Origin of the sequence: Polynucleobacter paludilacus (assembly GCF_018687595.1) — a bacterium.
GTDB lineage: Bacteria > Pseudomonadota > Gammaproteobacteria > Burkholderiales > Burkholderiaceae > Polynucleobacter > Polynucleobacter paludilacus.
Window position 1 is genome coordinate 1,196,635 of the sequence record NZ_CP061298.1, and the last position, 230,686, is coordinate 1,427,320.

Annotated in this window: 229 protein-coding genes, 1 tRNA gene, 1 other RNA gene and 1 pseudogene (1 of these 232 cut by a window edge); 94 read left to right on the plus strand and 138 right to left on the minus strand. The window is 47.0% G+C overall.

Features of this window, described 5'->3' with window-relative positions; all coding sequences use genetic code 11:
* Positions 1-130: 130 nt before the first annotated feature.
* The 9 genes from AOC06_RS06315 to AOC06_RS06355 form a co-directional block, all read right to left on the minus strand.
* Complete coding sequence (locus tag AOC06_RS06315) at positions 131-1,585, minus strand: DegQ family serine endoprotease (RefSeq protein WP_215379546.1); 1,455 nt, start codon at positions 1,583-1,585, stop codon at positions 131-133.
* Positions 1,586-1,634: 49 nt separating this feature from the next.
* Complete coding sequence (gene fabF, locus AOC06_RS06320; protein WP_215379547.1) at positions 1,635-2,882, minus strand: beta-ketoacyl-ACP synthase II; 1,248 nt, start codon at positions 2,880-2,882, stop codon at positions 1,635-1,637.
* Positions 2,883-2,903: 21 nt separating this feature from the next.
* Positions 2,904-3,143 (minus strand): acyl carrier protein, encoded by a 240-nt coding sequence (acpP, locus tag AOC06_RS06325; protein ID WP_028819177.1) that lies wholly within the window; start codon positions 3,141-3,143, stop codon positions 2,904-2,906.
* Positions 3,144-3,248: 105 nt separating this feature from the next.
* Positions 3,249-3,992, minus strand: coding sequence for a 3-oxoacyl-ACP reductase FabG (fabG, locus tag AOC06_RS06330; RefSeq protein ID WP_215379549.1), 744 nt, complete (start codon positions 3,990-3,992; stop codon positions 3,249-3,251).
* A gap of 38 nt (positions 3,993-4,030) precedes the next feature.
* Positions 4,031-4,966 (minus strand): ACP S-malonyltransferase, encoded by a 936-nt coding sequence (fabD, locus tag AOC06_RS06335; RefSeq protein WP_215379550.1) that lies wholly within the window; start codon positions 4,964-4,966, stop codon positions 4,031-4,033.
* Positions 4,967-4,989: 23 nt separating this feature from the next.
* On the minus strand, positions 4,990-5,976 hold the full coding sequence (locus AOC06_RS06340) for a beta-ketoacyl-ACP synthase III (protein WP_305120667.1): 987 nt from the start codon (positions 5,974-5,976) through the stop codon (positions 4,990-4,992).
* Entirely contained in the window at positions 5,973-6,986 is a 1,014-nt protein-coding gene (gene plsX, locus AOC06_RS06345) for a phosphate acyltransferase PlsX (protein ID WP_215379551.1), read from the minus strand. Before plsX ends, AOC06_RS06340 begins: the two co-directional genes overlap by 4 nt.
* 84 nt (positions 6,987-7,070) lie before the next feature.
* The gene (gene rpmF, locus AOC06_RS06350) at positions 7,071-7,250 is read right to left on the minus strand and encodes a 50S ribosomal protein L32 (RefSeq protein ID WP_112204698.1); all 180 of its coding nucleotides are present in this window, start codon (positions 7,248-7,250) and stop codon (positions 7,071-7,073) included.
* Positions 7,251-7,352: 102 nt separating this feature from the next.
* A complete protein-coding gene (locus AOC06_RS06355) occupies positions 7,353-7,934 on the minus strand; it encodes a YceD family protein (protein ID WP_215379553.1) in 582 nt (193 codons plus the stop codon).
* 31 nt (positions 7,935-7,965) lie between these two features.
* Between AOC06_RS06355 and AOC06_RS06360 the strand changes: the two genes are divergently transcribed.
* Complete coding sequence (locus AOC06_RS06360; protein ID WP_215379554.1) at positions 7,966-8,574, plus strand: Maf family nucleotide pyrophosphatase; 609 nt, start codon at positions 7,966-7,968, stop codon at positions 8,572-8,574.
* A complete protein-coding gene (locus AOC06_RS06365; protein ID WP_215379555.1) occupies positions 8,571-9,344 on the plus strand; it encodes an SAM-dependent methyltransferase in 774 nt (257 codons plus the stop codon). The genes AOC06_RS06360 and AOC06_RS06365 overlap by 4 nt, the downstream gene beginning before the upstream one ends.
* Here AOC06_RS06365 and sppA read toward each other — a convergent pair.
* Genes sppA through AOC06_RS06380 form a run of 3 tightly spaced genes read right to left on the minus strand, consistent with a single transcriptional unit; the run spans position 9,341 to position 12,040 of the window.
* Positions 9,341-10,294: a signal peptide peptidase SppA gene (gene sppA / locus AOC06_RS06370; RefSeq protein WP_215379558.1), complete on the minus strand. Its 954-nt coding sequence runs from the start codon at positions 10,292-10,294 to the stop codon at positions 9,341-9,343. The two genes, AOC06_RS06365 and sppA, sit on opposite strands and share 4 nt — an antisense overlap.
* 17 nt (positions 10,295-10,311) lie before the next feature.
* Positions 10,312-10,995 (minus strand): HAD-IA family hydrolase, encoded by a 684-nt coding sequence (locus AOC06_RS06375; protein WP_215379560.1) that lies wholly within the window; start codon positions 10,993-10,995, stop codon positions 10,312-10,314.
* Position 10,996: 1 nt separating this feature from the next.
* Positions 10,997-12,040 (minus strand): RluA family pseudouridine synthase, encoded by a 1,044-nt coding sequence (locus AOC06_RS06380; RefSeq protein WP_215379562.1) that lies wholly within the window; start codon positions 12,038-12,040, stop codon positions 10,997-10,999.
* A gap of 447 nt (positions 12,041-12,487) precedes the next feature.
* Here AOC06_RS06380 and AOC06_RS06385 point away from each other — a divergent pair, with 447 nt between their 5' ends.
* From AOC06_RS06385 to AOC06_RS06405, 5 genes are all read left to right on the plus strand, one after another.
* Positions 12,488-15,091 carry an Rne/Rng family ribonuclease gene (locus AOC06_RS06385; RefSeq protein ID WP_215379565.1) on the plus strand — a complete coding sequence of 868 codons (2,604 nt, stop codon included), beginning with the start codon at positions 12,488-12,490 and terminating at the stop codon, positions 15,089-15,091.
* Between the two features lie 84 nt (positions 15,092-15,175).
* On the plus strand, positions 15,176-16,291 hold the full coding sequence (gene moaA, locus AOC06_RS06390; RefSeq protein WP_215379568.1) for a GTP 3',8-cyclase MoaA: 1,116 nt from the start codon (positions 15,176-15,178) through the stop codon (positions 16,289-16,291).
* Positions 16,291-16,896, plus strand: coding sequence for a molybdenum cofactor guanylyltransferase MobA (gene mobA, locus AOC06_RS06395; RefSeq protein ID WP_215379571.1), 606 nt, complete (start codon positions 16,291-16,293; stop codon positions 16,894-16,896). The genes moaA and mobA overlap by 1 nt, the downstream gene beginning before the upstream one ends.
* Positions 16,893-18,191: a molybdopterin molybdotransferase MoeA gene (gene moeA / locus AOC06_RS06400; RefSeq protein ID WP_215379573.1), complete on the plus strand. Its 1,299-nt coding sequence runs from the start codon at positions 16,893-16,895 to the stop codon at positions 18,189-18,191. The genes mobA and moeA overlap by 4 nt, the downstream gene beginning before the upstream one ends.
* A gap of 12 nt (positions 18,192-18,203) precedes the next feature.
* Positions 18,204-18,497, plus strand: a complete 294-nt coding sequence (locus AOC06_RS06405) for a hypothetical protein (RefSeq protein WP_215335937.1) — start codon at positions 18,204-18,206, stop codon at positions 18,495-18,497.
* A gap of 39 nt (positions 18,498-18,536) precedes the next feature.
* On the opposite strand, the gene AOC06_RS06410 is transcribed toward AOC06_RS06405, so the two are convergent.
* The gene (locus AOC06_RS06410) at positions 18,537-19,538 is read right to left on the minus strand and encodes a 2-hydroxyacid dehydrogenase (protein WP_215379574.1); all 1,002 of its coding nucleotides are present in this window, start codon (positions 19,536-19,538) and stop codon (positions 18,537-18,539) included.
* Positions 19,539-19,675: 137 nt separating this feature from the next.
* On the opposite strand from AOC06_RS06410, the gene fdxA reads away from it, so the two are divergent.
* The 4 genes from fdxA to AOC06_RS06430 are packed head-to-tail and all read left to right on the plus strand — an operon-like array spanning position 19,676 to position 22,382.
* Positions 19,676-19,999 carry a ferredoxin FdxA gene (gene fdxA, locus AOC06_RS06415; RefSeq protein WP_215379576.1) on the plus strand — a complete coding sequence of 108 codons (324 nt, stop codon included), beginning with the start codon at positions 19,676-19,678 and terminating at the stop codon, positions 19,997-19,999.
* A 31-nt stretch (positions 20,000-20,030) separates the two neighbouring features.
* A complete protein-coding gene (locus AOC06_RS06420) occupies positions 20,031-21,068 on the plus strand; it encodes an NAD(P)/FAD-dependent oxidoreductase (RefSeq protein ID WP_215379578.1) in 1,038 nt (345 codons plus the stop codon).
* Between the two features lie 28 nt (positions 21,069-21,096).
* Positions 21,097-21,891 carry a thymidylate synthase gene (locus AOC06_RS06425; RefSeq protein WP_215379579.1) on the plus strand — a complete coding sequence of 265 codons (795 nt, stop codon included), beginning with the start codon at positions 21,097-21,099 and terminating at the stop codon, positions 21,889-21,891.
* Between the two features lie 2 nt (positions 21,892-21,893).
* Complete coding sequence (locus tag AOC06_RS06430) at positions 21,894-22,382, plus strand: dihydrofolate reductase (RefSeq protein WP_215308092.1); 489 nt, start codon at positions 21,894-21,896, stop codon at positions 22,380-22,382.
* A 3-nt stretch (positions 22,383-22,385) separates the two neighbouring features.
* On the opposite strand, the gene pmbA is transcribed toward AOC06_RS06430, so the two are convergent.
* Complete coding sequence (gene pmbA, locus AOC06_RS06435; RefSeq protein ID WP_215379582.1) at positions 22,386-23,732, minus strand: metalloprotease PmbA; 1,347 nt, start codon at positions 23,730-23,732, stop codon at positions 22,386-22,388.
* 26 nt (positions 23,733-23,758) lie between these two features.
* Here pmbA and mog point away from each other — a divergent pair, with 26 nt between their 5' ends.
* Positions 23,759-24,370: a molybdopterin adenylyltransferase gene (mog, locus tag AOC06_RS06440; protein ID WP_215379585.1), complete on the plus strand. Its 612-nt coding sequence runs from the start codon at positions 23,759-23,761 to the stop codon at positions 24,368-24,370.
* An 8-nt stretch (positions 24,371-24,378) separates the two neighbouring features.
* Here mog and orn read toward each other — a convergent pair whose 3' ends face one another.
* Positions 24,379-24,978: an oligoribonuclease gene (gene orn, locus AOC06_RS06445; protein WP_215379586.1), complete on the minus strand. Its 600-nt coding sequence runs from the start codon at positions 24,976-24,978 to the stop codon at positions 24,379-24,381.
* Between the two features lie 15 nt (positions 24,979-24,993).
* On the opposite strand from orn, the gene AOC06_RS06450 reads away from it, so the two are divergent.
* Entirely contained in the window at positions 24,994-26,250 is a 1,257-nt protein-coding gene (locus tag AOC06_RS06450; RefSeq protein ID WP_215379588.1) for a M48 family metallopeptidase, read from the plus strand.
* Positions 26,250-27,263 (plus strand): ribosome small subunit-dependent GTPase A, encoded by a 1,014-nt coding sequence (rsgA, locus tag AOC06_RS06455; protein ID WP_215379589.1) that lies wholly within the window; start codon positions 26,250-26,252, stop codon positions 27,261-27,263. Before AOC06_RS06450 ends, rsgA begins: the two co-directional genes overlap by 1 nt.
* On the opposite strand, the gene AOC06_RS06460 is transcribed toward rsgA, so the two are convergent.
* The 6 genes from AOC06_RS06460 to rpsP form a co-directional block, all read right to left on the minus strand.
* Positions 27,208-28,167, minus strand: a complete 960-nt coding sequence (locus tag AOC06_RS06460; RefSeq protein ID WP_215379591.1) for a CobD/CbiB family protein — start codon at positions 28,165-28,167, stop codon at positions 27,208-27,210. The genes rsgA and AOC06_RS06460 overlap by 56 nt on opposite strands.
* A complete protein-coding gene (locus tag AOC06_RS06465) occupies positions 28,164-28,817 on the minus strand; it encodes a CoA pyrophosphatase (RefSeq protein WP_439650700.1) in 654 nt (217 codons plus the stop codon). The genes AOC06_RS06460 and AOC06_RS06465 overlap by 4 nt, the downstream gene beginning before the upstream one ends.
* Before the next feature lie 159 nt (positions 28,818-28,976).
* On the minus strand, positions 28,977-29,372 hold the full coding sequence (gene rplS / locus AOC06_RS06470; protein ID WP_215335950.1) for a 50S ribosomal protein L19: 396 nt from the start codon (positions 29,370-29,372) through the stop codon (positions 28,977-28,979).
* Between the two features lie 76 nt (positions 29,373-29,448).
* The gene (gene trmD / locus AOC06_RS06475) at positions 29,449-30,201 is read right to left on the minus strand and encodes a tRNA (guanosine(37)-N1)-methyltransferase TrmD (protein ID WP_215379594.1); all 753 of its coding nucleotides are present in this window, start codon (positions 30,199-30,201) and stop codon (positions 29,449-29,451) included.
* Positions 30,202-30,212: 11 nt separating this feature from the next.
* Positions 30,213-30,773: a ribosome maturation factor RimM gene (gene rimM / locus AOC06_RS06480; RefSeq protein WP_215379596.1), complete on the minus strand. Its 561-nt coding sequence runs from the start codon at positions 30,771-30,773 to the stop codon at positions 30,213-30,215.
* Positions 30,774-30,853: 80 nt separating this feature from the next.
* The gene (rpsP, locus tag AOC06_RS06485; protein WP_215335953.1) at positions 30,854-31,099 is read right to left on the minus strand and encodes a 30S ribosomal protein S16; all 246 of its coding nucleotides are present in this window, start codon (positions 31,097-31,099) and stop codon (positions 30,854-30,856) included.
* Positions 31,100-31,335: 236 nt separating this feature from the next.
* Here rpsP and AOC06_RS06490 point away from each other — a divergent pair, with 236 nt between their 5' ends.
* Both AOC06_RS06490 and AOC06_RS06495 read left to right on the plus strand, forming a co-directional pair.
* Complete coding sequence (locus AOC06_RS06490; RefSeq protein WP_215379599.1) at positions 31,336-31,881, plus strand: META domain-containing protein; 546 nt, start codon at positions 31,336-31,338, stop codon at positions 31,879-31,881.
* The gene (locus AOC06_RS06495; RefSeq protein ID WP_215335955.1) at positions 31,878-32,324 is read left to right on the plus strand and encodes a hypothetical protein; all 447 of its coding nucleotides are present in this window, start codon (positions 31,878-31,880) and stop codon (positions 32,322-32,324) included. The genes AOC06_RS06490 and AOC06_RS06495 overlap by 4 nt, the downstream gene beginning before the upstream one ends.
* A 12-nt stretch (positions 32,325-32,336) precedes the next feature.
* On the opposite strand, the gene AOC06_RS06500 is transcribed toward AOC06_RS06495, so the two are convergent.
* The 3 genes from AOC06_RS06500 to AOC06_RS06510 all read right to left on the minus strand — a co-directional run bounded on the left by AOC06_RS06500 (position 32,337) and on the right by AOC06_RS06510 (position 35,028).
* Positions 32,337-33,272: an electron transfer flavoprotein subunit alpha/FixB family protein gene (locus AOC06_RS06500; protein ID WP_215379600.1), complete on the minus strand. Its 936-nt coding sequence runs from the start codon at positions 33,270-33,272 to the stop codon at positions 32,337-32,339.
* Entirely contained in the window at positions 33,273-34,022 is a 750-nt protein-coding gene (locus AOC06_RS06505; RefSeq protein ID WP_215379602.1) for an electron transfer flavoprotein subunit beta/FixA family protein, read from the minus strand.
* Positions 34,023-34,107: 85 nt separating this feature from the next.
* Complete coding sequence (locus tag AOC06_RS06510) at positions 34,108-35,028, minus strand: histone deacetylase family protein (protein ID WP_215379604.1); 921 nt, start codon at positions 35,026-35,028, stop codon at positions 34,108-34,110.
* A 170-nt stretch (positions 35,029-35,198) separates the two neighbouring features.
* On the opposite strand from AOC06_RS06510, the gene AOC06_RS06515 reads away from it, so the two are divergent.
* Positions 35,199-36,374, plus strand: coding sequence for a lytic murein transglycosylase (locus AOC06_RS06515; protein ID WP_255879910.1), 1,176 nt, complete (start codon positions 35,199-35,201; stop codon positions 36,372-36,374).
* On the opposite strand, the gene cysM is transcribed toward AOC06_RS06515, so the two are convergent.
* The 15 genes and pseudogenes from cysM to gyrA form a co-directional block, all read right to left on the minus strand.
* Entirely contained in the window at positions 36,371-37,282 is a 912-nt protein-coding gene (gene cysM, locus AOC06_RS06520; RefSeq protein ID WP_215379606.1) for a cysteine synthase CysM, read from the minus strand. The genes AOC06_RS06515 and cysM overlap by 4 nt on opposite strands.
* A 41-nt stretch (positions 37,283-37,323) precedes the next feature.
* Positions 37,324-37,752 (minus strand): ComEA family DNA-binding protein, encoded by a 429-nt coding sequence (locus tag AOC06_RS06525; protein ID WP_215379608.1) that lies wholly within the window; start codon positions 37,750-37,752, stop codon positions 37,324-37,326.
* Between the two features lie 117 nt (positions 37,753-37,869).
* Positions 37,870-38,889, minus strand: coding sequence for an ADP-glyceromanno-heptose 6-epimerase (gene rfaD, locus AOC06_RS06530; RefSeq protein ID WP_215379609.1), 1,020 nt, complete (start codon positions 38,887-38,889; stop codon positions 37,870-37,872).
* Entirely contained in the window at positions 38,886-39,815 is a 930-nt protein-coding gene (gene rfaE1 / locus AOC06_RS06535; protein WP_215379612.1) for a D-glycero-beta-D-manno-heptose-7-phosphate kinase, read from the minus strand. Before rfaE1 ends, rfaD begins: the two co-directional genes overlap by 4 nt.
* A gap of 35 nt (positions 39,816-39,850) precedes the next feature.
* Entirely contained in the window at positions 39,851-41,215 is a 1,365-nt protein-coding gene (locus AOC06_RS06540; RefSeq protein WP_215379615.1) for a UDP-glucose dehydrogenase family protein, read from the minus strand.
* A gap of 82 nt (positions 41,216-41,297) precedes the next feature.
* Positions 41,298-42,509 (minus strand): lipopolysaccharide assembly protein LapB, encoded by a 1,212-nt coding sequence (gene lapB / locus AOC06_RS06545; RefSeq protein ID WP_215379617.1) that lies wholly within the window; start codon positions 42,507-42,509, stop codon positions 41,298-41,300.
* A 66-nt stretch (positions 42,510-42,575) separates the two neighbouring features.
* Positions 42,576-42,914: pseudogene (locus AOC06_RS06550) on the minus strand (integration host factor subunit beta); the annotation flags it as partial.
* Between the two features lie 52 nt (positions 42,915-42,966).
* Positions 42,967-44,640 (minus strand): 30S ribosomal protein S1, encoded by a 1,674-nt coding sequence (gene rpsA, locus AOC06_RS06555; protein WP_112204783.1) that lies wholly within the window; start codon positions 44,638-44,640, stop codon positions 42,967-42,969.
* Positions 44,641-44,766: 126 nt separating this feature from the next.
* Entirely contained in the window at positions 44,767-45,429 is a 663-nt protein-coding gene (cmk, locus tag AOC06_RS06560) for a (d)CMP kinase (RefSeq protein ID WP_215379618.1), read from the minus strand.
* 6 nt (positions 45,430-45,435) lie between these two features.
* A complete protein-coding gene (gene aroA / locus AOC06_RS06565) occupies positions 45,436-46,764 on the minus strand; it encodes a 3-phosphoshikimate 1-carboxyvinyltransferase (protein ID WP_215379620.1) in 1,329 nt (442 codons plus the stop codon).
* Positions 46,761-47,633 carry a prephenate dehydrogenase gene (locus AOC06_RS06570; protein ID WP_215379622.1) on the minus strand — a complete coding sequence of 291 codons (873 nt, stop codon included), beginning with the start codon at positions 47,631-47,633 and terminating at the stop codon, positions 46,761-46,763. The genes aroA and AOC06_RS06570 overlap by 4 nt, the downstream gene beginning before the upstream one ends.
* A gap of 3 nt (positions 47,634-47,636) precedes the next feature.
* Positions 47,637-48,755 carry a histidinol-phosphate transaminase gene (hisC, locus tag AOC06_RS06575; protein ID WP_215381872.1) on the minus strand — a complete coding sequence of 373 codons (1,119 nt, stop codon included), beginning with the start codon at positions 48,753-48,755 and terminating at the stop codon, positions 47,637-47,639.
* Positions 48,755-49,837 (minus strand): prephenate dehydratase, encoded by a 1,083-nt coding sequence (gene pheA / locus AOC06_RS06580; RefSeq protein ID WP_215379625.1) that lies wholly within the window; start codon positions 49,835-49,837, stop codon positions 48,755-48,757. The genes hisC and pheA overlap by 1 nt, the downstream gene beginning before the upstream one ends.
* Positions 49,837-50,934, minus strand: coding sequence for a 3-phosphoserine/phosphohydroxythreonine transaminase (serC, locus tag AOC06_RS06585; protein WP_215379628.1), 1,098 nt, complete (start codon positions 50,932-50,934; stop codon positions 49,837-49,839). The genes pheA and serC overlap by 1 nt, the downstream gene beginning before the upstream one ends.
* Before the next feature lie 33 nt (positions 50,935-50,967).
* The gene (gene gyrA, locus AOC06_RS06590; RefSeq protein WP_215379631.1) at positions 50,968-53,676 is read right to left on the minus strand and encodes a DNA gyrase subunit A; all 2,709 of its coding nucleotides are present in this window, start codon (positions 53,674-53,676) and stop codon (positions 50,968-50,970) included.
* 160 nt (positions 53,677-53,836) lie between these two features.
* Here gyrA and ompA point away from each other — a divergent pair, with 160 nt between their 5' ends.
* From ompA to ssrA, 4 genes are all read left to right on the plus strand, one after another.
* Positions 53,837-54,406, plus strand: a complete 570-nt coding sequence (ompA, locus tag AOC06_RS06595) for an outer membrane protein OmpA (RefSeq protein ID WP_215285482.1) — start codon at positions 53,837-53,839, stop codon at positions 54,404-54,406.
* A 63-nt stretch (positions 54,407-54,469) separates the two neighbouring features.
* The gene (gene ubiG, locus AOC06_RS06600) at positions 54,470-55,165 is read left to right on the plus strand and encodes a bifunctional 2-polyprenyl-6-hydroxyphenol methylase/3-demethylubiquinol 3-O-methyltransferase UbiG (RefSeq protein WP_215379634.1); all 696 of its coding nucleotides are present in this window, start codon (positions 54,470-54,472) and stop codon (positions 55,163-55,165) included.
* Entirely contained in the window at positions 55,165-55,836 is a 672-nt protein-coding gene (locus tag AOC06_RS06605) for an HAD family hydrolase (RefSeq protein WP_439650701.1), read from the plus strand. The genes ubiG and AOC06_RS06605 overlap by 1 nt, the downstream gene beginning before the upstream one ends.
* A gap of 70 nt (positions 55,837-55,906) precedes the next feature.
* Positions 55,907-56,265, plus strand: a transfer-messenger RNA (tmRNA) gene (gene ssrA, locus AOC06_RS06610).
* Between the two features lie 67 nt (positions 56,266-56,332).
* Here ssrA and AOC06_RS06615 read toward each other — a convergent pair.
* Genes AOC06_RS06615 through AOC06_RS06625 form a run of 3 tightly spaced genes read right to left on the minus strand, consistent with a single transcriptional unit; the run spans position 56,333 to position 59,082 of the window.
* On the minus strand, positions 56,333-57,499 hold the full coding sequence (locus tag AOC06_RS06615) for a 50S ribosomal protein L11 methyltransferase (protein ID WP_215285485.1): 1,167 nt from the start codon (positions 57,497-57,499) through the stop codon (positions 56,333-56,335).
* Between the two features lie 8 nt (positions 57,500-57,507).
* Positions 57,508-58,062 (minus strand): carboxymuconolactone decarboxylase family protein, encoded by a 555-nt coding sequence (locus AOC06_RS06620; RefSeq protein WP_215285486.1) that lies wholly within the window; start codon positions 58,060-58,062, stop codon positions 57,508-57,510.
* A 21-nt stretch (positions 58,063-58,083) separates the two neighbouring features.
* Positions 58,084-59,082, minus strand: coding sequence for a tripartite tricarboxylate transporter substrate binding protein (locus AOC06_RS06625; protein ID WP_215335974.1), 999 nt, complete (start codon positions 59,080-59,082; stop codon positions 58,084-58,086).
* An 86-nt stretch (positions 59,083-59,168) separates the two neighbouring features.
* Between AOC06_RS06625 and AOC06_RS06630 the strand changes: the two genes are divergently transcribed.
* Positions 59,169-59,939 carry a sulfurtransferase gene (locus AOC06_RS06630; RefSeq protein ID WP_215379639.1) on the plus strand — a complete coding sequence of 257 codons (771 nt, stop codon included), beginning with the start codon at positions 59,169-59,171 and terminating at the stop codon, positions 59,937-59,939.
* A gap of 12 nt (positions 59,940-59,951) precedes the next feature.
* Here the strand turns inward: AOC06_RS06630 and AOC06_RS06635 are convergent, their stop codons facing one another.
* Positions 59,952-60,254, minus strand: a complete 303-nt coding sequence (locus AOC06_RS06635) for an antibiotic biosynthesis monooxygenase family protein (protein ID WP_215379642.1) — start codon at positions 60,252-60,254, stop codon at positions 59,952-59,954.
* A gap of 81 nt (positions 60,255-60,335) precedes the next feature.
* Here AOC06_RS06635 and AOC06_RS06640 point away from each other — a divergent pair, with 81 nt between their 5' ends.
* Genes AOC06_RS06640 through AOC06_RS06660 form a run of 5 tightly spaced genes read left to right on the plus strand, consistent with a single transcriptional unit; the run spans position 60,336 to position 64,794 of the window.
* Positions 60,336-61,331 carry a Bug family tripartite tricarboxylate transporter substrate binding protein gene (locus AOC06_RS06640; RefSeq protein WP_215379645.1) on the plus strand — a complete coding sequence of 332 codons (996 nt, stop codon included), beginning with the start codon at positions 60,336-60,338 and terminating at the stop codon, positions 61,329-61,331.
* Between the two features lie 31 nt (positions 61,332-61,362).
* A complete protein-coding gene (locus AOC06_RS06645; protein WP_215379647.1) occupies positions 61,363-62,736 on the plus strand; it encodes an MmgE/PrpD family protein in 1,374 nt (457 codons plus the stop codon).
* A gap of 4 nt (positions 62,737-62,740) precedes the next feature.
* The gene (locus AOC06_RS06650; protein WP_215379648.1) at positions 62,741-63,724 is read left to right on the plus strand and encodes a D-2-hydroxyacid dehydrogenase family protein; all 984 of its coding nucleotides are present in this window, start codon (positions 62,741-62,743) and stop codon (positions 63,722-63,724) included.
* A gap of 12 nt (positions 63,725-63,736) precedes the next feature.
* On the plus strand, positions 63,737-64,273 hold the full coding sequence (locus AOC06_RS06655) for a chromate transporter (protein WP_215379650.1): 537 nt from the start codon (positions 63,737-63,739) through the stop codon (positions 64,271-64,273).
* A complete protein-coding gene (locus tag AOC06_RS06660; RefSeq protein ID WP_215379652.1) occupies positions 64,273-64,794 on the plus strand; it encodes a chromate transporter in 522 nt (173 codons plus the stop codon). Before AOC06_RS06655 ends, AOC06_RS06660 begins: the two co-directional genes overlap by 1 nt.
* On the opposite strand, the gene crcB is transcribed toward AOC06_RS06660, so the two are convergent.
* From crcB to AOC06_RS06680, 4 genes are read right to left on the minus strand one after another with little or no spacing between them, the layout of a single operon-like run.
* On the minus strand, positions 64,787-65,170 hold the full coding sequence (gene crcB, locus AOC06_RS06665; RefSeq protein WP_215379653.1) for a fluoride efflux transporter CrcB: 384 nt from the start codon (positions 65,168-65,170) through the stop codon (positions 64,787-64,789). The two genes, AOC06_RS06660 and crcB, sit on opposite strands and share 8 nt — an antisense overlap.
* Positions 65,171-65,177: 7 nt before the next feature.
* The gene (ygiD, locus tag AOC06_RS06670) at positions 65,178-65,954 is read right to left on the minus strand and encodes a 4,5-DOPA-extradiol-dioxygenase (RefSeq protein WP_215379655.1); all 777 of its coding nucleotides are present in this window, start codon (positions 65,952-65,954) and stop codon (positions 65,178-65,180) included.
* Positions 65,955-65,976: 22 nt separating this feature from the next.
* The gene (locus AOC06_RS06675; protein ID WP_215335991.1) at positions 65,977-66,114 is read right to left on the minus strand and encodes a hypothetical protein; all 138 of its coding nucleotides are present in this window, start codon (positions 66,112-66,114) and stop codon (positions 65,977-65,979) included.
* A gap of 43 nt (positions 66,115-66,157) precedes the next feature.
* Positions 66,158-66,328: a hypothetical protein gene (locus AOC06_RS06680; protein WP_215379657.1), complete on the minus strand. Its 171-nt coding sequence runs from the start codon at positions 66,326-66,328 to the stop codon at positions 66,158-66,160.
* A 28-nt stretch (positions 66,329-66,356) separates the two neighbouring features.
* Between AOC06_RS06680 and AOC06_RS06685 the strand changes: the two genes are divergently transcribed.
* From AOC06_RS06685 to AOC06_RS06700, 4 genes are all read left to right on the plus strand, one after another.
* A complete protein-coding gene (locus tag AOC06_RS06685) occupies positions 66,357-67,019 on the plus strand; it encodes a site-2 protease family protein (protein WP_215337929.1) in 663 nt (220 codons plus the stop codon).
* 9 nt (positions 67,020-67,028) lie between these two features.
* A complete protein-coding gene (locus AOC06_RS06690; RefSeq protein ID WP_215379660.1) occupies positions 67,029-68,234 on the plus strand; it encodes an MFS transporter in 1,206 nt (401 codons plus the stop codon).
* A gap of 72 nt (positions 68,235-68,306) precedes the next feature.
* The gene (locus AOC06_RS06695; protein WP_215379663.1) at positions 68,307-69,233 is read left to right on the plus strand and encodes a dihydrodipicolinate synthase family protein; all 927 of its coding nucleotides are present in this window, start codon (positions 68,307-68,309) and stop codon (positions 69,231-69,233) included.
* 53 nt (positions 69,234-69,286) lie between these two features.
* Positions 69,287-70,756 carry a M23 family metallopeptidase gene (locus AOC06_RS06700; protein ID WP_255879912.1) on the plus strand — a complete coding sequence of 490 codons (1,470 nt, stop codon included), beginning with the start codon at positions 69,287-69,289 and terminating at the stop codon, positions 70,754-70,756.
* A gap of 10 nt (positions 70,757-70,766) precedes the next feature.
* Here AOC06_RS06700 and AOC06_RS06705 read toward each other — a convergent pair whose 3' ends face one another.
* Positions 70,767-71,207: a universal stress protein gene (locus AOC06_RS06705; protein WP_215337923.1), complete on the minus strand. Its 441-nt coding sequence runs from the start codon at positions 71,205-71,207 to the stop codon at positions 70,767-70,769.
* A 97-nt stretch (positions 71,208-71,304) separates the two neighbouring features.
* Here AOC06_RS06705 and AOC06_RS06710 point away from each other — a divergent pair, with 97 nt between their 5' ends.
* On the plus strand, positions 71,305-71,706 hold the full coding sequence (locus tag AOC06_RS06710) for a DUF2177 family protein (protein WP_215379666.1): 402 nt from the start codon (positions 71,305-71,307) through the stop codon (positions 71,704-71,706).
* Between the two features lie 15 nt (positions 71,707-71,721).
* Here AOC06_RS06710 and AOC06_RS06715 read toward each other — a convergent pair whose 3' ends face one another.
* Entirely contained in the window at positions 71,722-72,921 is a 1,200-nt protein-coding gene (locus AOC06_RS06715; RefSeq protein WP_255879914.1) for an MFS transporter, read from the minus strand.
* 48 nt (positions 72,922-72,969) lie between these two features.
* Positions 72,970-73,716, minus strand: a complete 747-nt coding sequence (locus AOC06_RS06720) for a 2OG-Fe dioxygenase family protein (protein ID WP_215379670.1) — start codon at positions 73,714-73,716, stop codon at positions 72,970-72,972.
* 65 nt (positions 73,717-73,781) lie between these two features.
* Here AOC06_RS06720 and AOC06_RS06725 point away from each other — a divergent pair, with 65 nt between their 5' ends.
* Both AOC06_RS06725 and AOC06_RS06730 read left to right on the plus strand, forming a co-directional pair.
* Positions 73,782-74,891 carry an AbrB family transcriptional regulator gene (locus AOC06_RS06725; RefSeq protein ID WP_215379672.1) on the plus strand — a complete coding sequence of 370 codons (1,110 nt, stop codon included), beginning with the start codon at positions 73,782-73,784 and terminating at the stop codon, positions 74,889-74,891.
* Between the two features lie 35 nt (positions 74,892-74,926).
* Positions 74,927-75,688 (plus strand): SDR family oxidoreductase, encoded by a 762-nt coding sequence (locus AOC06_RS06730; RefSeq protein WP_215379674.1) that lies wholly within the window; start codon positions 74,927-74,929, stop codon positions 75,686-75,688.
* 8 nt (positions 75,689-75,696) lie between these two features.
* On the opposite strand, the gene ccmI is transcribed toward AOC06_RS06730, so the two are convergent.
* The 16 genes from ccmI to AOC06_RS06810 all read right to left on the minus strand — a co-directional run bounded on the left by ccmI (position 75,697) and on the right by AOC06_RS06810 (position 87,337).
* On the minus strand, positions 75,697-76,881 hold the full coding sequence (gene ccmI, locus AOC06_RS06735; protein WP_215379677.1) for a c-type cytochrome biogenesis protein CcmI: 1,185 nt from the start codon (positions 76,879-76,881) through the stop codon (positions 75,697-75,699).
* Positions 76,878-77,363 carry a cytochrome c-type biogenesis protein gene (locus AOC06_RS06740; protein ID WP_215337908.1) on the minus strand — a complete coding sequence of 162 codons (486 nt, stop codon included), beginning with the start codon at positions 77,361-77,363 and terminating at the stop codon, positions 76,878-76,880. The genes ccmI and AOC06_RS06740 overlap by 4 nt, the downstream gene beginning before the upstream one ends.
* A complete protein-coding gene (locus AOC06_RS06745) occupies positions 77,360-77,890 on the minus strand; it encodes a DsbE family thiol:disulfide interchange protein (protein ID WP_215379680.1) in 531 nt (176 codons plus the stop codon). The genes AOC06_RS06740 and AOC06_RS06745 overlap by 4 nt, the downstream gene beginning before the upstream one ends.
* A complete protein-coding gene (locus tag AOC06_RS06750; RefSeq protein ID WP_215379682.1) occupies positions 77,880-79,802 on the minus strand; it encodes a heme lyase CcmF/NrfE family subunit in 1,923 nt (640 codons plus the stop codon). Before AOC06_RS06750 ends, AOC06_RS06745 begins: the two co-directional genes overlap by 11 nt.
* Positions 79,799-80,233, minus strand: coding sequence for a cytochrome c maturation protein CcmE (gene ccmE, locus AOC06_RS06755; RefSeq protein ID WP_215379684.1), 435 nt, complete (start codon positions 80,231-80,233; stop codon positions 79,799-79,801). The genes AOC06_RS06750 and ccmE overlap by 4 nt, the downstream gene beginning before the upstream one ends.
* 14 nt (positions 80,234-80,247) lie before the next feature.
* Complete coding sequence (gene ccmD / locus AOC06_RS06760; protein WP_215271762.1) at positions 80,248-80,436, minus strand: heme exporter protein CcmD; 189 nt, start codon at positions 80,434-80,436, stop codon at positions 80,248-80,250.
* Positions 80,436-81,197 (minus strand): heme ABC transporter permease CcmC, encoded by a 762-nt coding sequence (gene ccmC, locus AOC06_RS06765; protein ID WP_215379686.1) that lies wholly within the window; start codon positions 81,195-81,197, stop codon positions 80,436-80,438. The genes ccmD and ccmC overlap by 1 nt, the downstream gene beginning before the upstream one ends.
* A gap of 5 nt (positions 81,198-81,202) precedes the next feature.
* On the minus strand, positions 81,203-81,868 hold the full coding sequence (ccmB, locus tag AOC06_RS06770; RefSeq protein WP_215379688.1) for a heme exporter protein CcmB: 666 nt from the start codon (positions 81,866-81,868) through the stop codon (positions 81,203-81,205).
* Entirely contained in the window at positions 81,865-82,509 is a 645-nt protein-coding gene (ccmA, locus tag AOC06_RS06775) for a cytochrome c biogenesis heme-transporting ATPase CcmA (protein ID WP_215379689.1), read from the minus strand. Before ccmA ends, ccmB begins: the two co-directional genes overlap by 4 nt.
* A 128-nt stretch (positions 82,510-82,637) precedes the next feature.
* Entirely contained in the window at positions 82,638-83,213 is a 576-nt protein-coding gene (locus AOC06_RS06780; RefSeq protein ID WP_112314137.1) for a YceI family protein, read from the minus strand.
* A gap of 27 nt (positions 83,214-83,240) precedes the next feature.
* Positions 83,241-83,816: a YceI family protein gene (locus AOC06_RS06785; RefSeq protein ID WP_215379691.1), complete on the minus strand. Its 576-nt coding sequence runs from the start codon at positions 83,814-83,816 to the stop codon at positions 83,241-83,243.
* A complete protein-coding gene (locus tag AOC06_RS06790; protein WP_215379693.1) occupies positions 83,813-84,370 on the minus strand; it encodes a cytochrome b in 558 nt (185 codons plus the stop codon). The genes AOC06_RS06785 and AOC06_RS06790 overlap by 4 nt, the downstream gene beginning before the upstream one ends.
* A 6-nt stretch (positions 84,371-84,376) precedes the next feature.
* The gene (locus AOC06_RS06795; protein WP_255879921.1) at positions 84,377-85,018 is read right to left on the minus strand and encodes a lipid-binding SYLF domain-containing protein; all 642 of its coding nucleotides are present in this window, start codon (positions 85,016-85,018) and stop codon (positions 84,377-84,379) included.
* 24 nt (positions 85,019-85,042) lie between these two features.
* A complete protein-coding gene (locus AOC06_RS06800; protein ID WP_215379699.1) occupies positions 85,043-85,525 on the minus strand; it encodes a methyltransferase family protein in 483 nt (160 codons plus the stop codon).
* 75 nt (positions 85,526-85,600) lie between these two features.
* On the minus strand, positions 85,601-86,581 hold the full coding sequence (locus AOC06_RS06805) for a quinone oxidoreductase family protein (protein ID WP_255879924.1): 981 nt from the start codon (positions 86,579-86,581) through the stop codon (positions 85,601-85,603).
* Positions 86,582-86,635: 54 nt separating this feature from the next.
* Positions 86,636-87,337, minus strand: coding sequence for a pirin family protein (locus tag AOC06_RS06810; protein ID WP_215379701.1), 702 nt, complete (start codon positions 87,335-87,337; stop codon positions 86,636-86,638).
* 183 nt (positions 87,338-87,520) lie between these two features.
* On the opposite strand from AOC06_RS06810, the gene AOC06_RS06815 reads away from it, so the two are divergent.
* On the plus strand, positions 87,521-87,943 hold the full coding sequence (locus tag AOC06_RS06815) for a hypothetical protein (RefSeq protein ID WP_215379703.1): 423 nt from the start codon (positions 87,521-87,523) through the stop codon (positions 87,941-87,943).
* An 82-nt stretch (positions 87,944-88,025) separates the two neighbouring features.
* Positions 88,026-89,636: an FMN-binding glutamate synthase family protein gene (locus AOC06_RS06820; protein WP_215379704.1), complete on the plus strand. Its 1,611-nt coding sequence runs from the start codon at positions 88,026-88,028 to the stop codon at positions 89,634-89,636.
* A gap of 5 nt (positions 89,637-89,641) precedes the next feature.
* Here AOC06_RS06820 and AOC06_RS06825 read toward each other — a convergent pair whose 3' ends face one another.
* From AOC06_RS06825 to AOC06_RS06840, 4 genes are read right to left on the minus strand one after another with little or no spacing between them, the layout of a single operon-like run.
* Positions 89,642-90,184, minus strand: a complete 543-nt coding sequence (locus AOC06_RS06825; RefSeq protein ID WP_215379706.1) for a DUF3833 domain-containing protein — start codon at positions 90,182-90,184, stop codon at positions 89,642-89,644.
* Positions 90,181-90,738 carry a chalcone isomerase family protein gene (locus AOC06_RS06830; RefSeq protein ID WP_215379708.1) on the minus strand — a complete coding sequence of 186 codons (558 nt, stop codon included), beginning with the start codon at positions 90,736-90,738 and terminating at the stop codon, positions 90,181-90,183. Before AOC06_RS06830 ends, AOC06_RS06825 begins: the two co-directional genes overlap by 4 nt.
* Before the next feature lie 45 nt (positions 90,739-90,783).
* Positions 90,784-91,467, minus strand: coding sequence for a haloacid dehalogenase type II (locus AOC06_RS06835; RefSeq protein ID WP_215379711.1), 684 nt, complete (start codon positions 91,465-91,467; stop codon positions 90,784-90,786).
* A 31-nt stretch (positions 91,468-91,498) separates the two neighbouring features.
* Positions 91,499-92,767, minus strand: coding sequence for an MFS transporter (locus AOC06_RS06840; RefSeq protein WP_215379713.1), 1,269 nt, complete (start codon positions 92,765-92,767; stop codon positions 91,499-91,501).
* A gap of 191 nt (positions 92,768-92,958) precedes the next feature.
* Here AOC06_RS06840 and AOC06_RS06845 point away from each other — a divergent pair, with 191 nt between their 5' ends.
* Positions 92,959-93,576, plus strand: a complete 618-nt coding sequence (locus AOC06_RS06845) for a cysteine dioxygenase family protein (RefSeq protein ID WP_215379715.1) — start codon at positions 92,959-92,961, stop codon at positions 93,574-93,576.
* Positions 93,577-93,694: 118 nt separating this feature from the next.
* Positions 93,695-93,856: a hypothetical protein gene (locus tag AOC06_RS06850; protein WP_158526018.1), complete on the plus strand. Its 162-nt coding sequence runs from the start codon at positions 93,695-93,697 to the stop codon at positions 93,854-93,856.
* Between the two features lie 195 nt (positions 93,857-94,051).
* Here AOC06_RS06850 and AOC06_RS06855 read toward each other — a convergent pair whose 3' ends face one another.
* The 16 genes from AOC06_RS06855 to AOC06_RS06930 all read right to left on the minus strand — a co-directional run bounded on the left by AOC06_RS06855 (position 94,052) and on the right by AOC06_RS06930 (position 109,002).
* A complete protein-coding gene (locus AOC06_RS06855) occupies positions 94,052-95,065 on the minus strand; it encodes a cytochrome d ubiquinol oxidase subunit II (RefSeq protein ID WP_215379717.1) in 1,014 nt (337 codons plus the stop codon).
* Positions 95,066-95,073: 8 nt separating this feature from the next.
* Positions 95,074-96,426 (minus strand): cytochrome ubiquinol oxidase subunit I, encoded by a 1,353-nt coding sequence (locus tag AOC06_RS06860; protein WP_215379719.1) that lies wholly within the window; start codon positions 96,424-96,426, stop codon positions 95,074-95,076.
* Between the two features lie 112 nt (positions 96,427-96,538).
* Positions 96,539-97,984, minus strand: coding sequence for an amino acid permease (locus tag AOC06_RS06865; RefSeq protein WP_215379721.1), 1,446 nt, complete (start codon positions 97,982-97,984; stop codon positions 96,539-96,541).
* Positions 97,985-98,061: 77 nt separating this feature from the next.
* Complete coding sequence (locus tag AOC06_RS06870) at positions 98,062-98,715, minus strand: cupin domain-containing protein (RefSeq protein ID WP_215379724.1); 654 nt, start codon at positions 98,713-98,715, stop codon at positions 98,062-98,064.
* A 451-nt stretch (positions 98,716-99,166) separates the two neighbouring features.
* Positions 99,167-99,655: a DUF6803 family protein gene (locus tag AOC06_RS08825; protein ID WP_255879927.1), complete on the minus strand. Its 489-nt coding sequence runs from the start codon at positions 99,653-99,655 to the stop codon at positions 99,167-99,169.
* A gap of 20 nt (positions 99,656-99,675) precedes the next feature.
* Positions 99,676-99,993, minus strand: coding sequence for a hypothetical protein (locus tag AOC06_RS06880; RefSeq protein WP_215326928.1), 318 nt, complete (start codon positions 99,991-99,993; stop codon positions 99,676-99,678).
* 59 nt (positions 99,994-100,052) lie between these two features.
* Positions 100,053-101,009 (minus strand): MBL fold metallo-hydrolase, encoded by a 957-nt coding sequence (locus tag AOC06_RS06885; RefSeq protein WP_215379728.1) that lies wholly within the window; start codon positions 101,007-101,009, stop codon positions 100,053-100,055.
* Positions 101,010-101,021: 12 nt separating this feature from the next.
* Positions 101,022-101,459, minus strand: a complete 438-nt coding sequence (locus tag AOC06_RS06890) for a DsrE family protein (protein ID WP_011902651.1) — start codon at positions 101,457-101,459, stop codon at positions 101,022-101,024.
* 24 nt (positions 101,460-101,483) lie between these two features.
* Positions 101,484-103,214: a thiosulfohydrolase SoxB gene (soxB, locus tag AOC06_RS06895; RefSeq protein ID WP_215379731.1), complete on the minus strand. Its 1,731-nt coding sequence runs from the start codon at positions 103,212-103,214 to the stop codon at positions 101,484-101,486.
* Positions 103,215-103,261: 47 nt separating this feature from the next.
* Positions 103,262-103,900 (minus strand): sulfur oxidation c-type cytochrome SoxX, encoded by a 639-nt coding sequence (soxX, locus tag AOC06_RS06900; protein WP_011902649.1) that lies wholly within the window; start codon positions 103,898-103,900, stop codon positions 103,262-103,264.
* Positions 103,901-103,919: 19 nt separating this feature from the next.
* Positions 103,920-104,732 carry a sulfur oxidation c-type cytochrome SoxA gene (soxA, locus tag AOC06_RS06905; RefSeq protein WP_215379732.1) on the minus strand — a complete coding sequence of 271 codons (813 nt, stop codon included), beginning with the start codon at positions 104,730-104,732 and terminating at the stop codon, positions 103,920-103,922.
* 44 nt (positions 104,733-104,776) lie between these two features.
* Entirely contained in the window at positions 104,777-105,085 is a 309-nt protein-coding gene (gene soxZ / locus AOC06_RS06910) for a thiosulfate oxidation carrier complex protein SoxZ (RefSeq protein WP_112205036.1), read from the minus strand.
* 54 nt (positions 105,086-105,139) lie between these two features.
* Positions 105,140-105,592 carry a thiosulfate oxidation carrier protein SoxY gene (gene soxY / locus AOC06_RS06915; protein ID WP_112205038.1) on the minus strand — a complete coding sequence of 151 codons (453 nt, stop codon included), beginning with the start codon at positions 105,590-105,592 and terminating at the stop codon, positions 105,140-105,142.
* Between the two features lie 77 nt (positions 105,593-105,669).
* Positions 105,670-106,752, minus strand: a complete 1,083-nt coding sequence (locus AOC06_RS06920) for a c-type cytochrome (protein WP_215379734.1) — start codon at positions 106,750-106,752, stop codon at positions 105,670-105,672.
* A complete protein-coding gene (gene soxC / locus AOC06_RS06925) occupies positions 106,736-108,091 on the minus strand; it encodes a sulfite dehydrogenase (protein WP_215379735.1) in 1,356 nt (451 codons plus the stop codon). The genes AOC06_RS06920 and soxC overlap by 17 nt, the downstream gene beginning before the upstream one ends.
* A 50-nt stretch (positions 108,092-108,141) precedes the next feature.
* Positions 108,142-109,002, minus strand: a complete 861-nt coding sequence (locus AOC06_RS06930) for an MBL fold metallo-hydrolase (RefSeq protein ID WP_215379737.1) — start codon at positions 109,000-109,002, stop codon at positions 108,142-108,144.
* A 146-nt stretch (positions 109,003-109,148) separates the two neighbouring features.
* Here AOC06_RS06930 and AOC06_RS06935 point away from each other — a divergent pair, with 146 nt between their 5' ends.
* From AOC06_RS06935 to AOC06_RS06945, 3 genes are read left to right on the plus strand one after another with little or no spacing between them, the layout of a single operon-like run.
* Entirely contained in the window at positions 109,149-110,390 is a 1,242-nt protein-coding gene (locus AOC06_RS06935) for an NAD(P)/FAD-dependent oxidoreductase (RefSeq protein WP_215346930.1), read from the plus strand.
* 3 nt (positions 110,391-110,393) lie between these two features.
* Positions 110,394-111,203 (plus strand): sulfite exporter TauE/SafE family protein, encoded by an 810-nt coding sequence (locus AOC06_RS06940; protein WP_215379738.1) that lies wholly within the window; start codon positions 110,394-110,396, stop codon positions 111,201-111,203.
* Positions 111,204-111,216: 13 nt separating this feature from the next.
* A complete protein-coding gene (locus AOC06_RS06945) occupies positions 111,217-111,525 on the plus strand; it encodes a high-potential iron-sulfur protein (RefSeq protein ID WP_215379740.1) in 309 nt (102 codons plus the stop codon).
* Positions 111,526-112,141: 616 nt separating this feature from the next.
* Here AOC06_RS06945 and AOC06_RS06950 read toward each other — a convergent pair.
* The 11 genes from AOC06_RS06950 to rpsU all read right to left on the minus strand — a co-directional run bounded on the left by AOC06_RS06950 (position 112,142) and on the right by rpsU (position 122,845).
* Positions 112,142-112,708, minus strand: coding sequence for a hypothetical protein (locus AOC06_RS06950; protein ID WP_215379743.1), 567 nt, complete (start codon positions 112,706-112,708; stop codon positions 112,142-112,144).
* A gap of 1 nt (position 112,709) precedes the next feature.
* Positions 112,710-113,360 (minus strand): SCO family protein, encoded by a 651-nt coding sequence (locus AOC06_RS06955; RefSeq protein WP_076024300.1) that lies wholly within the window; start codon positions 113,358-113,360, stop codon positions 112,710-112,712.
* Positions 113,332-113,937 (minus strand): c-type cytochrome, encoded by a 606-nt coding sequence (locus tag AOC06_RS06960; protein WP_076024299.1) that lies wholly within the window; start codon positions 113,935-113,937, stop codon positions 113,332-113,334. The genes AOC06_RS06955 and AOC06_RS06960 overlap by 29 nt, the downstream gene beginning before the upstream one ends.
* Positions 113,938-113,951: 14 nt before the next feature.
* A complete protein-coding gene (locus AOC06_RS06965; RefSeq protein ID WP_083657567.1) occupies positions 113,952-114,584 on the minus strand; it encodes a cbb3-type cytochrome c oxidase subunit II in 633 nt (210 codons plus the stop codon).
* The gene (locus tag AOC06_RS06970; RefSeq protein ID WP_215379744.1) at positions 114,577-116,244 is read right to left on the minus strand and encodes a cbb3-type cytochrome c oxidase subunit I; all 1,668 of its coding nucleotides are present in this window, start codon (positions 116,242-116,244) and stop codon (positions 114,577-114,579) included. The genes AOC06_RS06965 and AOC06_RS06970 overlap by 8 nt, the downstream gene beginning before the upstream one ends.
* A gap of 92 nt (positions 116,245-116,336) precedes the next feature.
* The gene (locus AOC06_RS06975) at positions 116,337-117,053 is read right to left on the minus strand and encodes a Crp/Fnr family transcriptional regulator (RefSeq protein WP_215379746.1); all 717 of its coding nucleotides are present in this window, start codon (positions 117,051-117,053) and stop codon (positions 116,337-116,339) included.
* 296 nt (positions 117,054-117,349) lie between these two features.
* Positions 117,350-117,426: transfer RNA gene (locus AOC06_RS06980), tRNA-Ile, on the minus strand.
* A 13-nt stretch (positions 117,427-117,439) separates the two neighbouring features.
* Positions 117,440-119,890 carry an RNA polymerase sigma factor RpoD gene (gene rpoD / locus AOC06_RS06985; RefSeq protein WP_215379748.1) on the minus strand — a complete coding sequence of 817 codons (2,451 nt, stop codon included), beginning with the start codon at positions 119,888-119,890 and terminating at the stop codon, positions 117,440-117,442.
* Between the two features lie 224 nt (positions 119,891-120,114).
* A complete protein-coding gene (dnaG, locus tag AOC06_RS06990; protein ID WP_215379750.1) occupies positions 120,115-122,046 on the minus strand; it encodes a DNA primase in 1,932 nt (643 codons plus the stop codon).
* Positions 122,047-122,051: 5 nt separating this feature from the next.
* Positions 122,052-122,498: a GatB/YqeY domain-containing protein gene (locus AOC06_RS06995; protein ID WP_215379751.1), complete on the minus strand. Its 447-nt coding sequence runs from the start codon at positions 122,496-122,498 to the stop codon at positions 122,052-122,054.
* A 134-nt stretch (positions 122,499-122,632) separates the two neighbouring features.
* Complete coding sequence (gene rpsU / locus AOC06_RS07000) at positions 122,633-122,845, minus strand: 30S ribosomal protein S21 (protein WP_011903537.1); 213 nt, start codon at positions 122,843-122,845, stop codon at positions 122,633-122,635.
* A 76-nt stretch (positions 122,846-122,921) separates the two neighbouring features.
* Here rpsU and tsaD point away from each other — a divergent pair, with 76 nt between their 5' ends.
* Complete coding sequence (tsaD, locus tag AOC06_RS07005) at positions 122,922-123,986, plus strand: tRNA (adenosine(37)-N6)-threonylcarbamoyltransferase complex transferase subunit TsaD (RefSeq protein WP_215379753.1); 1,065 nt, start codon at positions 122,922-122,924, stop codon at positions 123,984-123,986.
* 4 nt (positions 123,987-123,990) lie between these two features.
* Here tsaD and folE2 read toward each other — a convergent pair whose 3' ends face one another.
* From folE2 to xseB, 4 genes are read right to left on the minus strand one after another with little or no spacing between them, the layout of a single operon-like run.
* Entirely contained in the window at positions 123,991-124,818 is an 828-nt protein-coding gene (gene folE2 / locus AOC06_RS07010) for a GTP cyclohydrolase FolE2 (protein ID WP_215379755.1), read from the minus strand.
* 25 nt (positions 124,819-124,843) lie between these two features.
* The gene (dxs, locus tag AOC06_RS07015; RefSeq protein ID WP_439650658.1) at positions 124,844-126,748 is read right to left on the minus strand and encodes a 1-deoxy-D-xylulose-5-phosphate synthase; all 1,905 of its coding nucleotides are present in this window, start codon (positions 126,746-126,748) and stop codon (positions 124,844-124,846) included.
* 25 nt (positions 126,749-126,773) lie between these two features.
* Positions 126,774-127,664 carry a polyprenyl synthetase family protein gene (locus AOC06_RS07020; protein WP_215379758.1) on the minus strand — a complete coding sequence of 297 codons (891 nt, stop codon included), beginning with the start codon at positions 127,662-127,664 and terminating at the stop codon, positions 126,774-126,776.
* 22 nt (positions 127,665-127,686) lie between these two features.
* Positions 127,687-127,920: an exodeoxyribonuclease VII small subunit gene (gene xseB, locus AOC06_RS07025; protein WP_215336115.1), complete on the minus strand. Its 234-nt coding sequence runs from the start codon at positions 127,918-127,920 to the stop codon at positions 127,687-127,689.
* A gap of 161 nt (positions 127,921-128,081) precedes the next feature.
* Here xseB and AOC06_RS07030 point away from each other — a divergent pair, with 161 nt between their 5' ends.
* Together AOC06_RS07030 and AOC06_RS07035 are read left to right on the plus strand one after the other, a co-directional pair.
* Positions 128,082-129,188 carry an aromatic ring-hydroxylating oxygenase subunit alpha gene (locus tag AOC06_RS07030; protein WP_215379761.1) on the plus strand — a complete coding sequence of 369 codons (1,107 nt, stop codon included), beginning with the start codon at positions 128,082-128,084 and terminating at the stop codon, positions 129,186-129,188.
* A 43-nt stretch (positions 129,189-129,231) separates the two neighbouring features.
* On the plus strand, positions 129,232-130,062 hold the full coding sequence (locus AOC06_RS07035; RefSeq protein WP_215379764.1) for a sulfurtransferase: 831 nt from the start codon (positions 129,232-129,234) through the stop codon (positions 130,060-130,062).
* Between the two features lie 8 nt (positions 130,063-130,070).
* On the opposite strand, the gene AOC06_RS07040 is transcribed toward AOC06_RS07035, so the two are convergent.
* Genes AOC06_RS07040 through polA form a run of 3 tightly spaced genes read right to left on the minus strand, consistent with a single transcriptional unit; the run spans position 130,071 to position 134,473 of the window.
* The gene (locus tag AOC06_RS07040) at positions 130,071-130,844 is read right to left on the minus strand and encodes a ZIP family metal transporter (protein WP_215379766.1); all 774 of its coding nucleotides are present in this window, start codon (positions 130,842-130,844) and stop codon (positions 130,071-130,073) included.
* 3 nt (positions 130,845-130,847) lie between these two features.
* Positions 130,848-131,723 carry a dienelactone hydrolase family protein gene (locus AOC06_RS07045; RefSeq protein ID WP_215379768.1) on the minus strand — a complete coding sequence of 292 codons (876 nt, stop codon included), beginning with the start codon at positions 131,721-131,723 and terminating at the stop codon, positions 130,848-130,850.
* Entirely contained in the window at positions 131,723-134,473 is a 2,751-nt protein-coding gene (gene polA, locus AOC06_RS07050; protein WP_215379770.1) for a DNA polymerase I, read from the minus strand. The genes AOC06_RS07045 and polA overlap by 1 nt, the downstream gene beginning before the upstream one ends.
* 83 nt (positions 134,474-134,556) lie before the next feature.
* Between polA and AOC06_RS07055 the strand changes: the two genes are divergently transcribed.
* Genes AOC06_RS07055 through AOC06_RS07065 form a run of 3 tightly spaced genes read left to right on the plus strand, consistent with a single transcriptional unit; the run spans position 134,557 to position 136,721 of the window.
* Positions 134,557-134,967: a hypothetical protein gene (locus AOC06_RS07055; protein ID WP_215288503.1), complete on the plus strand. Its 411-nt coding sequence runs from the start codon at positions 134,557-134,559 to the stop codon at positions 134,965-134,967.
* A gap of 3 nt (positions 134,968-134,970) precedes the next feature.
* Positions 134,971-135,942 (plus strand): homoserine kinase, encoded by a 972-nt coding sequence (locus tag AOC06_RS07060; RefSeq protein WP_215379772.1) that lies wholly within the window; start codon positions 134,971-134,973, stop codon positions 135,940-135,942.
* Positions 135,939-136,721, plus strand: coding sequence for a BPSS1780 family membrane protein (locus tag AOC06_RS07065; RefSeq protein ID WP_215379775.1), 783 nt, complete (start codon positions 135,939-135,941; stop codon positions 136,719-136,721). The genes AOC06_RS07060 and AOC06_RS07065 overlap by 4 nt, the downstream gene beginning before the upstream one ends.
* On the opposite strand, the gene AOC06_RS07070 is transcribed toward AOC06_RS07065, so the two are convergent.
* Positions 136,718-139,066 (minus strand): UvrD-helicase domain-containing protein, encoded by a 2,349-nt coding sequence (locus AOC06_RS07070; protein ID WP_215379778.1) that lies wholly within the window; start codon positions 139,064-139,066, stop codon positions 136,718-136,720. The two genes, AOC06_RS07065 and AOC06_RS07070, sit on opposite strands and share 4 nt — an antisense overlap.
* A gap of 24 nt (positions 139,067-139,090) precedes the next feature.
* Here AOC06_RS07070 and AOC06_RS07075 point away from each other — a divergent pair, with 24 nt between their 5' ends.
* Positions 139,091-142,000 (plus strand): valine--tRNA ligase, encoded by a 2,910-nt coding sequence (locus tag AOC06_RS07075; RefSeq protein ID WP_215379781.1) that lies wholly within the window; start codon positions 139,091-139,093, stop codon positions 141,998-142,000.
* 24 nt (positions 142,001-142,024) lie between these two features.
* Positions 142,025-142,909: a UTP--glucose-1-phosphate uridylyltransferase GalU gene (galU, locus tag AOC06_RS07080; RefSeq protein WP_215379783.1), complete on the plus strand. Its 885-nt coding sequence runs from the start codon at positions 142,025-142,027 to the stop codon at positions 142,907-142,909.
* 12 nt (positions 142,910-142,921) lie between these two features.
* On the opposite strand, the gene AOC06_RS07085 is transcribed toward galU, so the two are convergent.
* Both AOC06_RS07085 and alaS read right to left on the minus strand, forming a co-directional pair.
* The gene (locus AOC06_RS07085; RefSeq protein ID WP_215336970.1) at positions 142,922-143,149 is read right to left on the minus strand and encodes a sulfurtransferase TusA family protein; all 228 of its coding nucleotides are present in this window, start codon (positions 143,147-143,149) and stop codon (positions 142,922-142,924) included.
* Between the two features lie 14 nt (positions 143,150-143,163).
* On the minus strand, positions 143,164-145,788 hold the full coding sequence (alaS, locus tag AOC06_RS07090) for an alanine--tRNA ligase (RefSeq protein WP_215379785.1): 2,625 nt from the start codon (positions 145,786-145,788) through the stop codon (positions 143,164-143,166).
* A gap of 126 nt (positions 145,789-145,914) precedes the next feature.
* Here alaS and AOC06_RS07095 point away from each other — a divergent pair, with 126 nt between their 5' ends.
* From AOC06_RS07095 to AOC06_RS07105, 3 genes are all read left to right on the plus strand, one after another.
* A complete protein-coding gene (locus AOC06_RS07095; protein WP_215282046.1) occupies positions 145,915-146,373 on the plus strand; it encodes a tripartite tricarboxylate transporter TctB family protein in 459 nt (152 codons plus the stop codon).
* Between the two features lie 18 nt (positions 146,374-146,391).
* Positions 146,392-147,894, plus strand: a complete 1,503-nt coding sequence (locus AOC06_RS07100) for a tripartite tricarboxylate transporter permease (protein ID WP_215282047.1) — start codon at positions 146,392-146,394, stop codon at positions 147,892-147,894.
* A gap of 79 nt (positions 147,895-147,973) precedes the next feature.
* Positions 147,974-149,746 (plus strand): glutamine--tRNA ligase/YqeY domain fusion protein, encoded by a 1,773-nt coding sequence (locus AOC06_RS07105; protein ID WP_215379786.1) that lies wholly within the window; start codon positions 147,974-147,976, stop codon positions 149,744-149,746.
* Here the strand turns inward: AOC06_RS07105 and AOC06_RS07110 are convergent.
* The gene (locus tag AOC06_RS07110; RefSeq protein WP_255879928.1) at positions 149,727-150,623 is read right to left on the minus strand and encodes an SDR family oxidoreductase; all 897 of its coding nucleotides are present in this window, start codon (positions 150,621-150,623) and stop codon (positions 149,727-149,729) included. The genes AOC06_RS07105 and AOC06_RS07110 overlap by 20 nt on opposite strands.
* Before the next feature lie 26 nt (positions 150,624-150,649).
* Between AOC06_RS07110 and AOC06_RS07115 the strand changes: the two genes are divergently transcribed.
* Together AOC06_RS07115 and AOC06_RS07120 are read left to right on the plus strand one after the other, a co-directional pair.
* Positions 150,650-151,690: a CDP-6-deoxy-delta-3,4-glucoseen reductase gene (locus tag AOC06_RS07115; protein WP_215379788.1), complete on the plus strand. Its 1,041-nt coding sequence runs from the start codon at positions 150,650-150,652 to the stop codon at positions 151,688-151,690.
* 39 nt (positions 151,691-151,729) lie between these two features.
* Positions 151,730-152,920, plus strand: coding sequence for an acetylornithine transaminase (locus AOC06_RS07120; RefSeq protein ID WP_215379790.1), 1,191 nt, complete (start codon positions 151,730-151,732; stop codon positions 152,918-152,920).
* A 22-nt stretch (positions 152,921-152,942) separates the two neighbouring features.
* On the opposite strand, the gene ispH is transcribed toward AOC06_RS07120, so the two are convergent.
* Positions 152,943-153,884 (minus strand): 4-hydroxy-3-methylbut-2-enyl diphosphate reductase, encoded by a 942-nt coding sequence (gene ispH, locus AOC06_RS07125; RefSeq protein ID WP_215379793.1) that lies wholly within the window; start codon positions 153,882-153,884, stop codon positions 152,943-152,945.
* Between the two features lie 9 nt (positions 153,885-153,893).
* Positions 153,894-154,340 (minus strand): FKBP-type peptidyl-prolyl cis-trans isomerase, encoded by a 447-nt coding sequence (locus tag AOC06_RS07130; RefSeq protein WP_215351795.1) that lies wholly within the window; start codon positions 154,338-154,340, stop codon positions 153,894-153,896.
* 42 nt (positions 154,341-154,382) lie between these two features.
* On the opposite strand from AOC06_RS07130, the gene radC reads away from it, so the two are divergent.
* From radC to rpmG, 3 genes are all read left to right on the plus strand, one after another.
* Positions 154,383-155,066 (plus strand): RadC family protein, encoded by a 684-nt coding sequence (gene radC / locus AOC06_RS07135; protein ID WP_369411336.1) that lies wholly within the window; start codon positions 154,383-154,385, stop codon positions 155,064-155,066.
* 142 nt (positions 155,067-155,208) lie between these two features.
* A complete protein-coding gene (gene rpmB / locus AOC06_RS07140) occupies positions 155,209-155,442 on the plus strand; it encodes a 50S ribosomal protein L28 (RefSeq protein WP_076023792.1) in 234 nt (77 codons plus the stop codon).
* An 11-nt stretch (positions 155,443-155,453) separates the two neighbouring features.
* Positions 155,454-155,621: a 50S ribosomal protein L33 gene (gene rpmG, locus AOC06_RS07145; protein WP_088526346.1), complete on the plus strand. Its 168-nt coding sequence runs from the start codon at positions 155,454-155,456 to the stop codon at positions 155,619-155,621.
* 66 nt (positions 155,622-155,687) lie between these two features.
* On the opposite strand, the gene AOC06_RS07150 is transcribed toward rpmG, so the two are convergent.
* From AOC06_RS07150 to purN, 3 genes are read right to left on the minus strand one after another with little or no spacing between them, the layout of a single operon-like run.
* The gene (locus tag AOC06_RS07150) at positions 155,688-156,881 is read right to left on the minus strand and encodes a DesA family fatty acid desaturase (RefSeq protein WP_215379796.1); all 1,194 of its coding nucleotides are present in this window, start codon (positions 156,879-156,881) and stop codon (positions 155,688-155,690) included.
* A gap of 59 nt (positions 156,882-156,940) precedes the next feature.
* The gene (locus AOC06_RS07155; RefSeq protein WP_215379798.1) at positions 156,941-158,473 is read right to left on the minus strand and encodes an RsmB/NOP family class I SAM-dependent RNA methyltransferase; all 1,533 of its coding nucleotides are present in this window, start codon (positions 158,471-158,473) and stop codon (positions 156,941-156,943) included.
* Positions 158,466-159,098: a phosphoribosylglycinamide formyltransferase gene (gene purN, locus AOC06_RS07160; RefSeq protein ID WP_215379800.1), complete on the minus strand. Its 633-nt coding sequence runs from the start codon at positions 159,096-159,098 to the stop codon at positions 158,466-158,468. Before purN ends, AOC06_RS07155 begins: the two co-directional genes overlap by 8 nt.
* Positions 159,099-159,136: 38 nt before the next feature.
* Here purN and AOC06_RS07165 point away from each other — a divergent pair, with 38 nt between their 5' ends.
* From AOC06_RS07165 to dut, 5 genes are read left to right on the plus strand one after another with little or no spacing between them, the layout of a single operon-like run.
* The gene (locus AOC06_RS07165) at positions 159,137-160,087 is read left to right on the plus strand and encodes a bifunctional riboflavin kinase/FAD synthetase (protein ID WP_215379802.1); all 951 of its coding nucleotides are present in this window, start codon (positions 159,137-159,139) and stop codon (positions 160,085-160,087) included.
* Positions 160,080-162,941, plus strand: a complete 2,862-nt coding sequence (gene ileS / locus AOC06_RS07170) for an isoleucine--tRNA ligase (protein WP_215379805.1) — start codon at positions 160,080-160,082, stop codon at positions 162,939-162,941. Before AOC06_RS07165 ends, ileS begins: the two co-directional genes overlap by 8 nt.
* 17 nt (positions 162,942-162,958) lie before the next feature.
* A complete protein-coding gene (gene lspA / locus AOC06_RS07175) occupies positions 162,959-163,441 on the plus strand; it encodes a signal peptidase II (protein WP_215345275.1) in 483 nt (160 codons plus the stop codon).
* A 9-nt stretch (positions 163,442-163,450) separates the two neighbouring features.
* Complete coding sequence (gene coaBC, locus AOC06_RS07180; protein ID WP_215379806.1) at positions 163,451-164,662, plus strand: bifunctional phosphopantothenoylcysteine decarboxylase/phosphopantothenate--cysteine ligase CoaBC; 1,212 nt, start codon at positions 163,451-163,453, stop codon at positions 164,660-164,662.
* Between the two features lie 27 nt (positions 164,663-164,689).
* On the plus strand, positions 164,690-165,139 hold the full coding sequence (dut, locus tag AOC06_RS07185) for a dUTP diphosphatase (protein ID WP_215345273.1): 450 nt from the start codon (positions 164,690-164,692) through the stop codon (positions 165,137-165,139).
* Positions 165,140-165,195: 56 nt separating this feature from the next.
* On the opposite strand, the gene AOC06_RS07190 is transcribed toward dut, so the two are convergent.
* From AOC06_RS07190 to clpS, 3 genes are read right to left on the minus strand one after another with little or no spacing between them, the layout of a single operon-like run.
* Positions 165,196-165,429, minus strand: a complete 234-nt coding sequence (locus AOC06_RS07190) for an Hc1-related histone H1-like protein (RefSeq protein WP_215345272.1) — start codon at positions 165,427-165,429, stop codon at positions 165,196-165,198.
* Between the two features lie 25 nt (positions 165,430-165,454).
* Positions 165,455-167,761 carry an ATP-dependent Clp protease ATP-binding subunit ClpA gene (gene clpA / locus AOC06_RS07195; RefSeq protein WP_215379808.1) on the minus strand — a complete coding sequence of 769 codons (2,307 nt, stop codon included), beginning with the start codon at positions 167,759-167,761 and terminating at the stop codon, positions 165,455-165,457.
* Positions 167,758-168,114 carry an ATP-dependent Clp protease adapter ClpS gene (gene clpS / locus AOC06_RS07200; RefSeq protein ID WP_215345356.1) on the minus strand — a complete coding sequence of 119 codons (357 nt, stop codon included), beginning with the start codon at positions 168,112-168,114 and terminating at the stop codon, positions 167,758-167,760. Before clpS ends, clpA begins: the two co-directional genes overlap by 4 nt.
* 277 nt (positions 168,115-168,391) lie before the next feature.
* Between clpS and AOC06_RS07205 the strand changes: the two genes are divergently transcribed.
* Positions 168,392-168,595: a cold-shock protein gene (locus AOC06_RS07205; RefSeq protein ID WP_112205123.1), complete on the plus strand. Its 204-nt coding sequence runs from the start codon at positions 168,392-168,394 to the stop codon at positions 168,593-168,595.
* A 105-nt stretch (positions 168,596-168,700) separates the two neighbouring features.
* Positions 168,701-169,159 (plus strand): DUF192 domain-containing protein, encoded by a 459-nt coding sequence (locus AOC06_RS07210; protein WP_215345270.1) that lies wholly within the window; start codon positions 168,701-168,703, stop codon positions 169,157-169,159.
* A gap of 63 nt (positions 169,160-169,222) precedes the next feature.
* Here the strand turns inward: AOC06_RS07210 and ppnP are convergent, their stop codons facing one another.
* The 3 genes from ppnP to argF are packed head-to-tail and all read right to left on the minus strand — an operon-like array spanning position 169,223 to position 171,798.
* On the minus strand, positions 169,223-169,528 hold the full coding sequence (ppnP, locus tag AOC06_RS07215) for a pyrimidine/purine nucleoside phosphorylase (RefSeq protein ID WP_215345269.1): 306 nt from the start codon (positions 169,526-169,528) through the stop codon (positions 169,223-169,225).
* A gap of 32 nt (positions 169,529-169,560) precedes the next feature.
* Positions 169,561-170,793 carry an argininosuccinate synthase gene (locus tag AOC06_RS07220; protein ID WP_215379810.1) on the minus strand — a complete coding sequence of 411 codons (1,233 nt, stop codon included), beginning with the start codon at positions 170,791-170,793 and terminating at the stop codon, positions 169,561-169,563.
* Between the two features lie 24 nt (positions 170,794-170,817).
* Positions 170,818-171,798 (minus strand): ornithine carbamoyltransferase, encoded by a 981-nt coding sequence (argF, locus tag AOC06_RS07225; protein WP_215345267.1) that lies wholly within the window; start codon positions 171,796-171,798, stop codon positions 170,818-170,820.
* A 119-nt stretch (positions 171,799-171,917) separates the two neighbouring features.
* On the opposite strand from argF, the gene AOC06_RS07230 reads away from it, so the two are divergent.
* Positions 171,918-172,226, plus strand: a complete 309-nt coding sequence (locus AOC06_RS07230) for a DUF3579 domain-containing protein (RefSeq protein WP_215345266.1) — start codon at positions 171,918-171,920, stop codon at positions 172,224-172,226.
* Between the two features lie 80 nt (positions 172,227-172,306).
* On the opposite strand, the gene rpsT is transcribed toward AOC06_RS07230, so the two are convergent.
* Positions 172,307-172,573 (minus strand): 30S ribosomal protein S20, encoded by a 267-nt coding sequence (gene rpsT / locus AOC06_RS07235; RefSeq protein WP_112205133.1) that lies wholly within the window; start codon positions 172,571-172,573, stop codon positions 172,307-172,309.
* 165 nt (positions 172,574-172,738) lie between these two features.
* Here rpsT and murJ point away from each other — a divergent pair, with 165 nt between their 5' ends.
* Positions 172,739-174,292 (plus strand): murein biosynthesis integral membrane protein MurJ, encoded by a 1,554-nt coding sequence (gene murJ / locus AOC06_RS07240; protein WP_215379812.1) that lies wholly within the window; start codon positions 172,739-172,741, stop codon positions 174,290-174,292.
* A 5-nt stretch (positions 174,293-174,297) separates the two neighbouring features.
* Positions 174,298-175,140 carry a SirB1 family protein gene (locus AOC06_RS07245; RefSeq protein ID WP_215336173.1) on the plus strand — a complete coding sequence of 281 codons (843 nt, stop codon included), beginning with the start codon at positions 174,298-174,300 and terminating at the stop codon, positions 175,138-175,140.
* A 6-nt stretch (positions 175,141-175,146) separates the two neighbouring features.
* Here the strand turns inward: AOC06_RS07245 and AOC06_RS07250 are convergent, their stop codons facing one another.
* A complete protein-coding gene (locus AOC06_RS07250; RefSeq protein WP_215381884.1) occupies positions 175,147-175,776 on the minus strand; it encodes a VTT domain-containing protein in 630 nt (209 codons plus the stop codon).
* Between the two features lie 89 nt (positions 175,777-175,865).
* On the opposite strand from AOC06_RS07250, the gene miaA reads away from it, so the two are divergent.
* A complete protein-coding gene (miaA, locus tag AOC06_RS07255; protein ID WP_215379814.1) occupies positions 175,866-176,858 on the plus strand; it encodes a tRNA (adenosine(37)-N6)-dimethylallyltransferase MiaA in 993 nt (330 codons plus the stop codon).
* On the opposite strand, the gene purM is transcribed toward miaA, so the two are convergent.
* Positions 176,855-177,907: a phosphoribosylformylglycinamidine cyclo-ligase gene (purM, locus tag AOC06_RS07260; protein WP_215379816.1), complete on the minus strand. Its 1,053-nt coding sequence runs from the start codon at positions 177,905-177,907 to the stop codon at positions 176,855-176,857. The two genes, miaA and purM, sit on opposite strands and share 4 nt — an antisense overlap.
* Before the next feature lie 72 nt (positions 177,908-177,979).
* Here purM and AOC06_RS07265 point away from each other — a divergent pair, with 72 nt between their 5' ends.
* From AOC06_RS07265 to panB, 6 genes are read left to right on the plus strand one after another with little or no spacing between them, the layout of a single operon-like run.
* Positions 177,980-178,969, plus strand: coding sequence for an AI-2E family transporter (locus AOC06_RS07265; RefSeq protein WP_215379819.1), 990 nt, complete (start codon positions 177,980-177,982; stop codon positions 178,967-178,969).
* Between the two features lie 9 nt (positions 178,970-178,978).
* Complete coding sequence (gene hda / locus AOC06_RS07270) at positions 178,979-179,746, plus strand: DnaA regulatory inactivator Hda (protein ID WP_215379822.1); 768 nt, start codon at positions 178,979-178,981, stop codon at positions 179,744-179,746.
* Positions 179,743-180,429 (plus strand): histidinol-phosphatase, encoded by a 687-nt coding sequence (locus AOC06_RS07275; protein WP_215345259.1) that lies wholly within the window; start codon positions 179,743-179,745, stop codon positions 180,427-180,429. The genes hda and AOC06_RS07275 overlap by 4 nt, the downstream gene beginning before the upstream one ends.
* 4 nt (positions 180,430-180,433) lie before the next feature.
* The gene (pcnB, locus tag AOC06_RS07280) at positions 180,434-181,855 is read left to right on the plus strand and encodes a polynucleotide adenylyltransferase PcnB (RefSeq protein ID WP_215381886.1); all 1,422 of its coding nucleotides are present in this window, start codon (positions 180,434-180,436) and stop codon (positions 181,853-181,855) included.
* Between the two features lie 41 nt (positions 181,856-181,896).
* Positions 181,897-182,424, plus strand: a complete 528-nt coding sequence (gene folK, locus AOC06_RS07285) for a 2-amino-4-hydroxy-6-hydroxymethyldihydropteridine diphosphokinase (protein ID WP_215345258.1) — start codon at positions 181,897-181,899, stop codon at positions 182,422-182,424.
* A gap of 17 nt (positions 182,425-182,441) precedes the next feature.
* Positions 182,442-183,260 carry a 3-methyl-2-oxobutanoate hydroxymethyltransferase gene (gene panB, locus AOC06_RS07290; RefSeq protein ID WP_215379824.1) on the plus strand — a complete coding sequence of 273 codons (819 nt, stop codon included), beginning with the start codon at positions 182,442-182,444 and terminating at the stop codon, positions 183,258-183,260.
* A 6-nt stretch (positions 183,261-183,266) separates the two neighbouring features.
* Here panB and dnaJ read toward each other — a convergent pair whose 3' ends face one another.
* The 5 genes from dnaJ to hrcA form a co-directional block, all read right to left on the minus strand.
* Positions 183,267-184,397: a molecular chaperone DnaJ gene (gene dnaJ / locus AOC06_RS07295; RefSeq protein WP_215379827.1), complete on the minus strand. Its 1,131-nt coding sequence runs from the start codon at positions 184,395-184,397 to the stop codon at positions 183,267-183,269.
* A gap of 90 nt (positions 184,398-184,487) precedes the next feature.
* Complete coding sequence (gene dnaK, locus AOC06_RS07300; RefSeq protein WP_215379829.1) at positions 184,488-186,419, minus strand: molecular chaperone DnaK; 1,932 nt, start codon at positions 186,417-186,419, stop codon at positions 184,488-184,490.
* A gap of 157 nt (positions 186,420-186,576) precedes the next feature.
* Entirely contained in the window at positions 186,577-187,113 is a 537-nt protein-coding gene (gene grpE, locus AOC06_RS07305; protein ID WP_215379831.1) for a nucleotide exchange factor GrpE, read from the minus strand.
* A gap of 70 nt (positions 187,114-187,183) precedes the next feature.
* On the minus strand, positions 187,184-188,278 hold the full coding sequence (gene hemH, locus AOC06_RS07310) for a ferrochelatase (protein WP_215379833.1): 1,095 nt from the start codon (positions 188,276-188,278) through the stop codon (positions 187,184-187,186).
* 27 nt (positions 188,279-188,305) lie between these two features.
* A complete protein-coding gene (gene hrcA, locus AOC06_RS07315) occupies positions 188,306-189,316 on the minus strand; it encodes a heat-inducible transcriptional repressor HrcA (protein WP_112205160.1) in 1,011 nt (336 codons plus the stop codon).
* Between the two features lie 37 nt (positions 189,317-189,353).
* Between hrcA and AOC06_RS07320 the strand changes: the two genes are divergently transcribed.
* Complete coding sequence (locus AOC06_RS07320) at positions 189,354-190,259, plus strand: NAD kinase (RefSeq protein ID WP_215379834.1); 906 nt, start codon at positions 189,354-189,356, stop codon at positions 190,257-190,259.
* A gap of 26 nt (positions 190,260-190,285) precedes the next feature.
* Complete coding sequence (recN, locus tag AOC06_RS07325) at positions 190,286-191,956, plus strand: DNA repair protein RecN (protein ID WP_215379836.1); 1,671 nt, start codon at positions 190,286-190,288, stop codon at positions 191,954-191,956.
* Here recN and glnE read toward each other — a convergent pair.
* The gene (glnE, locus tag AOC06_RS07330; protein ID WP_215379837.1) at positions 191,942-194,758 is read right to left on the minus strand and encodes a bifunctional [glutamate--ammonia ligase]-adenylyl-L-tyrosine phosphorylase/[glutamate--ammonia-ligase] adenylyltransferase; all 2,817 of its coding nucleotides are present in this window, start codon (positions 194,756-194,758) and stop codon (positions 191,942-191,944) included. The two genes, recN and glnE, sit on opposite strands and share 15 nt — an antisense overlap.
* Positions 194,759-194,836: 78 nt before the next feature.
* Here glnE and AOC06_RS07335 point away from each other — a divergent pair, with 78 nt between their 5' ends.
* The 4 genes from AOC06_RS07335 to AOC06_RS07350 are packed head-to-tail and all read left to right on the plus strand — an operon-like array spanning position 194,837 to position 202,447.
* A complete protein-coding gene (locus AOC06_RS07335; protein WP_255879931.1) occupies positions 194,837-198,970 on the plus strand; it encodes a YhdP family protein in 4,134 nt (1,377 codons plus the stop codon).
* Positions 198,971-198,986: 16 nt separating this feature from the next.
* Entirely contained in the window at positions 198,987-199,811 is an 825-nt protein-coding gene (locus tag AOC06_RS07340; protein ID WP_215379839.1) for a carbon-nitrogen hydrolase family protein, read from the plus strand.
* Position 199,812: 1 nt separating this feature from the next.
* Positions 199,813-201,303, plus strand: coding sequence for a metalloprotease TldD (gene tldD / locus AOC06_RS07345; protein ID WP_215379841.1), 1,491 nt, complete (start codon positions 199,813-199,815; stop codon positions 201,301-201,303).
* 19 nt (positions 201,304-201,322) lie between these two features.
* Positions 201,323-202,447, plus strand: a complete 1,125-nt coding sequence (locus tag AOC06_RS07350; protein ID WP_215379843.1) for a 3-deoxy-7-phosphoheptulonate synthase — start codon at positions 201,323-201,325, stop codon at positions 202,445-202,447.
* 31 nt (positions 202,448-202,478) lie between these two features.
* Here the strand turns inward: AOC06_RS07350 and AOC06_RS07355 are convergent, their stop codons facing one another.
* Positions 202,479-203,048, minus strand: a complete 570-nt coding sequence (locus AOC06_RS07355; RefSeq protein ID WP_215379844.1) for a cob(I)yrinic acid a,c-diamide adenosyltransferase — start codon at positions 203,046-203,048, stop codon at positions 202,479-202,481.
* 41 nt (positions 203,049-203,089) lie between these two features.
* On the opposite strand from AOC06_RS07355, the gene AOC06_RS07360 reads away from it, so the two are divergent.
* Genes AOC06_RS07360 through proC form a run of 5 tightly spaced genes read left to right on the plus strand, consistent with a single transcriptional unit; the run spans position 203,090 to position 208,598 of the window.
* Complete coding sequence (locus tag AOC06_RS07360; RefSeq protein ID WP_215381890.1) at positions 203,090-204,580, plus strand: FAD-linked oxidase C-terminal domain-containing protein; 1,491 nt, start codon at positions 203,090-203,092, stop codon at positions 204,578-204,580.
* Entirely contained in the window at positions 204,580-205,734 is a 1,155-nt protein-coding gene (glcE, locus tag AOC06_RS07365) for a glycolate oxidase subunit GlcE (protein WP_215379846.1), read from the plus strand. The genes AOC06_RS07360 and glcE overlap by 1 nt, the downstream gene beginning before the upstream one ends.
* A gap of 7 nt (positions 205,735-205,741) precedes the next feature.
* Positions 205,742-207,019: a glycolate oxidase subunit GlcF gene (glcF, locus tag AOC06_RS07370; RefSeq protein WP_215379848.1), complete on the plus strand. Its 1,278-nt coding sequence runs from the start codon at positions 205,742-205,744 to the stop codon at positions 207,017-207,019.
* Positions 207,016-207,741: a YggS family pyridoxal phosphate-dependent enzyme gene (locus AOC06_RS07375; protein ID WP_215379850.1), complete on the plus strand. Its 726-nt coding sequence runs from the start codon at positions 207,016-207,018 to the stop codon at positions 207,739-207,741. The genes glcF and AOC06_RS07375 overlap by 4 nt, the downstream gene beginning before the upstream one ends.
* The gene (gene proC / locus AOC06_RS07380) at positions 207,738-208,598 is read left to right on the plus strand and encodes a pyrroline-5-carboxylate reductase (RefSeq protein WP_215379852.1); all 861 of its coding nucleotides are present in this window, start codon (positions 207,738-207,740) and stop codon (positions 208,596-208,598) included. The genes AOC06_RS07375 and proC overlap by 4 nt, the downstream gene beginning before the upstream one ends.
* Here proC and ubiA read toward each other — a convergent pair.
* The 3 genes from ubiA to recG are packed head-to-tail and all read right to left on the minus strand — an operon-like array spanning position 208,584 to position 212,449.
* Entirely contained in the window at positions 208,584-209,441 is an 858-nt protein-coding gene (gene ubiA / locus AOC06_RS07385; protein ID WP_215379854.1) for a 4-hydroxybenzoate octaprenyltransferase, read from the minus strand. The genes proC and ubiA overlap by 15 nt on opposite strands.
* Positions 209,434-210,366, minus strand: a complete 933-nt coding sequence (locus AOC06_RS07390; protein ID WP_215379855.1) for a LysR substrate-binding domain-containing protein — start codon at positions 210,364-210,366, stop codon at positions 209,434-209,436. The genes ubiA and AOC06_RS07390 overlap by 8 nt, the downstream gene beginning before the upstream one ends.
* 10 nt (positions 210,367-210,376) lie before the next feature.
* Positions 210,377-212,449 carry an ATP-dependent DNA helicase RecG gene (gene recG, locus AOC06_RS07395; RefSeq protein WP_215379857.1) on the minus strand — a complete coding sequence of 691 codons (2,073 nt, stop codon included), beginning with the start codon at positions 212,447-212,449 and terminating at the stop codon, positions 210,377-210,379.
* Between the two features lie 33 nt (positions 212,450-212,482).
* Here recG and queA point away from each other — a divergent pair, with 33 nt between their 5' ends.
* The 5 genes from queA to secF all read left to right on the plus strand — a co-directional run bounded on the left by queA (position 212,483) and on the right by secF (position 217,989).
* On the plus strand, positions 212,483-213,499 hold the full coding sequence (queA, locus tag AOC06_RS07400; protein WP_215379858.1) for a tRNA preQ1(34) S-adenosylmethionine ribosyltransferase-isomerase QueA: 1,017 nt from the start codon (positions 212,483-212,485) through the stop codon (positions 213,497-213,499).
* Between the two features lie 12 nt (positions 213,500-213,511).
* On the plus strand, positions 213,512-214,669 hold the full coding sequence (gene tgt, locus AOC06_RS07405; RefSeq protein WP_215379860.1) for a tRNA guanosine(34) transglycosylase Tgt: 1,158 nt from the start codon (positions 213,512-213,514) through the stop codon (positions 214,667-214,669).
* Between the two features lie 143 nt (positions 214,670-214,812).
* The gene (gene yajC, locus AOC06_RS07410) at positions 214,813-215,139 is read left to right on the plus strand and encodes a preprotein translocase subunit YajC (protein WP_215336221.1); all 327 of its coding nucleotides are present in this window, start codon (positions 214,813-214,815) and stop codon (positions 215,137-215,139) included.
* A 12-nt stretch (positions 215,140-215,151) separates the two neighbouring features.
* A complete protein-coding gene (secD, locus tag AOC06_RS07415; protein ID WP_215379862.1) occupies positions 215,152-217,011 on the plus strand; it encodes a protein translocase subunit SecD in 1,860 nt (619 codons plus the stop codon).
* A gap of 3 nt (positions 217,012-217,014) precedes the next feature.
* Complete coding sequence (gene secF / locus AOC06_RS07420; protein WP_215379864.1) at positions 217,015-217,989, plus strand: protein translocase subunit SecF; 975 nt, start codon at positions 217,015-217,017, stop codon at positions 217,987-217,989.
* Here secF and AOC06_RS07425 read toward each other — a convergent pair.
* Both AOC06_RS07425 and purB read right to left on the minus strand, forming a co-directional pair.
* On the minus strand, positions 217,986-219,335 hold the full coding sequence (locus tag AOC06_RS07425) for a 3-deoxy-D-manno-octulosonic acid transferase (protein ID WP_215379866.1): 1,350 nt from the start codon (positions 219,333-219,335) through the stop codon (positions 217,986-217,988). The genes secF and AOC06_RS07425 overlap by 4 nt on opposite strands.
* Positions 219,332-220,711 (minus strand): adenylosuccinate lyase, encoded by a 1,380-nt coding sequence (purB, locus tag AOC06_RS07430; RefSeq protein ID WP_215379867.1) that lies wholly within the window; start codon positions 220,709-220,711, stop codon positions 219,332-219,334. The genes AOC06_RS07425 and purB overlap by 4 nt, the downstream gene beginning before the upstream one ends.
* Positions 220,712-220,806: 95 nt before the next feature.
* Between purB and AOC06_RS07435 the strand changes: the two genes are divergently transcribed.
* Positions 220,807-221,421, plus strand: coding sequence for a glutathione S-transferase N-terminal domain-containing protein (locus AOC06_RS07435; RefSeq protein WP_215379869.1), 615 nt, complete (start codon positions 220,807-220,809; stop codon positions 221,419-221,421).
* 25 nt (positions 221,422-221,446) lie between these two features.
* Here AOC06_RS07435 and mnmA read toward each other — a convergent pair whose 3' ends face one another.
* On the minus strand, positions 221,447-222,583 hold the full coding sequence (gene mnmA / locus AOC06_RS07440; protein ID WP_215379870.1) for a tRNA 2-thiouridine(34) synthase MnmA: 1,137 nt from the start codon (positions 222,581-222,583) through the stop codon (positions 221,447-221,449).
* Positions 222,584-222,757: 174 nt separating this feature from the next.
* Here mnmA and AOC06_RS07445 point away from each other — a divergent pair, with 174 nt between their 5' ends.
* The 3 genes from AOC06_RS07445 to AOC06_RS07455 are packed head-to-tail and all read left to right on the plus strand — an operon-like array spanning position 222,758 to position 225,656.
* Positions 222,758-223,891, plus strand: coding sequence for a Re/Si-specific NAD(P)(+) transhydrogenase subunit alpha (locus AOC06_RS07445; RefSeq protein WP_215379873.1), 1,134 nt, complete (start codon positions 222,758-222,760; stop codon positions 223,889-223,891).
* Positions 223,892-223,916: 25 nt separating this feature from the next.
* Positions 223,917-224,255, plus strand: coding sequence for a proton-translocating transhydrogenase family protein (locus AOC06_RS07450; RefSeq protein ID WP_215336601.1), 339 nt, complete (start codon positions 223,917-223,919; stop codon positions 224,253-224,255).
* Positions 224,256-224,288: 33 nt separating this feature from the next.
* Positions 224,289-225,656 (plus strand): NAD(P)(+) transhydrogenase (Re/Si-specific) subunit beta, encoded by a 1,368-nt coding sequence (locus tag AOC06_RS07455; protein WP_215379877.1) that lies wholly within the window; start codon positions 224,289-224,291, stop codon positions 225,654-225,656.
* A gap of 64 nt (positions 225,657-225,720) precedes the next feature.
* Here AOC06_RS07455 and AOC06_RS07460 read toward each other — a convergent pair whose 3' ends face one another.
* The 3 genes from AOC06_RS07460 to groL all read right to left on the minus strand — a co-directional run.
* The gene (locus AOC06_RS07460; protein ID WP_215282717.1) at positions 225,721-227,907 is read right to left on the minus strand and encodes a tetratricopeptide repeat protein; all 2,187 of its coding nucleotides are present in this window, start codon (positions 227,905-227,907) and stop codon (positions 225,721-225,723) included.
* Between the two features lie 93 nt (positions 227,908-228,000).
* The gene (gene oxlT, locus AOC06_RS07465) at positions 228,001-229,257 is read right to left on the minus strand and encodes an oxalate/formate MFS antiporter (RefSeq protein WP_215379878.1); all 1,257 of its coding nucleotides are present in this window, start codon (positions 229,255-229,257) and stop codon (positions 228,001-228,003) included.
* A gap of 182 nt (positions 229,258-229,439) precedes the next feature.
* On the minus strand, positions 229,440-230,686 hold the 3' portion of the coding sequence (gene groL / locus AOC06_RS07470; RefSeq protein WP_112205210.1) for a chaperonin GroEL. 406 nt of this gene lie beyond the right edge of the window; 1,247 of the gene's 1,653 nt are visible here — the last part of the coding sequence; its start codon lies beyond the right edge, outside the window — the gene reads right to left on this strand; the stop codon is at positions 229,440-229,442.

Here is a 230,686-nt window from a genome sequence, read left to right on the forward strand (position 1 = left end):
TGTTAGCTCAATCAAAAAACGCCTTGTCAGAACGCACCACAATGATGCGCTGCAAAAAGCCGTCTTATGGAGAATTGTAATGGGTGAACCTAAACCCAGCCTGAAGCTGGATTTAGAGGTCAAAAAGGGCCTATTTTGGCCTTACAGGAATCACTAGGGTGCTATCACCTCGGCGGACAAAAACTGGCACAGCCCTATTGGAATCAAGCCCTTTGACCAGAGACTCAAACTGCTTGACTCCGGTAATGTCGCTATCGGCAACCCTCACAATAATGTCCCCAGTCCTAATACCCGCACGTGCCAAGGGGCCATCCACCAAACTAGTTACTTCAACCCCAGATTTGAGGCCCATATCCTTTTTCTTAGCATCTGACAATTCGGTCACTGCAACCCCAAAGCCATTATTGGTCGCCCCAGAGTTATTGCTAGAGCTTTCTGATTTCTTCAGGGGGCCTGAATTATTTTCAGTGTCTGACACTGTAATACTCAATTCACGGGAAGCTCCTTTACGCCACACCTGAACGCTAGCTACAGTACCAGGACGTGTGTCCCCTACCACTCTGGGTAAATCGCTGGCTTTATTGATGTCACGTCCATTGAAGCTCAAAATGACATCGCCCGCCTCCATACCACCAATTGCTGCAGGACCACCAGCTTCTACATTACGTACAAATGCACCACGGGGCTTACCCAGACCCAAACTCTCGGCCACTTCTTTAGTCATATCACCTAAAGCCACACCAATTCGACCTCGAACTAATTTGCCATTGGTTCGCAGCTGATCGGCAACACGCATCGCTTCATCAATCGGAATCGCAAAAGAGATTCCCATATAACCACCAGAGCGACTAAAGATTTGTGAATTAATACCAATGACTTGACCTGCGGTATTGAGCAAAGGTCCGCCTGAGTTTCCGGGATTGACTGCTACGTCAGTTTGAATAAATGGCAAGTAATCACCAGTATCTCGACTCTTTGCCGAGACAATGCCAGCAGTAACGGTGTTCTCCAAACCAAAGGGTGAGCCAATCGCCAAGACCCACTCGCCTACACGGACTTTAGAAGAGTCGCCCAATGGAAGTCGGGGCAAATCATGGGCATCGATTCGAACCACAGCAACATCAGTACGTTTATCCATTCCCAATAATTTGGCTTTGAATTCGCGCTTGTCTGTGAGGGTCACGTAAATAGTTGTGGCGCCTTCTACGACGTGGGCATTCGTCAAAATCAAACCGTTTGAATCAATGACAAATCCCGATCCTACGCCACGCTCAGCCTCTTGTGGCTTTCCCGAGTTAGGTTGCTGGGGTTTTGGGGTATTTGGAATTCCTGGGATGGGCACCCCAAAGAAGCGGCGAAAGAATTCAGCTTGATCTTCAGGCATGCCTGGAATACCACCTTGTGCTTGTTGCACTACGACATTTTCAGTTGTCCGAATATTCACTACTGCAGGACTGGCGCGCTCAACCAAATCAGCAAAGTCAGGAATAGTGACGCGGGGATTCTGCGCCAAGGCGCTAGGAGAGAAAAATGCCTGTCCCAAGACAAGCGCAGCTAAAAATGCGATTGAAAACTTTTTCATCATGCCCTAAACCTACTGAGTTAATGCCAATGCAGCCAATATCAATTGAATATTAGTTTACTTTGCCAAAAACCAGTGAGCCATTAGTACCCCCAAAGCCAAAATTGTTTTTCAGGGCGTAATCTATCTTCATATCCCGCGCTGTGTTGGCACAGTAGTCCAAATCACATTCAGGATCTTGATTAAAGATATTAATGGTGGGGGGAGATTTTTGATGATGCAAAGCGAGGATAGTAAATACAGACTCTAAGCCGCCAGCACCACCCAAAAGATGGCCCGTCATCGACTTGGTAGAGTTAATCACCGCTTTCTTGGCGTGATCGCCCAGAGCTGCTTTGATCGCTTCAGTCTCATTCTTGTCACCAAGAGGCGTTGAAGTACCGTGGGCATTGAGATATTGAATCTGATCGGCATTTAAACCTGCGTCACGAATCGCATTGACCATGCAGCGACGGGGGCCATCCATATTGGGTGCAGTCATGTGATAAGCGTCGCCACTCATGCCGAAGCCAACGAGCTCACAGTAAATCTTGGCGCCACGTGCTTTTGCGTGTTCGTATTCCTCAAGGACAACAACGCCAGCACCCTCTCCCAATACAAAACCATCGCGGTCTTTATCCCATGGACGCGAAGCAGTCGCAGGATCATCATTCCGGGTTGAAAGTGCACGAGCAGCAGCAAAACCGCCAACACCTAATGGTGAAATCGTTGACTCTGCTCCCCCGGCAACCATGACATCGGCATCGCCGTACTGAATTAAGCGTGCCGCTAAGCCAATACTATGAAGGCCGGTTGTACAGGCAGTCACTGCGGCAACGTTAGGGCCTTTGAGGCCAAACAAGATACTCAAGTGGCCAGAGATCATATTAATGATCGAGCCGGGCACAAAGAAAGGTGAGATACGACGGGGTCCGCGAGACAAATACTCTGCATCCGTCTCTTCAATTAACGGTAGACCGCCAATACCAGAGCCGACCATCACGCCTACTCTCTCGGCATTAGCATCATTAATCTCTAAACCACTGTCGCGAATGGCTTGTGTGCCAGCAGCAATGCCGTAATGGATAAAGGTATCCATATGGCGCGCCTCTTTGGCAGAGACGTACTCTTCTACATTGAAGTCTTTGACCTCGCCAGCAAAATGCACGCCCAGCGCTGCGTGATCAAATTTCGTGATGGTAGCAATGCCCGACTTGCCTGCAAGCAAGTTAGACCAAGCTACATCGACTGAATTACCGACAGGTGAAATAAGACCTAAGCCGGTAATTACAACCCGGCGTCGGCCATTTGATGCTGACACGAAAATACCTGAGCTCGGGAATTAACCCTGAGCTTTAGATTTAGCGAAGTCGATCGCGAGCTGAACGGTGGTGATTTTTTCGGCTTCCTCATCAGGAATTTCAATACCGAATTCATCTTCCAAAGCCATTACTAACTCAACAGTGTCAAGAGAGTCAGCGCCCAGGTCATTCACAAAAGAAGATTCATTCTTGATATCTCCTTCAGCGACGCCCAATTGCTCAGCGACGATTTTCTTAACGCGTTGTTCGATGTTATCCATTAAGTCCCCCAAGGGTTGTAAAAAAACGATTTGAGGATTTTATCAGCTTGTTGGACTAAATCAGCAAATCCGCTAAAACCCAATAAAATCCATAGCTTAGCGAGATCAGGCTAAATAGAGCCCGCCATTGACATGAAGCGTATTTCCAGTGATGTAATCAGCAGCTGGTGAAGCCAAGAATACGACTGCTTGCGCGACATCCTCTGGAGTCCCCAAACGGGCCAATGGAATATTCGCTTTCAGTGCATTTTGTTGCTCTTCGCTTAGAGCGCGAGTCATATCCGTATCAATAAAGCCAGGCGCAACACAATTCACCGTAATGTTACGGCTGCCAATTTCTCTAGCAAGAGCGCGCGTCATTCCAGAGACCCCTGCCTTAGCAGCAGCATAGTTCGCCTGTCCTGGGTTGCCCATATGCCCCACGATTGAGGTGATATTGATAATTCGGCCAGCACGCGCTTTCATCATCGGACGCAAAACCGCCTGCGACAATCTGAAAACCGCGCTCAGATTGGTATCAATCACATCTGTCCATTCCTCGGACTTCATGCGCATCGCTAATTGGTCTTTGGTAATGCCAGCGTTGTTAACCAATATATCGATCCCACCAAATTCTTTAACAATCAAATCGATAATCTCTTCACAAGCCTTTGAATCAGTCACATTCAGAGCCATGCCCTTACCACCATTCGACTTCAGACGGGCATCAATCGCTTGAGCTCCCGCCTCAGTCGTGGCCGTACCGATCACTTTGGCACCAGACTGCATTAAGGCATCCGCAATCGCTTGGCCAATTCCACGCGATGCTCCAGTTACTAAGGCAATTTTTCCGTTGAGATCGAGATTCATATTCTTTTATATTCCGTAATCAATAGTCCACTGCTGGTTTATTTCACACTCTTAAATACTTCTTGCAAACTGGCTTCATCAAACATCGGCAGGCCTGTAACCTGATCATTAATCCGTTTGGCCAAACCAGCCAATACTTTTCCAGGGCCACATTCAATCACTTGGGTGACGCCCTGATTGGCCATCAGATTGATGGTTTCATGCCAGCGAACCGGTCTGGCCGCTTGCCGCACTAAGGCATCTTTAATGGCGGCAGGATCGCTTAAGACTTGAACATCTACGTTATTCACAACAGAGATGCTTGGGGTATTGAAAACAACACCGCTCAAATAGGTCTGTAATTTTTCGGAGGCAGGTTGCAGTAGTGAAGAATGAAATGGGGCAGAAACAGGTAATGGCAAGGCACGTTTAGCACCAGCCGCCTTCAAGAGTTCACAAGCCTTCGCTACAGCGTCGCTTGAACCCGCAATCACCACTTGCCCAGGGGCATTGAAATTTACAGCCTCGACTATCTGGCCAGAGGCTTTACTAGCTTCAGCACAAACCTGCTTTACGATCTCATCATCCAGACCCAAAATTGCCGCCATACCACCGGTACCCACTGGTACCGCAGTCTGCATTGCTTCGGCACGGAAGCGCACTAAAGGTACTGCATCCTTGAATGCGATGACACCAGCAGCAACTAAGGCAGAGTACTCACCCAGGCTGTGGCCCGCCATCATAGTGGGCGCAGGAGCGCCCTCTGCTAACCAAGCACGATAAAAAGCGACTCCAGCCGTCAACATGACGGGCTGGGTATTGGTAGTTAAAGACAAGGTCTCAGCAGGGCCCTCAGCAATCAGTTGAGCCACATCCTCACCTAAAGCATCTGAAGCCTCTTGCAAAACGGCCTTCACTTCAGTGCGATGCGCAATGGTATTCAACATACCTACCGATTGAGAGCCTTGGCCAGGGAAGATGAATGCAAAAGTCATTTGATCAATAGTTGTATTGAAATTTAGTATTTAAGAACCACTGCGCCCCAAGCGAAACCGCCGCCAACACCCTCTAATAATAGATGTTGGCCTCGCTGTATTTGACCAGAACGTACACCTGCATCTAGTGCAAGCGGTATGGAGGCAGCAGATGTATTGCCATGCTCATGTACTGTCACAATCACTTTGTCCATCGACATACCCATCTTGCGGGCCGTACCTTCCATGATCCGAATATTGGCTTGATGTGGCACCAACCAGTCGATTTGCTCTGGCTTGAGTCCTGCTTTGTCGATAGCCTCGATGGCAACTTGCTCAAGCACCTTAACGGCCAATTTGAACACCGCCTGGCCATCCATGGTCATAAAGGCTGAACCTTCAACTCCACCACGAACCGCTCTGCCCGGTACGCACAGAATGTCACGTTGACTGCCATCTGCATGTAAAGCGCTCGATAGAATTCCTGGCTCTGGAGAAGCTTCAAGCACTACCGCACCAGCACCATCACCAAAGAGCACGCAAGTCGTGCGATCTTTAAAATCCAAAATGCGAGAGAAGGTCTCTGCACCGATGACTAACACTTTTTTGTAAGTGCCCGTCCTAATAAAAGCATCAGCTATCGCCAATGCATAAGAAAAGCCTGCGCAAACCGCTTGCACATCGAAGGCAGCACATTGGTTGTGTGCACCTAGCTTATCCTGAACCACGCAAGCAGTACTTGGGAAACCACCCAGATGATCGGGGGTAGATGTAGCCAAAATAATGAGATCAATTTCTTGAGCGGAGCTCTTGGCACTGGCTAAAGCAGCCTGAGCTGCTTTGACTGCAAGATCGCTAGTGAGCTCATTTTCAGCAGCGAAGTGACGTGCAGAAATTCCACTGCGGGTAAAAATCCATTCATCACTCGTTTCTACTCCGCTCTTTGCTAAGCGCTCAACCAGATCTTGATTTGTCAGGCGCTGCTCTGGCAGATAACTGCCGGTTCCTGCCACCCGAGAATACATACTCATGCTTTAGTCTCCGCCACAAAGTCCTGTGCGATTCGTTCTACCATCTTATTCTTAGCTGCCTCATATGCACGATCTAAAGCAAAACCAAAGGCAAACCGGTCGGCTGAGCCATGACTTTTGATCACGCAACCCCGCAAACCCAACAATACAGCACCGTTATACCGGCGATGGTCTACTCGCTTACGCACTCTCAACAAGGGGACCATGGCGCAGATCGCCATGATTTTGGTCATCAGTGAGCGATTAAACTCCTCCCGAATCAAGCCGCTCATCATCTTAGCCAATCCTTCACTCGCCTTCAGAACCACATTACCAACAAAGCCATCACATACCACGATGTCGGTTGTGCCTTTAAAGATGTCGTTACCTTCAACATTGCCATAAAAATTCAGTTTGCTTGCACGCAAAAGTTCTGCAGTTTGCTTAACTACTTCATTACCTTTAATGACTTCTTCGCCAATATTCAGCAGTCCAATGGAAGGGCGATCTTTACCATCGACTACTTGAACCATTACGCTCGCCATTTGAGCAAACTGCAATAAATGCATAGGCTCACAGTCAGCGTTCGCACCTAAATCCAGCATCGTCGTACCGCGCCCCAACTCATTAGGAATTGCAGTGGCGATAGCAGGACGGTCAACTCCATCAAGCGTTTTAAGCACATAACGAGAGATTGCCATCAAAGCGCCAGTGTTTCCAGATGAAATCACAGCGTCGGCCAAACCTTCCTTCACTTGCTCGATAGCAACACGCATTGATGAGTCTTTTTTACGGCGCAAGGCAATCTCGATTGGATCGTCCATCAAAACAACCTCGCTTGCAGGAACAATTTGAATTTGCTCTAAAAGCGTTTTGGAATAGGGTTTTAAGGCGAGCTTCAGTTGCTCAGGGTCTCCAACCAAGGAGATTCTGACATCAGGGTGTTTTTCAAGGAAGTCGCAGCAAGCGGGAATAGTGACTACGACCCCATGGTCTCCGCCCATGGCATCAATAGCGAGAGTGACACTCATAAGCTGATTGAATACTGCAATTGGGTATGTTCAAGAAAAAAGCGGCTTTAAAGAGAGCCGCTTCGATCTTTTTAGACTAAAAAATTAGTCGTTTTTAGTTTTAACAACCTTACGACCACGGTAGTAGCCGTTTGGCGAAATGTGGTGACGTAAATGCGCCTCACCTGTAGTGGCTTCTACAGCCGTAGCAGGTGCGGACAAGAAATCGTGCGCACGGTGCATGCCACGTTTGGAAGGTGATTTTTTATTCTGTTGGACGGCCATATTGAACTCCTAAGCAAGGCAATATTCTAGCATAGAAAACCCCCTAAATGCTTGATTTATTGGCAATTTGCCTTGCTAACACCCTTCACTCCAGAGCCCTGCTTAGGAGCTTTTCTTCATATTTTTCAATATGTTAAAGGGATTTTCTCGCTTTTCAGCAGGGCTTCCTTCTGTCTCATTGGCGTCACCAGAAGACAAATGAGCCTGGCAAACTCCTTCGGGATGCTTTGGAATTAAAGGCAAGGAAAGTAGGATTTCATCCTCAATGGTTTCGAGTAAGTCAAAGTGCTGGGAGGCTACCAAGGGCTCTAGCTCATCATCCTCAATCGGATAGGCATCCGCGTCTGCCTCGCTTGCTAGCAGCAGAAATTGACGCTTTTCAGCCAACTCAACAGCAAAAGGCCTTAGACAACGTTGACAGATCAAATGCAGCTTCCCATTCAGGCTTAAATCCAAAATCGGATTAGGCTCACTTCCGGGTGAATGTGTAAAGCGACTCTGAACTGACCAGGCAAAACCGCCCCCTTCAGCGACCTGAGAAACCTCCTTAGCCACTCGGGTTAGGGCTTTAATAGGCAAAAATCCTGACCCTTGATAGGTCTGAGGGGCACAAAAATCGATCTTGCGCAAAGCATTGGGTTCGCCAGATAAGACCACTTGAGGTAAAACTTGATTACGATTCATGACATCAGTCTAAATGAAGGTAAGTTTTAGTATGGGCAATTCTACAAACCCCAAGTTGATCCTGGCATCGACTTCGGTGTATCGCAAAGAGCTTTTGAACCGTCTCGGCATTCCCTTTGAGGTGATATCACCCAAAGTGGATGAAACGCCTCTTTCAGGAGAAAGCACGCTGACCCTCGCCCTACGTCTTGCAAAGGCCAAAGCAGCAGCGGTTGCCAAAATCCATCCTGAAGCTTGGGTGATTGGCTCTGACCAAGTAGCTGATCTATGTGGCGCAGCTATTGGCAAGCCGGGAAACTTTGAACGTGCGTTTGCACAACTTCAACTCATGCGTGGGTCAATCGTTACTTTTTATACAGCCCTGTGCTTAATGAATGGCGCAAATGAAACGAGCCTTTGTATTCCAACTGAAGTGAAATTCCGCAATCTCAAAGATGATGTACTTGAGGCTTATTTGCATGCCGAAGAACCCTATGATTGTGCCGGCAGCGCTAAGTCCGAAGGCATGGGTATTAGCCTTTTGGAATACATGCGTAGCGATGACCCAACTGCATTGATTGGTTTACCTTTGATTGCACTCAGCGGTTTATTGCGCGATGCCGGCTTCTCCATTCCATCCACGAAGAGCAGCTCTCAATGAAGGCCGCCTTAGGAACTTTGTATCTCGTTCCCAATACTTTGGGTGATCACGCTCGTCAAGAACAATTAGCATCAGTGCTGCCATCTGAAACGATTAGTCAAGCGGCCAAACTTCAATATTGGATTGTGGAAGAAGCCAAAACTGCTCGCGCCTTACTGAAAGCGATAGAAACTGTGACGCCTTTGGTTTGCCCGATTCAAGAAATGCAAATGAGTGAATGGCGTGGTGCAGCTCGCAATGCCAAATATGGTGCAGACATTAAGGCAGCCGATCTACTGAAGCCATTAATTGCAGGCAAAGACATGGGGTTAATGTCGGAAGCGGGTGTGCCTGGTGTTGCTGACCCTGGCGCCGAATTGGTATTAGCCGCACATCAGCTGGGGGCCAAAGTGAAACCACTGGTTGGCCCAAGCTCTCTCTTGTTGGGCTTGATGGCGAGCGGTCTAAATGGGCAACGTTTTGCATTTCAAGGTTATTTACCGCACGACAATCAAGAGCGCAGTAGCAAACTGAAGCAACTCGAGCTAGAGTCCAGAAAATTACAGCAAACCCAATTGTGGATTGAAACGCCCTATCGCAATGCTGCAATGGTTTTGGCCTGCTTGAGCAACTTATTACCGCAGACAAAGCTGTGTATTGGGGTTGATCTCACTTTGCCTACAGAATCTATTAGTACTCTGAGCGTTTCTGAATGGCGCAAGCGCTACCCAAATGAGGCAGCTTGCGCATCACTACAAAACCGACCAGCCGTCTTTTTACTTTTGGCCTAGTGAAGGTCTGAAGCCTTCACGATTGCTTTACCAGCAGCCGTTCCTGCCTCTGCACCAAAACGCTTTGCAACTCGCTCGGCAAAGTTTTCTTTTACGGTGTAATCCAAAATATCTGGCGCCTTGAAGGTGTCGCGTGCCACAGAATTCACAGTGCCATAGCCATCAGCTAAGCCAAGCTTGACTGCTTGTTCGCCATTCCAGACACGACCTGAAAAAAGATCTGGCGCATCTTTTAGGCGATCGCCACGCCCCTCTTTCACCACGTTAATAAACTGTTGGTGAATCTCATTAATCATGGTTTGAACCATCTCAACTTGTTTAGGATTTTCCTTGGTAAACGGATCCATCATGCCCTTGTTAGAGCCAGAAGTAATCATGCGACGAGTTACGCCTAACTTATCCATCAGGCCCGTAAAACCAAAGCCCTCCATGATGACGCCGATTGAGCCAACCAAGCTGGCTTTATCAACCAAGATCTGATCACCCGCGACTGCGACGTAATAACCACCTGAGGCACAAATATCCTCTACGACGACTACCAAAGGCTTATTGGGGTAGAGCTTACGCAAGCGGTGAATCTCATCATTCATCATCCCTGCCTGAACGGGCGAACCGCCTGGACTATTAATCCGCAGAATGACACCGGCACTGTGCTCATTCTCAAAGGCTGCATCCAATGATGCATTGATATCTTCAGCATTTGCCATTGAGTGAGCAGAAATCTCACCTTCTAAAGAGACTAAGGCAGTGTGTTTCTCAACGCCCATACCATGACCTGGCAACTGAAAATCAAATAAAGATACGGCGATGCCAATCAAGATCAGTAATGTAACGATCCGAAAGGCAACACGCCAGCGACGGCCTCTGCGACTCTCTTTGAGATTTTCTAAGAGCAAATGCTCGAGCGCTTGACGCTCCCAGTTAGCGTTTGGATTCGGATTGTTTTCCATGAGTACTTTCTCAGACTTTATTGTTCTATTAAATTCAGTTTCAGCCACTGTGATAGTTGGGAAACATTATCCACATGACTCAGAGACTTTGCTTCTCGCAAGGTGTCTGGAGGATGCGCCCCATAAGTGACTGCAACGGCATCAACCCCTGCATTATTGGCCATATCCAAATCATGCGTAGTATCGCCAATCATTAGCATGCGACGAGTGGGTACTTGCATTACATCGGAAAGTTCTAAGAGCATACCGGGGTGGGGTTTGGAAAAAGATTCGTCTGCGGTACGCGTCTCGTGAAACACATGACCCAATTGATGAAACTCTAAAGAGCGATCCAATCCCGCGCGTGACTTTCCAGTAGCAACGCCTAACAAGTAACCCTCATTGCGTAAATCCTCGAGTAGCTCGCGGATACCCTCGAACAAATGAAGTTCATGATCTTTGGCTAAATAGTGAAAACGAAAACGATCTGTGAGCTTAGGAAAATGCATTGGCTCAATCCAGGGTACGGCACGTCGCAGCGAATCCTGAATTCCCAAACCAATCACTGAGCTTGCCAAAGTATCGTCTGGTTCCTTGAATCCCAAGTCACGACAAGCTTGCTGAATACAGTTCACAATCGTGGGGGTAGAGTCCATGATCGTACCGTCCCAATCCCAAACAATCAGATCGTAGCGTCGTTTAGATTGCGCAGATTTGGTCATGCTATTGCTCAAAGCTTTGCATCATGGCTGCAAACTCAGCAGGCAGTGGGGATTCAATCCGCATTTTTTCTCCGGTACGAGGATGGGTAAATCCTGCTAAATGAGCATGCAAATAGAGTCGCTTGGATCGAATCCGCTTATCCACATCCTCGAAGCCATACTTATCATCACCCAAAATCGCATGCCCTAATTTTTGTAAATGCACCCGAATTTGGTGAGTGCGACCTGTCTTTAATTGCGCTTCAGCCAAACTGATTGCAACATCTCCTTGTTGCAACTTTTTGACAACCCTGAGCGCGGTATGGCTCGGCAATCCATCAGGATCGACTTTGACCCTACGCTCACCATTTGGGAGGAGGTATTTATGTAAGGGGAACTTGAGCTGCATCGTTCCTGGACCGGCATCAATAGCGCCATGCGCCAAGAGGTAATACCGTTTATCAGTGTGACCTTCTCGAATTTGGCGATGCATCTCCACTAGGGCGCTACGCTTTTTTGCCAGCATCAAAACGCCCGAGGTATCTCGATCTAAGCGATGCACTAATTCCAGAAAGTTCAACTCGGGTCTTGTAATCCGAAGAGTCTCGATCACACCTAGCGCAATTCCCGAACCACCATGAACCGCAAGACCAGCTGGCTTATCGACAATCAGCAAAGCCTCATCTTCAAATAAGATGGGCATTTTGTCGGAAAAGCCTTGGGCGCGGGATTTGGTTTGAGCAGAATTTGCAGCCGCAATTTGGGCGGGTTCCGCAATTCTGACGGGGGGCACCCTAATCACATCGCCCTCAACTAAACGGGTTGTAGGCTCTGCTCTTTTTTTATTGACCCGCACTTCGCCAGAACGAATAATCCGATAAACGTGACTTTTAGGGACCCCTTTAGCCCAGCGCAAGAGATAGTTATCTAGGCGCTGTCCAGCCTCCTCTGGCCCGATTGTCTCCAAACGCACCGCCGGAGCGACTGGGACTTTGGTCTTAGCAGCCTTGATCTTGGGCTGGCTGAGAGGCTTGGCTGAGGGCTTGGGAAAGGGGTTCGATTTCATACTGTTATCTCTCGCCAGACTGGCAAGGGACTCAACAATACCCCATTCTCATTCAACTTGTGCCGTATAATCAATGCTCTAGCCAATTTATTGGCCCGAGACCGGTCTGAGTTAGACTGGAATTGTGGAGCTTGGAGTCGCCCTTAAAGACTCCCAGGGTTGCCCCTCCCCTGTTTAATGAGGCGCAGGGTTGGTGTGCCGTATGCCGCGACCCGCGATTAGAAGACAGTTTTCAGGCGCGCGCCTGCATTGATGACCTAAAGGAGGTCTCTGCGGCGATCGTCAGGTGTGGCACTGAATCACAGAACAGTGAATTCAGTGAGCCAAGTGAAATTCACTGGCAATAGTTTGATCCACACTTTTACGCCAATGGGCTTTGCCCGCACTTGGTACAAATCTGTCCCCTAACGCAGCGCGCAACGTCGCCCTCCCCCTAAGGAGAGTGTTATGAAACGCATGTTGTTTAATGCAACTCAACAAGAAGAGTTGCGAGTTGCCATCGTCGATGGTCAAAAACTCATTGATATTGATATTGAAGCTGCCGGTCGTGAACAACGCAAAGGCAATATTTACAAAGGGGTTATCACCCGCATTGAACCTTCCCTCGAAGCTTGCTTCGTCAATTATGGGGAAGAACGACATGGCTTCCTGCCATTTAAGGAAGTAGCTCGCACCTATTTCAAAGAAGGTATCGACGTTCGCAACGCCTCGATTAAAGATGCTTTGCGCGAAGGCCAAGAAATCATTGTTCAGGTTGAAAAAGAGGAGCGGGGCCAAAAAGGCGCCGCCCTAACCTCTTTTATCTCTCTGGCAGGTCGTTACTTGGTATTGATGCCTAATAATCCTCGTGGAGGTGGTGTATCTCGTCGGATTGAGGGTGAAGATCGCCAAGAACTCCGTGATGCCATGTCCCAATTGGATATTCCGGATGGGATGAGCATCATTGCACGTACCGCCGGTATTGGCCGTGATGCTACTGAATTGCAATGGGATTTAAGCTATCTCATGCAGTTATGGAAAGCCATTGATGAGGCTGCCAAAGGTAATTCCGGACCACTTCTGATTTATTTAGAGTCTAGCCTTGTCATTCGAGCGATTCGTGATTATTTCCAGCCTGATATTGGCGAGATTCTCATTGATACCGATGACATCTTTGAGCAAGCGCAAGCATTTATGTCGGTAGTGATGCCAGACAACTTGCCACGGGTTAAGCGCTATCAAGATGATGTACCCCTCTTCTCACGTTTCCAAATTGAGCACCAAATTGAAACGGCTTACTCACGCACCGTGCCTCTGCCATCTGGCGGCGCGATTGTGATCGACCATACCGAGGCACTGGTATCGGTTGACGTGAACTCGGCTCGTGCTACCCGTGGATCGGATATTGAAGAAACTGCTGCACGTACCAATCTTGAAGCCGCCGATGAAATCGCTCGTCAAGCGCGTTTACGCGACTTAGGTGGTTTGATTGTGATCGACTTCATTGATATGGATTCGAGTAAAGCGCAAAAGGATGTTGAGAATCGCTTACGTGATGCTTTGCGTCACGACCGCGCTCGCGTTCAGATGGGCAAGATTTCCAAGTTTGGCTTGATGGAAATGTCACGTCAGCGTTTACGCCCTGCTCTTTCTGAGGGCAGCCATGTGACTTGCCCACGTTGTAATGGCACCGGTCATATTCGTGATACCGAATCCTCTGCACTGCAAGTCTTGCGCATCATTCAAGAAGAGGCAATGAAAGAAAATACAGCCGCGATTCATACGCAGGTTCCAGTCGAAGTGGCTGCCTTCCTGCTCAATGAGAAACGCGCTGAAGTAATCAAGATCGAGAGCCGCTTTAAGGTGAATGTCTTGATGGTGCCTAATAAACACTTAGAGACACCGCATTACAAACTGGAGCGCTTGCGTCACGACGATCCCCGTCTAGATGACCAAAAAGCCAGCTATGTGATGGCCGAAGAAGCTGCTCGTGAATTAGAAGCCGACACTATCGTGAGTCGTAAAGACGCCGAGGTAAAGGTGCGCCCTGAGGCTGCTGTTAAAGGCATTACACCTAATCAGCCTGCGCCAGTCAGTCAGCCACGTCCACAGCGTGAGCCAGCCAAGAAGGTGGAAAGTGCCAGCGGCTTGTTTGGCTTTATTAAGAAGCTATTCTCATCGACTGAGCCTGAAGTAAAGCCTGAAGAAAATCGCGGTCGTGGTCGTCATCCAAATCAACGCAACGGCAACAGTGGTGGTGGCAACAACCGCAACCGTGGCCGCCGCGGTGATCGGAATGATCGCAATGGTGAACGCGCTGAACGACCTGCCGTAGAAGCAGCTGCTGGCGAGAACAAACCTCGTCCAGAAGGACAAGGTCAGGGCCGCAATCGCAATAACAACCGTAACCAGAATGGTCCAAAGCCAGAGCGTCAGCAAAACAATGCCAATGCAGCCACTCCAGTCAGCGCCGGTGATGCGGCACCTCAAGCTGATGCAACTCAAAATGCCGATGGTGAAGAGCGTCGTGGTCGCGGACGTAATCGTCGTGGTCGTGGTCGCGGTCAACGCGAGCGTGGCGAACGCAATGCTGGCGATGAAACTGCAAGCACCGCTTCAGCAGCTCCAGTCTCAGCTCCAGCATCTGCTCCAGCTTTCTCAGGACCGCCGGTTGGTATGGCTGGAACATCCGCTTCAATGCCTACTCAGAACTTGGCACAGAGCTTTGGTAATCACAAGCCTGCACCGGTTGCACCTGAGCGCACTCAAAGAAGCCATAGCAATCCAAAACCATCAAGCCCCGCTCCTGCAATTGAAGTGATTGCCAAACCTGTTGCTGAACTTCCTAAGGTGGCCTTTAAAGCCCTAGAGGAAACTCCTCTGCAAAATGTGGTGGAGTCCGCCGGAATGATTTGGGTTGCAACTGATTCAAGCAAACACTCGGAAGTACAGTCACAAATTCAGACAGAACCTATTTCTGTTAATTTGGGCAGAGCTCCGAAGGCAGCTGCAACACTTCCAGATGGCCCCATGGTTCTGGTTGAAACCGGCGGTCAAGAAAAAACGGTTTAAAACGAATTTCTCCAGACTGCTCAATATCCCAACGGGGTATTGAGCGGTTTGGCAGAAACCCCGTTTCACAGCCATAATTGAACGATGGTTGAAAAAGTCATCCCCATTCGAATTGATGAAGGAAAAGGCCTTGTTGCCCCTATCCCTTCTCATCTAAATTCGCCCAGCATGTCGACTCTAGACACTCGAGGTCGACTATTAAGAGATCTACGAATTTCTGTTACCGATCGTTGCAATTTCCGTTGTACCTACTGCATGCCAAAGGAAGTCTTTAATCAAGACTATCCTTATTTAGCCCATGATGAACTTCTCAGCTTTGAAGAAATCACGCGACTTGCAACCATCTTTGCTTCGCTCGGCGTAGAAAAAATCCGCCTAACGGGAGGCGAGCCTCTTCTTCGTAAAAATCTAGAGATTCTGATTGGGATGCTCGCCAAGATTCAAACGCCTCAAGGTAAGCCACTGGATCTCACCTTAACGACGAACGGCAGTATCTTGCGCAAAAAAGCTGCTGCTCTCAAGGCAGCTGGCCTCAAACGCATTACCGTTAGCCTCGATGGCTTGAATGATGCCGTCTTCAAAAAGATGAATGATGTAGATTTTCCTGTTGAAGATGTGCTCGATGGTATTACTGCTGCTCAAGAGGCAGGGTTTGAATCCATCAAAGTCAACATGGTTGTTCAAAAAGGAAGCAACGAGCACGAAATTATTTCCATGGCAGAACGCTTCAAAGGGACTGGCATTGTTTTGCGTTTTATCGAGTATATGGATGTGGGGAGTTCCAATGGTTGGAATATGGCGGAAGTGCTTCCCTCTCAGGAAGTGATTGCAATGATTCATTCAGCACATCCTTTAGAGGCCATCTCCGCTAACTATGCTGGTGAAGTCGCTAAACGCTGGCGCTATCAAGATGGCTCCGGTGAAATCGGCGTGATCTCTAGTGTGACCCAAGCCTTCTGTAGTGATTGCTCACGGGCGCGCATCTCAACCGATGGTCAGCTTTATCTCTGCCTCTTTGCGAATAAAGGTTTTGATTTCAAATCCATGCTGCGTTCAGGTAAAAGTGATTTAGAGATTGCTAATGCCATCATGTCGATCTGGTCTAAACGCGATGATCGTTATTCTGAGATCCGAGGCTCGATTAGCGAGCAAGTAAAGCCACTAGGTCCAAAAGTTGAAATGTCCTACATTGGCGGCTAATGATCTCTCGAACAGAAATTACCGGACTCATCCTTGCTGGCGGTCGCGCCCAAAGAATGGGTGGCGTTGATAAGGGCCTTATTCCTTTTCATCATCGACCACTCATTGAATCGGTTATTCATCGACTGCGCCCTCAAGTGGGTTCAATATTGATTAATGCTAATCGCAATCTTGAACAGTACTCAACTTATGGATTCCCAGTGCTTAGTGACGATGATCTGAGTTTCTCAGGCCCTCTGGCTGGCTTTGCTGCTGGCCTAAAAGCCTGCCCCACCGAATATTTGGTCACCGCTCCTTGCGACTCTCCTTTACTGCCGACAAACCTGGTTGAACTTCTAGCGGCCAAGATGACTGAGGGATCTTTTGATCTTGTCTATGCATCTAGCAAGGATCTCGCAGGTAAAGCTTGGGCTCAGCCAGTCTTTTGCCTGATGCGCATCGCTGTCCTCAAGTCGCTTCAGGAATTTATCAGCTTGGGAGATTTCAAAATTGATCGCTGGTTTAAACAGTTAAATGTCAGTACAGCAGTCTTTGATTCAGAATCTGCATTTGCCAATGTAAATACTCCCGAAGAACTCCTTGCTCTGGAAAAAGTATCAGCATGAAGTATTCCCCTAACAACCCCATCCTCTTAAGCTCATCTTTACGTGTTGATCAAGCGCATGAGGCGATTGCTGGCTTAGTAAACGAGGTATTACGAGAATCACCACTCGACGCCGAGCTAGTGCCCCTGAATGATTCGCTCAATCGCGTTCTCGCCGAAGATCTCCTCTCGCCGATTGATGTGCCCTCAGCTGATAACTCTGCAATGGATGGTTATGCTTTTGATGGTACTTGCCTAAAGAGTGGGAGCGGAAAAACTCAGTTAAAAATCGTCGGCACCGCTTATGCGGGCAAACCGTTTATTGGTGAAATTGCAGCAGGTGAATGCATCAAGATCATGACAGGTGGCTTGATGCCAAACACCTGCGACACCGTCATCCCTCAAGAATTGGTTAGCGCTACTGAACATGACATGATCTTCGACCTATCAGCCTTGAAAGCTGGCGATAACCGCCGCCTCAAAGGGGAAGATTTGCAGAGGGGTAAGCCAGCTATTATTGCTGGCCGAATTCTGCGCCCTTCTGACTTGGGTCTAGCTGCCTCACTGGGCATCCCGAATTTAATGGTCAAACGTAAACTCCGTGTAGCGATTTTGTCATCGGGCGATGAACTTACGCCCATTGGCGAGACTCTTTCAGAAGGTGGCATCTATGACAGCAATCGCTATAGCTTGACTGCCATGCTGAATCGCTTAGATCTCGAAGTCGTTGATTGCGGCATTGTCCGAGATGATCCCGATTCTTTGAGAGCTGCCTTTTGTGAGGCAGCAAAAAAGGCAGATGTACTGATCTCTAGTGGCGGCGTATCCGTTGGCGAAGCCGACTTCACTAAACAAATTCTGCAAGAACTGGGCGATGTTGGCTTCTGGAAAATTGCTATGCGGCCAGGTCGGCCAATGGCATTTGGCACACTAAAAGCGGTTCCAGGAAAATCTCCAAGCCACAGGACGCTATTCTTCGGACTGCCGGGCAACCCTGTGGCAGTGATGGTCACCTTTTATCAATTTGTGCGCTCCGCCCTTTTACAACTCAATGGCGCCAAAGACATAAGGCCACCCCTAACTCAAGCAATGGCAGAGCAACCCATTCGTAAAAAGCCTGGGCGGACTGAATTTCAACGGGCAATCCTGAGCCGCGACCCACTTGGTCGACCTGTGGTTCGGATCACTGGCAGTCAGGGTGCGGGGATCTTGCGCTCGATGAGTGAAGCGAACTGCTTTGTTATTCTTGGCCATGATCAAGAAAATATTGCTGCAGGTGACTGGGTTGATATAGCGCTTTTCGAAGGACTGCTTTAAGATTGCAGCATTATGAAACTCACTAAAAAAGAAGTTGTATTCCTCGATCCGTCGCACACCGCCAAAACCCTTGTTTTGGTTTACCTCTGCTTCTCAGTGCCGATTGTTCTTCTGGCCCTGTTTGTTGCATTTATTCGGGATGGTGCGATACCTGGATTTACCGTGATCTCTGCATTAATTCTGAATGCGCTACTTGGTTTTGCATTGCTATGGATTGCATGCAAAGTCTACAACTGGGTTGCCAGCAAGTTCGGTGGTATTGAATTAGCTCTGCGCGAACTCTCAGACGAAATCGAAACAGAGTAATTACTCCGTTTCGATCGCTGAATAATCAGTTCTGAATTTTTAGTTCGGCTTCAACTCCGTATTAATTAAGTTTGGCGGTCTTTGACCTGCGAGTCCTGCGCGCAGATTTTTGATTGCCAGATTCATCATTGCTCTACGAGTTTGTTCTGTTGAGCTACCCACATGCGGCGCAAGCACTACATTGCTACATGCCAGCAACTCTGGAATCACCTTTGGCTCACCTTCAAATACATCTAGACCGGCACCAAAGATCTTGCCTGCCTTCAAGGCTTGCGCCAGCGCCAGGTCATCAACAATACCGCCACGCGCAATATTGGTGATCGTTGCAGTCGGCTTCATTAATGACAGCTCTTTTGCGCCAATGGTGTGATGACTCTCGGCGCTGTAAGGAAGAACCAAAACTACGTGGTCTGCTGTTTTGAGTAACTCTTCTTTTGAGACATGGGTTGCACCGAGCTCTTTTTCAATATCTTCTGGCAAGCGTTTGCGATTGCAATAGATCACTTTCATGCCGAAGCCTAAACCACGCTTAGCGATTGCTTGACCAATACGGCCCATACCAATGATGCCCAATGTGCTGTGATGAATATCGACACCCAATGGGTTATTGAACAAGGCCCACTTTTCCCATTTTCCGGCCCTAAGCCAATGCTCTGATTCAGTCACTCGACGAGCAGCAGCCATCATCAAGGCAAAACCAAAGTCGGCGGTAGTATCGGTCAACACGTCAGGGGTATTTGTTCCCATTACGCCCGCTGCAGTCATGGCTGGGATATCTAGGTTGTTATAGCCCACTGCAATATTGGCTACGATTTTGAGATCCTTTGCAGTTGCTAGGATCTTGGCGTCAATTCGGTCACCGCCCGAAACCAAGGCGGCATCCATCCCTATGAGGGCTTTTTGTAATTCATCTGGGGTCAATACCTCATCAGACTGATTTGAGGTCACCTCGAAAGACTCCTCAAGCTGGGGCAGTGCATCAGCAAATATTGCTCTAGCGATGAAAATTTTAGGTTTTTTAGCGGTATTTTGTGTGCTCATTTAAATCTCCTTAAAAGAGACTTTACCTCAAGTTAATTGGGGGGTTTCTCAAGAAAAAGGGTGAATTCAGCTAAAATCACCTTTTATCCCCCCCACGGCAAGCCTTGGGCTACCGAAAAGAAAATTGAGCAATTACCATGACTTACGTTGTTACTGAATCCTGTATCCGCTGCAAATATACCGACTGTGTAGACGTTTGCCCAGTGGACTGCTTCCGCGAAGGCCCCAACTTTTTGGTAATCGATCCCGATGAGTGTATCGATTGCGCCGTATGCGTACCAGAATGCCCAGTCAATGCGATCTATGCAGAAGATGATGTCCCCGGAGATCAACAAGAATTTATCAAGATGAATGCTGAGCTCGCATCCTCTTGGACTTCTATTACCAAATCCAAAGGCGCCTTGCCAGATGCTGATGAGTGGAAAGACGTCAAAAATAAATTGGCTGAACTGGTCAAGTAAGTTTTGCTTACCCATCCCCTAGGGCAATCACTTGTCATCTCCCATTGAAACCGATGCAGTCATCATTGGCGCCGGTCCGGTGGGACTCTTTCAGGTATTTGAACTCGGCCTCCTAGAAATCAAAGCCCATGTTATCGATGCCTTGCCTATCATTGGGGGCCAATGCATGGAGCTCTATCCTGATAAACCGATTTACGATATCCCCGCCCTACCCGTTTGCACCGGTAAAGAATTAACTGAGAATCTTCTGAAACAGATCGAACCTTTTGGAGCTCAATTTCATTTGGGGCAAGAGGTCAGTATGGTGACCCAGCGACAAGATGGTCGCTTTGATATTCAGACTTCAGCAGATCAACATTTCATCAGCAAAACTGTTTTCATTGCCGCAGGTGTTGGTGCATTTCAGCCGCGCCTAGTCCCTCTCGATGGCATTGAAGTATTTAATGGCAGTCAAGTGTTCTATCGCGTAAAAGATCCCGAGCAATATGTTGGTAAAAATATGGTGATCTGCGGCGGTGGAGACTCAGCGCTGGACTGGGCTTTATATTTTGCGGACAAGGTGAGTAAGTTGACGCTGATTCATCGGCGTGATGACTTTAAAGCGGCTCCAAAATCTGTTTCCAAGATGCGTGAGCTCTGTGATGCCGGGAAGATCCATCTGCAAATTGGACAGCTGGCTGGCTTTGAAGTTCAAGATGGCAAACTCAGCGAACTCCTCATCACTGGCATTGATGGAACTAGTAGCGCAGTTCCCTGTAACGTGATGTTGGCATTCTTTGGTCTTTCTCCTAAATTAGGTCCCGTCGCTGACTGGGGCTTGGATATTGATCACAAACAAATTACGGTGGATACCGAAAAGTTCCAAACCAGCACCCCAGGAATATTCGCAGTAGGCGACATCAATATCTACCCTGGCAAGAAGAAACTGATTCTGTCGGGCTTTCATGAAGCAGCCTTGGCAGCCTTTGCTGCTGCAGCCTATCTGAGCCCAGACAAAACGATTCAACTCCAATACACCACCACCTCAACCAAGCTCCACAAAGTCCTTGGGGTAGGGAATACAGAGTAAAGTCCTTTTACATTACACTTTATTAATCATGCGCCAATATCACGACCTGATGAAAGAAGTTCTCGCTAAGGGAACCCCCAAATCTGACAGAACAGGCACTGGTACGCTTTCTGTATTTGGCCATCAAATGCGCTTTAATTTAGCTGATGGTTTTCCGATGGTTACCACTAAGAAGCTCCATCTCAAATCCATCATCTACGAGTTACTCTGGTTTCTCAAAGGGAGTACCGATAACAATTGGCTAAAAGAGCGCGGCGTTTCAATTTGGAATGAGTGGGCTGCACCCGATGGTGATCTAGGCCCAATTTACGGTTATCAATGGCGTTCATGGCCGGCACCCAATGGTCAACACATTGATCAAATCTCTGAAGTGCTCGAAACCATTCAAAAGAATCCCGATTCTCGTCGTATTATCGTTTCTGCCTGGAACGTAGCAGACATTCCAAAGATGGCGTTAGCACCATGTCATGCCTTCTTTCAGTTTTATGTTGCAGATGGAAAATTGTCATGCCAGCTCTATCAACGCAGTGCAGATATCTTCTTAGGCGTTCCCTTCAATATCGCTAGCTATGCTTTGCTAACCCATATGGTTGCCCAACAATGCAATTTAGAGGTGGGTGACTTTATTTGGACAGGTGGCGACTGTCACTTGTATAGCAATCATCTTGAGCAAGTAGAACTCCAATTATCGAGAGAATTCTTCCCTCTGCCTAAGCTCAATATTTTGCGCAAGCCAGACTCTCTATTCGATTATGAGTTCGAAGACTTTGAGATTGTCGGCTATGAATCTCATCCCCACATCAAAGCACCGGTGGCGATTTAATCATGGCACAACCTGCAATTTCAATGATTGTCGCCCGCTCACAGAATCATGTGATTGGGCGAGACAATCAAATGCCTTGGAAAATTTCAGCAGATCTGCAATTCTTCAAACGCGTCACCATGGGTCATCCCGTCATCATGGGCCGCAAGACTTGGGAATCCATTGGTCGCCCGCTTCCAGGTCGTCGCAATATTGTTGTGACACGCAATCATGACCTACAACTTCATGGTGGTGAAGTCGTTCACTCTTTAGAAGAAGCGCTGGCTAGCCTTTCTGAATTTCCACGTGTGTTTGTTATTGGCGGTGAGCAATTATTTACACAAGCCTTTCCTTTAGCAGATCGTCTTTACCTTACTGAGATTAAACTCGACATACAGGGCGGAGATACCTTCTTTGAGATTCCCGATCCTGCTCATTGGCATGAATTAGAACGTCTGCCGAATGTCGAGGGCGACATTCACTTTGACTTTGTTACTCTAGAGCGCAAATAAAACTTATTTTCCGCCCACGGTCATTGAGCCAATCAAGATCGAGCCGGTTTCTTTGCTACCCCGAACCAAAGTATCACTACCTATCATCGCGATATCCATTAGCATGTCGCGCAGATTGCCAGCAATCGTGACTTCCTCAACGGGATATTGAATTTCACCGTTCTCCACCCAGTAACCAAAAGCGCCTCGCGAGTAGTCACCAGTAACATAATTCACACCCTGGCCCATTAGCTCAGTCACTAATAAACCGGTGCCCATTTCTTTTAACAGCGCAGGCAATCCACCCTTGCGCGTTTTTTTACTTTGGAATGTGAGATGGTGTGAGCCGCCCGCATTACCGGTGGTTTTCATACCCAACTTACGTGCTGAATAGGTCGACAGAAAATAACCTTGCAAAATTCCTTGATCTACCACAGTGCGCGCATGAGTTTTAACACCTTCTTCATCAAAGGGTGCACTACCCATCATCGCATGATGATGCGGCTCTTCAATCAGGCTGACATGCCTAGGGAGTACTGCTTTACCCAAACTATCCAATAAGAAGCTCGACTTACGATATAAAGCTCCACCTGAAACTGCTTGGACCAACCCACCCATCAAGCCAGCAGCCAGCGGGGCTTCAAAGATCACTGGACAACGACGGGTACTAATCGATTTTGCATTCAGACGAGAGAGTGCTCGCTGCGCTGCGTATTTTCCAATTGCAGCGGGCTCCGCTAACTCCTTGGGCACTCGAGAGCTGGAATACCAGTCATCACGTTGCATACCCGATTTTTTCGTCAGGCCGTTCGCAATTGGCGCACATGAAATGTAGTGGCGAGAGAAAGGATAGCCCGCCATAAAACCATTGGTGGTCCCCATCATGAAATGGCCGTGATGAGCAGATACAGAGGCGCCATCACTATTGCGAATTTGTTTACTCATCGCAAAGGCAGCAGCCTCGGCAGCACGTGCAATCTCAACCGCCTCAATCGAATCGATTATCCAAGGATGAAACAAATCCAAGTCTTTCGGTTTTTTCTCTAAGAGCTCAGGCTCAGCTGGACCTGCACAGTCATCTTCTGCGGTATGTTGAGCAATATGGTACGCAGCTTCTACAGTTGCCCGCAAAGACGCTTGAGAAAAATCACTGGTACTAGCATTACCCCGGCGATGCCCCAGAAAGACGGTGACCCCAACTTGTTTATCAAGGCTTTGCTCAATCGTTTCCACTTCACCCTTGCGGACGGTAACCGCCAAGCCTTGACCCTCAGAGACTTCAGCGATGGCATCAGAAGCGCCTCTACGCCCAGCCTCTGCCAGCATAAACTCGATTATTTCTTGAAACTGATGGGATGAATAAGTGAACATATCTCAATAATAGCTAGAATAGAAACATGAAGCATACAGAAGCCGCCCTAGATCCGATCAAAATCGGGCTAATCTCGATCTCTGACCGTGCCAGCAAGGGTGTCTACACCGATGAAGGCTTGCCTGCTCTCAAGAATTGGCTAGAAAAAGCCATGCTCAATCCCTGCACTTTCTCAGAACGTCTGATAGCCGATGAGGCTCAGGAAATCACAAAGAACATTATTGAATTGGTTGATGAGATTGGCTGTGACTTAGTTCTAACAACTGGTGGCACAGGGCCATCACGCCGGGATGTCACACCTGAAGCAACCGTTGCTGCTGGCACTCGCGAGATGCCAGGTTTTGGAGAGCAGATGCGACAAATCAGTTTGCGCTTTGTACCCACCGCAATTCTGTCGCGTCAAACTGCCGTACTGCGCGAGCTTGAGAATCGCGCTGCCTTAATTATCAATTTGCCAGGACAACCCAAGTCGATTCAGGAGACTTTGGAAGGCCTAAAAGATGCAGAGGGTAAATCGCTTGTTCCTGGAATCTTCGCCGCTGTGCCCTATTGCATCGATCTGATTGGTGGTCCTTATATTGAAACCCAAGACAGTGTCGTCAAGGCATTTAGACCTAAAAGCGCCATCAAGAAATAGTTATCCCGCTATTGAGGTAGTGGCACGATAAACTTTTCGCGGTAATACTTTAACTCTTCGATAGATTCCTCGATATCAGCTAATGCTGTATGGGCCTGCTGCTTGGTAAAGCCCTTAAGCAGTTCAGGGTGCCACCGCTTACAGAGTTCTTTGAGTGTTGAAACATCGATATTTCGATAATGAAAGTAGGCCTCTAGTTTAGGCATATAGCGCGCCAAGAAACGACGGTCTTGTCCAACGGTATTTCCGCACATTGGCGCAATCCCTGCTTTGATGTGTTGCTTAAGAAAGGCAATACATTGCGCCTCGACGGTCGCTTCATCCAGCGTGGATGCTTTCACTTTATCAATCAAACCCGATCGGCCGTGAGTACCCTTATTCCATGCGTCCATTGCATCTAATACTGCATCTTCCTGATGAACTACCCAAACCGGAGCGGTCGCAATCGTATTTAAGTGAGCATCGGTAACAATGATGGCGATCTCCAGAATGCGCTCAGTCTCTGGATTTAAGCCGGACATCTCCATATCAATCCAAATCAGGTTTTCACTGGCTGGGGCAGTGCTTGGCACATTTTTAGGGGCTTGGGACTGGTTTTGTTCACTCATATCTATAATCATCTCATGACATTCACAATTGTTTTTTTAATCGCCTTTGTTGCGAGTTTCGGCCTGCGCTACTGGCTATCCCAACGCCAAATTCGCTATGTTGCAAAACACCGTGCTCAGGTGCCCGCTGAATTTGCCCAAAAGGTTTCTTTAGCAGAGCACCAAAAAGCGGCTGACTATACGATTGCTAAATTACGCCTGGGTATTTTAGAGAATAGCGTCAGCGCGATTGTGCTGATTGGCTTCACTTTACTAGGCGGACTCCAAATCCTCAACCTCATTCTGATTGGCAGTCTTGGTCAGGGCATTATTCAGCAGATCGCTTTGCTTGTTTCGATTGTGCTGATCTCAAGTGCGATTGATCTGCCCTTCTCTTGGTACAAACAGTTCCACCTAGAAGAGCGGTTTGACTTTAATCGCATGTCAAAGAAACTCTTTTTTATCGATTTGCTTAAAGGCGCCCTCTTAGGTGGAGTGATTGGTATTCCCTTGCTGTGGATCATCTTAAGCTTGATGGCCCAAGCAGGCAGCCTCTGGTGGCTTTGGGCTTGGGCTGTCCTCACTGTGTTCAGTCTATTAATGCAATGGATTTTCCCGAGCGTGATTGCACCTCTATTTAATCAATTCCAAGCTCTAGAAGATGGCGCACTCAAGACACAAATTGAAGCGCTACTAAAGCGTTGTGATTTTGCTAGCCAAGGTCTTTTTGTCATGGACGGCAGCAAACGCAGCGCCCACGGCAATGCTTTCTTTGCCGGGATGGGTAAAGCCAAACGAATTGTTTTCTTCGATACCTTGATTGAAAAACTCAACCCCAATGAAGTAGAGGCTGTGCTCGCCCATGAACTCGGTCACTTTAAGTGCAATCACATTCGCAAACGTTTACTCATCTCTTTCCTCTTGAGCTTTGGCGTCTTTGCCTTGCTAGGCTGGATTAGCACGCAAGTCTGGTTCTACGAGGATCTCGGCGTGATGCCGAGCATGGATGGCTACAACGGAGGCTTAGCTCTGGCACTGTTTATGCTGGTCTCGCCTATATTTACCTTCTTCTTCACACCACTAGGTAGCCTCGCCTCTCGTAAACATGAATACGAGGCTGATAACTTTGCTGCTAGCAAATCCTCTGCGAGTGATCTTATTGCAGCACTAGTGAAGTTATATCAAGACAATGCCTCTACGCTAACACCTGATCCAATCTATACCGCTTTCTATAGTTCTCATCCACCCGCTCCATTACGGATCGCGAATCTGCAAAAGAGTTCAGCAAACTGATGGCACAGTTTCGCGCGCTACTGACGGCTTCTTATGGTCGACATTATTTAGCGCAGCGTTTGGCACAAGACTCATCTGGCAATGAGTCGCCCGATGGACCCCTGATTCAAGTGAGTACTCCTGCCAAACAACATATTGGTGCCGTGGGAGATCGCATGTTGCTTGAGAGCACATCAGTAGATCAAGCTCGCCTAGTTGAGATCGAGCCACGCCGCAATTTACTTTATCGCTCGGATGCCTTCAAGAGCAAATTAATTGCCTCTAATGTGGATCAAATTTTGGTAGTCCTCGCCACCCAACCGGCCTTCTCGCCCGATCTTTTAGGTAGAGCAGTGGTTGCCGCTGAAGCCAATCAAATTGATTTGCATATTCTGCTTAATAAGTCTGATCTGCCCGCAAACTTAGCGCATGCCCGCAAACTGATTGAGCCCTATGCACGCATGGGCTACCCCGTGAGCGAAGTCTCAGCCAAGTTTGATAGCGCCTCAATTGAGGCTCTGCGCCCTGCTCTTCAAGGGAAGGTCTCTGTCTTTGTGGGTCAGTCGGGCATGGGTAAATCTAGCTTACTGAATGCTTGGGTACCCAATGCTGCAGCGATTACCCAAGAGTATTCCGTTAGGCTAGACACTGGCAAACACACGACGACAGCCTGTCGCTACTTTGAACTCCCTGAGTCTTGGGGCAAGAATGCAACAGGCAAGCTTGGTGCATTAATTGATTCCCCAGGCTTTCAGGAGTTTGGACTTGCCCACATGTCGGTTAGCGAGTTGCAACACGCCTTTAGAGAATTCCAGCCCTTATTAGGAAAGTGCCACTTTCATAACTGCGCCCATCAATCAGAGCCAGGCTGTGTAATTCGGGAGGCAGTCGAGAAGAATGAGATCGCACCAGAAAGACTAGCGCTATTTAGACAACTATATTCGGATTCAAAAACGGCAGATACGCAGCTACAGGGAATCACCCAAGCCAAAGAGCGATGGTCAGCATTAACAACAAAGCCAACCAAACGATAACTAAGCGCCATACCAAACCCACTGCTGAACGCATGGTTCTCTCGCTCGGCTCAATACCAATCTCATAAATCTGAGGCTCACCTGCTTCAGCCATCAGTAAAGCTTGATCGCTATCGGGCTCGACTAAGGGCTCACCTAAACGCACGCCAAGCGCACCACTACCAGCCGACAGGATCACGGCATTAATAGAGTCAGACCATTTATGAGTTAAATGTCGCCATGCATAGGCGGCGTCTTCAAAGTTACCAACGATAGCAAAGCCCATCGCTGTGATGCGTGAGGGAATCCAATCAATCACATAGAAGAAGTAGCGAGCGGCTTCACTGAGGTTGAAATCACCCTTAGCAGTCCAACGGGTAATAGCGGTATCTGCCAAGCGATACATCACAATTCCGGCGGGGCCAAGCGGCATCAAGAACCAAAACAGCACACCAAAGACGTGGCGATGTGCGCCCACAATGGCTCGTTCTAGGGCTAAAGAGATGACTTCAGTTTCATTCAGGTTGCTCACATCTAAATCTGGGCCATACCACTCTGCCAAAGCTGCACGAGCCGCAGGCAGATCATGAATTTCAATGGCTTCATGAACTTTGGTATAGGAGTGACTAAATTGGCGAAATCCAAAAAAGAGGTAGGCAATGATGACGTTCCAGATAAAACCCAGAATCTTGTACTTGAGCATGCAAGCAACATAGATCGCAAAAACAATCACTGTTGGGAGAATAAAAGCAATGGTGCAAGCAATGCGAGCGCCCACTGGCGTCGCTCCCTCTTGACTCTTACCGCCGAACTCTTTGGCAATCCAATCTAACCAACGATCGCTCATCCGCCGAATCCAATGATTAGCGTTGACTGGGCGATATTGCTCAGCAATCAGGGCGATGAGGATAGAGAAGAAAGTCATACTTTTAATAAATGATACAGGTTGCGCAACATACCAGCAGTAGCTCCCCAGATAAACCGATTCCCATAGGGCATGGCATAAAACCGACGCATTCCTTGCTCACTTTGCCAGATGCGAACTTGATGATTGGCGGGATCCATCAGAAAACTCAGAGGCACCTCGAAGATGTCTGCTACTTCAAACTCGTCATGCACATATTCTGCCTGAGCCTGAACCAGTCCTACAACCGGGGTGACGCTGTATCCAGATACTGTTAGATACTCGGGTAAATGTCCAATGATTTCGACATTAGCAGGATTTAGGCCAATCTCTTCCTGACTCTCACGCAAGGCGGTCTTTTCAGGGGTGAGGTCATCGGGATCCATGCGCCCACCTGGAAAGCTAATTTGCCCAGCATGATCATGAAGATGCTGCGTTCTCTGAGTAAGCAATACCGATAATCCGCCCTCATGTAATAACAGAGGAATGAGCACCGCTGCCTGAGTGATTTTTCCAGCAGCTTGGCGCCTAGCAATAATGTCAGCCGCAATAACGTGGCGGTTCTCATCTGTGATCTCAGGCTGCCATTGCGGAGGATGTTGAAGACGGTGCCGTAATTGATCTGGATCCAAGACTCGAGGTGATACCTTGGGATCTTGACTGCACTGCATATGAATCGGAATTGCCTCTGCATCAAACCCCAGAGGGGCTGCAACATTCAGCTTTGAATGTTCCGCAGGGGCAGGAGAAGATGCTTTAGACATTCGTTTATTTTAGGACAATAAAAAGGCGACCGAAGTCGCCTTTTTGTAACAAGCCAAGGGCTCGAATTATTCAGCAGCTGGAGCAGCCACTGCTTTAACGCGAGCTTGAAGCTTTTCTTTAATACGTGCAGACTTACCAGAGCGATCACGCAGATAGTAGAGCTTAGCGCGACGAACATCGCCACGACGCTTCACTTCAATGCTAGCGATCAATGGTGAGTAAGTTTGGAATGTACGCTCAACACCTTCTCCAGAAGAGATCTTGCGCACAATGAAATTCGAGTTCAGACCGCGATTGCGTTTCGCAATCACAACACCCTCAAAAGCCTGGGTACGTTTACGAGTACCTTCAACAACGTTAACGCTAACAACAATCGTATCGCCAGGAGCAAAACTTGGAAGAGTTTTGTTGGCAGTGAGGCGAGCAATTTCTTCTTGCTCAATTTTTTCAATTAAGTTCATTTTAAATCCTTAAACATCTTGTCAGAGTTCAATCCCGAGACTTTGATCAACGGACCTGATAGAGGATGTAGTTAAATCATTTCACTAAATTTTGAAGAAACCGCTCATCTTCTCGACTTAGCAACCCATTGGTTCTGGCCAATTCAATCAGATCTGGCCTGATCCTGAACGTCAGCTCAAGAGACTTGTGCCGACGCCAATCCGCTATTTTAGCGTGATGTCCGCCTAAAAGCACGTCCGGCACTGATAAATTTTCATAGATCTCAGGTCGGGTGTAGTGTGGATAGTCCAAAAGACCGTTCATAAAGCTATCCTGGAGGGCCGAGTCCTCATCCCCCAAAACCCCTGGAATGAGCCTCATCAGGGCGTCCATGATGGCCATAGCAGGGATTTCACCCCCGGAAAGGACAAAGTCCCCTAAGGAGATTTGAAGATCGACATTGCGATCTACAAAACGTTGGTCAATTGCCTCATATCTGCCACAAATCAGGGTCAAATTGCCCTGAGCCAGTAGCTCCGAAGCCATTTTTTGAGAAAACCGCTCCCCCTGAGGTGCTAATAAACAAATGGGGCCACTGGAGATGCTCTGCGTCTGATGCTCTACCTTGATCGCATTTACGGTGTCTTCTAATGGCTTAACCATCATCACCATGCCAGGGCCGCCACCATAAGCACGATCATCAACAGTTTTACGGGGATCACTTGAGTAGTCTCTGGGGTTCCAGAGTTTGACTTGGGCTAAATTGTGCTCACATGCACGGCCAGTGATGCCCCATTGCGTTAATGCAGTGAACATTTCTGGAAAGATAGTCAGGACATCAAAGCGCATGTTGATCTACTTTACCAATCCGCTTGCCAATCAAGCGTAATGCATTTTTTAGACAGGTCTACGCTTTGCACGACGTCTTTGACAAAAGGAACTAACTGCTTAGTCATGCCATCAGCAAGATTACCCAAAGCAATCACACCGTGAGCACCATTCTCGGTCACATCTAAAACTTGACCCAAATGGATCCCTTCTAAATTGACAGCATCACAACCAATTAAATCGACCCAGTAATAACTGTCCGCTTCTGCGTTTGGGAAAGTATCGCGCGCTACAAGTATGCGCGCACCTTTTAAGGCCAGAGCTTGGTCCCGATTCGTCACACCACCTAAAGTAATGACAACGGTTCCGCTGTGCATCTTAGCTTGCTTAAGCTCATACAACTCTAGCGTTGGCTTGGTTTTAACTTGCGCAACAGCTACTCCGCGTGGCAGCAGAGATAGCCAAACGGCTTTGCTGGAAAGTAATGCTACGGGATCAGATGAATGTGGGCGAACCTTGAGTTGGCCTCGCAGGCCTTGGGCATCTTGAATAGAACCCAGCTCAATTAAATCTTCTAGGGAAGGCGTGCTCATTTACAAGTTACCCCATCACCCCTAAATAGTCCTGCTACTAAGAGCCCGATCATCATGACCAAGCCCTTAGCAAAACAGTTTTAGACTGCAGGATGATCTTTGATCAAACGCTTAACGGTTGGAGAAATCTGCGCTCCAACGCCAGTCCAATAGCTCAAACGATCTTGAGCAACGCGCATGGCTTGCTCAGTCTCTGCTGCTTTTGGATTGAAATAGCCAATGCGCTCGATAAAGTTCGAGTCACGGCGGTTGCGCTTATCAGTAGCAACGATGCTGTAAAAAGGGCGCTTCTTAGAACCGCCGCGTGCCAGTCGAATGACGACCATATTTATTCCTTAAAATCTAAAATGAAAACGGGTTGAATACAAGCCAAAGTAATTTCTTGCGAAACCTCAGGCTCCAACTATGAAGGCAAATGCTGAAAACAGATGCAATGCAAAGCGGAAAACCTCATATTCTAGACGAAAAGCCCTATTTGTTCCACCTATTTAAGCACTTTAGTCATTAGAATAGATACGCTGTCACAATAAAAAATACATTAAAAACAATAACTTAACTATTTATGACTACCCAAAAGTGCACCTTAAATGCCTGCCAAGAGCCTAGCAGATGGCTCCGAAGTGTTGTTTATGGCATCGGATTGGGTTTCTTAACGGCCTGTTCTGGAGTAATCCCACCCTGTGGCGCAAAAATCAGTCCGCCGAGTAGCGAGTTACGCAATACCAAATGGGAATTGATTCGCTGGAATCTGACTCCTAACGCCAATGGTGAAGTACGCGGTCGACAAATTCCGATAGGTGAAAACAGTAACCCAGTCCAGTTGGCTTTTGATGCTAGCGGTGAACGCGTGAGTGGTTTTACAGGGTGCAATCGTTTTACCGCCACCCTGAGCGAAGATTCAAGAGGCTTCACCTTTGAGAAAATCACGACCACCAAAATGGCATGCAATCCTCAGCGCACTGAATTAGAAAATGATTTTCTGTACGAGCTCAATGACTATCGCAATATTGTGAGGGATGGTGATCGCTTGCTCTTCATTGGCCGCGATCGTGAAGTGCTCACTTTTGCACAACGCGACATTCCCCAAAGTAAATCGACATTCAAATGAAAAAATATAAATTCTTATTTTGTGCATTAGGCTTATTACTGCCCGGCACAGGTCTCAATGGTTTTTATCTCAAAGGTCCAAAATTCTTTTGGTCCTGGATACAGTTGCTTGCTCTGATCGGCGGCATAGCGGGTTGGTTCCTATTAAAAGAGTATCGTTTTCAATCTGCGCCGGGCTGGGTCTTAATTACGCTAGGGTTTATTGCAATGGAGGCCAGTTGGCTTACCACCATTACCTTTGGCTTACGTCCAGATGAAAAATGGGATGCACAATTTAATCCAAAGATGGACATAAGCCAAGCAACTCAATCACGTTGGCCGACGATATTGACCGTGATCTTCTCGCTGATTCTTGGTGCAGGCGTGATGATGACCTTCTTAGCGATTTCATTTGAGCAATACTTCGTCTCCCAAATTACCGAGGCGAGAAAAATCTCCCAGTAAGGCATTGAAGAGCTAGGTGATTGCCTTAGTAAGCTCTGGTACGGCAGTAAAGAGATCGGCTACTAGACCATAGTCAGCAACGCTAAATATCGGCGCATCAGGATCCTTGTTGATTGCCACAATGACTTTCGAACCCTTCATCCCTGCCAAGTGCTGAATCGCCCCTGAAATTCCAATTGCGATATACAAATCTGGTGCAACGATCTTGCCGGTTTGACCAACTTGATAATCATTAGGCACATACCCCGCATCTACTGCGGCTCGTGATGCACCTAATGCCGCCCCCAGTTTATCGGCCAAAGGAAGCACCAATTCTTGATAGGCTTCGCTAGACCCTAAGCCGCGCCCACCCGAAACAATGATCTTTGCACCAGCCAATTCTGGGCGCTCAGACTGATTCAGATCACGGCTAATAAAAACCGATTTCCCAAGGCTGCTTACAGGAGCTGACTTTGTAATCTCAGCTGACCCGCCATTGACTCGCACAGGATCAAAGCTAGTGGTACGAACCGTAATGACTTTGATGGGGTCGATCGATTGAACTGTTGCAATTGCATTACCGGCGTAGATTGGTCGTTCAAACGTATCGCTACTGACTACCTTGGTGATGTCTGATATCTGAGCCACATCTAACTTGGCTGCAACACGGGGCATGACATTTTTACCACTAGCAGTTGCTGGAGCAAGAATATGGCTATAGTGATTTGCAATCGCAAGTATCTGCGCAGCCAATGGTTCCGCCAATTGGTCGCCTAAATCAGACGCATCAATGTGAATCACTTTGTGCACTCCAACAATTTTGGATGCCTCAGTCGCCACTGCATCTGCGGCATTTCCCGCAATCAGCACATCCACATCACCACCACACTGCACCGCAGCGGTAATGGTATGTAAAGTCGCCGCGTTTAAAGATAGATTGTTGTGTTCTGCAATAACAAGCGCACTCATTTAAATCACCTTCGCTTCATTCTTAAGCTTCTCAACTAGCTCTGCTACGTTAGCCACCATGATCCCAGCCACACGCTTAGGGGGCTCATCCACTCGAAGCGTTTTAAGGCGAGGAGCAATATCTATCCCCAAGTCTTCTGGCTTCACAATCTCGAGCGGCTTCTTCTTGGCCTTCATGATGTTGGGCAGGGTGACGTAACGAGGCTCATTCAAGCGTAAGTCGGTAGTAATCACTGCAGGCAAGGTGAGGCAAATGGTTTCAAGACCACCATCTACTTCACGGGTCACATTGACTTTGCCATTCTCTACCAACACTTTTGATGCAAAGGTGCCTTGTGGAGCATCCATGAGGCTTGCCAACATTTGGCCAGTCTGATTGCTATCATCATCAATCGCTTGTTTACCCAATAAGATTAATTGGGCTTGCTCTTTATCGCAAATCGCTTTGAGTAATTTGGCAACTGCCAAAGGCTGTAGTTCAATATCAGTCTCGACTAGGATGGCTTTATCAGCACCAATTGCCAAAGCAGTGCGTAATGTTTCTTGACATGGGGTTGGTCCCGCAGAAACGACTACGATCTCGCTCGCCACACCCGCCTCTTTTAATCGTACCGCTTCTTCAATCGCAATCTCGTCAAAAGGATTCATGCTCATTTTGACGTTTGCAATATCAACTCCAGAGTGATCGGATTTGACTCGAACTTTGACGTTGTAATCCACAACGCGCTTAACTGCCACCAAGATCTTCATGCTGCTTTCACAATCTGTCTATAACGATGTAAATAGGGACAAAACCTTTATTCTATCTTTATCCCTATAAAGCTCTGGAGATTGACTAAAGATCGGCTAGCGCCTTCACATGGGCTACAACACTGCGCCCCAAGGCAGAAAGGTTATATCCACCTTCTAGGCAACTAACAATGCGGCCACCGGCGTATTGATCAGCAATTTCTTTAAGCTTTTTCGTCATCCAGACATAGTCATCCTCTACTAGGCCCATCTGCCCCAAATCATCTTCGCGATGCGCATCAAAACCTGCAGAAATAATGATGAGCTCAGGCTCAAAAGCGCGTAGACGAGGTAACCACTCCTGCTCTACGATCGAGCGCACCACATCCCCACGAGTAGTCGCTGGCAGAGGAATATTGACCATATTCTTCGCGTGATCTAGGCCGCTATATGGATAAAAAGGATGTTGGAAAAAACTGCACATCAACACATGAGGGTCGTTGATAAAAGCCGCTTCCGTTCCATTACCATGATGGACATCAAAATCAATTAATGCGACACGTTCGATACCATACTGCTCAATGGCATAACGGGCAGCAATCGCGACATTATCAAATACACAAAAACCCATTGAACGAGTGGGCTCGGCATGATGCCCCGGTGGACGCACCGCGCAGAAAACATTCTCCACTTGGCCTTTCATAACGGCATCAACGCCTGCAATAGCGGCACCAGCTGCACGCAAAGATGTCTGCCAAGTATGGGGGTTCATGATCGTGTCGCCATCCAACATAAAATAACCACTCGCAGGGGCGCTCTCCTTTACAAAAGCAACATGATCTGGGCTATGCACTAACTCTAATTGATCTTCAGAAGCCAAAGGCGCTTCAAGATGCGTCAAGAATTGATCAACTCCGCTTCGAATCAATTGATCATTAATTGCCTGAATGCGTTCCGGGCACTCGGGATGATGACTTCCCATTTCATGTTTCAGAAAATCGGGATGCGTAATATATCCAGTAGTCATTAAGAGTATTCCTTCATAGCCAAATGATCTTTTTTGTAATCTAATGCATTGTGCTCACAAATCGAGAAACTCTCCACCTCAGAATGAAGTTATTCCCAAACTGTTTTCTTAAGCCATTTCTGCTTACTTTAACTTTTTTATTGGCAGCTTGCTCTACGCCATCCCCTCGGGTGAACGATTCATCAGATGCCGGGAGCTCCGATGTGGCCTCCCAGGCGATTCTGGCCCAAAATCTCCATCTGTTGATTGGCCAAGTGAGTCAATCCCAGGGCATCCCTCCAGCCTTTATAGAATCCGGATTTTCTGACACCAAGACCATCCCCTCTATCCGCAAATTGGTATTACCGCCATCTGGGGCCTTTAAGAAAAATTGGGCAGTCTATCGACAACGCTTTGTGGAGCCTATTAGGCTCAAGGCTGGAAAAGTCTTTTGGGAGCAGAATCAAGCCTATTTAAGCCAGATTGAGCAGGACTCTGGGGTGCCAGCAGAGGTCATTGTGGCCATCATTGGCATTGAGACGATCTATGGTCGCCAAACCGGTAATTTCAGGGTGAAAGATGTTTTATCGACCCTCGCTTTTGATTATCCTGATACCCCCAATAAAATCATTCGAGAGCAGTTATTTAAGGATGAGATCAAATCCCTGATTTTGCTTTGCTGGACTCAAGCCGGTGGAAAGTTGCCCGCCAACAACGCCTCTCAAAATGTCAATCCAGAGCTTTTTAAGCAGTGTGTTAATCAAAATAGCTCATATGCAGGCGCAATAGGTTTGCCTCAATTTATGCCCAGCAGTATTCGCGCTTATGCAGTGGATGGCGATGGCGATGGGCAAATTGATCTGAGACAAAGTTCACGAGACGCTATTGCAAGTGTTGCCAATTTTTTGAAACAGCAAGGCTGGCAACCTGGCATGCCCATCTACTTTGCAATTCCACAGAGTGCTTTTGCGCAAGCAAGTATTTTAGCTGATGGGGAGCCTCAACTGAAATATTCGGTTCAAGAGTTAATCGAGAAAGGGATTTTGACGCCACAACAGGGCGACCTCCAAGGCGGCGGCGTCTCACCACAAAGCAAGGCCCTCATTGTTGACTTACCTTATGCAGATCAAGATGGGGCAGATAAGGTTCGATATGTGGTTGGTCTCAATAACTTTTTAACAATCGTGCAATACAACCGCAGTTATTTTTATGCCCAAAGTGTTGCCGAGTTTGCTGAAGCATTAGGCTATAAGAACCAGAGTGTGATTACCGCTGACTTACCTGCCCTGCCATCAGCCAAACAAAGTACTAACTCTAAAAAGAAGAAAGTGCCTCACAAGAAAGCGACTAGAGCCTCAGCTAATTAGGCCGGGAATACCCCTGTAGAGAGGTAGCGGTCGCCACGGTCGCAAACAATAAAGACTATCGTGGCATTTTCAAGCTGTCGGGCAATTCGGAGTGCTACAACCAAAGCACCACCAGCAGAGATGCCACAAAAGATGCCCTCCTCTGCAGCTAAGCGTCTAGCCATTTCTTCTGCATCAGCTTGACTGACATACTCAATGCGATCAACTCGATTGCCTTCATAAATCTTTGGCAAATACTCTGGAGCCCATTTACGAATACCTGGAATTTGAGAGCCCTCTTCAGGTTGAGCACCAATGATCACGATATTGGGATTCTTAGATTTGAGGTAAGTAGATACACCGGTGATGGTTCCCGTGGTTCCCATCGAAGAGACAAAATGTGTCACTTGACCATCGGTATCCCGCCAGATTTCAGGGCCAGTAGTTTCAATATGGGCACGTGGGTTATCGGGATTGGCAAACTGATCAAGTAATTTGCCACGCCCTTCTTTTTGTAACTGTAGCGCGTAATCTCGGGCGAACTCCATACCACCTGAAGCTGCTGTCAGAATGAGTTCTGCGCCGTAAGCAGCCATGCTCTGCCGGCGCTCAATACTTTGATTTTCTGGCATCACCAAAACCATCTTGTAGCCCAACATGGCGGCAGCCATTGCTAAAGCAATGCCAGTATTGCCACTGGTTGCCTCTACAAGCGTATCGCCTGGCTTGATTTCACCACGCTCTTGAGCGTGCAGAATCATCGACAGCGCGGGCCGATCTTTGACCGACCCGGCTGGATTATTACCTTCCAACTTACCCAAAATTACATTATTACGAGCAGCATTTTCAGCGCCTGGAATACGTTGCAATCGAACTAAAGGGGTATTGCCAATAGTCTGCGAAATCGTGAGGTAGTTAGGAGTAGCCATAAGACCATTTTAGCCATAAGACCACTTAAGCATGGAAAGGCTTAATTTCTCCGAGTGTTGCTTGGGCGATCCTGATGATTGCGAGTATTGCCTTGATTGCGGGAACTACGACGGCTGGATACCGAGCCCTCTTTTTTCGTGCGTCCATTAGGCTCCCGAAAAGAACTAGGGCTTTCAATCGTCAAGCCGTTGTCTACCATTTTTTCAACAGACTTCATCCCAATCCCCCGCACCCGCTTTTGTAAATCATTGGCATCCTGAAAATGGCCACCATCCTCACGCTCAGCAATGATGGTTCTTGCCTTGGCTGGGCCAATGCCTTTAATGGTTTCTAACTCAGTCTGCGAAGCCGTATTCACATTAACCGGTGATGCCAGTGCATGACTAACTCCTGATATTGCTAACCAAGCTGACAGCAATACAGCAGCGACAGGAACAATAAAATTATTCAATGCAAAATATTTAATCATCTTTTCTCCAGGAGTAAATAAAAAAATCCATGCCGAAAGGACATGGATCATTTACAACGGGGCTAAAGATGCTCGGTTGACTTCTATACCGACAACTACAAAGAGATCAATTAATTCCTATAAGGGATTGGCTAAGAAATCCGCATTGGCAGTTAACCAGTCGATATAACGACTGACACCTTGCTCAACATTGAGGAAGGGCTCGGTGTAACCGGCGGCTCTGAGTTTGGTGAGGTCTGCCTGTGTAAAGCACTGATACTTACCTTTGAGTGCTTCTGGAAATGGAATGTACTCAATCGCCTTCATCTTGACAAGTTGTTCTAATGATTCTGAATTAGCCCCATCTCGCTTTCTGAGTGAATTCACTACGGCATGGGCTACATCATTAAAGGGTTGGGCACGGCCACTTCCCAAATTAAAGATGCCGCTGATTTCTGGATGATCAAAGAAGAAGAGGTTGACCTTCACTACATCCTCTACCGAGACAAAGTCACGGCTTTGCTGTCCTTGTGCATAGCCACCATATTCACCAAAGAGCTTAACCAGCCCGTCTTTCTTGTATTGGTGGTATTGATGGAAGGCTACTGATGCCATACGACCTTTGTGGGATTCACGTGGGCCATACACATTGAAATATCTAAAACCAACTACTTGGGCGGTATTGGCTTTTTCAGCAAAACGCTTGCGCATCACTTGGTCAAATAAGAATTTGGAATAGCCATAAATATTGAGCGGCTTCTCGTGCTCACGGCTTTCAACAAACACATCTGAACCGCCATAGGTTGCTGCAGAGGAGGCATAGAGTAATTGCACTTTTTGCTCGGTGCAGATATCGAGCAAATCCATGGTGTAGCGATAGTTATTCGCCATCATGAAGATGCCATCGGTTTCCATCGTATCGGAGCAAGCCCCTTCATGAAAGACCGCCCTGACCTTGCCAAAGCGACCACTTCTAAATGCCTCTAAAAATTCATCTTTATCAAGATAATCAATAATGTCGAGATCAGCTAAATTGCGATATTTATCGGCAGGACGCAAGTCGTCGACTGCAATGATATTTTTCTCACCACGAGCATTGAGGCCCTGAACAATATTGGCGCCGATAAACCCAGCAGCTCCAGTTACGATAATAGTCACTGTAATTCCTCAGAAGTAACGGTTGCGGTACCCAACTTACCAACCACAATACCTCCAGCACGATTAGCTAATGCCATCGCTTTCTCTAGAGGCCATTTTGCCGCCAAAGCAACGGCTAACGTGGCAATTACAGTATCACCAGCACCTGAGACGTCAAAGACTTCGCGCGCTTGAGCATGAACATGACTCACACCAGTATCAGTAAATAAGCTCATACCCTCTTCCGAGCGAGTCAGAAGGAGTGCTCGTAGATTCAAAGAGTGACGCAGATCTTGCGCTTTTTTGGCGAGGTCTTCCTCACTACTCCAGCGACCAACTACCTGACGAAGCTCGCTGCGGTTAGGCGTCAATACAGTAGCGCCCCGATACTTTTCATAATCTTCGCCTTTAGGGTCTACGAGGATCATTTTATTTTGGTTGCGAGCTTGCTCAATCATGAGAGTCACTTGATCTAGAGCGCCTTTACCGTAATCAGACAAAATTACCACGTCAGCATCTGATAGAGACTTCTCAAAACGCTCCAGCTTTCTGGCTAATGCAGTATCACTAGGAGCTTCTTCAAAATCCAGGCGAATCAATTGTTGTTGACGTGCGATCACGCGCAGCTTCACAATCGTCGGTACCTTACTATCTACTTCGAGCTGACTATCCACGCCACTAGTTTTTAGAAGCTGAGTAACGCGTTGCCCAGGCTCATCATCACCAATCACGCCCAAAATCGTTGCATTAGCACCCAAAGCAGCAACGTTGCGCGCTACGTTAGCAGCACCACCCAAACGCTCATCAACCTTGCCAACCTGAACTACTGGCACAGGAGCCTCTGGAGAAATGCGATTAGTATCACCAAACCAGTAACGATCCAGCATCACATCACCTACAACTAGCAAGCGAGTTCTAGAAAATTGTTCTGGGTTAGCTTTTTCCACGGGCAGACGAGTTTCTAAATGTGTTTTAAATAATATTAGTTATGACGACCAATACCTTGATACTCAATTCCTAATTCTTGCATGGCTTGAGGCTCATAGAGATTGCGGCCATCAAAAATGACTGGATGCTTGAGTTTTTGTTTTACCAGATCAAAGTCGGGGCTACGGAAGGCCTTCCACTCAGTCACGATAACTAGTGCATCACAGCCGTCTAAAGCAGTAGTGGGATCATCTACCATCGCCACTTTTTTCAAGCCCTCAGGATTGCCTTTGAAGTCTAACTCAAGTGCGTGCTTCGCTTCGGGCATCGCAACTGGATCAAATGCTACAACCTCGGCACCGCGCTTAACCAACTCGCCAATAATGACGCGACTTGGGGCTTCACGCATATCGTCTGTATTGGGCTTAAATGCTAATCCCCACAGAGCAAACTTTTTGCCTTGTAAGTTTTTACCAAAGCGTTTTTCAATCTTTTCAACCAAGATGGTTTTTTGAGCTTCATTGACGGCCTCAACAGCTACCAAAATCTTCAGATCTTTACCATGCTCAATCGCTGTTTTGCTTAGTGCTGAGACGTCCTTTGGAAAGCATGAGCCTCCATAACCAGTTCCTGAATACAAGAAGCCATAACCAATCCGAGAATCTGAACCAATACCTTGGCGAACCGCTTCGATATCGGCGCCCACTAGATCAGCTAAGTTAGCCAATTCATTCATGAATGAGATGCGGGTAGCCAACATCGCATTTGCAGCATACTTCGTCAACTCTGCACTCTTCACATCCATGTAATAGGTGCGTTCGTGGTGACGATTAAAGGGAGCATAGAGTTTGCGCATCTGCTCTTTAGCGCGCAGGCCTGCAGCATCGCTAGAAGTGCCGATCACAATCCGATCAGGGCGCATAAAGTCCTCTACTGCAGCACCCTCTTTTAAGAACTCGGGATTAGAAACTACTGAACAGAGTTCTGGAGATAAATTCCTTTTTGCCAATTCTTCAGTAATGGCTGCAGTAACCTTATCAGCCGTACCAACTGGCACAGTGGATTTATCCACAATGACCTTGGGTGTGCTCATATGCTTACCAATATTGCGAGCGGCAGCAACGACGTATTGCAAATCTGCTGAGCCATCTTCATCAGGAGGGGTACCAACGGCAATGAACTGAATCTCACCATGCTCAACCGATGCTTTGATGTCGGTTGAAAACTGAATACGACCGGCAGCGCGATTACGCTCGATCATTTCTTTTAAGCCAGGCTCGTAGATTGGAACGCCGCCAGAATTGAGAATGTCAATTTTCTTGGGATCGAGATCTAAGCAAAAAACGTTGTTACCTTGTTCCGCCAAGCATGCGCCAGTAACTAAACCGACGTAACCACTACCAATAATCGTAACTTTCAAAACGCCTCCGACTGACTTAATAATTTAACCGTCATTAAACTGTAATTTAATGACGATTTAGTTAATCTACTATATCTACCAATTACATTGATGGGCCACTAGGAGCGACCCCTTCGCTTCTTCTAGGAGAATACGCCTCCCAATGATTGCACCCAGGGCACTGCCAGTAAAAACGACGGGCCCTAAAGCCGCAATTACCGCAGGTATAACGGGCGAGGCTGGTTGTGCGCTGCTTTAATAGACCCAGAATCGCCTTAATTTCGGCGATCTTATCGTCTGAGCCATTGCTTTCAGCTAAAGCCAAGCGGGTTTCGGCAAGCTTGGATAAGGCACTCAAACTGGGTGAACTTTGCATTACTTCAACCAGCATGGCTTCAGCAATATGAGACCCTCTTAACTGGGTAAGGTGCTTATGAACAATATCCAGCAGCTCGCCAGAGGCTTGAGTTTTGAGTAACTCAACCAAACGATCCAAGCCCTCCTCTGCTGTATCCAGATTGGCATGAGCGAGCATCCAACGATCTGCCAGCAAGTGCATGTAAGCAGGATGTAGCTTTGCAATGGCGCCCCAAGTTTCAATCGCTTGAGCGGGGCGATGCATCGCCATAAAGTAGTCGCCCTGCAAAATGAGGGCGCGCGCATGATTGGGTACTGCTTGAAGTGCGCGGGCTATGGATTGCTCAGCCCCAGTCAAATCTTGACGGCGCAGCGCTTCTTGCCCCAATTCACAATGAAACTGGGCGATTTCAGTTTGATGTGATTTACCCTGGAGCGACTCCAGCTCTTGTGCGGCAATGATCGCTTTTTGCCAATCGCGCTCGACTTGGTACATCTCCAGCAAGCTCTCTTTTGCTGGTGCAGCGTACTTACCTTCTCCAACCCGATTTAAGGACGCTTCAGCTCGATCCAATAATCCCGCACGCAGAAAGTCTCTGCCCAACTCATAAGCCGCATGATCGCGATCGCGAGGCTTTAAATCATCTCGATTGGCTAAATGCTGATGAACCCGAATCGCACGCTCAGTTTCACCACGACGACGAAATAAATTACCCAAAGAAAAATGCAGTTCAATCGTTTCAGGATCGAGCTGCGCAATTTTGACTAGGGTTTCAATCGCCTGATCAGGTTGCTCATTTAGTAATAGGCTCAAGCCCTTAAAGGTAGAACGCTGTTGGCGCAAACGCTCCAGCTCATCCATTCGATGCTCAAGCCGAAGATCCCAGCGTGCGGCCATCCAACCCAATCCGAATAGGATGGGAATCAACAATAGCCAAGCAGTTGCGATATGAATCATAGCCCTGGGCTCTTGAATAAAAAAATGGTCCGAATGGACCACTGGTGGTTTGCCGAATGATTAGGCACCAGAACCCTCTTTGGGTCCTGACTGCTTCAGTGGCTTGTAATCAACCCGTTCACGTAATTCTTTACCAGGCTTAAAGTGTGGCACCCGTTTTTCTGGAATAAGCACTTTCTCGCCAGACTTAGGATTGCGTCCAGTTCTTGCAGGGCGACTGTGTAAAACAAAGCTTCCGACGCCACGCAACTCAATGCGCTTGCCCTCAGCTAACGCGTGAGTCATGGTGTCTAACAGCGTTTTAACCGCCAACTCCACATCCCGCGGCAGGAGCTGCGGAAACTGTTCCGCCAGGCTCTCCACAAGTTCGGAGCGAGTGATTGCTTGTTGCTCTTGATCTGACATGATCTATCAATAAAAAACCGCCGCCCCCAAGACTGGAGGCGGCGATATTGATTTAGCCTTGATTGTCCATTTTTGCTTTAAGCAAGGCGCCCAAGTTGGTTGTGCCAGACTGCGCATCACCTTGGAGTTTGCTCATTGCATCTTGTTGATCAGAGCTGTCTTTTGCCTTAATCGAAAGATTGATTACGCGAGACTTACGATCAATATTAATGATCATGGCAGTCACGCTATCGCCTTCTTTCAATACATTGCGTGCATCTTCAACGCGATCGGTTGAGATTTCTGAAGCACGTAAGTAAGCTTCAACTTCGTCAGCCAAATGAATGGTTGCACCTTTAGCATCAACAGCCTTCACAGTGCCAGTAACAAGACTACCCTTGTCGCTAACGGATGTGTAGTTATTGAATGGGTCACCAGACAATTGCTTGATACCGAGAGAGATACGCTCTTTCTCAACATCAATGGCCAATACGGTAGCTTCCACTTCATCACCTTTTTTGTATTTCTTAACAGCTTCTTCGCCAGGCTCATTCCAAGAAATATCGGAAAGATGAACCAAACCATCGATGCCGCCAGGCAAGCCAATGAATACACCAAAGTCAGTAATTGACTTGATTGCACCGCTTAACTTGTCACCCTTTTGATGGGCGCGTGAGAATTCTTCCCATGGATTGGCTTTGCACTGCTTGATGCCTAAGCTAATACGACGCTTATCTTCATCAATATCCAACACCATGACTTCAACTTCAGTACCCAAGGCCGTTGCTTTACTTGGAGCAACGTTCTTATTGGTCCAATCCATTTCAGAAACGTGTACCAAGCCTTCGATACCAGATTCGATTTCAACGAATGCACCGTAATCAGTCAAGTTGGTTACCTTGCCGAATAAACGGGTGTTTGGTGGATAACGACGAGCGATACCTACCCATGGATCATCGCCAAGCTGTTTCACACCAAGAGACACACGATTCTTCTCTTGATCGAACTTCAAAATCTTAGCGGTCACTTCTTGACCAACAGTCAACATTTCGCTTGGGTGACGCACACGACGCCATGCCAAATCGGTAATGTGCAAGAGGCCATCGATACCGCCGAGGTCAACGAATGCGCCGTAGTCAGTAATGTTCTTAACCAGGCCAGTCACTACTGCGCCTTCTTTTAGGTTAGACATCAACTCAGCACGCTCTTTACCTTGGCTGGCTTCAACAACCGCACGACGTGACAACACGACGTTGTTACGCTTACGGTCTAACTTGATAACCTTGAACTCCATGGTTTTGCCCTCATAAGGGCTGGTGTCTTTAATGGGACGAGTGTCAACGAGTGAGCCAGGCAAGAATGCGCGGATACCGTTCACCATCACCGTCAAGCCGCCTTTAACCTTACCGGTAACCGTACCAGTGACAATCTCAGCTTGCTCGAGTGCTTTTTCTAGATTCATCCATGACGCTAAGCGTTTTGCTTTATCGCGGGAGAGGATGGTGTCGCCGTAGCCGTTTTCAAGGGCATCGATCGCAACAGAAACGAAATCGCCGGGGCTTACTTCAATTTCGCCAGCGTCGTTATGGAATTCTTCAACAGGAATAAACGCTTCAGACTTCAAACCAGCGTTAACAACAACGAAGTTATGGTCGATGCGGAGGACTTCAGCCGAAATAACTTGGCCGGTCTTCATATTCGATCGGGTTAATGATTCTTCAAATAGTTCTGCAAATGATTCAGACATGTATGTTCACTTTGTGCCGCCAGAAGGCCTGACGGGTTAGGTTGTAAAAGTCTCAAGAAACACGCTTATTAAGAAATCGCGTTGTGGAGTTTCCGAAGACGCCAAAAAACTACTGCATTCAACTACTTACGCGGATGCCGATTGATACCAAGCCAACACCGTTTGAACTGCTTGATCGATCGATAAATTGGATGTTTCAAGCACTTGCGCACCTTGTGCAAGAACTAATGGAGCGGTGCCTCGACTACTGTCTCTGGCATCGCGCTCCTGTAAATCTTGCAGCAAGTCCTCTAGTCTAGCAGAAATTCCCTTAGCTATCAATTGCTTATAACGACGCTCGGCCCTAGCTGAGGCACTGGCAGTCAGAAAAACCTTCAATTTAGCGTCTGGAAAGATGATGCTGGCCATATCCCGGCCGTCTGCGACTAAACCTGGTTTTTGCCTAAAACTACGCTGAAGACCCACTAAAGCACCCCGAACGGCTGGCTGAGTAGCTATGTTTGAGGCTCGCAGCCCATTAGCCTCAGTCCGGATGGCTTCAGTTACCTTCTCGTCCCCGAGGAAAATTTGGCCATCTCTAAAGCTAATTTGAAGTTTTTCTGCCAATTGACCCAAAGCAGGGGCATTGTTGACATCAATGCCCTGCTTTTCACTGGCCAGTGCAACTAGACGATATAGGGCGCCACTATCCAAATAATGAAAGCCCAACTCCTGAGCTACCAAAGATGCAACCGTCCCTTTACCAGAGGCTGTGGGTCCATCGATGGCGATAACGGGGGGCAAATTCATAGCAAACTAGGAAACAATCTTGGCAAATTCAGCAAAGTACGTAGGGAAAGTTTTTGCTACGCAATTGGGATCGTTGATCTTGAGAGTGTTGGGACCAAAAGCGGCCAGTGAAAAACACATTGCCATCCGGTGATCGTCATAAGTATCAATTCCTGCTGCAGGAGATTTCCAATCGGTCGGTTTGGCAGGTGCTTCTACCGTAATGTAATCTGCACCCTCTTCCACGATGGCGCCAAGCTTACGCAGTTCGGTTGCCATTGCTGCAATACGATCGGTTTCCTTAACGCGCCAACTGGCAATATTATTCAGACGCGTTTGTCCTTCAGCAAATAAAGCAGCCACTGCTAAGGTCATTGCTGCATCGGGAATCTCAGTGCAATCTAGAGTAATCCCTTTGAGCTTACCGCTTGCATTACTGACCCCAGCAACTTCGATCGATTCATCTGTTGCAGTAATCTTGGCACCCATCTTTGCTAAGGCATCTGCAAAAGCCACATCACCCTGAATACTATTGGATCCTACACCCAAGACTTTCAAGGGGCCAGCACCAATGGCACCAAGCGCTAAGAAATAAGAGGCAGATGAAGCATCACCTTCGACGAGTAACTCGCCTGGACTGGAATAAACCTGCTCACTCTTTTTTGCGGGGATGACAAAGGTTTGCCCATCCGGGCAAGTCACTTTGACACCAAACCGTGCCATCAGCTTGAGTGTGATGTCGATATAAGGTCGAGAAATCAGCTCTCCGATTACATCGATTCGAATCGGCTCTTTGGCTACCAGAGGTAATGCCATCAATAGCGCAGTTAAAAACTGACTTGACACATCACCCCGGATCCTCACAACATCTCTAATCTGAATCGTCGCGGCACTAATTTGAATCGGTGGGTAGCCTTCTTGTTGCTCATAAGCAATCTCTGCACCGACTTGACGCAGGCCGTCAACCAAGTCCCCAATCGGCCGCTCATGCATGCGAGCCACGCCAGATAATCGGTAATCACCACCTTGCATCGCAAGTGCAGCAGTGAGTGGGCGAATAGCAGTACCAGCATTGCCCATAAATAAGTCTGCATCTCTAACTGGGAACTGTCCGCCACAACCTTCGATCACACAGACTTGATTAGGTTGGTCGGTAACGGATACACCCAATTTACGCAAAGCATTACGCATGACTTGAGTGTCATCCGCATCAAGCAAATTCTTGAGCGTGGTTTTTCCAGTGGAGAGGGCCGCTAATAGTAAGGCTCGATTTGAAATACTCTTTGACCCAGGCAAAACGATCGTACCTGCTGCCTGAGTATATGGGCCAACATCAATACTCGCTAAAGCGCTCATTCAAGTCCGTCCAGGTCTTGACGTGCTTTACTCGCCTTTGTAAATAGCTTTTCAATCCCCGCTCCATCATTCTCGGCAATCAATTTACGAAGATGTTGAAGGATCGCTAAATACTGATCTAACTCTTTCAGAATAGAACTGCGGTTAGCCAAGCTAATATCACGCCACATTTCAGGACTAGAAGCTGCAATGCGAGTGAAGTCTTTAAAGCCTGCGCCAATATGACTTAATTTATCTGCAGCATCTTCAGAATTGATGACGCTGGTCATTAATGCATAAGCAAGAATGTGAGGCAGATGAGAGACAGCCGCATAAATAGCATCGTGTTGCACATTCGAAAGCATCTTCACTAGTGCGCCAACTGACTGCCAAAACTTCTCGACTAGCGCGATATCTTGCGGAGAATTTTCTTGTAAGGGGCAAATAATCACTTGCTTACCAAAGAACAAATCCGCTTTAGCAGCACTTGCACCATGCTGAGCGCCGCCGGCAATCGGATGCGCTGGTACAAACTGACATGCTTTTTTACCCAAGACCTCTTTGGCGGACAAGATCACATCGCCCTTGGTGCTGCCAGCATCAGTAATTAAAGTCTTAGAGGCAAGATGAGGCTCAATCGTTAGGAAGGTGGCGCGCATTTGGGCAACTGGCACACACAAGACCAGAAGATCCGATTGCTTAGCAGCATCAACTAAATCTACGACGGCATCAATCGCACCCATCTTTAATGCGTGATCTAAATTTGACTGGCTTCGACCAACCCCAAGGATTTTTGACACAACGCCTGCTTGCTTAAGCGCTAAGCCAAGTGAAGCCCCAATCAGGCCTACGCCAACAATCGATACCACGCCGTAATTTGGTTTTGTCATCACTTAACCCAGAATGGCCTTCATGGCATCGATGAAGGCTGCATTTTCTTCGGGCAGGCCTATGGAAATTCTGAGCCACTGAGGCAAACCATAATTGGCGACTGGACGCACAATAATGCCGCGCTTGAGCAGAGCCAAATTCACCTTCGCTCCAGCATCTGCCTCGTTACCCACTTTCACCAAAACAAAATTACCTGCAGAAGGTAAGTAGCTCAATCCCATTTCCTCGAAAGCATCAGTTAATTGCAGGTAACCTGCACGATTAAGGTCATAGCCCTTTTGCAAGAACGTAGTATCTTGCAATGCTGCAATTGCAGCGGCTTGCGCCAAACTATTTACATTAAAAGGTTGGCGAATGCGGTTCAGCAAATCGGTGAGGGCAGGTTGAGCAATGCCGTAACCAATCCGCAGTCCTGCCAAACCATAGGCCTTAGAAAAACTGCGTGAGACGATTAAGTTCGGAAAACGTTTAACCCAAGCGATTGCATCGTACTGCTGCTCAGGCAACAGATACTCGTTGTAAGCTTCGTCAAGCACGACAATGACATTATCAGGAACCTGCTCCAGAAATGCCTCAATCTCTTGCGCGCTTAAGTAGCTGCCAGTTGGATTATTGGGATTAGCCATAAATACCAATTTTGCTTTTGCACCTGAAGTCTGAATGGCTTTGAGCATTGCCTCTAGATTATGGCCATAGTACGGAGTTGCAGCAACTTCTATTGCGCGCGCCCCAACTGCCTGAGTAGCCAATGGATAAACTGCAAAGGCATGCTTAGAGAAAATAATTTCATCATCGGTATCCGCAACTGCTCGCGCAGTGAGCTCAAGAATGTCATTACTACCATTGCCGAGTGTGATCCAGTTTGTTGGAATACCTAGTCGCTTCGATAAAACGTTCTTAAGCTCAAAACCGTTGGAGTCGGGATAACGACCTAAGTCACTAGCTGCCTTAAGCATCGCATCGTGAGCCGACTGAGGCATGCCTAGAGGATTTTCATTGGATGCAAGCTTAATAATCTTGCTCTCGTCTAAACCATATTCGCGCGCAACCTCACTAATCGGTCTACCACCGACATAAGGCGCAATTGCCTGAATGTGTTTTAAACCGAAAGAACTCATAATCAAATGGCTGAGCGGGGATAGGAGCCGAGTTTTTTATAGAACGCAGCCGTGTCTTGAAGCTCAATTAGAGCCTTAGCAACTTTGTCTTCATCTGCATGGCCAGCCACATCAATAAAGAAGTGATACTCCCAAGTTCCCTTGCGCGCAGGACGGGACTCAAAACGATTCATCGAAACACCGTGCTTTGCCAAGGGAGCAAGCAAACGATGGACGGCACCAGGCTGGTTATCAACAGATAGCACGAGCGAAGTTTGATCATTACCTGTTGCTTGACATACGTAGTTGCCAATTACTACAAAGCGAGTGCGATTGTGAGGGTCATCCTGAATTTGTGATGCCACGGCTTGTAAGCTGTATGCAATTTGCGCAGGCTCACCGGCAATGGCTGCCAAAGTGGGATCTGCTGCAGCCATGCGCGCAGCTTCAGCATTACTACTCACTGCTTGGCGTTTTAACTGAGGGGCGTGCTCACTCAACCACTGTTGACATTGTGCAAGCGCTTGAGCATGGGCACAGACAGTAGTAACCCCATCCAAGCTTCCACTCTTCGTTAACAAATGATGACGAATAGGCAAAACGACTTCACCGCTGATTTGCAGAGGGGCATCGAGTAACAAATCGAGCGTACGAGAAACGGCACCTTCGCTAGAGTTTTCCACTGGTACAACGCCAAATTGAGCAGCACCCTTCTCTACCGCCTTAAAAACCTCATCAATGCTGACGCAAGGCAAACCGGCAACAGAATGACCGAAATAAGTTTGTGCGGCCTGCTCAGAAAAAGTACCAACCGGACCAAGGTAAGCAATCGTTTGTCGAGCCTCTAAAGCGCGGCAAGCGGACATCACCTCACGCCAGATCGCAGCAATACCATCAGGCAATAAAGGACCCTGATTGATCTCTTGCAGTTTTGCTACGACTTGGCGCTCACGCTCAGGCCGAAATACTGGAGAGGCAAATCCACCTTTGATATGACCCACTTCTTGTGCAGCTTGAGCACGCTGTGAGAGAAGATCCAAAATCTTGGCATCTAAATCATCGATCTTGTCACGCAAGGGCGCAAGTCGCTGTTCTTCAGTACTCATTAAGCCCGCCTTTCAAAATCCTGCATAAATTCAACCAAGGCTTTTACACCCTCTATAGGCATTGCATTGTAGATACTTGCTCGCATTCCACCAACTGCTTTATGACCTCTCAGCGCTACCAAACCAGCAGCATGAGATTGCGCCAGAAATTCAGCGTTCAGGGCCTCATCTTTCAAGAAGAAGGTGACATTCATTCTAGAGCGATAAGGTTTTGCAATGCGATTCTCGTACAGAGCGCTTTGATCAATGCATTGATAAAGTACATCTGCCTTTGCTTGATTCTGTTTGGCAATCGCTTTAACACCGCCCTGCTTCAGCAACCACTTAAAGCTCAGACCCGCCATATAAATCGCAAACGTGGGGGGCGTATTTAACATCGATTGATTGGCGGCTTCTTTTGCCCAATCCCAAACCGATGGCGTGATTGGCATGCTGTGACCCAAAAGATCTTTACGGACGATCACAATCGTGACACCTGAGGGCCCAATATTCTTTTGCGCACCCGCAAATAGCACTCCGTATTGGCTTACATCCATCTCTTTGGATAAGATATTGCTTGATACGTCCGCGACTAAAGGCACATTACCAACATCTGGCACCTGGTCAAATTCCACGCCACCAATGGTTTCGTTAGCGCAGATATGCACGTATGCGGCATCACTCGAAAGATTCCAGGATGAGCGCGGTGGAATCGTGGTGAAGTGCTCTGCCTCTGAAGAAGCGGCTAGATGAGCTGCTCCGTATTTCTGAGCCTCTTTCAAGGACTTCTCAGACCAAATACCGGTAACGATGAAATCTGCTTTAGGCCCACTCTTGCTCAGACCCATGAGATTCATTGGGATCGCAGCATTTTGTCCAATACCACCACCTTGCAAAAGCAAGATCTCATATTGATCTGGAATACTCATCAAAGTACGCAGATCGTGCAATGTCTCTTCATACACCGCCATAAACTCTTTACTGCGGTGGCTGATCTCCATGACACTAGTTCCAAGACCATGCCAGTTGAGCATTTCATCTGCAGCCTGCTTCAGAATCTCTTCGGGAAGAGTGGCGGGGCCCGCAGCGAAATTAAAAATGCGGCGGTCAAACGTCATGATGGTGTCGACTAGTCTGTATTCGATGCCAGCTTAGGCATCACTAGCAGTATCGCTAGCAGCATCACCGACATCGCCAGCATCAATCGAATCATCTTCCGCGAGATCATCCTCGTCATCTGAATCGCTTTCAGCAATCCTCTGCAAGCCAGATAAACGAGTCCCCTCATCTACGTTGATGAGTGTGACACCTTGCGTTGAGCGACCCATCTCTCTGATTTCAGAGACACGCGTCCGCACTAAGACACCACCCGTAGTAATCAACATGATTTGATCTTCAGGAGAAACGAGAGCAGCAGCAACAACTTTGCCGTTACGCTCTGATGTCTGAATGGCGATCATGCCCTTAGTACCGCGACCATGACGGGTATATTCAGCGATTGGCGTCCGCTTGCCATAACCATTTTCAGTTGCAGTCAAGACGCTTCCAGGAGTCGCAATGGCTTCAGCATCTGCCACGCTAATCTGCGCGCCCTCTGCCACTTCCGCAGGAGCTACTAGCATTGCAATCACTTGCTGACCTTCACCTAAGTTCATACCGCGCACGCCTCGAGCAGTCCGACCCATTGGACGAACGTCATTCTCATCAAAGCGCACCGCCTTACCAGCATCAGAGAACAACATGACATCGTGTTGGCCATCAGTAATTGCTGCGCCCACCAAGAAATCGCCCTCATTCAAATCAACCGCAATAATGCCGGCCTTGCGTGGGTTAGAGAAGTCAGATAAACGGGTCTTCTTAACGGTACCTAAGCTGGTTGCCATAAAGACGTACTGATCATCCTGATAGCCTTTAATTGGCAGAATCACAGTGATCTTCTCGCCTTCAATCAGCGGGAACATATTGACGATGGGCTTACCTCTTGAGGTGCGACTACCTTGAGGTACTTCCCAGACTTTGAGCCAATACATGCGACCGCGATCAGAAAAACACAAAATTGTGTCGTGTGTATTTGCTACGAATAAAGTATCGATCCAGTCTTCATCTTTGGTTGCTGCAGCTTGCTTACCGCGACCACCGCGCTTCTGCGCACGATACTCACTGAGCGGCTGACTCTTCATATATCCAGTGTGTGAAAGAGTGACAACCATATCTTGCGGTGTAATGAGATCTTCAGTGAAGAGCTCAGTTGCATTCATCTCAATAAATGAGCGACGACCGTTGTCACTACCCGCGATGCCGAACTCGGCTTGCACTTCTTTCAATTCGCTTTCGATGACCTGAGTGACTCGCTCTGATTTAGCCAATAAGTCGAGCAAGTCAGCAATCTCAGACATGACGTCTTTGTACTCAGAAACAATCTTGTCTTGCTCTAAGCCAGTCAAACGTTGCAAACGCATTTGCAGAATTTCTTGTGCTTGGCTATCAGATAAGCGATAGAGGCCACTGCTCTGCATGCCGTATTCAGGCAAGAGGCCATCAGGCCGATAAGCATTACGACCGCCTGGGGTATCTGTCTCTGCACGCGCCAACATCTCACGCACCATCGAGGAATCCCAATTCTTGCCCATCAACTCTGTCTTTGCTTCCACCGGGTTGGCAGCAGCCTTGATGATCGCAATGAATTCATCAATGTTTGCTAATGCGACAGCTAAGCCCTCGAGCACATGACCACGCTCTCGCGCTTTACGAAGTTCAAAAATCGTGCGACGGGTAACGACTTCACGACGATGCTGCAAGAAATACTCCAACATCTGCTTCAAGTTCAACAGGCGTGGCTGGTTATCAACCAAGGCCACCATGTTCATACCGAAGTTATCTTGTAACTGCGTACTCTTATATAAATTATTCAGAACAACTTCAGGTACTTCGCCACGCTTGAGCTCAATCACAACGCGCATTCCAGATTTGTCGGACTCATCCCGCAAATCAGAAATACCTTCGACTTTTTTCTCATTCACTAACTCAGCAATGCGCTCGAGCAAGTTCTTCTTATTGACTTGATAAGGCAACTCATCAACGATGATGGCTTGACGCGAACCCTTATCAATATCTTCAAAGTGGGTCTTCGCACGCATGACAACGCGCCCGCGACCGGTGCGATAACCCTCACGTACACCTTGAACACCATAAATAATTCCGGCAGTAGGGAAATCTGGCGCTGGGATGATCTCAATCAACTCATCAATGGTGCAATCCGGGTTGTGCAAGACGTGTAAACAGGCCTGAACCACCTCATCCAAGTTATGAGGGGGGATATTGGTTGCCATACCTACCGCAATGCCTGAGCTGCCGTTAATGAGCAAATTGGGCACTTTGGCCGGCAGAATCAGGGGCTCGCGCTCGCTACCGTCGTAATTTGGCCCAAAATCGACCGTTTCCTTATCCAAATCAGCCAATAGGTCATGGGCGATTTTGCGCAAGCGGATCTCGGTATACCGCATCGCAGCAGCGTTATCCCCGTCCACGGAGCCAAAGTTACCCTGGCCGTCAACTAACATATAGCGTAGAGAGAAATCTTGGGCCATCCGGACAATGGTGTCATACACCGCAGAATCGCCATGGGGATGGTATTTACCGATTACATCGCCAACTATACGGGCAGATTTTTTGTAAGCACGGTTCCAATCGTTGTTTAATTCATACATCGCAAATAAGACCCGGCGGTGTACTGGCTTGAGGCCATCACGCACGTCTGGCAAGGCTCTGCCGACAATGACGCTCATAGCGTAGTCCAAATAGGACCGCCGCATTTCGTCTTCTAGGGATATTGGTAGTGTTTCTTTAGCGGCTTGTTCCATTTAGAAATAATATCATTTTGATGACGGAAGACCCCTATGCTAAGATTCTGTCAGTTTGTACGAAATTGAGATGTGTCGCTTTGCGGTGTTTTTGCTTCAAAGTAGGGCGAATTACATTTAAGTTTGACTTTAATTAAAAAGAGATTTTTGAGGACTAAAAATGAACAAAACCCTAAAACTGTTGCTCGCTTCTGTTATTACCGTTTCTGCAACCGCAGCAATGGCATCTGATAACTGGCAAAACGGCGACGGCTCCCTGAACTGGAAAAACGGCGACGGTACATTGTGCTGGCGTGATAACAACTGGACACCTGCAACTGCAGCTAAAGGTTGCGATGGCGCATTGCAAGAAGGCCATTCCGCTGCTGGCGTTAGCCAAAGCAAGATCACTTTGCAAGCTGATACCCTCTATGATTTCAACAAGTCTGACTTGAAACCTGAAGGTAAGGCTACTTTGGACAAGATCGCTGCTGATCTCTCCAAGATTAAGTTGGAAGTCATCATCGCTGTTGGTAACACAGATAGCGTTGGTACAGATGCATACAACATGGCCCTCGGTCAGCGTCGTGCGCAGTCTGTTAAGACTTACCTCGTAAGCAAGGGTGTTGACGCAAGCCGCATCTACACAGAATCCAAAGGCAAGAGCAATCCAGTTGCAAGCAATGCAACTGCTGAAGGCCGCGCTAAGAACCGCCGCACCGACATCGAAGTTGTTGGTACAGCTAAGTAATCTGCTTCAAACCTAAAAAAGCCCGGTTCTGCCGGGCTTTTTTATTTCCGCTATATTCGTAACATGAACGTTGATCAATCTGAAATCGCTAAATTTAGCGCCCTAGCCCATCGCTGGTGGGACCCCAATAGTGAATTTAAGCCCTTGCATGCAATTAATCCGTTGCGCCTGGATTGGATTCAATCCTTCGGCAGTTTGGCGGGAAAGAAAGTGTTAGATGTTGGCTGTGGCGGCGGAATCCTGGCGGAATCTATGGCGCAGTCTGGGGCTGATACCACCGGCATTGACCTCTCTGAAAAAGCGCTCAAAGTTGCTGAATTACATGCCCTCGAGGTTGGCGCCAAACTCAGCTATCGCGCCATCTCAGCAGAGGCGCTGTCCAGTGAAAATGCTGGTCAATATGATGTTGTGACCTGCATGGAGATGCTTGAGCATGTGCCGGATCCCGCATCGGTCGTCAGGGCCTGCGCCACACTAGCCAAGCCTGGCGGCACCCTTTTCTTCAGCACCTTGAATCGCAATCCCAAATCCTATTTATTTGCCATCCTCGGGGCGGAATACCTACTTCGCTTGCTCCCCAAAGGGACTCACGAATACGCTAAATTCATCAAGCCATCTGAGTTGATTGCCTTTACTCGTGAGGCAGAATTAGAACTGCTCGGAATGAAAGGGATGAGCTACAACCCACTTACCCAAGTCTATTCGCTAGGGAGCGATATGGATGTCAATTACATGATTGCTGTTCGCAAATGCAATTGATGCAAAGCCCTTATCAGGGGGTCTTTTTTGACTTGGATGGCACCCTAGCAGATACCGCACCTGATTTAGTTGCCGCCGCAAATCAATTACTCATTGCCCGCAAGCAGGCTGCACTGCCATATGAACTATTACGCCCTCGAGCCTCTGCAGGCGCCCGCGGTCTCATCGCAGGTGCTTTTGGGATAGACCCGGAGCATCCCGACTTCAATCTCTTGCGAGATGAATTTTTTACCAACTATGAAAATGCCCTACTAGTAAATAGTGTTTTATTCGAAGGCATTGATGAGTTACTCAACCAACTTGATCAAGCTAATCTACCGTGGGGCATTGTGACCAATAAGTCGGAACGCTTTACGCATCCCCTGACTGAACAGATGGGCTTGCGTCAGCGAGCAGCGTCAACGGTATCAGGCGACACTACTCCTCATGCCAAACCCCATCCCGCCCCCATCCTGCATGCTGCCAAGCTAGCCAAGATTGATCCGACTAAAGGACTCTATGTCGGCGATGATATTCGGGATGTTGTGGCAGGCAAGGCAGCCGGCATGAAGACTGTAGCTGCAGCCTATGGTTACTGCGGCTGCGCAGAACCCCCCGAAACTTGGGGAGCAGACTTTTTAGTTAAAACCCCACATGAATTATTTGAAATCATCTTTCCAGCTCACTCATAGGACTTTAGTAAAAGTAACGAGCTTTTTTAGGCGGTCCGCCTTAAAATAGACCCTCTTATGCATTAACTCCGGGGTCGACATGGTTTCGACGTGGATTACAAAGCATCAAGGGCATACCGAGGACCCGTTATCTCGTAAATCAATGGGAATGTAATAACTGCTAACGACGAACGTTACGCACTAGCCGCTTAATTGCGGTTGCCCCTGAACTGATTCTCTCTTGGGTCAGCTAGCGAAAGCTAGATCAGGGTCATTTACAAGAGATAAGACTATCTCGTGTCACGTGGGATAGTACGAAAACTTAGTGAATCGTCAACGAGGAACGTGTCAGTCCGTGCCTAGTTGGTTAAATTAAATGATATGACTAAGTATGTAGAACTTGTTGTGGAGGATTTGCGGACGCGGGTTCGATTCCCGCCGACTCCACCATTTAAAGCAAACCCCTCTGAAGCTAGAGGGGTTTGTCTTTTGCTCTCGATCTTTTTTAGTTTACGCTTTACTTTAAAGAGAGTCGCCACAGCGATGTCACTTCTTTGCTGCGAGCAGTATGCAATGCATCTGCTTGATCAAACACTTTTTGATGATGCGGCCTTGTATCTATTCGATGGATGACTTTCATTCCGGCCTCATCAAACCAAAGCTCTAACTCTCTCCGACTACGTAATCCTAAATGTTCGGCTAGATCAGACAAGACTAACCAAGCCTCCCCTTCAGGCAACAAATGATCTTTGAGTTGCGATAAGAATCCTTTGAGCATTTGACTGTTGGGATCGTAGACCGCGCCCTCTATTGATGAACTCGGCCTAGCGGGCAGCCAAGGAGGATTACAAACAATCAGCGCCGCCTTACTGGGGGGGAATACGCCCGTCTTGAGTAACTCAATCTGCCCAGCAAACTCTGATCGATCGATATTATCTTTTGCGCAATCCAGTGCTCTTGGATCCAAATCTGTCGCAATGATCTTTACTACACCTCTGCTTGCTAGTATGATGGATAAGATCCCGGTTCCCACGCCAATATCGAAGGCAATCGCGTTTTTACTCAGCGCTTTAGGTAAAGGTGCCTGGTTTACTAAATCAATATATTCACCCCGTATTGGTGAAAACACACCATAGTGAGGATGGATATAAAACGCTTTCTCTGCGCTCAAGGCAGGAATGAGAACACCTTTCTTTCGCCATTCATGTGCGCCCACCACACCCAACAACTCACGCAATGAGACTAAGTAAGAAGACTGAGTATTGCCATAAGCCTCTTGGCAAGCCTGGGCAATATCGGGCGCCCGCCTCAAATGAATGTGGTGATCGGCATTACATTCAATCAGGAGCATACCTAAAATACGAGCTCGTTGAGATTGCGCCAGACGATGCAAATTAAAAAGATCAAGCGGGCCTTGATTAGGCTCTTTTTTGACCCGCTGTGATTTTTTAGAAGGCTTATCCAGCCTGCGGGCTAGTGCTTGTAAAAGCTGACGGGCATTCTGAAAATCTCCGCGCCATAGAATGGCGGTCCCCTCGCAAGCCATTCGATAAGCAGCATCTGCAGTCAGAGTGTCATCGCCAATCACCAATTTTTGGTGAGGTCGAATCCCATTTTCGGAGCGCCAAAAGGCAGAGTGGCTAACACCATCCTCTTCCCAGCTGATGGATTGATCGGGGCTCAAGGGTGGAGTCAGTGATCTTCGGGGGTAACGTCTAAAGCGATCAGAAAGCGCGAGACCATGTTGTAGGCAGCAATCACGCTCACTAACTCAACTACTGCAGTATTTCCCAGCTCTACATGTAAGCGCTTCATTAACTCTGGATCAACTTTGATATTGCGAGTCATCTGCAAGGTGAGCTCAGCAGCATCTTGCTCAATTGGACTAAATAATGGTTTCGGGAAACTTGCTTGTCCCAACAAACGGAGCGCATCCACTTGCTCTTGTGTCCCACCAGCCGCTTTGAAGGGTGGCGCATGATGAATGAATTCGTATTCAGCGCCATTCAAAACAGCTACTCCACACATCCCAAGTTCACGTAACTTGGGATCCAAGGAAAGGTGATTGCGGATTGCCCCGATGTAATGATTCCAGCCCTCAGCAATCGGCACACTATGCAAGAGCATGCGATCTAAATTAATAAACTTTCCACCGCGTCGTTTCCGAATGGCAGCAACCAATTCTGCAGGTTCAGACAAATCCATCGGCTGGTAGTCAATTAGTCGCTGAGAGCGTTCCTTACTCATTGGCTTTATCACTCAAATAATTTATTGGGTTTCTTTAATATTGTTCTCAATAACAAACTTACCCCAGATTGCAATTTGTTTGCCAACGAAATCACCTAATACCTCAGGGCTACCACCCACGATTTGAATACCCTGGGCTTTAAACTTATCAGACACCGCAGGATTCTTGAGAGCCTTGTTGAGCGCTACATTCATCGCTTTCACAATCGCAGGTGGTGTCTTGCCTGGAGCTAACAAACCCCACCAAGCAGGCGCATTGAAGCCCGGAAAACCACTTTCAGCAACCGTTGGAACATTAGGTAATTCAGGAGAGCGCTTGGCGGTTGTAATCACTAATGGCACAACTCCGCCGTTTTCAATATGGGGCATTACCAAGAATTGGGAACCAACACCCAAAGGTACCTGACCGCCTAAGACGTCTTGCATTAAAGGGCCGCCGCCACGGTACGGTACGTGGATCCAATCAAAACCTGCCGTTTTGGCTAAACGGGCCATGGCCAAATGTCCAAGACTACCAATCCCAATTGAGCCATAACTAAATTTCTTGCCTGCTTTTGACTCTTCAACCAATTGCTTGAAACTCTTGATCCCTGATTGTTTGCTGGCCACAAGGACCATTGGGGAAGTTCCAATCAAGCCAACGGGAGCAATATCTTTAATCGTGTCATAGGGGAGCTTATCTTTGAGACTGGGATTGACGCCGTGAGTATCAAAGACCACCGCGAAGGTATAACCATCTGGTTCTGCCCGAGTCATTGCGGAAGTTCCAATGACGCCAGATGCACCACCCACGTTATCTACGATAACGCTCTGCTTCAATTCTGCCTGAAGCGCTGGCGCCAAAATACGAGCCACCTGGTCAACTGACCCCCCTGCTGGGAACACTGCAATTAAACGGATTGGCTTCTGGGTAGGCCAAGTACCAACCCCAGGATCTGCAGCTAGCACGAGGCTGCTCATACCGCACAAAATAAGGCCCATCGATAGGGCTCGAGTGATTTGATTAAATAGGTGTCTCATGACAGGTCTCCTCCACTTAAGGACATAAGATTACCACTCCCAGAGCTCCTTGTTTGATAATAGGGGGTGTAGCAGAGACTAAAGCCATGAAACCCATTCTGAACATTGCCGCCTATTTATTTGTCAGCCTCGATGAGCTCGACGCGTTACGCGCGCTCATGCTTCAGGAGTGTAATGAGCGACATTTAAAAGGGACCATTTTGCTGACTGGTGAGGGCATCAATCTATTTCTTGCTGGTGCAGAGCTAGAGATGAGTGGCTTCTTAAAATGGCTACGTAGCGACTCCCGCTTTGCTGCTATCGAGGCAAAAGAGAGCTGGTCAGATGAGCAGCCCTTTAAAAAAATGCTGATCAAACTCAAAAGCGAGATTATTCGCATGAATCACCCGAGCATTCAGCCAGAAAAGGGTCGAGCTAATTTTATTGCCCCCCAGAAATTAAAAGAATGGCTAGATCGTGGTACTGATGATTTGGGACGGCCAGTCGTCATGCTCGATACGCGGAATGCATTCGAAATTGACTACGGCACTTTTGAAAATGCCCTGCACTTCAATATTGAAAAGTTCACCGAATTTCCAGAGGCGATTACGAAACACAAAGAAGAATTGCTAGACAAAACGATAGTGAGTTTCTGTACTGGTGGCATTCGCTGCGAGAAATCTGGCTTGTATATGCGTGAGATCGGCATGGAGCACACCTACCAGTTGGAAGGTGGAATTCTGAAATACTTTGAAGAAGTTGGTGCAGCCCATTACGAGGGGTCCTGCTTTGTGTTTGATGAACGTGAGGCACTCGAGCCGAGTTTGGACATCATTCCACCCGAGCACTCAATTCGTAAAAAAATTCAAGCTGGCTAATTCATAGACTCACTACGCCGACTTACCCACCAAATCAAAGTGCTCTACCACTGGTGGTTTCAGAAAAAATGGCCCCACAATCGAGCGCCACTCCGTGAAGGCAGGAGATCCCCGAAAGTCTACGGTGTGATTCTCGAGAGTGTCCCAATAGTTCATGAGTAAATAGCGGCCTGGGCTTTCCTGGCTGTGATTCACTTTAAAGCCTTGAAACCCCTTAGCCTTCGAAATCACGGTGTGGATACCCCGCAAAATAGCCTCTTCAAACTCTTTTTGCTGACTTGGATCAATTTCAATATCGGCGACTTCCAAAATCATGGCGATTCCCTTATTGATGTGAGACTAAATAGTAGAATTCCTACACAACAACATATTAATCCAAACCTAAGGATGCGAGACATGTCTAAATATTGCAATCGGCTGCTGCCGATTTTTTTGTCCTCATTAGCACTGGCGAGTAGCTCACTATTTTTCAGCCCTGTCGCGCATAGTCAAAGTGCTTACCCCACAAAACCGATTCGACTGATTGCGCCAGTATCTGCTGGCGGCGGATTAGATAATATTGCCAGGGCAGTCGCAGAACGCTTATCCAAGAATTTGGGGCAAAGCGTCATTGTTGATAACCTTTCTGGCGGTGGTGGTGCGATCGCAGCCATTACCACCGCAAAAGCCAATCCAGATGGTTACACCTTGATGATTGCCTATGTTGGAACACACGGTACAAACCCAGCAGTTCGCAAGCTAAATTACGATGCGATTAAGGACTTCAGCCCAATCGGCATGATTGGAGCAACCCCCAATGTCCTCATCATTAATCCTCAGGTGCCTGCAAAAACACTGAGTGAATTTATTGCCTATGCAAAAAAGAATCCATCTAAGCTCAGCTATGGCAGCTCCGGTCCAGGCACGCTGACCCATTTATCTATGGAAGAATTCAAGATGTCTACTGGGATCTTTATGGTCCACATCCCTTATCGCGGCATTGCGCCCGCCTTTACTGACTTAATCGGCGGTCAAACTGATGCCATGTTCCCAGGCTTGTTTGCAGCACTGCCCTATATTAAAACCGATCGGGTACGCCCCCTAGCCGTCAGCGGCCTCAAACGCAGTCCAGCGGACCCCTCGATCCCAACCTTTAAAGAATTAGGCTATCCCGGCTTTGAAGGTCAGCAATGGTATGGCATTGCGGGTCCTGCGAATATGCCGCCAGCAATCATTGCTAAATTAAATGCCGAGCTCAATAAAGCATTGGCTAGTCCTGAGTTTGCAGACAAAATGTCTGCTGAGGCAATGACTTTAATGCCAATGTCTCCTCAGCAATTTGGCTCTTATATTAAAGATGACATTGCACGCTGGAGCAAGGTAGCCAAAGACCGTCACATCGAAATCGAATAATCATCCCACTCTTTATTTTTTAGGAATTCTTATGTCACAAGTTATCGCCGCCGCAGCCGATTTGAATGCTCCACCAGTCACCAAAACCCTAGCGGAGTTTGTCAGCACTCACCCATCTCAAGGATGGTCTGCAGAGGTTGAGCATGAGGCTCACCGTACTTTTTTAAATTGGTTAGGTTGCGCAATTGGTGCAGCCCAGCACGAGAGCGTTACATCTTCGCTGGCAGCTGTTCAAGAGTTTCAACCAGCGCCTCAAGCCTCCATCCTGGGGCGCAAAGAGCGCGTGGATATGGGTGGCGCTGCTTTGGTGAATGGCATTAGCTCACATACTTTCGACTTTGATGACACACACCTCAAGACCGTCATTCATCCAGCTGGTCCAGTAGCCTCTGCCATCTTGGCGCTTGGTGAACACATCAATACCAATGGTCGTCAAATCATTGATGCGATGGTTCTCGGTATCGATGTGGAATGTCGAGTGGGTAATGCGATGTATCCCGATCACTACCATCGTGGCTGGCATATTACTGGCTCAACTGGCATGCTTGGTTCAGCAGCAGCATGTGCACGTATTTTGGGTTTAGACACTCATAAAACCATCATGGCTTTAGGTATTGCCGCCTCACAACCGATTGGTATGCGCGAGCAATTTGGAACGATGACTAAACCCTTTCATCCTGGTGCAGCCGCACGCGCAGGACAAATGTCAGCCCTCTTAGCGAAACACGGCTTTACCGCAAGCTTACGTGCATTAGAGGCTGGTCGAGGATATATGCAAACTGTTTCCACCAAAAATGATTGGTCAGAAATTGATCGCGACCTCGGCAAGTCTTTTGAAATCTCACTCAATACCTACAAACCCTTCGCTTGCGGTATTGTGATTCATCCTGCAATTGATGCTTGCGCACAATTGCGTGCCCAAGGAGTTAAAGCGGATGATGTAGAGCGGATTGAGCTGCGTGTTCACCCACTCGTGCTTGAACTTACCGGCAAGAAAACCCCAAAAACGGGTTTAGAAGGAAAATTCAGCGTCTATCACGGCTGTGCAATGGGTCTCATGTTTGGCCAAGCCGGTGAAGGTGAATATGACGATGACCTCGTCAATAGGGCTGACGTTGTAGCACTGAGAGCAAAAGTCAATGCCACTACTGATACCAATATTAGCGAAGCCTCTGTTGATGTCACGGCGATTCTGAAGGACGGCAAAGAAGTTCATGTCTTTGTAAAGAATGCCATTGGCTCTGTTGAAAACCCCATGAGCGACGCTAACCTTGAGCAAAAATTTACCAGTCTGGCTGAACCAATTATTGGTAAACAAAAAACGGTTCAATTGATTTCAGCGCTTTGGAATCTCAGCAAAGCCACCGATCTCAAACAAATCATTCAACTCTCTACACCAGATTAAAGCAATGACTGAAACTACCAAACCGACCATTGTGATTCTGGGTGACTACGAAAAAGCCTTACGTCGTTTCTCATCCTGGGATCAACTTGACCAACGTGCGAGCCTCACCATTCATCACGAGCCTTTGCGAGATGAAGCCTTATATGAGGCAGTAAAAGATGCAGATGCGATAGCGATCGTGCGTGACCGCTCGCCCTTCAATGAGGCAATGATTGCGCGTTTACCAAAACTCAAGTTTCTGATGTTTACCGGGGAGCGCAATGGCACACTCGAGGCAGCGGCATTAGTAAAAAGAAATATCCCTATGGCATGCACCCATGGAGGCCCATCAAAAGAGACCACTGCTGAGCTCACATGGGCCGTCATCTTGGGCGCCTCTAAGCGCTTAATTGAACAAAATCATTTAATCGCCACAGGGGGCTGGAGAGATTCTTTATCGCTCGTTCCGATGCTATCAGGCGAGCGTCTTGGCATTATGGGTTTAGGTGCAATTGGTAGTCGAGTAGCAAGAGTAGGCGCAGCATTCGGCATGGAGGTAGTCACCTGGAGTCCACGCATGACACCAGAAAGAGCTGCAGCAGAAAATGCGAAGTCAGTTAGCTTGGAAGAATTGCTCAGCACCTCCAAAGTGGTTACGATGCATTTGGTTGCTGGTCCAGGCACGAAAGGCCTCATTAGCGCAGAACAATTAGCACTAATGCGCCCAGATTCAATCTTGGTTAACACCTCGCGTGCGGCACTCATTAATATGGCCGATCTGCAAAAAGCATTAGTCGCTGGCAGGCCAGGACAAGCTGCGGTAGATGTCTTCGATCTCGAGCCACTTCCTCAACATGATCCCCTCCGCAATACCCCCAACTTACTGGTCACACCCCATTTGGGTTTTATTGCAGAGCCGATTTTTGAGACTTTCTCCAAAGGCATCACTGAAACTTTAGAAGCTTGGTTAGATCAGAAGCCAGTACCCATGCCCTTCAAGCCACAATAATTTTTAATCCCCTTGAAAACCCTCACGCCCCTCCAACTTTTTATCGGCTTTTCGAGGATCGGTCTGTCGGGGTTTGGGGGAGTGCTGCCTTGGGCAAGACGCACCATTGTGGAAGAGGAAAAGTGGCTCAGCTCTGAAGAATTTAGTGCCATGCTCGGCATCTGCCAAATTGTTCCAGGCCCGAATGTGACGAATTTAGCGGTTTGTGTGGGTTCCAGATTTTGCGGGGTAACTGGGGCAATCGCTGCCGTTTTAGGCCTCTCTCTCGGGCCAATTTGTATCGTCATCTTATTGGCCTTACTCTATAACCACTTTCGTGATTTAGAGTCTGTGCGTGGCATCTTAAGAGGCATCTCTGCAGTAGGGGTCGGATTGATTGCCTCTACCGGATTTAAGATGCTCAAAGACGAATTCCACTATCCGCCCAGTTTGCTGGTAGTCGTTGTGGTGATGATTGCAGCAAGCTTTTTTCACCTCGGTTTAGGTTGGGTTGTATTACTAGCATCACCAGTAGCATTTTTCTTAGCGTGGCATAAAGCAAAAAGATAATGTCAACGCTGATCACCCTGTTCCTGAAGTTTTCGGCCTTCTCTCTGATTGCCTTTGGGGGAGTCAATGCCCTGCTTCCCGTCTTACTGGAACTAGCTGTACATCAAGAGCATTGGTTAGATCTGCAAACCTTCTCGGATTACTTTGCAATTGCTCAGGCCGCTCCCGGCCCCAATTTTATGACGGTTACCCTCATTGGGTGGCATGTGAGCGGATTGCTGGGCGCATTTATGGCCACCTTTGCCATTATTTGGCCTGCTGGGATTTTGGTGTTCTTCTTGCAACGCTTTATCTTGAAGATGCAAGATCCCATGAAGAAGAAGGTGGTGCAATATGCCGCTGCTACTTTGGCGATTGGTTTAGTGCTCTCTTCGGCTCTCGAAATCGCCTTACAGATTAATCATGACTTGATGGCCTACCTATTAAGTGGACTCACCATTGCGATTGTTTTATTGACACGCTGGCATCCCTTGTATCTGATTGCTCTAGGCGCACTACTCGGCGGGCTTGGTTTTATCTAGAAAATAAGGCCTGAAAAGTCATAATGCCGAGGAAGGTCAGTGTCAAGGAGCCTACCAAATGAATGACTGCTGTTCCGAGCGCCCAAGTGAACTCACCACGCTGCATAAAGCCAACTACTTCGGCAGAGAAACTGGAGAATGTCGTTAGGCCGCCCAGAAAACCCGTAACGACTAATAGGCGCCACTCAGGAGAGAGGCTTGGGTTATTGCCAAAAAAGGCAACCGCTAAACCAATCAGGTAGCCGCCGAGCATGTTCGACAGCAGAGTGCCCATCGGAATCACTGAAGGTGAATTAATCGTCCAAAAGTTAAAGCCCGCTCTGAGCAAAGCACCAAAGCCAGCACCAACGAAGATTGCGCAAACGGATAGCCACATAATTGGTCTATTGTAAATAAAAGCTGAGCATACTAATTGAACTCATTTCAATACCATCTACTAGGAGCTCAACCCGCTCTCCTTTGGCCTGTAATGCGAGGGTATAGAGTGCGGGCCAATAGTGCTCTGAGCTTGGAATAGATAAGTGCGCAGCCTCGCCAAATTGCTCCCATTCAATTAACTGCTGATGCTGATTGGCCTGGATTTGAGAAATGAAAAACTGATTAAAGGATTCTGCCCAAGGATAAGGTTTTGCATCACTCTGCCAGTCGATCGTGCGCAAATTATGAACTACGTTACCACTGCCAATAATGAGAATATTTTCATCACGCAAAATTTGTAGCTGCTTTGCCAAATCGTAATGTGCTTGTGCGTTCATTGCGCCGTTCAGACTAAGCTGCACAACTGGAACATCTGCCTTGGGAAAAAGATATTTCAGAACAGACCAAGCACCATGATCGATACCCCATTCATGCTCTTCAAGAACTACTGGCATGCTGAGTAATTCTTGGATACGGTCTGCTAATGCTGGACTACCAGGAGCGGGATACTGAATCTTGAAAAGCGCCTCTGGAAAGCCACCAAAGTCATGAATAGTTTTGGGCGCAGACATCGCCGTCACCCAAATACCTCTGGTTACCCAATGCGCTGAAATCATCAAAATCGCATCGGGTCGTTTAAGCGACTTACCTAAATTGGCCCAAGCATCGGTATAACGATTGGGCTCAAGGGCATACATTGGACTACCATGACCCACAAAGATTGCAGGCTGACGGTGAGTCATATGAGGAATCTAAATGCTACTTTTAACCGAAAACGTAGCCGATATGGGCGGCAACCAGAGCAAATAAAATCGCCAAGCTAGTAGCGATTGCCAACATCACCACCAGGGTGATGATCTTTTTATTGATCACTTCTTTGGGTTCGTTTTGCCATTCATTCATACCAAATCCTTAGTAAATACAGTATTAATGGATTAATTATCCACTATCGGCCCCGACCAGCCTTACGCATCATCCCCTTACCCCCACCAAAACCAGCCTGAGGGCGTCCGCCGCCAGCTTGTGGGCCCTTGGAGGGCTGAGGACGCAAGGCAGGCTTAGCGACCACAACGGGCTTAGCAGGCACTTTTGCTACGGGTTTTTTATCATCAGTCACAATGGTCTCCTATCGATATCATATTGCCATGATTACTGACTATTCTATCCAAGCTATCGCAATTAATGCGATTCCCTTAATTTTTGCCATTACGATCCATGAAGCTGCGCACGGCTATGCCGCCCGCTACTTCGGTGATAACACCGCCTACGTCCTCGGACGAGTCAGCCTGAACCCAGCAAAACATATTGACCCAATAGGCACTGTTTTAGTCCCTTTAATGCTCATCTTGGCTGGCTCACCCTTCTTGGTAGGCTATGCCAAGCCAGTACCAGTCCGCTTTGACCGCCTACGTCACCCCAAAACAGACTCAATTTGGGTAGCCCTGGCAGGACCAGGAGCAAACTTGATTCAGGCCATTATCTGGGCCATGGCTTGGGTGGTGATTCAGGGGCTCGGTATTCAGGAAGCCTTTCTGACAGGCATGGCTCAAGCAGGAGTGATGTGGAATATCGGCCTTCTCGTGTTTAACCTATTTCCGCTTCCACCCTTAGATGGCGGTCGCATTCTGTCAGGCCTACTCCCCACCCGTCAATCCCTAGCTTTCGATCGATTAGAGCGCTGGGGATTCTTTATTGTTTTGGCTCTGGTATTCACGGGCATTATTGGCGAACTGTGGATGCAGCCTCTCAGTAATCTATTCTTGCGTCTGATTGATCTCCTGATGACACCTTTGCGGATGATTTTCTAATTGAACTCGATGTCGCCTAGCAAGGGCTTTAAAACCATCCTGCTGTATCGCGTTGGCAATACCCTGAGCTACCAAATCATGATGGTTGCGGTGGGATGGCACCTCTATGAAATCACTCATAGTGTCGTCTCCTTAGGCTTGGTTGGTCTTGCTGAGCTTGTACCCTACTTTGTATTCGCCCTGTACTCGGGGCATGCAGTTGATCACTACTCTCGAAAAAAGATTGCTGCTGTAGCGTGTTGCATTCACATGAGTGTGGCTTTGTTTCTTACAGCAATTGCATTGGGTTGGTTAAGCCCTCCGGTCCCCCTGATCTACACCGCAGTGGCTTTGATTGGAGTTGGCCGCGCTGTGATGAGACCCGCCTACCAAGCTTTATTTGGACAAGTCATTCCACGTGAACATTTAGCTCGCTATACAGCCTATGCCTCTTCTGCGTTTCAGATCTGTGTCGTAGCCGGCCCTGGATTAGGTGGACTATTAATTGGTTTTGCTGGGCTTGAGTGGACCTATCTTGTAGCGGCTATTGCCGGCGCAATTGGTTTGTATGGTGTCAGCTTAATTAAGGTTAAACAAGAAAATACCGGTAATCTTTCCGGAAACTTTTTGAAGAGTTTTCTGGAAGGCTTTCATTATGTGAAGGGGCATGAGCTCATTCTCAGCACTATGGCCTTGGATATGTTTGCCGTTTTATTTGGTGGCGCAGTTTCGATATTGCCTGCTTTTGTTAAAGAAGTTTTACATGCTGGGCCTGAGATTTTGGGCATCTTGCGTGCTGCGCCTGCAGCGGGTGCGGTCATCACTGGAATTTATTTAGCAAGCAGGCCTCTCGTGATGGATTCAGGAAAATATTTACTGCTTGCTGTCGCTGGATTTGGTTTGGCCATCATTGCTTTTGGTCTCTCCAATAGCTTGTGGGTCTGCGCATTTTTCCTATTTATTTCAGGATGCTGTGACTCAGTCTCCGTGGTCATTCGTGGCAGCATTATTCAGCTCACCACCCCAGATCATATGCGCGGCAGAATTGGCGCAATTAACGGGATCTTCATTGGGTCCTCTAATGAGCTGGGGGCTTTAGAGTCTGGAATCGCTGCAAGCTTGATGGGCCTAGTTCCCTCTATCATCTTCGGCGGAATTGCCACTATTGCCGTAGTCATGATTACCTCCAAACTAGCCCCACAATTACGTAAATTGCATATTCGGGATCTTTCCTAAGACAAGGAATTTAGAAGTATGATTTATCCCATTCAATTTCATCTGACACCCTATCTCTGATTTGGAGCACCTATGACCTTTACCCTCCACCCCTCCAGCTTGCCTGCAGTGTTATCACCAGTCCTGACTCCTTTTATGGCCGATGGCAATGTCGATCATCAGCGCCTGTTAAAGCACTGTCAGTGGCTAGCAAGTAATGGTGTTGGCCACGCATTATTTGGGACCAACTCTGAGGCAAACTCGATGTCGGCTCGTCAAAAAATGGAGGCGTTAACCAAGCTGATTGAAGGGGGTATAGATCCTGCCCACATTATGAGTGGTACCGGTGCCACTTCTATCGATGCCGCAGTCAGCATGACGAATCATGCACTAGCACATCATTGCGCTGCCGTCCTCATGATTCCGCCGTTCTATTACAAAGATGTTTCGGATGATGGATTGTTTGCGTATTTTTCTGAAGTGATTCAAAAGGTTGGCAACTCTGCTTTACAACTGTATTTTTATAACATTCCTGCCGTCACCAAAGTCACATTGAGTCTCTCTTTACTAGATCGCTTGGTAAGGACCTATCCAAAAACCATCGTAGGTATGAAAGATAGTTCCGGAGACTGGGCTTATACAGAATCCGTGATTAAGCTCTTGGCGCCCCATGGCTTTAGAGTCTATGCCGGTAATGAAGCTTTCTTATTGCGCACCATGAAAACAGGTGGCGCTGGTTGCATCTCTGCGACTGTAAATATGAATCCAAAGGCAATAGCCACACTTGCTGCAAATTGGCAAGACGGTAATGCTGCCGAGCAGCAAGCTGCCTTAGATCGAGTTCGCTCTGTATTTGATAAGTACCAAATGATTGCTGGCATGAAAACAGCGCTCGCCTTTTTTAGCAAAGATCCTGATTGGCTTCGGGTACGTCCGCCACTCATGCAATTGAGTGCAGATCAGCAAGGGCAATTGATGAGTGAATTAAAAGCGATTCATTTTGACATGCCAGGTCTGTAATTTAGCGCTCGCCTAACAAATAGTTTCTACTAGCTTTAGTAGATAATGGTGTTGTGAAAAAAATTGCACTTTATAGGCCCCGTTTTCAGCGGCTGAAGATCATTAGCATTGCTCTGCTAATTGCACTGCAGATCCCAGGCTTTGAGCTCATCGCCCACGCCAGTGCACAAAGCAACCAAAATAATAAAACTGTGCAAATTCGTAAACGTGCAGGCTCTCAAAATACACGGTCTGTCGGACTGAAGGATAGCGCCACTTCTAAATCGAATAGCCTAAGCCCTAGCCTCATTGACGATAGTTCGACCCAAAACTTTGCCGGTGATGCTGCTGATAATTTGGACTATCGTGTTACTAGGGGTTGCTTGCGTCGCAGTCTTAACGACGATAATTTACCTGCGAGCATAGGTATAGAAGACCGCGCTTTCTCTGAGTTTTTTAGGAATCAAACTAGAAGCTTTTTTGATCATATGCGAGGTAATTGCGTTCCTTATGCAGTTGCCCTTGGTAAACGTAATCGCTTTGAATCGCTGAGCGTCATGAATGGTCCTGTACAGGACAATAAGACCGAAGTTTGGACCTTTACGCCATCTGCTGTTGGGGGATTTTTGATTCAGCAAGACTACCTCAAGGATGAGTCGAAGCGCTTTGTGGAAATTCAAATTCCTTTGCGAAATGTTTTATACGACCCCAATAAAGTCAGTGACAAACTACCAGTCGAGCTAGTCTGGGATCTGAATGCATTAATTAAGCAAATTTATCCCGAGACAAGCAATGCCCTTGAAAATACCGATAGCGTGGTCAGGCTGATCATCGACTTTGGCGATCGAGAGCGCTGGGCACAAATTTGGGCCGCTGAAATCATCAATCCCGCCAACGGTGAAGTCTATGCAAGCGCCTACTGGTTAGACCGAGGCGACATTCCCGGGGGCTTCTTTACTGCAAGTGGTGAACCTCTTGAGCATTCGTTCTGGACCAATCCACTGAGCTATCGCCGCATCTCACGTGGTGTCGGCATGGTACCCGCAGGCAGAAGAAAAAGCGCCAAACCTACTGCCGCGAATACGAAAGCTGCTGTTGCAGCTGCCGCTAACTCTGAGCCTAAGCCTGGCTCAAGCAAGCAACGTTATCGGCCACATATGGGTATTGACTATGCGGCGCCGATTGGAACACCCGTCTTCAGCGTGGCTACTGGCAAAGTCATTCAACTCGGTTTTAGTGGCGCCTTTGGTAATCTCATCATTCTTGAGCACCCCGGAAGCTACCGTACCTACTATGCCCATCTCAGTAGCTTCAACCCAGAACTCGAGTTAGGCAATGAGGTCCGTCGTGGCTTTGAGATTGGCACTGTTGGCATTACCGGAAGATCAACTGGACCTCACCTACACTTTGAGTTACGCAAAGATGGAGTCTATGTCGACCCCTATAGCGCAAAGACCCAACTGAATCTCTGGCTCATGCGCGATATCGATAGCGGTCAACTCACCCGAGAAATTCTTTTACTCGGTAGCGTACTGAAAAACTAATCTTGCTAGATTAGCCCAGCACTAGCACTGGCAGTTTGGTATGCACAATGACATCATGCGTTTCGCTACCAAGCAATACGCCCGAAATTCCGGTGCGCTTATGTGAAGCCATCACAATCACGTCGGCTTTCGCCTTTTTAGCAGCATCCAAAATACCCTGAGCCAGAGAAATATCGAGAGCATGAATGGTGTTCACTTTAATTCCAGCGCCCAATTGGGTCTGCGCTTGCTTGAATACATTTTTTGCATAAGCTTCGCAAGCTTGCTTATGCTCTTTGGTGGTAATCATGTACCCCATAGTGCTATCTGAGTAAGCTAAGGGCGGAGTTGGGTCGGAAACATAAACCAAGGTCACCGCAGCGCCATCGGATTTGGCTAATTGAGCAACTTTCTTGAGAGATTTTTTGCTGATCTCTGAACCGTCTACTGGAACCAATAATTGCTTAAACATATTACCCCCTAGTTTACTCACTTTCGTGAAGTTGGCACTTTTTCTAATTCCATCATAATGCTATTTATCGATTCAAACCCTCACAAAGGTAACTTAAATGCTCAAGTATTTTTTACTCTATCTTGCGTTTCTCGTATCACTCGTTTCAATCGACTTGGTATGGCTATTAGGAATCGCTAAAAACCTCTATCGAGATGAAATGGGTAGCCTAATGGCAACGGAGCCCAAACTCTGGGCCGGGCTAGCTTTTTATGTTTTATACGCTCTTGGGGCCTGTATTTTTGTAGTCATTCCTGCGATATCGAAGCAATCCTTATCGAATGCCCTGCTTTATGGCGCCCTCTTCGGCTTTTTTTGCTACATGACCTATGACTTAACCAATCTGGCCGTTATTCGGGACTTCCCAACTCGCTTAGCCTTCATTGATATTGCTTGGGGTAGCTTGGTCACTGCGGCAGTATCCGGTCTGATTTATAAGCTAGCGGAGTGGGCAAAATAAAGCGCATACCCCGCTTCAAATGGGCCGACTAGCCCAGCCTCTGCGTCGCTCATACAGAACAAACAGCACACCCCACATCACAATCGAAGCATAAGCCCAAATCCATGCATGGGGTGAGCTTCTTGATCCGCTCACATCTAGTACAAAACCAAAAATGGCTGGACCGAGTAAACCGCCCCCAAATCCCATTAGGGAATGAAGTCCCATTGCGGCACCCTTAATGTCTGCTCGGGCACTTATCACTAAACCAGCGGTTAGGGTCGCCGAATCGGCCATAATAAAAATGGCATGTGCAACAGCCAGCATCACGATCAGCCACCAACTTTGACCCGTTGAAGCTGCCAGCGATATTCCGAGCACAGCACTAATCAGCATCACCATACAGACCCATTTTTGGCGTCCGATACGCAATGCAATCTCATTTCCCAAAATGGATGCGGGTACCGCAAAGAAATTGACGATCCCTGCTAGGGTGGTAGCCGCGATGAGAAAGTTGTGTCCCGCATCAGCTGCACAAAAACCAAAAAAGGCTACCAACCAACTACGCGAGGCAAAGAGCTCTAAAGTGTGTGCGGTATAACCCAAAATAAATCCTGCAGCATTGCGATCTTGTAAAACCAACTTCCACTTCGCCACAGGAAAAATATCCTGTAATCGTAAATGAATAGGCCCATGCCACTGAGCAGATGCCAAGGGCGGAATACAACAGAACACAATCGCTGTTGCAGCTAGCGGCGCTAAGGCAATCCACGCAAACACTGCATGCCAGCCGTAGGCCGAATTAATCCAACCAGAGCACAAATAAGAAAGTCCAGTACCTATTCCAAAAAAAGCGGTATAGAAGGCGATGTGTCTGGTGAGTTCACCACCTTGAATGCGATCAGATAGAATTTTTAAACCAGGCATATAGGTCGCTGCGAGTCCCGCCCCATTCAATGCCATCCAAAAGAGTGCAGTAAAAAAATCGTTAGCGAAGAAAGCCATACCGAATAGGCCGCAACTTGCTAATATGCCACCACAAAAATACACCTTACGCGCATCGATGCGATCTGTCAGTGCCGTAGCGAGCGGGACAGCCAGCATATAGCCAAAGAAAAAGGCGCTTGCAATCAAGCCGGATTGCAGATTACTGAGATGCCACTCCTCTTGCAAGGGAGTGAGGACTACTGCGTAGCAAGCAAAACCGAGTAAAGCGCAGACCTGCGCTAAGAGCATAAAGGGGGTGTAAGCTACAGAACTGATGCGCACAAAAATGAACTGTTTTTACTGCTGGGCCTGCTGAGGAGAATCCTGGAACCCATTTGAACGATAAGTCAACACTAAAGTATCGCGATGGCCATGCGCAGCCAGCGGCTGAATCGGAGTTGATTCATGAATCATTTTTTCATCATTCATTAGCAACAGAGACCAAGGCTGCAATAACGTAAAACGTAGGCCAGCAGAACCATTTGCCTCAAAGATACGGGTTTCACCACCCTTAATACCCACTCGATTCAATAAGAACACTGCGACAAAATCAACTCCATCGCGATGCGCACCCTCAGGTGTTGGACGACCAATTCCATCAGTGGTATCAATCCGAAATTGGTGCGCCTCTACAAACCAGGTTTTAACTGGCTTCAAACCACTTAATGTCTTTGCAATGCCTAGCAAAATTGACTGCCATGCAGCAGACTTCGCTAAATCAGCTTCAATAGGCTCAAACCATCTCTCAATTCCACCATGAAGCGCGTTATAAGTGACTGACTGCCAGTGAGCGCGATGTGGAACCCTCTCTATCTGCTCACCAGTGATTTCATAACTGGCATGACGGCGATAGCGATAGCGACCACCATCCTTTAAATAGGGATCTCTGGGCATCTCATCCCAAAAGTGATTAAGGGCATTGAGCTCAATCGCGTCAACATGACATAACTCAGACACCGTTTCGGCTGAGATCACGGCATATCCATTCGTTTTGAGCGACTGGACAATCTCCTGGCGTGGAGTTAATAAGGGAGCTAATGACATTGTCCTATTTTAGGCTAATGCGCTAACGATGGTAGCTTCTAAACGCTAAAATGGGGGCTAACATCATGCAGCCAGCCCACCATCTTCTCGATTTTCTGCGCCAAGATCAACGATCTTCTTTACTCTTATGGTTGCTGACCTATCTCATTGCAATTGCTAGTGCAGCGATCGCCCAGCTTCTCCATACCCCGCTGCCCTGGATGCTGGGACCCCTCTTTGTTCTGGCCTTAATTGGCTCACTTGGCATTCCTCTGCAAGCACCACCCCTTGGCAGAAGCATGGGGCAGTGGTCTTTAGGGATTGCGATTGGGCTTTATTTTTCGCCAAGTGCAGTTGTCAATATTGGACATGACCTCCCCTTTATTGCCATCGCCTGTGTGGTCTCAACCATCTTACTAGCCTTTGGCACGTGGATGTTATGGCGCTTCTTTCATATTCCGCTTCGAACAGCCTTCTTTGCCTCTGCCCTTGGTGGCGCATCTGAAATGACTGTGCTGGCAGAGCGACATGAGCAAAGAGCGGACTTGGTTGCGGCTGCGCACTCTCTCAGATTACTGTTGATCCTGGCGATTATTCCTGGGATCTTTCAGATTTATGGAGTGCCTGGCAATCTCGATTTTCAATCTCTCCACTTGCCAATCTCATACTCCGGAATGGGTTTACTCTTGCTCTGCTCCTCGATTGGTATTGCCGGCTTTCATTTTCTAAAGCTACCCAATGCATTTCTATTGGGGCCCCTAGCCGTCAGCGCGATCGTCACTGCATGTGGAGTTGAGTGGACCGCTTGGCCAAAAGAGCTTTCCAATGCAGGGCAGCTTTTAATCGGCGTTGGCCTAGGTATACGTTTTACCCGAGAGTTTGTTATTCATGCCAAAAAATTAGCAATCGGCGTCACTATTTACACCCTTCTTGCCTGCGTCATTAGTGTGCTATTTTCATTGGCAATTGCTGGCCCATCAGGTCTTGATATTGAATCACTGATTCTGAGTACTGTTCCTGGTGGCATGTCAGAGATGGGGATCACTGCGAAGAACTTTCACCTGAACGTCCCCGCTGTTGCCGTCTTTCACGTTCTGCGTATGGCTTTCGTGATTCTCTCCGCAGAATTATTTTTTCATCAAGTCTTAGGTAGACTTGAACGTAAATTTGACCTACATATTGATTACCCAAGATAAGATGATCTTTATGTATCCTCATCAGAAAGATTGTTATGAGCACAACTCACACTAAAGTTGCACTAGTCACGGGCGCAGGTGCTGGCATCGGCAAAGCTGCGGCTAAAGCATTACTCCAAGGCGGTTATCAAGTAGTGCTGACGGGGCGGAATCTCGATAGGCTAAAGCAAGCGATGATCGATATTGGTGGTAGTTCAGAAAACTGTTTGGCTGTGGCATGTGATGTTGGCAAGCCAGAGCAAGTGAAGAATTTATTCAAAGCACTTAAAGAACGCTTTGGTCGTATTGATGTACTTTTCAATAACGCGGGTATGGGAGCACCAGCAATTCCCATGGAAGATCTCAGTTACGAGCAATGGATGAATGTGCTTCATGCCAACCTATCTGGCGCCTTTCTGTGCTCCCAAGAGGCCATCCGAATGATGAAGACTCAGTCTCCACAAGGCGGCAGAATTATTAACAACGGTTCGATCTCTGCTCATGCACCCCGCCCACTATCAGCCCCCTATACCGCAACGAAACATGCGATTACGGGTCTGACTAAAACCATTGCCTTAGATGGTCGCCCTTTCAATATCGCATGTGGGCAAATTGATATTGGCAATGCCGCGACTGAAATGACAGAGCCGATGGCTGCGGGCATTTTGCAAGCAGATCAATCGGTTAAGGCTGAGCCAAGAATGGATGTGGATCATGTAGGGAAAGCCGTGCTGCATATGGCGCAGCTACCGCTTGAGAGCAATATTTTGTCGATGACCATTATGGCTACCAACATGCCTTATGTTGGTAGAGGGTAGTAAAAAAATTACTGCTGGACCTGATCAACAGTCAGACGAATGTTGCTGGAGCCGACTTTCACAGTCTGCTGACCGGAGAGCAGGTCGCCTGCTTCGGCTTTAGCCATGCCTGTTTTAGAAATACGTACTTCAACCGTTACCTCAGACTGCTGAGATATGAGTGCCGCAGGATTCATCGCCAAAGAATCATCTAAGGTAAATCGGATGGGGAAAGCGCTCACTGGTGTCTTAAGAACAGCTACTGGCATTCTTTCACCAGGCTTGCGAGCAATAACCATGAGTAGCTCATCAGGCTTGATACGCGAGGCCAACTCTGGCGTGATTGTGATGACTCCACTAACGCCTTTGCCAGCAACAGCCAGAGGGACTGGCAGATGTCCTTTAGCCCTCGCCTCCGCGATCGAATTCAAGACTGCACGCGCTTCCTCTGACTGAGGTGGCAACTGTTTAACTATCTTCTCCCAATTCTGGACTGCCAGCTGAAATTGATTCGTGCTGAATGCATCACTACCAGCCAACCACAAGGCCAATAGATTATTGGGGTCGAGTTTGAGCGCCTGCGCAATGAGTTGATGGGGTTTGCCAGCAAAGTTACCGCTAGCATTGGTCGCCAAGAGATCGGCATAGTCAGCCAATAGTTCAGCTTGATTATCGAGATAGGGGCCAGCACGCTCATATGCTTTGAGAGCATCGGCATTTCGTCCCATCACACGATAGGATCGAGCTAACATTGCCCAGCCCTTGAGGTTAGTAGGATCTTTCTCCAGCTTAGCAGCAAATTCACTGACCATTTTCTCAACATCGGCTTGTGAGACCTGATGCTTGGCATTTTCTTCTGCCACCTTAACGGCATCGCCTTGATAAAAATAGATGCCAGATGAGAGCAGAAATATCGACAGGCACACAAAAGTAATCGTTTTTTTAATTGATCCAAAACTCGCTTGATCATCAACTTCTTGGGTATCTTGAAATAAACGTTGTCGCAATTCAGCATGCGCCATCTCATAGTTTGTAGCATCCATCTCACCAGCTTGACGATCCAGTTCGAGCTTATCAAGCTCCTCTCGATAGATTGCTGCATTCATCTGGCGACGGGAAGTATTGGCTGCCTGCTTTCTAAAAAATAGCGGGCGCAAGAGGAAGGCAAGGCTGAGCAATAAAATACACAGTGCTGGAATCAAAAAAAACATCATGGACGAGCATCCTTTTTGAATTCGGTTTCCACTGTATTTAAGAGCACATCAAGACGACGATTTTCTTCATCCGAAAGTGTCTTGCTATCCATGCTGGTATTTCTCTGACGTAAATACATCAGCAAGCCGATGATTCCAATCAACAGAATCGTAAAAGGTCCGAGCCAAAGTAGCCAGGTAGTTGGCTTGACTGGGGGTCGGTAGAGTACAAAGTCGCCATAACGATCCACCATATACTGTCTAATCTCCACATTGCTCTTACCGGCCTTAATCATGGTGCGAATCTGCGCACGTAAGTCATTAGCCAAGTCAGAACGAGATCCTGCCAAGGATTCATTTTGGCAAACCAAACAGCGCATTTCTTCTGAGATGGTAATCAGTCTTTGCTCTACCGCAGGATCTTCTGCCAGAGGGGCAGCCTCATTGGCCATCAGCCCATGACAAGCAAATATCAGCAGCAGGGTGGATATGAAAGTCCTCATGATTGATTAAGCTCTGCAATCAAAGGAGAAATTTTCTCTTTCAGAATTTCTGGAGTAATCGGACCAATATTTTTATACCGAATCACGCCGGCTTTATCAATGACATAAGTCTCGGGCACCCCATACACACCATAATCAATTCCGACACGCCCATTGCCATCAAAAGCACTCAGAGTGTAAGGATTACCCTCCCGCAATAACATGGTCATGGCATCTGCTCTTTGGTCTTTGTAATCAAGGCCAATGATCGGCAAGGTTTTTGTCTTACTAAATTCAATTAAGAGGGGATGCTCTTCGCGGCAAGCTACGCACCAAGAAGCCCAGACATTGAGCATCCACACCCTCCCTTTCATACTTTCTGGAGAGAACATTTTTTGAGGCTCAGCCAGCTGCCCAATCTCAAAATTGGGTGCAGGCTTGCCAATGAGCGGAGATGGTACTTCACGGGGATCGCGACTGAGTCCAATCGCCAAGAAAGCGACCAGAAAAATAAAAAGAATCAGGGGGATTAATAGTCTAGGATTCATACTTCGCCCTCAGCTTTGAACGATATCGCTTATCTGATATTGCAATTACCCCGCCCAGCGCCATCAGTAAACAACCACCCCAAATCCAATCTACAAATGGCTTGTAATAGACCCTGACGGCCCAAGATTGATCTGGGAGCTCTTCACCAAGAGAAACGTAAATATCGCGAGTTAGACCAGCATTGATAGCAGCTTCGGTCATCGGCATCGTCGATGAAAAATAATTACGCTTCTCTGGATAGAGTGTGGTCTCCAGTTTGCCTTTACGACTCACCTCGAAAGTTCCGCGGGTGGCTTTGTAATTTGGTCCTGACACAGCGCCAATGCCCTGCATCTGAATTTGATAAGCGCCTACTGTCACCGTATCACCTGAAGACATCTTTACGTCCCGCTCTTCTTGATACGCGCCAACCATGGTGACACCAATCACAAAGATTGCAATGCCCAGGTGGGCAAACTGCATACCAATAAAGGAGCGCGTGGGCTTGCCGGTTTTGAATTGACGCATTACTTGCTGAATACCAGAGCCAATAATCCAAAAAGCCAGAAGAAAGCCCAAGCTAGCCAGCCATGTGAACTCACCCATCACCGTTGGAATGAGAGCGGCTGCAATCACTGCCAGCAAGGCGGCAATCCAAAGACGCTTAATCACCACAAGCAAATTAGTATTTTTCCAATTCGTCCATGGGCCAATACCCATCAATACGAGCAAAGGAATCATGATAGGAACAAAGACGGCATTGAAGTATGGGGGCCCTACAGAAATCTTGCCAAGGTTTAAAGCATCAATCAAGAGGGGATAGAGTGTCCCCAGTAAAACAGAAGCTGCTGCAGTAACCAAGAAGACATTCCCGAGCAAAATCATGGTCTCACGAGCAGTCAGGGTAAATTGCGCACCTGTTGCACGTTTTGGGGCTCGGATTGCATACAGAGTTAAAGATGAGCCTACCACCAGAGATAAGAGAATCAGAATAAAAATGCCGCGTCTGGGATCCGTTGCAAATGCATGCACTGAAGTGAGCACACCCGAGCGCACTAAAAAGGTTCCAAGTAGGGATAAAGAAAAGGCTGTGATAGCCAGCAGAACAGTCCAACTCTTAAAGACGCCCCGCTTTTCAGTGACCGCTAGAGAATGCAGTAAAGCCGTGCCGACTAGCCATGGAATGAAAGAGGCATTTTCAACGGGATCCCAGAACCACCAGCCACCCCAACCTAATTCGTAATACGCCCACCAAGACCCCAGCGCAATACCCAGTGTCAGAAAAATCCAAGCAGCTGTGGTCCAAGGACGCGACCAACGCGCCCAAGCAGCATCTAAACGATTGGAGAGCAAGGAAGCAATTGCAAAGGCAAAGGCAACTGAGAAACCTACGTAGCCCATATACAGCATGGGCGGATGGAAGACCAAGCCAGGATCTTGCAACAAAGGATTGAGAGAGCGACCTTCTTGTGCAGCAGGTAACAATCTTTCAAAAGGATTAGAAGTAGCGATTACAAACAAGAGCAGTCCACTGGATACCAGACCAAGCACCCCAATCACCCGTGCAACCATAAACTCATCAAGCGCGTCAGAAAGTTGCGCAACTAAAAAGGTCCAGGTACTCAGCAACAAGAGCCACAACAAAAGCGAACCTTCGTGTCCGCCCCAAACTGCACCGAAGCGATAGACTGTTGGTAATTGGGTATTCGAGTGCTCAGCAACATAGAGCACTGAAAAGTCATTGACATAAAAACTCCATGCCAAACTCCCAAACGCAAAAGCCAATAACACGAAAACCGTCTGCGCTGCTGGCTTGGCTAGAACTAACCACTCTCGTCGGCCCTGATAAGCTCCGAGCAAAGGCAATACCCCTTGGACCAAGGCGATACAAAAAGCCAAAATCAAAGCATAGTGCCCTAGCTCAGGAATCATTTCTGTACTTCCTGTTTTTGCGCCTGTTCTAGTGCATGTTTTGCTTCTGGTGGCATATAGTTTTCATCATGCTTGGCGAGCACTTCACTAGCCACAAATTCACCACTCTGATTTAAGCGTCCTTGTACAACAGCGCCCTTACCCTCTTTAAACAAATCGGGAAGAATGCCGGTATAGCTGACTGGGATGTCTTTAACCAGATCAGTCACTACAAAGTGGACGGTGATGCCATCGCGTCTCAACGAAGCACTTTTTACTAATCCGCCAATACGAAAGGTCTGAGATTGAGGCGCTTTACCATTAGCAACATCACTCGGTGTGACATAGAGGGCGATATTACTATTCAGAGCATTCAGGATCAGGAGTGCAGCAACTCCAATGACGATCAGCGCGCCAATAATGAATAAGGCTCGCTTATGGCGCGGCTTCATATTGCTTTGAAGGCTCACTGTCGACTCTCTTGATGATACTGGTCGGCAAGTAATGCTTGTTTGAGTCTACGCAATATGGACTTACGCTGTGAGCGCACCATGAGCACTTCTATGAAAAAAGCAATGGCGCAGAGGCCAAAGCTACTCCAGACATAAAGTGCGTAGCCACCCATGGCTAGAAATTCACTGGCACTATTCCACATTAGCCCTTAACCTCTTTCAAATTCTGCACCCAATCCGTATGAGACTCTCGCTCCAAGATGATGACTCGTACTCGCATCAGCGTCATGGCGATTGCATACATCCAAAAACACAGAGCCATGAGTAACATTCCCCACAGCATGGTGTGCGCCATCGAAGAAGATTTCGTCATCGAGACTGAAGCGCCTTGATGCAGAGTATTCCACCACTTCACCGAGAAATAAATGATCGGCACGTTAACAACACCAACTAATGCAAGAATTGCTCCCGCTTTATCAGCACGACGTACTTGATCGATGGAAGCCTGCAAAGCAATGAAGCCAAGATATAAAAAGAAAAGGATCAGCTCAGAAGTCAGACGAGCATCCCAAACCCACCATGCCCCCCACATTGGCTTGCCCCAAAATGCACCTGTCCACAGAGACAGAAAAGCCATGACAGCCCCAATCGGTGCTATAGCTTGCGCCATCATGGCTGAAAGTCGAGTATTAAAGACCAAACCAATCCCAGCCCATGCGGCCATGATCATGTACAAAAACATCGACATCCAGGATGCGGGGACATGGACAAAGATAATGCGATAACCTTGACCTTGCACTGCATCTACTGGCGCAACAAAAAAACTCACCCACAGTCCAGCCAAACCAAATGCAACAGTCAAAACCCAGAAAAAAGGAATGAGTTTTCCGGCCACAGGATAAAAAGCACTGGGGCTGGCAAGCCTAAACCAATTAAGCCAGGATTTGTTAGTCAGATCGTTCATCGAAATTATTCAATCGCAATTCTAAGGGCAGCAGCACTAACCCAAGGGACAAATGCTAAAGCCAAAATCAATAAGGCGCCTAGGAGTGAAAAATGCCCAGCGACATCAAGCCCAACGCTTTTGGCATATACCGCACCGGCTCCAAAGATGAGCACCGGGATATAAAGGGGTAATACCAGCAGACTCATGAGCGCCCCACCGCCCCGCACCCCCAAGGTCAATGCAGCGCCAATCGACCCAATCAAGGAAAGTACTGGAGTGCCCAATAATAGGGTCAGCAATAGGGTTTCTAAAGAAGCACTGTCTAGATCAAACTGCAAGCCAATCATTGGCGCCAATATCAACAGTGGTAATCCACAAACCAGCCAGTGAGCCGTGATCTTTCCCAAAACGAGTACGACGAATGAGCGTGGTGATAAAGCCAATTGCTCCAAGGTTCCATCTTGATAGTCACTTGCAAAGAGTCTTTGTAAACCCAATAAGGTAGCCAATAAAGCCGACACCCAAATCACACCGGGAGCAATCTTACGCAACAAAGCAGCATCCGCTCCAATACCCAGGGGAAATAAGCTAGTCACAATCACAAAGAAAAATAAAGCGGTCAGCACTTCACTCTTACGGCGCATGACTAACAATAAATCCCGCTGAACAATCATGAAGAAAGCGTTCATAGTTGCAAAGCCCGTAATCCAGCAATGCTGATCTCTTGATGGCCAGTGAATACAGTAATTCCGCCTTGAGATAGATGCTGCTCAATGAGCTCAACTAATAATTGCACACCATTAAAGTCGAGTGCATTGAAAGGCTCATCCAATACCCATAGAGGCGCTCTGCGCATTGCAATCCGCGCTAGTACTATCCGTTTTTTTTGACCTGCTGATAAATAATGCACTGGCAGATCTTCCCGTCCCCGCAAGCCAAATTGCGACAAGCATTGCAACGCAGCCTTGTGACTGAAGTCGACTTTACCAAGCGCCGCATACATCATGAGATTTTCCAAGGCACTCAAATCTTCTTTTAAGGCATCACGATGTCCTAGGAAGCAAAGCCCTTGATGAAAATCTTCTAGACCGTTTTTGATATTCGCTGCATTCCAGATGACCTCGCCCTGCTCTGGCTGCGCAAGTCCAACCAATAACCGGAGGAGGCTGGTTTTACCAACGCCGTTCTCACCTTTCACATGCAAACAATCGCCTGAACTCAAAGTAAAACCCAGATTGGCAAAAAGTGTTTGCTCGCCTCGCACGCAGCTCAGATCCCTCGCTTGCAAGCTCTGGGGTGTAAAAGGGGGATGAGAAATATAGGCTGTCATGGAACTATGGCTTGAAACAAACTTTGGAGAATATTGTCTTTTATTTCAAGTATTTAAAGAATTATAGACGCAAGCTCTGGATATGAAAAACCACCCGCAGGTGGTTTTTTGGCTTGAGCTAGCCAGACTTATTCAGCCTTTACAGCCTCAATCGCAATTGCGATGGTAACTTCATCGCCAACATTTGGAACGTACTTGGCCATATTGAAATCACTACGCTTTACTTTGGTCTCAGCATTGGCGCCGCAGACATCTTTACCAGACATAGGGTGCTTTTTGCACTCAAAATGGGTAATCGCCAAAGTGACTGGCTTGCTTACACCCTTCAAAGTCAACACGCCCTTCAATGCACTAGGTTTGTCACCTTTGAATACCATCTGATCAGCTTGGAAGGTTGCGGTTGGGAACTGAGTAGTTGATAAAAAATCTTCGCCCTGGATGTGTCCATTAAATACATTGGAACCAGTATCAACTGACTTGGTATCAATCGTAATATCAGCACTTCCTTTTTTAGCAGCCTGATCAATTGTTACTGTGCCGGTAACCGTATTGAAACGGCTAGTCTGAACCGAGAAGCCGAGGTGGTTATAAGAGAACTGCGCGAATGTATGGTTTGGCTCAGCCGTGTAAGTAGCTGGAGCAGCAAATGCTGCAACTGTTAAACCGAGAGTTGCCAAAAGGGCAACGAGTAATTTAGATTTCATTGATTTCTCCGTGATTAAAAAACACTACTAATTAGAATTTAATACTAAATGGACTTTAACGGGCACCTCATTCGCAACCGCAGAGGTATCGGCCCAATTGCCTGCTCCCAAACCATAATCCAGTCTAAGTAACTGAAATGACGAATCAAAGATGACCTGCTTGCCCTGCACCTGGTAGGTTACTACCATCGTTAATGGCATTGCCTTGCCCTTAATCGATAACTTGCCAGCAATCTCGAGTCGATTATTGCCTAAGTTCTTCACTGAATCACTCACAAAGTTGGCTGTTGGAAAACTTTTGGTATTGAACCAATCCTTGCCTCTAGCCTCTTCTTGCAAATCGTCGCCACCCGCATTAAAGCTAGCAATCTCAATCACTAAATTGGCTTTGGCTTTTTCTGCTTGGTCGGGATTGAAATCCACCTTGCCAGAAAACTTGCTAAAGCCACCATTGAGATTAGAGCCCATCAACTTCGTTGTAAAGGTAATCTTACTTTTGACCGCATCGATAGAATTAAATTCAGCTGCCTGGGCGGGCAATGTAATTCCACATAAGAATAAGGAAGTACTGAATACCGCTAAAACAGTAAAAAACTTTTTCATGATGCATTCTTTTTATTCGATGACTTACAGAATGACATTCGAGTAATGAGGCCATCCTTATCAATAAATTGATGCTTCAAAGCTGCTAAGACATGCAGACCCACTAAGATCATTAAACCATCTGCTAGAAAAGCATGTAAATCCTCTAACTGCTCAGCGAGGGATTTATCTTTTGACACCAAGTCTGGCAGCTCGAATAGGCCAAAATAGTTCACTGTATAGCCATGAGCAGAGCTCATTAACCAACCCACCACAGGAATGGAGAACATCAAAATATACAAAGCCCAATGCGTGAAGACCATGGTGCGCTCTTGCCACTTTGGCATCACGATATGGAGCTCAGGTGCTGGATGAGTCAGGCGCCAAACGATACGCAATAAGACTAAAAATAAGATTGTGATTCCGATCCACTTATGCCAACTAAAACTCACAATTCGATCTGGGCCCAAGGGCATATCTACAGCGAGCGTGCCAATAGTCCAGACCACAATAATTAAAACTGCCATTACCCAGTGAATGAGAATGGCTGGAGTGGTGTAGCGTACCTGTTTCATTATTATTTATTCCTTTGGCTTGCTACTTTGCTGAGCCTTCTTGGGCAATGAAGCCAAAGTACTTGCATCATTTAATTGCTGGTCGACTAAATAAAGTGTGCCACCGTAATTGGCTTGCAAATCATAGCCAGATAACCCGACGGTATAAAACGTAATATCGGGATTAAAGGAGCGAATTGTGCCGCCCGAACCTGCGGAGAAATTTGCAGCGATATCAATACCGCCTTTCTGGCCATCTATCGAAGTCAGCAAAAACTCATCAATTGATCCAGGGGTTTTAAAGAAGGCGATTTGATATTGATCTTGATAGCCTGCACCGACACCCTCTCCAGTTTTTAGGGCATTCATGAAGATCGGTTCTTTGCGGCGTTTATCAAAGAGCACTCCTTGCCCTCTTGCTACCACCACCAAAACTACATTGATATTCGTTGTACTAAATACAGCGTATCCAGCAGATTTAGCAGCGAGATCTTTTACCTTGGGATTCTGCTTAATCAGTGAGTCTAGGCCGGTTTGCGCCATCTTCAATCTGGCTTCGCGCATCTGATTAATCTGCGCTGGAGTCAGCGGCTCTCCATTCTTGCCAGTAGATTGGCAGCCTGCCAAAAACATCGATAAAACCAATAAGAAGGTAGTCAGTTTTTTCATAATCCTAATCATTGCATCAATATATTAATAAACCCCAGGAATCAGTTTAGCAGTGCGTCTTTGATACCCAGCATACTCAGGGTATACCTGCCCCATCCAATACTCCTCCTTCCTAGACTTCACCTCAAAGAAAATCATTACAGCAATGAACTCAACCAGAGTCAATGTAGCTTGAGTATGCAAAAACCAAGCTAAAGCCATCAAAATCACCCCCAAGTAGATTGGATGGCGGACATGGGCATATAGGCCAGTTTGAACGAGTTCACCATGCTCTATTGGCATAGGCAAAGGCGTAAGATTTTTCTTCAGCTGTATGGCTGCCACAATGGCAATCAGGAGCCCAAGCGGAAAGAGGAGCAAAGCAATCATCTTCAAGATCTTGCTTACAGTCGGAGAAAAGGGGAGAATGCCCCACCAATCCGCTGGCCCCAGAAAAAGTATCCCCAAAAGAACAGCCTGAATCAAAACGTAAGTAGCGCCATTTTGGAATAATTTTTTAATATTCATAAAGCTCCTTCAATCTAGAAATAAAAAAGCCCCACTGGATTGCGAGGCTTTTTATATCTACAAACTCTTTAGTGCCTAAGGAATCATGATGATGGCACCGGACACTTTTCTTCCTTCTGCAGCTCGGTGAGCATCGGCAGCTTGCTCAAGCGGAAACTGAGCGCCAATTTGAACTTTGACCGCGCCACTCTGAATTGCATCAAACACATCTTTTGCATTTTCTTGAAGCAAGGCAGCTGTTGCATTATGAGGAAAGACGGATGGTCTAGTTAAAAACAAGCAGCCCTTCTTGTTCAAAATCTCTGGATTGATATCTGGCGCAGGACCAGAAGCAGCACCAAAGAGCGCCACCGTTCCAAAAGGCGCGGTGCAATCTAAAGATCCTAAGAAAGTAGTCTTGGCAACAGAGTCATAAACAACATTAGCCTTACGACCACCAGTCGCCTTAATAACCTCCTCTACCCAATTGGGCTTGGAGTAGTCCACAACCGCATCACAGCCCGCTGCCTTTGCTGCAGCAAACTTCGCTTCAGAGCCAACAGTGCCCACTACAAAAGCTCCTAAGGCCTTAGCCCAGCCTGCCAAAATCTGTCCTACACCACCTGCAGCAGCATGAACTAATACGACATCACCTGCTTTGACTTTATATGTTTTCTTCACCAAGTACTGCGCTGTCATTGCCTTGAAAAATACGGCAGCAGCCACTTCATTAGAAACACCCTCAGGGATATGAACTAATTTTTCAGCAGAGACATTACGTAAGCTGGTATACGCACCAATGCCGGCATTGATGTACATCACGCGATCGCCGACCTTGAAACCATTTACATCTTGACCAAGCGCTTCCACTACACCAGCAGCCTCATGACCTAAACCCGTTGGTAACTCTAAAGGGTACATACCCGAGCGCTGGTAGATATCAATGAAGTTAAAGCCAACCGCGGTCTGACGAATTTGTACTTCACCTGCTGCGGGAGCGGGAAGCTCCTTGTCAATCAATTCAATTACTTCAGCACCACCATGCTTTGCAAGACTAACCATTCGAGCTGTTGCCACACATCACCTCATTATTATTTTGTTAAGAAAATATCATAGCGCAAGACTCTCGTCCTACTGTGCTAAATCAAATACCAAGACCTCAGCATTACGTCCATTGCTGAGTTGAATTTCATGCTCTTGAGCGAGATAAGCTGCATCACCACCTTGAAGCACTTTGCCGTTGACAGAGAGCTCGCCCTTGACCAAATGAACATAGGCCTTACGAGCTGGATCTATTGTCAAGCTAGCCAACTCAGCTCCATCAAATAAGCCAGCATATAACTTCGCATCGGCATGAATCACAACAGAATCTTTTTCTCCATTAGTCGAGGCCACTAAACGCAATTTGCCGCGCTTTTCTATCTCTGGAACCGTTTTTTGCTCATAGCCCGGAGGAATGCCTTTTACATTTGGCTCAATCCAAATCTGCAGGAGATGCGTTTGCTTACCTTCAGCATGGTTGAACTCACTATGTACTACCCCAGTGCCGGCACTCATTCTTTGCACATCACCAGGAGGGATTCCTTTGATATTGCCCATACTATCTTTGTGAGCCAATTCACCTTCAACGACATAACTAATAATTTCCATGTCGCGATGGCCATGATCGCCAAAACCACGTCCAGCCTCAATCCAGTCCTCATTAATGACTCTTAAATTACCCCAACCCATAAATTGAGGATCGTAATAGTTAGCAAAAGAGAAGGAGTGGAAGCTTTTTAACCAGCCGTGGTCTGCATAACCCCGTTCAGCCGATTTACGAATATTGATCATTTGGTTAACCTTAAAACATGTTATTTCAGTGAACAACTATCCTACACTAAGGGCCAAAATCTGGCTGAGTCAGGCCTAGGGAGGCTATCAGCACCCCCACAATCTCCCGACATCATCGGATTGTCATAATTCGATGGGAAACTTGGACCATATTCGATACCACAACCGATCGGGAGTGATGAGATGCTCTACCAAATTATTCCTCTTGAAATGGGCTCCCTCGTTGAGCGCGAGATTTATCGCAAATCCAATATGGAGATCAAATGTGGCCTAGTCTGGAAGCTGGGATCCGTAATCACTCCACATAAGCCCACTTTCCTCAAAACCTATAATCCTGCTGTTGGTATTTGCCTTGAGGATCTCAAGGGCGCAGAAATCAGCGATACCTATAACGGCGAAAAAGTGATTTATTTTTCAGAAACCGTTCCTGAAGATCTGCAAGAAGAGTTAACCGATATTTTTTATGGCATCTCCCACAAATACTCCGGTCCGCATCAAGCTGTTTTTGAGGACTTGGATTGGTCTCTTGAAAAAGTAGAATCCTTCATCTTTGGACAGCTGGAAGTAAAAGAATTAAAAGAAGAGGATTTGGCTGCCTATAAATAAGCAGTAGCAATTGGTTTTCTAAAATCAGTAGTCGTGCTATCGTCTTCTCGACGTACACCCTAACGCCCATCCCTATATCAATATGACTCGCTACTTTGTTTGGAACGCCTCGGTATTTCTCAGCATTCTGTTTGCATACTTACTGTTATCAGACCGCCAGACTCCCCTCATTTGGTATGGTCTCATTCTCTTTTCGATTCTCAGCATCATTGGCGCTCTCGACCAAATCCAAAAGAAGCACGCCATTCTCCGCAACTATCCCGTCATAGGGCATTTGCGATTTTGGCTCGAATTTATCCGACCTGAAATTCGGCAGTACTTTGTCGAGTCCGATAGCGAAAAACTCCCCTTCTCACGTAATCAACGGGCCTTGGTTTACCAGCGCTCTAAAAATTTATCCGATCAACGTCCATTTGGCACGATCGATGATGTCTATAAACCGGGCTATGAGTGGCTGAATTATTCCAATGCGCCAATTACCGATGAGCTTCCAGATGACATCAGAATAGAGGTTGGGCAACAGAGTTGCTCTAAGCCCTATTCCATATCGCTATTTAATATCTCAGCGATGAGTTTTGGCTCCCTCTCAGCCAATGCAGTTCTTGCTTTAAATAAAGGCGCCAAGCTCGGTGGCTTTGCGCAAGATACTGGTGAGGGCTCAGTCTCCCCGTATCACAAGGTCTACGACGGCGATCTCATCTGGGAAATTGGCTCAGGCTACTTTGGCTGTCGTCAAGCAGATGGCCACTTCGATATTGAGAGGTTCACTCAAGTTGCCACAAATCCCCAAATCAAAATGATTGAGATCAAGTTATCTCAAGGCGCCAAACCAGGTCATGGTGGTATTTTGCCTGCAGCCAAAATTACGCCAGAAATCGCTCTCACCAGGGATGTTCCGATGGGAGTCGATTGTGTTTCACCAAGCAGGCATACGGCCTTTAATACCCCAGTTCAGATGTTGGAGTTTTTCTCTTTGCTGCGTGAAAAATCCGGTGGTAAGCCAGTAGGCTTCAAACTCTGCATTGGTAAACCTGAGGATTGGTTTGCCATTCTGAAGGCCATGATCGACACCCAATTAACGCCAGACTTTATCGTAGTAGACGGCAGCGAAGGTGGCACAGGCGCTGCACCTGTTGAGTTTATTGATCATATCGGCATGCCAATGCGCGATAGCTTGCGCCTTATCCATGAAACCCTGATAGGTGCCAATTTACGATCTCGCATCAAACTTGGCGCCGCAGGCAAAATCATCTCCGCTTTTGATATTGTGCGCGCTTGTGCGATCGGTGCAGATTGGTGTAACTCAGCACGCGGCTTCATGTTTGCCATTGGTTGCATTCAGTCACGCACCTGCAATACGGATATGTGCCCCACTGGAGTGGCAACTCAAAACACCCAAAGACAAAAAGCGCTGGATCCCGTTGATAAAGGAACCCGAGTCTACCAATTCCATAAAAATACAATGCATGCGCTTAGAGAAATTCTGGCTGCGGCAGCCATTCGACATCCCTCAGAGTTAAAGCCAGATCACATCATGCGCCGGGATGAAAATGGGATTACTCAACCCTTCTCAAAACATTTACTTCATATTCAGGCAGGATCTTTATTGCAAAGTGATCCAAGCAATGCATTTACAGGTGAGTATGCTTATCTGATCAATGCTTGGAATGCGGCGAATGCGAAGAACTGGTAGGCGACTTAACGCTTGTAGAAACTGAGGGTTACCTCACCCAGGTAAATGCCAAACTTGCTCATTTGGGCTTTATTGAGCATCACTTTGGGGGTCACCAAATACATCCAGTCATTGAACTGCACGTTATAAACATCTTTATCGACTGGCAGCGCTAAGGTATAGGTCCAATTGAGGGCATTGCCCGCAGACTCACCAATAGCTTCACCGACCACATCATCTGCCTTACCAATATATTTCCCTGGTGCTACCTCGGTTAACTTCCAAATTCGCTTTTGCTTTGTCCCGTCAGCGTATTCAAAGCTTTCATCAAGAGTACCCACCTTTATGCCATCAATTACTTCCCAACGGCATTGCATGAGCACGGTGAAACGCTTAACGACTTCCCCACTGCGGTCAGTAAATATCCCATAAGCATCTAGAGTGCCATTAAAGTATTCGGATAAATCAAGCGTTGGCTTCTGATTGGCATAGTCGGTTACTTGAGGGCCTGCACAAGCAGACAAGAAACAGATGAGGCAGATCGCTAATACTCGGTAGCAGATTTTCATGGTGTGCAAGGCTCACTAAATAAAGGGGACAGACAATTCTGCCCCAGTAAAGTTTTGCGCAATTTAGGCGAGCTGGTTTTGTCGGAAAACCAAACTCCAAAAAAGGCTTTAGAGAAATCCTCTCCCGGAACTTGAGCTAAGGGCTTTTGGTTTAACAGAAAAGTAGTGCCTTGTTTTGGGACATAGACTGCAGTCAACATCGTGCCAGGCTCTACATTCGGGAAAATTTTTGCCAACTCTTTGCCCCATACCTCTGCTTGCCTTTCAGGGATCCCGGTCTTGACCATTTCGTCAGCGGTACGATTTGCCAAAATGTCTCCAGAAATGGAACGTTGGTAGCGAATCTCTAAAGCAAACTCACTTGCATTAGGAGCCGCACTTCGATAGAGAGTGGCATCATAAATAGGTAAGCCCCAATACGTTAATCGACCAGTGCTCTGAATCTTGGCTTGATTAAGCAACTTATCCATATATTGAGCTTCATCAGCGTAGCTAGATCCGATTGCAGTAAATAGCAACAAGGCAGCACACGAGGCTTTGAAAAACGCTTTCATACAGCCATCTTATTGCAAAAGGGTGTACGACGTATTACGGCCTAACTATAGTGTTTCTAAGACCTCTGTTAAGGATTTGCCTTCGTAATTAGGCTTTTCGCCAATCTCCTCAAATGGATGACCAAGGCGATTGACCCAAAAAACATCAAAGCCAAACCATTTAGCGGCAAGCGCATCCCAAGCGTTGCTCGATACAAATAAGACTTCTTGCTTTTGGATCGGAAAGGCTTTTAATAACAATTCATAAGCTTGCGGTGCAGTTTTAAATAAGCGCACTTCTTCAACCGTAACCACTTGATCCAGGTAAGGCTTGAGACCGTTACTCTCAACCACGGTAGCCAGCATCTCACGACTTCCATTCGACAGAATCGCTGTTGCAATCCCCTTTTCTTTGATAGCCTTGAGCACACTTAGGCTATCCGCAAATCCAGTGAGCTTGGCATACTGATCCATCAAGCGTTTCTCACTTGCGGCGGATAGCTCAAGATCCATTCGCTTGCAGACGTAACGCAGAGAGCGAATCGTCAAATCCCAAAATGGAATGTAGTATTTGCTCCCACTAGGATTGGGATCACTCATTGTGACTAAACGGGTGTACTCAATTTGGCGATCCCGCCACATCAAGGCAAGCGCTGCACCATGACCGGGGAATAATTCTTCTGCCAATACTCCCATTGAGTAAACATCGAACAAGGTGCCGTAGGCATCAAAAGCAATGAGTTTGTACATAAACAATTAATTATTGCCGTTTTTATTTTGCTTAAGCATGTTTGTGCAATCGATTATGGACTGCCAATAATGCTAGAAGAGAAATGGTTGCCGCAGTCGAGAGGTAGTAGCCCACAAACTCTAGGCCGCAGTTTGTCGCCAACCAAGTAGCGATATAAGGAGCTAATGAGGCGCCCAAGATACCGGCTAGCGTAAATGACAGTGATGAACCGGTATAACGCACGGTGGTTGGAAACAACTGACCTAGAGCAGTCCCGAGTGGGCCGTAAGTAAAGCCCATCAATAACAAGCCAATCGCTAAAAATATAACAGTGCTTAGCCAACTTCCTGAAGTAAAGAGCGGTGCGAATACGAGACCAAATACGAAGGCTGCCAGCATCGTCACAATGAGTACCTTGCCGCAACCAAACTTGTCAGATAAAACTCCAGAAACGGGCACCCCAATTGCGAAGAACAGCACTCCAATCATTTGCGCAATTAGAAAACTCGAGCGAGGGTAATGCAGAACAGAAGTGCCCCAGCTCAAGGTAAATACTGTCATCAAATAGAAGACGGCGAAGGTTGTAATTGATAGCAAAGTTGCCCAAAACAAGGTAGCAGTATGTTTTGTGAGGACCTCCATCATCGGCATTTGCACGCGTTGATTTTTCTGAATAGCCTCCAAAAATGCAGGGGTCTCTTCAATCTTCAAACGCACATACAAGCCGACAAATACCAAGACCGCACTCGCGAGAAATGGAATGCGCCAGCCAAAATCAAAGAACTGCTCATCTGTTAAGTTTTTACTCAGAATCAGGAAAGTTCCGCTCGACAATAAGAAACCAATTGGCGCCCCCATTTGCGGGAACATGCCATACCAAGCTCGCTTACCTGCGGGTGCATTCTCTGTAGCTAGCAAAACCGCTCCACCCCACTCACCTCCTAGGCCCAAGCCCTGGCCGAAGCGAAACAACGCCAATAAAATCGGAGCCAAGATACCAATCGAGGCATAGGTGGGCAATAAACCAATCGCCACAGTAGAAGGGCCCATCGTCATCAGTGCAGCTACTAGCGTTGCTTTACGTCCAATACGATCGCCAAAGTGTCCAAATAAAGCGGCGCCGATGGGGCGCGCAAAGAAAGCCAGTGCAAAGGTGGCTAAGGACTGAAGTACAGCCGTGTTTGCATCACTCGATGGAAAGAAGAGTTTTGGGAAAACTAAAACGGCTGCTGTGGCATAAATGTAAAAGTCAAAAAACTCAATCGTGGTGCCAATTAAGCTAGCCGTTAATACGCGTGTTGCTGAATTCTTTTGGCTCACCCTTGTCTCCTATTTTTATTTTTTATTGCTAGCCTCATAGGCCAATCGTCTGCAAAATCATAGCATTGGGATAAAACGTAGATTGTGATCGAACCCCCTCCAAAACCCGTAATCGCTAGACCTTTAGGAATTCAGAACCATGATTTTGGAGTACATTACAAGGAATCAGTGTGAGTTAAATACCCATCAAAATGAACCAGACCCCATCCATAGCCCCTCTGCGGAATTTCATTACGAATATGACTCGCTTGGTTGAAACCACTCAAGATGAAACCGTCTTGCTCGCAGAAAGTAAGCAACTTCTCGCAAACCTGATTCAAAGTGACTCCTGGTTACCTGAGTTTTGTACTGTGCCCCACCCGGAGTTCTATCAGCAATACTTGCTGCATGCTGATCCACTCGAGCGGTTTTCAGTGGTAAGTTTTGTGTGGGGTCCGGGACAAAAAACCCCGATTCATGATCACTGCACCTGGGGCTTAATTGGCATGCTCAGGGGCGCAGAAAAGGGACAGCGTTACCAATTCGACAACACTGGCAAGTTGGTAGTAGATGGGCCAGAGACCACCCTCAAACCAGGCGATATTGATGCAGTGAGCCCTCACATTGGTGACATTCATGTGGTGAGTAATGCCTTTGACGACCAGACCTCCATCAGCATCCATGTGTATGGAGGCAATATTGGCGCTATCCAACGGCATGTCTATGGGCTAGATACCGGTGAAATCAAACACTTTGTATCTGGATACTCATCAACCCAAACCCCCAATTTATGGGATCGCTCAGCCGAAGTGAGGGCCCAAATTCGCTAAAAACCTGTAAAAACAGACCTTTAGTAACTACCCATACTTATTGCTATCATGCAATATTCATCAAAAAGGCTCATAATAGCTAAGTATTAACCCTAATACGCTAAATAAGGAGCCTTAAATGACACAATTATTGAGTCTCTGGAATGAGGTTTTTGCCCAACAAAGCAAGACCGCCAATCTTGAGCAATTTATTAACAGCCACAACCCCGCCTCTGAGCACGATGTTGAAGAGCTCACACGTGACTATTTATTTCACTACAGCACTGTACGGGGCCTCTAATCATGAAATCATTTAATTCATTTTTACAAGATCTACTGGCTTCTTATAAGGCCGCCAAAGAATGGCAAGAAAAAAATCTGCGCTCTGTGCTTGTCTAAAAGAGCAGTTCAGATTCTCTTAGCAGATTCTTGAGAGATAAAAAAATACCAACCTGTGGGTTGGTATTTTTATTTACAACTCCCTGCATCTGGCAACTTAGTAATAACTGAGGGGCTCTGTTTTTCCCCAAAAGATTTTGTAGGAATAAATGGTGTAGCCAATGATGGTTGGCAGCACAACAATTGCACCCCAAAATATCATCCACAAAGAATCTGTTGCAGAAGCTGCTTCCCAGATGGTCATTTTGCCGACGACAATATAAGGGAACATGCTGTAAGCGATTCCTAAGAAGGCCAACACAAAAATGGTGACGCTCAGCGCAAATGGAAGCCAGACAGGCGCAGGTTTATCTCTTTGCATTTTTACTAAATACAAATCAATTAAAACAAAACAGGCCAGCGATAACACTGGAAATGGCAACAAATAAAAGATGTTCGGGAAAGTAAACCACTTTGCCGCAATCTCAGCACTAAAAAATGGAGTGGCTATAGAGATAATGCCTACTCCCAGGGCTGTCAACCACAAGCATTTTCTGGCCCAAGCTACTGCCTTGCGCTGAAGCTCTCCAGAGGTTTTCATGATCAGCCAGCCCGCTCCCAATAGGGCATAGCCAGCGGGTAAACACAATGCGACGATGAATGCGAATAACCAGCCCAAGCCTCCAGAGTCAAAGCCGATCACTTCTCTGCCCACCATAACACCTTGGGATGCGGCGGCCAAGAAGCTGCCAAAAAAGAATAGGAAATTCCAGACCGCTTTTTGACTGAGATGTGCCTTTGCCCGGAAGTCAAAAGAAACGCCGCGCAGAATGAGTCCAGCAAGCATGATGCCAACGGGTAAATAGAGCTCAGTCAAAATAATGCCATGCGCCATTGGGAAGGCGATCAAGAGCACGCCAACGCCCAGCACTAACCAGGTTTCATTTGCGTCCCAAAATGGGCCGATTGAAGAAATCATGATGTCTTTTTCTTCATCTGTTGCCTGATTAAGCAAAATGCCGACGCCTAAGTCATAACCGTCGAGGACAACATAGGCCACCATGGCAATACCCATGGCCACCAAAAAGAAAAGGGGCAGCCAGCCTGCAGGTTCTAGTAGATTGGGAATCATATTTTTCTTTAAGCTCCGATAGGACGGTTAACTAAGTTTGGCCTTGCGTCATCGGCAGCTTTTACGGGACTAGTCTGACGGGCCAAATAGAACACCACCCAGATATAAGAAAGGATCAGGCCGAGATATAAGGTCAAATACATCACCAAGGTTCCTAAAATCATATTAGTTGGTAGTTTGGTAACAGCATCAGCCGTTTTTAGAACTCCCGTGACCAAGAAGGGTTGTCTGCCCACTTCTGTCACATACCAACCAGCTACGACACCAACCCATCCAGAAAAACTCATTGCGCTTAGGGTCTTTAAAAGCCATCTTGGTAGTTCTTGTTTTTTTCTCACAAGGTAGAAACCCACAAATGCTGTGAGCAACATTAACATTCCAATTCCAACCATGATGCGAAAAGCAAAGAAAACCGGTTTGACTGGAGGATGCTTATCAGGGAAGGCATCCAAGCCTTGAACCTCACCATCCCAAGAGTGTGTCAGATACAAGGATGCCAGTTTTGGTACAGCAACTTCATACTTGTTTGCCTTGCTAGCCTCATCTGGGACTGCAAACAAGACTGCATCAGCCCCTCTGGTGGTTTGCCAAATACCTTCCATTGCCGCTACCTTAGCAGGCTGATATTCCAGAGTATTTAAGCCATGCATATCGCCCAAGACAATTTGCAAGGGGGCCAGTACTACAGCAACTGTCATAGATAGCTTAATCAATGCTCGGCTACCAGCAAGATTAATACCTCGCAAGTATCGATAGGCAGAGATACCGGCAATTAAAAAGGTTACCGTCAAGAATGAAGCCGTCATCATATGGAAGAGGCGATATGGCATGGAGGGATTGAAAACAATCTCAAGCCAATTGGTCGCATGCGCTTGACCATTGATCATTTCAAAGCCCTGCGGGGTTTGCATCCAAGAATCTAAAACGATGATCCAAAAGGCCGACAGCGAAGTTCCAAAGGCAACGAGGAAGGTGGCAACAGTATGAGCTCGTTGTGAAACCCGTTTCGCTCCGAAGAGCATGATCCCCAAAAAGGTCGCCTCAAGAAAAAAGGCTGACAACACTTCATAACCCAGCAAGGGTCCGGCGATATTACCCACCGTTTGCATATATCCTGGCCAATTCGTGCCGAACTGAAAGCTCATCGTAATGCCGCTCACAACGCCCAAGGCAAAGGTTAAGGCAAATATTTTGACCCAGAACTGGTAAGCCTCGCTCCATTCGGAATGGCCAGTCTTATTAAATTTGATCTTGAAATACAACAGAGCCCAGGCTAATGCTATGGAGATAGTTGGAAAAAGAATATGAAAAGTAATGTTGGCAGCAAATTGAATTCTGCTCAAAATAAGTGCATCAAGCATCGTATTACCCCTTATTTTTATCTTGTCCTTTCATTATGCTCTTCGGACATGGGTAAAACAATTGCTTGATCAGATTACTCAACTACCTTTATTGCTGTGAGGGGAATGTGCTCTAGCGGGCCCTAGAGCGGTATTCCTTGGCAGCTGCATTTTGAGCGATTACCTTCTCACGGAAATTAGCGACTAATGTTTTTTGGTGAGTGCTTCTATGGGTCTTAAGCCAATAAAGCACTCCGAGCAGAACAAACCAAATAGGTAAAACGTATAGTGCAACACGAGTATCTTCACTCAGTGTTAGCGCATAGAGAACAATTGCAAAAAATACAAACGCTACATAGGGCATCACCTTGCTCAGAGGCATTTTGTACTCAGACTCATCGTGAGCTTGGGGTAGTCGTCTGCAGTAGGCCAAGTAAGCCAGCAAAATCATAGTCCAGATAAAGATGAAGATAATGGCTGCTACGCTACTCACAATTTCAAAAGCCGCCATCATGGACTGTGTAGTCGTTAACAATACAGTCGCCAACATAATCAGCGCAGTTCCCAAAAAGATACCGCCGGATGGAATCTTGAAGGCAGTCAGCTTACCAAATACCGCTGGGGCATGGTGTTGCTTAGCCAGGCCATACAACATCCGTGAAGTGGCATAGATGCCGCTATTACTCGATGAGGTGGCAGAACTAATCACCACCAAGTTCACAAGCGATGCAGCACTGACCATGCCAATCAAAGAAAACATACCAACAAAAGGACTTTCATTCGGGGAAATATCAGTCCAAGGGGTGACCATCATCAAAATCACGATTGTGCCAATATAGAAAATGATAATCCGCATGGGTATCTTGTGAATCGCATCAGGCAACATGACTTTAGGATTGCGGGTCTCCGCCATCATCGTGCCGATAATTTCCATTCCAGCATAAGCAAAAATGGTCATTTGTAGACCGGCCAGCAATCCCGAAATTCCATGAGGAAAAAAGCCACCGTAAGACCACAGATTACTCACTTGCGCTTTCACTCCAGAAGGAGATACAAAACCGGTGGCGCACAAATAAATACCTAAACCAATCAGGCCAATAATGGCCATGACTTTAATTATGGCCATCCAAAATTCAAGCTCACCAAATGCTTTCACTGTTAATAGATTTAAGGTCAGCAATAAGAGAATCAAGACCACTGCCGAAATCCAATGCGGCAAATCGGGGAACCAAAATGAAACATAGCCAGTGATCGCAATAATTTCAGCAATCGCCGCCACAATCCAGACAAACCAATAAGACCAACCCACAAAAAATCCTGCTGCAGGCCCCAAGATATCTTCTGAAAAATCAACAAAGGATTTGTAAGCCAGGTTATGCAGCAATAACTCGCCCATCGCCCGCATTACGAAATACAGAATCAGCCCAGTAATGGCATAGATAAAGATGATTCCAGGTCCAGCCAAAGAAATAGTTTTGCCTGAGCCCATAAACAGGCCGGTGCCAATACATCCACCAATGGCAATCATTTCGATATGGCGTTGATTCAGACCACGCTCTAGCTCACTACTCTTTTCCATATGAGACAACTTATGTTGGGTGTTAATAATAAAAAGACTATATCAAAGATAACTTTGGCTGCAGAGCATGTGCTTATCTAGATCAGTAGATGCCCAGTCTTCACAAAGATCGTACAGCCTTCTTGACTAAAGGGCTGGTGCAAGCTCATATGGGGACTTCTAATCCATGAACCGGTTGGATAGCGCCCGTGCTCATCCTCAAACACGCCATCAATGACAAAGATTTCTTCACCACCAAAATGCTTATGTGGATTGAAGTAGGTTTGCGGCGCCCAACGAACTAAAGTCGATCCACTACCTTGCCGCATGAGTGGCATCACATGAAGACCGGGAACCATGCCTTGATACCAAGGGGCTGTTTTGGTATCGACGATCTCTCGCTCCACTTGATCGGGACCAAGATGTCGCAACTTCACAAAGAGAGTGCACCCAGCATCGCTAAATGGTGCATGAGAAGAGCTCGGTGGATTCATGATGTAAGTCCCAGCGGAATAATCGCCAGTCTCATCGCTAAATACTCCATCTAAAACAAATATCTCTTCACCAAATTCATGACTATGGGTTGGAAACTTGGATCCTGGTTGATAGCGAACTATGGAAGTCGCTTTCGCCAGCTCGTCACCCATACGATCCAGCATGCGTCTCTCCACCCCCAATTCGGGACTTGGGATCCACGGTAAGTCGTGATGATTTATCACAACTCTCTGACTGTAATCAGCGTTGATATTCATTTAGTTCATTTCAGATATTTAAAAACTTCACAAAGCATAGCAAGCAAAATGAATGTGTGCCCAAAAGACAAAACCCCCACCATTGCTGATGAGGGTTTGCTTTTCTGGTGGGCCCACCAGGACTTGAACCTGGGACCAAAGGATTATGAGAGCAGACATCCAAGATAGACCCTTATAAACAGGGGCTCTGCGGGTGGTCAGTGTCGGTGTGTAAGCAAATGTGTAAGCAAATTCGTGGATTTAAAGGAAGCGTGGGATCACTCTTTGGTTTTCAAAACCACAGGAATTTTGGAACAACCATCTAGCACTTCGTTGCTCCAAAGTACATTTTGAATGATTTGTAAGTGTTACTTAAAGTAACGCTTGTTTAACCAACGACCGCTACCGACCCAAAGCAGTCATAAAAAGAAAAAAACCGCCCGAAGGCGGTTTAGATCTAACGTAAATTGGATTAATGGTTATGCCCTGAATTACCCATAGGCATATTCTGCTGCATTTGCTGAGGCATCTGCCCTCCAACCATTGGCATGTTCCCACCATTCATAGGCATTTGCTTTTGCATCTGCTTAATTTGTGCAGGAGTCATGTTGCCCATCATCTGTTGGTGCATTTGCATCATTTGTGAATGCATTGAAGGATCACATTGCTCATACCTTGCATTGCCACTCATTTGATGAGTGTCAGCACCTTTATAGCCAAGTAATGATGGGTCTAACATTCCCGAAATCATAGCGATATGCCCAAATACTAGGAATAAGGCAACGCCGATCGCTAAGAACCACTGCCTCAGGCGTTTCCAGCTGGCAATAATGAAAACATCAGTAATGGCGCCCATACTGCAAAAACCTGTTTTTTGCATCACCATGCCCAACGCAAAAGTAATGGCAAAAGTTGCCCAAAGAACAGACTTGCCTAAAGAGGAAATATCAACAACATCCATGGTGATTAGATTCAGAAAAATTAAGGTTTAAATTTATAAAACTGTTTATTCAGGTAGGCAGTTACATCAGCCTCGTCCTCCGGAAAAAGATCCAGGCGCAATTCAGTATTGCAACGCTCTACCATCGACTTTAGTTTTGGAAGAGAGTTCACCTTGCCATCAGATCGCGTGTAAATCATGTCGCCATTACCAAAGCCTGTTTTCTTTGCATGGCAGGCGTAGCACTTCTGCTGATCAATTGCTTTCCCATTTTCTAGGTTTGCACTCGCAAAACTAGAGCTAGCAATAGAGATCAAGGCCAATACAAAAGACCTACGAATAAATGCGGTGAATGTCATTACAAATCAGTGATTTATGGCTAAAACCACCATTTTAGAGCTAAGTGACTAATTTCGCCCTATTCGGCCTGAATGGATAGATAAACGTTATACGCATTCATGCGGTTGGCCGATCTAAATAAAAGCATACCTTCGTATTCAGACCAATCCACCTGTTGATAAGCCTCTTCAAAGGGATCCATATTAATTGCTGCTGCTGACATAGATTCTCTTAAGTATTTAAGGTAAGCGCGAGTAAAGCCGATATCCTCAACTGGCTTGACAGAGTACGCTCCATGACCTGGAATGACGACATTGGGGTTGAGCTTTTCAATTTCATCCAAAGCCAGTAACCAGCCTTTGCTATCAGCGTTACCCACAAAAGGAATTCGCCCACGAAATACTAAATCTCCAGCAAAAAGCACTTTTTCTGAGGGCACATACACTATGAGATCTTCTGGAGTGTGGGCAGGACCAACCCTAGTGATCAAAAATTCTACTCCGCCAATATTCAATCTCTTTTTTTCATCAATCCAGACATCAGCTGATATCAGCCTTGTATTTGCATTAACCCAAGGAGCAAAATCAATGCGAGAAGCGATAAGACGTTGTTTTGCTGTTTCAGAAGACAGGTAATTTCTGCCCTCACCCTGAGCATAAATGCTTGCACCAATTTTCTTAAACTCCTGTAATCCATAAACATGATCAGCGTGATAGTGACTCACAATCACTGCCACAACTTTTTGATTGGTGATCTTCTTAATTTCGGCTAAGAGCTTCTGGGCAAGTATTGGTGATCCCAAAGCATCCATCACCACTACACCCTCTGGCGTGATCACAAAACCAGCGTTAGAAATAAAGTTCTGATTTGCACTGCTTCCCATTTCGGGGCGCCCCTGGACAAAATAGGTATGAGGAGCAACTTGTATTGGCTTGAGCTGGACATTATCTGGCGCTCCAGCGGACTGCGCAAAAGCGGCCCCCAAAAAGATAAGGGACCCAAGAATCCCCGTCCAAGCGCGGATGAAACAAATCATGACAAAAACTGCTTATGGCTTAATGTAGGCAAAGCCATCCTTATATTGAAGATCCGCAACCCGCACCACTCCAGATGGCGTGAAATCAGCATCGAGAATAAATTGATCTTTCTTAAGATTGCGATTTTTTAAAGTAATTTCACATACTTCAAATTTGACGCCACGAGACTTCAATGCCCCAATCAGTGGTGCGTACTCGATATTATTTTTCTTGTCTTTAGCACCTTCCATCAATAAATCAACGCCATTGGCATGGGTGACGACAATGATGGTGGTATCAGGGGCCGTATCCAAATGGTTACGAATATTACGCAACCCCTTTAGACCTTGTGATTCAGCATCATCAATGTGATAAACCACTTTTGTTGCGCCTGTGTGCTGTGCAAATGCCATTGAACCAAGACCAAAAGTCAATATGGTGGCAAGAAATAAGTTGATGAGTTTTTTCATCTCATTGACCTTCAAATAAGGGGGTTAAATAGGAGCCATACCAGGGTTGTTAGCAACCCCTTTAACAACGGGCTCATTGAGTTTCACTGCTTTGACAACCTTCACATCTTTTAGGTGACGTTCAATCACATCCCAAATTGGCTCACCACCAGCGTTTTTAGCCTCTTCACTTACAGGCGCCCAACCGGCAACCTTATAGGTCTTGCTAGCTTCGATAGCTTTCCCATTCAGACGCATATCAGAGATGCGGTTTCCAGCACTTTGGACGGGATCGATGGTGTATTGCATGCCGCCAACACGCACCATATCGCCGCCCTGTTGGTAATAAGGGTCTGGGTTAAATAAATTATCAGCCACATCCTCTAGGATCGTCTTAATCATTTCACCACTCATATTCGTTACTGTGGTGTAGGGATAAGTAATGGCAGTTTGGTCGAGAAGATTTTCGCGAGTAATCGCTTGGCCAGGTAGCAGGCTTGTTCCCCAGCGGAACCCTGGTGAAAATGCAATCTCCGCATTTTTCTGAGACATCAAACCATCTAAGATTAATTGATCAAAGCTGCCATTGAAATTACCGCGACGGTAGAGCAGACCATCGGTAGTTGCTAATTTTTCATTTAGCTTGGCTTCATAGGGTGCCCTTACCTTAGCAATCAACTTTGACATCGCAGGGTCAGCAGGAATCATATTGGAGAAGATGGGCAATAGCTTGTAACGAAAATCTACTGGCTTTCCACCTTTGACATCAAAATCTAATACGCCTAAGAACTTACTGTTAGAGCCAGCATTAGTAACTAGGGTTACACCTCCAGAATTCTTAACCTTTACTGGGATAGGAACGCCGTCATGAGTATGGCCGCCCATAATTGCATCTAAACCACTCACACGGGAAGCCATCTTCAAATCAACATCCATACCATTGTGAGAAAGCAAGACGACTACTTTAGCGCCCTTAGCTTTAACCTCATTGATTGTTTTTTGAAGATTTTCTTCCTGAATACCAAAGGTCCAATCAGGCGTGAAGTAACGGGGGTTTGCAATTGGGGTATAGGGGAATGCCTGTCCAATAATGGCAACTTGAATGCCATTTTGTACTTTCATAACATATGGATTAAAAACAGAATCGCCAAAATCTGCCGTCTTAATATTTTGCGCAATAAACGAAACTTTACCTTTGAAATCGCCGTTTACGATCTCCATTACACGCTTTTCACCCAGAGTCATTTCCCAGTGAGGCGTCATTACGTCAACACCCAATGCAAGTGCTGCATCAACCATATCCTGGCCATTAGTCCAGAGGGCTGTACCTGATCCCTGCCAAGTATCTCCTCCATCAAGCAATAACGCACCAGGGCGATTTGCCTTCATTTGTTTAATGAGGGTTGCCATGTGAGCAAAGCCACCCATCTTGCCGTAATTCTGTGCTGCAGCGACATAGTCTAAGTATGTAAAAGCGTGCGCATCACGAGTGTCCGGGGCAATACCATTTGCCTTTAAAAAGTATTCGCCTACTAGGTGCGGTGTTTTGCCTTCTTGCGAACCAATCCCAATATTTACATTAGGTTCACGGAAGTAAATTGGCAATAACTGAGCATGGCAGTCTGTGAAATGCAAAAAATGGACGTTACCAAATTTAGGCAAATCATAAAATTTTTGCGCATTACTTTGAGCGCTTACAAAATTAGATTGGAGGCTCATCCCTCCTGCAGATGCTATAGCTAAAGCTTGCAAAAAATCGCGACGACTTAATGACATAAGATTCCTTCTATGAAAACAGGCCTATCGGCCTGTCTTTCATTTATTTATTGATTAACTGGTGAAGTTGGATCCAATAGCAATGCCATCAAATCTTGAATTTGCTGCTCATTCAAGAGCTTAAAATGAGCAAACCGAGGCATATTGCTACAAGCGTTATATGCCTTTGAATTATTGATCCGATTCCAGGTATAAACCACTAACTCTTGAGAGTTACCGCGTAACTTTCCATAGTTCCAAAGAGAAGGCCCAATCGTTCCATAAGAAATTTCTTTCTTATCGATTTGATGGCAGTTATAACAACCGCCGCCAATTGGAGTATCAGCTTTGTCAGTCCAAGTGGCACCACGACCGCTTTGGGCAATCGCTTCACCCTTTTTCCAGTCACCAATGTACTTGCCATCAGATGGCTGCTTAATATCATCCATATTGATTTTTTGGATCTTTTCACGCATCCCTTGGGCTTTTTCACTACTAGCAAATACAGGGTCAGAGCAAAACTTTTGTGTTTCATCTTGTTGAATGCGATCTAAACCAGCAATACCCTCAGCCCTAAAACCATCCTTCATCATTTTGTTAAATTTAGGATCATTTTGTTGTTGAGCAAAGACACTACCCTGCGTTAAAACCAGAGTTAAAGCTATTCCGGTAAAAGCGAAGATGGATTTAATGTTCTTAGTTTTCATTTTCTCTATCTCTTATCCATTAACGCTTCAAACCAGGGGTCTCTACTATTCCACCATTGGCATTCTTCGCCATATACATAGATAACGCTATGGTGACATCGGAGGCATAAATTGGGAATGGGAAGCGCTGTTGACGATAGCAATCATTTAAACGTTGTTGCATGGTCCAAAATTGGCCGCTAGATACGCGATATGCAGGCCAAGAACCCCATCCCATCGCTGCGCCCTTCTGAGTCGTCAAATTGGGGAGATCCTGCAAGCGAATGCGTTTACCATTTTCTCCATGACACGATGCACATGAGAAGTCCATAGGGCCGCCTTCGAAATAAAATGCACGCTTACCGAGCTCATACATCTCTTTTTCTTTTGGGTGATTGGTGCTGACATTAATCTTTTCACCTTTAGACAAAGTGACGACGTAAGCAACAATAGCCTCCATGTCCTTTTTGGGGCCCACTTGAAATGGTGCATCAATCATTTCTTTTGGGTTACGACCTTGCAAGTTCTGCATACAAGTCATCAAGCGCGACTCAAGATCTTGGACCTTATTTGTATCTTTAAAGTAGTGTGGCAACTGTGCCGCTGCACCCTTAACAACCCCTGGCCCAAGACCTAGGTCACACTTCTCCAGTGTGGCATTCTTTGGGCCAGCAGGTGTTTTCCATAAATCTTCACCTGCCGCCTCATAAAGCTCGGATGGATTTCCATCAGCAATCATTTCGCGATATTTTGCGATTTCATCCGTTGCCGTTTGCGCAAAGACCAAAGATGAAAGCGATATGCTGGCTGCCAGTATTCCTAAGGTCAAGCCCAAGGTGAATTTACGCTGCATTTGTAACCCTTTCAGAACAATGAAGGCACTTAAAGATGTATTGCTTATGAAGCAGTTGCCTCATCAGTACGCTTATCACCCTTGTTGTCCACCCAATTCACAACAATCTTGTCGCCCTTAGCGCCCTTGTACTTAAAGTTCAAAAATGGGTCTTTGGAAACAGCTGGACCAAATTGGCCATTCAATACATCTTTACCATTTGCTTTCACATTAATGGTAGTGATATGCCATGCAGGGATGACTTTTCCGGCCGCATCTTTGCGCTGACCTGACTCCATGTCATGTTTCATTAAAATTTTTACATCCACAATTCCACCGTTCTCGGCTGCTCTAACGCGCATTGGATCAGACATATGTTCCTCTTGTAATTAGTAATTAGTTAAATGTTTCGCTGGGCTCTTACGTGCTTAACCGCCACAACCGCCGAGAGTTACCTTTACTTCTTTGACGGCCATACTCCACTTGCCATCTGCCTTTACCAATGCATAGACGTTAGAGGTTTGACCCATCTTGATACGGGTCGTCACAAAGGACTCAGTTCCGGCAGGGATAAAAAATTGAGCAGCCAAGGCACTCGGGTTCTTTTCAACCAAGATTGCCATTTGATCAGCTTTGAGCGTAGTTGTAATGCCAACCGGAACAACTGCACCGTTTTCTGCAATATCAGGAGCGTTCAAGGTAATGGCTGCTGATTTGTCGGGACTGCCAGCGCCTAAAATTTTGAAAACATCATCTAAGCCCTTGCCTTCAAAAGCGGCTTTATTCCACTCTTGTGCTTGCGCCAAACTAATAAGGCCTGCAGAAGCCATCAAGCCAAATACGGCTGAATACTTCAATACACTGCGTCGCTGCTGATTCATAAAAACTCCTTTATTAAGCTCTCTACGTGAATATATTACTTTCTAGTCAATCATTCTAGTTGTTGCTAGGGTATGTCCTATTTCCCTCCAGACAGCACCCAAGTAACCAATGTCTTGCGATCCTCTTCCGATAATTGAGCCTGTGGAGGCATCGGAATGGCACCCCAAACCCCAGAGCCGCCATTCTTCACCTTAGCCATTAACTTGTCTAAAGCTCCGCTCTGACCTTGATACTTAGAAGCGATATCGGCAACAGAAGGACCAACTAACTTGCTGTTCATCGCATGACAGGCGGTACAGTTCTCGCTTTTAAACAATGCTGCGGGGCCCTTGCTAATTGCATGTGTCTCAGACGCATGTGCCAAACCTTCGCCTGCAGCTCCAGGTAACTTTGCCAAAGGTGGTTTAGTGGAGTCGGAGCCACGAAATGGGCCATATTGACGATTCTGCTCAGCAATATTTCCTTGAGCATTTCTTGCGTAATCAGGTAACTCAGAACCAATTTGCACAAATTGCACGCAGTTATGCATACATGCAGTTGCATGAACATCAGGAGTGCCTTTTGAATTCCACATCCCGTGTTTTAAAGTCATGCCATTGCGGTTAGGCATCCGTTTTTGGACTTCAGCAATGTTGGTATTGCTCAGCACAAAGTCATCGGGAACAACTTCAGCCATACTGAGAAGATATGCCACTAAGGCAAAGGTATCGTCTGGTGTTAATGAGCGTGGTGCATTCCACGGCATGGCTCGATAAATGTAATCCCATAACGAGGAAACAGTAGCCACCTTCATGATGGTTGTTCTTTGAGGCTGCTTTCTATCGGATAGTGAGGCTACCCTACCCGTCTTAATATCATCTGCGCTTGTCCCACCAATAATGGGTGTAAAGATTTCATTAGACTCACCGAAAGTTCCGTGACAAACAGAGCACTTAGATTCCCAAAGCTTCTGCCCTTGCTCTACTGAGCCAGAACCCTTTGGAAGCCCCTTGAAGTCTGGTCGAACATCAATATCCCAAGCAGCAACTTCTGCTGGTGTAGCGACCCTACCAATGCCAGGAAAACGTGTACTAGAATTCTGGGCAACTGCAGAGCCAATCACAAAACACGTTGTTGCAACAAACAGAGTAGATTTTGCAAATTTAGCCAACTTGAACATTGCTAACCTCCCCATTAGTGCCAACCTTCCATGATTGAATAGCATTATTGTGATAGATCGAGCGAGTTCCACGGACATCTCTTAATAATTTGATGGATGGCTGAACATAGCCAGTATCGTCAATCGCGCGAGATTGCAAAATTGCAGGGGAGCCATCCCACACCCAATCAATATTGAAACGAGTAAGGGCCTTACTTAAGACTGGAGTCTCTAGGCGTGCTGTCTTCCAATTATTTCCACCATCAAAAGATACATCTACTCTTTTGACTTTGCCTCTTCCAGACCATGCCAAACCACTGACGTTATAGAACCCCTTATCGAGTAATTGCTGACCACCTGAAGGAGTAGTAATGACTGATTTACATTCTTGAATAGAGGTGTACTGACGTGCCATACCATCGGGCATGAGATCGTTGTAGTGGACCGCCTCATCTTTCGTTGCATATGGCATATCTCCAACCTCTAAGCGACGCAACCACTTCACCCAACTTACCCCCTGAACACCAGGAACTACAAGGCGTAAAGGGAAGCCATTTTCAGGGCGTAGCATTTCACCATTCATACCCCAGGCGACGATTGCTTCATTCAATACATCACTTAAGTTTATGGTTCGAGTCATACCAGAACCATCACCACCTTCTGCCAATAAATATTTACCTTGCTTTAAATCAGCACCACACTCCTCTAAGAGAGCAGCCAATGGCACGCCAGTAAATTCACAACATGAGAGCATGCCATGGGTGTACTGCACAGTAGGTACAGCCACGTTACCCCACTCCAAACCAGTATTAGCCCCACATTCAATAAAGTGAATGCGCGAGACAGACGGCAGACGCATCAAATCATTCATGGTAAAGACGCGATTATGTTTTACCAAACCGTTGACCATCAAACGATGCTTTTCCGGATCAATGTTGTACCAGCCCTGATGCTGCCGTTCAAAATGCAAGCCGTTTGGGGTAATGATTCCGAATAGCCCCTGCAATGGGGTAAATGCCACTGATGCCGCAGAAACTCTCGTTAATCCAGGAGACTCACGACGAATTAAATTAGCCTCGTAAATTGAGGGAGCCCCATATGGCATAGTCGCAACATTTTTACCAAGCGTGGTTTGCCATACCTGCTTCTCTAGAATTGCTGGATCACCTTCTGCTGACGCTAGCACGTTCATGGATGCGCCTAGACCTACCGCACCTCCCAAAGCAGCCATAAATCCATTGCGCATGAAACCACGACGAGTGTCATCCATGCCATTCTGATTGAGGTCTGCAATTAAATCTTGAGACAAAAAGTTTTCAGGGGCCTGCTGAATTTGGCCTCTTCGTTTTGGATCTGACATTAAGGAAAAACTCCTGTAAATATAAGCACTAAATTCGGTTCTGGAATTCTTTAAACAGCGTTAACTGGAATCTTGAGGTAAGTCATTCCATTCGCTTCTTTAGGTGGAAATTCACCAGCCCGAATATTGACTTGGATAGCCGGGAGAATGAGTACAGGCATCTCTAAAGTTGCGTCACGTTTGGTTCGCATCTCAATAAACTGCTCTTCTGGGATTCCATCATGCATGTGAATATTGGACTTTCTTTGTTCTGCAACGGTAGTTTCGTATTGAACTGGTCTTTCATTTGGCGGATAGTCATGACACATGAATAATCGTGTCTCAGGTGGAAGACTCAAAATCTTCCTCATAGACCGATACAAAACATGGGCATCACCACCAGGGAAGTCACAACGCGCAGTCCCAACATCTGGCATAAACATCGTGTCACCCACAAACACAGCATTTCCTACTTGATAAGCCATGCAGGCAGGCGTGTGACCGGGTACAAACAGTGCTTTTAAGCTAAGGTCGCCAAAGTGAATCTCTTCACCATCCTTTAGTAAATGGTCAAATTGCGAACCATCTGTGGAAAATGAATTTTCGAGATTGAAAATGCCTTTGAACACGCCCTGCACTGCTGATATGTGATCACCAATCGCTACTTTGCCGCCGAGCTTTGATTTTAAGTAAGGTGCTGCAGTAATGTGGTCTGCATGCGCATGGGTTTCAAGAATCCACTCCGTCTTGAGATGGTTTTTCTCTACAAACTGAATGACTTCATCGGCCAACTTGGTATGAGTGCGACCCGACTTGGGGTCATAACTGAGAACTGAATCAATGATGATGCAACTAGAGCCTGTTTTTTCATAAACAACGTAAGTTACGGTCCAAGTCTCTGGATCAAAAAATCCTTTTACAACGGGGTTCATCTTCTGCTCACCTAAGTAATATTTCTTAGTGCAATTATTGAATAATGCTGGTAAAAATACACTAATAACTAACCCTTATATAGATATTACTTTTAGTTATATAGATGATATTGCTATATAACCATTGAATAAGAAAGTGGATAAAAATGAATAGAGAGCAAAAAAATACAAAATATGACGTGCTTATCGCAGGCGGTGGTGCAGCAGGGATAGGATTGGCGGCAAGCCTGAAAAGTCGTGATAAATCTCTAAGCATCGCCATTATTGAACCCTCGGATGCACACTACTATCAACCATCATGGACTTTAGTTGGTGGTGGCGCGTTTGATGTGAGAGATAGCAAACGTAAAACCAAAAACCTGATTCCTTCTGGCGTGACTTGGATACAAGACAAGATCACCGGTTTTAAACCCGATTCAAATGAAGTCATGGTAGCGAATGGATCGCCTATTCAATACCAATATTTAGCAGTTGCGACAGGTCTTAAAAGCAATTGGGATGCAATTCCCGGGTTGACTGAGACAATCGGTAAAAATGGTGTCACTTCAAACTATAGTTATGACTACTCTCCATATACATGGGAGTTGGTAAAACAAATGAAGTCTGGCAAAGCTATCTTTACCCAGCCACCTATGCCAATTAAATGCCCAGGCGCCCCCCAAAAAGCAATGTATTTGTCTTGCTATGAATGGGAAAAGCAAGGGAAGTTAAAAAATATTGAAGTGGAACTGAATAATGCTGGCGGAGCTTTGTTTGGTGTAGCCGACTTCGTCCCACCTTTAATGGAGTACGTCCAAAAATATAATGCCACTCTGAACTTTAACTGCAACCTTATCTCTGTAGATGGGCCAAATCAAAAGGCGATCTTTGCAGTCAAAGATGCCGACGGCAATGTGACTCAGGTTGAGAAATCATTTGATATGCTGCATGTAGTTCCCCCTCAGGGGCCGCAAGATTGCGTCAAAGATAGCCCCATAGCAGATGCGACTGGTTTTGTGGAGGTCGATCAATTTACCTTGCAGCACACACGCTACCCAAATATTTTTGCACTTGGCGACTGCTGCTCATCACCAAATTCAAAAACAGCTGCTGCAGCCAGAAAACAAGTGGTAGTCGTTGCTGAAAATCTCCTTGCCCATAAACATCAGCAGCCAATGCCACTGAAATATGATGGCTATGGCTCCTGCCCGCTTACCGTGGAGCGAGGAAAAATTGTGCTTGCTGAATTTGGTTTTGGCGGCAAGCTCTTGCCAACTTTCCCTTGGTTGATCAATCCGTTAAAAGCAACGAAGTTAGGATGGATCTTGAAAAAAGATGTGCTGCCATGGCTGTACTGGAATGCAATGCTGAAAGGTAGAGAGTGGTTGGCTCGTCCTTTTGAAAACTAAATAATGGAAAGTTATTTAATCGCTCCTGCACTCGGAGTATTTGTTGGCATATTAATGGGGCTCACCGGCGCAGGTGGTGGAATTCTCTCCGTTCCGTTGCTGGTTTTTGCCTTTCATATGCCAATTTCTGAGGCAGGACCAATAGCTCTATCCGCAATTGCCCTATCTGCAGGGGTTGGAGCAATTATTGGACTGAAAGAAAAGGTGCTGCGCTATAAAGCAGCAATGTTTATGGCTGTATTTGGCCTTATTCTTTCACCTATTGGATTATGGGTGGCACAACGCGCGCCAAACACTCCGATGCTATTGATGTTTAGTGGCGTATTAATTTACGTTTCCACGAGAATGTTTATTCAAGCAACTCAGACTATCGCTGGAAATGCGCCTGTTCTACAAAAACCTCCTCCATGTCAATTGGATATGTCTATTGGTAAATTAATTTGGACTGTTCCCTGCGCTAGGTCTCTCATGTTTGCTGGTGCATGCGCTGGATTCTTATCAGGTTTACTTGGCGTTGGTGGAGGCTTCATCATCGTTCCCTCCCTCAAAAAATTTACCGACCTTCCGATGAAAGCGATAGTTGCAACATCATTAGGTGTACTGGCTATCGTCTCAGCTGGAGGCGCTTTTGTATCTCTAGCCACAGGTATCTTAGATTTATCAATTGCCCTCCCCTTTGCTATTGGATCACTAATAGGATTATTGGTTGGCAAGATATTAGAAAAAAAGATTAGCGGTCCAAGAGTCCAGCAAATTTTTTCTATCTTTACATTTTTAGTAGCACTTAGTCTTATCTATAAATGTTTTATTTAACTTGGAGAAATATATGAAACCAACCCGTCGTCAATTTATAATTTTGTCTGCTGCTGGCGCCTGCACCTTAGCCTTGAACGGTAAAGTACAAGCTCAAGCAATGGTTGCTGAAACTGATCCACAAGCTGCTGCTTTGGGATATAAGTCCGATGCCACCAAAGTAGATAAAGCAAAGTACGCCAAGTATGCTGCTGGCCAACAGTGCAGTAACTGCGCATTATTTCAGGGCAAGGCTGATGCTGCCGCTGGTGGTTGTTCATTGTTTGCTGGCAAGCAAGTTGCTGGTAAAGGCTGGTGCTCTGCTTACGCCAAGAAGGCTTAATTGCTGCATTCGCATTAATGCCATTAAAAGGCTGCTTCGGCAGCCTTTCTTTTGAAGAAATTAAAGACCGCGCTCCGAAAAAGCACGTAACGTATCATTGTTTGATATTTCGGCAGTAAGCCCACTGACATTCAATACCAGCAATTACTCTGACATGGATGCTAAGGCCCCTCTAATCGCCTAAACTTTAAAGTGCAGCATCAATCCATGTCTTCGCATTTGAACAAAGGAGCTATTGCAGGGCAGCTGGGAGGCTTTAATAGCTTTAGAAAAATAATATGATCCTACGTCGATCATGCCAGCATTAATCTCAGAAAACTATGACTCCGCCTAAAATAAAGCTTGGCTCGATTTTTTACTATTTAGCGATGAAAGCTTAGAGGCTCTTCACCAAGGGTGGAAATAATGTTTTAGAAATTTTACGAAGTGGAATGTTTCTAGGGGCAGCTACAGAATGAGAATAACAATCGCCTAATAAAGCCCCCATTCTAAATAAATCAACGGGAGTCACAATTTGAACAATGCTAGACGAACCGCCTGGATTGAGATGGTGTAGCTTTATGAAGCCCTTTTTTGACAGCCAGGAAACACTGAGCGTCGCATAAATAGATGTTTATCAACTCCATTTTTGACTTTTTAATTTAGACGATATCCAAATTAAAGTTAGCATTGCTCCAATCAGCATTAGCCCTGCACCTGTAAACTGCTGTGAATCTTGTGAATAAACATTACAAAGCCTTTCATTACTTTGAAAGTAAAAATTACCCGCCCAAATCATCATTGACAGAAAGTAGCCTATAAAAAATATTTCCATTACCAAGGTTGATTTACTCAACGAAAGTCTGATAAGAATTCCGCACAAAACCAGTGAAATAATTTTTGCAATATCGTACTTCCAATTGATGATAGCCCTATCTATTGATATAGGTAGCATCCAATATGCCAATATGAGTTGTGACAGAATAAAGCTAGTAAGCCCGTATAAGTTTAATCTGCTTAACTTATCAAAATTAAATTTCTCTGGGAATGTAATGAAAACCCCCGAAAGAATTAGAAGCGGCATTTGAATATTCATATGCCACATCATGTCATTTATGATGAGTACCCGAAAAGGATTTATTGACAAAGTAATGGCGGACAGAAAGCACAACCCAGAGAGAGAGTTTTTCTGAATACGCATCACTTCAATGCCTCTTGCTAACTATAGAAAATAATTCATCCATATCTTCAAGATTGCTAATTTGAATTAATCTTCCCTGAGGATCAATAAGGTGGAGTGATGCGTTGTGATCTAAATCATTAAATGGCGGGATTTTAATTACGTATATCCCAAAGTTATCAAGTAATAAATCTAGGTCATTTAGATTTTGTAGTGTGTAGATATTCCAAACTGACTTATCAGCAGCTATCTTTTGTGAATATTTTTTTATCGCCTCAACATCGTCATGCTCAGGGTCAAAACTGATAGAAATCAATCTAACTTTATTTTCTAGATGTTTTAGTTTGATTTTTTCTTGAATGCTATCAAAGATACTTGCTTGTGCAATACAAATTGTTTTACAAGAAGTATAAAAAAAGTCCAACAGCACAAATCGCCCATCTTTACGAATAGAATCGCTCAGACGCTCTTGCCCACCCTGCATATTTAGAAGCATTAAGTTGGGTATCTCGGCAGGCTGCCGAGCTATCTGGTGGCGCCTATAACTCTCAGTTGTAAAGGATCTTCCAAAGTCGGTAGCAAAACCTAATATGAAAAATCCAATTAGTAATACTGCTGTTGCACAGATAAAAGTTAGCGGAAGATAGTTAAGTTCCAGATCTGATTTCTTCGGCATTTTTATACGGCTCTTGCCTTGCTTTAGTTAAGTCTCTTTGTTTTTTGACCACATCTTCAGCAACAGCTGACTCCTTATTGCCCCAGTCAGACCTGATATATGTTATTACAGCAGCGATTTCTCCGTCAGAAAGGGTATGCCAAGCGGGCATTACTCCGTTGTACGCTGCGCCTTTAACTTCGATCTGCCCTTGAATTCCATGCAAAAGTATCTTGGAGAGAACATCTTGATCACCCTTAACCCATTCTGAATCTGCCAAGGGCGGGAAAACACCCGGTAAGCCTAGTCCAGTAGCCTGGTGACAGGCTGCACATTTCCCGATGTAGATCTGCTTTCCATCAATTTGACTTGCTCCACTTGAAGAGGATTTTGGATCCAATGATGCAAGTGTCCTTTGATCGCCAAAACTTGATTCGCCACCGGTGGGGCTAACAACGATATAAAAAGCACCCCACATCAACATGGCCCCCAAAAGCAAGGTCACAATCCATGGTAAGGGTCGCATACCTTCGCCTGGATCGATCTTTTCTCGCTGAATTTGATCGCTATATTTCGATTGAGATTCTTTATCTATCATCTTGTATCTATTAATTAATTGCTGTCCCGTGTTTCTTTAACATCTGAATTTAAGGCTGGGTAAGTATGATTTAAAGACTGCAAATACTGAACCAAAGCTATCGCCTCAGGTTTGGCTATAACAACTTGCCCCTCTTTGACGTAGCCAGGCGGAAGATTCACAACCTCTTCCCCATCTTTTGCAGACCCGTTTCTAACTTCAAATAAAAATGGGTACGCGGGCATGATTGAACCAGGGGTATAAGCTCTAGGTTGATAAAGATGCCCAAGATGCCAATCCTTACTTGGCTGTCTTGCGCCAATGTTAAACAGATCAGGACCAGTCCTCATTGTGCCTAATAAATGAGGTGTATCGTATTTGTAGTCCCCAGCAACAGAGGCCCTTCCCCAACCACGTTTTGAATCTGGCCCTTGAGCAGAGTCCCTAGGTTGCTGTGAATGGCAATAAACACATCCATTGGCTATGTAAACTTGACGTCCATCTAGCTGCTCTCTAGTGTAGGGTTTTAGACCTTCAGGCGCTTTAATGTCATCCAATAAAAAATATGGAATAACTACAAGTAGAGCTGTTGCGAATGCAAGTATCACCATGGCGCCAACAACGATTCGAACTTCGTCCATTTCCCAAGGATTTTTGCTTTTAAACATTTTTACCCTCAAAGTAAGACCAAATTTTATTAGCCATTGAACCACCTATCAGGCTGGCGCCAAGGCGCTTTGGACCAAACTTCCATCCCATAGCAAAAAAGTGAAATGCGAATACAAAGTGGCCAAGTGTCATTAGTGCGCCCCCGATAGATCGAGCCTCAAGATAAGGAAGAGTCACCGCAACACTTTGCATGAATGGCATGTCTGGGTTGAGCATCGCCAATCCTTGTAACCACCCGCCGATTGAGAGCCAAATAAAGTAGATTAAAAAACCAATCAATACAAGCCAGAAATGCAGGGAAATCAGCTTGGGATAAGGCCACTCCCAATTCATGACCCTGGGCATGATGTAATAAATTGCTCCAAACATCACCATTGAAAAGAATCCGTAGAGCCCAAGATGAGCATGTGCTACTGTAAAGTGAGTAAAGTGCGTAACAGTATTAACAGAACGCAAGGCCTCCAATGATCCCTGCACAGAAGCGGCCGTATAAAGAATTGTTCCTAGCACAATAAATCTTAGTGTAGGCGAATAAACAAGTGCCTTGAAATTCCCTAAAACAGTCATATGTAAATTTACTGTTACTGCAAACACAGGAATAATCATCATCACGCTTTGGACAATTGACATAGTGATTAGCCAAGTGGGAACAGGGCCGCCTATTAGATGGTGTCCCCCAACCTGGCTGTAAAAAAATGCAAGGCTCCAGAAACCTAAAAGTGAGAGGTTATAAGAGTAAATTGGCTTACCAAGGATCTTGGGTATCAAGTAGTAGGCCGATGCCAAACCAATGGGCGTAAACCAAAGCCCTAGTACATTATGGCCGAACCACCAATTCATCGTTGCTTGCTCAACACCAAAATGCAAGTACGGGACATTGGCAATTAGAAACAGTACTGGAAACCATAAAAGTCCTGCAGCAATATACCAAACAGATACATAAAGATGATCAACCTTACGCCTTAAAAGTGTCATCCAAAGCGGCAACCCAACCAGTCCGCCACCCACCACCAATAAGATGTCAATTTGCCATGGAAATTCAAGCCACTCGAGACCATCAGAGTAGCCTAGGGCGATAGAAAGTGCCCCTAAAAAAACTCCTACGGTCCAAAGAGCTCCTCCTGCAATTGCATACTTTGAGCCAACTAAATGTGTCTTAAGCAATCTCGGAATGAGCCAAAGCGAGACCCCAATTCCAGCCAGGGAGCACCAACCATAAGCAACTAAATTAAGGTGTATAGGCCGAATGCGTCCAAAAGTGAGCCAACTATATTGAGCCAGCCAGTCAGGGGAATGCAACTTAACAGAGGAAACTAAACCTGCGACTGAAGCGATTAACAGCCAAATCACAGCCAAAGTAAGGCAAATACCTACCGCTAATGAGCTAGATTTATCAGCCTCTGCCCTAGCCCTTAAGTCCTCCTGAATTAAATCATCGCTTAGCGGTGTTGTACCAGTAACTGTTGCCTGCAATTCTTTTAATTGAGCAAGCGTAGCCGCAGGATCGTCAACAAAACCCACTTCATTTTTGCTGAATATGGTTACTGCAGCATTGACACTATCCCCAAACATTCCTTTGGACATTGACCAAATATAAAGAAAAAGGGCAAATAAAGAGAGGATAAAAGTGGCAAGTAAAAGAGAAGCAGTAAAGTCCATTTAAGGCCTATTAAAAAGGAAATTTGGCATCAAGCTATTTTAAGGCCTGAAATAAAATGATCTTTGATCTAGATCATGGATCTAATTAGAGCTCAAATTCCCCTCTCAGAGAACCTACGCAATGCTTCAATGCTGGGAATTTGTACTGAAAGACGGGTGATATTAGTGAGTAAACCTTGTTCAGCCATTGAAGCTAATGCACGACTAATCGTCTCAAACTTGACATCCATCATTAATCCCATATCTTCGCGCCTGAACAGCGGAGCAATAGCAGAGGATCCTAACTCTTTAGCTAACTTTAAAAGAAAGTGAGCAAGTCGCACTTCAATTCTTCCAGTATTAATCTCCGAGAACCATGACTCTGATTGGGATAATGCCTCACCCCATTTCTTAACTATTTGCCGATGAAGTCTAGGAGATTCCTCGCCTAATGAAGAAATGATGACTTTAGGAATTTTGCATAACCGTACATTTGTGAGAGCAACAGCTGAATGCTCGTAATGCTCACCCAACAGAGCCTCCATTCCGAATAAGTTTCCGGGCAATGCCACTCTCACAATTCGACTTGAGCCGTTGGGATTGATATGAAGTAATTTAATGTACCCCTCACGCAAGGTATACAGAGACTGTGATGAATCGCCTTGAGTATATATATTTGCATAAGCTTCAAAGCTCAAATCATCTATAGGGCTATGAATCTTAGAAAAATCTTCCTCATTCAGCTCGGCAAATAACGCAGAACTCCTAATAGAGCACGCCTCGCAATTGCTATTACCGTTCCAAGCGCTTTTAATTTCTATAGTCTTCATAAATATTGGGTTAATTAAGAGCCTAAAGAAGGTTAATTCATATTTTATTCTATAGTTATATCGTTTTGAAAGAGATAACCGCACAAACGAAAAAACCACCCGAAGGTGGTTTTGATGTTTTTTTGGTGGCCCGGGGCTAAATCGACCAGGGCCTGGGATGGCCGACTAATCTTCACATCAAAATTCAACTAAAACTGTGCAATATTTGCCTACACACTCTCTAGCATGCCCAGCGTTACTTAAAGTAACGCTTAAAAGACAAAACCCCCACTATTGCTGATGAGGGTTTGCTTTTCTGGTGGGCCCACCAGGACTTGAACCTGGGACCAAAGGATTATGAGTCCTCTGCTCTAACCAACTGAGCTATGGGCCCGTAAATACTTCGATCAATCTTCCTCTAGGAAAGTTTTTAGCTTGTCACTACGACTTGGATGACGCATTTTACGGAGTGCTTTTGCTTCGATCTGACGTATACGCTCTCTGGTGACATCGAATTGCTTGCCGACTTCTTCGAGAGTGTGGTCTGTGCTCATCTCAACACCAAAGCGCATACGCAATACTTTTGCTTCGCGAGGTGTGAGTGAGTCCAAGACATCCTTCACGACATCCCGCATGGAGTCATGCAAAGCTGCCTCTGCTGGCGCCAAGGTATTCGAGTCCTCAATGAAGTCACCCAAATGAGAGTCTTCATCGTCACCGATTGGGGTCTCCATGGAGATAGGCTCTTTCGCGATCTTCATGATCTTGCGAATCTTATCTTCTGGAATTTCCATCTTGAGCGCTAAGGTTGCAGCATCGGGCTCATGACCAGTCTCTTGCAAGATCTGGCGGCTGATGCGGTTCATCTTATTGATGGTCTCAATCATATGCACTGGAATACGAATCGTGCGGGCTTGGTCAGCAATAGAGCGAGTAATAGCTTGACGGATCCACCAAGTTGCATAAGTGGAGAACTTATAACCACGACGGTATTCAAACTTATCAACCGCCTTCATCAAACCAATATTGCCTTCTTGGATCAAATCCAAGAACTGCAATCCGCGATTAGTGTATTTCTTGGCAATGGAGATCACCAAACGCAAGTTCGCCACGGTCATTTCACGCTTCGCTTCACGGGCACGCTTCTCGCCAGCGATCATCTGCTTATTAACTTCTTTCAACTCAAGAAGTGGCAGAACCACACGAGTCTGAATATCAATCAGCTTTTGTTGCAACTCTTGAATCGCTGGAACGTTACGCTCCAAGAGGGCTGAGTAAGGCTTATTTTCTTTGAGTAATTTAGCAGTCCAGCCCAAGTTCATTGACATCTTAGGGAACTCTTTTAAGACTTCACCGCGGTTAACGCCGACTTTATCGACCAACAGGCTCACAATACCGCGCTCCAGTTTCCAGACCTGGTCCACTTGCGAGCGCATGGTATCGCATAACTTCTCAACACTTTTTGCAGTCAAACGGAAACCCAGCAACTCATTGCGAATGTTTTCTTGAGCCTTAAGGTAAGCAGGGCAGTTATAGCCGTCTTTGTCAAAAGCTCTACGCATTTTGTCAGCTTGAACACGAACTACTGCAAATTTTTCGAGGGAGATTTGCTTAAGCTCTTCGAGCTGCTTTGCATTTGCTGTAGCAGCACCACCGCCACCGCCGCCCTCTTCGCCTTCGCCACCCTCTTCGCCTTCTTCAGCATCAGGGTCAATCTCAGGCTCTTCAGGTCCCAACTTAATATCTTCAGCATTAGGATCAACCAAACCATCCACAAACTGATCAATTTCCATTTCACCAGAAGCAATCTTGGCAGCGTTATCCAAGATCTCAGCAATAGTCACTGGGCAAGCAGACAAAGCCATCACCATGTCTTTTAAGCCAGCTTCAATCTTCTTGGCAATGACAATCTCACCCTCACGCGTCAAGAGATCAACCGTGCCCATTTCACGCATATACATGCGCACGGGATCAGTAGTACGGCCAAACTCAGAATCCACTGTAGATAAAGCAGCTTCGGCTTCTTCCTCTGCCTCTTCTTCTGAGGTGGCTGCAGCTGTGTTCTCACTTAGGAGCAATGTTTCTGCATCAGGCGCTTGCTCGTAAACAGTAATGCCAATGTCATTCAATAAACCAATCAAAGTCTCTAATGCATCCGCATCGGACAACTCATCTGACATCACGTCATTCATCTCACCATGGGTTAAGTAACCCTTAGATTTACCCATCTTGATCAATGTCTTCAAGCGGGCACGACGGAGTTCTTGTTGCTCTTCAGAACCCAACTGCTGCGCAGCGAATTCTTTTAAGAGGGCCTTTTCTTTTGCTTTGCGCTCACGGGCTTTTTGGCGATCGGTCAGAACAACCTCACCGCTTTCAACTGGTGCAACTTCCGCTTTTGGCTTACGGCCGCGTGTTTTCTTTTCCTCGACTACCTCAACTACGGGCAACAACGCTTCTTTTGCTTTTTTACCCTTAGCAACCGGCTCTGGCTTTGCGACAACCTTGGCGACTTTAGCCGGTACTACCTTAGCGACTTTCGCAGTCACTTTTACTGCCGCCTTAGCGACAGGCTTAGCAGCTGGCTTTGCGGTAGGCTTAGCTACTGGCTTTCCAGCCACTTTCTTAGCAACAGGCTTCGCTTTAACTGCAACTTTCTTGGCAACCGGTTTCTTAGCTACTGGCTTGGCTTTGACTGCAACTTTCTTGGCAACCGGTTTCTTAGCTACTGGCTTGGCTTTGACTGCAACTTTCTTGGCAACCGGTTTCTTGACTGCTACTTTTGCTGGCACTTTTTTCGCAACAGGCTTTTTAGCAACGGCTTTAACGGCGGGTTTTTTTGTCTTGGTAGTTGGCATTTGTTGGTACTTACTTACATTACTGGTGATTGATATCGACTGATTAAGTACAGCCCCGTTTGTCACTTGCCCCAAATTTCATCAAAATAATGCGCAAGTGACTGAATTAAATCGGTTTTTTTCTGGGAATAGAGGATTATAGTCGATTATGATATTTTTCCCCTGCTTCCTCAGCAAAATAAGGGGATATTTTCAGAAAAATCTAGGTGGAATTCTGTAAATTCTTATGAGAATTTCAGTTTTTCACCCAATTCACGATATCGGGCGCGGTCTTGGTCACTCGCCGAACTATCAGACAGCTTTTTGGTGATTTCATTCATCTCTTTTTTGAGCTGATTGGTCTGTAGCTTTTTAAAGGCGCCCTCAAGGTCTGCACTAGCACCAGCGAGATCTAAATCGGATTCCATGACTCGCTTGCGGAGTACCTCGTACAGGGGTGCCAATTCACTCTGCGCTAATTGTTCTTGAAACATCGCAAAAGCCCCGGCACCCACTTCACCAGCTCCACCATGTTCACCGGGGATGAGCTCCACACTGTCACATTGGATCAAAAGGTCTTGCATCATGCTCTTGGCATTGGGCGACCGCAGTTCTGCCGCTTCAATCGCTAAGGTGCGCTGCTCTGCATTCAATCCTTTACCTAAATGCGGAAACTGCAAAACTACTCGCAAAATTTGTTCGGCCAAATCCATAGGAGCTTGTGGCGGAGGAATATTTTGCGCCATTCTTTTTGAGGCACCCTTACCTGCTTGCCATGGCCCGCCTTGAGTGCGATTAGGGAAATTGCTTTGCTCAGTGCGTGGCTGCATTCTGGGCTGAACTGATGGCGCCGCAGGTATAACACTCAAGCCACAGAAGGCCTCTAACTCTGCTGGCGAGGAGTTTGTCCTAATGGCCAACTCTCTCAAAATTTGTGTACGCAAGGCTATTGGTGGCATTGATAGCAGCAATGGCTTGGCGGCATGATGCGTTTGCGCCCTACCTTCAGGAGTGGTGAGATCGTGGTCTGCGCTCGCTACCCTAAAGAAAAAGGTTGAAAGTGATGCTGCTTCTTTAATAACTTTCTCAAATGCAGACGCACCATAAGCACGCACATAACTATCGGGGTCATGCTCCGTTGGCAAAAATAAGAAACGAATCTCTTTGTCATCTGACATCAAGGGCAGACAGGCCTCTAGCGCTCTTTGTGCTGCACGCTGACCTGCAGAGTCACCATCAAAAGAAAACACAACTCGATCTGTTTGACGCAACAACATGCGCACGTGATTTGCGGTACATGCCGTACCCAGTGTGGCTACCGCATTCGGAAAGCCTAACTGTGCAAGCGCCACCACATCCATATAACCCTCACAGACCAGCACATACTCTTGTGCACGAATAGCCTGGCGGGCTTCAAACAAACCATAGAGCGTGTTGCCTTTTGAAAATAATGGTGTCTCAGGAGAGTTAAGGTACTTAGGCTCGCCTTGATCGAGAATGCGTCCACCGAATCCGATCACTTGACCTTTGGGATTACGTATTGGAAACATGATCCGATCTCGAAAACGATCGTAGCGACGCACTGTTTGATTACCTTCGCTTGCCTCACTCTGAATCAACAAGCCCCCCTCCAATAAGGTCTTGGCAACCTCATCATTACTGTAGGGTCCGAAGACCGCCTCTAAGCCCTGCCAACCATCGGGGGCATAACCTAAGGAGTAACGCTTGGCAATCTCGCCCGTCAATCCGCGGCCTTTGAGATAGTCAATGGCACGCGGGGCATTCTTGAGCTGTGCGCGATACCAGTCTGCCGCCGAACTCATGACCTCACTTAAGGCCATAGCTTGCTGTTGGCGTGCAACATCCTGCACGGTGCGTTCTTCACGCGGAACAGTAAGGCCAGCAGAGCGTGCTAGGTCCTCAATGGCATCTACATAGCCTAGTCCCGAGTACTCCATCAAGAAACTAATCGCAGAACCGTGGGCTCCGCAGCCAAAGCAGTGATAAAACTGTTTATTTGGTGAAACAGAAAATGAAGGGGATTTCTCTTGATGAAAGGGACACAAACCTTGATAGTTTGCGCCAGCCTTTTTGAGCTTTACATGCTGCCCAACCACATCAATGATGTCAACCCGATTTAATAGATCGGCAATGAAAGATTGAGGGATGAGCGCCATGAAACTTACTTTGCGAGAGCAGCCTTAACCAAACCAGAGACTTTGCCCATATCCGCCTTGCCTGCCAACTGGGGTTTCAGAATTGCAATGACTTTACCCATGTCCTGCGGACCAGATGCACCACTAGCACTAACGGCGGCCGATACTGCGGCAGCAATCTCAGCATCCGATAATTGCTCAGGAAGATAATCCTGCAAAATCACCATCTCTGACTGCTCTACCGCAACGAGATCATCACGTCCTGCTTTTGCAAATTGCTCAATCGAATCTTTCCGCTGCTTGATCAGTTTTTCAACAATCACTAAAACACCGGCGTCATCCACCACCACACGCTCATCTACTTCACGCTGCTTGATGGCTGCTAAAAGTAAGCGGATGGTTCCAAGACGTGTCGCTTCTTTGGCACGCATTGCGGTTTTCATATCTTCGGTAATTTGGTCTTTGAGGCTCATAAATAAATCCGTTTAATGGAAATGAATTCTTATCGTAAATGCTCTAGTGTTCAAAAAGCAAAAACCCGCTGCGAATCACCGTCAGCGGGTTCAAAGCCTCTCGGTGAGGAGAGCTTTATATTCTGAAAAGCTGCTTAGTAGAGCTTCTTAGGCAACATTTGGCTGCGAATACGCTTGTAATGGCGTTTTGCAGCAGCAGCTTTTTTGCGCTTGCGCTCAGCTGTTGGCTTCTCGTAAAACTCGCGCGCGCGCAAGTCGGTCAAGAGGCCGTTTTTCTCAATGGTGCGTTTGAAACGGCGTAAAGCTACTTCAAAGGGCTCGTTTTCGCGTAGGCGGACTGTAGTCATACTGGTTTAACTCGTTTATGCTCGAAAAATATCGAAATTTAACTGAATCACGGATTCTAGCACGACCAGGCCAAAAATGATTGTTTTAGGAGTAGAAAGTTCATGTGACGAGACCGGGGTGGCTTTATACAACACCAGCCCCTGGGAAAAGGGCCTGCCCGCCTCACAAGGGATTTTGGGGCAAGGATTGCACTCCCAGATTGCCATGCACCGAGATTATGGGGGTGTTGTCCCAGAATTGGCCTCACGCGACCATATTCGCCGGGTTTTACCCCTTTTAGAACAAAGTCTTACGGAAGCGAGTCTGAAGCTGAGCGATATTGACGCGATCGCCTATACGCAAGGCCCAGGTTTAGCAGGCGCCCTCCTAGTCGGCACTGCTTTTGCCAAATCTTTAGCCCAAGGACTCAATATTCCCTCAATAGGGGTCCATCATCTTGAGGGCCATCTGCTTTCCCCGCTCTTAGGCCCATCTGCACCCCATTTCCCTTTTGTCGCCCTACTGGTTTCAGGAGGACACACCCAGCTCATGTTGGTCAAAGATATTGGCCAATACGAACTTCTTGGCGAAACTGTTGATGATGCCGCTGGCGAAGCTTTTGATAAAACCGCCAAACTCTTAGGCCTGGATTACCCCGGGGGAGCCGCTCTTTCTACACTTGCCGAAAAAGGGCAAACAGGTCGCTTTGATTTACCTAGGCCTATGCTGCATTCAGGAGACTTCGACTTTTCATTTTCAGGACTCAAAACTGCAGTCTTAAATCAAGTCAAACAATTCGAAGCAAAGAACATCGCTAACGCTGATGAAGTTATGCAATTTCATGCGGATCTTGCGCGGGGTTTTGTTGAGGCCTTGGTTGCTGTTCTGCTGCGCAAGTCTGAAAAAGCAATTCAGCAGACAGGCTGCAAAGACCTAGTTCTCGCTGGCGGCGTTGCTGCAAACCAGCAACTCAGATTCGCGCTGAACGCAAGCGCTAGTAAACATGGCTTTGCAGTTCACTATCCCCCACTTGCACTATGTACGGATAACGGGGTCATGATTGCATTTGCAGGAGCGTTGCGCATGCTACAAAAGAATCATGCCGCGACTCAATCGGGATCGTTTGATGTCAAGCCCCGCTGGGACTTAGTGGATTCTTAGTAAGTTACTTCGTCAAACTAATTTTGGCGTAGGCACTGTGATTGTGAATCGATTCAAAGTTTTCAGCCTCCACTACCAAGGATTGAATACGTTGATCTTGTTGTAAACGGCCAGCCACATCACGGACCAAGTCTTCTACAAACTTCGGATTACTGTAAGAGCGCTCAGTAACCCACTTTTCATCGGGACGTTTGAGTAAACCCCACAACTCACTAGAGGCTTCACTCTCTGCAGCAGAAACTAAATCTTCCACAGTCATTTGTGTTTGAGGATCAAGCGCCACTGACATGGTGACGTGTGAACGTTGGTTATGCGCACCAAATTCAGAAATCTCTTTTGAGCAAGGGCACAAGCTCATGACAGGAACAACCGCACGTAAATGCAGCTGCGTTTCTAGAATGCCGCTAGCATTTTGACGAGCATGGGCTGTCCATGTAACCTCATAGTCCATCAAACTTTCAACGCCAGATACCGGTGCGGATTTTTTAACAAAGTGTGTGTACGTAAATTGCACTTGGCCTTCAGTCGCATTTAACAGGGGCAACATCTCCTGCACTAAATTCACCGCAGTTGTGCTGTCCACTGCTGCCTCTTGCTTTTGCAAGAGTGCAATGAAGCGTGACATATGCGTGCCTTTAATGTGGGCAGGTAAAGCGACATTCATTTCAAATGTAGCAACCGATGGAAAGCTACCGCCCTTACTGCGTATAGTTAAAGGATGACGTACCCCACGGATGCCAACTTGCTCGATAGCTAATGCCCGTTCATCCCGAGTCGACTGCACATCGGGCATGCTTTGGGTCTTTAAAAAGGCTGCGTTCAAATCATTCATGGGTCTATTTTCGGATAAAACTGAATTATTTGCCGATCACTGCAGGATTAAGAGGGAGGATTAAAGGAAATCGCTCCTGAATCGACTTCAAAATCCCCTCGGCATTTAAACCGCAGCCGGCCATCAGTAGCTTGTAATCACCATGCTCAATAAAGCTATCAGGTAAGCCCAATTGAAGAAGGGGTTTATTGATACCCATTGCAGCCAGCGCTTCTAAGCAAGCGCTGCCCGCTCCACCCTGAATCACGCCGTCTTCAATCGTCACAAAGTAATCATGGTCCTGGGCCAAAGTCTTCAACAACTCGACATCGAGCGGTTTAACAAAGCGCATATTTGCTACTGAAGCGTTGAGTTGTTCAGCCACTTCCAGGGCGGGATAGAGCAAAGTACCAAAAGCCAAGATCGCAATACGCTTACCGGATACCGCAGAAGATCTTCGGCGAAGCTCTGCTTTACCAAATGGAACAGTACGCAATTCTTTTGAAGGCGTTGCACCAACACCTGCACCTCGTGGATAACGCACTGCGCTAGGATGATTCTGGTGATAAGCCGTTGTTAATAGATCGCGACACTCAGCTTCATCACTCGGCGTCATGATCAGCATGTTTGGAATACAACGCAAGAAAGCAATATCGTATGAGCCTGCATGGGTTGCGCCATCTGCCCCAACTAGGCCAGCACGATCGAGCGCAAACAGAATCGGTAGATCTTGGATCGCCACATCATGAATCAATTGATCGTAGGCACGCTGTAAGAAAGTGGAGTAGATCGCAACTACAGGCTTCATGCCTTCACAAGCCATGCCGGCTGCAAACGTGACCGCATGTTGTTCGGCAATGCCGACATCGTAATAACGATTTGGAAACTGTTTCTCAAACTCCACTAAACCAGAACCTTCACGCATGGCTGGCGTAATGCCAATCAATAATGGATCGGCATTTGCCATATCACATAGCCACTCACCAAAGACCTGAGTAAACGTTTTGTTAGCTGGGGCAGTTGGCTTTTTAACACCCTCATCCGGATTAAATTTGCTAGGGCCGTGATACAAGACCGGGTCTGCTTCCGCTAATTCATAGCCCTGACCTTTGCGAGTAACCACATGCAAGAACTGGGGGCCACGCCCTTCTATCGCCAAGCGTCGCACGTTCTGCAACATTGGCACTAAGGCATCTAAATCATGGCCATCAATCGGTCCGAAATAATTAAAACCAAACTCTTGGAAAATCGTCGATGGTGAAACCATGCCCTTGGCATGATCCTCAAGACGCTTAGCAAACTCCCGGAGCGGAGGGGCAATCGAAAGTACGCTATCGATTCCTTTTTTAGTAGCCGAGTAAATATTGCCACTGAGCAATCTTGCCAAGTGTCGATTAAGAGCACCCACTGCTGGTGAGATTGACATATCGTTGTCATTCAGAATCACCACTAGAGGCAGATCGTCATAAACGCCTGCATTATTCATTGCTTCGAAGGCCATGCCGCCAGTCATCGCGCTATCACCAATCACTGCAACTGCTACGTGACGCTCGCCAAGGGTTTGAAAAGCACGGGCCATACCCATTGCTGCAGAAATACTCGTAGATGAATGGCCGGTGCCAAAAGCATCGTACTCACTTTCAGAGCGACGCGGAAAGCCTGCCAAGCCATCGAGTTGACGCAAGGTTTTCATTTGCTCACGACGTCCCGTCAATATCTTATGGGGATAACTTTGATGCCCTACGTCCCAAACGATTCGATCAGCTGGCGTATCAAATACATAATGAAGCGCAATCGATAGCTCAACAGTGCCCAAATTAGAGGAAAGATGCCCGCCTGTCTTAGAAACGGACTCTAAGATAAATTGACGTAACTCATCTGCCAGCTCAGGCAAGTCTTCGCGAGAGAGCTTTTTTAAGTCTGCGGGAGTGTGAATAGAATCTAAAGTCATTGAGTAAAAAATAGGGGATGGCTCTTTATTTGCCGCGATTCACCATCAAAAGCGCCAACTCTTTCAATGCTTGCGCCTTGCTGCCGAAACTAGCCAAACTCGCAATTGCCTCGACCTGAAGCTCTTGAGCCTGCTTACGGGCATAGTCTAAACCCATCAAGCTGACATAGGTTGGTTTGTCCTGGGCGGCGTCTTTTCCAGCAGTTTTCCCTAGGGTTTGGCTATCGCCTGTTACATCCAAGACATCGTCGATGATCTGAAAAGCCAAGCCCAACTTTTGGGAATAGTTCTGTAAATGCATCATCTGGATCTGACTCAGATGGGATGCGATGCCTCCAAGCTGGACGGCACAAGTCAACAATGCACCAGTTTTCATGGCATGCATTTGCTGTAAACCCGTCAAATCTAATTTTTTGCCGACATTCTCTAGATCAATGGCTTGCCCTCCAGCCATTCCTCGCGAGCCCGATGCTGCAGCAAGTGCACTGATCATCGAGAGACGAAGCTCCGCTGAACCATTAGCATGAGCCAAGATTTCAAAAGCCCGTGTTTGTAAAGCATCGCCAACCAAGAGTGCAGTCGCTTCATCAAATGCTTTATGCACAGTGGGTCGTCCGCGCCGCAAATCATCGTCGTCCATGCAAGGCATATCGTCATGTACTAGTGAATATGCATGAATACATTCAATGGCGGTAGCAGCCGCATCCAAAGTTTCAGGATGAGCATCGCCCAATTCGCCAGCGGCATAAACCAACAGTGGCCGCATGCGTTTGCCACCACCTTGAGCCGCATAACGCATTGCTTGATGCAGGCGCTTGGGGATCGTTGTCTGCAGATCAAGCAAACTTTCTAAAGCTTGCTCGCTCCTGTGCGTATGACTCGCAAGCCATTCAGTAAATGAAATTAATTCGCTCATGGTGAACTACCTAGAGTGCAATCTAAGCTTCGAAGACTCTCACCTGTTGCTCAACTTGCGCCAAGACAGCCTGGCAATGTTTAAGCAAGGCGGCGCCCCGTTGGTAGGCCAACAAGGTTTCTTCCAAAGAAAACTTGCCTGATTCCATATCAGAAATCAGCTTCTCAAGCTCTTTAACGGCTTGCTCATAGCGCAAATTCGGATCAATTTGAACCTCTAGGCCAGCGCCTGAGTTCTCGGGTTTTTTAGATGCCATATGCTGACTTTCTCTGGATTTCCATACGAATAGCCCTACATATTAAAGCGATATAGGGTCTAGATGGGTATAATCACCCCCTTCCTTTCCAATATCGATACGTCGATGGTTGGATTGGTTATTCCGCTTAGCTTCGGCTGACGTTTTCGGGGGTGGGGAGAATGACTAATCTGGCTACCGTGCAGAAACTTGCACCGTCCAATCTACAACTGCCGGTTTCGGCATATTTTGACGTTGATTTATACCAACGTGAAATTGAACTGCTATTTAAGCAGGGGCCGAGTTATGTCGGTCACGAACTCATGGTTCCTGAAAAAGGCTCCTATCGCACAATTGCTGCCGAAAACGAGGGGCGCATTCTGGTGCGCAATGAATCTGGTGTCGAATTACTCTCTAACGTTTGCCGTCATCGTCAGGCGCTCATGCTCAACGGCAGTGGCCAAGTCGATAACATTGTTTGCCCCTTGCATCGCTGGACTTATGATTTGCATGGCGAGCTCTTGGGCGCACCTCACTTTGAAGATAAACCTTGTCTGAACTTAGGCAAGTCTCCCTTGCAAAACTGGCAAGGGCTTCTGTTTGAAGGTCCCCGTGATGTTTGCAAAGACCTAGCGAATCTCGGTGTCGCTGATGATCTCAAGTTTGATGGCTATGTCTTAGACCATGTTGAAGTGCATGACTGCAACTACAACTGGAAGACCTTTATTGAGGTTTATTTAGAGGACTACCACGTGGTTCCATTTCATCCAGGCTTAGGCAAGTTCGTTTCTTGCGAAGACTTGCATTGGGAATTTGGTGATTGGCATAGCGTTCAAACTGTAGGCATTCATAAGAATCTGGAAAAACCAGGCTCTGCTACTTATCAGCAATGGCATGACGCCGTCTTACGTCAATTCAATGGAAAGACACCGCGCCATGGCGCAATTTGGTTAACCTATTACCCTAATGTCATGGTGGAGTGGTATCCAGGCGTCCTTTGCGTTTCTACCCTGCACCCTATGGGCCCTAATAGAACTCGCAATATTGTGGAGTTTTATTACCCAGAAGAAATTGCCTTGTTCGAACGTGAGTTTGTTGAAGCTGAGCGCGCTGCTTACATGGAAACCTGCGTTGAAGATGATGAAATCGCTGAACGGATGGATGCCGGTCGCGCAGCCCTGCTGGCGAGGGGTATCAATCAGGTTGGCCCTTACCAAAGCCCAATGGAAGATGGCATGCAGCACTTCCATGAGTGGTACAGACGGGTGATGCAGCTTTCTGACATCTAACAATGCTTTAATCGGAAAACCATCTTTAAGACAGGCTTCCCACATGAATCCACTGATTACCGCTAACCAGCTAGAAGAAATTATTAATAGCGGCGAAGATGTGTTGATCTGTGACTGCCGCTTTGATTTAGCCAATCCATCAGCAGGCAAAACCGCCTATCTCGAAAACCATATTCCTGGCGCTCTTTACGTCGATCTCGATCAGGATTTATCAGGTAGCAAAACCGGTAAAAATGGTCGGCACCCTTTGCCATCTGCTGAGGCCTGGGCTGAAACTAAAACACGTCTAGGGATGGACAACAACACTTTGGTTGTGGCTTACGACAATCAAGGCTCCATCTTTGCTAGCCGTCTGTGGTGGATGCTCAAAGCTACAGGCCATGCTAATGTGCGCGTACTCGATGGTGGACTTGATGCTTGGAGTGGTCCTATCGGCAAAACTCCACGGCAACCTTCTGCTAGCGCCCATCCTATCGATGCCATGCCTTATGTTGGGCTAGCATTAATGGAAGAGGTGCTTACAAATCTTCAAACCCATCAAAAGAAAATTGTCGATGCCAGAGCAAGCGATCGCTTTCATGGTGAGAATGAAACATTGGATCCCGTTGGTGGCCATATTCCAGGAGCCTTGAATCATTGCTATAAAGAAAATCTTTCCGGCAAACTCTTCAAATCTCCTGAACAGCTCTACCAAGACTATGTGAAATTACTTGGTACTACTAAAGCAGCAGAAGTGATTCATCAATGTGGGTCTGGCGTGACCGCGTGCCATAATTTACTAGCGATGGAAGTTGCTGGCTTAAGGGGTGCCCGCCTATATGCGGGTAGCTGGAGCGAATGGTGTGCTGATCCCAGTCGCCCTGTAGAACGTTGATTTAAGGACTACGACGCTTGCGATAAGAGCAGCACAAAACCTACTCCACAAGCAATCAATACAGTTTGGCGCAATGACTCGGCCCAATGTGGCCGACGATGCATTTGCGGAATGAGATCGCTCACTGCAATATAGATAAAACTACTCGAAGCAATCACCAGTAAGTAGGGCATCATTGCATGGGCTTTTTCTAGGAAGAAGTAAGCCAAAACACCGCCAACAACCGCTGAAAGGCCGCAGAGCAAGTTGTAGAGGAGCGCTCGACCTTTTGAAAATCCCGCATTTAGCAGCACCATAAAGTCGCCAATCTCTTGGGGAATTTCGTGAGCAATGATGGCAATTGCAGTAAAAAATCCCACTTCATAATTGGCCATAAAAGCAGCGGCAATCAAAACACCATCGACAAAATTATGCAGGCCATCACCAACCAATATCATCCACCCGCTTCTACCTGCGACTTCAGCATCATGGCCGTGATGGTGCTCATGGCCATCACCCTCATGATGATGACTATGTCTTAGCAAAGCAATTTTTTCTAATAAGAAAAATCCCAACAGGCCAGCCAATAAAGTTCCGAACAAAATTTGCGGCTTGGTATCAGGGAAGCTAAATGCCTCTGGTAAAGAGTGTAGCAAGGCCGTTGCCAACAAAATGCCGACTGAAACGCTAACCATATTGTCGACCATCTTGGAAAGCAAGCCCAAGGAAAAGCTAGCTGCAATTAAGACACTCACCAATCCCGCAAGAATGGTCACTAACAGAATGTTTTGAAGAATTGGCACCAGTTAAATGACCCCGTTTTTCTTGAACCAGGCTAAGCACTTGCTCCAACCATCTTTGGCGGGACCTTCGCGATAGGAATCTCGATAGTCTGCATGAAAGGCGTGCGGAGTATCAGGATAGACCACGATCATAGAATCTCTCGCTGCAGGATTAGTGGGTGCTGCTTTTGCCAATGCTGCCCGCATTTGCTCAATACTCTCTAGAGAAATTCCGGTATCAGCTCCGCCATAGAGACCGAGTACAGGGGCATGTAATTGAGCAGCAATGTCTACGGGATGCAAAGGATTACCTGGAGTTTTGTCACCAATTAAACGTCCATACCAAGCTACCCCAGCCCTCACTTGCGGCAAGGTCGCAGCTAACCAGGTGATACGACCACCCCAGCAGAATCCAGTAACACCAACCCGTTTTAGGTCGCCACCATTTTTGCCGGCCCAAGCAATTGCAGCCTTGAGATCACCAATCACCTGATCATCAGGGGTTTTAGAAATGACGTTAGTAAAAATCTCGGCAATGCTGCCATAGTTATTGGGATCTCCGGCACGCATGAAGAAATCTGGTGCGATGGCGAGATAACCGAGCTTGGCGAAACGTCTAGCAACATCGGCAATGTACTCGTGCACGCCAAAGATTTCACTTACTACAATAATGACCGGCAAAGCTGTTTTAGCATTCTGTGGACGTGCCACGTAGACGGGCAATTGATAGTCGCCCATCTGAATATTCTGCTCACCAGCCTCAAGCCCGACAAAATCGGTTTTGATTGCAGCAGCCATGACTGGCATAGACGCTGGAGCAAAGCCAACACCCATCACTCCTGCAGTCAGTGCTGAAGTTTTTAAGAAAGTTCTTCGATTTAAGGGCGTATTTGATTTCATTAATGTGCTTCCTCCCAGTTATCACCAACCCCAATACTAACCACTAATGGGACTTTAAGTTGCGCAACCTGACACATCAAATCAGGCAATTTCGCTTGTAAGAGTTCAATCTCGTCCATGGGAACATCAAACACCAATTCATCATGGACCTGCAAGAGCATCTTGGTCTTCAATTGCTCCTTTTCCAACCAATCTTCTACTGCAATCATTGCCAGCTTAATTAAATCTGCTGCAGTACCTTGCATAGGAGCATTAATTGCGGCTCGTTCCGCACCTTGTCTGCGCGGACCATTGGACTTAATCTCAGGCAACCACAAGCGTCTACCAAAAACGGTTTCGACATAACCCCTATCGCGAGCCTCTAGACGGGTTCTTTCCATGTATTGAGCAACGCCAGGGTATCGCTCAAAATACTTGGCGATGTAATTCTGAGCCGCCCCTCTTTCAATACCCAAATTTCCCGCCAGACCAAATGCGCTCATGCCATAAATTAAGCCGAAGTTAATTACCTTGGCATAACGTCGCTGCTCAGAACTCACCTCTGCCAAGGGAATCCCAAAGATCTCAGCAGCAGTTGCTTGGTGTACATCCTTGCCCGTAGCAAATGCCTCGAGTAGATTCGCATCTTCAGCAATATGCGCCATGATGCGCAACTCGATTTGTGAATAGTCCGCTGAGAGCAATTTACACCCAGGCGCGGGAATGAAAGCTTCGCGAATGCGCCGCCCCTCTTCAGTTCGTACCGGAATATTTTGTAAATTAGGATCGCTCGATGCCAAGCGTCCGGTGACCGCGACGGCTTGAGAGAAATTCGTATGCACGCGCCCAGTTTGAGGATCTGCCATCCTTGGCAATTTCTCAATATAAGTCGACATCAATTTAGCGAGACTACGGTAATCCAAAATGCGTGCAGGTAATGGGTAGTCTTCTGCCAGCTTTTGTAAAACTTCCTCATCGGTGGAAGGGCTACCAGATGGGGTTTTCTTGATCACAGGTAATTGAAGCTGGCCAAACAGAATCTCCGCAATTTGTTTTGGTGACTGAATATTAAAAGGCTGACCGGCTAATTGATGGATCTCACCCTCTAAAGCTAACAATCGTTTACCAATTTCTTGACCCTGCTTGGCCAATAAGGCAGAGTCAATCCGAATGCCATTGCGCTCCATGATGCCGAGTACGCGCATTGCGGGCATCTCAATCTTTTCATAGACATACAACAAGCCAGGGCTAGCCTGAATTTGAGGCCACAAGGCCAGATGCAAGCGTAAGGTGATATCAGCATCTTCAGCAGCGTACTTGGTGGCTGTTTGTAGATCAACCTGATCAAAACCAATCTGATGAACGCCTTTGCCACAAACCTCTTCATACTTAATCGTCTTCATACCCAGATGACGTTCTGCTAAGTTGTCCATATTGTGTGGCATATGAGACTCCAACACATAAGACTCGAGCAAGGTATCGAACTGTACACCCTGTAAGGTAATGCCATAGTTTGCAAAAATATGGGCGTCGTACTTTAAGTTTTGACCGACCTTGAAATGCGTTTTGCTCTCTAGCCAAGGCTTTAGTCGGTCAAGTACATACTCCCGCTTTAATTGCTCTGGCGCATTGAGATGACCCACCGGAATGTAGCAGGCCTCGCCTGCATTTACCGACAAGGAAATACCTACTAGCTGTGCGGCAAGTGCATCCAAACTAGTAGTCTCAGTATCGACTGCGGTGAGGCTAGCTCCTTGAATTTTCTGAATCCATTTATCTAGACCAGCTTCATCCACAATGCACTCATAATTTTTTTCGACAGCACTGTGCATTGCGCCGGCTTCAGGTGATAGTGAAGTGGTAGCCTCCAAGGCCGCGGAACTTGGTGAAGTTGCTTGAGATGAACCACCGGCCTGCTCGACTTCGCGTAGCCAAGTTTTGAAAGCGTAACGTTCAAATAATTCACGCAGTAGCTGACTGTCTTCTGGTTTGGCATGAAGCTCATCTAAGCTGGGCACATGTAATGACAAATCACAATCCGTCTTCACCGTAATGAGTTGTCGCGCTTGCGGCAACCAAGTGAGGGCTGCCCGCAAATTTTCACCAACGACACCCTTGACTTGATCGGCATTAGCCATCAAGTTATCAAGGTCTCCGAACTCAGCCAACCATTTATTCGCCGTCTTTGGACCTGCTTTTGGTACGCCAGGTACGTTATCCACTGTATCGCCGATGATGCTTAAGTAATCCACGATGCGCTCTGGAGGTACTCCAAACTTCGCAACCACCCCTTCAATATCTAGGCGCTCATCAGTCATCGTATTAATCAAACTCACTGACGAGTTCACGAGCTGGGCTAAATCTTTATCACCTGTAGAGATGATCGTCTCCCAGCCAGCCTGACTTGCTTGGCAAGCCAAGGTGCCAATCACGTCATCAGCCTCGACCCCTGAAACCACTAAAACAGGCCAGCCCAAGGCCTTGACCAAGGCATGAATTGGCTCGATTTGCTTCACTAAATCTTCTGGCATGGGAGAGCGATTAGCCTTGTAATCAGGGTACATCTCATCCCGGAAGGTCCTGCCTTTGGCATCAAAAATACAGGCAATATGGTCAGCCTGAATCTCAGAGCGAGCCCGGCGCATCATATTTACCATGCCATAGATCGCCCCAGTGGGGTCACCCGCCCCATTTCTGAGGTCTGGCATGGCATGAAAGGCACGATAGAGGTAGCTTGAGCCGTCTATCAACAAGAGTCTGTGTTTAGTCATCCCTCAATCGTACAATCTAGTCGTGAATTACCTACAAGTCTGGTGAATCTAAGCTGGGCAGTAGGCTTAAAAAGGTGAAAATCATGCACTCTATTACTTACTTATTTGGCCACACTTTGAGCTATACCCTGACTTTATTGAGCTTTTTGACTGCCTTTAGTGTTTTTGGGATCGGCAATACCTGGGCCCAAGGAACAAGCCAAGCGCTTAGTCCTACAGAACTCGAAATGATTAATAATCAGCCACTTTCAAAGCCTGCAACCGCTTCGGATGCAGCCAACTCCAGCAGCAAACGTAAACCAAGCTATCAATATACTGATAAAAACGGTACGCAAATTACTGAATACAAAGATGCCAATAGTCCAACCCAGGTTCAAGTCAAGACCCGCTTAACTACTTATGACATGTCTCCACCAGACTCAGTGATGCCTGGCCCTCCCTCTGGAGAAGCTAGCCTATTGAGCGTTCCCAGTATTAGTATTCCGATCCAGTAATTCATGGCCGTTTTTACCCCGTTAGAGCTGAGTGATATCTCAGCGTGGATTGCTCGAGATTTTCAGATTGGCGATGCCACTGATATTCGTGGCATTCATGGTGGAATTGAGAACTCTAATTTCTTTTTGGATACCTTGCTGGAAGGTAAGCGACAAGAATATGTTCTCACCATCTTTGAAAGATTAACTGCTGAGCAGCTTCCCTACTATCTCGAGTTGATGCGCCATTTAGCCAATCGAGGTATTTCGGTACCCAAACCAATTGAAAACCAACACGGTCAAATCCTATTTGAACTTCAGGGCAAGCCTGCAGCCATAGTCAGCAAGCTTCCGGGATTATCTAGACTGAACCCAGATAGCCATCACTGTGCCCTAGTTGGTGAAATGCTAGCCAAGATGCATCTGGCAGGAAAAGATTTTGGGCAGACGCAAGAAAATCTTCGCAGCTTAGCCTGGTGGCAAAAAACAGTTCCTGAAGTCCTGCCCCATTTGAGCGCTGATCAACAAGATCTTCTTCAAGCAGAGTTAGCAGCACAAGAGCAATTTTTTGCTTCTCCTGAATATGCCGCGCTGCCGTTTGGCGCAAGCCACTGCGACCTGTTTAGGGATAATGTCCTGTTTGATCCACAAGCGAATCAAACCCCCGATCGTCTGGGCGGCTTCTTTGATTTTTACTTCGCAGGAACTGATAAGTGGTTATTTGATTTAGCAGTCACGGTAAATGACTGGTGTCTTGCTGAGAATAAAAAAGATTTAGACCCACAACGACTCGAGGCAATGCTCAATGCTTACGAAGCGATTCGTCCGTTAAGTCCCATTGAAAAAGAGTCTTGGTCAATGATGTTGCGTGCAGCTGCACTGCGTTTTTGGATATCTCGGCTCTGGGATTTTTATCTACCTCGCAATGCCGAAATGCTCACACCACATGATCCAAAGCATTTCGAAAAGATTCTACTTAGCCGGCGCGCCGTATGAAACTCAACTCAGTAGGCATTCAAGAGGGCTATCACTGGATTCGCCAGGGCTTTTGGTTGTTTAAGCAAAATCCTCTTGCCTTTCTGATGCTAGTCTTCATCTATGTTTTAGTTGCGCAACTGGCTATTTTGATTCCAATCATTGGCGTCATCGCCGTGCTTGTTTTGACCCCCACCCTCTCTGTAGGCTTTATGACGGCTTGTCGCCAAGCGATTCAGAAAGAGCGGATTGTTCCACAAGTCTACTTTTGCGCGCTTCGATCAACTCCACTGATTCGCAAGCGCATGCTGCAATTGGGCTTGCTCTACGCCATCATGATTTTTGGACTGAGTTTGATCCTGGGTTTATTCATCAACGTTCAAGCCATCATTCCCTTAATGAGCAATGATCAAGCTATTACACCTGAAGCAATCCATCAGCTCTACTGGGCTTTACTGATTGGCGGTTTACTCTACTTCCCTATTGCGGTATTAATGTGGTTCTCCCCTGTACTCGTTGCCTGGGAAAATATGTCAATCCCACAGGCGCTCTTCTCAAGCTGGATAGCGTGTTGGACAAACCGTGGTGCATTTCTATACTACATCCTAATCTGGGCCGCAATTCTGGTCGCCATTCCTTTATTGGTCGGCGCATCCCTTGATGCTATCAACTTGGGTCAAGCCGCTTCTTTCATCATTGCGCCGATTTCAATGGGCGGTCTCACCATCATGCATTGCTCTTTTTATGCGAGCTGGAAGGGTTGCTTCATAACTAATGAAGCAATGGTCATGGGCGATTAATCTATCGCGGCCAACTTAGCAATACTAAGCTGTAGCCACTTAATGCCATTGCGCTTGAAATGAATTTGCGCCCGCGCATCTGCATCCAATCCCTCTAAAGCAGTAACGCGGCCTTCACCAAACTTTGTGTGAAAGACATTTTGACCAATCTTAAATGGATAAGTATCACGTGGGGGAGCAGCCATTCTCTTGACCGTAGTCGATAGCGAACTATGGGGCTTGGTTGCTTGATGAACACTACCAGAGTCAAAGAAATCATTTGACTCATACTCGCGTTGACGGGTGTAGCCATCATTCCAAGTAGAGCCGGAGGTGCGGCCACCCCAACGTGCATCCTTGGCTTTCGGGGTTAACCATTTCAGCGAATCAGCCGGTAGTTCCTCGAGGAAGCGGGAAGGCATGTTGTAGCGCACCTGACCATGCAACATACGAGATTGGGTATGCGACAGATATAGACGTTCTTTGGCACGAGTGATCGCAACATACATTAAGCGCCGCTCTTCTTCTAGGCCATTGAGTTCATTAACGCTGTTCTCATGAGGGAATAAACCCTCTTCAAGACCGGTGATGAAGACCGAGGTGAACTCAAGACCTTTGGCCGAGTGCACCGTCATTAATTGCACGGCATCCTGCCCAGCCTGGGCTTGGTTATCGCCAGCCTCTAATGAAGCATGCGACAAAAAGGAAGCCAAGGGAGAAACTTCAACATCACCTGGCGCATTCTCACCGGGCAAGGTGGCTGCTTTAGCGTCTTGCCCATACCCCTCTTCTGCAATAAATGCAGTGGCAGCGTTAATCAATTCCTGTAAGTTCTCTACGCGATCCTGTCCTTCTCGCTCGCCTAAGTAATGCTGAATCAGACCGCTATGCTGAATCACGAACTCCACGGTTTCAGGCAAAGTATTGTGACGGGTTGCTTCGCGCATATGATCAATCAAACGCACAAAGCCGCCCAATGCCGCACCTGCTTTGCCCTCTAAGCTAGAAGCAGCCAAATAGAGTGAGCATTGTTGATTACGGGCGGCATCTTGCAATGCCTCGATTGAACGAGCACCAATGCCACGGGTCGGGAAGTTTACAACCCGCGAGAAAGACGTATCGTCATTGGGATTCTCGAGCAAACGTAAATAAGCTAATGCATGCTTAATCTCAGCCCGCTCGAAGAAGCGCAAGCCACCATACACACGGTAAGGTAGTCCAGCAGAAAATAAAGCATGCTCAATAATTCGTGACTGGGCATTGCTACGGTAGAGCAGTGCAATCTCTGTGCGCTTAATACCACTATTGATCAGGGCCTTGATTTCATCTACGAGCCAAGCAGCCTCTAGGCCATCACTTGCAGCCTCATAAATACGAACTGGCTCACCATGCCCAGCATCTGTTCGAAGGTTCTTACCGAGCCGCTCAGTGTTATTGGAAATCAGGTGGTTCGCCGTATCGAGAATATGTCCATGTGATCGATAGTTTTGTTCCAATTTCACCATCATGGGATGAAACTGTTTTTCATATAAACGCATGTTTTCAACATCGGCGCCACGGAAAGCATAAATACTTTGATCATCATCGCCCACTGCAAAGACAGCACTTCGCTGCGTAGAGGAACGACCACCGTCATGTCCAGAAAGTAATTTGAGCCAGGCATATTGCAAGGCATTTGTATCTTGAAACTCATCAATCAAAATATGACGAAAGCGTTCTTGATAATGCGTCCGAATCGGTTCAGAGTGCTTGAGCAATTCATAACTGCGTAGCAAGAGCTCCGCAAAATCCACTACGCCTTCACGCTGACATTGCTCATCGTAGGCTTGATAGAGTTGTGCCATCTTGGCTTGAAAATCATCGCCGCTGTCGATGTCCTTGGCACGCAAACCTCTCTCTTTTGCATGAGCGATAAAGTACTGCAATTGCTTAGGTGGGTACTTTTCATCATCCACCTTGAGACCCTTCAACAAGCGCTTAATGGCTGAGAGTTGATCTTGAGTATCCAGAATTTGAAAAGTGGAGGGCAAACCGGCTTCTTTGTGGTGAGCTCTGAGTAGTCGATTACAAAGACCATGAAAGGTCCCAATCCACATGCCGCGGGTATTAATCGGTAACATCGCCCCCAAGCGAATCAGCATTTCTTTGGCGGCTTTATTCGTAAAAGTCACCGCTAAGACCCCAATTGGGGAAACTTGCCCTGTTTGGATCAACCAAGCGATTCGGGTAGTGAGCACACGAGTCTTGCCGCTTCCTGCCCCCGCCAGAATTAAAGCAGATTGGGCATGGCCGTTTTGATCAACAGGGGGGAGAGTAACTGCCTCGCCCTGTTCTGGATTGAGGTTGGCGAGTAAGGCGGAGTACATCAGCCCAATTATAATTTGCCTCTTATGCCAAATGCCTCGAATACCCCTAATTCATCATCCAAAACTCCTGAGACCAATCAGCAGCCCTTGGATGAACTTGCTAAATCTTATGAACCAGCCCCGATTGAAGCCTTTTGGGGTCCTGAGTGGGAAAAACGGGGCATTGCCGATGCAACGCTAGATGAGGGTAAGGGTGACTTTAGTATTCAGCTCCCACCACCAAACGTGACGGGCACCCTCCATATGGGGCATGCTTTTAATCAAACCATCATGGATGGGCTGGTTCGACACGCACGTATGTCAGGCAAAAATACCCTGTGGGTGCCTGGCACCGATCATGCTGGTATCGCTACCCAAATCGTGGTTGAGCGTCAGCTCGATGTCCAAAAAGTTTCTCGTCACGACTTAGGTCGCGAGAAGTTCTTGGAAAAAGTATGGGAGTGGAAAGAAACATCTGGCTCAACCATCACCCGTCAAATCCGTCGTCTTGGCGCCTCGATTGATTGGGCCAAAGAATATTTCACGATGGATAGCAAGATGTCCAAAGCCGTGGTTGAAGTCTTTGTGCGCCTTCATGAGCAAGGCCTCATTTACCGCGGTAAACGTCTTGTCAATTGGGACCCTGTTTTGGGCACTGCCGTTTCTGATCTCGAAGTAGTTAGCGAAGAAGAAGATGGCTCGATGTGGCATATCCGCTATCCGCTCGCAGACGGGTCTGGCCAACTCATTGTGGCTACTACTCGCCCCGAGACCCTGCTGGGTGACGTAGCAGTGATGGTCAACCCCAATGATGAGCGCTATCAACATCTGATTGGTCAATCTGTTGTATTACCTCTTTGCGATCGTGAGATTCCAATCATTGCTGACGACTACGTCGATCTGAACTTTGGTACTGGGGTTGTTAAAGTTACCCCTGCGCATGACTTCAATGACTATGCGGTTGGCCAACGCCATCAGTTACCTCTCATTAATATTCTCACGCTGGATGCCAAGATCAATGAGCATGCACCAGCGGTATATCAAGGCTTAGATCGTTTTGCAGCACGCAAACAAATTGTTGCCGATCTAGATCAAGCTGGGCTATTAGAAAAAGTGCAGCCTCATAAATTGATGGTTCCACGCGGTGACCGAACCCAAACCATCATTGAGCCCATGTTGACTGATCAATGGTTCGTTGCTGTCTCTAAACCCAGTCCCGATAATCAATACAAACCTGGTTCCTCCATCGCAGCTGCCGCATTAGAGGCGGTGACCAAAGGCGACATCAAACTGGTTCCAGAAAACTGGATCAGCACTTACACGCAATGGTTAGAGAATATTCAAGACTGGTGCATCTCTCGTCAGCTCTGGTGGGGCCATCAAATCCCCGCTTGGTATGGCGATCAAGGCCAAATCTTTGTAGCGCGCTCTGAATCAGAAGCTAAAACGCAAGCCGCTGCAGCAGGCTATTCGGGGGAGTTAAATCGTGATCCTGATGTATTGGATACCTGGTTTAGCTCTGCCCTCGTTCCCTTTAGCTCTCTCGGTTGGCCAGATAAAACTCCGGCACTTGACCATTTCTTGCCCTCCTCTGTTTTAGTCACCGGCTTTGACATCATCTTCTTCTGGGTAGCGCGCATGGTAATGATGACTTGTCATTTCACTGGCAAGGTCCCTTTTCATACGGTATATGTGCATGGCTTAGTACGTGATGCTGAAGGTCAGAAAATGAGTAAGTCCAAGGGCAATACCTTAGACCCCATCGACCTCATCGACGGCATTGAACTCGACGCATTGGTTAATAAGAGAACTGTGGGGCTTATGAATCCTAAGCAAGCTGAGAGCATTAGTAAGCGCACTCGCAAAGAGTTTCCAGAGGGTATCGCTGCATTTGGAACAGATGCCTTGCGCTTCACCTTTGCATCCCTGGCATCCCTAGGTCGCAACATCAACTTTGATCAAAAACGTTGCGAAGGTTATCGTAATTTCTGTAATAAGCTGTGGAATGCCACGCGCTTTGTTTTAATGAACTGTCCTGGCACGCTTGAAGATAATGGCTTTGCACCCTGCGATGATCAATGCGGTCCAGAGGGCTACCTTGATTTCTCGCCAGCAGACAAATGGATTGTTTCAGCATTGCAAAGAACCGAAGCCGAAGTTGAAAAAGGTTTTCAAAACTATCGCTTCGACAACATCGCCAATAGCATCTACCAATTTGTTTGGGATGAATATTGTGACTGGTACTTAGAGCTGGCCAAAGTTCAACTTCAAACCGGAACTCCAGCACAGCAACGCGCTACCCGCAGAACCTTGCTGCGTGTTCTAGAAACTATTTTGCGTTTAGCCCATCCTCTGATTCCATTCATCACTGAGACCCTGTGGCAAACCCTTGCCCCCAAGACAGGTAAAGAGCTTGCACAGCAAACTAAACAAACAATTGCATTGCAGCCCTACCCAATTGCTCAGCCTGAAAAAATCGATCCAGTAAGTGAAGCATGGCTCAATCAAATTATGGCGATTGTGGATGCCTGCCGTAACTTGCGCGGAGAAATGCAAGTCTCCCCCGCACAAAAAGTGCCCCTTTGGATTTGCGGCCCTGAGACTTTCCTGAAGCAAGCCACACCTTATCTTCTGGCCTTAGCCAAATTATCTGAAGTGAAGATCTACCAAGATGAGGCCTCTATGGAAAAAGAGGCTTCTGGAGCACCCATGGCTCTGGTGGGAGATCTGAAACTCCTTCTAAAAATTGAGGTTGATGTGGGTGCTGAGCGTATTCGTCTGGGCAAAGAGATTGATCGTCTAGCCAACGAGATCCAGAAAGCTCGCAGCAAACTCTCCAATGAGAGCTTTGTGGCACGAGCCCCAGAAAAGGTAGTAGCCCAGGAAAAACAACGCCTTACAGGGTTTGAACAAAATCATGAGAAGCTTGTAGCACAATTAGAACGTCTGAAATAACTCACTAATCAATAACTGCGCGATATGACCACTTTGAATAAACCTGTTACGAAAGCCGTCTTCCCAGTTGCCGGTTTGGGCACTCGCTTCTTGCCAGCCACCAAGGCTAGTCCAAAGGAAATGTTGAACGTGGTTGACAAGCCATTGATTCAATACGCGGCTGAAGAGGCTATTGCGGCTGGTATTACTGAAATGATTTTCGTTACAGGTCGTAGCAAACGCGCCATTGAAGATCACTTTGATAAAGCATACGAACTAGAAGCAGAGTTAGAGGCCAAGAATAAACAAGCCCTCCTGGAGATCGTCCGCAATGTCAAACCAAGTCATGTCGACTGTGTTTATGTCCGTCAACCTGAAGCCCTAGGTCTGGGTCATGCCGTTCTATGCGCAGAGAAACTCGTCCGTGATGAACCCTTTGCCATCATCCTGGCGGATGACTTATTGGATGGTCAGCCCGCTGTTCTCAAGCAAATGCTCGCTGTGCATGATGCTCAAAAAGGTTCAGTGCTGGCAGTAGAAAAAATTGATCCCGCCAAGAGCAGTTCTTATGGAATTGTTTCGGGATCAGAAGTGAGCAAGGGAATATATCGTCTCGATGGCATCGTAGAGAAACCCCAACCGAAAGATGCGCCATCCAATCTGGCAGTTGTGGGCCGTTATGTACTATCGTCAAATATTTTTCAACACATCCGCGACCTCAAACCAGGCGCTGGTGGCGAAATTCAATTAACTGATGCCATTGCATCTCTTCTCAAGGAAGAGCCCGTATTTGCTTATGAGTACAGCGGTGTCCGCTATGACTGCGGCAGCAAGCTTGGCTACCTCAAGGCTTCGATTGAATTTGCCTTACGCCACCCAGAAGTTGGCGCTGACTTTGCTGCGTACCTGAAAAGTCGCTCTCTGGCCTAAATTAGGTGTCGCTTATCTTCTTTTCATAAAGAAGATCAGAACATCACCTTCTTTTCCAGCAGCAAGCAGTTCATTGCCAGTTTGCTTGGCAAACGCAGGGAAGTCATGCACTGCGCCAGCATCGGTTGCTTTGATCTTCAATACTTCGCCTGATTGCATATTAGCTAAAGCCTTCTTGGTACGCAAAATGGGTAGTGGGCAATTCATACCAATCGCATCGACTTCTGCATTAAAGACCATATTCAAGTTCTCACTCATTTACTCGCAACCCAATCTTTCACTCCAGCTAACGCCGCAGGAAGAGCAGCAGCATTCGTGCCGCCCGCCATCGCCATTTCGGGCTTACCACCACCCTTACCGCCAACTTGCAGGGCAACGAAGTTAACGAGATCACCTGCTTTCACTTTAGCAATCGTGTCGGCAGTAACGCCTGCAATCAAACTCACCTTATCACCTTGCACTGAAGCCAATACAATCGCAGCGGTCTTGAGTTTGCCTTTAAGAGCATCCATCGTTTCGCGCAAGACTTGCGCATCTGCGCCATCCAGTCGAGCTGCTAATACTTTGATTCCATTGACTTCAATCGCTTGACTAGCTAATTCATCACCTTGGCTAGCAGCCAATTTGGAATTGACTTTCTCTAGCTCACGCTCCGCATGTCGCAAACTTTCTTGTAATTGCGTCACGCGGTTCACTAAATCTCCGGGATGCGTTTTGAGAATCGTTGCCGCCTCATTCACGCGATCTTCTAGGTCTTGTAGAAAATGGAGGGCGTTGCTACCTGTAACTGCTTCTACCCGACGAATGCCAGCAGCCACACCGCTCTCAGACAGAATCTTTAGGCTACCAATATCGCCGGTACGTTGTACGTGAGTGCCGCCGCATAACTCTTTTGAGCTGCCAATTTCCAATACGCGCACTTCTTCACCGTACTTCTCACCAAAGAGCATCATAGCCCCAGTCTTCTGTGCGTCATCTAATGACATGACTTTGGCTGAGGTAGCAGCATTGGCCAAAATTTCGGCATTGACAATATCTTCGATGCGGCGAATTTCTTCTGAAGAGATCGGGGCATTATGCGTAAAGTCAAAACGGGTTTTAGTAGCATCCACTAAAGAACCTTTTTGCTGAACATGATCACCCAGCACTTCGCGCAATGCTTTATGGAGGATATGAGTTGCGCTATGGTTACGCATCGTATCGAGGCGAAGCTTTCTATCTACAATCGCAGTGAGCGAATCACCAACCTTCAACTCACCCTCCAGCAATTCGCCTTGATGCCCAAAGACAGCGGCCTGAATTTTGAAAGTATCTTGCACGCCAAAGCGAGCAGTCTCGTTACGTAACTCACCTTGATCACCAACCTGACCGCCTGACTCAGCATAGAACGGGGTATTGTCTAAAACCACAACGGCGGCATCGCCAGCCTGAATTGCCTGCACTGGGGCGCCGTCTACATAAAGAGCTGTAACACTAGCACCCTCATGCTTGAGGTTCTCGTACCCATGAAAATGGGTTGGCTTACCTGAATACTCCAGCCCTTGTGCTACTTTGAATTTACCTGCAGCTCGAGCTTGATCCCGTTGCTTTTGCATCGCTTGCTCGAAGCCTTCTGCATCTACGGTAACGCCTCGTTCACGACAAACATCTGCGGTTAAATCCAATGGAAATCCAAAGGTGTCATGTAGACGGAAAGCGGTCTCACCATCAACCACTGTTGCGCCACCTGCTAGAGCGCTCTCGAGGATTTCCATGCCATTTGAAATGGTCTGGAAGAAGCGCTCTTCTTCTTGTTTCAAAACTTCGCCGACTTTATCTTGCGCCGCCCGAAGTTCTGGGTATGCCTCACCCATCTCTTTGACTAAGGCAGGAACCAATTGATAGAAGAAAGGCTTACGTGCACCTAGCTTATATCCATGACGAATCGCACGACGCGCAATTCGGCGCAGAACATAACCGCGCCCAGCATTACCGGGGATCACACCATCAACCACCACAAAGCTGCAGGCACGAATATGATCTGCAATCACTTTTAAGGATGGACTATTCGCGTCGCAATGGCCTCCACCAGCAGCATCGACTGCTTCTTTAGCAGCCTTTAATAAGTGAACAAATAAGTCGATTTCATAATTGGAATGCACCTGTTGCAGAACTGCTGCAATGCGCTCAAGGCCCATGCCCGTATCTACGCTAGGCTTAGGTAGAGGATGCATATTGCCCGCTTCATCGCGATTAAATTGCATGAAGACGTTATTCCAAATCTCGATGAAGCGATCGCCATCCTCATCGGGGCTGCCAGGAGGACCTCCTGGAATATGCTCACCATGATCGTAAAAAATTTCAGTACAGGGGCCGCATGGACCCGTATCACCCATCATCCAGAAATTATCAGAAGCGTAACGCGCGCCCTTGTTATCGCCAATCCGAATAATCCGTTCAGCAGGGACGCCAATCTGATCTTTCCAAATCGCATAAGCTTCATCATCCTCGGCATACACAGTAACGAGAAGTTTTTCTTTGGGTAGTTTGAAGACCTGTGTCAGCAGATCCCATGCAAACTGGATCGCCTCTTTCTTAAAGTAATCCCCAAAAGAGAAGTTGCCCAGCATTTCAAAGAAAGTGTGGTGACGTGCGGTGTAACCCACATTATCTAAATCATTATGCTTACCACCTGCCCGAATACATTTCTGTGCCGTTGTTGCCCTGCTATAGGGGCGCTTATCAAACCCTAAGAAAACGTCTTTAAATTGATTCATCCCTGCATTCGTAAACAGCAGGGTCGGATCATCTCCAGGCACTACAGGGCTAGATGGGACAATTTGGTGGCCCTTGCTGGCAAAGAAATCCAGGTAGGCTTGGCGAATTTGGGAGACTTTCATGTGAATAATTATCGCATTGGCCCAAATCTAGGGCAAACCCTAGAAAGAGGTCTCTAGGTCTGCCTTACAATTCATCAGCTTTGATATAAATAAATCGGCACAAATGCCGATACACAAGGAGATTTTGTGGAAATCCGTAATCAAAAAGATTTTGGTGCTGGCCTGATGTACATGGTGGTCGGTATCTTTTTTGCCTATCTAGCCAGCCAGTATCAAATGGGGACGCCTGCCAAAATGGGGCCCGGTTACTTTCCATTTTGGATCGGAATACTCCTTACTGCCATCGGCTTACTTGTTTTAGTAAAGTCACTCAGCGCCAAGGCAGCCATTGAAAAGATTCCAACTTTTAACTGGAAAATTATTGGGCTAATTACTGGATCAGTCATTCTTTATGGCGTTCTGCTCCCCATCATGGGCTTTGCCTTCGCTATTCTGGTACTGGTGTTTACTTCAGCCTACGCTAGTCATGAGTTCAATTGGAGGGGCACCTTGGTCAATGCGGTGGTCTTGGCCGCCTCGACCTATTTAGTTTTTGTGCTGGGACTCAAATTGCAGTTCCCATTACTTCCCTTCTTCTTTCAATAATTAACCGGGACACTCAAAATGGATTTATTTAGCAATCTAGCGCTCGGTTTCGATACCGCCTTCACCCTACAGAATCTTCTGTATTGCTTTATCGGCTGCATCCTGGGCACGCTCATTGGAGTATTGCCCGGCCTTGGTCCCATTGCCACTATTGCAATGCTCTTGCCAGCAACCTACGCACTTCCACCCACAGCCGCCCTGATTATGTTGGCTGGTATTTACTATGGCTCCCAATACGGCGGCTCTACTACAGCCATTTTGCTCAATATTCCGGGAGAGACGTCCTCGGTGGTCACTGCAATTGATGGCTATCAAATGGCTCGCAATGGTCGAGCGGGTGTAGCACTCTTTACTGCAGGCATGGGATCTTTCTTCGCTGGTTGCGTAGCAACTTTAGTGCTTGCCGCCTTTGCTGCCCCCCTTTCTCAACTTGCATTTAAGTTTGGTCCTGCTGAATATTTTTCCTTGATGGTCCTCGGCCTTATCGGCGCTGTTGTGCTCGCCTCTGGATCCTTGATCAAGGCGATCGGCATGATTGTGCTTGGTCTATTAATGGGTCTGGTTGGGACTGACGTTAACTCTGGTGTATCCCGTTATGCATTCGATATTCCAGAGTTGAGCGATGGTATTGGCTTTGTTGCCGTTGCGATGGGCGTATTTGGTTTTGCTGAAATCATGACCAACCTTGAAAAGAAAGGTGAGGATGAGGGCTTCTTGAACAAGATGACCACCATGATTCCAACCAAGCAAGACATTAAGCGCATGATTCCTGCCATCTTGCGCGGTACAACCATTGGTTCTATTTTAGGCATCCTGCCTGGAGGTGGCGCTGCTTTGGCTTCATTTGGCGCTTACTCTGTAGAGAAGAAAACTTCCAAGTACAGCCATGAATTCGGTAAGGGCGCTATTGAGGGTGTTGCTGGCCCAGAGTCAGCAAATAACGCTGCCGCACAAACCTCCTTCATTCCATTGCTCACTTTGGGTATTCCACCAAATGCTGTGATGGCGCTCATGGTTGGTGCCATGACAATTCATAACATCCAACCAGGACCCCAGGTGATGACGAGTAATCCAGCTCTCTTTTGGGGCTTGATTGCGTCCATGTGGATCGGCAATATGATGCTGATCATTTTGAACTTGCCACTGATTGGAATGTGGGTACAGCTTCTGAAGATCCCATATCGCTTTATGTATCCAGCCATCCTGGTCTTCTGCTGTATTGGCGTCTACACCGTTAACAACACCGTGTTTGATGTCTACATCACTGCTGTGTTTGGTCTAGTCGGTTACTTGTTTACCAAACTGGGCTGCGAGCCACCTCCACTGCTACTGGGTTTTATCTTGGGACCCATGATGGAAGAAAACTTCCGCCGCGCCCTATTGTTATCACGTGGAGATTTCTCGACCTTCTTTACCCGTCCACTCTCCCTGGGTCTGTTAATTGCTGCAGCCCTCTTGGTTGTGATTGTGGCACTGCCAGCGGTTAAGAAAACCCGCGAGGAAGCATTCGTAGAGGAATAAGTAGTATTCGCCTAGAACCAAGCCCGCAGCAGTTTGCGGGCTTTTTCTTTGAGCGCAAGGATTTCCTTACAATGTTGGAATGTCCCAAGAAAGCAAATCAGCTAAATCCAGTCCTAGCTCGGTAACAGAGCCATCTAATTTTCTGCGCCAAATTATTGATCACGATTTAGCAAGTGGTGCATATGCTGGACGTAGCGATAGTGAGGGACATGGATTGCCAACTATCATTACGCGCTTCCCACCAGAACCCAATGGCTATCTGCACATTGGTCATGCCAAAAGCATTTGCCTCAATTTCGGCTTAGCAGAAGATTACAACCAGCTTCCCGGGGGAGCTCGTTGCAATATGCGTTTAGATGACACCAATCCCGTCAAAGAAGATGTGGAATATGCAGAGAGTATTTTGGATGCTGTGAAATGGCTTGGTTTTGATTGGGGAACACATCTTTATCATGCAAGCGATTATTTTGATCGCCTCTATGAATTTGCTGAAATTCTGATTCAGCATGGCAAAGCCTATGTTGATAGTCAAAGCGCAGATGACATTCACACCAATCGCGGCAACTTTGGTCAAGCCGGAAAAAATAGCGCCTATCGCGAACGCACATCTGAAGAAAATTTACAACTCTTTCGGGACATGCGTGACGGCAAGTTCAAAGATGGTGAACACGTATTACGCTTAAAGATTGATATGGCCCATCCGAATATTGTGATGCGAGACCCTGTGGTATATCGCATTCGCCATACTGACCACCATCGCACTGGTAATAAGTGGTGTATCTATCCGCTGTATGACTTCACGCATTGCATTTCTGATGCGCTTGAAAATGTTTCTCACTCGATCTGCACCCTGGAGTTTGAAAATAATCGCCCACTGTATGACTGGGTTCTCAATGCCTTAAAAGAAGCGGGCGTCTTCAAGGGACCTCTGCCACACCAATACGAATTCGCTCGTCTGAATCTGACTTACACGATTACCAGCAAAAGAAAACTTCTCCAGCTGGTAGAAGAAAAACATGTTGATGCCTGGGATGACCCCCGTATGCCCACCATTGTTGGCATACGTCGGCGTGGCTACACCCCCGAAAGCATTCGTTTATTTTGTGAACGCATTGGCGTCTCTAAAGCGGATAGCTGGATTAATATGAGCACACTTGAGCAAGCTTTGCGGGATGATCTTGAAGTCAGAGCTCCTCGCGCAACCGCCGTTCTAAAGCCCCTCAAGCTGGTAATACAAAACTTTGATGAGCAAGCCAGTGAGCTCTGCTCCGCACCGCGTCACCCTCAGCACTCCGAGTGGGGTAACCGTGATTTTCATTTCACACGCGAGCTGTGGATTGAGGCAGATGATTTTATGAAAGAGCCAATCAAAGGCTTCTTCAGGCTGTATCCACCCATAGGTGATCAAGCTGGTAGCCGAGTTCGTTTACGTCATGGTTTTGTGATTGAGTGCACCGGCTTTGAACAAGATGCTGCGGGCAATATCACTCAAGTCAATGCAAATTACTTCCCCGATAGTAAAAGCGGTACAGCAGGATCCAATAACTACAAAGTTAAAGGGAATATTCATTGGATCAGCGTTCAGGAGGCTGTGCCAGCTGAAGTCCGCCTTTACGACCACCTCTTTAATGATCCTCATCCAGATAGCGGCGATAAGAATTTCCTAGATGCAATCAACCCTCACTCCAAGCAAATGATCACCGCTTACTTAGAGCCCTGTATGAAAGAAGCGAAACCAGAAGAGCGCTTTCAGTTCGAGCGACATGGTTATTTTGTTGCCGATCAACTTGACTCCAAACCAGGCAAGCCAGTTTTCAATCGCGCGGTTGGACTTAAGGATTCTTGGAAATAGTTTTGAGGAATGCCGCTACGCTCGGGTAGCGCAAAGTCGTTTTCAATTCACCCAGGCGGGTATTCATGACCCGTCGAGACTCACGCATAAAAGACCAGAGCATTGGACTCACGATTTTTTGTAATTGCTCAGCAGGCAGTCTTGGTGGTCTTACCAATGCAAATGCGTCAGCAACCTGATCAAAGTAATCACCCATCTTCGTTTCACCACCATCGCAGGCGTTAATCACCCTCTGTGGTTTACCGTGATAAACCGTGGCACATACCAACCTTGCAAGATCTTCGCTATGAATGTGATTGGAATAAGCGTCTTCCTCGGGTATTAGTGCTGGTGTCTTGGCCTCTAAGCGTTCGAGCGGCAAACGATTCGGCGCATAAATCCCCGGAACCCTCAAGATAGTCAACAAGACCCTATGCGCTGGCGCCCATAACCTCAAGCAACGCTCAGCATCGACGCGCCGCCAAGCCCTTTCGCTTTCGGGGTGAACGGGGGTAGTTTCGCTGACATAAGCGCCTGCATGATTGCCATAGACACCTGTGGTACTGACATAGATGAGGCGTCGGACCTGATTGGGTCTTTGGGATAAAATTCGAATGAGATTTCGAGTGCGCTGGTCCAAATGGCCCCTATTTTGTGGGGGTGCCAAATGAATGACTGTTTCTGCGATTGCACTTAAACGCCATAAGCTATCGAGTTCGTCCAGATTGCCTAAAAGCGGTACAGCTCCAACCGCTCTGAGTTCAGCAAACCGGCTCACTTGAGAAGTTAAAGCAAAGACTTTGTAGTGACGAATGAGTTGTTTGGCTACGCGCAGACCAATGTCGCCGCAGCCAATAATCAGAATTCGAGGTTTACCAAACGATTGCATAACTGACATCGTAACGATTTATTAAAGGAATGAGAATGTCTTACCAAGTCACCATCAAAGCGAGCGGCAAACAATTTGAGGTTAACGCCGATGAAAACGTGCTCGAGGCGGCTCTGCGTCACAATATACAACTACCCTATGGCTGTAAAAATGGTGCCTGTGGCTCCTGCAAGGGCAAGATACTCGAAGGTCAAGTAACCCACGGGCAACATAGCGCTAGCGCCCTCTCGCCTAACGATGAAGCCGCTGGATCTGCTTTATTCTGCTGCTGCCATCCTCAATCGGATCTCTTGATTGAAGCTCGCGAGATTCAAGGGGGTGGAGATATGCCAGTGCGTAAGGTGCCTTGCCGTGTTGCATCCCTATCCATGCCAAGTGCTGATGTTGCGATTCTTAAACTCCAGTTGCCCGCTACAGATCGGTTCCAATATTTAGCGGGTCAATACATTGAGTTTCTCTTAAAGGATGGGCAAAGACGTGCTTACTCAATCGCAACACCCCCAGTCGCTGAGGGTCCGCTTGAGCTTCATATTCGCCATCTACCTGGCGGCTTGTTTACAGACTTTGTCTTCGGCAAAACAACGCCCGCTTTAAAAGAGAAAGACATCCTACGTTTTGAAGGCCCCTTAGGTAGCTTTTTCTTGAGAGAAGATTCTCAAAAACCCATTATTTTTGTTGCCGCTGGAACTGGCTTTGCGCCGATTAAATCGATCATTGAGCAGATGCAGGCTAAAAAGATCACTCGCCCCATTCATCTCTATTGGGGCGGCCGTCGCCCCAGCGATCTTTATCTTGATGAAATGTGCCAGGCCTGGGCCAAAGAGATTCCTGAATTTACCTATACGCCAGTCATTTCCGATGGCCTGGCTGAAGACGCTTGGACTGGCCGTACCGGCTTTGTGCACGCTGCAGTAATGCAAGACCACCCGGATTTGTCTGCCTTCCAGGTCTATGCCTGTGGAGCGCCAGTGATGGTGAATGCAGCACGACAAGACTTTTCATCAAAATGTCATTTGCCTGAAGAAGAATTTTTCGCAGACTCATTCACCAGCGCCGCAGATCTCGCATCTGCGTAATAATAAGGTCTTGCCTGAATCCCTTATCTTCCAAAAGACATGAACAAAGCACCAGCTACTATTGATACCCACTCAGTGATGTTCATCACACAGCGGCCTGACGTGGTCATGGTTGAAGGTGAGGGATCTTGGTTAACAGATAACAACGGCAAACGCTATTTAGATTTTCTGCAAGGTTGGGCGGTCAATTGTCTCGGTCATGGTAACCCTGGCATGATTTCTGCACTAATTACACAAGCTAAGAAGCTGATCAATCCCAGCCCCGCTTTTTATAACGAACCAATGATTGGTTTGTCAGATCTCTTAACGAGCAATAGTTGTTTTGACAAAGTCTTTTTTGCCAACAGCGGAGCTGAAGCTAACGAAGGTGCCATTAAATTGGCGCGTAAATGGGGGCAACTCCATAAAGGCGGCGCTTTCGAGATCATTACCTTTGATCACAGCTTTCACGGGCGCACCTTAGCCACGATGAGCGCCTCCGGCAAACCAGGCTGGGATACCTTATTCGCGCCGCAAGTGCCTGGTTTTCCAAAAGCAGATCTGAATGATTTGGACTCGGTTAAAAAATTAGTTAACGAGAAGACGGTTGCGGTGATGCTAGAACCTGTTCAAGGAGAAGGCGGTGTCATACCTGCAGACCCTGAATTTATGAAGGACTTGCGCAAGTTCACCAAAGAACACAATATTCTTTTGATTGTGGATGAAGTACAAGCTGGATGTGGACGAACAGGCAAACTCTTTGCACACCAGCTGTACGACATTGAGCCTGACATCATGAGTTTAGGCAAAGGGATTGGTGGTGGCGTCCCTCTTGCTGCGGTCCTTGCAACCGATGCTGTTGCATGTTTTGTACCCGGCGATCAGGGCGGCACCTATAACGGCAATCCACTCATGACCGCTGTAGGCATGAGCGTTATTGAGCAGTTACTTGCTCCAGGATTTTTAGATGCAGTCAAAGCCAAAGGCGCCCTCTTGCGCGCTGAACTCCTTAAGTTAGTAAATGAGTTTGGACTCGAGGGTGAACGTGGCGAAGGCTTACTAAGAGCATTGATGCTCGGCAAAGATATCGGCCCTAAATTGGTTGAGCTTGCTCGCGATCGCAGTCCAGAGGGATTATTGATTAATTCACCAAGACCAAACTTGCTCCGCTTCATGCCAGCACTCAATATCGCTGATCAAGAGATCATACAGATGTGCAATATGCTCCGCGAGCTCTTAAAGCAAGTCTAAGTTTGCTTGCTGATTGAATGCACTAATCTACTAAATTTTTAGGCAGTGAAAAAGTAACGTCTTCAACTACCCCCGGTAGGGGTCTGACACTTCTCGGTCCAAACTCTTGGATGCGCGCCACAATCGACTGAGCCAAGCTCTCTGGGGCTGAAGCGCCGGCTGTTAAACCAACCCGCTTCTTGCCTTCGAACCATTCAGGCTTGAGCTGATCCGGCGCATCAACCATGTAGGAAGGTACACCGAGTTTTTCAGAAAGTTCGCGCAAGCGATTCGAGTTTGAGCTTGTCTGACTTCCGACCACAATGACCACCTCGACCTGAGGTGCCATGAACTTCACGGCATCTTGTCGGTTTTGGGTTGCATAACAAATATCTTGCTTACGAGGTTGAACAATATTGGGAAATTTTTCTGTCAGTGCTACAACAATCTCTTTAGTCTCATCAATCGATAAAGTAGTCTGGGTGACGAAAGCTATTTTGGTATCTTGTGAAAAAGATAAGCCTGCTACATCGGCCAACTTTTCAATCAGGAATACACCCTCCTTGACCTGTCCCATAGTGCCTTCAACCTCAGGGTGTCCTGCATGTCCAATCATCAGAACAGTGAAGCCCTCTTTGCACATCTTGATCACCTCTAGATGCACTTTAGTCACCAAGGGGCAAGTTGCGTCATATACCTGTAGGCCTCGCTCCTCTGCATCTTTTCTCACTTCTTGAGAGACGCCATGAGCGCTAAACACCACAATTCCGCCTTTCGGCACCTCATCCAACTCTTCAACAAATACTGCGCCCTTATTTCGCAGCTCATCCACTACATAAGCGTTGTGGACAATTTCATGACGAACATAAATTGGCGCACCAAAACGATTCAGCGCTTCGTTCACAATATTGATTGCTCGATCCACGCCCGCACAGAAGCCACGGGGCTGAGCCATCAAAATCTCGAAAACATTCGACTCACTCATGCATCACTCTCACATAATCGCCACAATTTGCGCTTCGAAATTGACTGCCACCCCAGCCAAAGGGTGATTGAAATCAAACCAAGCACCCTCCTCGTTAATCGATTGCAATACTCCTGCGTACTGAGCCCCACTCGGCGCATTGAACTCAATCACATCACCGGGGTTGAATTCCACATCCTCATCGCGCCCTTCTTTCAGCGCTTGCAGGGAAACCCACTGCACTAGATCTTCTTTTCGCTCTCCAAAGCTTTCTTCCGGTGCCAACAATGCACTTCTTCTCTCTCCCACTTCCAAACCGAGTAGTACTTTTTCAAAACAAGGTGCAAATTGTCCAGAACCCATCAACACCGTAGCAGGTCGATCCACAAAAGTATTGATGTAATCAGCCCCACTCGGCAAGGTGAGCCGGTAGTTCAAAGTCAAATAGGAATTGGGCAAAACAGTGAGCTTGGTCATCCTGCAATTGTAGCGAGACCCTCGCAATGCGTAGATTCCCCGATTTCGAAATGGCCCAAGCCGGAGCAACCCCGCGAGAAATTACGCTCGCTTGGGGCAGACGCCTTGAGCAACGCAGAGCTTTTAGCCATTTTTCTGCGAGTTGGGGTGAAGGGTAAAACTGCCGTTCAGTTAGCGCAAGATCTTTTATCCCAGATTGGCAGCCTGCCGAAACTGCTGAACTGCAGTCCTGAGGAGCTGACTGCTATACATGGAATGGGTTGGTCAAAATGGTCACAGATACAGGCAGCCTATGAATTGGTTAAACGCAGCCTAGAGGAAAAACTCGCCCAGGACTCGATCTTTTCCTCCCCACACCATGTTCGGGAGTTCTTGCAAGCCAAAATTGGCCGTCTACCGCATGAGGTTTTCCTTTGTCTATATCTGGATAGCCGCTGTCGCCTGATTGAATGCCACGAGCTCTTCAGGGGGTCTATCACCCATACTGCGGTCTATCCCCGAGAAATCCTCAAGGAGGCACTTGGAAGAAATGCCAGCGCCTTAATCGTTGCACATAACCATCCTAGTGGGAACCCATTACCAAGCCAGGCAGATCAGGACCTGACCAAAACCCTTGAAAAAGCCCTCCAGCTGGTGGATATTCCCCTGCTTGACCATTGCATTGTCAGTAGCAGCGGTTTTTTCTCCTTTTCAGATGCAGGGCTTATCAGAAATACGCAGAAATGATAGTAATTACTAACTTATTGGGTATTTAAGCGCTCCAGACTTCACACTTAATATAAACAGTCTTAGTAAAAGCAATTTAGGGCTAGCTCAAATAGGGTCTAGCCTGATACAATCTCTTTTTTTCGCAATTATGGAGTCTGTCATGGCAAAAGTTTGCCAAGTCACTGGGAAGAAGCCGATGGTTGGCAACAATGTTTCCCATGCAAACAATAAAACCAAGCGTCGCTTTTTGCCTAATCTGCAAAATCGTCGTTTTTGGGTTGAATCTGAAAACCGTTGGGTTAGCTTGCGCTTAACCAATGCTGGTTTGCGCGTTATCGACAAGAACGGCATTGATGCTGTGTTGTCTGATCTTCGTGCACGTGGCGAAATTTAAGGAGCGCACAAATGGCTAAAGGCGGTAGAGAAAAAATCAAATTAGAGTCATCAGCTGGTACTGGTCACTTCTACACAACCACAAAAAATAAGCGTACCAAGCCTGAGAAAATGGAGATCATGAAGTTTGATCCAACCATTCGCAAGCACGTTGCTTACAAAGAAACTAAGCTGAAGTAATTACCCTCTTCAGATAATAAAAAACCCGCTCTATGCGGGTTTTTTATTGGCAAGGATTCTGAATTCCTAAGCGTAGCAACGCAATCTCAATGAGAAATCACGCAGAGTGCTGAGACCACTATCTTCAGCACGTTGGCACCAAGCATGCAACTGCATCACCAATTGCTCTCCTGTGGCATTCGACCGAGTCCACAGCATCTGTAATTCGCGACGCATTTCAATCATCTTCCCCAACTGCGCATTCGCTGCAATCAACTCTTCTAATTTAAGTTTCTCTTGCTCACTGAGGCGAGTCTCGTCTTTACACAACCACGAACGGGCATCGCTTAAATGGCCTGCTAAAACTTGCATATGCTGGACCTCATTACTAAAGAAGCGTTGCAAGGTTTTACTGTAGCGAGCCATGATCTCGTAACGATTGGCAATAATAGCTTCTAGGGTGCCTTGGTCTGCGGGACGTAAATTACTCATGACTGGCTTGGGCGAAGTTTTCTTAACAGTAGCCAAACCCACTGCACTCATCATCTGGATATACAGCCATCCAATATCAAATTCGTACCATTTGCTTGAGAGCTTTGCACTCGTTGCAAAGGTGTGATGATTGTTGTGCAGCTCTTCTCCGCCAATCAAAATACCCCATGGCATGATGTTACGTGAGGCGTCTTCGCAGTCGTAATTGCGGTAACCCCAGAAGTGTCCAATGCCATTAATCACCCCAGCCGCAGTCACGGGAATCCATAACATTTGCACCGCCCAGACTGTTAAGCCCACCACACCAAATAAAAACACATCGATGATGAGCATCAAAGCAACGCCCTGCCAAGAAAACCTGGAGTAGATGTTGTGTTCAATCCAATCATCAGGAGTGCCATGACCAAATTTTTCTAGGGTCTCGGGGTTGGCTGCTGCTTTTTTGTAAAGCTCTGCACCGCGAGTCAATAGCGTATGAATACCCAAGACTTGAGGGCTATGGGGATCATCAACGGTCTCACACTTCGCATGATGCTTACGATGCACTGAGGCCCATTCCTTAGTGACCATTCCTGTAGTGAGCCAAAGCCAAAAGCGGAAAAAATGAGATGCGATGGGATGTAAATCTAGTGCACGATGCGCTTGGCAGCGGTGCAAAAAAATGGTTACACCTGCGATCGTGATGTGTGTCACTACCAAGGTAAAAATCACAATTTGCCACCAGGCCCAATTGAGATAGCCATTCGCTAGCCAATGCAAAAACTGATCAAACCCTGAAACGATATTCAAAAGGAAGTGTCCTAAAAGATCTACTAAGCCTCTATTTTAGAACCTTCTAACCACAAGGGTTATTGCTCAGGCTCTTCTTTTGACTTCTTGGAGAGCTCTTTGAGAGGCGTAGTGCTGGCTTTTCTTTGGAAAATAGCTCCAAAGAAGCCATCAGTCCCATGAATATGGGGCCATAACTGCCACCAAGGATTGTCTTTACTGCAACCAATTGGCAAAATATCCTTTGGAAACAATGGCTTAAGCGCTTCCGCTGCAGGGACAATCTCAAACTCAGGATGATTGGCCAAAAAATCTTCCGCTATTTTTTGGTTTTCCTGAGGCAGGAGACTGCAGGTGGCGTATACCAAGCGCCCCCCGGGTTTGAGCAAGCGGCTAGCCGAATGCAAAATGTTGGTCTGCTTTTGATTGAGCTCTAAAACTCCCTGAGGAGTTTGACGCCATTTTAGATCTGGGTTACGTCGCAAAGTGCCCATGCCACTACAGGGGGCATCCACCAGGACGCGATCAATCTTGCCGGCCAAGCGCTTGATCTTGGCATCGTTCTCACTATCAATCCACACAGGATGGACATTTGAGAGGCCGCTGCGGGCTTGTCTTGGCTTTAAGTTCGCAAGTCGACGCTCTGAGGTGTCAAAAGCATAAAGGCGCCCTGTCGAGCGCATCAGAGCTCCAATGGCTAAAGTTTTACCGCCTGCACCAGCACAAAAATCGACTACCATCTCGCCTCGCTTGGGGGCAAGCAAGTAGGCCAATAATTGACTGCCCTCATCTTGCACTTCAAAAGCGCCAGCTTTAAAGGCCACTGTATTTTGTAGGGCAGGCTTGCCCATGATGCGGACACCATCAGGAGCATACGGAGTCGGGATGGCTTGATAGCGACCACCGAGCGCATTCATATCGGCAAGCAATTGCTCGCGATTGATTTTCATGGTGTTGGCTCTTAAATCGAGCAAGGCCGGATGCATCAATGCTTTAGCTAAGTCTTCGCGCGCCTCCTCACCCGGATACTCTCCAAAAGCATCCCATAACCATTCAGGTAAATTGTTCCGCACCAATGGATTTAGGGCTTGCGGGTCGACAGTTGAGAAGCGCTGCAACCACTCGTACTCCCCAGGCTGGAGAACATGTGCAAGATCAGCAATCGCGCTCTCGGTACGATTAGCAGAGCCTAGACCGCCCTCAGAGAGAGCGGAAACCAAACCCAAGAGAGCGAGACGTCTAGCTTGTGAGCCAGTCCCACTCTCAGCAAACTGAGCAAACTCATTTTTTCTTCGCAAGATCGCAAAGGCACTCTCTGCAATCAAAGCACGGTCGCGATTACCCAGCTGTGGCTCAGCACGAAAATAGCGACTCACCACTCGATCGGCTGGCTGCTCAAAACTCAGGAGTTCTGGCAATAAACGCTCTAAATGAATTGCATGCTGAGGCAAGGCCTTGGCGTTCGAGAAATTCTTTTGACCAACAGGAGCGATTAAGTTACCACTGGCATTGCGTCGCTCTGGACGCTTTGAGGCATCTCGGCTTTTAGCTGCGTAGCTTTTGGTATTACTGCTGCGTGGGCCAGACCCACGCGGTGAACGTTCTTTACTCATATTTAAAAAATTGCGCCTCAGGGGGAGATAACTTCACTTGATTACCTTCAATGCGCAATCGTCCATCAAGGAACCATTTTACGGCCCGCGGGTAGATTTGATGCTCAGCGGCCAAAACACGGGCAGCTAGAGCCTCGGCGCTATCGCCCTCCAAGACTGGCACTGAGGCTTGGCAAATGATGGGGCCTTCATCCACTCCCTCAGTGACAAAGTGGACAGTTGCCCCGTGAGTCTTCACGCCTGCCTCTAAAGCCCGCTCATGGGTATGCAAACCGGGGAACTGGGGCAATAAGGCAGGATGAATATTGATCAAACGACCTTCAAAATGTCGAATAAATTGCGGGGTCAGAATTCTCATGAAACCAGCCAATACGACCAAATCAGCCCCTAATTGGTCAATTTTATGAATAAGCGCCTCATCAAAAGACTCTCGACTTGCATGAGCACGATGCTCAACTGTAAAAGCAGGAATACCCTCTGAGCGAGCAAAATCAAGGCCCTTGGCGGCAGAATGATTGGCAATCACCCCTGAAAAAATGACTGGCCAAGCCTCTTTTTGGGCAGTTTTGACGATGGCCTCGAAATTGGATCCGCGGCCGGAGATTAAGGTAACGATTGAAAGCATGCCCACAATATAATTGATGGCTACCCTGAAAGCGATTTGTGAACGTATTCCGTGGCCCCACCCAGTTTTCTGCAGGACCAGCTTGTGCCTTAACCATCGGTAATTTCGACGGCGTGCACAGGGGTCATCGCGCCCTGCTACAACAACTGAAAACTGGCGCCAAGGAAAAAGGGCTAGTAAGCTGCGTCATGACTTTTGAGCCGCACCCTAAGGAATTTTTCTCCCCAGAGCAAGCGCCCCCTCGAATTTTGAATCTGCGCGACAAGCTTTCTGCATTTTCTGATGCCGGCATTGACCGAGTGGTGGTGGAGCATTTTGATAATGCCTTCGCCAAACTTACCCCAGAAGAATTTGTTTCGGAGATTCTGCTGAAGCGCCTGAATGCAAAGTGGGTTTTGATTGGGGACGACTTTTGTTATGGCTCCAAACGGGCAGGTAATTTTGAGAGCTTACAAGCTTCTGGCAAAAAATATGGTTTTGAGGTTTCAAGCATCGATACCATTCTTGAAGATGGTGAACGCATCTCCAGCTCTGCGCTACGTGATGCATTAGCAAGTGGGGATATGCTCCTTGCCAGTACATTACTGGGTCGTCCCTACGGTATTTCTGGTCACGTGATACATGGCCAAAAATTAGGTCGAGAACTTGGCTTTCCCACCCTCAACCTTGCTGTCGCAAATCATCTACACCATCGCAAACCTGCAACCAGCGGGATCTTTGTGGCGCAGGTTCATGGTCTGTCTGACCAGCCTTTGCCAGCTGTGGCCAGCCTGGGTGTTAGACCTACCGTAGAAGATCAAGGACGTGTCTTGCTAGAAACACACGTGTTTGATTTCAATCAAGATGCTTATGGCAAAGTCATTACCGTAGAACTCTTAGAAAAAATTCGGGATGAGGCAAAGTACTCCGACCTCAATTCTCTTACCCATGCCATTGCGGCAGATGCTCAGCACGCCAGAAATTATTTCCAGAAAAAAACTTATGTCTGAAAAAGAAAACATCTATCCAGTCAACCTTCTAGATACTCCATTTCCAATGCGGGGAGATCTAGCCAAGCGCGAACCACAATGGGTTGCACAATGGCAAAAAAATAAGCTCTACGAAAAGATTCGTGAGGCACATGCGCATCAACCGAAGTTCATCTTGCATGATGGCCCACCATATGCAAACGGCGATATTCATATTGGGCATGCAGTCAATAAGATTCTCAAAGACATGATCGTCAAATCCCGTTGGCTGATGGGTTTTGACTCTGTCTATGTGCCAGGCTGGGATTGTCATGGTATGCCAATTGAGATTCAAATTGAAAAACAATTTGGTAAAAATCTACCGACCGCTGAAGTGCAATCGAAAGCGCGTGCTTATGCTCAAGTACAAATTGATAAACAGAAAAAAGATTTTGAGCGCTTAGGCGTGCTTGGGGATTGGAATAATCCCTATCTCACCATGAACTATCGCAATGAGGCCGACGAGATTCGTGCCTTGGGCAAGATCTGGGAAAAAGGCTATGTCTTTCGCGGACTCAAGCCTGTGAACTGGTGTTTTGATTGCGGCTCTGCATTGGCCGAAGCCGAAGTGGAATACCAAGACAAGACCGACACAACTGTTGACGTCGCATTTGCATTTGATGATGCGCAACTACCTGCACTTGCCACAGCTTTTGGCTTAAATGCATTGCCAAACAAGCCCGGTATGATTGTGATTTGGACCACCACTCCTTGGACCTTGCCTGCTAACCAAGCCTTAAATGTCCACCCTGAAGTCAGCTATGCATTGGTAGATACCGGTGACACCTTGCTGATTCTGGCAAAAGACCGCGTTGAGACTTGCTTGGATGAATATGGCCTCGCAGGCAAAGTGCTTGCCACTTGTCTAGGTAGTCAATTGGAGAATATTTCTTTCTGGCATCCTTTGGCAAAATTGGATGAAGGTTATCGTCGTCTATCACCCATCTATCCTGCGGAGTACGTCACACTCGATACTGGCACTGGCATCGTCCACTCCTCACCCGCCTACGGTGAGGAAGACTTCAAATCTTGCAAAGCCCATGGCTTGTCTGACAAAGAGATTCTGAATCCTGTGATGGGTAATGGCGTCTATGCCTCATGGTTGCCCCTCTTTGCTAATGAATTTATCTGGAAAGCCAATCCGAAGATTGTCGAAGCCCTTCGTCAAGCGGGAAGCTTGCTAAAAGATAAAACCTATACGCACTCCTACATGCATTGCTGGCGCCACAAGTCGCCCATCATTTATCGCGCAACCTCACAATGGTTTGCTAGCATGGATAAGAAGCCGAGCGATGGCAAGGCTAGCTTACGAGAAACTGCCCTAGCTGGCATTGAGAACACCCAATTTTTCCCCAGCTGGGGTAAGCAGCGCTTACACAGCATGATCGCCAATCGTCCTGACTGGACTTTGTCACGCCAACGCCAATGGGGTGTGCCGATGGCTTTCTTGGTTCACAAAGAAAGTGGTGAGCCACATCCCAGAACACCAGAACTGCTTGAGGAAGTGGCAAAACGGGTTGAACAGGGCGGTATAGAAGCTTGGCAAAAATTAGAATTAAGTGAACTCATTGGCGATGAAGCAGGTCAATACGAAAAGAATCGAGATACGCTGGATGTCTGGTTTGACTCAGGCACGACACATTGGCATGTAATTCGGGGCTCGCATCGCCATGAACTCTATCGCCCAGAAGCAGAAACCGCTGAAGGTAGACTGGCTGATCTTTATCTCGAAGGCTCAGATCAACATCGCGGCTGGTTTCATTCATCGCTATTAACCGGCTCGATGCTCGATGGCAAACCACCCTATAAGGCATTGCTCACGCATGGCTTTACGGTAGACGGACAAGGTCGCAAGATGAGTAAGTCTGTTGGCAATGTCATCGCACCGCAACAGGTTGCCGATAAGCTCGGCGCAGAAATCATTCGCTTGTGGGTTGCATCGACGGATTACTCAGGAGAGATGACTATCTCCGATGAGATTCTCAAACGAGTAGTAGAAAGTTATCGTCGCATTCGTAACACCCTGCGTTTCTTATTGGCGAACTTGGCAGACTTTGACCCCAGCAAGCATGCTATGTCAGCTGACCAGTGGTTAGAGATTGATCGCTATGCTGTAGCCTTGGCCGCTCAATTGCAAGATGAGGTCAAAGACTCTTATCAAGCTTATGAATTCCAGCCCGCAGTTGTTCGAATGCTCAGCTTCTGCTCAGAAGATCTTGGTGGCTTCTACCTCGATATCCTCAAAGACCGCCTATATACCAGCGCCCCCGATTCTCCTGATCGTCGTGCAGCTCAGAATGCGCTCTTTCATATTACAAAGAATCTACTTAAATGGGTTGCGCCATTCCTTTCCTTCACGGCAGAAGAGGCTTGGCAGGTACTGCCTCATGCTGCCAGTGAACAAGCCAAGGCATCGATCTTCATGGAAGAGTTTGGAAAATTTCCTGAAATTGCCAATGCCGCTGAGTTACTGGCTAAATGGCATCGCATTCGGGAGATTCGGTCTGAGGTAACCAAAGCAATCGAAATCGAGCGTGAAGCAGGCAACGTTGGCTCATCACTTCAAGCTGAATTGGTGATCAAGCTACCCGAGCCTGATTTTGCAATTCTGAATAGTTTAGGTAATGACCTACGCTTTGTCACGATTACTTCGAGTGCTTCGATTGAGCTCCATCAAGGGCTGCTTGAAATTGCAGTACGGGCCAGTCAATGTAAAAAATGTGGTCGTTGCTGGCATCACGCTGCTGATGTGGGTAGTAATGCCGATCATCCCGATTTATGTGGCCGCTGTATTAGCAACCTTTTTGCCAGCGGTGAACATCGCTTATTTGCTTAAGCGATTGGTTTAAGTACATGCCACTTTATTATTCACTCACAATTGCTACCTTAGCCCTGCTATTAGATCAGTGCACTAAATGGCTAGCACTGAGTCATTTGCAACTAGGCATTCCCCAGCCTGTATTGCCTTTTCTAAATTGGCTTTTGCTTTTTAATCCAGGGGCAGCCTTTTCTTTTCTGGCACAAGGAAGTGGCTGGCAGCGCTGGTTCTTCACGCTTTTAGGTTTAGCAGCTTCAGCCTATCTCGTTTACTTGCTGGCACGTACTCAGCTGAATAAAACGATGTCGTGGGCATTGAGCCTGATTCTAGGCGGCGCCTTAGGCAATGTCTTAGATCGCTTGATGTTTGGTTTTGTGATTGATTTTATTGATTATCACTACGGTAGCTGGCATTGGCCAGCCTTCAATATTGCTGATAGTGCCATCTCAATTGGTGCAGCCCTCATTATTTTGGCTGAATTACGTAGGGCATTTGGCAAATCGGCCCAACCCCTTTAAGCTTGCACCATGCAATCACTCTTGAATAAAAAAATTGTCCTCGGTATCTCCGGGGGAATCGCCGCTTATAAGTCAGCTGAATTAGTGCGCCAGCTGATTCAAGAAGGTGCCCAGGTTCAAGTAGTGATGACCAATGCTGCGCAACAATTCATCACACCAGTGACGATGCAAGCTTTGAGTGGCAACCCCGTTTTTACCTCCCAATGGGATCACAGTATTGCAAATAATATGGCGCACATCGAACTGTCTCGAGGCGCGGATGCAATTCTCATTGCCCCAGCCAGCGCAGACCTGATGGCCAAACTCTCACTTGGTTTGGCTGACGACTTATTAAGCACCCTTTGCCTTGCAAGAGAATGTCCCCTGCTCCTAGCGCCCGCCATGAATCGTCAGATGTGGGATCACCCAGCCACCCAAAGAAGCGTGAACCGCCTGGAGTCTGATGGTGTATCGATTCTGGGGCCAGCTAGCGGTAGTCAAGCCTGTGGCGAGACTGGTATGGGCAGAATGCTCGAACCTGCTGAGATTACCGAACAACTCATTGCCTTCTTTCAACCTAAGCCGCTCAACGGAAAACGTGTCTTAATCACGGCAGGCCCGACCTTCGAAGCTATTGACCCCGTCCGCGGTATTACCAATTTGAGCTCCGGCAAGATGGGCTTTGCAATTGCTCGGGCAGCTGTTGAAGCAGGTGCAGAGGTTCATCTCATCGCCGGCCCTTGTGAACTGGAAACCCCCCTACTCAGCAGCGGAAAAATTTTCCGCACCAATGTGACCAGCGCCAAAGTGATGCATGCCGCTGCAATGCAAGCAATCGACTGCGATATTTTCTTTGCAGTTGCAGCAGTAGCGGATTGGGGTATTGCCAAACCTTCAAAAGAGAAAATCAAACGGCAAGGCGGCAAGATCCCAGCATTAGACTTCGTAGCCAACCCAGATATTTTGTTAGATATGGCCAGCACAGCAAAGACCAAGGCCGGCAAACCCCACCCTTACTGTGTTGGCTTTGCAGCAGAATCTTCTGCTCTTGCGGAACATGCTGCCGAGAAACGCAAGCGCAAAGGGATTCCGATGATTGTTGGTAATATTGGTCCCGACACCTTTGGCAGCGATCTCAATCAATTACTCGTGATTGATGCTACTGGTAGCAAAACACTCAAAAAGGCTGATAAGTTATTGCTAGCTCGTCAGCTGGTGCAACTTGTTGCTAAAAAGATTTAAATCACTCTCCTCCTTTTAGGAAATTCCATGCAAGCATTGCAAGTCAAAATTCTCGATGAACGGATGCGTTCACAATTACCTACCTACGGTACACCTGGTAGCGCCGGTCTAGATCTGCGCGCTTGTATTGATCAAGCTATTGAGATTGCCCCCGGCCAGACAGTCCTAGTACCAACTGGTCTAGCCATCTATGTGGAAAATCCAGCTTATGCTGCGCTGATTCTGCCGCGCTCTGGCTTAGGCCATAAGCATGGCATTGTTCTGGGCAACCTTGTGGGCTTAATTGATTCTGATTACCAGGGGCAGCTCATGGTGAGCACTTGGAATAGGGGATCAACCCCATTCACACTGGAGCCCATGGAGCGCCTTGCGCAATTAGTCATCGTGCCTGTGCAGCAGGTTGAACTCAAAATAGTTGAAGAGTTTGCAGAGACTAGCCGTGGGGCTGGTGGTTTTGGCAGTACTGGTAGGGCGTAAGTTCAGCCCCAATTAAAAACCACCCGAGGGTGGTTTTTCAGGATCACTCAATCAGCTTACTTCCGGATATGCGCATGGCGAGCAGCGTCTTGCGACATACCAGCGCCCTTACCTTCGCGAGATTCTTTTTCAGCAGTAATTTCTTTGCGACGCTCTTTGCAAGATCCAGCAATTTCTTGCAAAGCCTTGCGAGCGCGCGCAGCCGAAGCTTTAATGCCATTACCCATGAACTTCTCATTCTCGGCTTTATAAACCTCCAAAGCACTCAGTAATTTATCGTGATGAGACATATCTTCCTTTTTTTAGATTGGTAAGTTAAATTTCTTCAGCAGGCGCTATATCTGCCTTAGTGGGCGCCTTTGGAATGCTTGGCGCGTCAAACTCAAGTAGCACTTTGCCATCAGCATCAATATCTACAGCCACATGACCGCCCTGGGCTAATTTGCCAAAAAGCAATTCATCGGCAAGGGCCTTGCGAACGGTATCTTGAATAATCCGCTGCATTGGACGCGCACCCATCAGAGGATCGAAGCCGTGCTTCGCCAAATGACTGCGAAGTGCCGGGCTGAAAGTAGCATCTACCTTTTTCTCGTGCAACTGCTCTTCTAGTTGCATTAAGAACTTATCAACCACCCGCATGATGATAGATTCATCCAAGGCCTTAAAGGAGACAATGGCATCCAAGCGATTGCGGAACTCGGGTGTGAAGAACTTCTTAATATCAGCCATCTCATCACCAGACTCACGCGCATTGGTAAAGCCAATGGTCGACTTCTGCATGGCTTCCGCACCAGCATTCGTGGTCATAATGATGATGACGTTTCTGAAGTCGGTCTTGCGGCCATTATTGTCAGTTAGGGTACCGTGATCCATCACCTGCAATAGGATGTTGAAGATGTCCGGGTGGGCCTTCTCAATCTCATCTAATAACAAGACACAATGGGGCTTCTTATTGACAGCCTCAGTCAGCAAGCCGCCTTGATCGAAACCAACATAACCAGGGGGGGCGCCAATCAAACGACTGACGGCATGGCGCTCCATGTACTCAGACATATCAAAGCGTAGTAATTCAATACCTAAGATATAGGCAAGTTGTTTTGCTACCTCGGTCTTGCCGACTCCAGTTGGCCCAGAGAATAAGAATGAGCCAATTGGGCGATCGATCTTACCTAAGCCAGCCCGAGTCATCTTGATGGCGCTTGCCAAAGCTTCAATCGCAGGGTCTTGACCAAACACCACGCTCTTAATATCGCGATCTAAGGTTTGTAGCTTGCTACGGTCATCCACTGTGACTGATTGGGGCGGTATACGGGCAATCTTAGCCACAATCTCTTCAATCTCTGGACGGCCGATTGTTTTCTTCTGTTTAGACTTTGGCAGAATACGCTGAGCAGCACCAGCCTCATCAATCACATCAATCGCCTTATCAGGCAAATGACGATCGTTGATATAGCGCGAGGAAAGTTCTGCAGCAGCCACTAGAGCTGCAGCGGCATACTTGACACTATGGTGCTCTTCGAAGCGAGACTTCAGACCACGCAGAATTTGCACGGTTTGATCAACAGTTGGCTCAACCACATCAACTTTCTGAAAACGGCGTGAGAGAGCTGCATCCTTTTCAAAAATACCGCGGTACTCAGTAAAGGTTGTTGCACCAATGCATTTGAGCTGACCATTAGACAAGGCTGGTTTGAGCAAATTACTCGCATCCAAGGTTCCGCCCGAGGCGGCACCTGCACCAATCAAAGTATGAATCTCATCAATAAATAGAATGCCGTGTGCACTGTCTTTCAAGGATTTCAGAACACTCTTCAAGCGTTGCTCAAAGTCACCGCGATATTTAGTACCCGCAAGTAAGGCGCCCATATCGAGTGAGTAGACCGTTGCATCAGCCAAAATCTCGGGCACATCACCTTTCACAATTCTCCAGGCCAGGCCTTCTGCAATCGCAGTCTTACCTACGCCCGCCTCACCTACCAAGAGTGGATTATTTTTACGACGACGGCACAGCACCTGGATAACGCGCTCAACTTCAGCCTCGCGCCCAATCAATGGATCAATCTTCCCCTGACGCGCCAAGGCATTGAGGTTCTGGGTATATTGGTCGAGTGGGCTTTCTTTACCGCTTGATGCTGCTTCCTCAGACTCTTGAGCAGGGTCGGCAGGCTTAGCATGCTCTGTTTGGTCTTTGCGAACGCCGTGGCTAATGAAGTTAACCACGTCAAGGCGGGTTACACCCTGCTGCTGCAAGAAATACACTGCATGCGAATCTTTTTCACCAAAGATTGCAACTAGTACGTTGGCACCAGTCACTTCTTTTTTACCACTTGAGGTAGATTGCACGTGCATGATCGCACGCTGAATCACACGCTGGAATCCCAAGGTAGGCTGTGTATCGACTTCATCATTACCCGGCACAATCGGTGTGTTGTCATTAATGAAATTTTTCAGCTGAGCACGCAACTCTGCAATATTGACTGCGCAAGCTTTCAGAACTTCCACCGCTGTAGCGTTATCAAGCAGTGCAGCAAGCAAGTGCTCAACCGTAATGAATTCATGTCGAGCTGCCCTTGCGTCAACAAAGGCCATGTGCAAACTGACTTCTAATTCCTGGGCAATCATACTTCCTCCATGGTGCACTGTAATGGGTGGCCCGCTTCGCGGGAGAGCTCGACAACTTGATGAACTTTGGTAGCAGCAACATCCCGGGTAAAAATTCCGCAAACACCTTTGCCGGCCAAATGAACTTGCAACATGATGCGCGTCGCTGTTTCGTGGTCTTTATTGAAATACTCCTGAATGACCATCACGACAAACTCCATCGGGGTGTAATCGTCATTCATTAATAAGACCTTGAACATCGATGGTGCCTTTAACTTCTCCGCTTGTTTTTCAAGCAGAATCGTGTCCTCTACATGAGGATTAACAGGATTTCCAGATACGGGATTTTTGGGAGCGCGACTCATGAGAACCATTCTAAACACAGATCAGCAAACTTCAATTTACAGGGGCCTAGAGTAGAAAACTCCTCTTTAACTAGGCCATAACCCTATATTGGGGCATTTTTCGATAAAAAAAGGGGTGTTTTCATGTCTTTATATACACATAACTCCTTGACACACTTGGGAAAAGGGCAAACAATCAGGGGTAGACTTCAAAAAGAAGTTCTATTTAGGCGTGTTGTGGAGCGAGACTGATTAAAAAGTATTCACCCTCTTCACGGTTGTTTTAAGTTTATGTAATGGAGTTCGCATGGCGACCGGAATTGTTAAGTGGTTCAATGATGCAAAAGGTTTTGGTTTTATCAAACCTGATGATGGTGAAGAAGAGTTGTTCGCGCACTTCAGCGCGATTACTATGGCGGGTTTCAAAACCCTCAAAGAAGGCCAGAAGGTAACGTTTGATATTACCCAAGGTCCTAAAGGAAAACAAGCTACCAATATTCAAGGTGCCTGATAGACCATAGATCACTATGAGAAACCCAGGACTTGTTCCTGGGTTTTTTTTCGTCCGCAATTTCCTTCCCATAAAATACTCCCCTTATAGGCCAACCGCTTCGCCATGAACCCAAACTCTCATCTACTTTTTACTCAACGTATTTGCATAGCCTTGCTTGTCGCTATATCTTTCTCTGCGAATGCCCAAGTCAATTCCGGCTTGCCCACAATTCAACTCAAAGCGGGCATGTATGCCATTCAAGCTGAAGTTGCTGACAACCCCAATCTCAGAGAAGTTGGGCTAATGAATCGGACTAGCTTGCCTAGCAACTCCGGCATGCTCTTTATCTTTGAGCAAAAGGCAGGTAATTGCTTTTGGATGAAAAACACCAAGTTACCACTCTCCATTGCATTTATTGCTGATGACGGCAGGATCGTGAATATTGAAGAGATGCAAGCCGACACCACCAACAACCACTGCCCAAAAGCACCCATTCGTTACGCACTAGAAATGAACAAAGGATGGTTCTCTGATCGGGTGATTGTTCCTGGCAATGTGATTCAGGGGCTGCCTAAAAGATAACGCCTTTTTAAGATGAATAAAAAAGCAGACCTAGGTCTGCTTTTTCTTTTGCATACAAAGCGCTTATTCAAAGTGGCAAACGTAGTGCACTGGGTCTTCAGCGCGAATAATAAAATAGCCACCCTTCTCAACTGTCCAACTCTGGCCTGTCTTGAACTCCTGCTCAGGGGCGCCGTTGATGCTAACAAAGGCATTGCCATCTACCACTTCCATTACTTCTTTAGTACTGAGGTCAAAGCGAAGAGTACTAGGCAGAACAACACCAACCGATTTACGCACACCATTAGGCATCGTCACGGTATGCGAAACGCACTTACCGTCAAAAAAGACATTGGCTTTTTTACCTACAGAAACTTGATCAAATTGCATACAGATTCTTTCTATTCGATTTAAATGAGTGATTACTTGGTAGCCCGCTTACGTTTTGCAATTTCAGCAATCCGCATCCGTAAGGCATTGAGCTTAATGAAGCCACCAGCATCAGCTTGGTTATACGCACCGCCGTCATCATCAAAAGTCGCAATGTTCTGATCAAACAGCGTGTTAGCAGAATCTCTTGAAATCACCGACACAGAACCTTTGTAGAGCTTGAGACGAACCACCCCATTCACTTGTTGCTGGGTATGATCGATCAAGGTTTGTAAAGCTAAGCGCTCAGGAGACCACCATAGGCCGTTATAGATCAGGCTAGCATACCGAGGCATCAAGTCATCTTTCAGGTGTGCCACTTCACGATCAAGGGTAATGCTTTCAATTCCGCGGTGGGCCTTGAGCAATATAGTGCCACCAGGCGTTTCATAACAACCACGACTCTTCATACCAACAAAACGGTTTTCAACCAAATCTAAGCGGCCAATACCATGCATACCACCTAAGCGATTGAGCTCAGCCAAGAGTTCATGAGGCTTATAGGCTTTGCCGTCGATAGCAACAGGATCGCCAGCACGAAATTCAATTTCTATGATTTGCGCTGCATCGGGCGCTTTTTCAGGAGACACTGTCCAACGCCACATGGATTCTTCCGCTTCCGCGTTGGGATTCTCGAGATGACGACCTTCATAGCTGATATGCAAGAGATTGGCATCCATTGAATAAGGTGAACCACCTTGCTTGTGTTTCATCTCGACCGGGATGCCATGCTTCTCAGCATAGGCCATCAATTTTTCACGAGAGAGTAGATCCCACTCACGCCAAGGTGCGATCACTTTAATGCCAGGCTCAAGAGCGTAATAACCCAGTTCAAAACGCACTTGATCATTACCTTTACCAGTAGCGCCGTGCGATACCGCATCAGCACGAGTCTTGCGAGCGATCTCAATTTGGCGCTTAGCAATCAGCGGTCTTGCAATTGAAGTACCCAGCAAATACTCACCTTCATAAACTGTATTGGCGCGGAACATCGGAAATACAAAATCACGCACAAACTCTTCACGCAGATCATCGATAAAAATATTCTCAGGCTTGATGCCAAATTGCAGAGCCTTCGTTCTTGCAGGCTCAAGCTCTTCACCCTGACCCAAGTCAGCAGTGAAGGTGACGATTTCACATTGATAAGTATCTTGTAACCATTTCAGGATCACACTGGTATCGAGACCACCTGAGTAGGCTAGTACGGCTTTTTTAATATCAGACATAGTTCCATTCAATCCAAAAAATAGTTAATCCAAACGACCGCAGAGCAAATACTCCATCAAGGCTTTTTGAACATGCAAACGATTTTCTGCTTCTTCCCAAACAACGCTTTGGGGACCATCAATCACTTCTGCAGTCACTTCTTCACCACGATGGGCTGGCAAGCAATGCATAAACACCGCCCTGGGTTTTGCTAAGGACATCAGCTCTTGAGAAACAATCCAGTCTTTGAATGCGCTCATACGAGTGGAATTTTCCTCTTCGTAGCCCATGCTGGTCCAAACATCCGTGGTGACTAAATCAGCACCCTTACAGGCTTCTTTAGGATCAGCGCAAATGGTCAAATGCTTTAAAGCATTGGTACCAATACGAGACATATCTAACTGATAACCGGCTGGGGCAGAGAAGCGTAATTGGAAATCGAGTTTCTCAGCAGCCTGCAACCAGGTGTAAGCCATATTATTGGCATCACCCACCCAAGCTACTGTCTTGCCCTGTATGGGGCCACGCGTCTCCACAAAAGTGAAGATATCTGCCAAGACTTGGCATGGATGGTATTCGTTGGTTAAACCATTGATTACTGGCACACGGGAGTTTGCAGCAAAGCGCTCGATGATCTCCTGACCAAAAGTGCGAATCATAATAATGTCAGTCATTCGAGAAATGACTTGGGCTGCGTCTTCAACTGGCTCACCCCGACCTAATTGGGTATCACGGGTATTGAGATAAACCGCATGTCCGCCGAGCTGATGAATGCCTGCCTCGAAAGACAGACGGGTTCGAGTAGAGTGCTTCTCAAAGATCATCGCAAGCGTGCGATCATGTAATGGATGCCAAGTCTCGTAGCTTTTGAATTTAGCCTTCAGCCAAGCCGCTCTCAATAAAAGGTAGTCATATTCCTCACGAGTCAGATCGGCAAACTGTAAGTAGTGTTTGACCTGCCCTGGGACCTGGGGTTTTGCCAGAGAAGTTTTGGTGGAGCTAGCTACTGCATTTTGAGCTTGCATTTTTTATACCAACATTCATCTACATAAAAATAATTACTAAAGTCATCTTAAGACCACTTTGCACTGTTAAGCTAGTGATCTGAGCTACTTTGATCCTTTACTCTAACGCTGACGCAAACTTGAACCACAAAAAGCTTTTTATTCAAGGCATTACAAGCTCAGGCAAGCCCTTTAGGCCCAGCGATTGGGCTGAACGCCTGTGCGGTGTGATGGCATCCTTCAGACCCCCAGGTGAATCTGGAGACCCTCGCTTTACCTACTCACCCTACGTAACACCTGTCCTGATCGCACAAGTCAAATGCGTTGTCATCGATACTCGATTGGGAGACCTCGACCCACGCGCACTCGACTTTGTCGTGAACTTTGCCAAAGACAATGGACTACCAATTGAAGAGGCTTGTGAGTTCGAGCCTCAATCACGCACCTAGTCTTAAAAACAAAAACCCGCTCGGATCAGGAGCGGGCTCAGGCAAGAACACTCCCTTGCCAGCCAGTAAATCTAAAAAACTTACGCTGCCATTGCCTTGATAGCTGCAGACAAACGGGACTTCTGACGTGCTGCAGTATTTTTATGAGCAATCTTCTTGTCAGCAATCTTGTCGATAGTAGCTTGGGTTGCTGCGAAAACTTTTGCAGCAGTTGCCTTATCACCAGCCTCAATTGCTTTACGTACTGTCTTAATAGAAGTACGCAGCTTAGAACGTAAGCTGGAATTGTGCTCATTCTGTTTTACTGCCTGCCGTGCGCGTTTACGCGCTTGTGCGGTATTGGCCATCTCTTTAAACCTTGCCTAAAAAATTACAAACTACGATTTGTTAAAAAATTCATTTGGACTGCCACCGTCTGACTTCCGTGAAGGAAGGAGTCCACCAAAACCCAAGATTTTACCCGAAAGGCTCAAAAAAGCCCAGTTGCTTGATAAATAGGGGAAAATCCCCCCATGAACCTGCTTTCTGCTGCCGCCAAAGTCAGTTCCCTGACCATGATTTCCCGTATTACGGGACTCCTCAGAGAAACGCTGATTGCCCGTAGCTTTGGGGCTTCAGAGTGGACAGACGCCTTTAATGTGGCCTTCCGACTCCCGAATTTGCTGCGGCGTCTCTTTGCTGAAGGGGCCTTTTCCCAAGCATTTGTGCCGATTTTGGGCGAGGTCTCCAGCCAAGGGGATGTAAAGCAGTCCCAAATCCTGATCAATGCGGTGGCAACCCTCTTGTTTTGGGCCTTACTGCTTACGGTCATCTTGGGCGTTTTGGGCGCCCCAGTTCTGATTATGGTGATTGCTACGGGTTTTGATGGTGGTCCCGCCTATGAGGCAAGCGTAGTCATGACCCGCATCATGTTTCCCTATATCGGCTTGATATCGATGGTCTCGCTCTCAGCGGGCATCCTCAATACCTTCCAGCGTTTCGCTATTCCGGCTTTTACTCCTGTTCTTCTCAATCTTTCCCTGATCGCTGGGGCGATTTTCCTCTCGCCACATCTGGCGCAACCCATTTATGGCCTCGCTTGTGGCGTTCTATTGGGGGGCGTTTTGCAATTAGCGATTCAGATTCCAGCCCTTTCTCGCTTGGGACTATTACCTCGCATCGCGCTATTGCCTGGCGTAATTGTGAGTGCAGCACGCAATCCCGAGGCTCGCCGAGTACTCCGTCTGATGGGCCCTGCAGTCTTTGCGGTATCGGTGGCGCAAATCTCACTCATTATCAATACCAATATCGCCTCTCGTTTGCCAGCTGGAAGTGTTTCCTGGTTGTCCTATGCAGATCGACTAATGGAGTTTCCCACGGCATTGCTGGGTGTTGCTCTCGGTACTGTTTTACTTCCCAGCCTCAGCAAAGCCAATGCGCAAAACGATTTAGAGCACGCTGGAGAATTGCTTATCTGGGGGCTGCAATTGACTTTCCTGTTGGCAGCACCTTGCGCAATCGCCCTCTTTTTGTTTGGGCAACCAATTGCGGCGACGCTCTATAACTACGGCAAATTTAATGCAGTCGATGTGGTGATGACCCAGCATGCCCTGTCAGCATATGGCGTCGGCTTAATAGGTCTGATCCTGGTCAAAATTTTGGCTCCTGGTTTTTATTCTCGGCAAGATATCCGCACGCCCGTCAAAATTGGTCTGATCGTCTTGGTCTGCACTCAGCTAGCTAATCTTATTTTTGTTCCTTGGCTAGGTCATGCTGGCCTGGCACTTTCAGTAGGAGTGGGCGCTTGCCTCAACGCTAGCCTTTTATGGATAGGCCTGAGAAAGCGCGGGGCTTTACCATCTCATCCTTGGGGGAAATACTTGGCCCAATTATTTTTTGCGCTCATCCCCTTCTCCCTGCTGCTGTATTACGCAGCTGGAGCCCATGACTGGATTGAGCTACGCTCGGCGCCCTGGACCCGTATTGGCTTATTAGCAGGCTGGTTAATAGCCGCCGGCGCCGTTTACTTTGCCGCCCTGGCTTTAGTCGGAATTCGCTGGCAAAAATTTCTGCGTCATGCAAAATAGGAGTTATGCCAACCCAACAACTCGACTACTTTGCCTCCTTAGTTGCTGAGGACGAACACCTCCCCTTAACTGAAGCGGCTATCGCAATTGCCCAGCACGCCTACCCCGACCTGGATGTGCAAGGAGTACTTGATCATATTGATCAAATGGCAGAGAAACTCAAGACTCGCATTACGCCAGAAACTTCTGCGATCCAGCGCCTGCAGATTCTGAAACATTACTTTTATACCGAACTTGGTTTTGGTCCAAATCCAAACGATTTCTACGCTCCCGAGAATTCCTATCTGCATCAGATCATTGATAACCGTCGTGGCATTCCTATTTCCTTAGCTATCTTGATGATGGAATTAGGCAATCAAATTGGCTTGAAGATCCGCGGGGTATCTTTTCCAAATCACTTCATGATGCGCATCTCCTTGCAGCAAGGCGAGATCATTATGGATCCGCTTACAGGCGCATCTCTCTCGAAAAACGAATTACAAGAGATGCTTGATCCATATCTAGATGCCAAGGGTTACCGCGGTGAGCTGAGCTTGCCCTTGAATATCTTTTTGCGTGCATCAAGCCCCAGAGAAATTCTGTCGCGCTTTTTGAGAAACCTCAAAATGATTTACTCCGAACATGAGCGCTGGGAGCGACTGCTAGGCGTTCAAGAGCGTCTAGTGATTTTGCTACCCGATTCATTGGAAGAAATTCGGGATCGCGGACTCATCTTTGCCCAACTAGAGTATTTGCGTCCAGCCTTAGCCGATATGCAGCGGTATTTGCGCGAGTCACCTGAGGCAGAAGATGCGACTGAAATTCGCGATCACATTGCTACTCTCGAGGGCCAAACCAAGCTGCATTGAAGCAACTTAGGATTTGGGCTTAAAGATTTTATAGAGACCAGCCAGAATCACGGGCAGTGCAGCAGCACCAACCCCAATTAAAACGATGATGTTGAGGTTCTGACGAATCACGGGAATATTTCCAAAAAAATATCCTGCTACTACCAGGATCACAACCCACAATAGTGCGCCCGTAATGTTGAATAATTGAAAGCGGGCGAAGTTCATCTCCGAGACGCCAGCAATGAATGGTGCAAAGGTCCGAATAATTGGCAAAAATCTGGCCAACACAATCGTCTTACCACCATGTTTTTCGTAGAAGCCGTGTGTCTTTCGCAAAGCCTTTTGGTCGATCCAACGCGATTGACTACTAAAGACCCGATGACCAATCCAGCGCCCAATGAAATAGTTCACGGTATTGCCCAATACTGCAGCCAATACCAAGCCAATCGACAGCGTACCCATATTGAAATGCTCTGTCGCACAATAGGCGCCGGCAATAAAGAGCAGAGAGTCGCCTGGCAGAAAGGGGGCAACTACTAAGCCCGTTTCTGCAAAGACAATAGCAAACAAAAAGCCATAAGCCCAGTAACCATATTGCGCAATGACTAAATCTAAGTGGCGATCAATGTGTAAAAACAGGTCGCCCAATTGCATTAAGGTATCAATCAATCTTTACTCCAATCATTTGCTTGAAAGTGATATTAACAGGCTGTGCGATCAATACATTGACCCTATAATTTGGTATGCAAACTGAACTTCACATTCAGCCCGAGCATTCACCAGTCTTATGTATTGTTGGTCCGACTGGCTCCGGCAAAACCCATCTAGCGATGATGCTAGCGGAGCAGGCTCAATCTCGAGGGAAAGCTCTTGAAATCATCAGCATGGATTCTGCCTTGGTCTATCGCGGTCTTGATATCGGTAGCGCTAAGCCCACGCTCGCCGAACGGGCTGCAGTACCCCACCATCTGATTGATATTCTGGACCCAACTGAGTCCTATTCAGCTGCGCGCTTTGCAAACGATGCAAAAAAACTCTGCACTACTATTCGTGAGCGCGGCAACATTCCAATCATTGTTGGCGGCACTATGCTTTATTGGCGGGCATGGGCCTTTGGTCTCTCGAGCCTGCCTCCGGCCAACCCAGAGATTCGTGCTCGTCTTGATGAAGAAGGAAAACAATTCGGCTGGCCTGCAATGCATCAAAAACTATCCTTGATTGATCCCATCACAGCGCAACGCCTCGAGGCAAATGATTCACAACGCGTGCAACGTGCTTTAGAAGTTTATGAGGCTACCGGCAAAACCATGTCGGCATGGTTGGCTGATGCGCCAATCGAAGATGGTCGCGAAGGCTCCGACATTCCTTCATGGATCACATTAGTTTCTCTAGAACCCAGTGATCGCGCAAAACTCCATGGCCTACTCGAGAAACGGTTCGATCAAATGCTCAAGCAGGGATTTATAGAAGAGGTCGAAGGCTTACGACAAAATCCCGGACTTCATGCTGACTTACCAGCGATTCGCTCAGTCGGCTACCGACAGGCATGGGAGTATTTGGAAGGTAAAACAACTTTGGAAGAGATGCGCTACAAGGCCTTAGCAGCTACCAGACAACTTGGTAAACGTCAGCTTACTTGGCTTAGAGCGATCGCAGGACGCAAAGTGTTTGATTCGTTTAACCCAAAAGAACTCGAAGCTGCTTTAGCGTACTGCCAAGAAACTCTAAAAATTTAGATAACGATAGTTTGTGGGGCGCCTGGTGGAAGTTCGCGCACTTCACCCACGACCCACGCTTTGAGCCCTTGGGTTGCTAATGAAGCAATCGCAGTATCAGCCTGATCAGGTGAGACGATCACCACCATCCCAATGCCACAGTTAAAGACCCGAACCATTTCTGCGTCGGCAACGCCGCCCTTCATTTGTAACCAACGGAAGAGTGCGGGCATTTCCCAGCTATCCCGATGCAAGACTGCTTGCGTATTTTCGGGAAGCACGCGAGGGACGTTATCCACCAAACCACCACCGGTGATATGGGCCATACCTTTAACGTTCAGCTCGCCAATTAACTTCAAGAGAGGTTTGACATAGATTTCAGTTGGAGCCATTACGACATCGCCGAGAGCCAGACCTCCAAGATCATCGCTTGGCTTTGCGCCGGCCCGCTCAATAATTTTTCGAACCAATGAGTAACCATTAGAGTGCGCGCCGCTAGAGGCGATCGCAAGCACGACATCGCCAGGGACAATGGTTGAGCCATTAATAATTTTGGATTTTTCAACTGCACCTACCGCAAATCCCGCAAGATCATATTCACCCGGAGGATACATGCCTGGCATTTCAGCAGTTTCACCACCAATCAATGCGCATCCTGCTAGCTCGCATCCTTTAGCAATGCCACCCACCACAGTTGCAGCAGTGTCTACTGTCAACTTGCCACAAGCAAAGTAATCCAAGAAAAAGAGAGGTTCAGCACCCTGGACCAGAATGTCATTGACACTCATCGCCACCAAGTCTTGGCCGATGGTGTCGTGGCGATTCCACTCAAAAGCCAAGCGAAGCTTAGTTCCGACCCCGTCGGTACCAGACACTAAGACAGGCTCCTGATAGCGCTTGGGCACCTCAAATAAAGCCCCAAAGCCCCCAATACCAGCTAAAACACCCTCGCGCATGGTTTTTTTGGCCAAAGGCTTAATCCGATCAACCAAATCATCTCCGGCGTCGATATCGACGCCAGCATCACGATAAGAAAGGCCCTTGGAGGATGAGGAACTAGATGAAGTCATGTCAGATCTGGAAGATTAGTAAAAAACAGCACTTGGTCGTTAGAATCATTGCATTCTAGAGGATCGGACGTGATGGCTGAAATTTTTACTCCTTTTTTAGCAGCATTTATTCTTGCTTACATTCTAAGACCCGTTTGCACGTGGCTTGGACGGCAGCGCCTGCCTCATCCAGTTGCCGCCTTAATTTCAATGGTACTGGGCTTAATCGTTCTGTTTTCCATTCTGGCACTCTTTGGCAGCCTCCTAAAACAAGAAATTCCCCTCATTCGCTCCCAGGCGCCCGATTGGATCCAAAACATCCAAGCTTGGCTTGAACCCAAGCTCGTCCAGTTTCATATCCAACTCGATTGGGGCAGCTTACAAACTTCAGCCACTCAAAAGATCACCCAACATCTCAGCGACAACGCCGATAGTTTGATGAGCACAACATTTGACACCGTATTAATGTCGGGCAGCTCCTTAGCAACTGCCTTTATCAATTCAGTGCTGATTCTCTTTGTAATGTTTTACTTGCTGCTCGATTGGCATCATTTTTTTCAGTTTCTCAAAAAGTTGATTCCTGTAAGAGCGCAAGCAACTGTTCAGCAATTAGCAATGCAAGCAGACGCTCTGTTATCCCAATATCTCAGAGGGATGTTCATTGTCATTACGATCATGGCTACTTACTACAGCTGCGGCCTTTCTCTTGTGGGCTTGAATGGCGCAATTCCTCTGGGTATCTTTACCGCATTAATGATTGTGATTCCTTACATCGGCATTGCTTTAGGTTTTAGCTTAGCCATCATCACAACCTTACTCCAATTCGGCGTCGATATTCACATGATCGGGGTCATGGCAGTTTATGGTGGTGGCCAAATGATCGAGGGCTTTTTTCTCACGCCACGCCTAGTGGGAGAGCGAATTGGACTCCATCCAGTAGCAGTGTTATTTGCCTTATTATTTTTCGGGCAATTGTTTGGTTTCTTCGGCGTATTACTCGCACTACCCATTAGCGCAGTGACATTGGTTCTCGTCAAATTTGCTTGGCAACGCTATCAACAGAGCTCTTGGTATCAGAAATAGACTGTAGTAATGAATAAGACCCCTCTACCAAGACAATTTGCTCTCGATCTCAGCCACACCCCTCCCGCAAGTCTGAACAATTATTTGCCTGGTAAAGACTTGGCTTTAGTGGATGCCCTTCGTAAATCCATTAGTCGCTGGCAAGATCCTGAGCATAATCACAATACCAACGCCCTTGATCAACGCTGGATTTATTGGTGGGGGCCACAAGGCTCAGGACGCTCCCATTTATTAAAAGCCATTAGCAATGCCGCAGCAGACTTAGGGCTAGCGTATTTTTCACTAACCCCCAATGAACCAATTTCTTGGGTCAATCTGGAAGAAAAAATAGTCGGCCTGAGCCAAGATACACGGCCCTCTGTTATCACCGTAGATGATGTAGATCAACTCGATGATCGTCAGGTTGCCGCCCTATTCAGAATTTTGAATAGTGTTCAAGCGAGCCAAGAAATCTATATATTTATGGCCGGTAGTGCTGCCCCTAATCATTTGCATTTACGCGAGGACCTACGCACTCGACTGGGCTGGGGTTTGATCTTTCAGACCCAATTACTCAATGATGATGAGAAAATACAAGCACTCGAGACTGCAGCGCGTGACCGAGGCTTAATGCTTTCTCCCGAAGTCTTGCCTTGGTTATTAAATCGGTTTTATCGAGATATGCCAAACTTAATGGCTCTGTTAGATGCTTTAGATGCCTATTCACTGGAAACAAAACGGGCTGTGACACTTCCGCTAGTGCGGGAACTTTTACAGTCAGGAAAAAATACTGCATGACCCAATTAGCGCTTTTTGATCTTGATCACACACTATTACCCTGCGATAGCGATTATGAGTGGGGGCAATTTTTAGCCCGCATTGGAGTTGTTGATAGCCAATACTATGCTGAGCAAAATGAACGCTTCTATCAAGACTATAAAGAGGGTAAGTTAGACATTGATCGCTTCTTACGCTTCGCTCTCAAACCCTTGTCAGAACATTCTCGTGCCCAACTCAAAGCATGGCACGATGCGTTTATGGATGAAGTCATCACCGGCAAATTAAGACCAGCAGCGCGCGATCTGGTTCGGCGCCATCAAGATGCTGGGGATATCTGCTGTGTTGTCACCGCAACCAATAGCTTTGTGACACGACCGATTGTGGAGCGCTTTGGGATTGAACATCTCATTGCAACCGAGCCAGCAACCGCCAGCCCTGCAGCAGACGCCCCATTTACTGGCGCAGTCCAAGGCATTCCTAGTTTTCGTGAGGGAAAGATTCTGAAAGTGAATGAATGGCTTCAGAGTCAGCAACTTTCTCTAGATCAGATCAAGAAAAGTTATTTTTATTCAGACTCTATTAATGATTTGCCACTCCTAGAAAAAGTGACGCATCCAGTAGCAACGAACCCCGATGAGCGTTTGCGTCAAGAAGCAAGCAAACGCAATTGGCCTATCCTCGATTTATTTCCTGAGCGATGAATTCATGATTACTAAATTCATTAAACGGATCATGCGTCGCGACCCTATGGAACGCGGTGCGCATATAGGCCCTGCACATGCGCCCAAAAGGATCCCTAAAAAAACCCATCGTATCGATCCCCATTTACTTTCAAAGAATGCCGTCAAAGTCACTCATACACTACAACAAGCAGGCTATGAGGCCTTTATTGTTGGGGGTGCAGTTCGCGATCTGGTTCTGGGTATCGGACCTAAAGATTTTGATGTAGCCACCAATGCCACCCCAGACCAAGTCCAGCGATTGTTTCGTAAGGCACGTTTGATAGGCAGACGCTTTCAGATCGTCCATGTGACTTTTTTTGGCAAGGCCCATCCAGAAATTATTGAGGTCTCGACCTTTCGCGCCTTGCTAGATAACGCTGGCGATCATGTCGCTGAGAGCGGTCGGATTTTGCGAGATAACGTCTGGGGCTCGCAAGGCGAGGATGCTGCTCGCCGCGATTTCACAATCAACGCCATGTATTACGACCCTGCTACCGAAACCGTACTCGATTATCACGGCGGTATGGCTGATATGCAAAAGAAAACCTTGCGGATGATCGGGGATCCGGCCAAACGCTATCGCGAAGACCCTATTCGGATGTTGCGAGCCATTCGGTTTGCAGCAAAAACGGGTTTTACTTTAGATTCTGCAACTGCGGCGCCCATCGCTGAATTGAGCGCATTAATTCATGATGTACCAGCAGCGCGCCTATTTGATGAAATTCTGAAACTCCTCATGTCAGGTTATTCCTGGGCAGCCATTCAAGGCCTGCGTGAAGCAGGACTTCATCATGGCCTGTTACCGCTACTCGATCACATTCTCGATAGCAAAGAGAGCTCCAAGACCGCCAATGATTTTGTCAAACTGGCTTTAGCCAATACCGACCAACGCATTCAGTCAGGAAAAAGTGTTTCGGCAGGGTTTCTTTTTGCCACCTTGTTATGGCCTGAGCTTTTAAAGAATTGGCAAAACAATATCGCCAGCGGCATGTCAAACATTCCAGCTTTGCATGCAGCCATGGATGACACCATTGCCGCCCAGAGTAGCGGCATGACCATTCAACGTCGCTTTGAGAGTGATATGCGCGAGATTTGGTCAATGCAGCCTCGCTTTGAAAAACGGGTAGGACGCTACCCCTTCCGCTTAATCGAATCCCCTCGCTTCAGGGCGGGGTATGACTTTATGTTGCTACGGTGTGCCACCGGGGAACAAAAAGCCTCTTTAGGTGAGTGGTGGACTAGCTTTATCGATGCCGACCCCGCAGGACAAGAAGCCTTGATGGTTTCAGCTAAAAATGAGGTGGGTAACTCGGTTGGCTCTCCCTACGGAGCCAAAAGACGCCGTCGCAGAAAACCCAAAAGCACTTTACCCACGGATAGTGGGGCAGGTTCAGCAGAAATATAAAAACTTCAGTAAAGTAGTTTCATTGCAAATTTGGAACTAACATGGCTCAAGCCTTTATCGGATTTGGTGGGAATATTGGTGATACGCGTCAGATCATCACTGATGCCATCGTTTGCCTAGCCCTACGTTGCGAGCTGACTATCACCGCCAAGAGTTGCTTCTATCAAAGCGCTCCAGTAGATGCTTTAGGCGGCGACTACATCAATGCAGTAGTTGAAGTGGATACCGAACTGAGCCCCTATGGCCTGCTCCATGTTTGCCAAACGATCGAACAAGAGTTTGGTCGCGAGCGTCCCTATGAAAATGCGCCCCGCACCTTGGACCTCGATATTCTCTTTTTTGAGGGTGTCACTCAAAATGAGACTAACCTAATCCTGCCCCACCCACGAATTATTGAACGTTCCTTTGTTTTGCTTCCCCTCCTAGAAATTGCCCCAGATTTCTTTGACCCTCAATTCGGGGAACTCAAGAGCCATTTACCCAAAGTTGCTCATCAACGAATCGAAAAACTCTCCTGTCGCAACTGTAATTGTGGTGAAAACACGGTTTATAGCCAATCGGTACAGTAATTCATTAAACTCACGCCATGGGTTACTTACAGGGCGACAAGCCAATCAACATCTCCAAACTTCTCTCGATGCATGCAGAGCGAGAGAAAATCACCATGCTGACGGCATACGATTCCACTATGACAGCACTTCTGAATCGCTGTGGTGTGGAAAGTATTTTGATTGGGGACTCATTAGGTAATGTGATTCAGGGTCAAAGCTCAACTACTCCTGTCACTGTAGAGCAAATGGTCTATCACACCCAGTGTGTCGTTCGTGCCAACACTCATGCTTTTCTGATTGCTGATCTTCCTTTTGCTAGCTATGGCGATCCCATTCAGGCACTAGACTCTGCTGCGCAGCTGATGCGCGCTGGTGCCGACATGGTAAAGCTCGAAGGTGGCGGGGACTGGCAACTCGAAATCATTCAATACTTAGTCGAGCGTAGTGTTCCGGTTTGTGCTCATCTCGGATTATTGCCACAATCCATTCACTTACTCGGCTCATTTAAGGTGCAAGGTAAAACCAAGACTGCCGCGCAGATCATGCATGAACAGGCCCTTGCTTGTGAGCAAGTTGGTGCACAAATGGTTGTGCTTGAGGCAATCCCGTCTTCACTTGGTAAGCAAATCACTGAATCTGTATCAATTCCTACGATTGGCATTGGTGCCGGCCCAGACTGCTCTGGTCAGGTATTGGTGCTACAAGATATGCTGGGTATCAGCGCAGGACACCAACCAAAGTTTGTAAAAAACTTTGTGGAAGGTCAAGCTTCCATCGAAGGCGCGGTCAAAGCCTACGTTAGAGAAGTGAAATCAGGCAAGTTTCCAGGGCCTGAGCATGGCTATTCAGGCTAAAGCCCATTAGTTAAAAAAGCTTTTCACGCTCTCGAACCATCCCTTTTGATTCGGGTTATGTTTGTCACCACCGGATTTCAGGCTGTCATCAAATTTCTGCAGTAACTTCTTTTGCTCTTCAGAAAGTTTGATGGGTGTTTCTACAACAACATGCACGAAAAGATCCCCAAGCAATGAGGAGCGTAGACCCTTCATTCCTTTATGGCGGAGTCGGAAAGTTTTACCTGTCTGAGTGCCCTCTGGAATCGGAAACTCTACTCGACCTGATAAGGTTGGAACTTCAATTTCTCCACCCATTGTGGCAGTCGCAAAAGAGATCGGCATCTGCACATGCAGATCACTGCCATCCCGCTCAAAGACTGGATGCGGCCTTACCCGAACCTCGACATACAGATCACCGGATGGGCCGCCATTAATACCAGGCTCGCCATTACCCACTGAGCGTACGCGCATACCATCATCAATTCCTGCTGGAATTTTGATTTCTAAAGTCTTTTGTTCTTTTAACTTACCGCTACCATGACAGCTCTTGCAGGGCTTGGGAATGTATTCACCAGTACCGCGACACTTAGGACAAGTCTGTTGCATCGAGAAGAAGCCTTGCTGAATACGGACTTGGCCATGGCCATCACAAGTAGGGCATTTCTCTGGCTTACTGCCAGGCTCAGCGCCACTACCATGACAAGTCTTGCAATTGCTCCAGCTAGGTACTCTAATCTGCGAGGTGTAACCCTCTGCGGCCTGCTCAAGAGTAATGTCCATGTTGTAGCGCAGATCGGCGCCCTTATAGACCTGAGGGCCCGCTTGACGTCCACCAGCCTGACCAAAGATATCGCCAAAGATATCGCCAAAGGCATCAGCAAATCCACCTCCGCCAAAGCCACCACCAAACCCACCCATTGAAGGATCAACTCCAGCATGACCATACTGATCATAAGCAGCACGTTTATTGGAATCACTTAGGGTTTCATAAGCTTCCTTTACTTCTTTGAAGTCAGCCTCAGCACTTTTACTGTCCGGATTGCGATCTGGATGATGCTTCATCGCCAACTTGCGATAAGCCTTTTTTAACTCCTCATCAGTGGCGCTTCTGGAGACCCCAAGGACTTCGTAATAATCGCGTTTACTTTTAGACACAAACTGTTCCCTTTAACAAGCTGAAAGACACAAGTCGGCACGAGGCCGACTTGGTGTTATTTCACTACAAAATGACTTAGCAATTTACTATTACTTTTTGTCATCAACCTCTTTAAAGTCAGCGTCGACCACATCAGCATCAGCAGCGGCCGCTTGTGCACCGGGATTTGCTCCTGGAGCAGCGCCGCCTGCCTTAGCCTGCTCAGCAGCCATCACTTTTTCGCCTAGCTTCTGACTAGCTTTACCTAGTGCTTCTGTCTTGGCTTCAATGATTGCTTTATCACTACCTTTAATTGCATCATCAAGCTCTTTCAAAGCAGCTTCAATGGCTTCTTTTTCAGCAGCTTCTAGACCAGCACCATGCTCTTCTAACGCTTTCTTAGTACTGTGAGCTAAAGCATCAGCAGTATTACGAACGGTGACCAATTCTAAGGCCTTCTTATCTTCCTCAGCATTGGCTTCAGCATCCTTGACCATGCGCTGAATTTCTTCTTCGGTTAAACCAGAATTCGCCTTGATGGTGATCTTGTTCTCTTTGCCCGTGTTTTTATCTTTTGCAGTGACATGCAAAATACCATTGGCGTCGATATCAAAGGTTACTTCAATTTGAGGCTGGCCACGAGGTGCAGCGCCAATACCTTCGAGATTAAATTCACCCAAGAGTTTGTTGGCTGCAGCCATCTCACGCTCACCCTGGAAGCACTTGATGGTTACTGCAGGCTGATTATCTTCAGCAGTGGAGTAAACCTGTGAATGCTTGGTAGGGATCGTGGTGTTCTTTGGAATCATCTTGGTCATCACGCCACCCAAGGTTTCAATACCTAATGACAATGGGGTAACGTCAAGCAGCAAGACATCCTTGCGATCGCCGGACAATACGGAACCCTGAATCGCTGCGCCTACAGCCACTGCTTCATCGGGGTTCACGTCTTTACGTGGCTCCTTACCAAAGATGGATTTCACTTTGTCTTGGACCGCTGGCATACGAGTTTGACCACCAACCAAAATGACATCATCAATGTCACTTACATTTACACCGGCATCCTTGATTGCTGTTAAACAAGGGCCTGCAGTACGGTTAATTAACTCTTCGACCAAAGATTCCAACTTAGCGCGAGTTAACTTCAAGTTCAAATGCTTAGGCCCGCCTGCATCTGCAGTGACATAAGGCAAATTGATTTCGGTTTGCTGGGCTGATGACAATTCAATCTTGGCCTTTTCAGCAGCGTCTTTCAAACGCTGTAATGCCAAAACATCTTTACTCAGATCAACGCCCTGCTCTTTTTTGAACTCAGCAATAATCCAATCAATAATGCGCTGGTCAAAATCTTCGCCGCCTAAGAAGGTATCGCCGTTAGTAGACAACACTTCAAATTGCTTCTCGCCATCAACGTTCGCAATCTCAATGATGGAGACGTCAAAGGTACCACCACCTAAGTCATACACAGCGATCTTACGATCGACTTTATCTTGCTTGTCTAAACCGAATGCCAAAGCTGCTGCGGTTGGTTCATTGATGATGCGCTTCACATCTAAGCCAGCAATACGACCAGCATCTTTCGTTGCTTGACGCTGACTATCATTGAAGTAAGCAGGAACCGTAATTACCGCTTCGGTCACTTCTTCACCGAGGTAGTCTTCGGCGGTCTTTTTCATCTTGCGCAGAACTTCTGCGGATACTTGTTGCGGCGCCATTTTTTTGTCGCGAGCAGATACCCAAGCATCTCCGTTTTCTGCTTTGATAATGGCGTAAGGCATCAAGCCGATATCCTTCTGGACTTCGGCATCCTCAAACTTACGACCCATCAGACGCTTAACAGCGTAAACAGTGTTCTTAGGGTTAGTGACTGACTGACGTTTTGCAGGAGCACCAACCAATACTTCACCATCCTCAAGGTAGGCGATGATTGAAGGGGTGGTACGAGCGCCTTCAGCGTTCTCGATCACTTTAGGTGCATTGTTTTCTACAACTGAAACGCACGAGTTCGTGGTTCCTAAGTCGATTCCGATAATCTTTCCCATAATTGCTCCAATAATGAAATGGTTAGGTAATTTGTCTTACTTGCTACTGGTAATAAGTTGATACCCTCTAAATGGGGTTTAATGACTGGAATTCAAGGGCTGAAATACAAAAAAGGCAGAAATCTGCCTTTTTCTGGGTATTTCTAGTGAAAAACTGCTATTTTGGGGCGCTAACCGTTACTAAAGCAGGTCTCAAAACCCGGTCGGCAATGGAATAGCCACGCTGTAAGACCGAAACCACTGTGTTGGGCTCTTGCTCTGAAGGAACCGAAGCAATTGCTTGGTGGTGGTGGGGGTCAAATTTATCCCCTATCGCAGGATTAATCTCACTCATCTTGCCCTTTTCAAAGGCACTCAAAAGCTGCTTTAGGGTAATTTCTAGACCCTCTTTAAATGCCTTGGCATCAACCGCTTCGGCGCTGAGTGCGGCATAGAGGCTATCAGTTACGGGCACCAAATGCTCTGCAAAGCTCTCAATCGCAAACTTATGCGCTTTCGCGATGTCTTCCACTGCACGACGGCGAATATTTTCACCCTCAGCCTTGGCTCTCAAAAAATTGTCTTGGGCTTCAAGCAATTTTTGATTGAGCTCCTCAATCATTTGCTCAGGAGTCTGCGCAGTAATTTCTGGCTCGACTGGAGTTTGTGCTGGCTGATCAGATTCAGTGGAGGGATTTGGATTTTCAGTTGTCATGATGATGTTTTATTAAACCTTTGCTATCTAAGCAAGATGGGGGCAAGTTTGCCAATTTCAAGGGATATCTCTAAACAGCTTGGGTTTTCGCTAATTCTGCACGCTGATTTCTCAATGACAACTCATCAGCAGACTCGGTACCCAAAGACCAGCCCAAGAGGTGCTGCTCAGCAATATCTGCAAGTGCATCAATCCAGCTTGGATTGCTATTCAGACAAGGAATATAACGATAGTCCTTACCGCCATGTTCCAAGAAAATCTCCCGCGCTTCCATTGCGATCTCTTCGAGCGTTTCTAAGCAATCCGCAGGAAAGCCAGGGCAAAAGATATCAACCCTCTTGCATCCCTCTTTAGCTAATTTCTCAATCATGGGTGCGGTGTACGGCTTTAACCACTCCGCCCTTCCGAAGCGAGACTGAAAGGTAACCAGATATTCACCTGGCTCAAGGCCCAATGACTCGCCCAAGAGACGACCTGTTTTTAAGCATTCGCAATGATAGGGGTCCCCCTTCATGAGATTGCGCTTAGGCAAGCCATGAAATGACATGACAAAACGATCTCCTGCTACGAAATCGGGACGACCATCTTTTTCCCAGACACTGAGGACTTGATTGCGCAACGCTTGAATATAAGCTGGATGATCGTGATAGTGCTTGACCAAGCGGAGCTCAGGCTGGTCACGCCAGGTTTTTAGTATTCGAAAGACTTCATCAAAACTCGATGCGCTGGTCGTAGCGGAATACTGCGGGTAGAGCGGCAGCAATAGCAGACGCTCCATGCCTTGCTCTTTTAGACTCATGAGGACTTGCTCTGTAGAAGGCTCACCATAACGCATGGCCAGATCTACCAGCACCGTATGGCCTTGATCAGCAAATACCTCTGATAACTCTTTCGCCTGCAGTCTTGAGTAATGCATTAAAGGGGAGCCTAACTTAGGCAGCCAAATCGAAGCATATTTTTTTGCGGAGGCTCCACTGCGAATCGGCAGAATGATGCCGTTCAAAATGCACCACCAAATCACCCGTGGAATTTCTACTACACGAGGGTCAGATAAGAATTCTTTGAGATACGCTCTCACCGCTTTTGCTGTTGGAGCACTGGGTGTCCCTAAATTCAGCAACAACACTGCAGTCTTGGAAGCGCGTAAATGGGGATTGGTATTCAAGGCAGATATCTCATCAAAAGAATGTCATTAGGAGCTTAGTGCCCCTGATAATAATTTAGAAGTGATATCCACAATCGGAATCACTCTGTCATACGCCATACGGGTTGGGCCAATCACGCCTAAGGTTCCAACAATCTGACCATCGACACTATAAGGTGCACTGATTACAGCGAGATCCTCGTAGGGCAAGAGATCGCTCTCGCCCCCAATGAAGATCTGGATGCCATCGGCATGGCTCGAGACATCTAGGAGTTGCAACAAAACAGACTTCTGCTCTAAGAGGTCAAACATCTTGCGTAGCTTATCTAAATTAGAACTGAGATCGCCCACATTGAGTAAGCGACGCTCTCCAGACATGACTACATCGCTTTGCCCCATGCCGTAATCTGTCACTCCGCTTTGAAGGGCCAAAGCCATCAAGCCAGAAATATCACTCCGTAAGTTATCGAGATCAGATTTAAGATGATTTCTGACTTCAATAAAACTCTTGCCGGCAAACTGACTGTTAATGTAATTGCTGGCTTCAATGAGTTGACTGGGGGTGTAGTCCTGAGTAGTTGGCAGAATACGATTCTGCACATCACCTTCAGGAGTGACCACAATCAACAGAATCTTGCCTTCCCCCAAACGCAGAAATTCAATATGTTTGAAGACTTGCGCTCTTTTGGGCGTCATGACGACCCCAGCAAAATGGGTCAAATTAGACAGAATTTGTGCCGCTGAATTCATGACCCGCTGGGGAGAATCCGGCAGCAAGCCCTTTTCCATCTCCCGAGCAGCGATCTCCTCAAGAGGTCTAACGGTCACCATGGTGTCCACAAACAAGCGGTAGCCTCTGGGGGTAGGTATCCGGCCAGCGGAGGTATGGGGGCTAGTTACCAAACCCAAATCCTCTAAATCGGCCATCACATTACGAATCGTCGCGGCAGAAAGGTCTAGGCCCGAGAACCGAGAAAGCGTCCGGGAGCCAATCGGCTGTCCCTCTTCGATATAGCGCTCGATAAGGGTTTTAAGGAGGGTGCGAGAACGGTCATCCATGGTGGAAGGGATTGGGTGCCTATGGTTTAATCGTTATATGTTAAGCCCATCTGCAAATTCTCCTAAAAAAGCCTTTAAACGGATTGCCCTGGTTGGCAAATACCAGGCCGAAGGAATCCTGGCCCACTTACAAGACCTGGCAACGCTGCTTAAAAGCCTGGACTGCGAGGTTTATATCGAGGCAGGCACCGCAAGTCACTTGGGGCTGAAAGATTTTCAAAGCAAACAGGTCGCTGAATTTTCTGGGTCAATTGATTTAACTGTGGTCCTTGGCGGTGACGGCACCATGCTGGCGATTGGACGGCAGTTGGCTGGCAGTAACGTACCCTTGGTTGGCATCAATATGGGTCGCCTTGGGTATATGACAGACATCCCCATTCAAGATGTTGAAGCCGTATTGCCCAAAATCATTGCAGGTGATTACGAAGCTGACACTAGAACCCTGTTGGATGCAGTAGTGATTCGTAATCAACAAGAAATTAACCGCGCTCTGGCACTCAATGATGTTGTAGTGAATCGTTCTGGAATATCTGGCATGGTTGAGTTATCCGTCAGCGTAAATGGGTCCTTTATGTACAACCAGCGGTCTGATGGTTTGATTGTTTCTACTCCCACCGGCTCTACCGCCTACGCCTTGTCTGCGGGTGGGCCTATCCTTCATCCCCGTGTTGCTGGTTTCTTGCTCGTACCGATTGCGCCCCACTCCTTATCGAATCGCCCCATCGTTTTACCTGAGGATGTCACGATTAGTATTCAAGTGGTGGAAGGACATGAGGTGATTGTGAACTTTGATATGCAGTCCCTGACCAATCTACAATCCGGCGACATCATCGAAGTGAGTCAATCCACAAAAACCATCAGTCTTTTGCATCCTCGTGCTCATAGTGACTACAAAACTTTGCGTGAGAAACTGCATTGGAATGAGTATCCCTCGACATTCTGATGTTGCATTTATTTGTACGCTAGATCATGCTTCAAAATCTCGCCCTTCGCGACTTCGTCATTGTTGATCAGTTAGAGCTGGATCTTGCCTCAGGGTTTACTGTTCTGACTGGTGAGACAGGTGCAGGTAAATCCATTCTCCTAGATGCGCTTGACTTAGTTTTAGGCGAACGCGCCGATAGCAGCCAGATTCGAGAAGGCGCCCAACGCGCAGAAATCAGCGCCCTATTTCAAATAGCGGATGAACAGATTACCCATTGCAATCACTGGCTTGATGAGCAAGGCTTTCCATTGGGCGAGGAAGGTCGCACTCTTCTTCTAAAAAGAACGATTGAAAGTAATGGGCGTAGCCGCGCGTTTATCAACGGTAGCGTCGCAACCCTTGCACAACTGCGTGAAGCTGGAGATCAGCTAGTCGACATTCATGGTCAACATGCCCACCAACTGTTATTAAAAAGTGGTGCACAGCGTGAACTGCTAGATCGGCATGCCGGTCTTCTGCCACAGGTTCATGAGCTTGGTGAGCTCTACAAACAATGGAGTGACTCGCGCAAACGATTAAGCCAAGCAGAAAATGCAGGGCAGGATATCGAGCGTGAACGTGAGCGCTTGGAGTGGCAATATGAAGAACTCAAAGCACTTTCTCCACTAGAGGGTGAATGGGATGCCATTCAAGTGGATCATGCTCGCCTAGCCAATGCAGCCAAAATTATTACGGGCTGCCAAGAAGCTATTGATGGCTTGAGTGAATCTGAAAACTCTGCTGAATCGATTTTGTCTAAGACGAGTCTCAGTATTGGCAGTTTGGCTCAGCATGATCCCGCTCTAGGTGAAATCAGTCAAGCACTGGAGTCTGCTCAAATTCAGATGGATGAAGCAGTTCATGGTCTTAATCGCTATCTACAAAAGATTGACTTAGATCCAGAGCGCCTTAATCAATTGGAAGAGCGCATGCAAGCACTTCATGCTGCCGCCAGAAAATTTCGTACTGACACAAATCAATTACCTCAACTTTTAAGCGAAACCTCTGAGCGATTAGATGCCCTCAGTGCGTCGCAGAATATTGAAGCACTCCTTAATAGAGTACAAGAGCACCAAAGCCTATACCTTAAATCGGCAAAACTGCTTTCTCAAAAGAGAGCAAAGGCGGCGACTGAATTAGCTAAGTTGGTGACCGCAGCCATGCAGAATTTATCGATGGCCGGCGGACAATTGGAAATTGCTCTTAAGCCCTTGGATGAAGGCGCCTCATATGGACTGGAGCAAGTCGAGTTCTTGGTTGCTGGACATGCAGGAAGCACCCCGCGTCCTTTGGGTAAAGTGGCCTCAGGCGGAGAGCTGGCTCGCATTAGCTTGGCGATTAGCGTAATCACTAGCAAAGCTTCGTTCACACCAACCTTGATATTTGACGAAGTCGATGCTGGTATTGGGGGAGCTGTAGCTGAAACCGTTGGCAAACTACTCAGACAACTTGGTGAATCGCATCAAATTTTATGTGTCACTCACTTGCCGCAGGTGGCTGCTCAAGGGAACCAACATTTCAAAGTCAGCAAATCCCAATCAGGCGATAAGACACTGTCTCAGCTAAATGTCTTAGGTAGAAATGAAAGGGTGGAAGAAATTGCGCGTATGCTTGGTGGCGCAACCATTACCGATACCACCCGCCGACATGCTCGGGAGCTACTAGAGCAGAGTTGAGCTCTTGAAAACGCTTTCCCAAAGATTTAATACTGCAGATCTCGCCGCCATAAATTCTGGCTCTAATGCAATATCCATTCGTGTTTTTTCAAATCCATCTAAGCGCAAGCGGTGCTGCCTAGACCTAAACAGTCGATACGCATTCGAAACTGCCTGGGCAAGCTCTTCACTGATCAATCCCACCTTCGCAGCAACACCTAATAAGGCAATGTTTCCGAGGTTCTGAATGAGTTGTGGATATTGAGATGCATAGGCTAGGATGAAAAATTGAACGGTAAATTCAATATCAACCATGCCGCCAGCATCGTGCTTTAAATCAAACTCATCAGTTGCGTTGGGATGACCGGCATGGACTTTCTGTCGCATCTCTGAAATTTCTCGACGCAAGACATCGACATCACGTGCCTGACTTAGCACTGCTGAGCGAACCCTGTCAAAGAATTGACCGACCTGCTTGCTCCCAGCGCAAGGGCGCGCTCTAGTTAAAGCTTGATGCTCCCATACCCAAGCACTGTTATCACCCTCACGTAATTGATATCTTTTAAAAGCTTCTGCATTGGTTACCAAGAATCCAGCCGAGCCATTAGGACGTAGACGCGTATCAATTTCAAATAAACTGCCTGCCGAGGTATATGCAGTCAACCAATTAATCATTCGCTTAGCTAGAAGCCCATACATCTCTTGGGCTGCATAGTTTTGATCTTCCGCCTCGAATAAAAAGACCAGATCTAAGTCAGATGCATAACCTAATTCTTTGCCACCTAGCTTGCCGTAGGCAATCACAGCAAAAGGTGGCAGGGTGTCAGGATGTTGATCAAACTTCTTAGCAATACTAGGCCACACACGCTCAAATGCAGTTTGCACAATGAGGTCAGCTAATGCAGACAAATGATCACTAACCTTTTCTACTGGCAGTGCATTTTGCACTCCGATACCCAAATCAGCCAAGAGGGTAATAAATGTTTCAGTATGGTGCGTCACTCGCAAGACATCCATTGCCTGCTCAGTACCGCCCTCATGAGCCATCGCATCATCTAAACGTAAATTGAGATTCGCCTTGACCTCACGCCAGTATTCAACAGGCTCTTGAGTCAGCGCAAGCTCAGCACGTGGATTTAATAAGTGGTCTAACAGGTGTGGGTGACGAGTAAGATATGAAGCACCCCACTGAGAAGCCCTTAATAGTTGCAAAACATTCTGCAGCGCTTGCGGATACTCCGCCAATATTGCTAGATATGCTGTGCGTCCTGCTACAGCCTCTAGGAGATCAAAAAAACGTAAGAGCACTTCATCCATATTGGGCGATATTGCCGTGTCCATCTCCAAAAAATCAGCTGCTTTTCGGACCAGCTTTCTGACAATCCATTGACTCTTCTCTGGCAAAACTTTTTGCTTATGGCTTTCAGTCCAAACCTGCCAGCGCTTTAAGCTGTTCGGAAAGCTCGTTGCACTAGGTTGCCAATCAATCTCGATCATCTCTTGTTCTAGACTAGCGCCCGCATCCAAAATAAATGCTTTCTCAAAGTAGCGAGCCACTGCATTTTGGTGCTCGTCTAAGTGAGCCATGAAGGCATTTGCATTTTCGGGCATGGTTCCTAGATCCATACTCTCAGCCAAACGGATTCTGGAGTTTTGATCGTCTGGCAGGTAATGGGTCTGTTGATCCTCCCAAATCTGAATGCGATGCTCTAAACGACGCAGATAGACATAAGCTGCACTTAATTGATCAACCTCATCTTTAGGCAAAATTCCTTTTTGAGCGAGCAAATGGAGCACATCCCTCGTTGCCCGAGTTCGGAGTTGGGGCTCAGTGCCGCCGCGCATCAACTGAAACATTTGTGCCAAGAACTCAATTTCACGTATACCGCCGCGGCCTAACTTGATATCTCGAGAGCGCCCTTCGTGCTTTAGAGAACGGCGCTCAGCCTCTTGCTGGATTTGCCGGTGGAGCTGGCGAATGGCCGAGATGACTCCATAGTCCAGATGACGTCGATATACAAATGGTCGAATCAGCTGCTCTAATTCTTTTTCACAATGCGTAAAAGTATTTGATCTTGGTGATGGCGCAATTAATCTGCCTTTGATCCAAGCGTAACGCTCCCACTCACGTCCTTGCACAAGTAAATACTCTTCAAGCATCTCCAAACTGCAGACTAGAGGACCGGAGTCACCATTGGGTCGCAACCGCATATCAACTCTAAATACAAAACCATTGGCATCATGTTCGGCGAGGCATTTAATTAAACGTTTACCCATTCGGGTAAACCACTCGTGATGAGAAAGGCTTTTAGGTCCGCCTTGAGTCTCCCCTTCATGCTCGTAGAGAAAAATTAAATCGATATCCGAAGAGAGATTAAGCTCACGTCCACCAAGCTTGCCCATGCCTACTACCATTAAGGGCATTTCAAGATTGAGGTCGACGTTCCAAGGCAGACCAAACCGCTCCTTCAAATCAGCGCGAATGAATTCAATGCTGATATTGATAGCTGACTCTGCAAAAAGACTTAGGCTATGCGTTACTTCGTCTAAGTCAGCCAGGCCGTTGAGATCCCGAAAGCCGAGCCAAAGGATTAAGCGTTGCCTTACCAAACGCAGTTCGCTCATGAATTGCGCTTCATCGACCTGCTCTTTTTTTAGTAACTCCCGGCAGGGCTTCAGGAGAGCGAGAATTTTGTCTTCATCCACCTGGGTTGCGCCGACCTCGCCAAGCCACAACTCCCATTCAGGATGGGCACTCAGCCAACGCCCAGCAAAGGTCGAGTGCTTTTTTAAAAATTCCAGCTGGGCTTGAAAATCACGCATTCCCCCATCTTAATCGCTTCATTCCCTCAAGCCAGCAAAGAATAGTCATCTCCAATGGGCTGAAGGATAATAGCTCCCATGCTTCGAAATTTGCTTCCACCTGGTCTGCTAAATGCCTTTCAAAAATATTGGCAGGGCTCCGGCAATCTTTGGCGTAAACGACTTTTGATCTTAGTTACGGCTTTGATCATTTTCTTAGGCCTGCTCCATGCCGGCGTTCGCTACCTTGTTTGGCCTCGTATTGAGAAATCTAAACCCGCAATTGAACAACTACTAAGCACTCGCTTAGGTACGAATGTCACTATCGATCATCTTCAGGTTTCTTGGGATGGACTCAGACCTCAATTCTCGATTGAGGGATTGCGCTTTAATGATGCCAATCACTCATCTGCTCCACTCCAGATTAAAAAAATTCATGGGGAATTAAGCCTAGTCAGCTTTTATTATCTTCAGCCTTATTTCTATAAGCTGCAAATTGAAGATGCACAGATTCAAATCCAGCGCTCTAAAGATGGAGCAATCCAAATTGCCGGCATCACCATTAAAGATAGCTCGGATGATTTCTCGACGGGCAATTGGTTGTTTGCGCAAGATGATATTCATGTCAGCAATACACAGATCCATCTACAAGATTCTCAAGGCAAAGCACTGAATGCTGACGTTGAATTGGCAGATTTCCATTTAACCAACGGAATACGTAAACATGATGCCCTGATTCAAGCGAAAACTCCTTGGAATAATGGCTCACTAGAGCTAAATGCCCACTTCATTCATCGCTTTGGCGGACAAGCTGGAAATTGGCGTGATTGGGCTGGTGAATTTGCATGGAATTTTTCCGATCTTCAGTTCCAGAAAATGAGCCGTGATTTTGACATGCCATTTAATGTTCTTAGCGGCAACATGAGCTCAAAAGGTCATGTGAGCCTAAATGGTGGTAGGCCAGATGGCGGCCAAATGACCTTAATGGCAGATCAATTTAGGTTGCAACTAGCAAAAGAAGATACGCCGATTGAATTTAGTCGACTTGAAACTGAGCTCACCCAAGAAAGCGAAGGTCAACTGCTCTCGATCACCACCCAATCCTTTGCATGGCGTGAAATGAGTAGCCCAAGCAACTCGCCACTGCAACACCTGAGCCCCATGACATTTCGGTGGCTTCCTCCTAAGCCAGGTGAAGAAATTAAAGAGTTTGGTTTTAGCTCTCCCAAAATTTTGGTGAAGGATGTGACTCGCTTTGCATTAAACCTTCCGCTTTCCAAGAAAATTCATCAATGGATTGCAATTGCAAAAGCAGATGGTGAACTACAAGATCTGGATATGCATTGGGCAGAAAAACAATCTGCCCTTTCCAGCCTACCGATTCCAGGATCATGGCTCAACTTTAATAAGTTAGATTTCAGCATCAACGCCCGTCTGGTCGATCTCAGCTTTACTGGTATTAACAAAGACATCCCTAGCGTCTCCCATCTCACTGGGCAATTAGCTGGGGATCAGAAGCAGGGTGTGCTGACCCTAAATTCCCCCAAGCTAGAAATTGAAGTACAAGATTTCTTACTGGATCCAAAAATCAAACTGGATCAAGCCCAAGGACAAATCACTTGGAACAAACAGAGTGGGGGCTGGTTGATTAGCTCAAAAGCGCTGAACATTGAAAATGCGGATCTAAAAGCCAAAGCTAACTTTGCCTATCTGATGACAGGACCAAAGCAAGCCGATCATCTCAACTTAGATATTGATTTTCAGCAAGCAAATTTGGTCAATGCTTACCGCTACCTGCCAGTGACAATGTCAACGGATACCAAACTGTATTTAAGTAAAGCATTTGCAGCAGGCAAGATTGAGAATGGAAGTCTTCACATCAATGGAGATCCCAATAGCGCCCCATTCCCCCCAGGTAGCGCAGGAGAGTTTGCTCTGACCTTTCCCATTAACGGGGTGACATTCAGGCCAGCTCCATTAGTAAGTCCCGAGCAAGGAGTGTGGGGAGACTTTACGAATATTGTTGGAACGATCAGCATGAAACAATCTGCCTTAAATGTGGATATTTCACAGGCCAATCATCAACAGATCAGCATAAGCAATATCAATGCACAAATACCCAATGTGAGCGCCAATCAACTAGCGCTTGCTTTAAATGGCAATGCCAAGGGCCAAGCCCCTCAGATGTTGGACTATCTGTTTGCATCGCCTTTTGGCAAAAAACGTCCAGAGTTTGAGAAGAATCTCAAGCTTGCAGGTCCCCTTGACCTGAATCTCAAGCTACAAGTTCCACTGAACAACAGTGACGATACAAAAATAGATGCACTTCTCAGTCTTGAAAACAATATGGCGCAGTGGGGCAATATTCCGCCGCTTGAACACTTGAATGGCAAAGTACGCATCACTGAAAGTAACCCTGAATTTGAGGATGTCAGCGCTCAATTTTTGGGCGGCTCAATCAAAATGGCGAGCGCACCATCATCAACAGATAAACAAAATTTCACCATTACTGGCGACCTCAGCGCAGATTTTATAAAGAACTACTCCTCTGAAATTTCAGAGTCAGTAAGAACATTATTGAATGGCATGAGCGGAATTGCCAAATATGATGGCCTGATCAGTTTCAGCAAGGCAGGTAGCGAAACAAAGCTGAAGCTCAATCTAGACAACTGGGCAAGCAATACTCCGATGCCTCTCAAAAAACAAAGGGGCGCATCCTTACAAGGCGAGTTGCTTTTACAAACCTTTGCTAAAAAAACCAATCCGGATCGGCTTAGCTGGTCTGGAAACTTAGGCAGCCAGCTCTTTACTCAAGGCGCACTAAATCAGAATAACGATTTACGTTATGCGATCGGTATTGGCGGGGTCGCAGCGATGCCCTCACAAGGCTTGAATTTAGGCATTCAAGTCAATGAACTTAATTTCGATACATGGCTGGCATTTTTGTCCGCCAATAGAGCTAAAACACCTCCAAGTAAGAGTCCAACGAGCTTATCCGATGGCATCCAAATCAACGCTCAAGTCAAAGCATTGACCGCCGCAGACTATGTTTGGCCCAATCTCAGCCTCACTGCAAGCCTCAAAGATAAGAGTTGGAAATTGAATTTGAGCTCTCCCAAAATAACCGGGCAAGTTCTTTACAGTGAGCCATCCTCTGCTCTACCAAGTGGCATGATCAGCGGTCATCTTGATCTTCTGAAATTGATTGATGAGCAAAACCCTAAAGCCGTCTCTAAGGATAAAAAAGTAGCAACGCCCAACACCAAGCTTTCGCCAAACTCTATACCCAGCCTAGATCTGACGGTAGATAATTTTGTTTGGGAACGAGCCCAACTTGGTCTAGTCAAAATTAAAAGCCAAACCACCAAGAATCTGCTCAACCTAGAAAAGCTGCAGGTTATTAATCCACAAGACAATGCGACAATTACCGGCCAATGGAGCATCGATCCTCGAACAGGTCAACAGAAGACATCACTTATTCCAGATCTCCAAATTAAGGATGCCGGTCAAATCATTGCGCACTGGACTCCAGCAAAATCGGTTGAAGGTGGTCAAGGCCAATTGACTGGCAAGCTAGAGTGGATTAGCAATCCCTTCTCACCTGATTTTCAAACTTTGAGCGGACAGCTGAATCTCAAGCTAGAAAAGGGGCGTCTGCTCGAGGTTAATTCCAGCGCAGCCCAAATCCTGAATGTATTGAGTTTACAAAGTCTATTTAAATTCGCCACACTGGACCTGCAAGGCAGCGTCGGAAATCTCGTGAGTAAAGGCACGGCTTTCAACACCATCAATACCACTTTCAATATCCAAAATGGCATTGCCAAGACTGATCAGTTTGTGATGATTCTAGATCAGGCGCGCGTTGCGATGAATGGGCAAATTGATGTCCCTAAGCAAACACAAGATTTACGGGTGACCATTTTCCCAACGATCGACGCCACTGCGGGCTCACTCGCTCTGTTTGCGATTAACCCAATCGTTGGCCTGAGTGCTTTAGTTGGTCAATACTTAGTAAGCAATCAAATCAATCGCTCGATGCAATCAGACTATCTCATTCAAGGATCATGGAGCAATCCAGAGGTTGTACCACTGAATCAACAAGGGCAGCCTTTGGATCAGAAAACTTTGGACACAATTCGTAAAAAAGGTTTGCTGAAAGAACAGAGTAAGCCAAACTCTTCAGGCAATCCCACCCCCACTCCAGCCCCTGTGGCCGCAAGCCCGGTTGAATGATTTCTCTATACTCAATATGAATTCATCCGAAATCCAGATTGCTGCCATTCAGATGGTATCGACGCCAGTGCCTCAAGAAAATCTAGAGACGGCAGCTCGACTCATTAAAGCAGCAGCAGACGCAGGTGCTCAGGTAGCAGTATTACCGGAATATTTCTGCCTCATGGGTTTGAAAGATACCGACAAGATCCAAGCACAAGAAAAAGCGGGTGTTGGTCCGATTCAGGAAGCGCTCAGCTCCTTGGCAAAAGAGCATGCTATTTACCTATTTGCCGGCACAATTCCACTGCAGGCGAGTGAGAACAATAAAGTTCTGAATACCTCCCTCGTTTTTAGTCCTACTGGAGAGCAAATTGGGCGCTATGACAAAATTCATTTATTTGGATTCGAGACCTCAACCGAAAGATATGCCGAAGCAGAAACTATCGAGGCCGGAAGCCAGCCAGGCGTAATTGATTTAAATATTGACGGCGGACATTGGCGGTTTGGTCTCAGCATTTGCTACGACTTACGCTTTCCGGAGCTGTATCGCTCCATTGGCCCAGTCGACTGTCACATTATTCCAGCCGCCTTCACCTATACCACCGGAAAAGATCATTGGGAAATCTTATTGAGGGCGCGTGCAATTGAAAACCAATGCTATGTACTTGCTTCAGCCCAAGGCGGTCAGCATCTCAATCAACGACGTACTTGGGGCGATAGTATGCTGATTGATCCCTGGGGTACGGTTCTTGCCCATCTACCCGAGGGGGAAGGCTTTATTTCTGGGATACTGAGCAAAGATAGGTTAAACGAGGTACGCTCTAAGTTACCGGCCTTGAAACATCGCAAGCTTGAATGACATGAACACACCCGAAGCATTATTTCCTAGCAGTTGGACCCAGGCCAAGAAACAACCTGAACTACTAAAGCTCGCAAAAACGATTTTGCTTGAACCTACCGGTTTAACTGAGCAAGATCTTCATCGCACCTTCGGCAATATGTTTACACATCGCCTTGATGATGCTGATCTTTACTTTCAGCACACTCGCAACGAAAGCTGGAGTCTTGAAGAAGGAATTGTGAAATCAGGAAGTTTCAGTATTGACCAGGGTGTGGGTGTGCGGGCAATTTATGGTGATAAAACAGCCTTCGCCTATTCCGATGAAATGAATCTAGAGGCCCTGAATAAGGCTGCTAAAGCAACTCGAGTCATAGGCCCACAAGGCGGAAAACAAGCACTTGGCAGCAAAATTTTCATTCCCACTTCTAATGAGCTCTACTCCGATCTCAATCCCTTAGACTCATTGCAGCCTAAAGAAAAAATTGCACTGCTCGAAAGCATTGAGCATCGAGCAAAAGCGCGTGATCCTCGCATCATTCAAGTAATGGCGAGTCTCGCTGGTGAATTCGATGTGATCTTGGTGGTGCGTTCAGATGGTTTGCTAGCTGCTGATATCAGGCCACTGGTTCGGATTTCGGTTCATGTCATTGCAGAACAGAATGGTCGACGTGAATCTGGCTCCTCTGGTGGCGGGGCGCGTCATGACTATTCTTACTTCAATAGCGAGCTGGTAAATCAATATGTCGATGAAGCCGTCGATAGTGCTTTAGTGAATTTAGATTCCAGGCCAGCACCAGCAGGTCAAATGACGGTTGTGATGGGCCCAGGATGGCCTGGCGTTTTATTACATGAGGCTGTTGGACATGGCCTTGAAGGAGACTTTAATCGTAAAGGATCCTCTGCTTTTGCAGGGCGCATCGGTGAGCGGGTTGCTGCCAAGGGCGTCACTGTTGTTGATGATGGCACTCTCTCAGGCCGCAGAGGCTCCCTCAATATTGATGACGAAGGTACTCCGACACAATGCACCACACTCATTGAAGACGGGGTTCTCAAAGGTTACATTCAGGATAGCTTGAATGCCCGCCTCATGAATATGCCCTTAACGGGCAATGGTCGACGTGAGAGTTTTGCATCCTTGCCAATGCCCCGCATGACCAATACTTATATGCTTGCTGGGAAAGATGATCCGGAAGAAATCGTGTCCAGCATCAAACGGGGTCTGTATGCTGTCAATTTTGGTGGTGGTCAGGTCGATATTACAAGCGGTAAATTTGTCTTCTCGATCTCAGAAGCCTATTGGGTCGAAAACGGCAAAATCCAATACCCCGTCAAAGGTGCCACCATTATTGGCAACGGGCCGGAATCCCTAAAGCAGGTTTCCATGATCGGAAATGACCTAAAACTGGATGGCGGTATCGGGGTTTGTGGCAAGGAAGGCCAGAGCGTTCCGGTAGGGGTTGGCCAACCCACTTTACGCATTGACGGCATGACTGTCGGTGGTACGGCTTAATACGGCTTAAAATAGTCGCATGAGCCAACAAAACACCAACCCCGCTAATTGGTATGCCGCCGTTGACAAAACGTCGGATACCGACGACCAACGCATTCATAACATTACGGTTCTGCCTCCGCCAGAACACTTGATTCGTTTCTTTCCGATTTCGGGCACATCAACTGAGGCACTAATCAGCAAAACTCGTGTCAAAATTCGGAACATCATTCACGGTAAGGACGATCGCCTCTTAGTCATCATCGGCCCCTGCTCGATTCATGATCCTAGAGCTGCTTTGGAGTATTGCCAGCGTCTTTTAGCTGAACGTGAGCGTTTTGCGGGCGAACTTGAAATCGTCATGCGTGTCTATTTCGAAAAGCCCCGCACTACAGTTGGTTGGAAAGGCTTGATCAACGATCCCTACCTCGATGAGAGCTATCGCATTGAGGAAGGTTTGCGTATTGCGCGTCAAGTGTTGATGGAAATTAATCGTCTTGGTATGCCCGCTGGTAGCGAATTCCTGGATGTGATTTCGCCACAATATATTGCTGATTTAATTTCTTGGGGTGCAATCGGCGCACGCACCACCGAGAGCCAAGTTCATCGCGAACTCGCTTCTGGTTTATCTGCTCCAATTGGATTTAAGAATGGTACAGATGGCAATATTAAAATTGCTACTGATGCAATCCAAGCAGCAAGTCGTCCACACCACTTCTTATCAGTCCATAAAAATGGTCAAGTCTCTATCGTTGAGACCAAAGGCAATAAGGATTGTCACGTGATTTTACGTGGTGGTAAAGAACCAAACTACGAAGCCCAATATGTTCAAGCTGCCTGCGCTGAGCTCGAAGCAGCAAAGCTTCCAGCCAGTTTGATGGTTGACCTATCCCATGCAAATTCAAGCAAAAAGCATGAGCGTCAGATTATTGTTGCTGAAAATATTGCTGAGCAAATTGAATCTGGTTCAAATCAAATTTTTGGCGTGATGATCGAAAGTCACATTAAAGATGGTGCACAGAAATTTACACCAGGCAAAGATGATCCAAATCAACTCGAGTATGGCAAGAGCATTACGGATGCCTGTATTAACTGGGAAGACTCAGTAAATGTTTTAGAAAGATTGGCGCTTGCAGTAAAAAATCGTCGCAAGCTAAAGAAATAAATAAGCTCTTTGTTCAGATTAAGAGACTAATTTATTTAGTCTCTTTTTTTTCGTGCTTCCACAATACATCTTGTCCACCAGCAGCTCGATTTAAAACGCGAGCTAGAACAAATAAAAGATCGGATAGTCGATTGAGATACTGGCGTGGGGCATCATTGATTTCAACATCCCACCCTAAACGAACCACTGACCGTTCAGCACGACGACATACTGTTCGGCAAATATGTGCTTGTGCAGCTGCCATAGTGCCGCCAGGAAGAATGAATTCTGACAGGGGCTCTAGAGTGGCGTTGTATTGAGCAAGCCATTCATCCAAACGGCTCACTTGCTCATCTTTGAGCAGGGTGTAATTTGGAATACAAAGCTCGCCGCCCAAGTCGAACAAGTCATGTTGCACTTGCAGCAATAGATCCTGAAGGGCTTGAGAGACACTACTTGGTAATGGGGTTGCTAACAAAACCCCGATTTCGGAGTTCAGCTCGTCGACATCACCCATGGCGCAGATCCGCAAATGGTCTTTTTCGACCCGGCTGCCGTCGCCCAAACCAGTCATCCCGGCATCACCCGTTCTGGTCGCAATTTTTGAAAGTCGGTTACCCATGAACTCATTATAGGTAAATGGCTAAAATAGCAGTTATGAATATGGTCGCCCCACCCCCTGATCTCGCAATCATTAGCGCTTTACAGACTAAGCTGGTTGCCGCCCTACGACCAATCCTGCCTGAAGATGGCCTCCTTTGGGAGCCTGAAGACACGATTCCCTATGAATGTGATGGCTTAGCAGCCTATCGTAGGATGCCTCTAGCCGTTGCATTGCCAGAGACTGAGGCTCAAGTTGCTCAAATTCTGAAGATTTGTCATGCCATGAATATCCCTGTTGTTCCAAGGGGGTCTGGCACCGGCCTTTCAGGTGGAGCAATGCCAATTTCCCAAGGCTTAGTCCTCTCTTTAGCAAAACTCAAAAAGATTGTCAGTATTGACCCTTTTACTCGCACCGCCGTTGTTCAGCCAGGCGTTCGTAATCTAGCAATCTCTGAAGCGGTTGCACATTTAGGCTTGTATTACGCGCCCGATCCTTCATCCCAAATTGCCTGCTCGATTGGCGGCAATGTGAATGAGAACTCTGGAGGGGTGCACTGCCTGAAGTACGGCCTAACCCTTCACAATGTTCTACGTGTTCGTGCCGTACTCATGAATGGCGAAATCGTTGAGTTTGGTGGACTAGCCCCAGATGCACCAGGATTAGATTTAATGTCGGTGATGATCGGTAGCGAGGGCATGCTCGCAGTGGTAACTGAAGTTACCGTAAAGCTCGTACCTAAGCCCAAACTCGCAAGAGTCATCATGGCTAGCTTTGACGATATTGAAAAAGGTGGCAATGCCGTTGCAGCCATTATTGCCGCAGGGATTATTCCTGCCGGTTTAGAGATGATGGACAAAGCAACTACACGTGCCGTAGAAGAATTTGTTCATGCAGGCTATGACCTCGATGCGGAAGCGATTCTGCTCTGCGAATCCGACGGCACTCCAGAAGAAGTTGCTGAAGAAATTGAGCGCATGACCGAAGTTCTGAAAAAAGCTGGGGCCAGTGGCATTCAGATCTCACGTGATGAAGCTGAACGTTTGAAGTTTTGGAGCGGGAGAAAAAATGCTTTCCCTGCAGCTGGACGCCTCGCAGCTGACTACTACTGTATGGATGGCACCATTCCTCGCCGCCACATCGCTACTCTCTTGAAACGCATTCAGGGGATGGAAAAGAAATATGGCCTTGGTTGCTTAAATGTATTTCATGCGGGCGACGGCAATATGCATCCGCTTATTTTATTTAATGGCGCCGATCAAGACGAATGGCATCGCGCTGAAGACTTTGGTTCTGAAATTTTAGAAGCCTGTGTTGAATTGGGTGGCACGATTACAGGCGAGCATGGCGTTGGTATCGAGAAGATCAATACGATGTGCATTCAGTTTGGTGAAGGTGAACGCGAATCGTTTTGGGGCGTAAAAAATGCCTTTGATCCAGATAAATTACTCAATCCAGATAAAGCGATTCCCACACTCAATCGTTGTGCAGAATACGGTCGTATGCGGGTTAGCAAAGGAATCCTCCCTCACCCAGAGTTGGAGCGCTTTTAATGAGTCCTGCAGATTCCCAGCAGCATATTGAGTCTTTTCGTAAACAGATTCTCGAGGCAGCACAATCTAAAACGCCTTTGTCCATTGAGGGTGGCGGCACCAAAGCATGGTACGGCAACCCCAATTCATTTTCTAAGCTCAGCACCAAAGCTTATAGCGGCATCCTCGACTATCAACCTGAAGAGCTAGTAATCACGGCTTGTGCCGGTACTCTACTAAAAGAAATTGAAAGAGTCCTGTCTGAGAAAAATCAAATGCTTGCCTTCGAGCCCCCACATTTCGGTGAAGGCGCTACGCTTGGAGGTGTCATCGCGGCAGGCTTAGCTGGTCCAGCTCGTATCAGCGTAGGTAATTTACGTGACTTTGTTTTAGGCGCTCGCATCATGGATGGCAAGGGTCAAGATTTATCTTTTGGCGGTAAAGTGATGAAAAACGTAGCAGGCTATGATGTATCTCGTCTCATGCCGGGATCCTTAGGTACTCTTGCACTCATCCTAGAAGCATCAGTCAAAGTCTTACCAAAGCCCGCTGCTAGTACGAGCATTCGCTGTCAAATGACGCAAGCTGCTGCTTTACAAAGCTTGAATGAATCTGCCGGTCAACCTCTACCCCTATCTGCAAGTTGCTGGATTGGTAAAAACCAAGCCGATAGCTTTGGTGAGCTCACTATTCGATTGGCAGGAGCAGAAGCAGCGGTTTATGCCGCAAAAATATCCCTGTGTTCCAGTCTCAACGCGAAAGAGCTGGATACAAAAGAGGCGGAAGCTTTTTGGAGCAATCTTCGAGAACAGCAGTTGCCAGACTTTACAAGCCTGGCAGCGGATGAAACGCTCTATCGCCTCGCCTTGCCTGCAGCCTGTGGTTCGCTTGAACTCAACAATATGTCTGATGACATTATTTTGGAGTGGCATGGTCAAGAGCGTTGGCTAAAAGGTCTGAGTGATGACGCCACTTTTAACGCTCTAAAAAAAATTGCGAGTGCTCATGGTGGACATGCAATGCGTTTTCGTCAGGGCTCGAATGTGAATCCTGCAAATCAACGCTTTACTCAGCTCAGTGAACAAAGTCATTCGCTAGCGCTTGAGCCAATTCAGACTAGGCTCAGAGCTAGCTTTGACCCTTCCGGTGTTTTTGCCACCCATCGTCTTCCATAAGCAATCCATGCAAACTGAACTCGCTCCCCAATTTCAAAATACCGCTGAAGGTTTAGAAGCCGCCCGAATTTTAGGTAAATGTGTTCATTGTGGATTCTGTACAGCTACCTGCCCTACATATCAACTTCTGGGCGATGAGCTGGATGGACCGCGTGGACGCATCTATCTCATCAAACAAATGGCTGAAGGTCAAGCACCTACTGAGAAGACCCGGCTGCATCTTGATCGCTGCCTAACCTGCCGCAACTGTGAAAGCACCTGTCCTAGCGGTGTTCAATACGGCAAACTCATCGATATTGGGCGTCAATGGGCTGAAGAAAATACCCCTCCACGCCCACTGAAAGATCGTCTCACCCGTTGGACTCTCAAGGAGGGATTAACTAGTCCCGTCCTGATGAAGACAGCAATGAAATTGGGTCGTCTAGTACGCCCCATTCTGCCGCCTAGTATGAAGCGAAAAATTCCGCTCCTCAAGAATAAAGCGCTTCACCCTAATACCAACCCTCACCATCGACCCCAAACAGAGCATGCTCGGAAAATGCTCTTGTTGGAAGGTTGCGTTCAACCCGATATGCTGCCGAATGTGAATTCTGCTACCGCTCGGGTATTGCACGCGCTGAATATTCAACTGATTAGCGCGCCTAAGGCGACCTGCTGTGGCGCTCTGCGTTATCACCTCAATGATCAAGTCGGTGGTTTAGGTGATGCCAAACAAAATATTGATGCCTGGTGGCCTTTAATTGAGTCTGGGGTCGAGGCAATTGTGATGACCGCCTCTGGTTGTGGTGTGATGGTCAAAGATTATGGGCACCTCTTAGCTGATGATCCAATATATGCAGCCAAAGCAAAAAGGGTTTCAGAGCTAACGAAAGACATCTCCGAAATCTTGCCTTCACTCCAAAATGAATTACTGGAATTGATTGGTAGCGACCAGAAACCAGGTGTGGTTTATCACCCACCCTGCACCTTGCAACATGGCCAACAAATCCGTGGTCAAGTTGAGAAATTACTGACCAGTTTAGGTGTGGGAGTACGATTGTGTGCGGATAGCCATTTATGCTGTGGCTCAGCTGGTACCTATTCAATTACACAGCCTGAACTTTCAGAGCAATTACGTAAACAAAAATTAATGCACTTGCAAACTGCATGCGATGAATCGGATGCTGAGTTGATCGTGTCAGGAAATATTGGCTGCATTGCCCATCTACAACAGGATCAAACTCCCGTTATTCATTGGATAGAATTGGTCGATCAACTCCTTACTCAACAAGCAGAGAAAAAATGACGCTGATTGCACCCCATCTTGAACAGGTTCGTCGACGGGTTCAAGATGCAGCCTTAGCAGCCCAGCGCAATCCCAGCAGCATTACTCTGATGGCGGTAAGTAAAACTTTTCCCATCCAAGATATTGCGCAAGCCATTGCAGCAGGTCAAACGGTATTTGGAGAAAACTATGTGCAGGAAGGGATCGAGAAAATCCAAATGCTCGCAGCTTTCCGCCCCAAACTCGAGTGGCATTTTATTGGGCCACTCCAAAGCAATAAAACGAAAGATGTAGCGGCTCATTTTGATTGGGTGCATAGTATTGACCGCCTCAAGATTGCTGAGAGACTCTCTATTCAACGCGGGGAGCTTGCTATTCCCAAGAAGCTGCAGCTTTGTGTGCAGGTCAATGTCAGCAATGAAGACTCCAAAAGCGGCATCCCTTTAAAGGAAGCAGAAACACTCTGTAGCGCCATTGCCCAATTACCTCACGTTTCCCTAAGAGGTTTAATGGCTATTCCTGCGCCGACCTCAGATCTCATCATTCAGGGACAAGCTTTTGAGGCGGTAGAGGATTGCTTCAAGCAAATTCAGATCAAATACTCAAAAGAAGTAGGATTTCAAGAATTTAATACCTTATCAATGGGAATGTCGGATGATATGGAGTCTGCAATAGCCCATGGGAGTACGATTGTCCGAGTGGGTACCGCGATATTTGGTAAGCGAGATAAGATAAGCGCATGACAAACAAAGATCAATTTACGAACGATATTCATATCACCTTCATTGGTGGTGGCAATATGGGCCGCGCCATGATTGGCGGCCTTCTTCATGACGGCCTTCGCTCAACTCAGGTATCGGTGGTTGAAGCAAAAGCTGACACGGCAGTAGCTCTCATTAACGACTTTTCAATTAAGCTGATCACTTCGATAGATCAAATCGCTTTAGATGCTGCCAAAAATAATGTCATCGTCATGGCAGTCAAGCCCCAAGACTTTAAAGTGGTTTCTCGTGCTCTCAGCACTCAACTTCAAAACTCTCCAGTAAAACCTTTAATCCTCAGTATTGCTGCAGGAATACGCACCGCTGACATGAACCACTGGCTTGCTCAGTCCCGTTGTGTTCGAGCAATGCCCAATACTCCTGCCCTCATTGGAAAAGGCATCACTGGTCTATTTTCTGAGACTGGCGTTAGTCAGGCTGACCGTGAATTAGCAGAAGGCATTTGCAAGGCGGTTGGGCAAACAGTTTGGGTAGATGAAGAGCCACTTTTGGATGCCGTGACTGCCTTATCTGGCAGCGGCCCCGCTTACGTATTTGCTTTTCTGGAAGCATTACAAGCTGGCGGCGAAAAACTCGGGCTAGATTCAGCAACTGCGCGCAAGTTGGCTTATGCGACGCTTGAAGGCGCATCTCAACTCGCCAATCATTCTGTAGAGAGTGCCAGCGCCCTCCGTGAAAGGGTTACATCAAAAGGCGGTACTACTGCTGCCGCCTTAGAGGTACTTAAAGATTTAGACTGGCAAGCCATACTTGGAAAAGCCCTTGCCGCAGCCCAGGAGCGCAGCAAAACCATGGGTGATGAATTAGGTCAGGGATAAACCCAAAACGATTCCTAAGAACAGGAATCCGCCCAACCAATTATTGTGAAGAAACGCCCTGAAGCAATCATTACGTGAGCGAGTAGATACTAGTCTTAGGTGATACAAAGCGCACAGCAATGCAGCTCCCCAGCCTAGCCAAAAATACCCACTCAGATGAGCAAGTTGAGCAACGATCATTTGACTCACTAGCAGCAGACCATAACAAATTCCAATCGCAGCTATATCAAAACGACCAAATGTAATTGCTGAAGTGTTGATGCCGATGCGAATATCGTCTTCACGATCCACCATGGCATAAGCAGTATCGTAAGCAATCGCCCAAAAGATATTGCCGACAAATAAAATCCACGCCTCTAGTGGTACGAATCCCAATACAGCGGCATAAGCCATTGGGATACCAAAACCAAACGCTACACCCAGCACTGCTTGAGGAATGGCAAAGAAACGCTTGGTAAATGGATAAACTGCAGCGATCAGTACTGCAAAAATAGATAAGACTTTGGTCAATAGATTGAGTGGCTGAATTAAAGCAAAAGCAAGTAAGGCCAAAAATATTGCAAGCCAAACTGCTTCTTTACCCGAGATCTGACCGCTGGTGACGGGACGATATTGGGTTCTGAGAACATCGCGATCAAAATCTTGATCTGCATAATCGTTTATGGCGCAACCTGCGCTGCGCATCAGGAAAGTACCGAGCGTAAAAATAAATAGAATCTGTAGATCTGGTAAGCCACCGCTTGCTAGCCACAAAGCCCACCAAGTCGGCCACAACAGCAACAGTGTACCGATGGGTTTATCCAATCGAATGAGACGTGCATAGGCCCGTAAGCGTTCACGCATTAATCAAGCTCACCCCAGATAGGTCGCAACGACGAATCGTTTTCGCAAGCTCTTGCATCACCGGAGCGCGGGTGTAGCTTTTGCGCCAAACTAAGCACACCCGTCTGGTAGGCGTTGGCTCCTCGAGTGGAATATAACGAATCAAACCTTCTTGGGTTTTGGGATCGTCGACCGAAGTGCGCGGTAAAACACTAATACCGATTCCGCCAGCAACCATTTGTCTAATCGTCTCTAGCGAGGAACCTTCAAAACTATGCTGCTCGCCAATGGTTGAGCCACTTCCTAGGCGATTAAGCTCTGGACAAACGCCGAGCACATGGTCGCGGAAGCAATGGCCTGCACCTAGCAGCAAAGTATTTTGGGCTTTTAATTCTTGATGAGCAATCGCTTGACGACTTTCCCAAGCATGCCCTTTTGGTACAGCAACTAAGAATGGCTCATCGTATAAATCAATCATCTCCAGACCGGAGCTAGGGAAAGGATGTGCCAGTACCGCACAATCGAGCTCACCCTGCCGCAACATTTCTAACAAACGGGCCGTAAAATTTTCTTCTAGAAATAAAGGGGCGTTTGGCAAAGACTCTCTAGCCTCTCTTACTAGACTAGGTAGCAAGTATGGGGCAATGGTGTAAATCGTACCCAATCTTAGTGGGCCCGACAAAGGGTCTTGGCCATGCTTTGCTAAATGCTTCAAAGTATTTGCTTCTTCTAGAACACGCTGAGCCTGCTCTACTACCAAAGCGCCTAAAGCAGTCATCGACACCTCAGAGCTGGTTCTCTCAAAAATCTGAATATTGAGCTCTTCCTCTAACTTCTTGATGGCGACAGAGAGCGTAGGCTGAGAAACAAAGCAAGCCTCAGCTGCGCGCCCAAAGTGACGCTCACGAGCGACGGCAACGATATAACGCAGTTCAGTCAGTGTCATAAAATAATTATCAGGCCTTTAAAAATTCGGTGCGTGATCCCAGCCATCTGGCCAATTGTTTTTCTACCATGTCTGGATACTCTCCCAGTAAGCGCTCCGCCGCTTGCTGAGCTAATTCTATCAACCAAGCATCTCTTTGAAGATCCACAAAGCGCAACATGGCATCTCCGGATTGTCGAGCCCCCAATAATTCACCAGGCCCCCGCAATGATAAATCTCGTTCAGCAATCACAAAGCCATCGGATACTTCTCGTAAAGTTTGTAAGCGCTCTTTAGCAGCCAAAGATAAGGGCTCTGCATACATCAGAATACAAACTGAATCCGCAGAGCCACGGCCCACACGTCCTCGTAGTTGATGAATTTGCGCATAGCCAAATCGCTCCGCATGCTCAATCACCATCAAAGCCGCATTTGGGACATCGACCCCCACCTCAATCACGGTAGTAGCTACTAAAAGCTGGATTTCATTGGCTTTGAAAGCGGCCATAACGGCTGCTTTTTCATCGCTCTTCATACGACCATGAACTAGACCCACCTTAAAGTTTGGTAACGCTATAGTCAGCTGCTCAGCACTCTCAACTGCCGTTTGTAATTGCAAGGCCTCGGACTCCTCAATCAAAGGACATACCCAATAAGCTTGCAGACCTTTCGCTAGCCACTCTTTCACACCGTCAATGACCTCATTGCGACGGCTGGCCTTGAGTACTTTGGTAATGATTGGTTTGCGTCCGGGTGGCAGCTCGTCTATCACAGAAACATCGAGGTCGGCGTAATAGGTCATTGCGAGTGTGCGCGGAATTGGGGTAGCCGACATCATCATCTGGTGGCAATAGAACAATTCAGAGCCAATCCGTTGCTGGATTTCTAGCCGCTGTCTTACCCCAAAACGATGCTGCTCATCAATCACTGCTAGGCCAAGTTTTGCAAAATGTACCGATTCTTGAATCAGGGCATGAGTCCCGACAATCAGTTGTGCCTCACCACTCTCAACCAAGTCCTGAGCCAGTTTTTTTTCTTTTGTTTTAAGGCTACCTGAGAGCCAAACTACTTTGATACCTAGTGGCTCAAACCATTCCTGCATTTTCAGAAAATGTTGTTCAGCCAAAATTTCGGTCGGAGCCATGATGGCCGCTTGGTATCCATTATCGATAGCCCTTGCAGCAGCCAGCGCGGCAATCACCGTCTTGCCGCTTCCTACATCACCTTGTAATAGACGGTTCATCGGAAAACTACGCGATAGGTCATGGCCAATCTCAGCCCACACTCGCTCTTGTGCTGAGGTCAGCTTGAATGACAAACGCGCTAATAAACCTAACTCAATGCTTTTTTTAGAACTCGATTCTGTTACGGCATGAACTGCTGGAGCTCGTCTTTTTTGTCGTATTGAATGCGCGCGCTTTAAGGAGATCTGCTGTGCCAGCAATTCTTCAAATTGAACACGCCGCCAGGCTAAATGACTGCGATCCAATAAAGACAAGGTATCCGCATCTGATGGGGGTTGATGCAATAAGGTAATTGCATCTTGTAGATTAGGCCACTGATGACTGGGCAATAACTCGGCCAATAGTGCGCTCGGCAAAAACTCTGCAAGGAGGTCTTGAGTGCTTGGATTTTTTAAAGCATTAGCAATGGCTTTGCGCAGCACTGTCTGAGTCACGCCTGCACCCGCTGGATAAACGGGGGTCAAACTTTTTGGCAGCGGGGCTTCAGGGGCAACTGCGCGAACAGTGGGATGCACCATTTCAGGCCCTTGAAATCCCTCTCGGATTTCGCCTCGAACTCGGACGTGAGCGCCAACTGCCATTTGCTTTTGTTGGCTAGGATAAAAATTGAGGAAGCGAAGTTGTAAAACCTCCCCCGCATCTTCAATCGTGACTACCAGCTGTCTTCTAGGTCTAAACAAGACCTGACTGCGAATCACTACTCCCTGGGTTTGCACTGAACGAAAGCGTCCCAGTTGCAGAGCCTCCTCAATTGTCAGGAGCTCAGTTTCATCCTCATAGCGCATGGGAAGATGCAAAACAAGCGCCATAGGGCTGTCTAAACCCATTTTTTGGAGTGCTGGAGGTACAGTCTTAGTCATGATGGTTAGAATCCAAGCTCTGATGGTAATGCTATGCAACTCTCCGACTTCAATTACGACCTCCCTGACCGCCTAATCGCCCAAAACCCCTTGGCCGAAAGGACTGCTAGCCGCCTTCTTGAGGTGCAGGCAGGCAATCTGATCGACCGGCAATTTCTGGAAATTTTAGAACTCCTAAAACCTGGTGATTTACTGATAATGAATGACACCAAGGTAATCCCCGCTCGGCTCCATGGCAAAAAGCCCACTGGCGGCGCTATTGAGTTACTGATTGAACGTATTACCAGTAATCAACGAGCCTGGGTTCAAATCCGCGCCTCGAAAGTACCCAAGCTCAACACCAGCGTTCAAATCCACAATCGCAAGGGTGAGAGTTTCGAAGCCAAGGTCGTCGCTTACGATGGTCGATTCTTTGAAATCGAATTTCCGAAAGATCTGCTCGATTTGCTAGATCAATTTGGCGAGCTTCCCCTTCCGCCATATATCGAACATCAACCCAATCAAGTGGATAGCAATCGATATCAAACTGTTCTTGCTAAAAATCCTGGCGCTGTTGCGGCTCCCACGGCAGGACTCCATTTTGATGAAGCGATTTTGGCTAAGCTAAAAGAGCGCGGTATCGATCAAGCCAGCATTACTCTACATGTTGGCGCAGGCACCTTTACTCCCGTCCGAGAAGAGAACTTAAGTCTGCACAAAATGCATTCTGAGTGGTACTCCATTCCAGAGGAAACTTTACAAGCTATCGCAAAAACTCGGCATGCGGGTGGACGGATCGTTGCAGTAGGCACAACCAGCTTACGCACCCTTGAGAGTTTTGCAATTAATCAACAACAATCCGGTGAAACCAATTTATTCATTACTCCAGGCTTCCCATTTAAAATGGTGGATTGCCTAATTACCAACTTTCACCTACCTAAGTCAACCTTGCTCATGCTGGTCAGCGCCTTTGCAGGTATGGACAATATTCGCCAGGCCTATCAACACGCCATAGCCAAGGAATATCGATTCTTTAGTTATGGTGATGCGATGTTCCTCACACGGCTTTAAAATTACGCACACATGACAAACCCCATTCAATTCAGCGTATCTGCGCGTGACTCCCAAAGCCTAGCTCGCGTAGGCCAACTCGATCTGCCGCATGGTAGTGTGCAAACGCCGATCTTCATGCCAGTCGGCACTTATGGGACGGTCAAAGCAATGACCCCGCGCGACCTAGAAGAAGCCCATGCACAGATCATTTTGGGTAATACGTTTCATCTTTGGCTCCGACCCGGCTTAGATGTCATCAAAAAACATGGTGGCCTGCATCGCTTTATGGCTTGGGATAAGCCCATCTTGACCGATTCAGGAGGCTTTCAAGTATTTAGCTTGGGCGCCCTGAGAAAAATATCAGAAGAAGGAGTGACCTTTGCTTCTCCTATCAACGGTGACAAATTATTTATGTCTCCTGAAGTTTCTATGGAAATACAGGCAGTTTTAAACAGTGACATCGCTATGCAGTTTGATGAGTGCACTCCTTATGAAAGTCATGGCAAGGCTACTACTGAAAAAACTGCGCAACAATCTCTTGAACTCTCTTTGCGTTGGGGCGAACGCTCTATTAAGCGCTTCAGAGAATTAGAAACGGGCAATGGCTTATTCGGTATTGTGCAAGGCGGCATGTTTGAGAGTCTGCGAGAACTTTCTTTGGCTGGGGTTAGCGAGCAAGGCTTTGATGGGATCGCTATCGGCGGTCTATCGGTTGGCGAACCCAAACCAGAATTTGAGCGTATTCTCAATTTCACTGCACCCAAGTTACCAGCCCATCTTCCCCATTACCTCATGGGGGTTGGCACACCTGAGGACCTTATTCTGGCTGTAAGCCTGGGTATCGATATGTTCGATTGCGTGATGCCCACGCGCAATGGACGCAACGGCTGGTTATTTACCCGTTTTGGCGATCTTAAATTACGTAATTCTGGCTATAAGGATGATGATCGCCCTCTCGACCCGACCTGCTCCTGCTATACCTGCAAGCATTTCACCCGCTCCTATTTGAATCATCTTCAAAAAGCGAATGAAATCCTGGGATCTCAGCTCAATACGATCCATAACCTGACCTACTATCTTCAGCTCATGACCGAAGTCAGAGAGGCGATTAGCCAGGACCGCTTTCAGGCCTATCGTGAAGAATTCCACCGCAATCGCCAGCGGGGTGTCGAGCCCGGGCAAGACTAGCTTTGCCTAAAGCCCCCAAATAGCCCACATATACCGCCTTATCTGCCCTCCAAGACCCACACAGTTTAGAATTGCGGGTTTACGGCTTTAGTTCAAAAGCCCACACTGAATCAGTTTTTATTTTGTCTTTAATGGAGGTGTTTATGTGGATTAGCAATGCTTTTGCCCAAGCTGCGGCTGGTGGTTCTGAGTCTGGTGGCCTAATGAGCTTCCTTCCCTTGATTTTGATGTTTGTTGTGTTGTACTTCATCATGATTCGTCCTCAAATGAAGCGCCAAAAAGAAACTAAAGCAATGCTCGAAGCATTAGCTGTTGGCGATGAAGTGGTTACTGTTGGCGGTATCGTAGGCAAAGTAAGCGCGCTGAAAGATCAATTTATCAGCGTTGAAATTGCTGCAGGCACAGAAGTACAAATGCAAAAAGGTGCAATTACTACCGTCTTGCCAAAAGGCACTCTCAAGTCCGCTTAATACTGTCTCACTATGAATCGCTACCCCCTCTGGAAATATATTGTCATCGTCGTTGCATTACTGATCGGCGGACTATATTCAATCCCAAACTTTTTCGGAGAGGCTCCAGCGGTTCAAGTCTCATCTGCCAAACCAACTATCAAGGTCAATCTGGCAACAGAGTCCAAAGTTGAAAACATTCTAAGCAATGCAAGCATTAGTAGCACCGGCCTCTTCTTTGAGAATGCCAATAATGTTGGCTCAATCAAGATCCGCTTTGCCGATACCGACACTCAATTGCGTGCCAGAGATTTACTGCAGCAAAAACTCAATAGTGATCAAAATGATCCTAACTTTACAGTTGCCCTCAATCTCTTATCCAATACCCCCGGCTGGTTAAATGCGATCAACGCCCTACCAATGCCATTGGGTCTTGATTTACGGGGTGGCGTCTACTTTCTGCTGCAAGTAGACATGAAGGGTGCAGTTCAGAAGAAAATTACTTCCCTAGCGGGCGATATTCGGAGTCAATTGCGCGATAAAAATATTCGCCATCAAGGCATTGATCGTGGCGCAGAATCGATTGCAATCAATTTTAGCAACCGCGATGATGCAGATGCAGCCCGGTCCCTTCTATTGAATAGCGAACCAGAATTGGATTGGCAAATTAAATCGGCTGGCGGTAACGCTCAATTGCTTGGTGAGTTCAAACCAAATGCCTTGAAGACTGTACAAGATAACGCAGTCAAACAAAATATTATTACTTTGAATAAACGCGTGAATGAGCTGGCTGTTAAGGAGCCCGTGATTCAACAGCAAGGTGCTGAGCGAATTGTGGTTCAACTCCCGGGCGTACAAGATACCGCACGCGCTAAGGACATTATTGGGCGTACCGCTACCCTAGAGTCTCGTTTGGCCGACCCCATCACTCCATCAATTGGCCCTGGTGAATCTGCCCCTCCCGGTATGGATGTGTTCCGCTTTGGCGAAAATCGGTATGGGGTATTTAAGAAATCCGTCATCTTTAGTGGCGAAAGCATTACTGACGCTAGCGCTGGTTTTGATCAAAATCAGCGACCTGCTGTCAATATCTTGCTAGATGCCACTGGCGGCCGAGTCATGCAAGAAGTGACTCGTGAAAATATTGGCAAGCCCATGGGCATGATTCTGTTTGAAAAGGGTAAAGGTGAGGTGCTGACCATAGCCACCATTCAAGGAGAGTTTGGCTCCAAGTTTCAGATTACTGGGCAACCCACTACTGCCAGCGCTAATGACTTAGCGCTATTGCTCCGCGCCGGGTCCTTGGCCGCTCCAATGGAAATTATTGAGGAGCGCACCATTGGACCAAGCCTTGGGGCAGAAAACATCGAGAAGGGTTTCAAATCTTTACTCATTGGATTTACCGCTATCGCTATTTTCATGATGGCTTACTACCTATTGTTTGGTACTTTCTCCGTATTGGCATTGGGCGTCAATTTATTGCTTTTGATTTCAGTGCTTTCGATGTTGCAAGCCACTCTCACCCTACCAGGCATTGCCGCTATGGCCCTAGCTTTAGGTATGGCAATTGACTCGAACGTGCTGATCAATGAACGTATTCGAGAAGAACTGCGCAACGGTACGGCTCCACAAACCGCAATTGCCCTCGGCTTTGATAAGGCCTGGGCCACCATTCTCGACTCCAACGTCACCACCTTAATTGCCGGTCTGGCTTTATTGGCGTTTGGCTCTGGCCCTATCAAAGGTTTTGCTATCGTCCACTGCTTAGGTATTTTGACTTCGATGTTCTCTGCGGTTTTCTTCTCACGCGGAATCGTGAACCTCTGGTACGGCAGACATAAGAAGGTTCAAAAACTCGCCATCGGCCAAGTCTGGCGCCCAAAGGAGAAATAAGCTATGGAATTTTTCCGAATCCAAAAAGATATCCCTTTCATGCGCCATGCTTTGGTGCTGAACATAATTTCTTTAATCACTTTTTTAGCGGCAGTCTTTTTCTTATGGCATAACGGCCTCCACCTCTCCATCGAATTTACTGGCGGCACCGTCATGGAAGTGAGCTATCCACAAGCTGCCCCTCTTGACTTAATTAGAGATCGTGTTCAAAAACTGGGTTACAACGACACCCAAATCCAAAACTTTGGTAGCTCACGCGATGTCATGATTCGCTTGCCTATTCAAAAGGATGCTGATGGCAAAGTTATTGCTTCTGCCGATCAAAGTACTGCGGTGATGAAAGCCCTTGATCCAGCAAGTTCTGGCGCTAAATTACAAAGGGTGGAGTTTGTTGGCCCTCAGGTAGGTCAAGAGCTTGCTCTCGATGGCCTGAAAGCATTGATCTTTGTGATCATTGGGATCGTGCTTTACCTATCATTTCGCTTTGAATGGAAGTTTGCCCTTGCTGGCATCATCGCGAACTTGCACGACGTTGTCATTATTTTGGGCTTCTTTGCTTGCTTCCATTGGGAGTTCTCACTGTCAGTCTTGGCTGCAGTTCTGGCGGTTCTTGGTTACTCAGTAAATGAGTCCGTCGTGATCTTTGACCGAATTCGGGAAAACTTCCGCAAATATCGCAAGATGAATACACGCGAGATTATTGACAATGCGATTACCAGCACGATCAGCCGCACTATGATCACCCACGGCAGCACCGAGATGATGGTGTTAGCTATGCTGATCTTTGGTGGTCCAACCCTCTTCTACTTTGCACTGGCTTTAACCATCGGTATTTTGTTTGGTATTTATTCCTCTGTTTTCGTGGCCGCCGCCTTAGCAATGTGGCTTGGCGTCACCCGCGAAGATCTGATTAAAGGTGATCGCAAGCCTGATGACACTGCTCGCAAAGATGACCCTAATTTTGGGGCTAGGGTTTAATCGGAAAAATGATTCTGGCGATCTAAGATTGCCAGAATATTTTGTGTCGCACCCTGGTGATCTACCGCATATTGCTTAGCGGCCTGAGCCATCCTTAGTAGCTCCTCAGAGTTCAGTAGACAAGATTTGAGAGACTCAGCAAGTACTAAGGGTTCGCCTAATAGCATCTCTCCCTCCACCTGCTTTGCTGCTCCACACTGAAGTGCATCTAAGGCTGCCTGCTGAAAGTTGTAGGTGTACTTACCCAACAAAACGGGACAGCCTGCTGCACAAGCTTCTATCAAGTTTTGTCCACCAAAGGGTAATAGGGTTCCGCCCATCACGGTTAAACTCGCTGCGCTGTAGTACATTGCCATCTCACCCATCGAGTCGCCCAATAAGACATCTACCTGATGACAAGCATCTGGCGTCTTAAGCCACTCACTCCGCTTGCGGAATGTGAGCCCCATATTGGCTATCACACTGGCAACATCTGCAAATCGTTCAGGGTGTCTTGGAATTAAACACAGTAGCGGTGGCACTGTAAATGCATTGCTGAGCAATAAATGTTTCCAGGCCTTGAGAATGATTGCTTCCTCGCCATCACGTGTGCTCGCGGCACAAACTAAAAGTCGCTGCTCTTTTTGTAACTCACTGCGCCACTCTTGACCCTTTTGCAATTGCGTTGGATCTAAAGGCACATCAAACTTGAGATTACCGACAACATCAATATTTTTGACACCCAATTGGCGATAACGCTCTGCATCAAATGCAGTTTGTGCCAAGATAGCAGTAAACGCCTGAAACAATGCCTGCCCTGCTTTACCAAAACTTTGCACTCGTTTTGCACTGCGTTGCGATAAGCGGGCGTTCACCAAAAATAACCGCAAGCCAATTTCAGCACAACGAAATACGACTGTTGGCCAGGCTTCGGTTTCCATAAATAAACCTAACTTGGGCTTAAACGTTTTGAGAAAGTTTTCTACTGGCCCACATAGATCGTAAGGTAAATACACTTGATGAATCTGACCAGCAGCTATGGCTGATGCAAACAACTGTTTACCAGTTCGACGTCCATTTAGAGTCATATGTGTCAGCAGAATGTTTTCACCGCGAGCCAGATAAGCCTCAATCAATGGCTGTGCCGCACGGGTCTCACCAACCGATACCGCATGAATCCAAATAGCGCCGTTGGCAATGGGTTTTGTGTAACCAAACCCTAAGCGCTCTGATAAGTGACCCAGATATTGGATGGAATGGCGCGCACGCCAGGCCAGACGAATAAAAGCCAAAGGCAGCAGTAAATGCCAGAGCAGTTGATAAACCGCAAACCAGATGACTGGTCTGCCCGACTTCTGGACACTCACTTTTTAAGACGTTCAGTCAATTCGACTGCCTTGCCCAAATACGATGCTGGGGTCATTTCTAAAAGACGAGTCTTCGCGTCCTCAGGAATCTTTAAGCCCTTGATAAAGGCTTGGAGCTCAGCTTGGTTGATACCTTTGCCACGAGTCAGCTCTTTCAACTGCTCATAGGGGTTTTCAATGCCATAACGACGCATGACTGTTTGGACAGGCTCTGCAAGTACTTCCCAGCAAGCATCTAAATCTGCTGCAATAGCCGCATGATTCACTTCTAGCTTACCTAAGCCACGTAGTGCACTGTCATAAGCCAAAAGGCTATGGCCAAAAGCAGGGCCCAGATTACGCAGAACAGTTGAGTCAGTTAAATCGCGCTGCCAACGGGAGATAGGTAATTTTTCTGCAAGATGACGCAAGAGTGCATTGGCTACACCCAAGTTACCTTCAGAGTTTTCAAAATCAATTGGATTGACTTTATGCGGCATAGTCGATGAGCCGATTTCACCAGCCTTAGTGCGTTGCTTAAAATAGCCAACCGAAATATAGGCCCAGAAATCCCGATCCATATCGAGCAGAATCGTATTCGCACGAGCAATCGCATCAAACAGTTCTGCCATCCCATCGTGCGGCTCAATTTGAATGGTATAAGGATTGAAAGTCAAACCTAAGCGCTGCTCAACAACATTGCGAGAGAAACCCTCCCAATCAAAATCAGGATAAGCAGAAAGATGGGCATTGTAGTTTCCAACTGCGCCATTCATCTTGCCCAGCAAAGGCACTGCAGCAATCCCAGCAATCGCTCGCTCTAAACGTTTTGCAATGTTTGCCAGCTCTTTACCCAAAGTGCTTGGGGAGGCTGGTTGGCCATGAGTACGTGAGAGCAAAGGTACTGCGGCATTCTCAATGGCTAAGTCAGTTAAGACTGAGAGTATTTTTTGGAGTTGAGGCAACAACACCTCATCGCGCGCGCCTCGCAACATCAAGCCATGAGAGGTGTTATTGATATCTTCAGAAGTACAAGCAAAGTGAATAAACTCGCTGGCTTTGAGTAAATCAGGGCGACCAGCCACTTTTTCTTTCAGGAAATACTCGACTGCTTTGACGTCGTGATTGGTAACCGCTTCAATTTCTTTAATCCGCTGCGCATCGGCATCAGAGAAATTCTTGGGTAGAGATAGTAAGAATTCAGAATCGGCTGCACTGATTTTGGGAACGTCTGGCAAGCCAGCGGATGCCAGCGCCAATAACCAATGAATTTCGACAAACACTCGCTGACGCATAAAGGCTGATTCAGAAAGCCAAGGGCGTAAGGCATCGAGTTTTCCGGCATAACGACCGTCTAAAGGGGAAAGTGCATTAAGGGTTGAAAGCGGCTGGCTCACGAGTATTGCCTTTTAAGTATTAGGTCAACAAAGCCTGATTTTAATGCGTTCTTTAATCTGACCCAGCGCTCGCCAGATGGCTATACTTAGAACCTATGAAAATTATCGGATCACTCACCAGCCCCTACGTACGCAAGGTGCGTATCGTCTTTTTAGAGAAAAAGCTTGAAGCAGCCCTAGAACTCGAAAACGTTTGGGATGCTCAGACCAAAATAGCTGCTGTAAACCCTTTAGGTAAGGTGCCCTGCCTCATTTTGGATGATGGCGAGGCTATTTATGATTCTCGGGTCATCGTGGACTATGCAGATACGCTGAGCCCTGTAGGCAAGCTCATTCCTGCTGAGAGTCGGGCACGTGCCACCGTAAAAACCTGGGAAGCCTTAGCAGACGGCATTATGGATGCTGGCATTCTTGCTCGTTTAGAGGCCACCTGGAGACCTGCAGAACAGCAAAGCCAAGCCTGGATTGAACGTCAAATGGGCAAGATTGAAGCTTCCCTCTCCCAAATGTCACAAGACTTAGGTGAAAACGCCTGGTGCCACGGCAATCAAATGACTTTGGCGGATATTGCCCTAGGATGCGCGTTAGCCTACCTCTTGTTTCGGTTCCCTCAAGTGGAGTGGCAAACAAAATATGTCAATCTGGATGGCTTGTATCAAAAACTCATGGAGCGTCCATCCTTCATTGAAACGATGCCACCAGCAGCCTAGCGCTTTCTGTAAGCTCTTTTTGATACTAGGCGGTGATAATTCCGCCGCCTAGACAAATCTCACCGTCATATACAACTGCTGACTGTCCAGGCGTAACAGCCCATTGTGGCTCAGGAAATTGCAACTGAAAACTCTGGGCACCAGAGAGTCCGGTTTGTATTTCACAAGCAGAGTCAGCCTGACGATAACGCGTCTTAGCAGAGAAATTTCCTGGTGCGGGTGCAGAACCTGCAATCCAGCTAGCATCCATCGCTGATAGCCCATTCGTCAATAACCATGGATGTTCATGGCCTTGGGCAACATACAAAGTATTGTTACCAACGTCTTTGCGAGCAACGTACCAAGCGTCTCCAGTCCCGTCTTGACTACCTCCCAGCCCAATACCCTTGCGCTGTCCTAGGGTAAAGAACGCAAGACCCATATGCTCTCCAACCGTTTTTCCTTCCACTGTTTTGATGGGGCCCGGTGTGCGAGGTAAGTAACGATTCAAAAATTCTCGGAAGGGTCGCTCACCAATAAAGCAGATCCCAGTTGAATCTTTTTTACGGGCATTGGGTAGACCAATCTCTTGTGCAATTTTGCGTACTTCTGTTTTTTGAATCTCACCCAGTGGGAATAACACTTTTTCTAATTGGGTCTGCGTAAGTCGATGTAAGAAATAACTTTGGTCTTTACTGGGATCAACTGCTTTGAGTAGTTGCACCCCCTCATCCTGTCGACGAACGCGTGCGTAATGCCCAGTTGCTATGGCATCGGCACCCAAACTCATCGCATGGTCTAGGAAGGCTTTAAATTTGATTTCTGCATTACAGAGAACATCTGGGTTTGGCGTTCTACCGGCAGCATATTCTCTTAAGAAATCGGCAAATACCCGCTCACGGTATTCAGCGGCAAAATTGACAGCCTCCACATCGATCCCAATTAAGTCAGCAACCGAGACTACGTCCAGCCAATCCTGGCGAGCGGAACAATATTCGTCACTGTCATCGTCCTCCCAGTTCTTCATAAAAAGGCCAACAACCTCATAGCCCTGCTGTTTCAGCATCCACGCTGCCACAGAGGAATCAACCCCTCCAGACATCCCAATGACGACTTTGGAGGGCTGAAATGGAGATTTGGAGGTTTTGATGGGGGAGTTCACAGAAGAATGGGGTTCACTCATGAAAAGTGCGAAAATTCAATAAATACTTTCAGCTTCTATTGTAAAAGTCTTGGACTGCTTTCACTGAAAACAAGTCAAAACTAGTCAAGAAAAGGCAGAAATTCGTAACTAGGTGCAATTTGGCCTATTTCACTAAAATAGCAGTTTTGAAAAATACGCTTTTGGAGACAAGTAATGCGCATAGGGGTCCCGCTGGAAACCAAGGCTGGCGAAACGAGAGTAGCCGCCACACCAGAAACTGTTAAAAAACTCATCGGACAAGGTCATCAAGTCCTCATTCAAAAAGATGCGGGGCTGCAAGCCAGTCAACCCGATGCTGCCTATGTCGCTGTTGGTGCAAGCATTGGCAGCGCAAGTGAGGCATTTGCCTCTGAAGTTGTTTTAAAAGTACGCGCCCCTAAGCCAGAAGAGCTCAAGCAGATCAAATCCGGTAGCGTTTTGATCGGCATGCTCGATCCATTTGATAACGATAATATTGCTGCGATGGCAGCTCAAGGCATCACTGCCTTCTCACTCGAAGCAGCTCCAAGAACTACCCGTGCTCAAAGCATGGATGTACTTTCTTCTCAAGCAAACATCGCTGGATATAAGGCGGTGATGGTTGCAGCCAACGAATATCAACGCTTTATGCCGATGCTGATGACTGCTGCGGGTACTGTCAAAGCAGCTCGTGTTCTGATTTTGGGCGCAGGTGTTGCGGGATTGCAAGCGATCGCAACTGCTAAACGTCTTGGCGCAGTGATCGAAGCATCAGATGTTCGTCCTGCCGCTAAAGAGCAAATTGAATCTCTCGGCGCTAAGTTTGTTGATGTCCCTTTTGAGACTGATGAAGAGCGTGAAATCGCTAAGGGTGTTGGTGGTTATGCTCGTCCCATGCCAGAGGCCTGGATGAAGCGCCAAGCTGCTCTAGTAGCAGAGCGCGCACAACAAGCGGATATCGTGATTACGACTGCACTGATACCTGGCCGTAAGCCGCCAGTCTTGCTCCATAGCGATACTGTTGCCAATATGAAAGCTGGCTCAGTGGTTATCGATCTTGCAGCTGGCAAAGGGGATAACGGATCAGGAAACTGCCCTCTCACTCAAGCCGACAAAATTGTGGATGTGAATGGCGTCAAGATCGTGGGTTACACCAATTTAGCCAGCATGGTTGGTGCTGATGCCTCAGCACTCTATGCCCGCAACCTATTGGACTTCTTAAAACTCATCATTGATCAAGAAGCCAAACTGGTCATACCTGCTGATGATGACATTGTCACCGCCTGCCTCATGTGTCGCGATGGTCAGGCTGTTCGTAAAAACTCATAATAAAAAATATTGCAAAGGAAATAAGATGGATTACGCTGCCTTTCAAAGCATCCTGACTGTTCAAAACATTACTGTTTTTGTACTCGCCATTTTTGTGGGCTACCACGTTGTCTGGAACGTCACCCCAGCTCTACATACTCCCTTAATGGCAGTTACCAATGCCATCTCTGGAATTATTATTGTTGGTGCCTTACTTCAAACTGAGGTTATCGGCGGTGATGCCATTACCTTCACGAGTGTGATTGGTGCGATTGCAGTTTTCTTGGCATCGATCAATATTTTTGGTGGCTTCATGGTGACCCGTCGCATGCTTGAAATGTTCAAGAAAAAAGCCCCTAAAGCTGAAGCTGCTCCAAGCAAGTAAAAAACAGAAAAAGATTCATTAGAGACCAAACTCATGTCAAACCTTACCGCGATTTCCTACCTCATTTCTTCAGTGCTATTTATCTTGGCACTGAAGGGCCTGTCCTCACCAACCACTTCACGCCAAGGCAATACCTTCGGCATGATCGGGATGTTGTTGGCCGTAATTACCACTTTCTTTGTTGCTGACTTCAAGCCAGCCTTTTCCTTAATTATTGGGGCGATTGTCGCTGGTGCCATCATTGGCACTCTGGCAGCAAAACGGGTACAGATGACCAAGATGCCAGAACTCGTTGCTCTGATGCACTCTTTCGTAGGCCTCTCAGCTGTATTAATCGCGATTGCTGCTGTATTTAACCCAGCTCATGACCACACTGGCGCGCAAAAGATTGAGTTGTTTATCGGGGCATTCATTGGCGCAATTACCTTTACAGCTTCTGTCATTGCCTTCGGCAAATTGTCTGGCAAAGTCAGCGGCAAGCCTGTGAGCTTTACTGGACAGCATTTATTAAATCTCATCTTGGCACTTGCCATGATCGGAAGCGGCATTACCTACTTTATGGCAGATAGTCACGCTGCCTTTATGGCAATGTGCGCAATTGCTTTAGTACTCGGCGTAACCTTGATCATCCCAATTGGTGGCGCAGATATGCCTGTTGTGGTCTCCATGCTTAATAGTTACTCTGGATGGGCAGCGGCCGGAATTGGTTTCACACTAAATAACCCCGTATTGATTATTGCTGGTGCATGCGTTGGCTCTTCCGGCGCCATTCTTTCTTACATCATGTGTAAGGCTATGAATCGCTCCATCCTTGCCGTATTGCTTGGTGGTTTTGGTGCTGAAGCGGCTGCAGGTAGCGGCGATGATGGCAGCCCCAAGAACTACAAAACAGGTTCACCTGAAGATGCGGCCTTCTTAATGGAAAACGCTGACACTGTGATTATTGTCCCTGGTTATGGCTTGGCCGTAGCGAGAGCACAGCATGCCCTTAAAGAGTTAACTGAAAAACTGACTCATCATGGCGTTACCGTGAAGTATGCGATTCACCCAGTTGCTGGACGTATGCCTGGGCATATGAATGTACTCTTGGCTGAAGCCGAAGTGCCTTATGACCAAGTTTTTGAGATGGAAGATATTAACAGCGACTTTGGTCAAGCTGACGTAGTGCTTGTCCTTGGTGCAAATGACGTTGTAAACCCAGCTGCAAGAACTCCGGGTAGCCCAATCTTCGGTATGCCAATCTTAGAAGCCTTTAAAGCTAAAACCATTATTGTTAACAAGCGCTCAATGGCTGCAGGTTATGCAGGCCTTGACAACGAACTCTTCTACATGGATAAAACCATGATGGTCTTCGGTGATGCGAAGAAGGTGGTTGAAGAGATGGTCAAGGCGGTAAGCTAAAAATAAGGTTACTTATAGGTAATTAAAAATGCCGCAGTTGCGGCATTTTTAATTATGCAAAACCTTAAATAAATATATGGTCCAAGGGGGTGCCATCAATATATCTCCGATACATTTGAATGTAAGCAGCTTCAATATTTTTGACAAAGCGCTTTGTATCGAATAATGCTTCTTTACCCTTGTTTTCGATAAGTTTATTTTTTATTGCCTTTAGTTTGACTGGATTTGTTGCCAAATCAATGGCAATTCTTTCATATTCTCCGAGTGAGCTAGCTACCAGCTCTGGCAAACCAATAGCCTTGAGAAGACTTCCTCCAACTCTGCTAGAAAACGTCTCCCCCAAGCATGTCAGCACTGGAACTCCAGACTTTAAAGCGTCTACAGCTGTTGTGTGTGCATTATATGGATTTGTATCTAAAAACAGATCGGCCAACCTGTATCGGGCTAAATAGTCAGACATTAAGTCCAGTCTTGTAGCGAAGATAACTCTAGATTCAATAACCCCTAGCTTCATAAACTCCCTTAGAATATTTTTCTTGAAGACATCATTATTTTCCGATATCCACAAAATACTATCTGGGACGGCATTCAATATTCGCGCCCAACTTTCTGTAATTTTTTTATTAAATTTATAGCCATTATTTAGACAGCAAAATACAAAGCCATGCTCAGGAAGACCACATTCTTGCTTTGAAAAGGCCCGATCTGAAGCAATGCGATCAGAATCGTCAACCATGTAAGTATCGGGCAAGTACACAACTTTTTCAGAATAAAACTGTTGCGCCTCAGCAGGGATGAGGGCATGATCAGCAATAATATAGTCTATATACTGAGCACCCATTGTTCCAGGGAAGCCTAAATAATTTACTTGGATAGGTGCCGCACGATAGGACATTATTCCAGTGGGCGCATATTGTGTATGGCCACCAAGATCAACTGCAATATCGATCTCGTAATCTCTAGCTAGTTTTGCAGACTCTAGGTCAGTTAGGTCTTCAATTTCAATAAAATGATCGAACCTCTCTTTTAACCTTGTCCTTACTTCATCATTTGCATCGGTTGACTTGCAGGAAAATGCGAAGACTTCAAACTTATTTCGGTCATGAAGTTTAAAAAGTTCTGCCGTGAGAAGTGATACAGGATGATTTCTGAAATCTGCGGAAAAATAAGCAACTCTAATTTTAGGGTGAGAGTATTTTTTTATCTGAGGTAGGTTGTCTTTAGTTGGATATTTTGTTTCCACCCAGATTCGTGCAGCATCTAAAGCCAATTTTGATGAATCAATCGCTGACAACAACTTTAAAGGATTAATGACTTTTTTGCCGATCAGGACTCCTCTTGACACTTCATCAATCTCATCTACCAATCCATCCCAAAGTGCAATTTGTAACTTTGCGTAGATAACATCGCCGATTAAAAAATCTAAGTCCTTCTTCTTTATGAGCGATTTTTGAAATGAATCAATTGCCTCCTCATACCTTTTTAAACCAATAAGACAAAGCGCTCTATCGGCCCATGACTCAGGGCGTCCCGAGTCTATTAATAGCGCTCTATCATGCAACTGGAGCGCGTCTTGATGGTATCCATTTTCATTGAGAATATTTGCTTTTTTTGTCCAGCCCAGGGAATACTGTGAATCAAGTGCAATGGCTTGATCGCAGGCTGCCAGCGCTTCATTGAATTTTTTTAAATTATTCAATACCAGCGCTTTATTAAGCCATGCATCAACATAATTTGGCTTGAGGTTAAGAGCAATTTCGTACATCTCCAACGATTCATCATAAAAACCCATTTTTTGTAAAGTATTTCCTCTATTAGAGTAAGCCTCAACATAATTAGGATTTAAACTAATTGCTTTCTCATAGCTAACAAGAGACTGTGAATATTCTCCAAGATCTTGCTGCAAATTGCCTAAATTGTTATATGGCTCTGGACTCATTGGAGAAATGCTTATTGATTTTTGATAGCAATCCAGTGCCTCTTGAGTCCTGCCTAACTCTTTCAAGATATTACCTTTGTTGCTATGGGAATCAGGATTGCCGGGGTCTTGTTGCAAAGACTTTTCAATAAATGTAAGGGCTTTATGAAAGTCTGATCGATAAGCAAAAATAATACTTAAAAAGCTCAGTGCATTAGCATTTTTCGGCTCAACTCTAATGACTTGATTTAAGGTTCGCTCAGCATCATCCAGCCTTCCCGACTGAATTTGCTGTATTGATAGATTAATTAAGTAGGCAATCTGTTGATTCATTTCCCAATGCTAATCTAATTTAAATTTAATAGTCTAATTTCACAGTATGAAAAAGGCTACCGAAGTGGCCCTTCATCTTCAATACAAATTAATTTAAGAGTAAGCCGCGGTCTTTACATATTTTGCGCGCATCGGCTTCAATACAAAGAATGCCAAAACTGCAGCCGTAGCATCTAGAGCAATCATGATGGCAAATACCGGCATCCAACTTTCAGTTGCACCGTGGATATAAGCAGCAATCGGTCCACCAATAATTGATCCAACACCCTGGGCCATATAGAGAAAGCCGTAATTGGTAGTAGCGTGTTTTTGGCCAAAGGTATCTGTCAAAGTGGATGGGAAAAGGGAGAAGATTTCGCCCCAACCAAAGAACACCACACCAGACATCAACACAAATACCACTGGATCTGAACGCGTAGTAACCCAAACAAACATTGCGACCGCCTCTAGACCAAATGCAATGGTCATCGTGTATTCACGACCGATTCTGTCAGAAATCCAACCAAAAAATGGGCGGGTGAATCCATTTGTAACACGATCAATAGTTAAGGCCAAAGGCAAAGCAGCCATACCAAACACCATGGCGCCTGTAATACCAAAGTCTTTGGCAAAGGCACCCATCTGCGAAATGACCATCAAACCTGATGTTGACATCATCGACATCATCAAAAACATGAGCCAGAAAACAGGGGTCTTAAGCATGGTTTTAGGAGCAACTCCAGATGCAGCTGCTTCAACTTGACTGGCTGTCTGAACTCGATCAGCATGAGGTACTCGAATACCCTGCGCAGCCAATAACCCAACTGCGCCAATCACATAGCCAAAGAAAGTTAATGTTCCTTGCAAGCCAGAAGACGCCAAGCTGTCTGCAATTGGAAAGGTTGTTAGCAAAGCGCCGATGCCATAGCCTGCAGCAACCATGCCCACAGCGAAACCACGATTATTTGGGAACCAACGCACCATCAAGCCGACTACACCGATATAAACAATACCGGTTCCTAGGCCACCCAACACACCATAAGTAAAGTAAAGATTAGAAACGGTGCTGAGATTGGCCGAGAGCACCCAACTCAGCCCGGTCAACACTGTTCCCACTGACAATAAAAGTCGTGGGCCAAACTTTTCGACCAAGAAACCCTGGAATGGTGAGAAAAAGGTTTGCAGCACAATCAAGATGGAGAATGTCACTTGCAACTCAGTCAAGCTCACACCGAGTTGACCCATGATGGGCTTTGTAAACAAGGCCCATACGTATTGCGGACTTGAAATCGACATCATACAAATGACGCCTAATGCCAACTGAACCCATTTCGATTTCAATGGATTGCTAGCGGTTTCTGCTGTGCTCATACCTTATCTCCCATTAAACGATTAATTTAAAGCTGATTTCTTATCTTAGTGATTTACTTCGGGTAAATACGGATATTTGCCCCATCCTGGTGCTTATTTAGTTTCGCGTCCATCAAAACAAAATGCCTGGTCTTTTGAACCAGGCATTTTGAATTTCAGCAGCTAAGAGCTACAGGGGGAAATTACATCATTCCGCCCATACCACCCATACCACCCATGCCGCCCATATCAGGCATACCGCCACCAGCAGACTCATCCTTTGGGGCTTCACAGATAGCGCAATCGGTGGTCAACAATAAGGCTGCAACAGAGGCTGCATTAACCAATGCAGTTTTGGTTACCTTGGTTGGATCGATCACGCCCTGTGCGACTAAATCGCCATACTCACCGGTAGCTGCGTTGTAACCGTTATTGCCTTTGCTGGCCAATACCGCATTCACAACTACGCTTGCTTCATCACCAGCGTTAGAAACGATGATGCGCAGAGGCTCTTCCATGGCGCGCAATACGATGCTAATACCAGCGTCTTGATCAGCGTTGTCGCCCTTCAAACCTTTGATACCTTGCATTGCACGAATCAAAGCTACGCCGCCGCCAGGAACAATGCCCTCTTCAACAGCTGCACGGGTTGCATGCAATGCATCGTCCACGCGGGCTTTCTTTTCTTTCATCTCGACTTCAGTAGCGGCACCAACCCGAATCACTGCAACACCGCCAGCCAACTTGGCTACACGCTCTTGCAATTTTTCTTTGTCGTAGTCGCTAGTCGCTTCTTCGATCTGTACACGAATGTTCTTCACACGTGCTTCGATCGCTTTTGCATCACCAGCGCCATCAATGATGATGGTATTTTCTTTACCAACTTCAATGCGCTTTGCCTGACCTAAATGCTCAAGGGTGGTTTTCTCAAGTGTTAAGCCAATCTCTTCAGCAATCACAGTACCGCCAGTCAATACGGCGATATCTTCGAGCATTGCCTTACGACGATCACCAAAGCCTGGAGCCTTAACAGCACAGGTCTTGATGATGCCGCGAATATTATTCACAACTAAAGTTGCCAGGGCTTCGCCTTCTACATCTTCAGCAATGATCAACAATGGGCGGCCAGACTTTGCTACTTGCTCGAGCACTGGGAGCAAATCGCGGATATTGGCAATCTTCTTGTCAAACAACAGAACATAAGGGCTTTCTAAAACAGCCACTTGTTTCTCAGGTTGATTAATGAAATAAGGCGAGAGGTAACCACGATCAAACTGCATACCTTCAACTACTTCAAGTTCGTCTTCTAAAGACTTACCATCTTCAACCGTAATCACGCCTTCTTTGCCCACTTTTTCCATCGCTTCAGCAATGCGCTGACCAATGCTGGTATCGCTATTAGCGGAGATTGAGCCAACTTGAGCGATCTCTTTGGTAGTAGTGCAAGGCT

Excerpts from the sequence above, each read along its gene's own strand:
- AOC06_RS06315 (WP_215379546.1), bottom strand. The coding sequence starts at position 1,585 with ATGATGAAAAAGTTTTCAATCGCATTTTTAGCTGCGCTTGTCTTGGGA.
- acpP (WP_028819177.1), bottom strand. The coding sequence starts at position 3,143 with ATGGATAACATCGAACAACGCGTTAAGAAAATCGTCGCTGAGCAATTG.
- fabG (WP_215379549.1), bottom strand. The coding sequence starts at position 3,992 with ATGAATCTCGATCTCAACGGAAAAATTGCCTTAGTAACTGGAGCATCG.
- fabD (WP_215379550.1), bottom strand. The coding sequence starts at position 4,966 with ATGACTTTTGCATTCATCTTCCCTGGCCAAGGCTCTCAATCGGTAGGT.
- AOC06_RS06340 (WP_305120667.1), bottom strand. The coding sequence starts at position 5,976 with ATGAGTATGTATTCTCGGGTGGCAGGAACCGGCAGTTATCTGCCAGAG.
- plsX (WP_215379551.1), bottom strand. The coding sequence starts at position 6,986 with ATGAGTGTCACTCTCGCTATTGATGCCATGGGCGGAGACCATGGGGTC.
- rpmF (WP_112204698.1), bottom strand. The coding sequence starts at position 7,250 with ATGGCCGTCCAACAGAATAAAAAATCACCTTCCAAACGTGGCATGCAC.
- AOC06_RS06355 (WP_215379553.1), bottom strand. The coding sequence starts at position 7,934 with ATGAATCGTAATCAAGTTTTACCTCAAGTGGTCTTATCTGGCGAACCC.
- AOC06_RS06360 (WP_215379554.1), top strand. The coding sequence starts at position 7,966 with ATGGGCAATTCTACAAACCCCAAGTTGATCCTGGCATCGACTTCGGTG.
- AOC06_RS06365 (WP_215379555.1), top strand. The coding sequence starts at position 8,571 with ATGAAGGCCGCCTTAGGAACTTTGTATCTCGTTCCCAATACTTTGGGT.
- sppA (WP_215379558.1), bottom strand. The coding sequence starts at position 10,294 with ATGGAAAACAATCCGAATCCAAACGCTAACTGGGAGCGTCAAGCGCTC.
- AOC06_RS06375 (WP_215379560.1), bottom strand. The coding sequence starts at position 10,995 with ATGACCAAATCTGCGCAATCTAAACGACGCTACGATCTGATTGTTTGG.
- AOC06_RS06380 (WP_215379562.1), bottom strand. The coding sequence starts at position 12,040 with ATGAAATCGAACCCCTTTCCCAAGCCCTCAGCCAAGCCTCTCAGCCAG.
- AOC06_RS06385 (WP_215379565.1), top strand. The coding sequence starts at position 12,488 with ATGAAACGCATGTTGTTTAATGCAACTCAACAAGAAGAGTTGCGAGTT.
- moaA (WP_215379568.1), top strand. The coding sequence starts at position 15,176 with ATGGTTGAAAAAGTCATCCCCATTCGAATTGATGAAGGAAAAGGCCTT.
- mobA (WP_215379571.1), top strand. The coding sequence starts at position 16,291 with ATGATCTCTCGAACAGAAATTACCGGACTCATCCTTGCTGGCGGTCGC.
- moeA (WP_215379573.1), top strand. The coding sequence starts at position 16,893 with ATGAAGTATTCCCCTAACAACCCCATCCTCTTAAGCTCATCTTTACGT.
- AOC06_RS06405 (WP_215335937.1), top strand. The coding sequence starts at position 18,204 with ATGAAACTCACTAAAAAAGAAGTTGTATTCCTCGATCCGTCGCACACC.
- AOC06_RS06410 (WP_215379574.1), bottom strand. The coding sequence starts at position 19,538 with ATGAGCACACAAAATACCGCTAAAAAACCTAAAATTTTCATCGCTAGA.
- fdxA (WP_215379576.1), top strand. The coding sequence starts at position 19,676 with ATGACTTACGTTGTTACTGAATCCTGTATCCGCTGCAAATATACCGAC.
- AOC06_RS06425 (WP_215379579.1), top strand. The coding sequence starts at position 21,097 with ATGCGCCAATATCACGACCTGATGAAAGAAGTTCTCGCTAAGGGAACC.
- AOC06_RS06430 (WP_215308092.1), top strand. The coding sequence starts at position 21,894 with ATGGCACAACCTGCAATTTCAATGATTGTCGCCCGCTCACAGAATCAT.
- pmbA (WP_215379582.1), bottom strand. The coding sequence starts at position 23,732 with ATGTTCACTTATTCATCCCATCAGTTTCAAGAAATAATCGAGTTTATG.
- mog (WP_215379585.1), top strand. The coding sequence starts at position 23,759 with ATGAAGCATACAGAAGCCGCCCTAGATCCGATCAAAATCGGGCTAATC.
- orn (WP_215379586.1), bottom strand. The coding sequence starts at position 24,978 with ATGAGTGAACAAAACCAGTCCCAAGCCCCTAAAAATGTGCCAAGCACT.
- AOC06_RS06450 (WP_215379588.1), top strand. The coding sequence starts at position 24,994 with ATGACATTCACAATTGTTTTTTTAATCGCCTTTGTTGCGAGTTTCGGC.
- rsgA (WP_215379589.1), top strand. The coding sequence starts at position 26,250 with ATGGCACAGTTTCGCGCGCTACTGACGGCTTCTTATGGTCGACATTAT.
- AOC06_RS06460 (WP_215379591.1), bottom strand. The coding sequence starts at position 28,167 with ATGACTTTCTTCTCTATCCTCATCGCCCTGATTGCTGAGCAATATCGC.
- AOC06_RS06465 (WP_439650700.1), bottom strand. The coding sequence starts at position 28,817 with ATGCAGTGCAGTCAAGATCCCAAGGTATCACCTCGAGTCTTGGATCCA.
- rplS (WP_215335950.1), bottom strand. The coding sequence starts at position 29,372 with ATGAACTTAATTGAAAAAATTGAGCAAGAAGAAATTGCTCGCCTCACT.
- trmD (WP_215379594.1), bottom strand. The coding sequence starts at position 30,201 with ATGCGCTTTGATGTCCTGACTATCTTTCCAGAAATGTTCACTGCATTA.
- rimM (WP_215379596.1), bottom strand. The coding sequence starts at position 30,773 with ATGAGCACGCCTTCCCTAGAAGATTTAATTGAGCTGGGTTCTATTCAA.
- rpsP (WP_215335953.1), bottom strand. The coding sequence starts at position 31,099 with ATGGTCGTCATTCGACTGGCACGCGGCGGTTCTAAGAAGCGCCCTTTT.
- AOC06_RS06490 (WP_215379599.1), top strand. The coding sequence starts at position 31,336 with ATGACTACCCAAAAGTGCACCTTAAATGCCTGCCAAGAGCCTAGCAGA.
- AOC06_RS06495 (WP_215335955.1), top strand. The coding sequence starts at position 31,878 with ATGAAAAAATATAAATTCTTATTTTGTGCATTAGGCTTATTACTGCCC.
- AOC06_RS06500 (WP_215379600.1), bottom strand. The coding sequence starts at position 33,272 with ATGAGTGCGCTTGTTATTGCAGAACACAACAATCTATCTTTAAACGCG.
- AOC06_RS06505 (WP_215379602.1), bottom strand. The coding sequence starts at position 34,022 with ATGAAGATCTTGGTGGCAGTTAAGCGCGTTGTGGATTACAACGTCAAA.
- AOC06_RS06510 (WP_215379604.1), bottom strand. The coding sequence starts at position 35,028 with ATGACTACTGGATATATTACGCATCCCGATTTTCTGAAACATGAAATG.
- cysM (WP_215379606.1), bottom strand. The coding sequence starts at position 37,282 with ATGGCTACTCCTAACTACCTCACGATTTCGCAGACTATTGGCAATACC.
- AOC06_RS06525 (WP_215379608.1), bottom strand. The coding sequence starts at position 37,752 with ATGATTAAATATTTTGCATTGAATAATTTTATTGTTCCTGTCGCTGCT.
- lapB (WP_215379617.1), bottom strand. The coding sequence starts at position 42,509 with ATGATTCATATCGCAACTGCTTGGCTATTGTTGATTCCCATCCTATTC.
- rpsA (WP_112204783.1), bottom strand. The coding sequence starts at position 44,640 with ATGTCTGAATCATTTGCAGAACTATTTGAAGAATCATTAACCCGATCG.
- cmk (WP_215379618.1), bottom strand. The coding sequence starts at position 45,429 with ATGAATTTGCCCCCCGTTATCGCCATCGATGGACCCACAGCCTCTGGT.
- aroA (WP_215379620.1), bottom strand. The coding sequence starts at position 46,764 with ATGAGCGCTTTAGCGAGTATTGATGTTGGCCCATATACTCAGGCAGCA.
- AOC06_RS06570 (WP_215379622.1), bottom strand. The coding sequence starts at position 47,633 with ATGACAAAACCAAATTACGGCGTGGTATCGATTGTTGGCGTAGGCCTG.
- pheA (WP_215379625.1), bottom strand. The coding sequence starts at position 49,837 with ATGAGTACTGAAGAACAGCGACTTGCGCCCTTGCGTGACAAGATCGAT.
- serC (WP_215379628.1), bottom strand. The coding sequence starts at position 50,934 with ATGACGTTTGACCGCCGCATTTTTAATTTCGCTGCGGGCCCCGCCACT.
- gyrA (WP_215379631.1), bottom strand. The coding sequence starts at position 53,676 with ATGGAACAAGCCGCTAAAGAAACACTACCAATATCCCTAGAAGACGAA.
- ompA (WP_215285482.1), top strand. The coding sequence starts at position 53,837 with ATGAACAAAACCCTAAAACTGTTGCTCGCTTCTGTTATTACCGTTTCT.
- ubiG (WP_215379634.1), top strand. The coding sequence starts at position 54,470 with ATGAACGTTGATCAATCTGAAATCGCTAAATTTAGCGCCCTAGCCCAT.
- AOC06_RS06605 (WP_439650701.1), top strand. The coding sequence starts at position 55,165 with ATGCAAAGCCCTTATCAGGGGGTCTTTTTTGACTTGGATGGCACCCTA.
- AOC06_RS06620 (WP_215285486.1), bottom strand. The coding sequence starts at position 58,062 with ATGAGTAAGGAACGCTCTCAGCGACTAATTGACTACCAGCCGATGGAT.
- AOC06_RS06625 (WP_215335974.1), bottom strand. The coding sequence starts at position 59,082 with ATGAGACACCTATTTAATCAAATCACTCGAGCCCTATCGATGGGCCTT.
- AOC06_RS06630 (WP_215379639.1), top strand. The coding sequence starts at position 59,169 with ATGAAACCCATTCTGAACATTGCCGCCTATTTATTTGTCAGCCTCGAT.
- AOC06_RS06635 (WP_215379642.1), bottom strand. The coding sequence starts at position 60,254 with ATGATTTTGGAAGTCGCCGATATTGAAATTGATCCAAGTCAGCAAAAA.
- AOC06_RS06640 (WP_215379645.1), top strand. The coding sequence starts at position 60,336 with ATGTCTAAATATTGCAATCGGCTGCTGCCGATTTTTTTGTCCTCATTA.
- AOC06_RS06645 (WP_215379647.1), top strand. The coding sequence starts at position 61,363 with ATGTCACAAGTTATCGCCGCCGCAGCCGATTTGAATGCTCCACCAGTC.
- AOC06_RS06650 (WP_215379648.1), top strand. The coding sequence starts at position 62,741 with ATGACTGAAACTACCAAACCGACCATTGTGATTCTGGGTGACTACGAA.
- AOC06_RS06660 (WP_215379652.1), top strand. The coding sequence starts at position 64,273 with ATGTCAACGCTGATCACCCTGTTCCTGAAGTTTTCGGCCTTCTCTCTG.
- crcB (WP_215379653.1), bottom strand. The coding sequence starts at position 65,170 with ATGTGGCTATCCGTTTGCGCAATCTTCGTTGGTGCTGGCTTTGGTGCT.
- ygiD (WP_215379655.1), bottom strand. The coding sequence starts at position 65,954 with ATGACTCACCGTCAGCCTGCAATCTTTGTGGGTCATGGTAGTCCAATG.
- AOC06_RS06675 (WP_215335991.1), bottom strand. The coding sequence starts at position 66,114 with ATGAATGAATGGCAAAACGAACCCAAAGAAGTGATCAATAAAAAGATC.
- AOC06_RS06685 (WP_215337929.1), top strand. The coding sequence starts at position 66,357 with ATGATTACTGACTATTCTATCCAAGCTATCGCAATTAATGCGATTCCC.
- AOC06_RS06690 (WP_215379660.1), top strand. The coding sequence starts at position 67,029 with ATGTCGCCTAGCAAGGGCTTTAAAACCATCCTGCTGTATCGCGTTGGC.
- AOC06_RS06695 (WP_215379663.1), top strand. The coding sequence starts at position 68,307 with ATGACCTTTACCCTCCACCCCTCCAGCTTGCCTGCAGTGTTATCACCA.
- AOC06_RS06705 (WP_215337923.1), bottom strand. The coding sequence starts at position 71,207 with ATGTTTAAGCAATTATTGGTTCCAGTAGACGGTTCAGAGATCAGCAAA.
- AOC06_RS06710 (WP_215379666.1), top strand. The coding sequence starts at position 71,305 with ATGCTCAAGTATTTTTTACTCTATCTTGCGTTTCTCGTATCACTCGTT.
- AOC06_RS06715 (WP_255879914.1), bottom strand. The coding sequence starts at position 72,921 with ATGCTCTTAGCGCAGGTCTGCGCTTTACTCGGTTTTGCTTGCTACGCA.
- AOC06_RS06720 (WP_215379670.1), bottom strand. The coding sequence starts at position 73,716 with ATGTCATTAGCTCCCTTATTAACTCCACGCCAGGAGATTGTCCAGTCG.
- AOC06_RS06725 (WP_215379672.1), top strand. The coding sequence starts at position 73,782 with ATGCAGCCAGCCCACCATCTTCTCGATTTTCTGCGCCAAGATCAACGA.
- AOC06_RS06730 (WP_215379674.1), top strand. The coding sequence starts at position 74,927 with ATGAGCACAACTCACACTAAAGTTGCACTAGTCACGGGCGCAGGTGCT.
- ccmI (WP_215379677.1), bottom strand. The coding sequence starts at position 76,881 with ATGATGTTTTTTTTGATTCCAGCACTGTGTATTTTATTGCTCAGCCTT.
- AOC06_RS06740 (WP_215337908.1), bottom strand. The coding sequence starts at position 77,363 with ATGAGGACTTTCATATCCACCCTGCTGCTGATATTTGCTTGTCATGGG.
- AOC06_RS06745 (WP_215379680.1), bottom strand. The coding sequence starts at position 77,890 with ATGAATCCTAGACTATTAATCCCCCTGATTCTTTTTATTTTTCTGGTC.
- AOC06_RS06750 (WP_215379682.1), bottom strand. The coding sequence starts at position 79,802 with ATGATTCCTGAGCTAGGGCACTATGCTTTGATTTTGGCTTTTTGTATC.
- ccmE (WP_215379684.1), bottom strand. The coding sequence starts at position 80,233 with ATGAAGCCGCGCCATAAGCGAGCCTTATTCATTATTGGCGCGCTGATC.
- ccmD (WP_215271762.1), bottom strand. The coding sequence starts at position 80,436 with ATGTGGAATAGTGCCAGTGAATTTCTAGCCATGGGTGGCTACGCACTT.
- ccmC (WP_215379686.1), bottom strand. The coding sequence starts at position 81,197 with ATGAACGATCTGACTAACAAATCCTGGCTTAATTGGTTTAGGCTTGCC.
- ccmB (WP_215379688.1), bottom strand. The coding sequence starts at position 81,868 with ATGAACGCTTTCTTCATGATTGTTCAGCGGGATTTATTGTTAGTCATG.
- ccmA (WP_215379689.1), bottom strand. The coding sequence starts at position 82,509 with ATGACAGCCTATATTTCTCATCCCCCTTTTACACCCCAGAGCTTGCAA.
- AOC06_RS06780 (WP_112314137.1), bottom strand. The coding sequence starts at position 83,213 with ATGAAATCTAAATTACTCGTTGCCCTTTTGGCAACTCTCGGTTTAACA.
- AOC06_RS06785 (WP_215379691.1), bottom strand. The coding sequence starts at position 83,816 with ATGAAAAAGTTTTTTACTGTTTTAGCGGTATTCAGTACTTCCTTATTC.
- AOC06_RS06790 (WP_215379693.1), bottom strand. The coding sequence starts at position 84,370 with ATGAAACAGGTACGCTACACCACTCCAGCCATTCTCATTCACTGGGTA.
- AOC06_RS06795 (WP_255879921.1), bottom strand. The coding sequence starts at position 85,018 with ATGAAAAAACTGACTACCTTCTTATTGGTTTTATCGATGTTTTTGGCA.
- AOC06_RS06800 (WP_215379699.1), bottom strand. The coding sequence starts at position 85,525 with ATGAATATTAAAAAATTATTCCAAAATGGCGCTACTTACGTTTTGATT.
- AOC06_RS06810 (WP_215379701.1), bottom strand. The coding sequence starts at position 87,337 with ATGATCAATATTCGTAAATCGGCTGAACGGGGTTATGCAGACCACGGC.
- AOC06_RS06815 (WP_215379703.1), top strand. The coding sequence starts at position 87,521 with ATGCTCTACCAAATTATTCCTCTTGAAATGGGCTCCCTCGTTGAGCGC.
- AOC06_RS06820 (WP_215379704.1), top strand. The coding sequence starts at position 88,026 with ATGACTCGCTACTTTGTTTGGAACGCCTCGGTATTTCTCAGCATTCTG.
- AOC06_RS06825 (WP_215379706.1), bottom strand. The coding sequence starts at position 90,184 with ATGAAAATCTGCTACCGAGTATTAGCGATCTGCCTCATCTGTTTCTTG.
- AOC06_RS06830 (WP_215379708.1), bottom strand. The coding sequence starts at position 90,738 with ATGAAAGCGTTTTTCAAAGCCTCGTGTGCTGCCTTGTTGCTATTTACT.
- AOC06_RS06835 (WP_215379711.1), bottom strand. The coding sequence starts at position 91,467 with ATGTACAAACTCATTGCTTTTGATGCCTACGGCACCTTGTTCGATGTT.
- AOC06_RS06845 (WP_215379715.1), top strand. The coding sequence starts at position 92,959 with ATGAACCAGACCCCATCCATAGCCCCTCTGCGGAATTTCATTACGAAT.
- AOC06_RS06850 (WP_158526018.1), top strand. The coding sequence starts at position 93,695 with ATGACACAATTATTGAGTCTCTGGAATGAGGTTTTTGCCCAACAAAGC.
- AOC06_RS06855 (WP_215379717.1), bottom strand. The coding sequence starts at position 95,065 with ATGATTCCCAATCTACTAGAACCTGCAGGCTGGCTGCCCCTTTTCTTT.
- AOC06_RS06860 (WP_215379719.1), bottom strand. The coding sequence starts at position 96,426 with ATGCTTGATGCACTTATTTTGAGCAGAATTCAATTTGCTGCCAACATT.
- AOC06_RS06865 (WP_215379721.1), bottom strand. The coding sequence starts at position 97,984 with ATGGAAAAGAGTAGTGAGCTAGAGCGTGGTCTGAATCAACGCCATATC.
- AOC06_RS06870 (WP_215379724.1), bottom strand. The coding sequence starts at position 98,715 with ATGAATATCAACGCTGATTACAGTCAGAGAGTTGTGATAAATCATCAC.
- AOC06_RS08825 (WP_255879927.1), bottom strand. The coding sequence starts at position 99,655 with ATGGATGTTGTTGATATTTCCTCTTTAGGCAAGTCTGTTCTTTGGGCA.
- AOC06_RS06880 (WP_215326928.1), bottom strand. The coding sequence starts at position 99,993 with ATGACATTCACCGCATTTATTCGTAGGTCTTTTGTATTGGCCTTGATC.
- AOC06_RS06885 (WP_215379728.1), bottom strand. The coding sequence starts at position 101,009 with ATGATTTGTTTCATCCGCGCTTGGACGGGGATTCTTGGGTCCCTTATC.
- AOC06_RS06890 (WP_011902651.1), bottom strand. The coding sequence starts at position 101,459 with ATGAAAAAACTCATCAACTTATTTCTTGCCACCATATTGACTTTTGGT.
- soxB (WP_215379731.1), bottom strand. The coding sequence starts at position 103,214 with ATGTCATTAAGTCGTCGCGATTTTTTGCAAGCTTTAGCTATAGCATCT.
- soxX (WP_011902649.1), bottom strand. The coding sequence starts at position 103,900 with ATGAAAACTAAGAACATTAAATCCATCTTCGCTTTTACCGGAATAGCT.
- soxA (WP_215379732.1), bottom strand. The coding sequence starts at position 104,732 with ATGCAGCGTAAATTCACCTTGGGCTTGACCTTAGGAATACTGGCAGCC.
- soxZ (WP_112205036.1), bottom strand. The coding sequence starts at position 105,085 with ATGTCTGATCCAATGCGCGTTAGAGCAGCCGAGAACGGTGGAATTGTG.
- soxY (WP_112205038.1), bottom strand. The coding sequence starts at position 105,592 with ATGAATCAGCAGCGACGCAGTGTATTGAAGTATTCAGCCGTATTTGGC.
- AOC06_RS06920 (WP_215379734.1), bottom strand. The coding sequence starts at position 106,752 with ATGTTCAAGTTGGCTAAATTTGCAAAATCTACTCTGTTTGTTGCAACA.
- soxC (WP_215379735.1), bottom strand. The coding sequence starts at position 108,091 with ATGTCAGATCCAAAACGAAGAGGCCAAATTCAGCAGGCCCCTGAAAAC.
- AOC06_RS06930 (WP_215379737.1), bottom strand. The coding sequence starts at position 109,002 with ATGAACCCCGTTGTAAAAGGATTTTTTGATCCAGAGACTTGGACCGTA.
- AOC06_RS06935 (WP_215346930.1), top strand. The coding sequence starts at position 109,149 with ATGAATAGAGAGCAAAAAAATACAAAATATGACGTGCTTATCGCAGGC.
- AOC06_RS06940 (WP_215379738.1), top strand. The coding sequence starts at position 110,394 with ATGGAAAGTTATTTAATCGCTCCTGCACTCGGAGTATTTGTTGGCATA.
- AOC06_RS06945 (WP_215379740.1), top strand. The coding sequence starts at position 111,217 with ATGAAACCAACCCGTCGTCAATTTATAATTTTGTCTGCTGCTGGCGCC.
- AOC06_RS06955 (WP_076024300.1), bottom strand. The coding sequence starts at position 113,360 with ATGCCGAAGAAATCAGATCTGGAACTTAACTATCTTCCGCTAACTTTT.
- AOC06_RS06960 (WP_076024299.1), bottom strand. The coding sequence starts at position 113,937 with ATGATAGATAAAGAATCTCAATCGAAATATAGCGATCAAATTCAGCGA.
- AOC06_RS06965 (WP_083657567.1), bottom strand. The coding sequence starts at position 114,584 with ATGTTTAAAAGCAAAAATCCTTGGGAAATGGACGAAGTTCGAATCGTT.
- AOC06_RS06970 (WP_215379744.1), bottom strand. The coding sequence starts at position 116,244 with ATGGACTTTACTGCTTCTCTTTTACTTGCCACTTTTATCCTCTCTTTA.
- AOC06_RS06975 (WP_215379746.1), bottom strand. The coding sequence starts at position 117,053 with ATGAAGACTATAGAAATTAAAAGCGCTTGGAACGGTAATAGCAATTGC.
- rpoD (WP_215379748.1), bottom strand. The coding sequence starts at position 119,890 with ATGCCAACTACCAAGACAAAAAAACCCGCCGTTAAAGCCGTTGCTAAA.
- dnaG (WP_215379750.1), bottom strand. The coding sequence starts at position 122,046 with ATGGCGCTCATCCCTCAATCTTTCATTGCCGATCTATTAAATCGGGTT.
- AOC06_RS06995 (WP_215379751.1), bottom strand. The coding sequence starts at position 122,498 with ATGAGCCTCAAAGACCAAATTACCGAAGATATGAAAACCGCAATGCGT.
- rpsU (WP_011903537.1), bottom strand. The coding sequence starts at position 122,845 with ATGACTACAGTCCGCCTACGCGAAAACGAGCCCTTTGAAGTAGCTTTA.
- tsaD (WP_215379753.1), top strand. The coding sequence starts at position 122,922 with ATGATTGTTTTAGGAGTAGAAAGTTCATGTGACGAGACCGGGGTGGCT.
- folE2 (WP_215379755.1), bottom strand. The coding sequence starts at position 124,818 with ATGAATGATTTGAACGCAGCCTTTTTAAAGACCCAAAGCATGCCCGAT.
- dxs (WP_439650658.1), bottom strand. The coding sequence starts at position 126,748 with ATGACTTTAGATTCTATTCACACTCCCGCAGACTTAAAAAAGCTCTCT.
- AOC06_RS07020 (WP_215379758.1), bottom strand. The coding sequence starts at position 127,664 with ATGAGCGAATTAATTTCATTTACTGAATGGCTTGCGAGTCATACGCAC.
- xseB (WP_215336115.1), bottom strand. The coding sequence starts at position 127,920 with ATGGCATCTAAAAAACCCGAGAACTCAGGCGCTGGCCTAGAGGTTCAA.
- AOC06_RS07030 (WP_215379761.1), top strand. The coding sequence starts at position 128,082 with ATGACTAATCTGGCTACCGTGCAGAAACTTGCACCGTCCAATCTACAA.
- AOC06_RS07035 (WP_215379764.1), top strand. The coding sequence starts at position 129,232 with ATGAATCCACTGATTACCGCTAACCAGCTAGAAGAAATTATTAATAGC.
- AOC06_RS07045 (WP_215379768.1), bottom strand. The coding sequence starts at position 131,723 with ATGAAATCAAATACGCCCTTAAATCGAAGAACTTTCTTAAAAACTTCA.
- polA (WP_215379770.1), bottom strand. The coding sequence starts at position 134,473 with ATGACTAAACACAGACTCTTGTTGATAGACGGCTCAAGCTACCTCTAT.
- AOC06_RS07055 (WP_215288503.1), top strand. The coding sequence starts at position 134,557 with ATGCACTCTATTACTTACTTATTTGGCCACACTTTGAGCTATACCCTG.
- AOC06_RS07060 (WP_215379772.1), top strand. The coding sequence starts at position 134,971 with ATGGCCGTTTTTACCCCGTTAGAGCTGAGTGATATCTCAGCGTGGATT.
- AOC06_RS07065 (WP_215379775.1), top strand. The coding sequence starts at position 135,939 with ATGAAACTCAACTCAGTAGGCATTCAAGAGGGCTATCACTGGATTCGC.
- AOC06_RS07070 (WP_215379778.1), bottom strand. The coding sequence starts at position 139,066 with ATGTACTCCGCCTTACTCGCCAACCTCAATCCAGAACAGGGCGAGGCA.
- AOC06_RS07075 (WP_215379781.1), top strand. The coding sequence starts at position 139,091 with ATGCCAAATGCCTCGAATACCCCTAATTCATCATCCAAAACTCCTGAG.
- galU (WP_215379783.1), top strand. The coding sequence starts at position 142,025 with ATGACCACTTTGAATAAACCTGTTACGAAAGCCGTCTTCCCAGTTGCC.
- AOC06_RS07085 (WP_215336970.1), bottom strand. The coding sequence starts at position 143,149 with ATGGTCTTTAATGCAGAAGTCGATGCGATTGGTATGAATTGCCCACTA.
- alaS (WP_215379785.1), bottom strand. The coding sequence starts at position 145,788 with ATGAAAGTCTCCCAAATTCGCCAAGCCTACCTGGATTTCTTTGCCAGC.
- AOC06_RS07100 (WP_215282047.1), top strand. The coding sequence starts at position 146,392 with ATGGATTTATTTAGCAATCTAGCGCTCGGTTTCGATACCGCCTTCACC.
- AOC06_RS07105 (WP_215379786.1), top strand. The coding sequence starts at position 147,974 with ATGTCCCAAGAAAGCAAATCAGCTAAATCCAGTCCTAGCTCGGTAACA.
- AOC06_RS07110 (WP_255879928.1), bottom strand. The coding sequence starts at position 150,623 with ATGTCAGTTATGCAATCGTTTGGTAAACCTCGAATTCTGATTATTGGC.
- AOC06_RS07115 (WP_215379788.1), top strand. The coding sequence starts at position 150,650 with ATGTCTTACCAAGTCACCATCAAAGCGAGCGGCAAACAATTTGAGGTT.
- AOC06_RS07120 (WP_215379790.1), top strand. The coding sequence starts at position 151,730 with ATGAACAAAGCACCAGCTACTATTGATACCCACTCAGTGATGTTCATC.
- ispH (WP_215379793.1), bottom strand. The coding sequence starts at position 153,884 with ATGAGTGAGTCGAATGTTTTCGAGATTTTGATGGCTCAGCCCCGTGGC.
- AOC06_RS07130 (WP_215351795.1), bottom strand. The coding sequence starts at position 154,340 with ATGACCAAGCTCACTGTTTTGCCCAATTCCTATTTGACTTTGAACTAC.
- rpmB (WP_076023792.1), top strand. The coding sequence starts at position 155,209 with ATGGCAAAAGTTTGCCAAGTCACTGGGAAGAAGCCGATGGTTGGCAAC.
- rpmG (WP_088526346.1), top strand. The coding sequence starts at position 155,454 with ATGGCTAAAGGCGGTAGAGAAAAAATCAAATTAGAGTCATCAGCTGGT.
- AOC06_RS07155 (WP_215379798.1), bottom strand. The coding sequence starts at position 158,473 with ATGAGTAAAGAACGTTCACCGCGTGGGTCTGGCCCACGCAGCAGTAAT.
- purN (WP_215379800.1), bottom strand. The coding sequence starts at position 159,098 with ATGCTTTCAATCGTTACCTTAATCTCCGGCCGCGGATCCAATTTCGAG.
- ileS (WP_215379805.1), top strand. The coding sequence starts at position 160,080 with ATGTCTGAAAAAGAAAACATCTATCCAGTCAACCTTCTAGATACTCCA.
- lspA (WP_215345275.1), top strand. The coding sequence starts at position 162,959 with ATGCCACTTTATTATTCACTCACAATTGCTACCTTAGCCCTGCTATTA.
- coaBC (WP_215379806.1), top strand. The coding sequence starts at position 163,451 with ATGCAATCACTCTTGAATAAAAAAATTGTCCTCGGTATCTCCGGGGGA.
- dut (WP_215345273.1), top strand. The coding sequence starts at position 164,690 with ATGCAAGCATTGCAAGTCAAAATTCTCGATGAACGGATGCGTTCACAA.
- AOC06_RS07190 (WP_215345272.1), bottom strand. The coding sequence starts at position 165,429 with ATGTCTCATCACGATAAATTACTGAGTGCTTTGGAGGTTTATAAAGCC.
- clpA (WP_215379808.1), bottom strand. The coding sequence starts at position 167,761 with ATGATTGCCCAGGAATTAGAAGTCAGTTTGCACATGGCCTTTGTTGAC.
- clpS (WP_215345356.1), bottom strand. The coding sequence starts at position 168,114 with ATGGTTCTCATGAGTCGCGCTCCCAAAAATCCCGTATCTGGAAATCCT.
- AOC06_RS07205 (WP_112205123.1), top strand. The coding sequence starts at position 168,392 with ATGGCGACCGGAATTGTTAAGTGGTTCAATGATGCAAAAGGTTTTGGT.
- AOC06_RS07210 (WP_215345270.1), top strand. The coding sequence starts at position 168,701 with ATGAACCCAAACTCTCATCTACTTTTTACTCAACGTATTTGCATAGCC.
- ppnP (WP_215345269.1), bottom strand. The coding sequence starts at position 169,528 with ATGCAATTTGATCAAGTTTCTGTAGGTAAAAAAGCCAATGTCTTTTTT.
- AOC06_RS07220 (WP_215379810.1), bottom strand. The coding sequence starts at position 170,793 with ATGTCTGATATTAAAAAAGCCGTACTAGCCTACTCAGGTGGTCTCGAT.
- argF (WP_215345267.1), bottom strand. The coding sequence starts at position 171,798 with ATGCAAGCTCAAAATGCAGTAGCTAGCTCCACCAAAACTTCTCTGGCA.
- rpsT (WP_112205133.1), bottom strand. The coding sequence starts at position 172,573 with ATGGCCAATACCGCACAAGCGCGTAAACGCGCACGGCAGGCAGTAAAA.
- murJ (WP_215379812.1), top strand. The coding sequence starts at position 172,739 with ATGAACCTGCTTTCTGCTGCCGCCAAAGTCAGTTCCCTGACCATGATT.
- AOC06_RS07245 (WP_215336173.1), top strand. The coding sequence starts at position 174,298 with ATGCCAACCCAACAACTCGACTACTTTGCCTCCTTAGTTGCTGAGGAC.
- AOC06_RS07250 (WP_215381884.1), bottom strand. The coding sequence starts at position 175,776 with ATGCAATTGGGCGACCTGTTTTTACACATTGATCGCCACTTAGATTTA.
- miaA (WP_215379814.1), top strand. The coding sequence starts at position 175,866 with ATGCAAACTGAACTTCACATTCAGCCCGAGCATTCACCAGTCTTATGT.
- purM (WP_215379816.1), bottom strand. The coding sequence starts at position 177,907 with ATGACTTCATCTAGTTCCTCATCCTCCAAGGGCCTTTCTTATCGTGAT.
- AOC06_RS07265 (WP_215379819.1), top strand. The coding sequence starts at position 177,980 with ATGGCTGAAATTTTTACTCCTTTTTTAGCAGCATTTATTCTTGCTTAC.
- hda (WP_215379822.1), top strand. The coding sequence starts at position 178,979 with ATGAATAAGACCCCTCTACCAAGACAATTTGCTCTCGATCTCAGCCAC.
- AOC06_RS07275 (WP_215345259.1), top strand. The coding sequence starts at position 179,743 with ATGACCCAATTAGCGCTTTTTGATCTTGATCACACACTATTACCCTGC.
- pcnB (WP_215381886.1), top strand. The coding sequence starts at position 180,434 with ATGATTACTAAATTCATTAAACGGATCATGCGTCGCGACCCTATGGAA.
- folK (WP_215345258.1), top strand. The coding sequence starts at position 181,897 with ATGGCTCAAGCCTTTATCGGATTTGGTGGGAATATTGGTGATACGCGT.
- panB (WP_215379824.1), top strand. The coding sequence starts at position 182,442 with ATGGGTTACTTACAGGGCGACAAGCCAATCAACATCTCCAAACTTCTC.
- dnaK (WP_215379829.1), bottom strand. The coding sequence starts at position 186,419 with ATGGGAAAGATTATCGGAATCGACTTAGGAACCACGAACTCGTGCGTT.
- grpE (WP_215379831.1), bottom strand. The coding sequence starts at position 187,113 with ATGACAACTGAAAATCCAAATCCCTCCACTGAATCTGATCAGCCAGCA.
- hrcA (WP_112205160.1), bottom strand. The coding sequence starts at position 189,316 with ATGGATGACCGTTCTCGCACCCTCCTTAAAACCCTTATCGAGCGCTAT.
- AOC06_RS07320 (WP_215379834.1), top strand. The coding sequence starts at position 189,354 with ATGTTAAGCCCATCTGCAAATTCTCCTAAAAAAGCCTTTAAACGGATT.
- recN (WP_215379836.1), top strand. The coding sequence starts at position 190,286 with ATGCTTCAAAATCTCGCCCTTCGCGACTTCGTCATTGTTGATCAGTTA.
- glnE (WP_215379837.1), bottom strand. The coding sequence starts at position 194,758 with ATGCGTGATTTTCAAGCCCAGCTGGAATTTTTAAAAAAGCACTCGACC.
- AOC06_RS07335 (WP_255879931.1), top strand. The coding sequence starts at position 194,837 with ATGCTTCGAAATTTGCTTCCACCTGGTCTGCTAAATGCCTTTCAAAAA.
- AOC06_RS07340 (WP_215379839.1), top strand. The coding sequence starts at position 198,987 with ATGAATTCATCCGAAATCCAGATTGCTGCCATTCAGATGGTATCGACG.
- tldD (WP_215379841.1), top strand. The coding sequence starts at position 199,813 with ATGAACACACCCGAAGCATTATTTCCTAGCAGTTGGACCCAGGCCAAG.
- AOC06_RS07350 (WP_215379843.1), top strand. The coding sequence starts at position 201,323 with ATGAGCCAACAAAACACCAACCCCGCTAATTGGTATGCCGCCGTTGAC.
- AOC06_RS07355 (WP_215379844.1), bottom strand. The coding sequence starts at position 203,048 with ATGGGTAACCGACTTTCAAAAATTGCGACCAGAACGGGTGATGCCGGG.
- AOC06_RS07360 (WP_215381890.1), top strand. The coding sequence starts at position 203,090 with ATGGTCGCCCCACCCCCTGATCTCGCAATCATTAGCGCTTTACAGACT.
- glcE (WP_215379846.1), top strand. The coding sequence starts at position 204,580 with ATGAGTCCTGCAGATTCCCAGCAGCATATTGAGTCTTTTCGTAAACAG.
- glcF (WP_215379848.1), top strand. The coding sequence starts at position 205,742 with ATGCAAACTGAACTCGCTCCCCAATTTCAAAATACCGCTGAAGGTTTA.
- AOC06_RS07375 (WP_215379850.1), top strand. The coding sequence starts at position 207,016 with ATGACGCTGATTGCACCCCATCTTGAACAGGTTCGTCGACGGGTTCAA.
- proC (WP_215379852.1), top strand. The coding sequence starts at position 207,738 with ATGACAAACAAAGATCAATTTACGAACGATATTCATATCACCTTCATT.
- ubiA (WP_215379854.1), bottom strand. The coding sequence starts at position 209,441 with ATGCGTGAACGCTTACGGGCCTATGCACGTCTCATTCGATTGGATAAA.
- AOC06_RS07390 (WP_215379855.1), bottom strand. The coding sequence starts at position 210,366 with ATGACACTGACTGAACTGCGTTATATCGTTGCCGTCGCTCGTGAGCGT.
- recG (WP_215379857.1), bottom strand. The coding sequence starts at position 212,449 with ATGACTAAGACTGTACCTCCAGCACTCCAAAAAATGGGTTTAGACAGC.
- queA (WP_215379858.1), top strand. The coding sequence starts at position 212,483 with ATGCAACTCTCCGACTTCAATTACGACCTCCCTGACCGCCTAATCGCC.
- tgt (WP_215379860.1), top strand. The coding sequence starts at position 213,512 with ATGACAAACCCCATTCAATTCAGCGTATCTGCGCGTGACTCCCAAAGC.
- yajC (WP_215336221.1), top strand. The coding sequence starts at position 214,813 with ATGTGGATTAGCAATGCTTTTGCCCAAGCTGCGGCTGGTGGTTCTGAG.
- secD (WP_215379862.1), top strand. The coding sequence starts at position 215,152 with ATGAATCGCTACCCCCTCTGGAAATATATTGTCATCGTCGTTGCATTA.
- secF (WP_215379864.1), top strand. The coding sequence starts at position 217,015 with ATGGAATTTTTCCGAATCCAAAAAGATATCCCTTTCATGCGCCATGCT.
- AOC06_RS07435 (WP_215379869.1), top strand. The coding sequence starts at position 220,807 with ATGAAAATTATCGGATCACTCACCAGCCCCTACGTACGCAAGGTGCGT.
- mnmA (WP_215379870.1), bottom strand. The coding sequence starts at position 222,583 with ATGAGTGAACCCCATTCTTCTGTGAACTCCCCCATCAAAACCTCCAAA.
- AOC06_RS07445 (WP_215379873.1), top strand. The coding sequence starts at position 222,758 with ATGCGCATAGGGGTCCCGCTGGAAACCAAGGCTGGCGAAACGAGAGTA.
- AOC06_RS07450 (WP_215336601.1), top strand. The coding sequence starts at position 223,917 with ATGGATTACGCTGCCTTTCAAAGCATCCTGACTGTTCAAAACATTACT.
- AOC06_RS07455 (WP_215379877.1), top strand. The coding sequence starts at position 224,289 with ATGTCAAACCTTACCGCGATTTCCTACCTCATTTCTTCAGTGCTATTT.
- AOC06_RS07460 (WP_215282717.1), bottom strand. The coding sequence starts at position 227,907 with ATGAATCAACAGATTGCCTACTTAATTAATCTATCAATACAGCAAATT.
- oxlT (WP_215379878.1), bottom strand. The coding sequence starts at position 229,257 with ATGAGCACAGCAGAAACCGCTAGCAATCCATTGAAATCGAAATGGGTT.